This is a genomic window from Streptomyces phaeolivaceus (assembly GCF_009184865.1).
Lineage (GTDB): Bacteria > Actinomycetota > Actinomycetes > Streptomycetales > Streptomycetaceae > Streptomyces > Streptomyces phaeolivaceus.
In genome coordinates this window covers 1,373,942-1,604,627 of record NZ_CP045096.1, presented here as the reverse complement: position 1 = coordinate 1,604,627, position 230,686 = coordinate 1,373,942, and the positions used below count along the sequence as shown (strand labels likewise).

Annotated in this window: 205 protein-coding genes, 7 tRNA genes, 6 pseudogenes and 1 riboswitch (1 of these 219 only partly in view); of the genes and pseudogenes, 156 read left to right on the top strand and 62 right to left on the bottom strand. The window is 71.2% G+C overall.

Features of this window, described 5'->3' with window-relative positions; translation table 11 throughout:
• Together eat and F9278_RS07645 are read right to left on the bottom strand one after the other, a co-directional pair.
• Positions 1–635, bottom strand: the beginning of a protein-coding gene (eat, locus tag F9278_RS07650; RefSeq protein WP_152167600.1) for an ethanolamine permease. The gene continues 805 nt to the left of window position 1, outside the view; the window shows 635 of its 1,440 coding nt (coding positions 1–635); its start codon is at positions 633–635; the stop codon falls past the left edge of the window.
• A 138-nt stretch (positions 636–773) separates the two neighbouring features.
• Complete coding sequence (locus tag F9278_RS07645; protein ID WP_152167599.1) at positions 774–1,520, bottom strand: FadR/GntR family transcriptional regulator; 747 nt, start codon at positions 1,518–1,520, stop codon at positions 774–776.
• A gap of 106 nt (positions 1,521–1,626) precedes the next feature.
• Between F9278_RS07645 and F9278_RS07640 the strand changes: the two genes are divergently transcribed.
• From F9278_RS07640 to F9278_RS07625, 4 genes are read left to right on the top strand one after another with little or no spacing between them, the layout of a single operon-like run.
• Positions 1,627–2,985, top strand: a complete 1,359-nt coding sequence (locus F9278_RS07640; RefSeq protein WP_152167598.1) for a glutamine synthetase family protein — start codon at positions 1,627–1,629, stop codon at positions 2,983–2,985.
• 8 nt (positions 2,986–2,993) lie between these two features.
• The gene (locus F9278_RS07635) at positions 2,994–4,367 is read left to right on the top strand and encodes an aldehyde dehydrogenase family protein (protein WP_152167597.1); all 1,374 of its coding nucleotides are present in this window, start codon (positions 2,994–2,996) and stop codon (positions 4,365–4,367) included.
• Positions 4,364–5,146, top strand: coding sequence for a 3-oxoacyl-ACP reductase (locus F9278_RS07630; protein WP_152167596.1), 783 nt, complete (start codon positions 4,364–4,366; stop codon positions 5,144–5,146). Before F9278_RS07635 ends, F9278_RS07630 begins: the two co-directional genes overlap by 4 nt.
• Before the next feature lie 44 nt (positions 5,147–5,190).
• Entirely contained in the window at positions 5,191–6,141 is a 951-nt protein-coding gene (locus F9278_RS07625; protein WP_152167595.1) for a DUF2510 domain-containing protein, read from the top strand.
• A 28-nt stretch (positions 6,142–6,169) separates the two neighbouring features.
• On the opposite strand, the gene F9278_RS07620 is transcribed toward F9278_RS07625, so the two are convergent.
• A complete protein-coding gene (locus F9278_RS07620) occupies positions 6,170–7,372 on the bottom strand; it encodes an amino acid deaminase/aldolase (RefSeq protein WP_152167594.1) in 1,203 nt (400 codons plus the stop codon).
• Between the two features lie 289 nt (positions 7,373–7,661).
• On the opposite strand from F9278_RS07620, the gene F9278_RS46935 reads away from it, so the two are divergent.
• A complete protein-coding gene (locus tag F9278_RS46935; protein ID WP_226966666.1) occupies positions 7,662–9,599 on the top strand; it encodes a hypothetical protein in 1,938 nt (645 codons plus the stop codon).
• Positions 9,596–10,810, top strand: a complete 1,215-nt coding sequence (gene mycP / locus F9278_RS07610; RefSeq protein WP_152167593.1) for a type VII secretion-associated serine protease mycosin — start codon at positions 9,596–9,598, stop codon at positions 10,808–10,810. The genes F9278_RS46935 and mycP overlap by 4 nt, the downstream gene beginning before the upstream one ends.
• 33 nt (positions 10,811–10,843) lie before the next feature.
• Here mycP and F9278_RS07605 read toward each other — a convergent pair whose 3' ends face one another.
• On the bottom strand, positions 10,844–11,941 hold the full coding sequence (locus tag F9278_RS07605; protein ID WP_152167592.1) for a serine hydrolase: 1,098 nt from the start codon (positions 11,939–11,941) through the stop codon (positions 10,844–10,846).
• Positions 11,942–12,110: 169 nt separating this feature from the next.
• Here F9278_RS07605 and F9278_RS07600 point away from each other — a divergent pair, with 169 nt between their 5' ends.
• Entirely contained in the window at positions 12,111–12,842 is a 732-nt protein-coding gene (locus F9278_RS07600) for an SseB family protein (RefSeq protein ID WP_152167591.1), read from the top strand.
• A 36-nt stretch (positions 12,843–12,878) separates the two neighbouring features.
• On the opposite strand, the gene F9278_RS07595 is transcribed toward F9278_RS07600, so the two are convergent.
• Complete coding sequence (locus F9278_RS07595) at positions 12,879–13,235, bottom strand: DUF1844 domain-containing protein (protein ID WP_152167590.1); 357 nt, start codon at positions 13,233–13,235, stop codon at positions 12,879–12,881.
• A 333-nt stretch (positions 13,236–13,568) separates the two neighbouring features.
• On the opposite strand from F9278_RS07595, the gene infC reads away from it, so the two are divergent.
• The 10 genes from infC to F9278_RS07540 all read left to right on the top strand — a co-directional run bounded on the left by infC (position 13,569) and on the right by F9278_RS07540 (position 24,484).
• The gene (gene infC, locus F9278_RS07585) at positions 13,569–14,309 is read left to right on the top strand and encodes a translation initiation factor IF-3 (protein WP_226966665.1); all 741 of its coding nucleotides are present in this window, start codon (positions 13,569–13,571) and stop codon (positions 14,307–14,309) included.
• Between the two features lie 131 nt (positions 14,310–14,440).
• Positions 14,441–14,635, top strand: a complete 195-nt coding sequence (gene rpmI, locus F9278_RS07580) for a 50S ribosomal protein L35 (protein WP_003977225.1) — start codon at positions 14,441–14,443, stop codon at positions 14,633–14,635.
• Between the two features lie 101 nt (positions 14,636–14,736).
• On the top strand, positions 14,737–15,120 hold the full coding sequence (gene rplT / locus F9278_RS07575; RefSeq protein WP_152167589.1) for a 50S ribosomal protein L20: 384 nt from the start codon (positions 14,737–14,739) through the stop codon (positions 15,118–15,120).
• A 290-nt stretch (positions 15,121–15,410) separates the two neighbouring features.
• Entirely contained in the window at positions 15,411–16,241 is an 831-nt protein-coding gene (locus F9278_RS07570; protein WP_152167588.1) for a TrmH family RNA methyltransferase, read from the top strand.
• Between the two features lie 53 nt (positions 16,242–16,294).
• Complete coding sequence (locus F9278_RS07565; RefSeq protein ID WP_152167587.1) at positions 16,295–17,428, top strand: sensor histidine kinase; 1,134 nt, start codon at positions 16,295–16,297, stop codon at positions 17,426–17,428.
• 156 nt (positions 17,429–17,584) lie between these two features.
• Positions 17,585–18,706 (top strand): phenylalanine--tRNA ligase subunit alpha, encoded by a 1,122-nt coding sequence (pheS, locus tag F9278_RS07560; protein WP_152167586.1) that lies wholly within the window; start codon positions 17,585–17,587, stop codon positions 18,704–18,706.
• Positions 18,706–21,219 (top strand): phenylalanine--tRNA ligase subunit beta, encoded by a 2,514-nt coding sequence (gene pheT / locus F9278_RS07555; RefSeq protein WP_152167585.1) that lies wholly within the window; start codon positions 18,706–18,708, stop codon positions 21,217–21,219. Before pheS ends, pheT begins: the two co-directional genes overlap by 1 nt.
• 248 nt (positions 21,220–21,467) lie before the next feature.
• The gene (locus F9278_RS07550) at positions 21,468–22,460 is read left to right on the top strand and encodes a PP2C family protein-serine/threonine phosphatase (RefSeq protein WP_152167584.1); all 993 of its coding nucleotides are present in this window, start codon (positions 21,468–21,470) and stop codon (positions 22,458–22,460) included.
• A gap of 57 nt (positions 22,461–22,517) precedes the next feature.
• Complete coding sequence (locus tag F9278_RS07545) at positions 22,518–23,858, top strand: transcriptional regulator (RefSeq protein WP_152167583.1); 1,341 nt, start codon at positions 22,518–22,520, stop codon at positions 23,856–23,858.
• Between the two features lie 98 nt (positions 23,859–23,956).
• Positions 23,957–24,484 carry an NUDIX domain-containing protein gene (locus tag F9278_RS07540; protein ID WP_152167582.1) on the top strand — a complete coding sequence of 176 codons (528 nt, stop codon included), beginning with the start codon at positions 23,957–23,959 and terminating at the stop codon, positions 24,482–24,484.
• Here the strand turns inward: F9278_RS07540 and F9278_RS07535 are convergent.
• Positions 24,481–24,738, bottom strand: a complete 258-nt coding sequence (locus F9278_RS07535) for a hypothetical protein (RefSeq protein ID WP_152167581.1) — start codon at positions 24,736–24,738, stop codon at positions 24,481–24,483. The genes F9278_RS07540 and F9278_RS07535 overlap by 4 nt on opposite strands.
• Positions 24,739–24,938: 200 nt before the next feature.
• A complete protein-coding gene (locus F9278_RS07530) occupies positions 24,939–25,814 on the bottom strand; it encodes a 3-hydroxybutyryl-CoA dehydrogenase (protein WP_152167580.1) in 876 nt (291 codons plus the stop codon).
• Positions 25,815–26,028: 214 nt separating this feature from the next.
• Between F9278_RS07530 and F9278_RS07525 the strand changes: the two genes are divergently transcribed.
• Complete coding sequence (locus tag F9278_RS07525; protein WP_226966664.1) at positions 26,029–27,300, top strand: glycoside hydrolase family 10 protein; 1,272 nt, start codon at positions 26,029–26,031, stop codon at positions 27,298–27,300.
• Between the two features lie 30 nt (positions 27,301–27,330).
• Here the strand turns inward: F9278_RS07525 and F9278_RS07520 are convergent.
• From F9278_RS07520 to F9278_RS46930, 3 genes and pseudogenes are all read right to left on the bottom strand, one after another.
• Positions 27,331–28,065 (bottom strand): annotated as a pseudogene (locus tag F9278_RS07520) (transposase); the annotation flags it as partial.
• Positions 28,066–28,441: 376 nt separating this feature from the next.
• Entirely contained in the window at positions 28,442–29,347 is a 906-nt protein-coding gene (locus F9278_RS07515; protein ID WP_152167578.1) for an alpha/beta fold hydrolase, read from the bottom strand.
• 351 nt (positions 29,348–29,698) lie between these two features.
• Positions 29,699–30,130 (bottom strand): helix-turn-helix domain-containing protein, encoded by a 432-nt coding sequence (locus F9278_RS46930; protein ID WP_226966663.1) that lies wholly within the window; start codon positions 30,128–30,130, stop codon positions 29,699–29,701.
• A 54-nt stretch (positions 30,131–30,184) separates the two neighbouring features.
• Here F9278_RS46930 and F9278_RS07505 point away from each other — a divergent pair, with 54 nt between their 5' ends.
• Positions 30,185–30,712 carry a hypothetical protein gene (locus tag F9278_RS07505; RefSeq protein WP_152167577.1) on the top strand — a complete coding sequence of 176 codons (528 nt, stop codon included), beginning with the start codon at positions 30,185–30,187 and terminating at the stop codon, positions 30,710–30,712.
• Between the two features lie 393 nt (positions 30,713–31,105).
• Here F9278_RS07505 and F9278_RS07500 read toward each other — a convergent pair.
• Together F9278_RS07500 and F9278_RS07495 are read right to left on the bottom strand one after the other, a co-directional pair.
• Positions 31,106–31,254: pseudogene (locus F9278_RS07500) on the bottom strand (cold-shock protein); the annotation flags it as partial.
• Between the two features lie 25 nt (positions 31,255–31,279).
• Entirely contained in the window at positions 31,280–32,269 is a 990-nt protein-coding gene (locus F9278_RS07495) for an ArsR/SmtB family transcription factor (protein ID WP_152167576.1), read from the bottom strand.
• 130 nt (positions 32,270–32,399) lie between these two features.
• Between F9278_RS07495 and F9278_RS07490 the strand changes: the two genes are divergently transcribed.
• The 4 genes and pseudogenes from F9278_RS07490 to F9278_RS07475 all read left to right on the top strand — a co-directional run.
• Entirely contained in the window at positions 32,400–32,879 is a 480-nt protein-coding gene (locus tag F9278_RS07490; protein ID WP_152167575.1) for a peptidoglycan-binding domain-containing protein, read from the top strand.
• Between the two features lie 129 nt (positions 32,880–33,008).
• Positions 33,009–33,755 (top strand): peptidoglycan recognition protein family protein, encoded by a 747-nt coding sequence (locus F9278_RS07485; protein WP_152167574.1) that lies wholly within the window; start codon positions 33,009–33,011, stop codon positions 33,753–33,755.
• 54 nt (positions 33,756–33,809) lie between these two features.
• Positions 33,810–34,544 (top strand): transposase, encoded by a 735-nt coding sequence (locus F9278_RS07480; protein ID WP_226966662.1) that lies wholly within the window; start codon positions 33,810–33,812, stop codon positions 34,542–34,544.
• Positions 34,545–34,958: 414 nt separating this feature from the next.
• Positions 34,959–35,273: pseudogene (locus F9278_RS07475) on the top strand (hypothetical protein); the annotation flags it as partial.
• 18 nt (positions 35,274–35,291) lie between these two features.
• On the opposite strand, the gene F9278_RS07470 reads toward F9278_RS07475, so the two are convergent.
• Both F9278_RS07470 and F9278_RS07465 read right to left on the bottom strand, forming a co-directional pair.
• The gene (locus tag F9278_RS07470) at positions 35,292–35,489 is read right to left on the bottom strand and encodes a DUF1918 domain-containing protein (protein ID WP_152167573.1); all 198 of its coding nucleotides are present in this window, start codon (positions 35,487–35,489) and stop codon (positions 35,292–35,294) included.
• A gap of 100 nt (positions 35,490–35,589) precedes the next feature.
• Positions 35,590–36,558 (bottom strand): DMT family transporter, encoded by a 969-nt coding sequence (locus F9278_RS07465; protein WP_152167572.1) that lies wholly within the window; start codon positions 36,556–36,558, stop codon positions 35,590–35,592.
• On the opposite strand from F9278_RS07465, the gene F9278_RS07460 reads away from it, so the two are divergent.
• The 3 genes from F9278_RS07460 (at position 36,557) to F9278_RS07450 (ending at position 39,112) form a co-directional block, all read left to right on the top strand.
• Positions 36,557–38,002 carry an aminotransferase-like domain-containing protein gene (locus F9278_RS07460; RefSeq protein WP_152167571.1) on the top strand — a complete coding sequence of 482 codons (1,446 nt, stop codon included), beginning with the start codon at positions 36,557–36,559 and terminating at the stop codon, positions 38,000–38,002. The genes F9278_RS07465 and F9278_RS07460 overlap by 2 nt on opposite strands.
• Before the next feature lie 17 nt (positions 38,003–38,019).
• Positions 38,020–38,463 carry a GNAT family N-acetyltransferase gene (locus F9278_RS07455; RefSeq protein WP_152167570.1) on the top strand — a complete coding sequence of 148 codons (444 nt, stop codon included), beginning with the start codon at positions 38,020–38,022 and terminating at the stop codon, positions 38,461–38,463.
• A 73-nt stretch (positions 38,464–38,536) separates the two neighbouring features.
• A complete protein-coding gene (locus F9278_RS07450; protein WP_152167569.1) occupies positions 38,537–39,112 on the top strand; it encodes a histidine phosphatase family protein in 576 nt (191 codons plus the stop codon).
• On the opposite strand, the gene F9278_RS07445 is transcribed toward F9278_RS07450, so the two are convergent.
• Positions 39,057–39,566 carry a DUF6314 family protein gene (locus F9278_RS07445; RefSeq protein WP_226966661.1) on the bottom strand — a complete coding sequence of 170 codons (510 nt, stop codon included), beginning with the start codon at positions 39,564–39,566 and terminating at the stop codon, positions 39,057–39,059. The two genes, F9278_RS07450 and F9278_RS07445, sit on opposite strands and share 56 nt — an antisense overlap.
• A 186-nt stretch (positions 39,567–39,752) precedes the next feature.
• Here F9278_RS07445 and F9278_RS07440 point away from each other — a divergent pair, with 186 nt between their 5' ends.
• Entirely contained in the window at positions 39,753–42,236 is a 2,484-nt protein-coding gene (locus tag F9278_RS07440; RefSeq protein ID WP_152167568.1) for an alpha-L-arabinofuranosidase C-terminal domain-containing protein, read from the top strand.
• A 136-nt stretch (positions 42,237–42,372) separates the two neighbouring features.
• On the opposite strand, the gene F9278_RS07435 is transcribed toward F9278_RS07440, so the two are convergent.
• Complete coding sequence (locus F9278_RS07435; protein WP_152167567.1) at positions 42,373–43,065, bottom strand: LysR family substrate-binding domain-containing protein; 693 nt, start codon at positions 43,063–43,065, stop codon at positions 42,373–42,375.
• A gap of 161 nt (positions 43,066–43,226) precedes the next feature.
• Here F9278_RS07435 and F9278_RS07430 point away from each other — a divergent pair, with 161 nt between their 5' ends.
• Together F9278_RS07430 and F9278_RS07425 are read left to right on the top strand one after the other, a co-directional pair.
• The gene (locus F9278_RS07430; RefSeq protein WP_152167566.1) at positions 43,227–43,637 is read left to right on the top strand and encodes a DUF5997 family protein; all 411 of its coding nucleotides are present in this window, start codon (positions 43,227–43,229) and stop codon (positions 43,635–43,637) included.
• A 79-nt stretch (positions 43,638–43,716) separates the two neighbouring features.
• Positions 43,717–45,288 (top strand): hypothetical protein, encoded by a 1,572-nt coding sequence (locus F9278_RS07425; RefSeq protein WP_152167565.1) that lies wholly within the window; start codon positions 43,717–43,719, stop codon positions 45,286–45,288.
• A 61-nt stretch (positions 45,289–45,349) separates the two neighbouring features.
• On the opposite strand, the pseudogene F9278_RS46925 reads toward F9278_RS07425, so the two are convergent.
• Both F9278_RS46925 and F9278_RS07415 read right to left on the bottom strand, forming a co-directional pair.
• Positions 45,350–45,867 (bottom strand): annotated as a pseudogene (locus F9278_RS46925) (VOC family protein); the annotation flags it as partial.
• 329 nt (positions 45,868–46,196) lie between these two features.
• On the bottom strand, positions 46,197–46,946 hold the full coding sequence (locus tag F9278_RS07415) for a transposase family protein (RefSeq protein WP_152167564.1): 750 nt from the start codon (positions 46,944–46,946) through the stop codon (positions 46,197–46,199).
• A gap of 334 nt (positions 46,947–47,280) precedes the next feature.
• Between F9278_RS07415 and argC the strand changes: the two genes are divergently transcribed.
• Genes argC through F9278_RS07390 form a run of 5 tightly spaced genes read left to right on the top strand, consistent with a single transcriptional unit; the run spans position 47,281 to position 52,132 of the window.
• Complete coding sequence (gene argC / locus F9278_RS07410; protein ID WP_152167563.1) at positions 47,281–48,309, top strand: N-acetyl-gamma-glutamyl-phosphate reductase; 1,029 nt, start codon at positions 47,281–47,283, stop codon at positions 48,307–48,309.
• A complete protein-coding gene (argJ, locus tag F9278_RS07405) occupies positions 48,306–49,460 on the top strand; it encodes a bifunctional glutamate N-acetyltransferase/amino-acid acetyltransferase ArgJ (protein ID WP_152167562.1) in 1,155 nt (384 codons plus the stop codon). Before argC ends, argJ begins: the two co-directional genes overlap by 4 nt.
• Positions 49,457–50,368 carry an acetylglutamate kinase gene (gene argB / locus F9278_RS07400; RefSeq protein ID WP_152167561.1) on the top strand — a complete coding sequence of 304 codons (912 nt, stop codon included), beginning with the start codon at positions 49,457–49,459 and terminating at the stop codon, positions 50,366–50,368. Before argJ ends, argB begins: the two co-directional genes overlap by 4 nt.
• The gene (locus F9278_RS07395) at positions 50,365–51,582 is read left to right on the top strand and encodes an acetylornithine transaminase (protein ID WP_152167560.1); all 1,218 of its coding nucleotides are present in this window, start codon (positions 50,365–50,367) and stop codon (positions 51,580–51,582) included. The genes argB and F9278_RS07395 overlap by 4 nt, the downstream gene beginning before the upstream one ends.
• Positions 51,583–51,589: 7 nt before the next feature.
• Positions 51,590–52,132: an arginine repressor gene (locus F9278_RS07390; protein ID WP_152167559.1), complete on the top strand. Its 543-nt coding sequence runs from the start codon at positions 51,590–51,592 to the stop codon at positions 52,130–52,132.
• A 125-nt stretch (positions 52,133–52,257) separates the two neighbouring features.
• Here the strand turns inward: F9278_RS07390 and F9278_RS07385 are convergent, their stop codons facing one another.
• The 5 genes from F9278_RS07385 to F9278_RS46920 all read right to left on the bottom strand — a co-directional run bounded on the left by F9278_RS07385 (position 52,258) and on the right by F9278_RS46920 (position 57,507).
• Entirely contained in the window at positions 52,258–53,052 is a 795-nt protein-coding gene (locus tag F9278_RS07385; protein WP_152167558.1) for an FAD:protein FMN transferase, read from the bottom strand.
• Positions 53,053–53,056: 4 nt separating this feature from the next.
• Positions 53,057–54,154: an FMN-binding protein gene (locus F9278_RS07380; RefSeq protein WP_152167557.1), complete on the bottom strand. Its 1,098-nt coding sequence runs from the start codon at positions 54,152–54,154 to the stop codon at positions 53,057–53,059.
• 180 nt (positions 54,155–54,334) lie between these two features.
• The gene (locus F9278_RS07375; RefSeq protein ID WP_152173736.1) at positions 54,335–55,672 is read right to left on the bottom strand and encodes a ferredoxin reductase family protein; all 1,338 of its coding nucleotides are present in this window, start codon (positions 55,670–55,672) and stop codon (positions 54,335–54,337) included.
• Positions 55,673–55,862: 190 nt separating this feature from the next.
• On the bottom strand, positions 55,863–56,450 hold the full coding sequence (locus F9278_RS07370) for a pyridoxamine 5'-phosphate oxidase family protein (RefSeq protein ID WP_152167556.1): 588 nt from the start codon (positions 56,448–56,450) through the stop codon (positions 55,863–55,865).
• A gap of 229 nt (positions 56,451–56,679) precedes the next feature.
• The gene (locus F9278_RS46920; protein WP_450373511.1) at positions 56,680–57,507 is read right to left on the bottom strand and encodes a hypothetical protein; all 828 of its coding nucleotides are present in this window, start codon (positions 57,505–57,507) and stop codon (positions 56,680–56,682) included.
• Positions 57,508–58,507: 1,000 nt separating this feature from the next.
• On the opposite strand from F9278_RS46920, the gene argH reads away from it, so the two are divergent.
• The 4 genes from argH to F9278_RS07345 all read left to right on the top strand — a co-directional run bounded on the left by argH (position 58,508) and on the right by F9278_RS07345 (position 63,385).
• Complete coding sequence (gene argH, locus F9278_RS07360; protein WP_152167555.1) at positions 58,508–59,938, top strand: argininosuccinate lyase; 1,431 nt, start codon at positions 58,508–58,510, stop codon at positions 59,936–59,938.
• 251 nt (positions 59,939–60,189) lie between these two features.
• Complete coding sequence (locus tag F9278_RS07355) at positions 60,190–61,161, top strand: aldo/keto reductase (protein ID WP_152167554.1); 972 nt, start codon at positions 60,190–60,192, stop codon at positions 61,159–61,161.
• 92 nt (positions 61,162–61,253) lie between these two features.
• Positions 61,254–61,865: a TetR/AcrR family transcriptional regulator gene (locus F9278_RS07350; RefSeq protein WP_193241399.1), complete on the top strand. Its 612-nt coding sequence runs from the start codon at positions 61,254–61,256 to the stop codon at positions 61,863–61,865.
• Entirely contained in the window at positions 61,862–63,385 is a 1,524-nt protein-coding gene (locus F9278_RS07345) for an MFS transporter (RefSeq protein WP_152167552.1), read from the top strand. The genes F9278_RS07350 and F9278_RS07345 overlap by 4 nt, the downstream gene beginning before the upstream one ends.
• Positions 63,386–63,489: 104 nt before the next feature.
• Here the strand turns inward: F9278_RS07345 and F9278_RS07340 are convergent, their stop codons facing one another.
• Positions 63,490–64,164 carry a lysophospholipid acyltransferase family protein gene (locus tag F9278_RS07340; RefSeq protein WP_033532636.1) on the bottom strand — a complete coding sequence of 225 codons (675 nt, stop codon included), beginning with the start codon at positions 64,162–64,164 and terminating at the stop codon, positions 63,490–63,492.
• A 340-nt stretch (positions 64,165–64,504) separates the two neighbouring features.
• Here F9278_RS07340 and F9278_RS07335 point away from each other — a divergent pair, with 340 nt between their 5' ends.
• The 3 genes from F9278_RS07335 to F9278_RS07325 all read left to right on the top strand — a co-directional run bounded on the left by F9278_RS07335 (position 64,505) and on the right by F9278_RS07325 (position 66,843).
• The gene (locus F9278_RS07335; protein WP_193241398.1) at positions 64,505–65,719 is read left to right on the top strand and encodes a glycerophosphodiester phosphodiesterase; all 1,215 of its coding nucleotides are present in this window, start codon (positions 64,505–64,507) and stop codon (positions 65,717–65,719) included.
• Positions 65,720–65,793: 74 nt separating this feature from the next.
• Positions 65,794–66,300, top strand: a complete 507-nt coding sequence (locus F9278_RS07330; RefSeq protein WP_152173735.1) for an RNA polymerase sigma factor — start codon at positions 65,794–65,796, stop codon at positions 66,298–66,300.
• A gap of 45 nt (positions 66,301–66,345) precedes the next feature.
• Positions 66,346–66,843 carry a GNAT family N-acetyltransferase gene (locus tag F9278_RS07325; protein ID WP_152167550.1) on the top strand — a complete coding sequence of 166 codons (498 nt, stop codon included), beginning with the start codon at positions 66,346–66,348 and terminating at the stop codon, positions 66,841–66,843.
• A 37-nt stretch (positions 66,844–66,880) separates the two neighbouring features.
• Here the strand turns inward: F9278_RS07325 and F9278_RS07320 are convergent, their stop codons facing one another.
• Positions 66,881–67,303, bottom strand: a complete 423-nt coding sequence (locus F9278_RS07320) for a hypothetical protein (protein WP_152167549.1) — start codon at positions 67,301–67,303, stop codon at positions 66,881–66,883.
• 1 nt (position 67,304) lies between these two features.
• Entirely contained in the window at positions 67,305–67,664 is a 360-nt protein-coding gene (locus F9278_RS07315) for a hypothetical protein (protein WP_152167548.1), read from the bottom strand.
• Between the two features lie 467 nt (positions 67,665–68,131).
• Between F9278_RS07315 and F9278_RS07310 the strand changes: the two genes are divergently transcribed.
• From F9278_RS07310 to F9278_RS07275, 8 genes are all read left to right on the top strand, one after another.
• Positions 68,132–69,187: a methionine ABC transporter ATP-binding protein gene (locus F9278_RS07310; protein WP_152167547.1), complete on the top strand. Its 1,056-nt coding sequence runs from the start codon at positions 68,132–68,134 to the stop codon at positions 69,185–69,187.
• Positions 69,184–69,861 carry a methionine ABC transporter permease gene (locus tag F9278_RS07305; RefSeq protein WP_152167546.1) on the top strand — a complete coding sequence of 226 codons (678 nt, stop codon included), beginning with the start codon at positions 69,184–69,186 and terminating at the stop codon, positions 69,859–69,861. The genes F9278_RS07310 and F9278_RS07305 overlap by 4 nt, the downstream gene beginning before the upstream one ends.
• Before the next feature lie 80 nt (positions 69,862–69,941).
• Positions 69,942–70,775 (top strand): MetQ/NlpA family ABC transporter substrate-binding protein, encoded by an 834-nt coding sequence (locus F9278_RS07300; protein WP_152167545.1) that lies wholly within the window; start codon positions 69,942–69,944, stop codon positions 70,773–70,775.
• A 184-nt stretch (positions 70,776–70,959) separates the two neighbouring features.
• Entirely contained in the window at positions 70,960–71,598 is a 639-nt protein-coding gene (locus F9278_RS07295; RefSeq protein WP_152167544.1) for a GNAT family N-acetyltransferase, read from the top strand.
• A gap of 146 nt (positions 71,599–71,744) precedes the next feature.
• Positions 71,745–72,956 carry a precorrin-6y C5,15-methyltransferase (decarboxylating) subunit CbiE gene (gene cbiE / locus F9278_RS07290; protein ID WP_152167543.1) on the top strand — a complete coding sequence of 404 codons (1,212 nt, stop codon included), beginning with the start codon at positions 71,745–71,747 and terminating at the stop codon, positions 72,954–72,956.
• A gap of 347 nt (positions 72,957–73,303) precedes the next feature.
• The gene (gene cobT / locus F9278_RS07285) at positions 73,304–77,533 is read left to right on the top strand and encodes a nicotinate-nucleotide--dimethylbenzimidazole phosphoribosyltransferase (protein WP_152167542.1); all 4,230 of its coding nucleotides are present in this window, start codon (positions 73,304–73,306) and stop codon (positions 77,531–77,533) included.
• 278 nt (positions 77,534–77,811) lie between these two features.
• A complete protein-coding gene (cobA, locus tag F9278_RS07280) occupies positions 77,812–79,044 on the top strand; it encodes a uroporphyrinogen-III C-methyltransferase (RefSeq protein ID WP_152167541.1) in 1,233 nt (410 codons plus the stop codon).
• 111 nt (positions 79,045–79,155) lie between these two features.
• Entirely contained in the window at positions 79,156–79,974 is an 819-nt protein-coding gene (locus tag F9278_RS07275; protein ID WP_152167540.1) for a TrmH family RNA methyltransferase, read from the top strand.
• Between the two features lie 115 nt (positions 79,975–80,089).
• Here the strand turns inward: F9278_RS07275 and F9278_RS07270 are convergent, their stop codons facing one another.
• Positions 80,090–81,403: a serine/threonine-protein kinase gene (locus F9278_RS07270; protein WP_193241397.1), complete on the bottom strand. Its 1,314-nt coding sequence runs from the start codon at positions 81,401–81,403 to the stop codon at positions 80,090–80,092.
• A 196-nt stretch (positions 81,404–81,599) separates the two neighbouring features.
• On the opposite strand from F9278_RS07270, the gene F9278_RS07265 reads away from it, so the two are divergent.
• The 4 genes from F9278_RS07265 (at position 81,600) to F9278_RS07250 (ending at position 84,051) form a co-directional block, all read left to right on the top strand.
• Positions 81,600–81,839, top strand: coding sequence for a hypothetical protein (locus F9278_RS07265; protein ID WP_152167538.1), 240 nt, complete (start codon positions 81,600–81,602; stop codon positions 81,837–81,839).
• Positions 81,840–82,094: 255 nt separating this feature from the next.
• The gene (locus F9278_RS07260; RefSeq protein ID WP_020114444.1) at positions 82,095–82,295 is read left to right on the top strand and encodes a hypothetical protein; all 201 of its coding nucleotides are present in this window, start codon (positions 82,095–82,097) and stop codon (positions 82,293–82,295) included.
• Positions 82,296–82,678: 383 nt separating this feature from the next.
• Positions 82,679–83,650, top strand: coding sequence for a phosphotransferase family protein (locus F9278_RS07255; RefSeq protein ID WP_152167537.1), 972 nt, complete (start codon positions 82,679–82,681; stop codon positions 83,648–83,650).
• Between the two features lie 95 nt (positions 83,651–83,745).
• On the top strand, positions 83,746–84,051 hold the full coding sequence (locus tag F9278_RS07250; protein WP_152173734.1) for a TFIIB-type zinc ribbon-containing protein: 306 nt from the start codon (positions 83,746–83,748) through the stop codon (positions 84,049–84,051).
• A gap of 50 nt (positions 84,052–84,101) precedes the next feature.
• Here F9278_RS07250 and F9278_RS07245 read toward each other — a convergent pair.
• From F9278_RS07245 to F9278_RS07225, 5 genes are all read right to left on the bottom strand, one after another.
• Positions 84,102–84,173, bottom strand: a tRNA-Val gene (locus F9278_RS07245).
• A 22-nt stretch (positions 84,174–84,195) separates the two neighbouring features.
• Positions 84,196–84,267 (bottom strand) — tRNA-Val (locus F9278_RS07240).
• A gap of 23 nt (positions 84,268–84,290) precedes the next feature.
• A tRNA-Val gene (locus tag F9278_RS07235) sits at positions 84,291–84,362 on the bottom strand.
• A gap of 1 nt (position 84,363) precedes the next feature.
• Positions 84,364–84,437: transfer RNA gene (locus tag F9278_RS07230), tRNA-Cys, on the bottom strand.
• 40 nt (positions 84,438–84,477) lie between these two features.
• Positions 84,478–84,550 (bottom strand) — tRNA-Gly (locus F9278_RS07225).
• Positions 84,551–84,708: 158 nt separating this feature from the next.
• On the opposite strand from F9278_RS07225, the gene F9278_RS07220 reads away from it, so the two are divergent.
• The 3 genes from F9278_RS07220 to F9278_RS07210 are packed head-to-tail and all read left to right on the top strand — an operon-like array spanning position 84,709 to position 87,448.
• Complete coding sequence (locus F9278_RS07220; RefSeq protein ID WP_152167536.1) at positions 84,709–85,752, top strand: chorismate-binding protein; 1,044 nt, start codon at positions 84,709–84,711, stop codon at positions 85,750–85,752.
• Positions 85,749–86,570: an aminotransferase class IV gene (locus F9278_RS07215; RefSeq protein WP_152167535.1), complete on the top strand. Its 822-nt coding sequence runs from the start codon at positions 85,749–85,751 to the stop codon at positions 86,568–86,570. The genes F9278_RS07220 and F9278_RS07215 overlap by 4 nt, the downstream gene beginning before the upstream one ends.
• 53 nt (positions 86,571–86,623) lie before the next feature.
• Positions 86,624–87,448, top strand: coding sequence for a GNAT family N-acetyltransferase (locus tag F9278_RS07210; protein ID WP_152167534.1), 825 nt, complete (start codon positions 86,624–86,626; stop codon positions 87,446–87,448).
• A 52-nt stretch (positions 87,449–87,500) separates the two neighbouring features.
• Here the strand turns inward: F9278_RS07210 and F9278_RS07205 are convergent, their stop codons facing one another.
• Positions 87,501–88,019: a DsbA family protein gene (locus tag F9278_RS07205; protein WP_152167533.1), complete on the bottom strand. Its 519-nt coding sequence runs from the start codon at positions 88,017–88,019 to the stop codon at positions 87,501–87,503.
• Between the two features lie 235 nt (positions 88,020–88,254).
• On the opposite strand from F9278_RS07205, the gene F9278_RS07200 reads away from it, so the two are divergent.
• Positions 88,255–88,710: a hypothetical protein gene (locus tag F9278_RS07200; protein WP_152167532.1), complete on the top strand. Its 456-nt coding sequence runs from the start codon at positions 88,255–88,257 to the stop codon at positions 88,708–88,710.
• 179 nt (positions 88,711–88,889) lie between these two features.
• Entirely contained in the window at positions 88,890–89,042 is a 153-nt protein-coding gene (locus tag F9278_RS46080) for a hypothetical protein (protein WP_193241396.1), read from the top strand.
• Between the two features lie 86 nt (positions 89,043–89,128).
• Here F9278_RS46080 and F9278_RS07195 read toward each other — a convergent pair whose 3' ends face one another.
• On the bottom strand, positions 89,129–89,689 hold the full coding sequence (locus tag F9278_RS07195; protein ID WP_152167531.1) for a CGNR zinc finger domain-containing protein: 561 nt from the start codon (positions 89,687–89,689) through the stop codon (positions 89,129–89,131).
• 299 nt (positions 89,690–89,988) lie between these two features.
• Entirely contained in the window at positions 89,989–90,402 is a 414-nt protein-coding gene (locus F9278_RS07190) for an SsgA family sporulation/cell division regulator (protein ID WP_004002642.1), read from the bottom strand.
• Between the two features lie 191 nt (positions 90,403–90,593).
• Between F9278_RS07190 and F9278_RS07185 the strand changes: the two genes are divergently transcribed.
• The 7 genes from F9278_RS07185 (at position 90,594) to F9278_RS07155 (ending at position 98,481) form a co-directional block, all read left to right on the top strand.
• The gene (locus F9278_RS07185; protein WP_152167530.1) at positions 90,594–91,073 is read left to right on the top strand and encodes a TIGR02611 family protein; all 480 of its coding nucleotides are present in this window, start codon (positions 90,594–90,596) and stop codon (positions 91,071–91,073) included.
• Between the two features lie 78 nt (positions 91,074–91,151).
• Positions 91,152–91,223: transfer RNA gene (locus tag F9278_RS07180), tRNA-Val, on the top strand.
• Between the two features lie 558 nt (positions 91,224–91,781).
• A complete protein-coding gene (locus F9278_RS07175) occupies positions 91,782–93,071 on the top strand; it encodes an ABC transporter substrate-binding protein (RefSeq protein ID WP_152167529.1) in 1,290 nt (429 codons plus the stop codon).
• Positions 93,071–94,075, top strand: a complete 1,005-nt coding sequence (locus tag F9278_RS07170) for a carbohydrate ABC transporter permease (RefSeq protein WP_193241395.1) — start codon at positions 93,071–93,073, stop codon at positions 94,073–94,075. The genes F9278_RS07175 and F9278_RS07170 overlap by 1 nt, the downstream gene beginning before the upstream one ends.
• Positions 94,075–94,974 (top strand): carbohydrate ABC transporter permease, encoded by a 900-nt coding sequence (locus tag F9278_RS07165; protein ID WP_152167527.1) that lies wholly within the window; start codon positions 94,075–94,077, stop codon positions 94,972–94,974. The genes F9278_RS07170 and F9278_RS07165 overlap by 1 nt, the downstream gene beginning before the upstream one ends.
• Positions 94,975–94,986: 12 nt before the next feature.
• On the top strand, positions 94,987–95,619 hold the full coding sequence (locus F9278_RS07160) for a hypothetical protein (RefSeq protein ID WP_152167526.1): 633 nt from the start codon (positions 94,987–94,989) through the stop codon (positions 95,617–95,619).
• Between the two features lie 114 nt (positions 95,620–95,733).
• Positions 95,734–98,481: an exo-rhamnogalacturonan lyase family protein gene (locus tag F9278_RS07155; protein ID WP_152167525.1), complete on the top strand. Its 2,748-nt coding sequence runs from the start codon at positions 95,734–95,736 to the stop codon at positions 98,479–98,481.
• A gap of 109 nt (positions 98,482–98,590) precedes the next feature.
• On the opposite strand, the gene F9278_RS07150 is transcribed toward F9278_RS07155, so the two are convergent.
• Complete coding sequence (locus tag F9278_RS07150; RefSeq protein WP_152167524.1) at positions 98,591–101,020, bottom strand: SCO7613 C-terminal domain-containing membrane protein; 2,430 nt, start codon at positions 101,018–101,020, stop codon at positions 98,591–98,593.
• A gap of 102 nt (positions 101,021–101,122) precedes the next feature.
• Here F9278_RS07150 and F9278_RS07145 point away from each other — a divergent pair, with 102 nt between their 5' ends.
• Both F9278_RS07145 and F9278_RS07140 read left to right on the top strand, forming a co-directional pair.
• A complete protein-coding gene (locus tag F9278_RS07145) occupies positions 101,123–101,581 on the top strand; it encodes an SRPBCC family protein (protein ID WP_152167523.1) in 459 nt (152 codons plus the stop codon).
• Between the two features lie 39 nt (positions 101,582–101,620).
• A tRNA-Val gene (locus F9278_RS07140) sits at positions 101,621–101,692 on the top strand.
• A 61-nt stretch (positions 101,693–101,753) separates the two neighbouring features.
• Here F9278_RS07140 and F9278_RS07135 read toward each other — a convergent pair.
• Complete coding sequence (locus tag F9278_RS07135) at positions 101,754–102,479, bottom strand: 3'-5' exonuclease (protein WP_152167522.1); 726 nt, start codon at positions 102,477–102,479, stop codon at positions 101,754–101,756.
• A 168-nt stretch (positions 102,480–102,647) separates the two neighbouring features.
• Between F9278_RS07135 and F9278_RS07130 the strand changes: the two genes are divergently transcribed.
• From F9278_RS07130 to thrS, 3 genes are all read left to right on the top strand, one after another.
• A complete protein-coding gene (locus tag F9278_RS07130) occupies positions 102,648–103,214 on the top strand; it encodes a DUF4365 domain-containing protein (protein WP_152167521.1) in 567 nt (188 codons plus the stop codon).
• A gap of 197 nt (positions 103,215–103,411) precedes the next feature.
• Positions 103,412–104,641, top strand: coding sequence for a hypothetical protein (locus F9278_RS07125; RefSeq protein ID WP_193241971.1), 1,230 nt, complete (start codon positions 103,412–103,414; stop codon positions 104,639–104,641).
• Between the two features lie 105 nt (positions 104,642–104,746).
• The gene (gene thrS, locus F9278_RS07120) at positions 104,747–106,723 is read left to right on the top strand and encodes a threonine--tRNA ligase (RefSeq protein ID WP_152167519.1); all 1,977 of its coding nucleotides are present in this window, start codon (positions 104,747–104,749) and stop codon (positions 106,721–106,723) included.
• 89 nt (positions 106,724–106,812) lie between these two features.
• Here the strand turns inward: thrS and F9278_RS07115 are convergent, their stop codons facing one another.
• Positions 106,813–107,469 carry a potassium channel family protein gene (locus F9278_RS07115; RefSeq protein WP_152167518.1) on the bottom strand — a complete coding sequence of 219 codons (657 nt, stop codon included), beginning with the start codon at positions 107,467–107,469 and terminating at the stop codon, positions 106,813–106,815.
• 67 nt (positions 107,470–107,536) lie between these two features.
• Between F9278_RS07115 and F9278_RS07110 the strand changes: the two genes are divergently transcribed.
• Positions 107,537–108,097, top strand: coding sequence for an HIT family protein (locus F9278_RS07110; protein ID WP_152167517.1), 561 nt, complete (start codon positions 107,537–107,539; stop codon positions 108,095–108,097).
• Between the two features lie 246 nt (positions 108,098–108,343).
• Here F9278_RS07110 and F9278_RS07105 read toward each other — a convergent pair whose 3' ends face one another.
• Both F9278_RS07105 and F9278_RS07100 read right to left on the bottom strand, forming a co-directional pair.
• On the bottom strand, positions 108,344–110,017 hold the full coding sequence (locus tag F9278_RS07105) for a hypothetical protein (RefSeq protein ID WP_152167516.1): 1,674 nt from the start codon (positions 110,015–110,017) through the stop codon (positions 108,344–108,346).
• Between the two features lie 283 nt (positions 110,018–110,300).
• Complete coding sequence (locus tag F9278_RS07100) at positions 110,301–112,499, bottom strand: elongation factor G-like protein EF-G2 (RefSeq protein WP_152167515.1); 2,199 nt, start codon at positions 112,497–112,499, stop codon at positions 110,301–110,303.
• A 299-nt stretch (positions 112,500–112,798) separates the two neighbouring features.
• On the opposite strand from F9278_RS07100, the gene pgsA reads away from it, so the two are divergent.
• The 15 genes from pgsA (at position 112,799) to F9278_RS07020 (ending at position 128,584) form a co-directional block, all read left to right on the top strand.
• On the top strand, positions 112,799–113,539 hold the full coding sequence (pgsA, locus tag F9278_RS07095) for a phosphatidylinositol phosphate synthase (RefSeq protein ID WP_152167514.1): 741 nt from the start codon (positions 112,799–112,801) through the stop codon (positions 113,537–113,539).
• The gene (locus F9278_RS07090; protein WP_226966660.1) at positions 113,536–114,579 is read left to right on the top strand and encodes a phosphatidylinositol mannoside acyltransferase; all 1,044 of its coding nucleotides are present in this window, start codon (positions 113,536–113,538) and stop codon (positions 114,577–114,579) included. Before pgsA ends, F9278_RS07090 begins: the two co-directional genes overlap by 4 nt.
• Positions 114,576–115,736, top strand: a complete 1,161-nt coding sequence (locus F9278_RS07085) for a glycosyltransferase family 4 protein (protein ID WP_152167513.1) — start codon at positions 114,576–114,578, stop codon at positions 115,734–115,736. Before F9278_RS07090 ends, F9278_RS07085 begins: the two co-directional genes overlap by 4 nt.
• A gap of 55 nt (positions 115,737–115,791) precedes the next feature.
• A complete protein-coding gene (locus tag F9278_RS07080) occupies positions 115,792–116,337 on the top strand; it encodes a LemA family protein (RefSeq protein WP_152167512.1) in 546 nt (181 codons plus the stop codon).
• A gap of 303 nt (positions 116,338–116,640) precedes the next feature.
• The gene (gene pdxS / locus F9278_RS07075; RefSeq protein WP_152167511.1) at positions 116,641–117,558 is read left to right on the top strand and encodes a pyridoxal 5'-phosphate synthase lyase subunit PdxS; all 918 of its coding nucleotides are present in this window, start codon (positions 116,641–116,643) and stop codon (positions 117,556–117,558) included.
• A gap of 6 nt (positions 117,559–117,564) precedes the next feature.
• On the top strand, positions 117,565–118,173 hold the full coding sequence (gene pdxT, locus F9278_RS07070; RefSeq protein WP_152167510.1) for a pyridoxal 5'-phosphate synthase glutaminase subunit PdxT: 609 nt from the start codon (positions 117,565–117,567) through the stop codon (positions 118,171–118,173).
• Positions 118,174–118,221: 48 nt separating this feature from the next.
• Positions 118,222–118,974 (top strand): YebC/PmpR family DNA-binding transcriptional regulator, encoded by a 753-nt coding sequence (locus F9278_RS07065; RefSeq protein WP_152167509.1) that lies wholly within the window; start codon positions 118,222–118,224, stop codon positions 118,972–118,974.
• Positions 118,975–119,091: 117 nt separating this feature from the next.
• Positions 119,092–119,631 carry a crossover junction endodeoxyribonuclease RuvC gene (gene ruvC, locus F9278_RS07060; RefSeq protein WP_152173733.1) on the top strand — a complete coding sequence of 180 codons (540 nt, stop codon included), beginning with the start codon at positions 119,092–119,094 and terminating at the stop codon, positions 119,629–119,631.
• Positions 119,628–120,233, top strand: a complete 606-nt coding sequence (ruvA, locus tag F9278_RS07055) for a Holliday junction branch migration protein RuvA (RefSeq protein WP_152167508.1) — start codon at positions 119,628–119,630, stop codon at positions 120,231–120,233. The genes ruvC and ruvA overlap by 4 nt, the downstream gene beginning before the upstream one ends.
• 95 nt (positions 120,234–120,328) lie before the next feature.
• A complete protein-coding gene (gene ruvB / locus F9278_RS07050) occupies positions 120,329–121,399 on the top strand; it encodes a Holliday junction branch migration DNA helicase RuvB (protein ID WP_152167507.1) in 1,071 nt (356 codons plus the stop codon).
• A gap of 174 nt (positions 121,400–121,573) precedes the next feature.
• On the top strand, positions 121,574–122,083 hold the full coding sequence (gene yajC, locus F9278_RS07045; RefSeq protein ID WP_152167506.1) for a preprotein translocase subunit YajC: 510 nt from the start codon (positions 121,574–121,576) through the stop codon (positions 122,081–122,083).
• A 133-nt stretch (positions 122,084–122,216) separates the two neighbouring features.
• The gene (secD, locus tag F9278_RS07040; protein WP_152167505.1) at positions 122,217–124,004 is read left to right on the top strand and encodes a protein translocase subunit SecD; all 1,788 of its coding nucleotides are present in this window, start codon (positions 122,217–122,219) and stop codon (positions 124,002–124,004) included.
• Position 124,005: 1 nt separating this feature from the next.
• The gene (gene secF, locus F9278_RS07035; RefSeq protein WP_152167504.1) at positions 124,006–125,103 is read left to right on the top strand and encodes a protein translocase subunit SecF; all 1,098 of its coding nucleotides are present in this window, start codon (positions 124,006–124,008) and stop codon (positions 125,101–125,103) included.
• Positions 125,100–125,639: an adenine phosphoribosyltransferase gene (locus F9278_RS07030; protein WP_152167503.1), complete on the top strand. Its 540-nt coding sequence runs from the start codon at positions 125,100–125,102 to the stop codon at positions 125,637–125,639. Before secF ends, F9278_RS07030 begins: the two co-directional genes overlap by 4 nt.
• Before the next feature lie 383 nt (positions 125,640–126,022).
• Positions 126,023–128,584 (top strand): RelA/SpoT family protein, encoded by a 2,562-nt coding sequence (locus F9278_RS07020; protein WP_152167502.1) that lies wholly within the window; start codon positions 126,023–126,025, stop codon positions 128,582–128,584.
• A 68-nt stretch (positions 128,585–128,652) separates the two neighbouring features.
• Here the strand turns inward: F9278_RS07020 and F9278_RS07015 are convergent, their stop codons facing one another.
• Entirely contained in the window at positions 128,653–129,882 is a 1,230-nt protein-coding gene (locus F9278_RS07015; protein WP_152167501.1) for a DUF349 domain-containing protein, read from the bottom strand.
• Between the two features lie 135 nt (positions 129,883–130,017).
• The gene (locus tag F9278_RS07010) at positions 130,018–130,854 is read right to left on the bottom strand and encodes a peptidylprolyl isomerase (protein WP_152167500.1); all 837 of its coding nucleotides are present in this window, start codon (positions 130,852–130,854) and stop codon (positions 130,018–130,020) included.
• A gap of 170 nt (positions 130,855–131,024) precedes the next feature.
• Here F9278_RS07010 and F9278_RS07005 point away from each other — a divergent pair, with 170 nt between their 5' ends.
• From F9278_RS07005 to F9278_RS06945, 13 genes are all read left to right on the top strand, one after another.
• Positions 131,025–131,741 (top strand): MBL fold metallo-hydrolase, encoded by a 717-nt coding sequence (locus F9278_RS07005; RefSeq protein ID WP_152167499.1) that lies wholly within the window; start codon positions 131,025–131,027, stop codon positions 131,739–131,741.
• A gap of 13 nt (positions 131,742–131,754) precedes the next feature.
• The gene (gene hisS / locus F9278_RS07000; protein ID WP_152167498.1) at positions 131,755–133,017 is read left to right on the top strand and encodes a histidine--tRNA ligase; all 1,263 of its coding nucleotides are present in this window, start codon (positions 131,755–131,757) and stop codon (positions 133,015–133,017) included.
• 122 nt (positions 133,018–133,139) lie between these two features.
• Positions 133,140–133,778, top strand: coding sequence for a vitamin K epoxide reductase family protein (locus tag F9278_RS06995; RefSeq protein WP_152167497.1), 639 nt, complete (start codon positions 133,140–133,142; stop codon positions 133,776–133,778).
• A gap of 62 nt (positions 133,779–133,840) precedes the next feature.
• Positions 133,841–135,196, top strand: coding sequence for a replication-associated recombination protein A (locus F9278_RS06990; RefSeq protein ID WP_152167496.1), 1,356 nt, complete (start codon positions 133,841–133,843; stop codon positions 135,194–135,196).
• A gap of 300 nt (positions 135,197–135,496) precedes the next feature.
• Positions 135,497–136,111, top strand: a complete 615-nt coding sequence (rpsD, locus tag F9278_RS06985; RefSeq protein ID WP_005485453.1) for a 30S ribosomal protein S4 — start codon at positions 135,497–135,499, stop codon at positions 136,109–136,111.
• A gap of 147 nt (positions 136,112–136,258) precedes the next feature.
• Positions 136,259–136,708, top strand: coding sequence for a DUF948 domain-containing protein (locus tag F9278_RS06980; protein ID WP_152167495.1), 450 nt, complete (start codon positions 136,259–136,261; stop codon positions 136,706–136,708).
• A 7-nt stretch (positions 136,709–136,715) separates the two neighbouring features.
• The gene (locus tag F9278_RS06975; protein WP_152167494.1) at positions 136,716–137,090 is read left to right on the top strand and encodes a hypothetical protein; all 375 of its coding nucleotides are present in this window, start codon (positions 136,716–136,718) and stop codon (positions 137,088–137,090) included.
• Positions 137,090–139,762, top strand: coding sequence for an alanine--tRNA ligase (alaS, locus tag F9278_RS06970; protein ID WP_152167493.1), 2,673 nt, complete (start codon positions 137,090–137,092; stop codon positions 139,760–139,762). The genes F9278_RS06975 and alaS overlap by 1 nt, the downstream gene beginning before the upstream one ends.
• A 38-nt stretch (positions 139,763–139,800) precedes the next feature.
• Positions 139,801–140,265, top strand: coding sequence for a Holliday junction resolvase RuvX (gene ruvX, locus F9278_RS06965; protein WP_193241970.1), 465 nt, complete (start codon positions 139,801–139,803; stop codon positions 140,263–140,265).
• 124 nt (positions 140,266–140,389) lie between these two features.
• A complete protein-coding gene (gene mltG, locus F9278_RS06960; RefSeq protein WP_152167491.1) occupies positions 140,390–142,162 on the top strand; it encodes an endolytic transglycosylase MltG in 1,773 nt (590 codons plus the stop codon).
• Positions 142,163–143,002 (top strand): shikimate dehydrogenase, encoded by an 840-nt coding sequence (locus F9278_RS06955; RefSeq protein WP_152167490.1) that lies wholly within the window; start codon positions 142,163–142,165, stop codon positions 143,000–143,002.
• Positions 143,003–143,223: 221 nt separating this feature from the next.
• Entirely contained in the window at positions 143,224–144,408 is a 1,185-nt protein-coding gene (aroC, locus tag F9278_RS06950) for a chorismate synthase (protein WP_152167489.1), read from the top strand.
• A gap of 32 nt (positions 144,409–144,440) precedes the next feature.
• Positions 144,441–144,923, top strand: a complete 483-nt coding sequence (locus F9278_RS06945) for a shikimate kinase (protein WP_152173731.1) — start codon at positions 144,441–144,443, stop codon at positions 144,921–144,923.
• Here F9278_RS06945 and F9278_RS06940 read toward each other — a convergent pair.
• Positions 144,880–146,139, bottom strand: coding sequence for an RNA-guided endonuclease InsQ/TnpB family protein (locus F9278_RS06940; RefSeq protein ID WP_226966659.1), 1,260 nt, complete (start codon positions 146,137–146,139; stop codon positions 144,880–144,882). The genes F9278_RS06945 and F9278_RS06940 overlap by 44 nt on opposite strands.
• 158 nt (positions 146,140–146,297) lie before the next feature.
• Here F9278_RS06940 and aroB point away from each other — a divergent pair, with 158 nt between their 5' ends.
• The 5 genes from aroB (at position 146,298) to nusB (ending at position 150,874) form a co-directional block, all read left to right on the top strand.
• Entirely contained in the window at positions 146,298–147,389 is a 1,092-nt protein-coding gene (aroB, locus tag F9278_RS06935; RefSeq protein ID WP_152167488.1) for a 3-dehydroquinate synthase, read from the top strand.
• 177 nt (positions 147,390–147,566) lie between these two features.
• Positions 147,567–148,535, top strand: a complete 969-nt coding sequence (locus F9278_RS06930; protein ID WP_152167487.1) for an AAA family ATPase — start codon at positions 147,567–147,569, stop codon at positions 148,533–148,535.
• A 169-nt stretch (positions 148,536–148,704) separates the two neighbouring features.
• Entirely contained in the window at positions 148,705–149,811 is a 1,107-nt protein-coding gene (locus tag F9278_RS06925; protein ID WP_152167486.1) for an aminopeptidase P family protein, read from the top strand.
• Between the two features lie 59 nt (positions 149,812–149,870).
• Positions 149,871–150,437, top strand: a complete 567-nt coding sequence (gene efp, locus F9278_RS06920; RefSeq protein WP_005485474.1) for an elongation factor P — start codon at positions 149,871–149,873, stop codon at positions 150,435–150,437.
• 2 nt (positions 150,438–150,439) lie between these two features.
• Positions 150,440–150,874 (top strand): transcription antitermination factor NusB, encoded by a 435-nt coding sequence (nusB, locus tag F9278_RS06915; protein ID WP_152167485.1) that lies wholly within the window; start codon positions 150,440–150,442, stop codon positions 150,872–150,874.
• 132 nt (positions 150,875–151,006) lie between these two features.
• Here the strand turns inward: nusB and bldD are convergent, their stop codons facing one another.
• Complete coding sequence (bldD, locus tag F9278_RS06910; RefSeq protein ID WP_152167484.1) at positions 151,007–151,507, bottom strand: transcriptional regulator BldD; 501 nt, start codon at positions 151,505–151,507, stop codon at positions 151,007–151,009.
• 219 nt (positions 151,508–151,726) lie between these two features.
• Between bldD and pyrR the strand changes: the two genes are divergently transcribed.
• The 14 genes from pyrR to F9278_RS06840 all read left to right on the top strand — a co-directional run bounded on the left by pyrR (position 151,727) and on the right by F9278_RS06840 (position 168,371).
• The gene (pyrR, locus tag F9278_RS06905; protein WP_152167483.1) at positions 151,727–152,332 is read left to right on the top strand and encodes a bifunctional pyr operon transcriptional regulator/uracil phosphoribosyltransferase PyrR; all 606 of its coding nucleotides are present in this window, start codon (positions 151,727–151,729) and stop codon (positions 152,330–152,332) included.
• Positions 152,333–152,421: 89 nt separating this feature from the next.
• Entirely contained in the window at positions 152,422–153,402 is a 981-nt protein-coding gene (locus tag F9278_RS06900; protein WP_152167482.1) for an aspartate carbamoyltransferase catalytic subunit, read from the top strand.
• Positions 153,403–153,406: 4 nt separating this feature from the next.
• Positions 153,407–154,693 (top strand): dihydroorotase, encoded by a 1,287-nt coding sequence (locus F9278_RS06895; protein ID WP_152167481.1) that lies wholly within the window; start codon positions 153,407–153,409, stop codon positions 154,691–154,693.
• Positions 154,690–155,256, top strand: coding sequence for a PH-like domain-containing protein (locus tag F9278_RS06890; RefSeq protein ID WP_152167480.1), 567 nt, complete (start codon positions 154,690–154,692; stop codon positions 155,254–155,256). The genes F9278_RS06895 and F9278_RS06890 overlap by 4 nt, the downstream gene beginning before the upstream one ends.
• Positions 155,253–156,395, top strand: a complete 1,143-nt coding sequence (gene carA, locus F9278_RS06885; RefSeq protein ID WP_152167479.1) for a glutamine-hydrolyzing carbamoyl-phosphate synthase small subunit — start codon at positions 155,253–155,255, stop codon at positions 156,393–156,395. Before F9278_RS06890 ends, carA begins: the two co-directional genes overlap by 4 nt.
• Positions 156,388–159,696, top strand: a complete 3,309-nt coding sequence (gene carB, locus F9278_RS06880) for a carbamoyl-phosphate synthase large subunit (RefSeq protein ID WP_152167478.1) — start codon at positions 156,388–156,390, stop codon at positions 159,694–159,696. Before carA ends, carB begins: the two co-directional genes overlap by 8 nt.
• Positions 159,697–159,772: 76 nt before the next feature.
• Entirely contained in the window at positions 159,773–160,879 is a 1,107-nt protein-coding gene (locus tag F9278_RS06875) for a quinone-dependent dihydroorotate dehydrogenase (RefSeq protein WP_152167477.1), read from the top strand.
• On the top strand, positions 160,876–161,715 hold the full coding sequence (gene pyrF / locus F9278_RS06870) for an orotidine-5'-phosphate decarboxylase (RefSeq protein WP_152167476.1): 840 nt from the start codon (positions 160,876–160,878) through the stop codon (positions 161,713–161,715). The genes F9278_RS06875 and pyrF overlap by 4 nt, the downstream gene beginning before the upstream one ends.
• 266 nt (positions 161,716–161,981) lie before the next feature.
• The gene (locus F9278_RS06865) at positions 161,982–162,305 is read left to right on the top strand and encodes an integration host factor (protein ID WP_003977346.1); all 324 of its coding nucleotides are present in this window, start codon (positions 161,982–161,984) and stop codon (positions 162,303–162,305) included.
• A 60-nt stretch (positions 162,306–162,365) separates the two neighbouring features.
• Positions 162,366–162,923 (top strand): guanylate kinase, encoded by a 558-nt coding sequence (gene gmk, locus F9278_RS06860; RefSeq protein WP_152167475.1) that lies wholly within the window; start codon positions 162,366–162,368, stop codon positions 162,921–162,923.
• Positions 162,924–162,987: 64 nt separating this feature from the next.
• A complete protein-coding gene (gene rpoZ, locus F9278_RS06855) occupies positions 162,988–163,257 on the top strand; it encodes a DNA-directed RNA polymerase subunit omega (RefSeq protein ID WP_005485492.1) in 270 nt (89 codons plus the stop codon).
• 123 nt (positions 163,258–163,380) lie between these two features.
• The gene (gene coaBC / locus F9278_RS06850) at positions 163,381–164,583 is read left to right on the top strand and encodes a bifunctional phosphopantothenoylcysteine decarboxylase/phosphopantothenate--cysteine ligase CoaBC (protein ID WP_152167474.1); all 1,203 of its coding nucleotides are present in this window, start codon (positions 163,381–163,383) and stop codon (positions 164,581–164,583) included.
• A 240-nt stretch (positions 164,584–164,823) separates the two neighbouring features.
• The gene (gene metK / locus F9278_RS06845) at positions 164,824–166,047 is read left to right on the top strand and encodes a methionine adenosyltransferase (protein ID WP_152167473.1); all 1,224 of its coding nucleotides are present in this window, start codon (positions 164,824–164,826) and stop codon (positions 166,045–166,047) included.
• A gap of 137 nt (positions 166,048–166,184) precedes the next feature.
• A complete protein-coding gene (locus tag F9278_RS06840) occupies positions 166,185–168,371 on the top strand; it encodes a primosomal protein N' (protein WP_152167472.1) in 2,187 nt (728 codons plus the stop codon).
• An 83-nt stretch (positions 168,372–168,454) separates the two neighbouring features.
• Here F9278_RS06840 and F9278_RS06835 read toward each other — a convergent pair whose 3' ends face one another.
• Positions 168,455–169,024: a hypothetical protein gene (locus F9278_RS06835; protein WP_152167471.1), complete on the bottom strand. Its 570-nt coding sequence runs from the start codon at positions 169,022–169,024 to the stop codon at positions 168,455–168,457.
• A gap of 361 nt (positions 169,025–169,385) precedes the next feature.
• Here F9278_RS06835 and fmt point away from each other — a divergent pair, with 361 nt between their 5' ends.
• Both fmt and F9278_RS06825 read left to right on the top strand, forming a co-directional pair.
• Complete coding sequence (gene fmt / locus F9278_RS06830) at positions 169,386–170,318, top strand: methionyl-tRNA formyltransferase (RefSeq protein WP_152167470.1); 933 nt, start codon at positions 169,386–169,388, stop codon at positions 170,316–170,318.
• A 134-nt stretch (positions 170,319–170,452) separates the two neighbouring features.
• Entirely contained in the window at positions 170,453–171,880 is a 1,428-nt protein-coding gene (locus F9278_RS06825; protein WP_152167469.1) for an RsmB/NOP family class I SAM-dependent RNA methyltransferase, read from the top strand.
• Here F9278_RS06825 and F9278_RS06820 read toward each other — a convergent pair.
• The gene (locus F9278_RS06820; protein WP_152167468.1) at positions 171,861–174,008 is read right to left on the bottom strand and encodes an MMPL family transporter; all 2,148 of its coding nucleotides are present in this window, start codon (positions 174,006–174,008) and stop codon (positions 171,861–171,863) included. The two genes, F9278_RS06825 and F9278_RS06820, sit on opposite strands and share 20 nt — an antisense overlap.
• A gap of 95 nt (positions 174,009–174,103) precedes the next feature.
• Between F9278_RS06820 and rpe the strand changes: the two genes are divergently transcribed.
• From rpe to F9278_RS06790, 6 genes and pseudogenes are all read left to right on the top strand, one after another.
• On the top strand, positions 174,104–174,790 hold the full coding sequence (gene rpe, locus F9278_RS06815) for a ribulose-phosphate 3-epimerase (protein ID WP_152167467.1): 687 nt from the start codon (positions 174,104–174,106) through the stop codon (positions 174,788–174,790).
• Between the two features lie 148 nt (positions 174,791–174,938).
• Positions 174,939–175,982 (top strand): sugar-binding transcriptional regulator, encoded by a 1,044-nt coding sequence (locus F9278_RS06810; RefSeq protein WP_152167466.1) that lies wholly within the window; start codon positions 174,939–174,941, stop codon positions 175,980–175,982.
• A gap of 79 nt (positions 175,983–176,061) precedes the next feature.
• Positions 176,062–176,415 carry a barstar family protein gene (locus F9278_RS06805; protein ID WP_152167465.1) on the top strand — a complete coding sequence of 118 codons (354 nt, stop codon included), beginning with the start codon at positions 176,062–176,064 and terminating at the stop codon, positions 176,413–176,415.
• Between the two features lie 131 nt (positions 176,416–176,546).
• Positions 176,547–177,989 (top strand): GuaB1 family IMP dehydrogenase-related protein, encoded by a 1,443-nt coding sequence (locus tag F9278_RS06800; protein ID WP_193241393.1) that lies wholly within the window; start codon positions 176,547–176,549, stop codon positions 177,987–177,989.
• A gap of 365 nt (positions 177,990–178,354) precedes the next feature.
• Positions 178,355–179,743: pseudogene (locus tag F9278_RS06795) on the top strand (amino acid permease).
• Between the two features lie 10 nt (positions 179,744–179,753).
• Complete coding sequence (locus F9278_RS06790) at positions 179,754–180,206, top strand: Lrp/AsnC family transcriptional regulator (protein ID WP_152167463.1); 453 nt, start codon at positions 179,754–179,756, stop codon at positions 180,204–180,206.
• A 120-nt stretch (positions 180,207–180,326) separates the two neighbouring features.
• Here F9278_RS06790 and F9278_RS06785 read toward each other — a convergent pair whose 3' ends face one another.
• Positions 180,327–181,067: a GntR family transcriptional regulator gene (locus F9278_RS06785; RefSeq protein ID WP_152167461.1), complete on the bottom strand. Its 741-nt coding sequence runs from the start codon at positions 181,065–181,067 to the stop codon at positions 180,327–180,329.
• Between the two features lie 228 nt (positions 181,068–181,295).
• Between F9278_RS06785 and F9278_RS06780 the strand changes: the two genes are divergently transcribed.
• The 8 genes from F9278_RS06780 (at position 181,296) to F9278_RS06745 (ending at position 191,019) form a co-directional block, all read left to right on the top strand.
• Positions 181,296–182,450, top strand: coding sequence for an ABC transporter substrate-binding protein (locus tag F9278_RS06780; protein WP_152167460.1), 1,155 nt, complete (start codon positions 181,296–181,298; stop codon positions 182,448–182,450).
• Positions 182,447–183,349 carry an ABC transporter permease gene (locus tag F9278_RS06775; RefSeq protein ID WP_152167459.1) on the top strand — a complete coding sequence of 301 codons (903 nt, stop codon included), beginning with the start codon at positions 182,447–182,449 and terminating at the stop codon, positions 183,347–183,349. The genes F9278_RS06780 and F9278_RS06775 overlap by 4 nt, the downstream gene beginning before the upstream one ends.
• Positions 183,337–184,200: an ABC transporter permease gene (locus tag F9278_RS06770; protein ID WP_226966658.1), complete on the top strand. Its 864-nt coding sequence runs from the start codon at positions 183,337–183,339 to the stop codon at positions 184,198–184,200. The genes F9278_RS06775 and F9278_RS06770 overlap by 13 nt, the downstream gene beginning before the upstream one ends.
• Before the next feature lie 3 nt (positions 184,201–184,203).
• Positions 184,204–185,286, top strand: a complete 1,083-nt coding sequence (locus F9278_RS06765) for an ABC transporter ATP-binding protein (protein ID WP_152167458.1) — start codon at positions 184,204–184,206, stop codon at positions 185,284–185,286.
• A gap of 63 nt (positions 185,287–185,349) precedes the next feature.
• Positions 185,350–186,852, top strand: coding sequence for an HAD-IA family hydrolase (locus F9278_RS06760; RefSeq protein WP_152167457.1), 1,503 nt, complete (start codon positions 185,350–185,352; stop codon positions 186,850–186,852).
• 145 nt (positions 186,853–186,997) lie between these two features.
• Positions 186,998–188,203 (top strand): MFS transporter, encoded by a 1,206-nt coding sequence (locus tag F9278_RS06755; RefSeq protein WP_152167456.1) that lies wholly within the window; start codon positions 186,998–187,000, stop codon positions 188,201–188,203.
• A 244-nt stretch (positions 188,204–188,447) separates the two neighbouring features.
• The gene (locus tag F9278_RS06750) at positions 188,448–189,245 is read left to right on the top strand and encodes a carbon-nitrogen hydrolase family protein (RefSeq protein ID WP_152167455.1); all 798 of its coding nucleotides are present in this window, start codon (positions 188,448–188,450) and stop codon (positions 189,243–189,245) included.
• Between the two features lie 61 nt (positions 189,246–189,306).
• Positions 189,307–191,019 (top strand): flavin monoamine oxidase family protein, encoded by a 1,713-nt coding sequence (locus F9278_RS06745; RefSeq protein WP_152167454.1) that lies wholly within the window; start codon positions 189,307–189,309, stop codon positions 191,017–191,019.
• Between the two features lie 16 nt (positions 191,020–191,035).
• On the opposite strand, the gene F9278_RS06740 is transcribed toward F9278_RS06745, so the two are convergent.
• Both F9278_RS06740 and F9278_RS06735 read right to left on the bottom strand, forming a co-directional pair.
• Complete coding sequence (locus F9278_RS06740; protein WP_152167452.1) at positions 191,036–191,962, bottom strand: LLM class F420-dependent oxidoreductase; 927 nt, start codon at positions 191,960–191,962, stop codon at positions 191,036–191,038.
• Positions 191,963–192,064: 102 nt separating this feature from the next.
• Positions 192,065–192,760: a DUF5995 family protein gene (locus F9278_RS06735; protein ID WP_152167451.1), complete on the bottom strand. Its 696-nt coding sequence runs from the start codon at positions 192,758–192,760 to the stop codon at positions 192,065–192,067.
• A 220-nt stretch (positions 192,761–192,980) separates the two neighbouring features.
• On the opposite strand from F9278_RS06735, the gene F9278_RS06730 reads away from it, so the two are divergent.
• Positions 192,981–194,159, top strand: coding sequence for a glycoside hydrolase family 6 protein (locus tag F9278_RS06730; protein WP_152173729.1), 1,179 nt, complete (start codon positions 192,981–192,983; stop codon positions 194,157–194,159).
• A 78-nt stretch (positions 194,160–194,237) separates the two neighbouring features.
• Here F9278_RS06730 and F9278_RS06725 read toward each other — a convergent pair whose 3' ends face one another.
• Complete coding sequence (locus F9278_RS06725) at positions 194,238–195,449, bottom strand: MFS transporter (RefSeq protein ID WP_152167450.1); 1,212 nt, start codon at positions 195,447–195,449, stop codon at positions 194,238–194,240.
• 252 nt (positions 195,450–195,701) lie between these two features.
• Between F9278_RS06725 and F9278_RS06720 the strand changes: the two genes are divergently transcribed.
• The gene (locus F9278_RS06720; RefSeq protein WP_152167449.1) at positions 195,702–197,153 is read left to right on the top strand and encodes an ROK family transcriptional regulator; all 1,452 of its coding nucleotides are present in this window, start codon (positions 195,702–195,704) and stop codon (positions 197,151–197,153) included.
• 149 nt (positions 197,154–197,302) lie between these two features.
• On the opposite strand, the pseudogene F9278_RS06715 reads toward F9278_RS06720, so the two are convergent.
• Positions 197,303–198,099 (bottom strand): annotated as a pseudogene (locus F9278_RS06715) (SDR family oxidoreductase).
• A gap of 64 nt (positions 198,100–198,163) precedes the next feature.
• Entirely contained in the window at positions 198,164–199,051 is an 888-nt protein-coding gene (locus F9278_RS06710; protein WP_152167448.1) for an RNA polymerase sigma-70 factor, read from the bottom strand.
• Between the two features lie 350 nt (positions 199,052–199,401).
• A riboswitch (FMN riboswitch) is annotated at positions 199,402–199,532 on the top strand.
• Positions 199,533–199,686: 154 nt separating this feature from the next.
• Between F9278_RS06710 and F9278_RS06705 the strand changes: the two genes are divergently transcribed.
• The 9 genes from F9278_RS06705 to F9278_RS06665 all read left to right on the top strand — a co-directional run bounded on the left by F9278_RS06705 (position 199,687) and on the right by F9278_RS06665 (position 207,114).
• A complete protein-coding gene (locus F9278_RS06705) occupies positions 199,687–200,307 on the top strand; it encodes a riboflavin synthase (protein ID WP_152167447.1) in 621 nt (206 codons plus the stop codon).
• On the top strand, positions 200,304–200,936 hold the full coding sequence (locus tag F9278_RS06700) for a nicotinamide mononucleotide transporter family protein (RefSeq protein WP_152167446.1): 633 nt from the start codon (positions 200,304–200,306) through the stop codon (positions 200,934–200,936). The genes F9278_RS06705 and F9278_RS06700 overlap by 4 nt, the downstream gene beginning before the upstream one ends.
• Positions 200,933–202,222, top strand: coding sequence for a bifunctional 3,4-dihydroxy-2-butanone-4-phosphate synthase/GTP cyclohydrolase II (locus tag F9278_RS06695; RefSeq protein WP_152167445.1), 1,290 nt, complete (start codon positions 200,933–200,935; stop codon positions 202,220–202,222). The genes F9278_RS06700 and F9278_RS06695 overlap by 4 nt, the downstream gene beginning before the upstream one ends.
• Positions 202,223–202,247: 25 nt before the next feature.
• The gene (ribH, locus tag F9278_RS06690; protein WP_152167444.1) at positions 202,248–202,733 is read left to right on the top strand and encodes a 6,7-dimethyl-8-ribityllumazine synthase; all 486 of its coding nucleotides are present in this window, start codon (positions 202,248–202,250) and stop codon (positions 202,731–202,733) included.
• 34 nt (positions 202,734–202,767) lie between these two features.
• On the top strand, positions 202,768–203,040 hold the full coding sequence (locus F9278_RS06685) for a phosphoribosyl-ATP diphosphatase (protein WP_026249121.1): 273 nt from the start codon (positions 202,768–202,770) through the stop codon (positions 203,038–203,040).
• A gap of 66 nt (positions 203,041–203,106) precedes the next feature.
• The gene (gene hisG / locus F9278_RS06680; protein ID WP_152167443.1) at positions 203,107–203,973 is read left to right on the top strand and encodes an ATP phosphoribosyltransferase; all 867 of its coding nucleotides are present in this window, start codon (positions 203,107–203,109) and stop codon (positions 203,971–203,973) included.
• 20 nt (positions 203,974–203,993) lie between these two features.
• Positions 203,994–204,458, top strand: a complete 465-nt coding sequence (locus F9278_RS06675) for a PH domain-containing protein (RefSeq protein ID WP_152167442.1) — start codon at positions 203,994–203,996, stop codon at positions 204,456–204,458.
• A gap of 227 nt (positions 204,459–204,685) precedes the next feature.
• Positions 204,686–206,029, top strand: a complete 1,344-nt coding sequence (locus F9278_RS06670) for a hemolysin family protein (protein WP_152167441.1) — start codon at positions 204,686–204,688, stop codon at positions 206,027–206,029.
• Entirely contained in the window at positions 206,026–207,114 is a 1,089-nt protein-coding gene (locus F9278_RS06665) for a hemolysin family protein (protein ID WP_152167440.1), read from the top strand. Before F9278_RS06670 ends, F9278_RS06665 begins: the two co-directional genes overlap by 4 nt.
• A 79-nt stretch (positions 207,115–207,193) precedes the next feature.
• On the opposite strand, the gene F9278_RS06660 is transcribed toward F9278_RS06665, so the two are convergent.
• The gene (locus F9278_RS06660) at positions 207,194–209,068 is read right to left on the bottom strand and encodes an AAA family ATPase (RefSeq protein WP_152167439.1); all 1,875 of its coding nucleotides are present in this window, start codon (positions 209,066–209,068) and stop codon (positions 207,194–207,196) included.
• A gap of 434 nt (positions 209,069–209,502) precedes the next feature.
• Complete coding sequence (locus F9278_RS06655; protein WP_152167438.1) at positions 209,503–210,156, bottom strand: uridine kinase family protein; 654 nt, start codon at positions 210,154–210,156, stop codon at positions 209,503–209,505.
• Between the two features lie 173 nt (positions 210,157–210,329).
• Between F9278_RS06655 and F9278_RS06650 the strand changes: the two genes are divergently transcribed.
• From F9278_RS06650 to F9278_RS06640, 3 genes are all read left to right on the top strand, one after another.
• Entirely contained in the window at positions 210,330–211,718 is a 1,389-nt protein-coding gene (locus tag F9278_RS06650) for a peptidase C39 family protein (RefSeq protein WP_152167437.1), read from the top strand.
• Positions 211,719–211,867: 149 nt separating this feature from the next.
• Positions 211,868–212,014, top strand: a complete 147-nt coding sequence (locus F9278_RS06645) for an SCO1431 family membrane protein (RefSeq protein ID WP_152167436.1) — start codon at positions 211,868–211,870, stop codon at positions 212,012–212,014.
• A gap of 103 nt (positions 212,015–212,117) precedes the next feature.
• On the top strand, positions 212,118–212,777 hold the full coding sequence (locus tag F9278_RS06640; RefSeq protein WP_193241392.1) for a TetR/AcrR family transcriptional regulator: 660 nt from the start codon (positions 212,118–212,120) through the stop codon (positions 212,775–212,777).
• A gap of 85 nt (positions 212,778–212,862) precedes the next feature.
• On the opposite strand, the gene F9278_RS06635 is transcribed toward F9278_RS06640, so the two are convergent.
• Positions 212,863–214,110 (bottom strand): glycoside hydrolase family 18 protein, encoded by a 1,248-nt coding sequence (locus F9278_RS06635; protein ID WP_152167434.1) that lies wholly within the window; start codon positions 214,108–214,110, stop codon positions 212,863–212,865.
• Positions 214,111–214,467: 357 nt separating this feature from the next.
• On the opposite strand from F9278_RS06635, the gene F9278_RS06630 reads away from it, so the two are divergent.
• Positions 214,468–215,646 (top strand): acyl-CoA dehydrogenase family protein, encoded by a 1,179-nt coding sequence (locus F9278_RS06630; RefSeq protein ID WP_152167433.1) that lies wholly within the window; start codon positions 214,468–214,470, stop codon positions 215,644–215,646.
• Between the two features lie 417 nt (positions 215,647–216,063).
• On the opposite strand, the gene F9278_RS06620 is transcribed toward F9278_RS06630, so the two are convergent.
• Positions 216,064–216,507, bottom strand: a complete 444-nt coding sequence (locus F9278_RS06620; RefSeq protein WP_152167431.1) for a hypothetical protein — start codon at positions 216,505–216,507, stop codon at positions 216,064–216,066.
• A 267-nt stretch (positions 216,508–216,774) separates the two neighbouring features.
• Here F9278_RS06620 and F9278_RS06615 point away from each other — a divergent pair, with 267 nt between their 5' ends.
• The 4 genes from F9278_RS06615 to fxsA all read left to right on the top strand — a co-directional run bounded on the left by F9278_RS06615 (position 216,775) and on the right by fxsA (position 221,099).
• Positions 216,775–217,215: an Lrp/AsnC family transcriptional regulator gene (locus tag F9278_RS06615; protein ID WP_037701295.1), complete on the top strand. Its 441-nt coding sequence runs from the start codon at positions 216,775–216,777 to the stop codon at positions 217,213–217,215.
• A gap of 249 nt (positions 217,216–217,464) precedes the next feature.
• The gene (locus F9278_RS06605; RefSeq protein WP_152167430.1) at positions 217,465–219,069 is read left to right on the top strand and encodes an amidohydrolase; all 1,605 of its coding nucleotides are present in this window, start codon (positions 217,465–217,467) and stop codon (positions 219,067–219,069) included.
• A 592-nt stretch (positions 219,070–219,661) separates the two neighbouring features.
• Positions 219,662–220,459 carry a polyprenol monophosphomannose synthase gene (locus F9278_RS06600; RefSeq protein WP_152167429.1) on the top strand — a complete coding sequence of 266 codons (798 nt, stop codon included), beginning with the start codon at positions 219,662–219,664 and terminating at the stop codon, positions 220,457–220,459.
• 52 nt (positions 220,460–220,511) lie between these two features.
• Complete coding sequence (gene fxsA / locus F9278_RS06595; protein ID WP_152167428.1) at positions 220,512–221,099, top strand: FxsA family membrane protein; 588 nt, start codon at positions 220,512–220,514, stop codon at positions 221,097–221,099.
• Positions 221,100–221,312: 213 nt separating this feature from the next.
• Here fxsA and F9278_RS06590 read toward each other — a convergent pair whose 3' ends face one another.
• From F9278_RS06590 to yczE, 4 genes are all read right to left on the bottom strand, one after another.
• Positions 221,313–221,687 (bottom strand): RNA polymerase-binding protein RbpA, encoded by a 375-nt coding sequence (locus F9278_RS06590; protein ID WP_003977404.1) that lies wholly within the window; start codon positions 221,685–221,687, stop codon positions 221,313–221,315.
• Between the two features lie 266 nt (positions 221,688–221,953).
• Positions 221,954–223,321, bottom strand: a complete 1,368-nt coding sequence (locus tag F9278_RS06585) for an MFS transporter (protein ID WP_152167427.1) — start codon at positions 223,319–223,321, stop codon at positions 221,954–221,956.
• Between the two features lie 42 nt (positions 223,322–223,363).
• Positions 223,364–224,131: a glycerophosphodiester phosphodiesterase gene (locus F9278_RS06580; RefSeq protein WP_152167426.1), complete on the bottom strand. Its 768-nt coding sequence runs from the start codon at positions 224,129–224,131 to the stop codon at positions 223,364–223,366.
• Entirely contained in the window at positions 224,128–224,802 is a 675-nt protein-coding gene (gene yczE, locus F9278_RS06575; protein WP_226966657.1) for a membrane protein YczE, read from the bottom strand. The genes F9278_RS06580 and yczE overlap by 4 nt, the downstream gene beginning before the upstream one ends.
• Before the next feature lie 98 nt (positions 224,803–224,900).
• On the opposite strand from yczE, the gene F9278_RS06570 reads away from it, so the two are divergent.
• Complete coding sequence (locus tag F9278_RS06570) at positions 224,901–226,400, top strand: SCO1417 family MocR-like transcription factor (RefSeq protein ID WP_152167425.1); 1,500 nt, start codon at positions 224,901–224,903, stop codon at positions 226,398–226,400.
• A gap of 93 nt (positions 226,401–226,493) precedes the next feature.
• On the opposite strand, the gene F9278_RS06565 is transcribed toward F9278_RS06570, so the two are convergent.
• Together F9278_RS06565 and F9278_RS06560 are read right to left on the bottom strand one after the other, a co-directional pair.
• On the bottom strand, positions 226,494–228,044 hold the full coding sequence (locus F9278_RS06565) for a hypothetical protein (protein ID WP_152167424.1): 1,551 nt from the start codon (positions 228,042–228,044) through the stop codon (positions 226,494–226,496).
• A 38-nt stretch (positions 228,045–228,082) separates the two neighbouring features.
• On the bottom strand, positions 228,083–228,277 hold the full coding sequence (locus tag F9278_RS06560; RefSeq protein WP_152167423.1) for a hypothetical protein: 195 nt from the start codon (positions 228,275–228,277) through the stop codon (positions 228,083–228,085).
• Between the two features lie 273 nt (positions 228,278–228,550).
• Here F9278_RS06560 and F9278_RS06555 point away from each other — a divergent pair, with 273 nt between their 5' ends.
• Together F9278_RS06555 and F9278_RS06545 are read left to right on the top strand one after the other, a co-directional pair.
• Complete coding sequence (locus F9278_RS06555) at positions 228,551–228,943, top strand: ankyrin repeat domain-containing protein (protein ID WP_152167422.1); 393 nt, start codon at positions 228,551–228,553, stop codon at positions 228,941–228,943.
• Positions 228,944–229,245: 302 nt separating this feature from the next.
• Positions 229,246–230,664 (top strand): HEAT repeat domain-containing protein, encoded by a 1,419-nt coding sequence (locus F9278_RS06545; RefSeq protein WP_152167421.1) that lies wholly within the window; start codon positions 229,246–229,248, stop codon positions 230,662–230,664.
• Positions 230,665–230,686 lie beyond the last annotated feature (22 nt).

Below are 230,686 nucleotides of genomic sequence, written 5' to 3'. Positions count from 1 at the left end.
CCCATCGGCAGCCAGGAACTCGCGCCGAAGGCGGAGGAGTCGACCGGGATGTCGTCGAGCGCGGACACGCTGAAGTCCGGCAGCGCGCCCAGCGCGAACACGATCAGGGCGAAGACCGCGATGCCGGTGACGACGAAGCTGGCGATCAGCGCCTCGCCGACACCCCACAGGTGGATGCCGATGAACGCCGCGAAGCAGAACAGGTACACCGGCCAGCTGGACGTCAGCCCGAACAGGCCCAGCGACTCGATGTAGTCGCCGATGAAGATCACGATGGCGGCGGGGGCGAGCACGTACTCGATCAGGATCGCCGTGCCGGTCAGGAAGCCGCCCCAGGGGCCGAGCGCCCGGCGCGCGAAGCCGTAGCCGCCGCCCGCCGTGGGCAGGATCGCGGACAGCTCGGCGAGGGCGAAGACCAGGCAGGCGTACATGGTGCCCATGAGGACCGTGGCGATCGCCAGGCCGCCGAAGCCGCCCTTCGCGAGGCCGAGGTTCCAGCCGGAGAAGTCGCCGGAGACGACATAGGCGACGCCGAGGCCGGTCAGCAGCACCCAGCCGGCGCTGCCCCGGCGGAGCGTACGGCGCTCCAGATAGTCGTCCGCCGCATCGGCGGTGTCCGTGGCTTTCAGGGACATGGCGCACTCTCCCCACTCAAAGGAATGGATGCATACCTTTGTGGGGTGGGTGTCCGAAAGCAATACCCCTGCGTTAACCGAACGTAAATCGTGCTCCTCCCGGGGTGTGGTCCCACCCCGGGAGCTCGCCTCGGGAGCTCACCCCAGGAAGCCACGCAGCAGGGCCGCCGTGCCGGCGCAGTGCTCGCGCATGATCTCCCGCGCCGCCTCCGCGTCCTCGTCGAGCACGGCCTCCACCAGGGCGGTGTGCTGCTGCTGCGAGTGCTCCAGGTTCCGCACCAGCAGCGGGATGCAGTCGAGGAGTTCATTGACCCCGGCGCGTACGCCCGCGTACTGGGCCGCGAGCGACGGGGAGCCGGACAGCTCGGCGATCGTGAGGTGCAGCAGGGTGTCCAGTCGGCGGTACTCCGTGAGCGGCGCGTTGTGCGTACGGGCCAGCGCCGTCCGCAGCCGCTCGACCTCCGCGCCGGTCAGACCGTGTGCCGCGCACAGACCGGCCGCGCCCACCTCCAGCACCTCGCGGAACCGCAGGGTGTCCTCGACGTCGATGTCCTTCAGCCGGCGGCGCAGCTCGTCCTCGCCCGGGGTGTCCACCCGCGGCAGCACGAACGTTCCTCCGTACCGCCCGCGCCGCGCCTCGATCAGCCCCTGGTCCTGGAGCACCTTCAGCACCTCGCGCAGCGTCACCCGGCTGATCCCGAGCCGCTCGGCCAGGTCGCGCTCCGCCGGCAGCCGCTCGCCGCCCGGCACCAGCCCCAGCCGGACCACCTGGAGGATCTGCTCCAGGGCCTCCTCGAAGCCGTTGCCGGCCCGCACCGGCCGCAGCACGGACGCCAGCCGGTCGTCGGCCCACGGAGTATCCGGTTCCGCCCCTGTCCGTGACATATGGCGGTTCCCCCTTCCCAACTAATGGTTACGGGTAATACCTTATGGCTCCCCGGATGGCTGCATGGCTCCCGGACGGCCGAAGAAGCCCCTAGGAGGCTTTCCCGTGGCAGACCGCACACCCCCGCTCACCGTCGAGGAACTCCACACCCTCGTCGCGGGCGGTGAGATCGACACTGTCGTCCTGGCCTTCCCCGACATGCAAGGGCGCCTCCAGGGCAAGCGGTTCGCCGCGCGCTTCTTCCTCGACGACGTCCTCGCCCACGGCACCGAGGGCTGCAACTACCTCCTCGCCGTCGACACCGAGATGAACACCGTCGACGGCTACGCGATGTCCTCCTGGGACCGCGGCTACGGCGACTTCGCCATGATCCCGGACCTCAGCACTTTGCGCCGGGTGCCGTGGAACGAGGGCACGGCCATGCTCATCGCCGACCTCGCCTGGAACGACGGCTCCCCGGTCGTCGCCGCGCCCCGCCAGATCCTGCGCCGCCAGCTGGAGCGCCTCGCCGAACTCGGCTACACCGCCAACGTCGGCACCGAGCTGGAGTTCATCGTCTTCAAGGACACCTACGAGCAGGCCTGGGATGCCGGCTACAAGGGGCTGACCCCGGCCAACCAGTACAACATCGACTACTCGGTCCTCGGCACCGGCCGTATCGAGCCCCTGCTCCGCCGGATCCGCAACGAGATGGCCGCCGCCGGGCTGACCGTCGAGTCCGCCAAGGGCGAGTGCAACCCCGGGCAGCACGAGATCGCCTTCAAGTACGACGAGGCCCTCGTCACCTGCGACCAGCACGCGGTCTACAAGACCGGCGCCAAGGAGATCGCCTCGCAGGAGGGCATGTCGCTCACCTTCATGGCGAAGTACAACGAGCGCGAGGGCAACTCCTGTCACATCCACCTCTCCCTCGCGGACGCGGACGGCGTCAACGTCATGGCCGCCGGGCAGGAGATGTCCCAGGTCATGCGCTACTTCCTCGCGGGACAGCTGGCCGCGCTCCGCGACTTCTCGCTGCTCTACGCCCCCAACATCAACTCCTACAAACGGTTCCAGCCGGGCTCCTTCGCCCCCACCGCCGTGGCCTGGGGCTACGACAACCGCACCTGCGCCCTGCGCGTCGTCGGCCACGGCCGCTCGATGCGCTTCGAGAACCGGCTCCCCGGCGGTGACGTCAACCCGCACCTCGCCGTCGCCGGACTGATCGCGGCCGGGCTGTACGGCATCGAGCAGAAGCTCGAACTGCCGGAGGTGTGCGCAGGGAACGCCTATGCCGCCGACTACGCCCATGTGCCGACCACCCTCCGCGAGGCCGCCGAGCTGTGGGAGAACAGCCCCATCGCCAAGGCCGCCTTCGGCGACGAGGTCGTCGCGCACTACCTGAACATGGCCCGCGTCGAACTGGCCGCCTTCGACGCCGCCGTGACCGACTGGGAGCTGCGCCGCTCCTTCGAACGCCTGTGAGGAACGACGTGTCCGAGCACCACACCCTGGACATCCTCAACCCGGCGACGGAGGAGGTGATCGCCACCGTTCCGGGCGCCGCCGCGCAGGACGTGGACGCGGCCGTGCGCCGGGCCGCCGAGGCCCAGCGCGCCTGGGCCGCCGTCGCCCCGGCCGACCGGGCCCGGCTGCTGCGCCGCTTCGCCGCGACCGTCGACGACCACCTCGAAGAACTCGCCCGCCTGGAGGTCCGCGAGGCCGGCCACACCCTCGGCAACGCCCGCTGGGAGGCCGGCAACGTCCGCGACCTGCTCGACTACGCCGCCGGCGGCGTCGAGCGGCTCTCCGGCCGGCAGATCCCGGTGCCGGGCGGCCTGAACGTCACGATCCTCGAACCGCTCGGGGTCGTCGGCGTGATCGCGCCCTGGAACTTCCCCATGCCGATCGCCGCCTGGGGCACCGCCCCCGCGCTCGCCGCGGGCAACGCCGTGCTCCTCAAGCCCGCCGAGACCACCCCGCTCACCGCGCTGCGCCTCGCCGAACTCGCCCTGGAGGCCGGACTCCCGGAACACCTCTTCCAGGTCCTGCCCGGCCGCGGCGACATCACCGGCGAGGCCCTCGTCCGGCACCCCGGCGTCGCCAAGATCGTCTTCACCGGCTCCACCCGCACCGGCAAGCGCGTCATGGAACTCTGCGCCGACCAGGTCAAGCAGGTCACCCTCGAACTCGGCGGCAAGAGCCCCAACATCGTCTTCGCCGACGCCGACCTCAGGACCGCCGTCGACCCGTTCTCCTTCCTCGACAACGCCGGCCAGGACTGCTGCGCCCGCACCCGGATCCTCGTCCAGGAGTCCGTGTACGACGAGGTCCACGCCCTCCTCGCCGAGAGCCTGGCCGCCGTGGTCGTGGGCGACCCCGCCGACGAGAAGACCCAGATGGGCCCGCTGATCTCCCGTCAGCAACTGGACCGCGTACGGGAGTTCGTGCCCGACGAGGCCGCCGCGCTGCGGGGCGGCGCCCCCGAGGGACCCGGCTTCTGGTTCCCGCCGACCGTGCTCACCGGGGAACGGCCCGACTCCGCCGCCGCCCGCGAGGAGATCTTCGGCCCCGTCGCCGTGCTGCTGCCCTTCACCGACGAGGCGGACGCGATCCGGCTCGCCAACGACACCCCGTACGGTCTCTCCGGCTCCATCTGGACCCGGGACGTCGGCCGCGCCCTGCGCGTCTCGCGGGGCGTCCGGGCGGGCAACCTGTCCGTCAACTCGCACTCCAGCGTCCGCTACTGGACCCCCTTCGGCGGGTTCAAGCAGTCCGGCCTCGGCCGCGAGCTGGGCCCGGACGCCCTGACCGCCTTCACCGAAACCAAGAACGTCTTCATCAGCACGGAGGGCCCCGCACAGTGACCGAACAGAGTGTTTGCCGCCGTCTCGTCGGCCGTACCGCCGTCATCACCGGCGCCGGCAGCGGTATCGGCCTCGCCACCGCGCGCCGGCTCGCCGCCGAGGGCGCGCACGTCGTCTGCGGCGACCTGGACGAGGCCCGCGGCAAGGCCGCCGCCGAGGAGGTCGGCGGACTCTTCGTGAAGGTCGACGTCACCGACGCCGAGCAGGTCGACGCGCTCTTCAGGACCGCGTTCGACACCTACGGCAGCGTCGACATCGCGTTCAACAACGCGGGCATCTCGCCGCCCGACGACGACTCCATCCTGGAGACCGGCCTGGAGGCCTGGAAGCGGGTCCAGGAGGTCAACCTCACCTCCGTGTACCTGTGCTGCAAGGCCGCGATCCCCTACATGCGCAGCCAGGGCAAGGGCTCGATCATCAACACCGCGTCCTTCGTGGCCCGGATGGGCGCGGCCACCTCCCAGATCTCGTACACGGCCTCCAAGGGCGGTGTCCTCGCCATGTCCCGGGAACTGGGCGTGCAGTTCGCGCGGGAGGGCATCCGCGTCAACGCGCTCTGCCCCGGCCCGGTCAACACCCCCCTCCTCCAGGAGCTGTTCGCCAAGGACCCGGAGCGGGCCGCGCGCCGGCTCGTGCACATCCCGGTCGGACGGTTCGCCGAGGCCACCGAGATCGCGGCGGCCGTCGCGTTCCTCGCCAGCGACGACTCCTCGTTCGTGAACGCCACCGACTTCCTGGTCGACGGCGGTATCTCGGGCGCGTACGTCACCCCGCTCTAGGGCTACCGGAACACCGGCACCACCGGTGTGATTAGAGTGCCGGGATGAGCAGTTCGCCGCCGCCCGGCTGGTACCGCGACCCGTCCTACCCGCTCACCGAGCGCTGGTGGGACGGGACCGCGTGGACGGACCACCGGCGCCAGCCGGAGCAGCCCGTGCCACCGGTGGTCCCCGCGCAGGCACCCGCGCGCCGGGGCCCCGGACGCGCCAAGGCCGTCGCGCTGGCCGCCGTCGGGGCCGTCCTGGGCGCCGGGGCGGTCACGGGCGGCGTCCTGCTGCTCGGCGGGGACGGCGACGGGGACGGCGGCCGGGAGACGGCCGGGGCGACGACCTCCCCGACCGCCGGGGGCGACGACAGCCCGTCCCCGACGAAGCCCGCCACCGCGTCCCCCACCGGCGACCCGACCCGCGTCACGGACGACCTCAACGGCATCACGTTCCCCGTCCCCGACGGCTGGGAGAGCGGCGACGGATCCGGTGAGGACGACGCCGTCCTCGTCACGGACGGCACCTTCGACTGCCCCGGCGAGGGCGCGGTGTGCCGCGGTGGTGTCGTCGTCTCCCGGACCGTCACCGGCAGCGACGAGACCTCCCCGAAGACCCTCGCCGAGAACGACATCGAGGACGCCGCGAACGACGTCTTCGACCGGAACGTGCTGGACCGGCAGCCGTACGACGGCGTCACCGGCCACGAGGTCGCCGGCTCCGGCTCGGTCGCCGTCGCGGGCCGCGCCGGGTACTACGTGCGCTGGCGCGTCACCACCGGCGCGGGATCCGGCGGCTGGGTCCAGTCCCTCGTCTTCCCGTCCACCAGCGGCTCCGAGGCCCCCGTCCTGGTCCGCTTCGCCCTCGACGCGGGCGACGAGGGCCCGCCGCTCGCCGACATCGACGAGATCGTCGAGGGCATCCGCCCCGCGGGCGACGCGGACACGGGCACGGGCGACGACACGGGCGGGAGCACGGGGGGCGTGGGCAGCAGCCTCGGCCCCTCCTGAACCCGTCCCGGGCGTCGGGAACTCCGGCCTACAGGAACGTATGGCCCTCGCCGCGGTACGTCGGCACCGTCGACGTCACCTCGTCGCCCTCGACCAGGTGCAGCACGTCGAACCGCTCGCACAGCTCGCCCGCCTTGGCGTGCCGGAACCACACCTTGTCGCCGAGCAGCAGGTCGTCCGCGGGCGCGCCGAGCAGCGGGGTCTGCACCTCGCCCGGCCCCTCCTGCGGGTCGTACTTCAGCCCCTCCGGCAGATACGGCACCGGCAGCCGGTCCGCGCCGGGCGCGCCGGAGGCCGGGTAGCCGCCGCCCAGCACGGTGACGACCCCGACCCCGGGACGCCGTACGACGGGCATCGCGAACAGCGCGGCCGGACGCCCGCTGAACGACGTGTAGTTGTCGAACAGCCGGGGCACGTACAGGCCCGACCCGGCGCCGATCTCGGTGACCGCGTCCTCCGCCGCCGTGTGCTGCACACTGCCCGTGCCGCCGCCGTTGACGAACTCCAGGTCCGGCGCCACCCGCCGTACGGCGCGCACGACCTCGGCCCGCCGCGCCGCCAGCTCCTTCTTCGCGGTGGCCTGCATCATCCGGATCGCCCGCGAACGGACCGGCCGCCCCGCCAACGAGTCGCCGACACCGGCGATATGACCCTCGTACGCCATGATCCCGACCAGCTTGAACCCCGGGCGCTCGGCGACCGCGCGGGCCATGTCGGCGACCTGCGCGGGGGAGTGCAGCGGGGAGCGCCGCGCGCCCACGCGCACCCGTCCGCCCAGCAGCTTCAGCGAGGTGTCCAACTCCAGGCAGACGCGCACCACTTCGGTGCCGCCCCGCCGGGAGTCGTCGATCAGCCTGAGCTGGGCGGGGTCGTCGACCATCACGGTCACCGCGGCGGCGAGCTTGGGGTCGCCCGCCAGCTCGGCGACGGCCTCGTGGTCGGCCGAGGGGTAGGCGAGGAGGACGTCGTCGAACCCGGAACGGGCCAGCCACAGGGACTCGGCGAGGGTGAACGACATGATGCCCTCGAAGCCCTCCCGGGCCAGGACCCGCTCCAGGAGCGCCCGGCAGCGAACGGACTTGCTCGCGACGCGGATCGGCTTGCCGCCGGCCCTGCGGAGGAGGTCGTCGGCGTTCGCGTCGAAGGCGTCGAGGTCGACGATCGCGAGAGGGGCGTCGAGATGAGCTGTGGCCCGGTCGTACCGGGCCCGGTCGGCGGCGCGCGCAGTCATGCGTGAAGCCTGCCAGACATGATTACCGCAGGGTAGGGGGACGTTCCGGGCTAAAGCCACGGTCCCGCGGACTGGTTCCCGTTCGACCGGGGCCAACCCGTAGAGTGACGCGCACGCAGGGACGACCTCGACGGGGATGCCGATCCGCTGCCACGGGTATGGCTTGCCCTGTGGTGTCGGCGGATCGTCAGTGGGGTGACTCCCGGTTTTGCGTGACGATCGCTTCCCACGGGCGGTCGGGCGCCCGGACGACCTCCGGGTCGGCACGGGACGAGGAAACGGGGGGTGCATGAGCACGGAAGCGCGCCGCGCCTCCATCCCCCCACGCCCACCGGCCCCACCCCGCCCGTCCATACCACCGGCCCACGATCGGTCGACCGCCACACCGGGCACGACACCGCCGGACTTCACGACCCCGGGCGCCCCGCCCCGCCCGCAGCGTCCGCCGGCGACGGGCACGCCCGCCCGGCCCGGCACCCCGCCCCGCCCGTCCACGGCGCCGGGCACCCCGCCCCGCGACGCACGGCACCCGGGCACGACGGACGCGCAACGGCGCCCCTACGGCCCCGACGCGACGAACACCACGGAGAACAGGCAGAGTTCCGGCCCCCAGGTCAGGCCCACGCCTTCCCGCGCGCACGGTCCCGGCCAGGGCTCCCCGAACGGCCTCCGGCAGACGACGACCGGCCAGGACGCGGAGCGCGGCACCGGCCGGCCCTCCGGGCAGACCTCCGTACGCGGTTCCCTCGCGGACGGCGCGACCACCCAGCGCCGCGCCGAACACCCGCGCTTCGCCGACTTCCGGCGCACCGCGAACCAGAACAACGGCACCCCCGCCACCCCACCGCCCCCGCCGGCCTCCGCCCGCTTCCCGGACGCTCCGCCGGCCACATCGCCCCGCACCCCGGACGCCCCGCCCGCGGCCTCGGCCCGCTTCCCGGACGAGCCGCCGCCCCCGCGCGCGGACGCGCGGCGCGCGGGCGCCCGCGACACCGACCCGGCCTCGACCGCCGGCCGCCGGCCGCCCCGTTCCCCCGACGCCACGGCACGCCGTACGCCCGGAGAGGCCCCGGCCTCGGCACCCCGTACGCCCGGAGCGCCCCCCGCCTCGGCACCCCGCACAAGCCGCCCGGCCGGCGCCGCCTCCGTGCCACCGTCGGCCCCACCGGCAGCCGCCCCACCGGCAGCCGCACCGGCGTCGGACGCTCCGTCGTCGGCAGTACCCCCGACGCCGGGGCCACGTCGTGGTCCGCTGCCCGAGGAGGTCCGTCCGGAGGGGACGCCCCGGCCACGGCCCCTGACGCCCGAGCGCCCCGGTGGCTGGCAGCCGCCGTCGGGTGCGTCGCGGCGGTCCGCCGAAGCGCTCGACGGTGTCCACGGGGCCTCCGCCGGACGGCCCTTCGTGACGTTCGCACAGCCCGACACCTCGCCCTGGACGCCCACCGAGTCCTACGACGGGCGGCGCAGGCCCCGGTCCACCAAGGCGCGGGCGGCGGCCGTGGCCGTGTGCGTGGTGCTCGGCGTCGGACTCATCGGCGGTGCGGCGGCCGGGAGTTGGCTCACCGGGGACGCCGGCGCCGACACCTCCCGCGACACCTTCGCGGTGGCCGGACAGCTCTGGCACGGCGTACCCGTCGACGAACTCTTCCCGCCCACCGTCCGGGGCGAGGGCGCCGGACCCGGTGGCACCGACCGTACCTGGACCCGGATCGCCGTCGCGCCCGACAGTGGCTGCGCGGACGCCTTCGACCCGCTGCTGCGCAAGGCCCTCGCCCCGGTGGGCTGTCTGCGGCTGCTGCGCGCCACCTACACCGACGCGACCGAGAGCAATGTCACCACCGTCGGCCTGATGTTCACCAAGACCGACGCCGCCACCATGACCGCGCTCAGGAACCGCTTCACCAAGGACGGCCTCGACCGCCGTACCGACCTGATGCCGCGCCCCTACGCCGCCGAGGACACCGTCGCCGCCGGCTTCGGCGACGAGCAGCGGGCCTCCTGGACGATCTCCGTCCTCACCGACGTCCCCGTCGTCGTCTACGCCGTCTCCGGCTTCGCCGACGGCCGTACCGTCACCGAACCACAGTCCGCCGAGGACGCGATGAAGGCCGGCGCCACCACCGCGCCCGCCCAGTCCGGCCTCGGCCACGAGGCGAAGGGCCTCGCCGACCGCATCGAACGCGGCCTGCGCGGGACCGCCGCGTCCGCCACGGAGCAGCCTTCATGAAAGCCGACAAAGCGAGTACCGCCGCGCGCTGTCGTCGCCCCCTGGGCCTCGCCCTCCTCAGCGTCCCCCTCGCCGCCTCCCTGGCCCTGCTGCCGTCCACCGCGGCGCACGCCGACAGCATCCGGGAGCAGCAGTGGGCGCTGGGCGCGATGCGCACCCAGGAGGCGTGGCGTACCACGAAGGGCGCCGGGATCACCGTCGCGGTGCTGGACACCGGCGTGGACGACGAGCACCCCGACCTGGCCGGCAACATCCTGCCGACGAAGGACATGGTCGGCTTCGGGGCCTCGCGCGGCGACCGCTCCTGGGCCCGCCACGGCACCGCCATGGCCGGGATCATCGCCGGACACGGACACGGGGTGAACGACTCCGAGGGCGTTCTCGGCATCGCCCCCGAGGCGAGGATCCTCCCCGTCCGCGTCATCCTCGAGGACGGCGACCCGTCCCGCGCCAAGGCCCGCAGCACCCGTGGCAACGCCCTCGCCGAGGGCATCCGCTGGGCCGCCGACCAGGACGTCGACGTCATCAACCTCTCCCTCGGCGACGACTCCGAGTCCGCCCACCCGGAACCCTCCGAGGACGCCGCCGTCCAGTACGCCCTGTCGAAGGGCTCGATCGTGGTCGCCTCGGCGGGCAACGGCGGCGAGAAGGGCGACCACGTCTCCTACCCGGCGGCCTATCCGGGCGTGATCGCGGTGACCGCCGTCGACGAGGACGGCGACCGCGCCCCCTTCTCCACCCGCCGCTGGTACGCCACCGTCAGCGCCCCCGGCATGGACGTCGTCATCGCCGACCCGGACCGCAAGTACTACGAGGGCTGGGGCACCAGCGCCGCCGCGGCCTTCGTTTCCGGCGCCGCCGCCCTCGTCAAGGCGGCCCACCCGGACCTGACCCCCGCCCAGGTCAAGCGCCTCCTGGAGGACACCGCCAGGGAGGCCCCCGTGGGTGGCCGCGACGACTCCCGGGGCTTCGGCTTCGTCGACCCGGCCGCCGCCATCGAGGAGGGCGGCAGGCTCACGTCCGACGACCTCAAGACCGCGTCGTACGGCGGCAAGTACTTCGGCTCCGGCCCGGACCCGGTCGAGGAGGAGGACCCCACCGCCGGCTGGACCGCCCCCGCCGCGGGCGGCCTCGGGGTGATCTTGCTGGTCACCGCCGTGGTCGTCTGGCGCGGCCGGGGCCGAGGCCGCCCCCACGAGTACGTCGTCTGATCCCCACGCCCGCCTCTCTGCCCCCCGATACGCCTACGACGTCGTGGCAGTCCCCGCAGCCGTCGTCACATCCGCCGACTCCGCCGACTCCGCCGACTCCGCCGACTGCGTCGACTGCGTCGAGTCCGTCGCATCCGCCGCGTCCGTGAACACCGAGACCGCCGCCTTCGCCGCCGTCTCGACCAGCGTGATCCCCTTGGCCTTCGTGGTGTTGCCGTCGGACACCACGGCGACCAGGTACGACCGGTCGTCCACGGTGACCCGGCCGACGCTGTTGATGTCCCACAGCCCGGTGGCGGTGCGCGGCAGCCAGCCGTTCTTCAGCGCGAAGGCGGACCCCGTCGCCCCGCCCGTCGCCGCCGCCGAGACACCCCAGTCCTGCCCCTCCGCGATCAGGCCCATCAGCTCCTGGACGTACGCCCGTGAGGCCTCGCTCAGCTCGGAGCTGTCGTCCCCGAACACCTGCTGGAGCAGGGCGAGTTGATCGGCGGCCGTGGTCTGGGTGAGCCCCCAGTACAGCCCGTCGCCGCCCTCGGTCTCCGTCAGCCCGAACCGCTCGTTCGCCGCGTCGAGACCGTCCGCCTGCCCGATGGCCTTCCACAGCGCCGTCGCGGAGACGTTGTCGCTGTTCCGGATCATCGCGGAGGCGTACGTCCGCTCCTGCGCGGTCAGCCGCCGGTCCGCGTCCTGCGCCTGGAGCAGCAGCGCCGCGAGGATGTCCATCTTCACGATGCTCGCGGTGTCGAACCGCGTGTCCCCGTACACCGCCGAGTCCCCGGACGCCACGTCGAGCACCGCCACGGACACCGCCGCCCCGTCCTCGACGGACACGTCCGCCAGGGCCGTCGCCAGCAGCTCGTCGTGGTCCACCTCGGGGACCGCCACAGATTCCACAGAAGCCTCCTCGGCGACCGTGTCCGCACCCGGCGCGGTGGAGGCGGAGGCCGAGGGCGATACCGACGATGACGCCGACGACGATACGGCCGAACCCCCGCCGTCCTGCGCCTGGGCCCTCATGAACACCGTCCCGGCGGCCGTGCCGCCCACCAGGACGAGCGCGGCGAGCGCGAGATGGACGAGCGGACGGCGCCCGGACGTACGGGCGCGGCGACGGGCTCTCGGAGAGGACATGCCGTGATGGTTCTGCGCCGCGCTGTGCGTGTGGTTAGGCGATTGTTAGATGCTTGTCAGGGATGGCTGAGAAAACCGTGAGTGTTGTGACCGTCACGTTTCCGGCCCCGCCGAACGGCCGGGAGACTCCCCGCAGACTCCCGCGAGAGGACCGATAGGGTCGACGACCGTGGCGAACAAGAACATTCCCGACCCCGGCTTCTCCGACGACGACGGCTCCGCCGACCCCCGGCTGAGCGCCGCGCTCACCGCCTGGGCCGCCGACCGGAGCGCCGTGGGTCCCGTCCTCGAAGCCCTCAAGGACGCCCGCCTGCTGGTGCCCGTCGTGGCCGTGCTCGGCGAGGTCGAGGTGGACGAGAACGGACTGCGCCGCGAGAAGACCAGCGACATGGCCGTCCCCACCCTGAAGGCCGGCGGCCGTACCGCCCTGCCCGCGTTCACCTCCACCGACAGCCTCGCCCGCTGGGACCCCGCCGCCCGCCCCGTCGCCGTACCCCTGCGTCAGGCGCTCCAGGCCGCCGCGCACGAGAAGGCCGACACGATCGTCCTCGACCTCGCGGGCCCCGTCCCCTACGAGCTGACCGGCCGGGCCCTGCTCGCGGTCGCCGAGGGCCGCACCACCACCGACCCGCTCGCCGACCCGGCCGTCCGTGACGCCGTACGCGCCGCCGTCGCCGCCGAACCGGCCGTGCTCCGCGCCCATCTCGGCCCCGGCGAGGCCGACGGCACCCTCGCCCTGGTCCTGGACCCGGCCACGCCCCCGGCGGAGGCCGCGCGGTCCGTCGCCGGCCGCCTCGCCGCCGACGACACACTGCGGGCCCGCCTGGTGCGCGGCCTCGACCTGGCACTGCTGCCGGCCGGGACGACGCCTCCGGGCGAGCCCTTGTACGTACGCGAGTAGTCGCTCACGTACGGGAGAAGCCGCTCACGTACGGGACTAGCCGTAGATCGGGCCGGTGTACTTCTCGCCCGGACCCTGGCCCGGCTCGTCCGGGACGAGCGACGCCTCGCGGAACGCCAGCTGCAGCGACTTCAGACCGTCGCGCAACGGGGCCGCGTGGAAGGAGCTGATCTCGGTCGTGGACGCGTCCAGCAGGCCGGCGAGGGCGGTGACCAGCTTGCGGGCCTCGTCCAGGTCCTTGTACTTGTCGCCCTCCTCGGTCAGACCGAGCTTCACGGCGGCGGCGCTCATCAGATTGACGGCGACCGTCACGATCACCTCGACCGCGGGGACCTCGGCGATGTCGCGGGTCATCGAGTCGAAGTCGGGGTTCTCAGGAGGGGTGTCACTCATGCCCCACACGATAGGCCCCGGCGCCCACGCCCCGGCCTGCGGGAGCCCGTCGCACCCGGATTGGCACGTCAGGTTTCCACCCGGTATGGTTGTGCCAACGACCGGCTGGACACTTGTGTGCCCGGCCCGCAAGTGGAGGCTCCGAACTCCCACCTGATCGTCCCCATGGGACGGCAGGTCACCCGGTCAGACGGCCCCCACCGTTCCGTACGGACGGTGGAGTCGTCCGATACTGCGCCCCGCGGGACACCCGCGGCGGTGCTCCGGCAGTACATGGAGCCCCGCCTGTGTCCCGTCCGGGGCATTTTTCATGGCTCCTGATGGTTGGTCCTGATGTCAACCAGACATAACGCGGCGGTCCGCCAGACCGTCGTGTGGTGCTACCGAGGAGGATCCATCAGCGCCGAGCCCCGCATCAACGACCGGATTCGCGTTCCCGAGGTGCGACTTGTCGGTCCCAGCGGCGAGCAGGTCGGGATTGTTCCGCTTGCCAAGGCCCTGGAGCTTGCGCAGGAGTACGACCTCGACCTGGTCGAGGTGGCCGCGAACGCACGTCCGCCGGTCTGCAAGCTCATGGACTACGGGAAGTTCAAGTACGAGTCGGCCATGAAGGCCCGTGAGGCGCGCAAGAACCAGGCGCACACGGTCATCAAGGAGATGAAGCTCCGGCCGAAGATCGACCCGCACGACTATGACACCAAGAAGGGTCACGTCGTCCGGTTCCTCAAGCAGGGCGACAAGGTCAAGATCACGATCATGTTCCGTGGTCGCGAGCAGTCCCGGCCCGAGCTGGGCTACCGACTGCTGCAGCGTCTCGCCTCGGACGTCGAGGACCTCGGGTTCGTCGAGTCGAACCCGAAGCAGGACGGCCGAAACATGATCATGGTCCTCGGTCCGCACAAGAAGAAGACCGAGGCGATGGCCGAGGCCCGGCAGGCGCAGGAAGCCCGCAAGGCGGAAGCGAAGGCCAACCCCGGCAAGTCGCAGAACGCCGCCGAGCACTCCGACGCCGAGCACTCCGACGTGGACCACGTCGAAGCCGAGGCGCCGGCCGAGGAGCCTGCCGAGGCGTAAGTCCCCGGGACGCGAGTCCGGGGGAAGCCCTGGACGCACATCCAGGGTGTCAACCGAGAGAAATGACGTTCCGTCGTGCCCGGTTTCACGACCGGGCACCGGAGCGCCACTGACGAGGAGAGAACGGCGCTATGCCGAAGAACAAGTCGCACAGCGGTGCCAGCAAGCGCTTCAAGATCACCGGCTCCGGCAAGGTGCTCCGTGAGCGCGCCGGCAAGCGCCACCTGCTCGAGCACAAGTCGTCCCGCGTGACGCGTCGCCTCACCGGCAACGCCGAGATGGCCCCGGGCGACGCCGCGAAGATCAAGAAGCTTCTCGGCAAGTGACGTACGCGGCGCTTTGCCTGAGCGCCGTACGTCTGGACCGGGACCCCATCGATTCCGGGCCGTGTGAGTCCCACCACGGCCCCGCTACAAGGAGTTAAAAAGTGGCACGCGTCAAGCGGGCGGTAAACGCCCACAAGAAGCGCCGGGCGATCCTCGAAGCCGCCTCCGGCTACCGCGGTCAGCGTTCGCGCCTGTACCGCAAGGCCAAGGAGCAGGTCACCCACTCGCTGGTCTACAACTACAACGACCGCAAGAAGCGCAAGGGCGACTTCCGTCAGCTGTGGATCCAGCGCATCAACGCTGCGGCCCGCCAGAACGGCATGACGTACAACCGCCTCATCCAGGGTCTGAAGGCCGCGAACATCGAGGTCGACCGCAAGATCCTCGCGGAGCTGGCCGTCAACGACGCGCCGGCGTTCGCCGCGCTCGTCGAGGTGGCGCAGAAGGCGCTGCCGACGGACGTCAACGCGCCCAAGGCCGCGTGACGCTCGCGCTGGCTTGAGCCGCGTTTGTTGTGAACCGGGCCCGCAGGTGTTCGTCGCCTGCGGGCCCGGGTGTTTTTCTGGGTGCGTTGTCGGGTGCGGGTGCGTGGGGCTTCTCGCGCAGTTCCCCGCGCCCCTGAAAAAGCAGGGGCTGCGCCCCGTGCTTCTTCAACGGCCCGCAAGGGCCGTTGCTTCTAGGGGCGCGGGGAACTGCGCGACCAGCCCCCACCGGACCCGCACCCGACAACGCACCCGCCCCCGCTCTCAGGCGCCCCAAAACCCAAAGGTGACCCATGTTGATCTCCCCCCGCTCCGACCGCGTCGCCGCGGCCCGTCGGCTCGCGAAGCGGAACTTCCGGGGGAAGGACCGGCTGTTCCTGGCGGAGGGCCCGCAGGCCGTACGGGAGGCCGCCGGGCACGCGGACACCTTGGTCGAACTGTTCACCACGGTCGACGCCGCGGAGCGGTACGCCGAGATCGTCGCCGCCGCCCGCGCCGCCGGCGCCCGCGTGCACCTCGCCGACGAGACGGTCATCGCCGACATCTCCACCACGGTCACCCCGCAGGGCCTCGTCGGGATCTGCCGGTTCCTCGACACCCCGTTCGACGAGATCCTCGCCGCGCGGCCGAGGCTCGTCGCCGTCCTCGCCCACGTCCGCGACCCCGGGAACGCCGGCACCGTACTGCGCTGCGCCGACGCCGCCGGGGCCGAGGCGGTCGTCCTCACCGACGCGTCCGTGGACCTCTACAACCCCAAGGCCGTGCGCGCCTCCGTCGGGTCCCTGTTCCATCTGCCGGTGGCCGTCGGGGTGCCCGTCGAGGAGGCCGTCGCCGCGCTCAAGGGCGTCGGCGTACGCGTCCTCGCCGCCGACGGGGCGGGACAGGACGACCTCGACGACGAGCTGGACAAGGGCACCATGGGCGGGCCCACGGCCTGGGTGTTCGGGAACGAGGCCTGGGGGCTGCCCGAGCAGACCCGGGCACTGGCCGACGCCGTCGTCCGGGTGCCGATCCACGGAAAGGCGGAGAGCCTGAACCTGGCGACCGCCGCCGCCGTATGTCTCTACGCGTCCGCCCGTGCACAGCGCGCCTTCGGAGGGTGCCGCACCGTCACACTCGGCTAGTAGGGTGACGGGCTCGGGGGCCCACTGCACAACGCGAGAGGTGGGGTACGGGGATGAGGGTCGGCAGCAGCGCACTGGGGGCACACGACGTGCTCGCCACATCCGCGGCCCGGCAGGGTGAACTCGCCGAGTTCGGCGTCGACCCCGACGACCTTCCCGACGGACTGGTCGTGGCCGACGAGAACGGCCGGGTGATCTGCTTCAACGCCGCCGCCGCCCGGATCACCGCCACCCCCGCCGCCGACGCCCTCGGCCGCCCCCTCGAACGGGCCCTGCCGTTGGAGGACCTCGAAGGCCGCCGCTGGTGGCAGCTGACCGACCCGTACGGGGGGCTCGCCATCCGCGTCGGACAGCCCGAGCGGAATCTGCTGCTGCCCGGGGCGCGCGAGATCCTCGTATCGGCCCGGTACATCCGCACGGAGCCCAAGGGACCCGTCCGCCGGGTCGTCGTCTCGCTGCGGGACACCGAGGCCCGGCGCCGCACCGAGCGCAGCCACGCCGAGCTGATCGCCACCGTCGCCCATGAGCTGCGGTCGCCGCTGACCTCGGTCAAGGGGTTCACCGCCACCCTGCTCGCCAAGTGGGAGCGGTTCACGGACGACCAGAAGAAACTGATGCTGGAGACCGTCGACGCCGACGCCAACCGGGTCACCCGGCTCATCGCCGAGCTGCTGGACATCTCGCGGATCGACTCGGGGCGGCTGGAGGTGCGGCGGCAGCCCGTCGACATAGGCGCGGCCGTCGGACGGCACATCCAGGCGTACGTCGCCGCCGGTCAGCCCGCCGACCGGTTCCTGCTGCGGATCGAACAGCCGCTGCCCGCGCTGTGGGCCGACCCCGACAAGATCGACCAGGTCCTCAGCAACCTGCTGGAAAATGCGGTGCGGCACGGCGAGGGAACCGTCACGATTGACGTCACGCCCACGGCGTCCCCCCGGGAGGGGGAGGACACCGGTACATCGGTCACGGTGAGCGACGAGGGCGCCGGCATCCCGGAGGAGTCCATGAACCGCGTCTTCACCCGCTTCTGGCGGGGCAGCAAGCGCGGCGGCACCGGCCTCGGGCTGTACATCGTCAAGGGCATCGTCGAGGCCCACGGCGGCACCATCACGGTCGGACGCGCCCCCGTCGGCGGCGCCGAGTTCCGATTTACGTTGCCCGTGAGCGCTCCGGCCTACCTGGCCTGAGCAGCCCGCGGGCGCGTTCGTTCACCTCCACCCCGTTAGACTCGGCCTTTGGCACCTTTGTGTCCTGCACACGGCCCTGAGCGCCGGTCACGGGGACCATCCGCCTGGGGGCACCTCCCAGCGTTAGCTGGGGGACAATCGGAAGCACGGGAAGAGATGTCGGCACCGAATAAGTCGTACGACCCGGTAGAGGTCGAGGCCTTGAAACCGGAAGAGATCGAGCGCATGCGGGACGAGGCGCTCGCCGCCTTCGCCGCCGCGGACTCCCTCGACGCCCTCCAGGAGGCCAAGGTCGCCCACACCGGCGGCACCTCCCCGCTGGCCCTCGCCAACCGCGAGATCGGCGCCCTGCCGCCGCAGGCCAAGGCCGCCGCCGGCAAGCTCGTCGGCCAGGCCCGGGGCGCGGTCAACAAGGGCCTCGCCGCCCGCCAGAGCGAGCTGGAGGCCGAGCGCGACGCCCGGGTGCTGGTCGAGGAGGCCGTGGACGTCACGCTGCCCTACGACCGCGTACCGGCCGGCGCCCGCCACCCGCTCACCACCCTCTCCGAGCGCATCGAGGACGTCTTCGTGGCCATGGGCTACGAGGTCGCCGAGGGCCCCCAGGTCGAGGCGGAGTGGTTCAACTTCGACGCCCTCAACATCGGCCCGGACCATCCGGCCCGCGGCGAGGCCGACACCTTCTTCGTACGGGGCCCGGAGGGCGGCACCGAGTCCGGTGTCGTGCTGCGCACCCACACCTCGCCCGTGCAGATCCGCTCCCTGCTGAGCCGCGAGCTGCCGGTGTACGTGATCTGTCCCGGCGTCGTCTACCGCACCGACGAGCTGGACGCCACGCACACCCCGGTGTTCCGCCAGGTCGAGCTGCTGGCCGTCGACGAGGGCCTCACCATGGCCGACCTCAAGGGCACCATGGACCACATGGTCCAGGCGCTGTTCGGCGAGGGCATGAAGACCCGGCTGCGGCCGAACTTCTTCCCGTTCACCGAGCCGTCCGCCGAGATGGACATGGTCTGCTACGTCTGCCGCGGCGAGTCCGTCGGCAACCCCGACCGCCCCTGCCGCACCTGCTCCAGCGAGGGCTGGATCGAGCTGGGCGGCTGCGGCATGGTCAACCCCAAGGTCCTCACCGCCTGCGGTGTCGACCCCGAGAAGTACAGCGGATTCGCCTTCGGGTTCGGCATCGAACGGATGCTGATGTTCCGCCACAACGTCGAAGACATGCGAGACATGGTCGAGGGTGACATCCGGTTCACCCGGCCGTTCGGGATGGAGATCTGATGCGCGTCCCGCTTTCGTGGCTGCGGGAGTACGTCGACCTGCCCGCCACCCAGACCGGCCGTGACGTCCAGGCCAAGCTCATCTCGGCCGGCCTGGAGGTCGAGACGGTCGAGCAGCTCGGCGACGGCCTCAAGGGCCCCCTCGTCGTCGGCCAGGTGCTGACCATCGAGGAGCTGACGGAGTTCAAGAAGCCGATCCGCTTCTGCACCGTGGACGTCGGCACCGCCAACGGCACCGGTGAGCCCCAGGAGATCGTCTGCGGCGCCCGCAACTTCGCCGTCGGCGACAAGGTCGTCGTCGTCCTCCCCGGCGCCGAACTCCCCGGCGGCTTCGCCATCTCCGCCCGCAAGACGTACGGCAAGACCTCGCACGGCATGATCTGCTCCAGCGACGAGCTGGGCATGGGCGACGACGGCACCAAGGGCATCATCGTGCTGCCCCCGGAGACCGAGGTCGGCAAGGACGCGATCGAGCTGCTGGAACTCGTCGACGAGGTCCTCGACATCGCCGTCACCGCCAACCGCGGCGACTGCCTGTCGATCCGCGGCGTCGCCCGCGAGACCGCCATCGCCTACGGCCTGCCGCTGCGCGACCCGGCGCTCCTCGACGTCCCCGGCCCGAACGCGTTCGGCCACCCCGTCCAGGTCTCCGACCCGCTCGGCTGCGACCGCTTCACCGCCCGCACCGTCACCGGACTCGACCCCGAGGCGCGCTCCCCGATCTGGCTGAAGCGCCGGCTGCAGAAGGTCGGCATGCGCCCGATCTCCCTCGCCGTCGACATCACCAACTACGTGATGATGGAGCTGGGCCAGCCGCTGCACGCCTACGACCGCTCCCTCGTCCGGGGCACGATCGGCGTCCGCCGCGCCGAGGAGGGCGAGAAGATCGTCACCCTCGACGGCGTCACACGGAAGCTGCACGCCGAGGACCTGGTGATCACCGACGAGCGCGGGCCCATCGGCCTCGCGGGCGTCATGGGCGGCGCCGACACCGAGATCGCCGACCACGACGACCTGGAGAACGCCTCCAGCGACGTCGTCATCGAGGCCGCCCACTTCGACCAGGTCGCCATCGCGCGCACGGCCCGCCGGCACAAGCTGTCGTCGGAGGCGTCCCGCCGCTTCGAGCGCGGCGTCGACCCGCAGGCCGCCGCTGCCGCCGCGCAGCGCACGGTCGACCTGCTGGTGCTCCTCGCGGGCGGCACCGCCGACGCGGGCGTCACGGAGGCGATCTCCCCGTCCGCGCCGCACACCATCACCGTCCCGGCGGACCACCCGGACAAGGTCGCGGGCGTCGAGTACGGCCGCGAGACCGTCGTACGCCGCCTCCAGCAGGTCGGCTGCGACGTCTACGGCCAGGACGAACTGCTCGTCACCGTGCCGTCCTGGCGGCCCGACCTCACCGAGGTCAACGACCTCGCCGAGGAGGTCATCCGCCTGGAGGGCTACGAGAACCTGCCCTCCACGCTCCCCAAGCCCCCTTCCGGCCGTGGCCTCACCCACCGGCAGCGGCTGCACCGCCGTGTCGGCCGGGCACTGGCCGGAGCCGGATACGTCGAGGCGCCCAACTACCCGTTCATCGCCGAGCAGGTCTTCGACCAGCTCGGCCTGGACGCCGACGACCCGGCCCGCCGCGTCGTCAGGCTGACGAACCCGCTCAACGACGAGGAGCCCGCGCTCCGTACGTCGCTGCTGCCGGGCCTGCTGGGCGCGCTGCGGCGCAACGACGGACGGGGCACGCACGACCTGGCCCTGTTCGAGACCGGCCTGGTCTTCCTCCCGCGCGAGGAGCGCCGGGTCGCCGCCGCGCTCCCGGTCGACCGCCGGCCCACCGACGAGGAGATCGCGTCGCTGAACGCCGCGCTGCCCGAGCAGCCGCGCCACGTCGCCGTCGTCGTCGCCGGCGCCCGTGAGCAGGCCGGCTGGTGGGGCAAGGGCCGCGCCGCCGACTGGGCCGACACCATCGAGGCCGGCCGCGCGGTCGCCCGCGAGGCCGGTGCCGAACTGATCGTCCGCAAGGGCCAGTACGGCCCCTGGCACCCGGGCCGGTGCGCCGAGTTCGTGGTCGTCGCGGACGGCACCGAGCGGGTCGTCGGCCACGCCGGTGAGCTGCACCCGCGGGTCCTCAAGGCGCTCGGGCTGCCGGCCCGGACCGCCGCGATGGAACTCGACCTGGACGCGCTGGAGCAGGTCGGGGACGGCACCCCGCAGGCGCCCGGCATCTCCACGTTCCCCGTCGCCACGCAGGACGTCGCGCTCGTCGTCGACGCGTTCGTGCCGCACGCCGACGTGGAGGCCGCGCTGCGCGAGGGGGCCGGTGAACTCCTGGAGGGCATCCGGCTGTTCGACGTCTACGAGAACGCGGAGCAGCTCGGCGACGGGCGGAAGTCGCTGGCGTACGCGCTCCGCTTCCGGGCCGGGGATCGGACGCTGACCGTGGACGAGGCCTCGGCGGCGCGGGACGCGGCGGTCGCCCTCGCGGGCGAGCGGACCGGAGCGGTTCTGCGTAGTTAGGGCGCCTGTGGGGGTGGGGGCTGCGCGTGGTCGGCGGCTGCGGGTTCGTCGTGGCTGGTCGCGCAGTTCCCCGCGCCCCTGGTGGGGGGGCGAGCCCCCCACACCCCCGATAGGAACCCTCTGCGGTCACCTCACTCATTTGGGTGACAACTTCCGGTGAAGTCCCCCATCGAGGCATCCGGTGGACAGAATCGGACCGGCCTCTCGGGGCCTTCTGCGCTGTCCGGGCCTGATGGGGGGCCAACGGCATGATTCGAACCAGGGCTGGGACTCCTCGGCGTTCCGGCCGGCGGTCCGTGCGGCGGGTGCTGGGCGGGGCCCGGATCGTCGGCGGTGCCGTGTTCCTCGCGGTCGGCACCGGGCTGATGCTGCACGTCAGGCAGGTGATGCTGCGGGAAGCGCGCCATGCCCGCGAGGCCGCGGGCGCCGCGCGGAGTGTGCTGCTCAGGCCGCTGCCCGCCCGGATCGACGGGCTGGCCACCGCCGCCGCGCAACTCTCCGCCGACCGGGGTGTGAGCGCCGGCGGCGACCTGTACGAGGTGATCGCCACCGAGCACGGCGTACGGGTGGTGATGGGCGACGTACGGGGCCACGGCCTCGCCGCCGTCGGCACCGTCGCCGCCGTGCTCGGCAGCTTCCGCGAGGCCGTCCACGACGAGGCCGAACTCGCCGGAGTCCTCACCCGCCTCGACCGCGCCCTCGCCCGGCACCACCGCGTCCACGCTCGCGCCGAGGACACCGAGGACTTCGTCACCGTCCTCCTCCTGGAGATCGCCCCCGACGGCGCCCTCCACGCCCTCAACTGCGGCCATCCCTGGCCCTACCTGCTCAGCGGCGGCCGGGCGCAGCTCGTGGCCCCCGCCGATCCACTGCCCCCACTGGGCCTCTTCCCCCTCCCCGCCGAACTGCCGCCGACCCCGTGCGGGCACCTCCTCCCCGGCGAGGCACTGTTCCTCCACACGGACGGCGTGGAGGACGCGAGGGACGAACAGGGCCGCTTCTTCCCCTTGGCGGGCGCGCTGACGGAAGCCGTGAGAGGCCGCCCGATCTCCCCTCATTCCGTGCTCCGTGAACTGTTCACCCAACTACTCCGCCACGCAGGAGGAAAGCCCAAGGACGACATCGCCATACTGGTACTCCACAACGAACGCACGCTGTCCTCTTTCAGGGGCGCGGGGAACTGCGCGACAAGCCACAATGTTCCCGCAGTCGACATCCCACCGGTCGCCCCCACCCCCTAGTCGCCCCGCCCCCCCCCGGCAGGGGGGGGCCGCCCCCACCGAGCCACCGGAGGGCCCATGCAGCCCAACACCCTGCTCGACGCGATCCTCGACGAGGCCGGTATCTCGCACGCCGGTCTCGCCGCGCACGTCAACCAGGCGGGGCGGGCCCGGGGACTGGCGCTCAGATACGAACACACCGCCGTGGCGCGGTGGTTGAAGGGCCAGCGCCCACGCGGCCAGGTGCCCGACCTGATCTGTGAGGTGCTCGCCGGACGGCTGCGCCGGACCGTCACCCTCGACGACATCGGGCTCGGTGTGCCCGGCGAACCGACCTCCCCGCACGGCGCCGGCCTCTCCGGTTTCGTGGAGCGCGCCACCGCCCTGTGGCGCTCCGACGAACAGCAGCGCCCCCATGTCCTCGGCGCCCCCGCCGTCACCGGGACGCCCGCCGTGATGCCCGTCTGGGAGTGGGAGAACCCACCGGAGGACGTCGACGTCTCCCGGGGCGGACGGCATCCCGTCAGCATGGCCGACATCGACATGCTCCGCGCGGCCCGTACACACTACGAGCAGATGTACCGCAAGGCCGGGGGAGTCGCCACCCGCACCCGGATCGTCGGCTTCCTCAACGCCGAGGCCGCGCCCCTGCTGCGGGGCAGCTACACCGACGCCACCGGGCGCCAACTGCACCGGGCCACCGGGGGGTTGGTGGCGATCGCCGGGATCTGCGCGTACGACTCCGACGCCCACGGGCTGGCCCAGCGCTACTTCCACCAGGCGCTGCGGCTGGCGAAGGCCAGCGGGGACCAGGGGCTCGGGGCGTATGTCATCGCGCTGCTCGTCAACCAGTCGCTGTTCATGCGGGAGAACCGGCAGGCCGTCGCCTTCGCCGAGGCGGCGCTCCGCACGGCCGGCAAGCAGATCACGCCTGCGCTCGCCTCCGATCTCTACGCGATGCAGGCGAAGGCGTACGCGCACCTGGGCGACGGCACGAGCGCGCTGTCCTGCATCCGGCGGGCCGAACAGGCCGCCGAGCGCATCCGGCGCGGGTACGAACCCGATGAGACCGGCTATGTCCAACCCGGTCTGGTGAACGTACAGGTGGCGGAGGCGCTGCTCAGCCTCGGCGACCTGACGGCCGCGGCGGAACACGCGGCGGCGGCCGTCGACACCCCGGCGCACGACCGGGGGCGGGTCCACCGGCTCGCGATGCTCAGCCAGATCGAACTGCGGCAGGGCAACGCGGACAAAGCGGTGGCCAGCGCCGTCGAAATGGCCGAACGGGCGCGCGGAATGGAGTCCATGCGTCTGCGCGACAGACTGCGGGCGGTACGCGAACACCTCGTGCGCAGCGGCTGCGCGGGGACCTCCGAGGCCGCCGAACTCATCGACGGAGCACTGCGCGTACCGCTCTGACAGCGTCCCGGGGGCGCGGCCATGCACCGGTCGTGCGCCTGCTGCCACAAAGCTCCTGCTGCGATATTGCCACTTACTCGGCGGAAGGTGGCAGAACCGTGCAGTGGACGAAACAGAGCGAACAAACTGTGTACTCGAACCGCTGGTTCAGCGTCAATCTCGCGGATGTCGCGTTGCCGGACGGGCGGCACCTCGATCACTTCATGATCCGGCTGCGGCCCGTGGCCGTGGCCACCGTGATCAACGAGGCCAACGAGGTGCTGCTGCTGTGGCGGCACCGCTTCATCACCGACAGCTGGGGGTGGGAGCTCGCGGCGGGCGTCGTCGAGGACGGCGAGGCCATCGCGGAGGCGGCCGCCCGTGAACTGGAGGAGGAGACCGGATGGCGGCCGGGACCCCTGCACCACCTGATGAGCGTCGAGCCCTCCAACGGGCTCACCGACGCCCGGCACCACATCTACTGGGCCGACGAGGGCGCGTACGTCGGTCATCCCGTGGACGACTTCGAGTCGGACCGCCGGGAATGGGTTCCCCTCAAGCTCGTTCCCGACATGGTCGCCCGCGGCGAGGTCCCGGCCGCCAACATGGCGGCGGCCCTGCTCCTGTTGCATCACCTGAGGCTCTAGCGGCCCAGTACCTGCCAGACGGACACCACCAGGGCGCCCAGGGCCGTGAGGGCAGCCACCGCGGGCAGGGGCCAGCGGGCGTGCTCCAGGGTGACGACCCGGGTGTGCAGGTCGTCGAGTTCCTTGGCGCTCTGTTCGGCGCGGTGGCTCAACAGGGTCAGCCCTCCTTCGACGCGTGTGTGCGCCACATCCAGGCGGCGGCGTAACTCTGCGAGTTCGCCGTGGTGCACGGGATGCTCGGGGTCGATGGCCACGAGTCGGCTCCTTTCCGTAGTCGTCCCATCCCTTGCATGCGCACGTGAAGTCAACTCGCCTGGTGGGCGGGTGGGGAGAGTGTGCGGACGGCATATGCGTGTCCGCCGCGCACACGGTGTGTGAATACGACGGGCCCGGCACCGATTCCGGTGCCGGGCCCGTGCGAACGGTGCGGACAGGAATGCCTGACCGTCCGTAGTCAGGCGTACGCGTAGAAGCCCGACCCCGTCTTCCGGCCGAGCCTGCCCGCGTCCACCATGCGCTGGAGCAGCGGGGGAGCGGCGTACAGCGGCTCCTTGTACTCCTCGTACATGCTGTTGGCGATGGAGACGATCGTGTCCAGGCCGATCAGGTCCGAGAGCTTCAGCGGGCCCATCGGGTGGGCGCAGCCCAGCTCCATGCCGTTGTCGATGTCCTCGCGGCCCGCGATGCCCGACTCGAACATCCGGATCGCGGAGAGCAGATACGGCACGAGCAGCGCGTTGACGACGAAGCCCGAGCGGTCCTGGGCGCGCACCGCGTGCTTGCCGAGCACCTTCTCGGCGAACAGCTGCGCCCGGCTGAGAGTGCCCTCGGAGGTGGTGAGGGCCGGGATCAGCTCGACGAGCTTCTGCACCGGCGCCGGGTTGAAGAAGTGGATGCCGATGACATGGTCGGGCCGCGAGGTGGCGACCGCGAGCTTCACCAGCGGGATGGAGGAGGTGTTGGAGGCGAGGATCGCGTCCGGGCGGGTCACCACCTGGTCGAGCACCTGGAAGATCTGGGTCTTCACCTGCTCGTTCTCCACGACCGCCTCGATGACGAGGTCCCGGTCGGCGAACTCGCCGAGGTCGGTGGTGAAGCTCAGCCGGGCCTGGGTGTCGTCCCGCTCCGCCTCGCTGATCTTGCCGCGTTCGGCCGCTTTGGACAGGGAGTTGAACAGCCGGGTACGGCCGATTTCCAGAGCCTCGCCGCTGGTCTCGGCGACCTTCACGTCCAGTCCGGCGCGGGCGCACACCTCGGCGATGCCCGCTCCCATCTGGCCGCAGCCCACGACTCCGACCCGTGCGAGATCTCCCGCCTGGAAGTCCGTCACATCGTCCCTTTCACTGGTCTACGTGCCTGGCAGATACCCGGGGTGGGGGCCTGCGCCAAACCCGCACGTTACCCGCGACGTCTGCTGATCAGTATTCCGGGTGTCACATGGAAGGCTGGCCCGGGAGCGGTCCGCGACGGGGCGGACGCGCGGGATGGGCACGCGGAGTAAGCGTGAGTACGCGGACTGCGCGTAGTACACGGAGGTACGGACGATGCATCGCAGGCCACGGATGTCACGACGGGCGTTCTGGGCGACCGCGGCGGCCACACTCGTGGCGGCCGGCGGGGTGGCGGCCGGCACCGCCATCGCCGGCGGGGAGCCGAGCCCCCGCCGCCGGGCCGCCGAGGGCGGGCTGCGCGGTATGTGGCTGGCCACCGTCGTCAACCGCGACTGGCCCTCCGCACCCGGTCTGACCGCCGCCCGGCAGCGCGCCGAGCTGCTCGCCCACCTCGACACCGCCGTGGACCGCCGGCTCAACGCGGTGATCTTCCAGGTCCGCCCCACCGCCGACGCGCTCTGGCCCTCCCCGCACGAGCCCTGGTCGCAGTACCTCACCGGAACCCAGGGCGAGGACCCCGGCTGGGACCCGCTGGGCACGGCGGTCGAGGAGGCCCACGCCCGGGGCCTCGAACTGCACGCCTGGTTCAACCCCTACCGGATCGCCAACCACACCGACCCCACCCGTCTGGTCGCCTCCCACCCGGCCCGGCGCCACCCCGACTGGGTCGTCCCCTACGGCGGCAAGCTCTACTACAACCCCGGCATCCCCGCCGTCCGCGCCTTCGTGGAGAAGGCCATGCTCGACGCCGTACGGAAATACGCCGTGGACGCCGTGCACTTCGACGACTACTTCTACCCGTACCCGGTGGCGGGCCAGGTCTTCGACGACGACGCGGCCTACGACGCGTACGGCGGGGGCTTCCCCAACCGGGCGGCCTGGCGGCGGGACAACATCGACCGGCTGGTGCGGGAGACGGCCGCCGAGATCAAGGTGATCCGGCCGGGCACCCAGTTCGGCATCAGCCCCTTCGGGGTGTGGCGCAACGCCGTGACCGACCCGGCGGGATCGGACACCCGGGCGGGGGTGCAGACGTACGACGATCTGCACGCGGACACCCGGAAATGGGTCCGGGAGAACTGGATCGACTACATCGTTCCGCAGCTGTATTGGTCGGCACACCCGCTTGACCAGCAGGTTCCTGCCAACTATGCCGTCCTTCTGCCCTGGTGGGCGGAAGTCGCGAAGGGGTCCGGGACACGGCTCTACATCGGGGAGGCCCTCTACAAGGCGGGTGACCCGGCGCAGCCCGCGGAGTGGCAGGACCCGGCCGAGCTGTCCCGGCACCTCACTCTTGCCAAGGAGTATCCGGAGGTGCGGGGGCATGTGTTCTTCGCGGCCAAGGAGGTGAAGGCGGACAGGATCGGGGCTATGGCCCGGGTGGTTGCCGACCACTACCAGGGGTCGGTGAGGACTCCCCGGTGATCGAGGGTCCGGCCGTCTACAGGGCGGTCATGGCCGTCCGCCCTGCGGGTCGTAGACGCGGGGTGGTTTCGGCAGCCGCATCACCCTGTCGGAGCGGACCCTGCCGACCAGTTCGACAGGCAGGTCCCGCAGGACCCAGGAGAGGCGGGTGATGTCGTAACCGGCGTCGCCCACGATGACGATCTCCGGATCGCCGGACACCCACTGTCCTGCCGCCATCAACCGCTCGACCACGTCGCGGAGCTGGGCGGCAGTCACTGCGGTGGCGTCGTCCACCGGCCCCAGGCGGACCACGTCCACGATCGTGGTCCAGGAGGTGCGGCCGGGCTCCAGGACGGCGACGAAGGAGTAGGGCCAGCCCGGGATGAACCGGGATGCGGACTTCGCACGGCCATAGACATGGCAGAACAACCTTTCCGCTGAGCACGGCGCGTCGGAGCGGAACCACGGCGAGACGTCGACGGCCAGGACCAGCCTCCCATCAGGGAAACGCGGCAGCGGCAGGCCGGCCAACACCGTTCTCAGCTGCTCGGCGTCGATACGCCCCTTGTTCAGGCCGCCGTACATCCCTCCGTGACCACGCCGGTGCTCCGGTGCGAGCGTCAGATCGACCGGTGACCTCACCGGGCCGTCCGCGCACAGCACCGCGTCCGCGAGCTCGAACAGCTCATCGCCCCGGGCGGTCAGGCACGCATAGAAATCGCCCCGGAAACGAGAAACTTCCGCCAGCGTCTCCCGCCGGGCCCCAGATAAGAGCAGACTCATTTTCACGGCCTTCACGCTGATCAGATGCCTGATGCGACACGGCACACGATCGCGCGAAGGCCGCCGGCTTATCTGGCGAACGCAAAGACCCCCACAAGTGCGAGCTCTGTTCGAGGGCCGCCAGTGTGCTCACCGGGTCAACGCGAGCAGTTCATCGATCGCCTGTTTCTCGCCACCGCCACTGAGGTGGGCGATGGCCGCCAACGGCGCGAGCTGAAGCCTAGGACGGGTGCCCCCGTTCACTGAGCATCACCCACCAGGGGATTGAGCACGGCTGGGACGGCACACCATCCGCCAGCCGGCACCCAGGCCGCCGCCAGCTGACGAACACGCCTTCCTCGCCAGGTGCCGCGCTTAGCCGACCGGGAGATCGAGGTTACGTCCCCGCCGCTGGTCGGGCGCCGGCGTCCGTGGCCAGGGTGTGGTCGAGGACGGCCGCGGCCAGGGGTGCGTGGACGGCGCGGGGCAGGGCGTGCCCCATGCCCGGTACCTCCACCAGCCGTGCCCCGGCGATCACTTGGGCGAGATGTTCGGGGTGCGGCGGTGGGAAGACGGGCTCGGCCGGGGCGGAGATGACCAGGGTCGGTACCTCGGTGCGCGCAAGTTCCTCGGTGCGGTCCATGCTGGAGTGGTCCGCGCGCCCGTGGGTCATGGGCGCCTCGTAGCGCCCGGCGTGCTCGATGATGCGGCGCTCCGAGGCCCGGAACTCCTCGGAGTCGAAGGGGATCTGATCGCCGTTGAGCAGCCGCCAGTGCTCCACGCGGTGGTCCAGCTCGCCCTCCAGGCCACGGTCCTTGTGGGGGTGGGACCAAAGTTCGAGCACCCGTGCGTCGATGGACGGGAGCCGGTCTACGGGAGTTCGGGAGCCGTCCGGGTGCGCCAGTGGGGTGCTGCTGAGAGCGCCGGTGCCCATCACTGTCGCGCTGAGCAGCCGTTCGGGGTGATCGGCGATCAGCAGTTGGGTGAGCATGCCGCCCAGGGAGTGACCGACGATGTGCGCCCGCTCCACTTCGTACGCGTCGAGGACGGCGAGCGCGTCCGAGGCGAGGTCGACGATGCGGTACGGGTGCGTGTCGAAACTGAAGCTGGAGCGGCCGGTGTCCCGGTGGTCGTAGCGGATGACGCGGTGGCGCACGGCCAACGCATCAACCAGTCCCTCCGGCCAGCCCAGCCCAGACGCCCCGGCCCCCATGATCAGCAACAGGGTGGAATCCCGGGGGTCGCCGCGCACCTCGGACCACAGCCGCACCGCCGGGTCAACCTGGACAAACCGCTGATTCATGGCACCGTCCTCCACATCCACATCCACATCCACGACTCGATGACGAGACGAGCCGTCTCGTCATGTTGCGTCGTCATCATGATGCATACCTCCGGAGTGATGCAATGCGACTCGTCTCGTCTCGTCTCGTTGCTGACCGGACACTCGAAGAGGTGCCAGAACTCATCTCGATACCTTCTGAACCCCCGTCGCACACGAGCCGTGTGCGGCATCCGGCCCGCTCCGGCGGCGACAAACTATGTGCCTGACGCAGACGAGCAAGTGACTGCTCTGCGTGACGCCAGAAGATAGAGCACAAGTTCAAGTCACGACGAAGCCCCGCCGGCTCGGCGGGGCTTCTGTGTACAGAGGCTATGACGGAGTGCAGCGGTTGGCGTGGGCACCGTTGTACTCCGGCTCTCCGCTTTCGAGCACGCGGAGCAAGGACGCGGTGACGACACGCGTGCTACGTCCGATGCGTAGCACGCGGCACGGGAACTCCCCGCGACGCACCAGGTCGTAACCCTTCGCCCGAGAGAACCCCAACGCCCTGGAGGCGTCTTCCACGCTCCCCGTTCCGTTCCAGGTGGCGCGGATGTGTGTAGGGCTGTAACGGGTGCTTTGCGCCTCGTTGGTCTGTCCGTGCAATTCGGATTCTCCACTACCGGCTGGAATGGCTCCCCGACGAGGGATGAGGGAACAGCGGAGTCCATCCGCGCGCAGGAGAACACAGCCGCGTCCAGGAACCCGGCCGGCAGAGGCAGTTCCGGCATTCTGGACATGATTCGCTGTGTTCTGTGCCATTACCGGAAGAGAGGCCCCCGCAAACCGAGCGGGGCCCGGTCGGGAGACGCGCCGATGCAGGTGAAGGAGGCACGGGAGCTGATCGGGCAGGTGGTGACGGCGCGGATCGAGTGCGGTTTCGCGAGGCTGCACCAGGAGCACGAGTTCGCACGCCATCCGCGTCCCGTGCCAGCGTTCCGACCGGGCGATCATGCGCCGGGGCATGACTCCAGCCGCGTGCCGGCCGTGCCGCTGGCCGAAGTCGCGACGACGGTGACGGACGACCAGCCGAAGGTGTTCTTATCCTTCAGGATGGAGTACGGCGGGCGGCCGTACCGGGACATGTGCGTACGGCGCTCCTGGCTGCACCAGGTCGTCCGTCCCGGGTGGGCGGTGATGGACGACCGGGTGGTGGTCGACGTCCTTGAGTGGGCGACCGGTCCGACCGGGCGGCGCCCGTCGAAGGTCGCCTCCTGCTGGATCTGGACGGATTTCGACGAGGGCCCACACGGATGGCGGGCCTGGGGCGATATGCGTGAGTACGACGTCGACTGGCGCGCGCAGGCCCCGGTTCTCGTACCGTCCGATCCGGTGTTGCGCTGAGCGGGGAGCCGGGGCACGCGGGGTGGCGGTGCTCGAGGGTGATGTGACCGGCGGACTCGGCGGCTGGTGCGGCCGTTGACAGAGGCTGCACACGGCGACGCCGCCTCGGGTGCCGACTGGGGCGGCGTCGCTTCTCGGTCAGGAGTGGTCCGGACGGTCCCGGCCGCCGGCACACGGTCGCGGGTCCGCTCATGTCGCCAGGCGTTACCACCGGACCTGCGGGGCGGGTTCCCGTACCCCGTCCTTCAGCGCCTTCTCCACCTCGAAGCCGGTTTCACCGGTCTCCCTAGCCGCAGGCGGAGTGTAAGTGGCGGCTTCTCCGCGGGCACGCGCCGACGGCACGATGCCCGCCCTCGGAGCAGACCGAAGGCGGGCGTCGTGGGGGAGGGCCGGTCAGGCAGGGGTGATGCTCTCCGCCTGGGGCCCTTCTGACCCTGGGCCAAGTCGTAGTTGACCTTCTGGCCTTCCTGGAGTTCACGGAAGCCCTGGGCGGCGATGTTGGAGTAGTGGGCGTAGACGTCCGGGCTGCCGCCGTCCTGCTCGTCGCAGAGGGACTCAACGGATGTCTCACCGGCCCCCTTCGGCGTTCAGCAGGGTGGTGCCCGCAGGGGTCAGGGTGTGCAGGACGGATGGGCCGTGGCGGCGGCTGAGGAGCAGGCCGCTGTTGCGCAGGACGGTGGTGTGCCGGGTGGCGGAGGCCGCGGATACGCCGGCGAGCCGGGCGAGTTCACCGGTGGTCGCGCCGGTGGCGGAGGCTCGGAGGATGGCGGCGCGGGTCGCTCCGATGAGCGCACGGAGCGGGGTCGGTGAGGCGGGCGCCCCGGTGTGGCCGTCGTCGGGATCCTGGTGACGCAGGGGGTAGACGAGGACGGGCGGGAGGTCGGGGTCGGCCAGGGCTACGGGGGTGCCCCGGCAGAAGTATGAGGGGATAAGAGTGAGGCCGCGGCCGCGCAGATGCAGATCCCGGTCGACGGGGTAGTCGACTTCCAGGGTCGGTCTCAGCCAGCGGATACACGGGCCCAGTCCCGCGAGCAGCCCTCCGGTGCCGTCGTCCAGCAGGGCACGGGCGCGGAGCGAGCGGTCGGCGTCGTGGTGCGCTTGCATGAGATCGCGGTGCGGAAGAAGGGCGATGCCGTGATAGACCCGGATCGTCTCAACTAATTGACCGCGGGTTTCCGTATCGGCTAATCGCCGGGTCCAGGAGGGAACGCTTCTCACTCTGGCCAGCATTCCGATTTCGTGCTGGACGAGGCTGCGGGGAGCGGAGAGTATCGCCTCCAGTCCTGCTTGCAGGCCCTCGGCCGCCGCGCCGGGGGTGAGGAAGTCGGGGAAGTAGCTGCCGCGAGGGTAGAGCGGCAGCAGTACCTCACGGACGGCTGCGGTCAGTGCCTTCTCTTGCAGGGCCTGGCGTGTGGTGCGGTGCCACTGCTCGTAGGGCCGCAGGTTCCGTCGGCCCTGGAGCCGGTGCAGGCTGAAGTAGATCTCCCAGAGTGGATCGGGTCTGGACGCGACTTGAACACGCGCTAAATCGGCATCCGTGAAATGGATACGGAGCATTGAGTTCCCCTCGTCTGCCTCGTCTTTTGCGCTGGCGCGTAAAAGTATGTGCAGGAGCACAGAAGGCTGGCAAGGTCGTCTCGAATCCCGGTGCAGCACTGGGTGGTCTAAGACGAAGAGGATTTTCCGGATGCGATCGAAGATCATGAAGCGGGCGTGTGTCACCGCCGCGACCGTCGCCGCGCTCACCGCCGGCGGCCTGGCCGGTGCGGGCACCAGCTTCGCGGCCCCCGCCTCGTCCTCGGTGCCCGCGGCGTCGGCGGCGAGCGCGGAGGCCATCGGCGTGCTCGCCGTGAACAACCTGGGGCTGGACACCGCCCACGCCAAGAGCTGGCAGTGCCTGCTGCGCGACCGGGCGAGCACCTTTGGTTTCCCCGGCCCGGGCACCATCGACGGCCAGCTGGGTACCAACAGCTGGAAGGCGGCGCAGAACTTGTTCAAAACCCTGGGCTACTACAGCGACTCCATCGACGGGATCGTCGGCCCCAACACGATCAAGGGGCTGCAGCAGTACCTCAACCTGCACGGCGCCAGCCTCACCGTCGACGGGCTCGCCGGACCCGCCACCAAGTCCGCGTTCTGGAACTTCGCCGGCACCCACCGCTGCTGACCTGGTCTCGCCTCCGACCGCACACACGCGCACCGCTGCCCGTCCTCCCCTCAGGGAGGACGGGCAGCGGCCCGTACGGCGACACATGACCGCCTTTCCCCTACGAGAACACACAGGGAGACACACCCCATGGACCTCCCGGACCGCCAAGACCTACGGGGCACCAGACGCCCCGCATCCCCCTCCCCGCTGCCGCGCCGGACGTTCCTTGGCGCGCTGGGCGCCGCGGCCGTACTGGGCACGACAGCGCTCCCGGCCTCGGCCGCCACCTACCCGCTGCTCACCCGCGCCCAGTGGGGAGCCGACGAAGCCCTGCGCTACACCGCCACCGGCACCGAGCGCTGGCCCCCCGCCTACTACCCGGTCCAGACCCTGACGGTCCACCACACCGCGGACGGCGGCGACAGCCTGGAGGCGACCGCCCGGGTGCGCGCGATCTACCGCGCCGACGCCGCGGAGTACGGCGACCTCGGTTACCACTACCTGATCGACGCGGCCGGTCAGGTGTACGAGGGACGCTGGTCGGGCACCGACGGAACGCCCGCGCACGACGCGGCGGGCCGCCTGGTCACCGCCGCCCACATCGGGGAGTACAACTCCGGGAACGTCGGCATCGCCCTACTGGGCACCTTCACTGCACAGTCCGCAACCCCGGAAGCGCGCGTCTCGTTGGCCCGGCTGCTGGCCGAACTCGCGGGCCGTCACGGGGTGGACCCGCTGGCCGACGTGGTCTACCGCAATCCCGTCAGCAATGTGGTGCGCACCGTGCCGGCCATCGGCGGGCACCGCGACTGGGCGAGCACCGAATGCCCAGGCACGCTCTACACGGACCTGCCCTACATCCGCCGGGAGGTCGCCGAACTCCTCGCCGGCTGAGACGGGCCGCGATACCGGGCATCTTCTTGCCGCGCCCACCGGGTTCCCGGCGAGGTGCGCCGCGTCAGACCCACCCGGCGGCACCTGAAGAAACTGACCGTCCTCGAGAAGAAGACCGGCTGGCGGTACTGCATCTCCGCCACCAATATCCGGCACATGTGGGGTATCGCCGGCTCGGGCCACAGCCAGTTCCTGGACGTGCTGCACCGCTCACACGCCGGCGTCGAGGACCGGGTCCGCACCAACAAGGCGACGGGGCTGGACAACTTGCCCTCCGCCTCCTGGGAAGTGAACCGTGGCTGGATGCTCGCCGCGAACCTCGCCAGTGATCTCGACGCCTGGGTGCGGCTGCTGACCCTGCACGACGTCGAGGGCCTGACCGACGCCGAGCCCAAGACCATGCGCTTCCGCCTCTATCACCTGCCTGCCTGCCCGCCTCGCCGACCACGCCCGACGCCGATGGCTGCGTATCGACGCGACCTGGCCCTGGGCAAAAGCGTTCACCACCTGCTGGCAGCGGCTCACCACCCTCCCAACTGTCACCTGACAGCCGGGTACTGCCGCGACAAGGACCAGGAAGGAGAAGACCGGCAGCACTCCGGGCCCGTGGAGCCCGGCGCACCCGCAGCGTCACGCGACGGCCCACCTCGAACGGCCCGAGGACATTACGGGCGAACTGCCAAGCGAGTCAGCCACCGAACCCCGCTGACGATCGAGGTTAGTAGAAGCCGTCCGTCGTGGCGCAGGGCTTCGGCGAAGTGGCGTAACGTCCGGTTTCATGATCATTGAGTCCGAGGAAGAGCGCCCACCACGGCCACGGGCTCACACCGGCCGGCAAGGAAGTCTTCGACAAGCAGCTGCCCAACAGCGAGCCGAAGTTGTGGCACTGTCAACTTCGACTGGGCGTCAGGTGATCAAGAAGGAAAACCCCAGCCAGATCCTCCCTCCGGCAGGCCCATTCGGCGCTTCATTCGCGGAATCAGAGGTGAATATTGCGAGCGGGAGGACTACTGGCCCGCCCCCTGTGTCCTGCATCCGGAACGGGTGACGGAACATCCGGTGAGGAACCAGCCCCGGGCCGGACAGCATGCCAGGAGGCTGTTCGAAGCCTTGCCCCCCTGACCGCATCCGGCCACAGCACCCGACACGGTTACACCACTACAGGGGACATGACCGAGATTGACGCGGTGTCAGGACTTCTGCCCGCAGCTGTACTGGAACATCGGCTTCGCCGCCGCCGACTACGCGAAGCTGCTGCCCTGGTGGGCGGAGACCGCCCGGGACACCGGGACCCGGCTGTACATCGGGGAGGCCCTGTACAAGGCCGGCGACCCGGCCCAGCCCGCGGCCTGGCAGAACCCGGCCGAACTGTCGGCGCATCTCACACTGGCCCGCGACTTCCCCGAGGCGCGCGGGCATGTCTTCTTCTCGGCCAAGGAGGTCGGGATCGACAAGATCGGTGCGATGGCGCGGGTGGTCGCCGACCACTATCAGCGGTCGGCGGAGCCACCGCGCTGAGTGCCGGAGGCGGGGTGGTTACCTCGGGTCCCCGGGGTGCCGGACGACCGTGTCCGGGCCGGGGGACATCAGCGCCTCGTGTCCGTCGTCCTCGAACCTGACCCGGTAGGGCGGGTTCCCGTTCTGGCCGAGCACCTCCAGGACCTGCGCGGTCCGGTCGTGGTGCCCGACGGTCCTGCCGTGCACCAGCAGGGTGTCGCCTACAGCTGCCTGCATCGGGGGCCTCCTCGTCTCGCACGGGAGTGGCGGTCCGTGACCGCAGTCTATTGCGGGCGGCGCCGGATGGGCCGGTGTGCGTACGGGTTCTCCGGCGCCCTCAGGCGGAGGAGCGCTGGGTGACCGCGATACAGACCAGCACGGCGACGGCCGTCAGGGGCGCGGCCGGGGTGAGCTGCTCACCGAGGAGCAGCACCGACCACACCAGTGTGAGCAGCGGCTGCGCCAGCTGCAACTGGCTGGCCTTCGGTATGCCGATCGCCGCCATGCCCCGGTACCAGACGACCAGCCCCAGGAACTGGGACCCGGCCGCCACCCAGAGCAGCCCGGCCACACCGTGCGCGGTCAGCTCGACCGGCTCGTACGACAGGGCCAGCAGCGCGCCCGGCACGGTCAGCGGCAGACAGAGCACCAGCGCCCAGCCGATGACCTGCCAGCCGGGCATCAGCCGGGCCAGCCGGCCGCCCTCGGTGTAGCCGGCCGCGCACACCAGCAGGGCGCCGAAGAGATAGAGGTCGGCCGCGGTGAGGGCCCCGCCGCTCTGGGCCACGGTGAACACGAGGACGGCGGCGGCCCCGGCGAGGGCGGCGGCCCAGAAGGTGCGCGAGGGGCGGGTGCCCATGCGCAGCGCCGAGAACAGGGCGGTCGTCAGCGGCAGCAGACCGACCACGACGGCGGCGTGCGCGGTGGTCGAGGTCCGCAGGGCGAGCGTGGTGAGCAGCGGGAAGCCGACGACCACTCCGGCGGCCACGACCGCGAGCCCCGCCCAGTGCCGACGGCCGGGCACACGTACGCGCAGCGCCAGCAGACAGCTCCCCGCGATGACCGCCGCGAGCACACTCCGCACGGCGACCAGGGACCAGGGGCCGAAGCCTTCCAGGCCCCAGGCGGTGGCCGGGAAGGTGAGGGAGAACGCGGTGACACCGAGGGCCGCCTGAAGGGTGCCGCCGCTGCGGAGGCGCGGGCGGTGGTGGCCGGTGTCCGGGGCCGCCCGGCGCGGCTCGGTGCTTTCCGGGCCGCTGCCCACCGCTACTGAATCGTGGGCGATAGCGCTACTCTCTGCTCTCATGCACGAGCGTAGCAGTGTCGCGGAACTGGTGGAACAGCTGCGGAAGGAGCTGGACCGCTACTCACCCGAGGGAAAGCTGCCGTCGAGCCGGGCGCTCGTCCAGCGGTTCCGGGTGAGCCCGGTGACCGTCTCCCGGGCCTTGGCGCAACTGGCCGCCGAGGGGCTCGTGGTGACCCGGCCGGGCGCGGGCGCCTTCCGGGCCCGGCCGCGCGCGAGCGGGGCCGCGGCCGTCGGGGACACCTCCTGGCAGGAGGTCGCGCTGAGCGCCGACGGCGGTGCCGAGCCGTCGCCCCGCACGGTCGACGCCTCCGGGGTGCTGGTCTCGCTGGCCTCTCCGCCGCCCGGGGTGATCGAGTTCAACGGCGGCTATCTGCATCCGGCGCTCCAGCCGGAGCAGGCCATGGGCGCGGCCCTGTCGAGGGCCGGGCGGCGGCCCGGGGTGTGGGCGAGACCGCCGGTCGAGGGCGTGCCGGAACTGCGCGAGTGGTTCGCGCGGAGCATCGGCGGGGCGATCACCGCGGCCGAGGTGATCGTCGCGGCGGGCGGCCAGTCCGCGCTGACCACCGCCCTGCGCGCGCTCGCCCCGCCCGGGGCGCCCGTGCTGGTGGAGTCGCCCACCTATCCGGGCATGCTGGCGATCGCGCGGGCGGCCGGGCTGCGGCCCGTTCCGGTGCCCATGGACGCGGACGGGGTCCGGCCCGCCCTGCTCGCCGACGCGTTCAAGGCCTCCGGCGCCCGCGTCCTCGTCTGCCAGCCGCTGTTCCAGAACCCCACCGGCGCCGTCCTGTCGGCCGACCGCAGGGGCGAGGTGCTGCGGATCGCCCGGGAGGCGGGCGCCTTCGTCGTGGAGGACGACTTCGTCCGCCGGCTCGCGCACGAGGACGCGGGGCCGCTGCCCCGGCCCCTGGCGGCCGACGATCCCGACGGTGTGGTCGTGCATGTGTCCTCGCTGACCAAGGCGACCTCGCCCAGCTTCCGGGTGGGCGCCCTGGCCGCCCGGGGCCCGGTCCTGGAACGGCTGCGCGCCATCCAGGTCGTCGACACCTTCTTCGTACCGCGCCCCCTTCAGGAGGCCGCCCTCGAACTCGTCGGCTCGCCCGCCTGGCCCCGCCATCTCCGTTCGGTGTCACGGGAGTTGAAGAACCGCCGGAACACCCTGACGTCCGAGCTGGGTGTCCGCCTCCCCGAACTCGCCCTGCCGCACATCCCCTCCGGCGGCTACCACCTGTGGCTGCGCCTCCCGGACGGCACGGACGAACCGGGCCTGGTGGCCGCCGCCCTCCGCGCGGGCGTGGCCGTCACCCCCGGCCGCCCCTACTTCAGTGCCGAACCCCCGGCCGGGCACCTGCGGTTGAGCTTCGCCGGGGTCGCGGGGGCGGGGGAGATCGTGGAGGGCGTACGGCGGCTGAAGGAGGCCGTAAACGGTTCGACAGCGGGCCCGTGACCTGCGAACGTCCAGCCATGAGCGACGAGTCGAACCAAGGCCTCCCCGAAGGCTACGAGCTGTCCGACGACCCCGGCCGCATCGACGTCGGACGGGTCCACCACTGGCTGTCCACCGACGCGTACTGGGCCCTCGGCCGCCCCCGGGAGAAGCAGGAGCACGCGATCCGGGGGTCGCTCAACTACGGGGTGTACGAGGTGGGTTCGGGGGAACAGGTGGCGTACGCGCGGGTGGTGACCGACCGGGCCACGTTCGCCTGGCTCTGCGATGTGTACGTGGCCCCCGAGGCGCGGGGGAAGGGGCTCGGCACCGCGCTGGTCGCGGGTGTGTGCGAGCGGCTGCGGTCGTACGGGCTCCGGCGCGTCCTGCTGGCCACGCACGACGCGCACGGTGTCTACGCCAAGCTCGGGTTCGAACCGCTCGCCAAGCCCGACCAGTGGATGGCGCTGCTGCTGGAGTGAGGGGCCGGATACCCCGGGTAACTCCTGAGTAACGCCTCTTGACCTGCGCGGTACCCCGTTCCACCATCGCCGCATGCCTCTTCGGGTCACGTTCGTCGCCGCCGCGCGCTGCTCCTCGCTGCTCGCGGAGCGTTTCGAGGACGACCGGCCGCTGGACCAGGCCGGCTGGGACGAGGTGCAGCGCGCCGCCCATGAACTGGTGCCGCTGGCGGCGGCCGAGCTGCGCTACTGCTCACCCACGCCCCGCTCCCGGGCCACCGGCGACGCCCTCGGCTACGCGCCGCTGGCCCAGCCCGCGCTGCGGGACTGCGACATGGGCCGCTGGCGCGGCTTCACGCTCGGCGAGGCCATGGCCCGGGAGCCGTCGGCCGTGGACGCCTGGCTCGCCGACCCGCACGCCACCCCGCACGGCGGCGAGTCGCTGATCGGGTTCATCTCCCGCATAGGCGGCTGGCTCGAAACCCGACCCGTGGGCGAGGGCGGCCGTGTCGTCGCCGTCGCCGAGCCGTCCGTACTGCGCGCCGCCCTGGTCTACGCGCTGAAGGCGCCGCCGTCGTCGTACTGGAACATGGACATCCGCCCCCTGTCGACCGTCACGGTCGCGGGCCACGCGGGCCGCTGGAACCTGCGGCTGGGCGCCGCGAGCTAGGGCCCCGGTGAGGGGGCTCGCGGGTGTGGTCGGTGATCAGGAGCAGGTCCTTCGTGGGGCCGCCGACCTGCCAGGTCGTCCGCCAGTGGTTCTCGTCGTGGACCTCGAACTCGCCCCGGTAGAGGTCGGCCACGCAGGGGTGGTCCGTGCGCCAGTGGCCGGTGGTCAGGTCCAGGTCGTGGAAGGGGCGGTCGTCGGCGAAACGGACGTCCGCCGTGCCGGGGGCGGGGCCCGGCAGGAAGCGCAGGGTGCGTTCGGCGGGGCGCGGGACGCCCTGCCAGACGAATGTCCCGCTCTCCCGGTGCGGGAGACCGCCTCCGTCCAGCGGGCTGAAAACGGTCGTCCCCGTGAACTCCCCCTCGGCCCCGCTCGCGAGATCCCGCACGGACCGCAGGACCCGCCAATGCCCGGAGAGATGGGCCAGCACATCGGGAACTGGCAGGAAACCGCTCATCCGTCCTTCACTTCCGACCACTTCCGACTACGCCCGACACTTACGTCCGACACTTTCGGTGCTGTGCGACCCGTTGACGCTGTCTCGGTCACCTCCCTATCTTGCCGTTCGAAGTGCTGATCATCGTCTGACATTTCGAACAGCTCCTGTCACTCCTTGACCCCCACCCCGAGCCGCGGAGTATCCATGTCACGCAGCACCCGCACCCGTTGGAGACTCGGCCTCACCGCCACCGCCTTCCTGGTGGCCGCCGCCTCCGTCCCGGCGCCCGCGCACGCCGAGGACGTCACCGACTACGCGATCACCGTCGACCCGTCCGCCGACGGCGCGCAGATCGACGACACCATGTACGGCGTCTTCTTCGAGGACATCAACCGGGCCGCCGACGGCGGGCTCTACGCCGAGCTGGTGCAGAACCGGTCCTTCGAGTACTCGACCGCCGACAACAGCGCCTACACCCCCCTCACCTCCTGGACCGTCGACGGCACCGCACAGGTCGTGAACGACGCCGGCCGACTCAACGAACGCAACCGCAACTACCTCTCCCTGGGCGCCGGTTCGTCCGTCACCAACGCCGGCTACAACACGGGCGTCCACGTCGAGGAGGGCGAGAGGTACAACTTCTCCGTGTGGGCCCGCGCCGACAGCCGTACGGCGCTGACAGTGACCCTCCAGGACGCCGACGGCACGCTCGCCGAGGCTCGCGAGGTGACCGTGAAGAACGGCTGGGCCAAGCACAAGGTCTCCTTCAGGGCCACCCGGACCAGCTCGCACGGCCGTCTCACCGTCACCGCCGCCGGAGCCGCCGCCGTCGACGAGGTGTCCCTCTTCCCGCGCGACACCTACAAGGGCCACAAGAACGGCCTGCGCGAGGACCTCGCCGAGAAGATCGCCGCCCTCGAGCCGGGCTTCGTCCGCTTCCCCGGCGGCTGCCTCGTCAACACCGGCTCCATGCAGGACTACAGCGAGGCCTCGAACTGGGAGCGCAAGCGCGCGTACCAGTGGAAGGACACCATCGGCCCGGTCGAGCAGCGCGCCACCAACGCCAACTTCTGGGGCTACAACCAGAGTTACGGCCTCGGCTACTACGAGTACTTCCAGTTCTCCGAGGACATCGGCGCGATGCCGCTGCCCGTGGTGCCCGCTCTCGTCACCGGCTGCGGCCAGAACCGGGCCACCGACGACGAGGCCCTCCTCCAGCGGCACATCCAGGACACCCTGGACCTCATCGAGTTCGCCAACGGCCCCGTGACCAGCGAGTGGGGGAAGAAGCGGGCCGAGATGGGCCACCCGAAGCCCTTCCACCTCACCCACCTCGGCGTCGGCAACGAGGAGAACCTGCCGAACGAGTTCTTCGCCCGCTTCCAGAAGTTCCGGGCCGCCATCGAGGCGAAGTACCCCGACATCACGGTGATCTCGAACTCCGGCCCCGACGACACGGGCACCACCTTCGACGCCGCCTGGAAACTGAACCGCGAGGGACACGTCGACATGGTCGACGAGCACTACTACAACAGCCCGCAGTGGTTCCTCCAGAACAACGACCGCTACGACTCCTACGACCGCGGCGGCCCGAAGGTCTTCCTCGGCGAGTACGCCTCCCAGGGCAACGCCTTCAAGAACGCCCTCTCCGAAGCCGCGTTCATGACCGGCCTGGAGCGCAACGCCGACATCGTGAAACTCGCCTCCTACGCACCGCTCCTCGCCAACGAGGACTATGTGCAGTGGAGCCCCGACATGATCTGGTTCAACAACCACGCCTCCTGGAACTCCGCCAACTACGAGACCCAGAAGCTCTTCATGACCAACGTCGGCGACCGCGTGGTCCCGTCCACGGCCACCGGGACGCCCGCGCTGACCGGCCCGATCACCGGAGCGGTGGGCCTGTCCACCTGGGCGACGACGGCGGCGTACGACGATGTGTCGGTGACCTCGGCCGACGGCACCTCCCTGCTCACCGACGACTTCGGCGGGGACGCCTCGCAGTGGACCCACACCGGCAGGGGCAGCTGGACCGTCCAGGACGGGCAGTACGTGCAGACCGACGTGGCCGCCGAGAACACCATGGTCTCCGCCGGTGACACCGCCTGGCACGACTACGACCTGAAGGTGAGGGCCACCAAGAAGGCGGGCAAGGAGGGCTTCCTCGTCGCCTTCGGCGTCAAGGACACCGGCAACTACTACTGGTGGAACCTCGGCGGCTGGAACAACACCACCAGCGCGGTCGAGCAGGCCGTCGACGGCGGCAAGTCCTCGCTGATCTCCAAGCCGGGCACGATCGAGACGGGCCGTACGTACGACGTCGAGGTCAAGGTGCGGGGGCGGCAGGTGACCCTGCTGCTCGACGGCAAGGAGTGGGGCTCCTTCACCGACGACAAGCCGGCGGAGCCGTTCCGGCAGGTGGTGACCCGGGACGCGGAGACCGGTGACCTGATCGTCAAGGTCGTCAACGCGCAGGGGGTCGCCGCGCGGGCGGCGATCGATCTGGGGGGTGCGCAGGTGCGTTCGACGGCGCGGGTGACCACGCTGGCGGCGGCGCCGGACGCGGTGAACACGGAGACGGCTACGCCGGTGGCGCCGGTGAAGTCCACGTTCAGTGGGGTGGCCGAGGAGTTCAGCTATACGTTTCCGGCGAACTCTGTGACGTTCTTGAGGATCAAGGAGCGGTGACGGGGGGAGCGGCCTGGGCTCTGTGAGCCGGGTGCGGGTGGGTGGGGGCTGGTCGCGCCCACGCGGCGGAGCCGCATGGTGACACAGCCCCGCGCCCCTTGTCGGACCTGCGGCCCATCCAAGGGGCGCGCCTCACCTACGAGCGGCGGCGGGGCTTTCCGGGCCTGCCGCCGCTCTTCGCGTTGCGCTGGCCCCGGGCCGTCGTGGGCTGGCGTCGGGGCGCGGCCGGGCGTTTGGCCTTCGGGGGCTGCTTCTCCTCCGGGGGCTTCGCGCGGCCCCGGGAGCTGTTGACCGTGCGGCCCCGGACGATGCCGATGAAGTCCTCGACCAGGTCGGTGGTCGCGTCCTGGGGCCAGGAGAGGGCGACGCGGGACTCGGGGGCGTCCGTGACCGGGCGGTAGGTGAGGTCCTTGCGGTGGTGCAGACGGGCGAGCGACTGGGGGACGAGCAGGAGCCCGATCCCGGCCGCCACCAGCTCGATCGCGTCGGCCGTGGTGGCGGGGCGCTCGAACGCCGGCTCTCCCGGTGGGCGCTCCCAGTCGAGGGTGTCGTCCAGGGGGTGCAGGACCACCTCGTCCGCGAGGTCCTCGGTGGTCACCTCGTCCACCGCCGCGACGACATGGTCCTTGGGGATCACGACCACCGTGGTCTCGGTGTAGAGGGGGATCGCGCTGAGGTCGGTGTCGTCCACCGGCAGCCGTACGAAGCCGGCGTCGGCGCCGCCGTCCCGCAGCACGCCGAACGCCTCGCCGGCCGTCACCTGGAGGAGGGTCAGGGGGATGTCGGGCAACCGCTCGTTCCAGATCCGCACCCACTTGGTGGGCGTCACTCCCGGGACGTACGCGAGCCGGAACGAAGGGGATGCGGGGGATGCGGGAGATGAGGGGGATGCTTCCGAGCCTGTCACGTGACCAGGCTAATGGGCGCGGGGCCGGTCGTGGTCGGCGGTCGTGGTCGGCGGTCGCGCACACGGTCGATACCCTTGACCCCATGACGTCGCACCAGACCACCCAGACCATGAAGCCCGCCACCGCGGCGAAGAAGCTGGGTGTGTATCTCCAGGCCACCCCCGCGGAGTTCCAGGAGGGCGTCGTCTCGCGCGCCGAGCTGACCGCGCTCCAGACGGACCCGCCGGCCTGGCTGGAGGAGCTGCGCCGCAACGGCCCGCACCCCCGTCCCGTGGTCGCCGAGAAGTTGGGCGTCTCCATCGCGGGGCTCGCCCGCGGCGGAGTCACCGAGGCCCTTACCACCGAGCAGATCGAGTCCCTGAAGCAGGAAAGCCCCGAGTGGCTGCGCAAGGAGCGCGCCACCCAGGCCGAGGTCCGCAAGGAAGGCGCCCGCGTCAAGAAGCGCAACGCGGAACGAGCGGCCACCCAGGCGGACGACACCCGCCGCCGCTGACCGGACGCGCCGCTCCAGCCTCCGCCGTCCGTCGAAAACCATGTGCCGTGGGGCGGGGGCCCCGTGCAGGATGCCCTCCGTGCATCATCTTCTCTGTGGGCTCGCCGCCAATCCGGCGTTGCCGTCCGGGCTGGTCGACCGGCTGCTCGCGATGGCGGACGCCGAGATCGACCATCAGCTCGGCCGCCGTGCCGATCTCGGCCGGGCGCGGGCGGTGACGCTGGCCGGGCGGGACGAGGCGCTCGGGGTGTGGCTGGCGTACGAGGGCGGGCTCACCGCCGCCGACGTCGATCCCACGGTCCAGCCGCTCGTCGCCCTCGCCCTGCTCGACGAGGGCACCGGCGACCCCGAGTGGGCCCGCCTCCTCGCGGCGGACCCGGTGGTCCGGCACCGGGAGAAGCTGGCCGCCTGCCCCGGTCTGCCCCCGGACGTGGTGGAGACACTGGCCGCGGACCCGGACGTACGGGTCGTCGCGGAGCTGGCCCTGTGGACCGCGCCGGATACGGCCGCCCGGCTCGCGCGGCATCCCCACGCCGAGGTGCGCCGCGCGGTGGCCGTGAACGAGGCGACACCACCGGACACACTGGCCGCGCTCGTCGGCGGTGAGGGGCTGCCGCCCGCGCGGAGCTGCCTGGTCTGCGACCGGGACGAGCCGGCGTTCACGCACTCCCCGGACTGCTCCCGCCTCGACTGCGATCTGCGGCCCGGCGCCTCCTGCGACGGCTCCCACGAATCCACCGCGCTCGACACGCTCTGGGCCGCCCTCAAGAACCCCGCCACACCGGCGGAGGCGGTCGCGGGCTTCGCCGACCACCCCTCGACGGTCCTCCGCTGGGCGCTCGCGGCCCGCCCCGGTCTGCCCCCGGAGACGTACGCGCGGCTCGCCGCGGACCCCACACCCGGTGTCCGCGCCGACCTCGCGGAGAACCCCGCGATCGACGACCCCCTGATCCACACGCTGGCCGACGACACCTCCCCGGAGGTCCGGCGCGCGCTCGCGCACAACCCCCGGCTGCCGCTCGACGTGCTCGCCCGGCTGGCCGCCACCACCAGGATCGGCGGCACCCTCCTGCCGCGGATCGCCTCCGCCACGACCGCCGAGATCGAGGAACTGGCACGGTCGCCGCACGCCGTCGTCCGGATGCTGCTCGCCGAGCGGCGTGATCTGCCGGCCGGTGTCCGGGACGCGCTGGCCGACGATCCGGACGCGAAGGTGGCCAAGTCCATAGCGCCCCACCCCGGCCTCGCCGAAGCGCGGCTGCGGGCCATGGTCGATCGGTTCGGGGTCCAGGTCGTCGCCCGGGTGGCGGCCAATCCGGACGCCACCCCGGCACTGCTGGAGCAGCTGGCCCGGCACCGGCCCCCGGTGCGGAAGGCGTTCCGTGAGATCGCCCGGCACCCCCGGGCGACGGCCCCGGCGCTCCTGCCCTGCCTGACGGACGAGCGGGCCGCACCGCTCGCCGCCCGCCACCCGGCACTCCTGCCGGAGGTCGTCGGCGAGCTGCTCTCCGACCCCGCCGCCCCGGTGGCGGAAGCCGCGGCCGCCAACCCGTCCCTGCCACTCACCGTGATGGAGGAGCTCATCAGGAGGGCGACCGACGGCCGGGCCTCCGGCCTTCTGGACGGCCTCCCGGAGGGAAAGGGCGTGTGAGCCGTCAGGGCTCACGAGGTGCCGGGGTGACGGAGAATCCGGGACGTTCGCGGCTCCCGTGTCAGGGCGGCGCGAGGACGCGGAACCCGTGGCCCTCCGGGCCGGCCGGGCACGTCCACTGGACGTCACCCCGGCCGAGGACCGGGTCGAGGCCGGTGGCGCCGAGGGCGCGCGGCCGGGCCACCTCCGCCCGCCGTCTTGTCGTGACCGGGGTACGGCAGCAGGCCGAGACGGACGCGGTCCGGGACGGGGGCCGCGGCGCGCGTGCGGAGGAACTCCCAGTAGGGGCGGACTCCCCGCGGAGGGCGCAGGACGCCCTGATCGTCGGTCATCTCGTGCACGGCCCGGTCCGTCGCCCCACCCCGGAACCGGGCCATGGCCCGCGGATCCGCGCAGTCGACGACCACCATGGCGATCGGACCGGTGACCCGGTAGCCCTCGCGGGGCTCCAGCACACTGATGCGTAGGGTTCTTCGGCGCCGTCCTGCCTTCGGGGACGGGAACGACGTCGACCGTGACCGGGTGCGGCCGGACCGGGCCGCCGGCGGGCCCGACACAGGTGGTCACGCCGGGGCTGTAGCGGGTGATCGCGGTGCGGTGGGCGCACGATGGCAGGGCCTCACCCTGACTCGGCATCGGCTGCTCACCAGCGGTCCGCGTCGGCGAGCCGCGGAACCAGCTCCGTGTCGGTGCGAGACGTCGACGCCGTGGGCCGGAATCGTGAGGGCGGATGACCGCTTCTGGTCGTGGGGTCGGGGATTCGCACGGATCGGCGTACGCAGCGGTGTTGCCGCCCCACGCCCCTCCACCCCGCCTTCAGTCGTAGTTCATGCTCATCCGAGCCCGAACCAGCCGATCACGCTCGGAACGCCGAAGGCTGGGGCCGCCGCACTGGTCGGTGAGGGTTTTCAACGGTGCCGCTCCAGAGTGAGGACGGCCTTGGCGATTGACGTCATGCGGTTCGGGCTGCAGCGGGCGCGACGGAAGATTCGCCAGGATTTCAGGCGGGCGACTGCTCGTTCGACGGGTACGCGAGCGGCGGACAAGGCCGGGTTGACCGTCTGCTCGGTCGTGGTGAGTTCACCTTGGGGCGGCCGGCGCTTGGGGGTGGTGACCCACTTGCCCGCGCCGATGTAGGCCATGTCGGCGAGGACGGGGACTCCCTGACGTTCACAGATCCTGATGATCTTGTGGGTGCGGGCGGCGGTCAAGTCATGCGTTCGACCCGGCAGGGCGGGTGAGAGCCACAGCGTGCGACCGGCCGGATCTGCGATGACCCGCACGTTCACGCCGTGCCGTTTGTGCTTCGTCGAATAGTCCGCGCGCCCGTCGCCGACCCGGTCGCACTCGGCGAGCGTGCCGTCCACGAGAACGTAGTCGGGGTCGGTCTCGCGCAGAACCTTCAGCAGGCCGGGTGCCATGTCGGCGAGATGCTCGACGACGGTGGTGACGTACGTGTGGGCGGTGCCGACGGCGATGCGGAAACCTGCGGCGAGTTGAGCCAGCGGGTCGTGCCGGCGCAGGTATGCCAGAGCGATCACCGCACGCTCGGACGGCCGGAGTTTGCAGCGCCGGTCACCCTCACGGGTGACGATCAGCATCGTCACCCACTCCACGAGTGCGTGCGGCAGGTCGAGTGCGGCAGGATACGGGACCAACAGGGTTCCTGAGCTGGAGAGTTGAGACCTGGACACCTCTCTCAACGGCACGGGGACCCTGTCCGTTGCTCACGGTCCCGCCGTCACCCGTCCAGGGGCCACTCTGAAAACCCTCAGTGCCGCGGCACTGTTTGGAGTCACGGGAAGACGGCCATCTCCCACGAGGTGACGATCACACTCGCATCGTTCCCGTTCTGGGTGAGATCGGTTCGACGACGGACTCCTGTAGCTCCCGTCACTCCCGGACCGGCGCGGTCGGCCCTTGGCTGCGACAGGGAAGATTGCATAAACGTGCAACGAAGCGTATAGTCATGCTCTCCAGGAGGAGGGTTCCATGGCGGTACGTGTGGCGGTGGCCGGAGCGAGTGGTTACGCGGGCGGGGAAGTGCTGCGCCTGCTGCTCGCGCACCCCGAGGTCGAGATCGGCGCGCTGACCGGCAACTCCAACGCGGGCGGGCGGCTGGGCGGGCTGCAACCGCATCTGCTGCCGCTGGCCGACCGGGTGCTCCAGGAGACCACGGCCGAGGTACTGGCAGGCCACGAGGTCGTCTTTCTCGCGCTGCCGCACGGGCAGTCCGCCGCCGTGGCCGAGCAGCTCGGACCGGACGTGCTCGTCGTCGACATGGGCGCCGACTTCCGGCTGAAGGACCCGGCCGACTGGGAGCGGTTCTACGGCTCCCCGCACGCCGGGACCTGGCCCTACGGCCTCCCCGAACTGCCGGGTGCCCGCGCCGCGCTGGAGGGGTCCAAGCGCATCGCGGTACCCGGTTGCTACCCCACGGCCGTCACGCTGGCCCTGTTCCCGGCGTACGCGGCGGGCCTCGCCGAGAACGAGGCCGTGATCGTCGCCGCCTCCGGCACCTCCGGCGCGGGCAAGGCGGCCAAACCGCATCTGCTGGGCTCCGAGGTCATGGGCTCCATGTCCCCGTACGGCGTCGGCGGCGGCCACCGGCACACGCCCGAGATGATGCAGAACCTCGGCGGCGTCGCGGGCGAGCCGGTCTCCGTGTCCTTCACCCCGACCCTCGCGCCCATGCCCCGGGGCATCCTCGCCACGTGCAGCGCCAAGGCGAGGCCCGGTGTCACCGCCGAGTCCGTGCGCGCCGCGTACGAGAAGGCCTTCGCCGACGAGCCGTTCGTCCACCTGCTGCCCGAGGGGCGGTGGCCGGCGACGGCGTCCGTCTACGGTTCCAACGCCGTTCAGACGCAGGTCGCGTACGACGAGGCCGCGGGCAGGATCATCGCGATCAGCGCCATCGACAACCTCACCAAGGGCACCGCCGGTGGCGCCCTCCAGAGCATGAACATCGCCCTCGGACTCCACGAGACGACGGGGCTTTCCACGATCGGAGTCGCACCGTGAGCGTGACGGCAGCCAAGGGATTCACGGCGGCGGGCATCGCCGCCGGAATCAAGGAGAACGGCAACCCGGACCTGGCCCTCGTGGTCAACACCGGGCCCCGCCTCGCCGCCGCGGGCGTCTTCACCTCCAACCGCGTCAAAGCCGCCCCGGTCCTCTGGTCCGAGCAGGTGCTGAAGGGCGGCCGGGTCTCCGCCGTCGTCCTCAACTCCGGTGGCGCCAACGCCTGTACGGGCCCCAAGGGCTTCCAGGACACCCACGCGACCGCCGAGAAGGCCGCCGAGGTCCTCGACGGCCACAGCGCCGGCGAGATCGCCGTCGCCTCCACCGGCCTCATCGGCGTACTCCTCCCCATGGACAAGCTGCTCCCGGGCGTCGAGACCGTCGCCGCGCAGCTCTCCGAGCACGGCGGCGAGAAGGCCGCCATCGCCATCAAGACCACCGACACCGTGCACAAGACGTCCGTCGTGACGAAGGACGGCTGGACGGTCGGCGGGATGGCGAAGGGCGCCGGCATGCTCGCGCCCGGCCTCGCCACCATGCTCGTCGTCCTCACCACCGACGCCGACCTGGAGAGCGACGCGCTCGACGAGGCCCTCCGGGCCGCCACGCGCACCACCTTCGACCGCGTCGACTCCGACGGCTGCATGTCCACCAACGACACCGTGCTGCTGCTCGCCTCCGGCGCGTCCCGAGTCACCCCGGGACACGAGGAGTTCGCCGAGGCCGTCCGCGCCGTCTGCGACGACCTCGGCCAGCAGCTCATCCGGGACGCCGAGGGCGCCAGCAAGGACATCAAGGTCGAGGTGATCAACGCCGCGACCGAGGACGACGCCGTCGAGGTGGGCCGCGCCATCGCCCGCAACAACCTCCTCAAGTGCGCCATCCACGGCGAGGACCCCAACTGGGGACGGGTGTTGTCCGCGATCGGCACCACCTCCGCCGCCTTCGAGGCGGACCGCCTCAACGTCGCCATCAACGGCGTCTGGGTCTGCAAGAACGGCGGTGTCGGCGAGGACCGCGACAAGGTCGACATGCGCTACCGCGAGGTGCGCATCGTCGCCGACCTCGCCGCCGGGTCCGAGACCGCCACGATCTGGACCAACGACCTCACCGCCGACTACGTCCACGAGAACAGCGCCTACTCCTCATGAGCACCACGCGGAAGCACACCGCTCTCCCCAAGGCCCAGATCCTCATCGAGGCGCTGCCCTGGCTGACCCGTCACAACGGCAGGACGGTCGTCATCAAGTTCGGCGGGAACGCCATGATCGACGAGGACCTGAAGGCCGCCTTCGCCCAGGACGTCGTCTTCCTGCGGCACGCCGGCCTCAATGTCGTCGTCGTGCACGGCGGCGGCCCGCAGATCAGCGCCGCCCTCGACAAGCACGGCATCGTCAGCGAGTTCAAGGCCGGTCTGCGCGTCACCACCGAGGACGCCATGGACGTCGTACGCATGGTGCTCGCCGGACAGGTGCAGCGCGAGCTGGTCGGGCTGCTCAACCAACACGGGCCGCTGGCCGTCGGGTTGACCGGCGAGGACGCGCACACCATCACCGCCACCAAGCACCGGCCCGAGATCGACGGCGAGTTGGTCGACATCGGGCGGGTGGGCGAGATCACCTCGATCGACACGGGCGCGATCGAGGCACTGCTCGCCGACGGCCGGATCCCGGTCGTCTCGTCGATCGCCCGTAGCCAGGACGACGGACATGTCTACAACGTCAATGCTGATACGGCGGCTGCGGCACTCGCTGCCGCGCTGGGCGCCGAGACTCTCATGGTCCTCACGGACGTCGAAGGTCTCTATGAGGACTGGCCGCACAGCGACGAGGTGATCAGCCGCCTCACCGCTTCCCAACTGGAGAAGCTGCTGCCGGAGTTGTCCTCCGGCATGGTGCCGAAGATGCAGGGCTGCCTGCACGCCGTGCGGGGCGGCGTGCAGACCGCCCGCGTCATCGACGGCCGGGTCCAGCACTCGATCCTGCTGGAGATCTTCACCGACGAGGGCATCGGCACGATGGTCGTGCCGGACGCCGAGCAAGAGGGGGACGCCGTATGACCACGAACACCGAGCTGACCCAGCGGTGGCAGGGCTCGCTGATGAACAACTACGGCACCCCGCAGCTCTCCCTGGTCCGCGGCGCCGGCACCAGGGTGTGGGACGCCGACGGCAAGGAGTACGTCGACTACGTCGGCGGCATCGCGGTCAACGCGCTCGGCCACGCCCACCCGGCGATCGTCGAGGCGGTCAGCACCCAGATCGCCTCCCTCGGCCATGTCTCCAACCTGTTCGTCGCCGAGCCGCCCGTCGCCCTCGCCGAACGGCTCCTGGAGCACTTCGGACGCGACGGCAAGGTCTTCTTCTGCAACTCGGGTGCCGAGGCCAACGAGGGCGCCTTCAAGATCGGCCGGCTCACCGGGCGGACCCATATGGTCGCCACCGAGGGCGGCTTCCACGGCCGGACCATGGGCGCGCTCGCCCTCACCGGCCAGCCCGGCAAGCAGACCGGCTTCCACCCGCTGCCCGGCGACGTCACGCACGTCCCGTACGGCGACGCGCAGGCCCTGGCCGCAGCGGTCACCGAGGAGACGGCCCTCGTCATCATCGAGCCCGTGCAGGGCGAGAAGGGTGTCGTGGTCCCGCCGCCCGGCTATCTGAAGGCCGCGCGGGCCATCACGGCCGCCACCGGCTCGCTGCTGGTCCTCGACGAGGTGCAGACCGGTGTCGGGCGGACCGGGCACTGGTTCGAGTACCAGGCGCACGAGGGCGTCCTGCCGGACGTCGTCACCCTCGCCAAGGGCCTCGGCGGCGGACTGCCGCTCGGCGCGACCGTCGCCTTCGGGCGCGCCGCCGACCTGCTCCAGCCCGGACAGCACGGCACGACCTTCGGCGGCAACCCGGTCGCCTGCGCCGCCGGACTCGCCGTCCTGGAGACCATCCGGGCGGAAGGGCTGCTGGAGAACGTCAAGCGGCAGAGCGAGAAGCTGCGCAGCGGAATCGAGTCCCTCGGCGACCCGATGATCGACCATGTCCGTGGCGCGGGCCTCCTGCTGGGTATCGTGCTCACCGAGCCCCTCGCGCCCCTGGCGCAACAGGCCGCTCAGGACGCCGGTTTCCTCGTGAACGCGCCCGCCCCCGATGTCGTACGGCTGATGCCCGCGCTCAATATCGGTGACGCGGAGGTGGACGCCCTCCTCCAGGCGCTGCCCGGCGTTCTCGCCGCGGCGCGGGCGGCGCACGCAGCAAACGGGGACGGACTAGCCGGGGAATGAGACGACGATGAGCCAGGCGCAGGAGCACGACCAGGCGGGGCCCGCGGTGCCGCAGACCCGTACCGCACGCCACCGGCGGATCGTGGACATCCTCAACCGGCAACCGGTGCGGTCGCAGAGCCAGTTGGCGAAGCTGCTGTCCGACGACGGGCTGAGCGTCACGCAGGCGACGCTCAGCCGGGATCTGGACGAGCTGAACGCGGTGAAGATCCGCAACACCGACGGCGACCTCATCTACGCGGTGCCGAGCGAGGGGGGTTTCCGGACCCCTCGGGCGCCGCTCGGGGAGTCGGCGAAGGAGGAGCGGATGCGGCGGCTCTCGGCGGAGCTGCTGATCTCCGCGGAGGCGTCGGCGAACCTGGTCGTGCTGCGGACCCCGCCCGGGGCGGCCCAGTTCCTGGCCTCGGCCATCGACCAGGCCGAACTGCACGACATCCTCGGCACGATCGCGGGCGACGACACGCTGCTGCTGATCAGCCGGGATCCGCTGGGCGGGCAGGCGTTGGCGGATCACCTGCTGCGGCTGGCCCAGAACGGGAACGGCCACTGAAGGGGTGGGTTTCGCGGGGAGGCCGCCTGCGGGTCCGTCGTGGCTGATCGCGCCCACGCGGCGGAGTCGCACATCGGCACGGCCCCGCGCCCCTGGAAAGACGGGCTGCGCCCGTCTTTCCTCCCTCAGCCCAGCCGCGCCGCCAGCCCTCCCGTGCAGCGGACCTCGTCGCCCGCGGTGATCAGGAGGGCCTCGGCGTCTTCCAGGGACTCCAGCCAGGCCAGGCCCTCGCGGGAGCCCATGGCGAAGGCGGCGGTGGCCCAGCAGTCCGCCCAGGTGAGGCTGGGGGCGACGACGGTCACCGAGACCAGGTCCGTCACGGCGGACTTGCCCGTGCGGGGGTCGACGATATGCGCGCCCCGCTCGGCCGTCCCGGACGTCGCGACGGCGAGGCGGTCGGCACCGGCGGCGGTGACGACGGCCGCCAGCCCACCGGGACGCAGCGGATCGGCCACCCCCACCCGCCAGGGCCGCTCCGGCCCCGGCACACCGCACAGCTGCACGTCACCGCCCCCGTTGACGCTCACCCCGACCACACCCGCCTCGACCAGCCGCAGGGCCGCCCGCTCGGTGGCCCACCCCTTCACCAGCCCGGTCGGATCGAAGCGGCCCTCGTACGTCGCGCTGAACCAGCCCCGGCTCAACCGCTCGGCCTCGGCGCACAGTTCGAGCACCTCGCCGACCTCGGGACCGCACTCCTCGATCGTCACCTCGCCCCGGGCGAGCCGTGAGATCCGGCTGTTCTCGCGGTAGGTGCTGAACACCTCGTCCACGGCGTGCAGCCCGGCCACCGCCTCCTCCAGCGCGGCCCTGACGACCGTGGGCTCGCCTCCCCGGATGTCGAACGAGAAGACGGTGCCCATGACCTCCTCGGCGTGCCGCAACTGGGCGGGCGCGGCGGCCCCGACGGGTTCTGCCACCGGATCAGCCGGCCTGGTCCAGGGCGGACTGGAGGGACTGCTTGTAACCACCGCTGGTGTATGTGGCGCCCGAGACAGCATCGATGTCAGCGCTCCCTGCCGAGACGGCGTTCTCGTTGAGCTTCGGGATGGCGGTGCTGCTGATCTGCGTCGAACGGCCGCCGCTGGGCTGCTGCAGCGCCTCCGCGTTGGTGATCTTGCCGTCGGTGACCGTGACCCGGACCTGGACCGGGCCGTAGTCGGTCTGGATGGCGGAGCCGGTGAGCACCTGGGTGCCCGTCGACTGCCCGGCCCCGGAGTCCGCGGCCTCCCCGCCGTCCTCGGCGCCGCCGCCCGCGTCCTGCGAGCCGCCCGCCTCGACCTCGGTGCCCGAGGCGTCCCCGCTGCCGGCCTGGTCAAGCGCGGACTGGAGGGACTCCTTGTAACCGGCGCTGGTATAGGTCGCGCCGGACACCGCGTCGATCTCGGCGCTGCCCGCCGCCACGGCCGCCTGGTTGAGCTTCGGCACCGAGTCGGAGGTGATCTGGGTGGAACGGCCGCCGCTCGGCGCCCGCACGGCCTCGGCGTTGGTGATCTTGCCGCCGCTGACCGTGATCCGGACCTGCACCGGCCCGTAGTCGGTCTGCACCGCCGTACCCGTGAGGACCTGCGCGCCCGCGCCCTGGCCGCCGCTGCCGGCCTGGTCCAGGGCGGACTGGAGGGACTCCTTGTAACCGGCGCTGGTGTAGGTCGCGCCCGAGACCGCGTCGATCTCGGCGGTGCCGGCCGCCACGGCCGCCTGGTTGAGCTTCGGGATGGCGTCGGAGCTGATCTGGGTGGACCGGCCGCCGGTGGGCTGCTGCACGGTCTCGGCCTTGGTGATCTTGCCGCCGTCGACGGTGATCCGGACCTGGACGGGGCCGTAGTCGGTCTCGACGGCGGTACCCGTCAGGGTCTGCGCGCCGGCCGCCACCCCGCCCTGTGCCGAGGGTGCGCCCCCGGCCGCTCCGGCCTGTACCGACCCGGCGTCCGAGGCCGGCTTCAGCGACAGCAACAGCACGATGCCGGACACGGTGGCGGCGGTGGCGAGCAGCGTCCGCCGGATGGGGTGGCTCTTCTTCATCGCTCCTTCAGCTCCTGAGGTGTGAGGTCTCGCGGGGGAGACCCGTGGGGCGAACCCAGGGGAAACCCATGCCAGAAGTCGGGGTGGGAGGTCGTGGAGACCTACGGCTGGGACGGTCGGTCGGGTGGAACCGGAGTCCGGGTCGGGTGGGACCGGTGCGGTGCGAGGCGGTCCCGTCGCTCACATCTCGAACGACTCGTGGTGGATACGGCGGGTCGGGACGCCCGCGCCGCGCAAGGCCTCGTACACGCCCTGGGCGAAGCCGGGCGGCCCGCACAGGAAGACGTCGTGGCTCTCGATGTCCGGGATCTTGCGGCGCAGGGAGTCCGGCGAGATGTCGGGGCGTTCGCCCTCCGGGCTGTTCACCGCGTACATCAGCCGGGCCCCGCGCTCCTCGGCGATCAGCGCCAGCTCGTCCCACAGGGCCAGGTCCTGGGTGGTGTTGGCCCGGTAGAGCAGGGTCAGGTCACCGGCCGCGCCGGGCAGCGTCTCGAACAGGGCTCTCATCGGCGTGATGCCCACGCCACCGGCCACCAGCAGCACCTTGCCCCGGCTGCGCTTGCCCGCGGTCAGCGCCCCGTACGGGCCCTCGGCCCACACCCGGGTGCCGGGCTCCAGATCGCGCAGGGCGGTGCTGTGGTCGCCGATCGCCTTGACCGTGATGCGCAGCATGTTGGGGCGGGGCGCCGCCGACAGCGAGTACGGGTGCGAGCTGAACCGCATGCCCGGCGCCAGGAACCGCCAGCGGAAGAACTGCCCGGCCTCCGCGCCCATCCGGTGCAGCTTGCGCCCGCTCATCAGCACCGAGACGATGCCGGGCGACTCCTCGATGACCGCCTCGACCCGCAGCCGGTGCTTCATGTTCAGCTTGATCGGGCAGATGATCCGGTACCAGACCACCAGCGCGGTCACCACCCCGTACAGCCCGTACCAGGCGGTCTTCGCGGCGGGCGTGGCGGCGAACTCGTTGCCGGTGGTGATCTGGTGCCAGAACGTCAGGAACGTGGCCGCGTACGTCAGCAGGTGCGTGTGGTACCAGAGGTCGTACGGGATCCGCTTGCGCACCGGGCCGATGGAGATCAGCCCGATGAACACCAGCAGACCGGTGCCGATGGCGGCCTTGCCCATGTCCGGCAGCTGGTTGATGGAGTCGATGGTCTGCTGGAGGATCGCGGTGTGGGTCAGGCCGGCCTGGAGGGCGTACCCGTACATCGTGAGGACGACGTGGGCGACGACCAGGCAGAGCGTGTAGCGGCCCGTCATGGCGTGCCAGCGGGCCACCCGGTCGGAGCCGACCCGGCGTTCCAGCGCGGGCACCCGGGCCATCTGGAGCACCACCAGGGCCATCAGGTATCCGCCGAGCAGACCCGTGATCCGCCCGGCGTTGACCATCTTGCTGCCCTGGTCCGCGATGGAGGGGGTGTTGTCCCACCACAGCCACACCACCGCCGCCGCGCCCGCCCAGAAGGCGATGAGCAACGGGACGGCGGGAGAGCGGCGAGGTCGGATGCGGCGCATCGTCTGGCGGCGCGCGGCGCGACCTCCGGCGATCGTGGACACGGTTCCTCCGTGGTGGGCTGGACCCTTGGCCCACACGTACGTGCTGGGAGTGCCGTGTGTTCAACGATGTGTACAACTGCCTTGCGGAACGCGTGATACCGGACGCCGTCCCCGACACCGGCCGCGCGTCCCGCTCCGGCGGACGCCGTCAGACCGCGGAGGGCGGCAGCGGCAGAGGCAGCCCCGGCAGCCCGTCCAGGCTGGTCGCGATGTGCTCCTTGGAGGCGAAGTAGGCGCTGAGCGAGTCGTCGTCCTCGCGCGCGAAGCGCCGGCCGTGCAGATCGCGGTCCTCCTCGTACGCCATGAACGGCACGGAGTAGCCGCAGCTGTCGCGGATGCGCTCCGCGCGGACCACGATGATCGCGCGCAGGCCGTGCGGGGCGGGGTCGATGTCGGGGAAGCGGGCGAGGAGTCCGGCGAACCGGGGGTCGTCGCGGAGGACGGCCTCGCCCGTGCCGTGCACCCGCACGATGTTCGGCGGGCCCTGGAAGGCGCACCACATCAGGGTGATCCGGCCGTTCTCGCGCAGATGCGCGATGGTCTCCGCGTTGGATCCGGCGAAGTCCAGGTAGGCGACGGTCAGTTCGTCGAGGATCACGAACGAGCCCTTGAGGCCCTTGGGGGAGAGGTTGACCGTGCCGTCGGCGGACAGGGGCGCGGTCGCGGTGAAGAAGAGGGGCTGCGCCTCGATGAACGTACGCAGGCGGCCGTCGATGCGCTCGTAAGTCTTTCCCATGTCCAACGATTATCGACGGAAACGCTTCGTCTGTCTAAGGATTTGGCCCGGCCCCGGGGAATTCCGTGGAAGGGGGCCCGGAAACGCGAATTCCGGGTGGACCCCTGACGGGATCCACCCGGAACGCGGGTCTTCCATGGCCGCCCCGGCCGGCGCGCGGGGCGGCCACGGCCCCTGTCACCCACTAGGGGCGCAGGAGGTCACTCCGGTCGCCGGTAGGGCTCGTGGACTACTGGTTGAGCTGGCAGGGCGCGAGCGCCTCCAGGCCCTCGGGCTTGGCGGCGGCGCGGCCGATGGAGGTCTCGATGCGGTTCAGCGTCGCGACGCGCTTGTCCTCCAGCGGGCCGAGGATGGCGTTGTCGATGAAGTTGGCGCCGCCCTGGCCGACGGTGTCGATGAGGCGCTGGTTGGCTTCGGCGATCTGGGTGTCGAGGAGGGCGAGGTTGCGGTCGACCTCGGCCTGTGCGGAGGCGGGGATGGCCGGGAGGCTGCCCTCGACGGCCGGGCAGGAGATGGTGCCCGGCGCACCGGCGTTGCCGGCGTCCGCGGCACCCTCGTCCGCGCCCGCACCCGTGTCGGCCGCGGTCTCTTCGCTGGCGCCCGCCGCACCGCCCTGGACGAGTTCGCAGGGGGCGAGGGCTTCGAGGCCTTCGGGCTTGGCGGCGGCGCGGCCGATGGAGGTCTCGATGCGGTTCAGCGTCGCGACGCGCTTGTCCTCCAGCGGGCCGAGGATGGCGTTGTCGATGAAGTTGGCGCCGCCCTGGCCGACGGTGTCGATGAGGCGCTGGTTGGCTTCGGCGATCTGGGTGTCGAGGAGGGCGAGGTTGCGGTCGACCTCGGCCTGTGCGGAGGCGGGGATGGCCGGGAGGCTGCCCTCGACGGCCGGGCAGGAGATGGTGCCCGGCGAGGCGGCGTTGCCGGCGTCCGCGGCACCCTCGTCCGCGCCCGCACCCGTGTCGGCCGCGGTCTCTTCGCTGGCGCCCGCCGCACCGCCCTGGACGAGTTCGCAGGGGGCGAGGGCTTCGAGGCCTTCGGGCTTGGCGGCGGCGCGGCCGATGGAGGTCTCGATGCGGTTCAGCGTCGCGACGCGCTTGTCCTCCAGCGGGCCGAGGATGGCGTTGTCGATGAAGTTGGCGCCGCCCTGGCCGACGGTGTCGATGAGGCGCTGGTTGGCTTCGGCGATCTGGGTGTCGAGGAGGGCGAGGTTGCGGTCGACCTCGGCCTGTGCGGAGGCGGGGATGGCCGGGAGGCTGCCCTCGACGGCCGGGCAGGAGATGGTGCCCGGCGAGGCGGCGTTGCCGGCGTCCGCGGCACCCTCGTCCGCGCCCGCACCCGTGTCGGCCGCGGTCTCTTCGCCGGCGCCCGCCGCACCGCCCTGGACGAGTTCGCAGGGGGCGAGGGCTTCGAGGCCTTCGGGCTTGGCGGCGGCGCGGCCGATGGAGGTCTCGATGCGGTTCAGCGTCGCGACGCGCTTGTCCTCCAGCGGGCCGAGGATGGCGTTGTCGATGAAGTTGGCGCCGCCCTGGCCGACGGTGTCGATGAGGCGCTGGTTGGCTTCGGCGATCTGGGTGTCGAGGAGGGCGAGGTTGCGGTCGACCTCGGCCTGTGCGGAGGCGGGGATGGCCGGGAGGCTGCCCTCGACGGCCGGGCAGGAGATGGTGCCCGGCGAGGCGGCCCCCGCGGCGTCCTGGTTGTTGTTGGCACCCTCACCGGCGAGGGCGGAACCCGCGATGACCGCTCCGGAGAGCACGACAGCGGCGGCGCCGCCGATGATCCCTACGCGACGCTTGTTGTACTTCGGAAGAGCCCTGGACATGCGGATGCCTCACTAGGGTCGGGTGTGGTCGTTGTTGACAAACGCGGCGCCTGCGTTCGGGGAGAGTTACGGGTAAGCGGTTTCGTTTGTTCAAACCTTTCTCCGCGTCTCTCAAAGTTCTCTCAGATTGACGATTCATGCAGAGTTCTGCATAATCATGCATGACGGATCGTGTGTGGCAGATCCCGCACGGCAGCGCACCCGGTGCGAGACCGATCAACCCTCTCTAGGAGCAACGCGAGTGAGCAGCAACAGCGGTGACGTACGGCTCTGGGGCGCCCGTTTCGCCGACGGTCCCGCCGAGGCCCTGGCGAAGCTGTCCGCGTCCGTCCACTTCGACTGGCGGCTGGCCCCGTACGACATCGCGGGCTCCCGCGCCCACGCGCGCGTGCTCCACAAGGCGGGCCTGCTCACCGAGGACGAGCTGACCCGGATGATCGCGGGCCTGGACCAGCTCGAAACGGACGTGGCCTCGGGCGAGTTCGTCGGCACCGTCGCCGACGAGGACGTGCACACCGCCCTGGAGCGCGGCCTCCTGGAGCGCCTCGGCCCCGACCTCGGCGGCAAGCTGCGCGCCGGCCGCTCCCGCAACGACCAGGTCGCCACGCTCTTCCGGATGTACCTGCGCGACCACGCCCGCACGGTCGGCGGACTGATCGCCGACCTCCAGGACGCGCTGATCGGCCTGGCGGAGGCCCACCCCGGCGTGGCGATGCCCGGCCGCACCCACCTCCAGCACGCCCAGCCGGTGCTGTTCGCCCACCACGTCCTGGCCCATGTCCAGTCCCTGTCCCGGGACGCGGAGCGGCTGCGCCAGTGGGACGAGCGCACGGCCGTCTCCCCGTACGGCTCCGGCGCCCTGGCCGGCTCTTCCCTGGGCCTGGACCCGGAGGCGGTCGCCAAGGACCTGGGCTTCGAGCACGGCAGCTCCGCGAACTCCATCGACGGCACGGCCTCCCGTGACTTCGTCGCCGAGTTCGCCTTCATCACCGCGATGATCGGCGTGAACCTCTCCCGGATCGCCGAGGAGGTCATCATCTGGAACACGAAGGAGTTCTCCTTCGTCACCCTCCACGACGCGTTCTCCACGGGCTCGTCGATCATGCCGCAGAAGAAGAACCCCGACATCGCCGAGCTGGCGCGCGGCAAGTCCGGCCGTCTGATCGGCAACCTGACGGGCCTCATGGCGACCCTGAAGGCCCTGCCCCTCGCCTACAACCGCGACCTCCAGGAGGACAAGGAGCCGGTCTTCGACTCCATCGACCAGCTGGAGATCCTGCTCCCCGCCTTCACCGGCATGATGGCCACCCTCACCGTCCACCGCGAGCGCATGGAGGAACTGGCCCCCGCCGGCTTCTCCCTCGCCACGGATGTCGCCGAGTGGCTGGTCAAGCAGGGCGTCCCCTTCCGCGTCGCCCACGAGGTCGCCGGCGAGTGCGTCAAGGCCGCCGAGGCCGAGAACAAGGAACTGAACGACCTGACGGACGACCAGTTCGCCAAGATCTCCTCCCACCTCACCCCCGAGGTCCGCACAGTCCTCAACGTCCCCGGCGCCCTGGCCTCCCGCAACGGCCGAGGCGGCACGGCCCCGAGCGCGGTGGCGATCCAACTGGCCGACATCAAGACGAACGTGACGGCGCAGCACGCCTGGGCGACGGCCAAGAAGAGCTGAGGAGGAGCGCCCCGTAAGGGGCGCGGGGAACTGCGCGACAAGCCCCCACCGAACCCGCGCGTACCCACTCACCCCCGCGCGGAGCGCGAAAAGGGGGTCGAAGGGGCGCAGCCCCTGGGTGGGGGAGGGACGGGTAGGGGCGGCGGGGGCGAGAAACTCCCCGGAGCCCCGAACCCCTCCACACCGCACCACAAAGGTCATCGCGGGTTACGTTGGTGGAATCCCAAGGAGCCGACCGAACGGAGCCCGCGATGCCCTTCGCCCGACTGGCCGCAGCGACAACCCCCACCTGCCACATCGGTTTCGGCCTCGCCGCAGTCGCCCGCCCCGGCTACATCACCCTCGGCCGCGACACCGACCTCGGCGAGACCCGCAGCGTCGACGCCCTCCGCACCCGCACCCACGAACTCCTCGACGCCGCCTACGCCCAGGGCGTCCGCTACTTCGACGCGGCCCGCTCCTACGGCCTCTCCGAGGAGTTCCTCGCCGACTGGCTGAAGGCCCGCCCGCACATCGACGACATCGTCATCGGCAGCAAATGGGGCTACACCTACACCGCCGACTGGTCCACCGACGCCGAGAAGCACGAGGTCAAGGACCACACCCTCCCGACGTACGAGCGTCAGCGCGCCGAGACCGCCGAGCTGCTCGGCGACCGCCTCGACCTCTACCAGATCCACTCGGTGACCCCGGACAGCCCGGCCCTCGCCGACAAGGAACTCCACGCCAGGCTGGCCGAGGCGGCGGCCCAGGGCGTCACCATCGGCTTCTCCACCAGCGGCCCGGCCCAGGCGGACGCCATCCGCACCGCCCTCACCGTGACCGTCGACGGCGAACCCCTGTTCCGTACCGTCCAGTCGACGTACAACGCGCTGGAGACCTCCGCCGCCCCCGCCCTCGCCGAGGCGCACGACGCCGGTCTCACCGTGATCGTCAAGGAGGGCATGGCCAACGGCCGGCTGGCCGCCCCGCACGCCCCGGAAGCGCTGCGGACCGTGGCCGAGCAGACGGGCCTCGGCTGCGACGCGGTCGCCCTCGCGGTGGTCCTGCGGCAGCCGTGGGCCGGTGTCGTCCTCTCCGGCGCCGCCACCGTCACCCAACTCGCCTCCAACCTGCACGCGGCCGTCGTCGACCTCGACGACGACCAGCTGACCCACCTCGCGGACCTCGCCGAGGACCCGCGGACGTACTGGGAGAAGCGTGGCAGCCTGCCCTGGCACTGACCCCGGGGTCCTGAGCCCTCCGCGACCCACGGCCATGAGACACCCACGCCCGCGATGAGACAAACTTGTCTCATGTGGGCTATGTTCGTCTCATGGCTGTCGATCGTGAACACGTGCTGCGCAGCGCAGCCGCCCTGCTGACCCGCAAGTCCACCGCGACGATGGACGAGGTCGCGAAGGCCGCCGGGATCAGCCGGGCCACGCTGCACCGCCACTTCGCCGGGCGCGACGCGCTCGTCCGGGCGCTGGAGGTACTCGGCATCGAGGAGTGCGAGGCCGCGCTGGCCGCCGCCCGCCCGGCCGAGGGCCCGGCACGCGACGCCGTACGACGGCTGGTGCGCGAGTTCGAACCGGCCGCGGGCCTCCTCGCCTTCCTCTACACCGAGAACCAACTGTTCGAGGGGGAGGAGCAGCACGAGGGCTGGGCCCGGATCGACGCCGGCATCGCGGCCCTCTTCAAACGCGGCCAGGCGGCGGGCGAGTTCCGTATCGACCTGACCCCGGCCTGGCTCACGGAGGCGCTGTACGGCCTGCTGGCCTCCGGCGCCTGGGCGGTCTCCGAGGGCCGCGTGGCCGCCAACGACTTCACCTTCATGATCACCGAGCTGCTGCTCGGCGGCGCCCTGCGCCACCCCGAACAACCGGGACACCCCGCACAGCCGGAACAGTCCGAGCACGCCGTACAACAGAGAGAGGAATCATGACCAGCACCCTGCGGCCGGCCCGCACCGTGGAGACGGAGCAGAGGCCGGGCCGCTGGCTCGCGCTCTCCGTCCTCGTGCTCGCCGTGCTGCTGGTGGCCGTCGACGCGACCGTCCTCGGTCTCGCGACCCCCTACATCAGCGAGGACCTGAAGCCCTCCGGCACCCAGCTCCTGTGGATCGGCGACGTGTACTCGTTCGTCATCGCGGGCCTGCTCGTCTCGGCCGGCAGCCTCGGCGACCGTATCGGCCGCAAGAAGCTGCTGCTGATAGGTGCCACGGCGTTCGGTGCGATATCCGTGCTCAACGCGTACGCGACGACACCCGAGACGATGATCGTCGCGCGGGCGCTGCTCGGTGTCGCGGGCGCGACCCTGATGCCCGCCACCCTCGCCCTGATCCGCAACCTCTTCCACGACCCGCGCGAACGCAGCCTGGCCATCGGCATCTGGGGCGCCACGGCCTCCGCGGGTACGGCGGTCGGCCCGGTCGTCGGCGGTTTCCTGCTGGAACACTTCTGGTGGGGCTCGGTCTTCCTCATCAACCTGCCCGTGATGGCCGTCCTGGTCCTCGTCGGCATCAAGCTGCTCCCGGAGTCCCGCCACCCGAACCCGGGCCCGTGGGACATGCTCAGCGTCGGCCTGTCGCTGGTCGGCATGATCGGTGTCGTGTACGCGGTGAAGGAGACCGCCACGCACGGCGTCGACGGCAACGCGCTCGCCGCGGGCCTCTTCGGCATCGCCGGGCTGTTCTTCTTCGTACGCCGTCAGCTCACCCTGCCGCACCCGCTGCTGGACATGCGGCTGTTCCGCAACCGGGGCTTCTCCGGAGCCGTCCTCGCCGACCTGCTGACCATCCTCGGCCTGTCCGGCCTGGTCTTCTTCCTCTCCCAGTTCCTGCAACTGGTCCAGGGCAGGCGCCCGTTGGAGGCGGGTCTCGCCGAACTGCCGGCCGCCGTCGGCGCGGTGGCCGCGGGCCTGATCGCCGGAGCCGCCGCCCGCCGCTTCTCGGTCCGCTCCGTGGTCGCGGGCGGCCTCGCGGCCATCGGTGTGGCCCTCGCTCTGCTCACCGTGGTCGACCGCTCGACCGGCTACCCCCTGATCGGCGCCGCGCTGCTGATCGTCGGCGTCGGCGCGGGCTTCTCCTTCACCGTCACCGCCGACGTCATCCTCTCCAGCGTCCCCAAGGAACAGGCGGGCTCGGCCTCGGCGGTCTCCGAAACGGCGTACGAACTGGGCGCCGCCCTGGGCATCGCGGTCCTGGGCTCCATCGTGACGGGCGTCTACCGAGACTTCACGGCCCCGGCGGGCACCCCGTCCGGCGCCCACGAGTCCCTGGGCGGAGCGGTGGAGGCGGCGGCGACCATGTCACCGGGCAAGGCGCAGGAAATGCTGACATCGGCCCAGGACGCCTTCGTCGACGGCCTGGCCATAGCGGCGGGCGCGGGCGCGGCGGTCCTCCTGGCAACGGCGGCGGCGGCATGGTTCCTGCTACGCGGCCAACGGCTGGACAGCAAGGTCTAGGGGCGCGGGGCTGTATCAATGTGCGGCTCCGCCGCGTGGGCGCGACCAGCCCCCACCGACCCGCACCTGACGAACAACCGAACTCCCCGGCACCCCCGGCGGAGCTAAGCCGCTTCCTTGGCCTTGGACGCGTACATGTCCACATATTCCTGCCCCGACAACCGCATGACCTCGGCCATCACGGAATCGGTCACCGCCCGCAGCACATACCGGTCCCGATCCATCCCCTCGTACCGGGAGAACTCCATCGCCTCACCGAACCGCACGGTGACCCGGTGCGGACGGGGCAGCCCCGCACCGCCCGGCTGGATCTTGTCCGTCCCGATCATCGCGAACGGCACGACCGGTGCCCCGGTCATCAGGGTCAGCCGGGCGATCCCGGTCCGCCCCCGGTACAGCCGGCCGTCGGGCGACCGGGTCCCCTCGGGGTAGATGCCGAAGACCTTGCCCTCGTCCAGGATCCGCCGCCCGGTCATCAGGGCGGCGACCCCGCCCCGGCCGCCGTCGCGGTCGACGGGGATCATGCCGACCCCGGTGAAGAACCAGGCCATCAGACGGCCCTTGATCCCCTTGCCGGTGACGTACTCGTCCTTGCCGATGAAGAAGACCTGCCGGTCGCAGACCAGCGGCAGGATCATCGAGTCGATGAAGGTCAGATGGTTGCCGGCGAGGATCACCGGACCGTCCCCCGGAATGTGCTCCGCACCCTCCACCCGGGGGCGGAACATCAGGCGCATGATCGGTCCGAGCACTGCCTTGATGAGCGCGAAGCGGGACAACGGGCCCTCCCATGTCAAGCGTTCCGGTACAAGTCTGTGCAGGTGAGGACGATACTCCCGGCTCACGGGCCCGCGCACATCGGGTTCACCGAGCGGATACAGATTTTTGACGTGTTTGACGCTGTTTTACCTGCGGTGACGCAGAGGTGGCGGGCCGTCACCGAGACGTGACATGTGACGGATGTCGCGTCCCCGAACCGATACTCCGTCAACTTGTGCCTCCGGTGCGACATAAGGCGTCTTCCGCGTGTTCGGTCCCAGGTCTCCCGGCGGTCACCTCAGGACACCTACGATCGTCCCGCTTTGACAGGTGCAGGGCATCACGGTGGAGGAGCCGTTCATGGGGACGCAGGGGTCGCGGCAGTCGCAGGACTCGGACGAGCAGGGACGCGGGGCGGGCCGGCGGGCGCTGCTCGGTGCCGCGGTGCTCGGCGCGGGCGGAGCGGTCCTCGGACTGCCGGCCACGGCGCGGGCCGACGAGACGGAGGCGGGCGCGAAGCCGGACACGAAGACGGCCGGTCACTCGGGCGGCGGCTACCGGGGCCTGCCCGTGCCGACGATCATCGCCCACCGCGGGGCCAGCGGCTACCGCCCGGAGCACACCCTCGGCTCGTACCAGCTCGCCCTGGACCTCGGCGCGCACGTCATCGAGCAGGACCTCGTGCCCACCAAGGACGGCCATCTCGTATGCCGTCACGAGAACGACATCACCGGGACGACCGATGTCGCCGCGCACCCCGAGTTCACGGGCCGCAAGACCACCAAGGTCGTCGACGGGGTCACCTACACCGGCTGGTTCACCGAGGACTTCACCCTCGCCGAGCTGAAGACCCTGCGCGCCAAGGAGCGCATCCCGGGCAACCGGCAGGAGAACACCCTCTACGACGGCCGCTGGGAGATCCCCTCCTTCGAGGAGGTCCTGCGCTGGGCCGACAAGGAGGGCAGGAAGCGGGGCAGGCGGATCTGGCTGCACGTCGAGACCAAGCACCCCACCTACTTCCGCAAGCTGGGCCTCGGTCTGGAGGAGCCGCTCGCCAAGCTGCTGCGCAAGTACGACCGGCACAAGAAGAACTCCCCGGTCTTCCTGCAGTCGTTCGAGCCGGGCAGCATCCAGCGCCTGAACCGCCTGGTCGACAGCCCGCTGGTCGTCCTGCTCTCCGGCGCCGCCACCCGTCCCTGGGACTTCGTCGAGGCCGGTGACCCGCGCACCGTCGCCGACCTGGTCAAGCCGGCCGGCCTCGCCTGGATCGCCTCCTATGCCAACGGCATCGGCCCCACGCTCGACCTGATCATCCCGCGCGACTCGGCCGGCAACCTCACCACGCCGACCACCCTCGTCGCCGACGCGCACGCCAAGGGCCTGATCCTGCACCCCTACACCATGCGCAACGAGAACACCTTCCTGCCCGCGAACTTCCGCAAGGGCACGGACCCCAACGCCTACGGCGACGCCTTCGGCGCGTTCAAGGTGTACTTCGACACCGGCATCGACGGCATCTTCACCGACAATCCGGACACCGGCCTGCTGGCCCACGCGGTCTTCGTCAACGGCTGAGCCCCCGTGCCCCGATGGGGGTGACTCCCGTCCGCCCCGGCAACCCCCGCCGGGGCGGCGGCGTCCCGGGGCATATGACACACGACATGCTGGCCGACCTCCGTCCCCTGCTGGTCGCGGAGGTGTCGGCCGAGGCGTACGCGGCCGGCGCCGAGGTGGGAGACCTGGAACAGGCCGTCTGGCTGCGGCTGCTGGAGCGACTGGACGCCGACGGCCCGCCCGAGGACCCCGAGAGCTGGCTGCGCAGCGCCGTCCGCTTCGAGGCCCGCCTCAGCCGCCGCACGGCCCGGCTCGAACGTCCCTACGCCGTCGAACCCGCCGACGACCACGCGCCCGGCCCCGAGCAGCAGGCCCTCACGGCCGCCCGCCGCCGCGCGCTGTACGCGGCCGTACGCCGGCTCCCCGGCCGCTGCCCCCGGCTCCTCGCGGCCCTGCTGTCCCCGCAGGACCTCACCTACCGGGAGATCGCGGGCGAGTTGGGTATCTCACAGGGCAGTCTGGGTCCGGAACGTTCCCGATGTCTGGGATGTCTTCGGCGATTGCTGGCCGCGGAGGTTGCGGCACGCGAACCACGGGGATAGGAGTGAAGGACATCGGGTGAGCAGGTGAGCGGGAGGCGTGCACACATGGGCATGAGCGTGACCATCTCGGTGGCGACCGAGCAGGACGCCGAGCAGATCTTCAGGCTGCAGTACCTGTGCTTCCAGAGCGAGGCGGCACTGTACGGCAACTACCGCATCGATCCGCTCGTGCAGAGCCTCGACTCCGTCCGTGCGGAGGTCGCCTCGGACTGTGTCTTCGTGGCCCGGCTGGGGGACGAGGTGGTCGGCTCGGTGCGCGGCGCCCTCGACGCCGACGGCACCGCCGCGATCGGCAAACTCTGCGTCCACCCCCGCCTCCAGGGCCACGGCATCGGCGCGCGGCTGCTCCGCGCCGCCGAGTCGGCCCTCGCCGAGGAGCGTGGCGCCACCAAGTTCCGCCTCAGCGCGGGACACCGCAGCGAGGGCAATCTGCGGCTGTACCGCCGGGTCGGATACGAGACGGTCGGCACCAGCCAGGGACAGGACGGCGTACCGATGGTGGTGCTGGAGAAGCCGGCGGAGGCATACGCGGCGACGGCGTAGGGACGACGGCGTAGGCGACGGCGCAGAGGGGCGTCGCCTAGCCCGTCGTGTCGGTACGCGCGGCTTTGCGCAGCCAGTACATCGCCGACAGCGGAAGCAGCACGGGGATGAAGAGGTACCCCATGCCGTAGTCGGACCACACGGTCGCGTCCGGGAACGCCGAAGGCTCGACCAGCGTCCAGGTCCCCACGACCAGCACACCCGTCAGCTCGGCGGCGCAGCACACCAGCGCCGCCCTGCGGGCCCTCTCCCCGCCGCGCACCAGCGTGTACGTGATGAACAGGTAGACGAGGCCCGCGGTCGCGGACAGCGCGTAGGCGAGCGGAGCCTGGTCGAACTTGGTCGCGATCTCGTAGGCGGACCGCGAAACGGCTCCCACGACCATCACGCCGTACACCCACACCAGCAGCATCCCCGGCCCGCTGATCAGCCGCGTCGGCCTCTCTCGCGCAACGGCCATGTCAGCCTCCCCAGATGTCGTAGAGCCGCACCTGCAGCACGGCCAGCACCACACCGCCGGCCGCGACCGTCGCGCTGCCCCAACGGGTGCGCTCCGACAGGGACATGAACCCGGTCACCGGAACACAGGCGAACGCCCCGAGAAGATACGACACGAAGATCGTCGTGCCCTGCTCCGGCTTCTCCCCACGCGCCAACTGCACGATCCCGACGACCAGTTGCACCAGGGTCAGCACCGACACCACGGCCATGCCGATGAAGTGCCAGTCCTTGGTCGGCTGATCGCGATACGCGGCCCAGCCGCACCAGGCGGCGAGCAGAAGCGCGGCGACGGCGGTCGTCACCGTCAGGGCTACAAGCATGCCGCGACCCTATTACGGCCCAAAACCCCCGCCGCGCCCGGCCCCGGGCCGTCAAGCTCGCAGGTCGCCCATCGTGGCATTGGCCACAACGGCGGTTGCCCACAGAGTGGACGCCACTGGTCCGCACCTGCGGATATGTCTCCCAGAGGCGTCCGCTATACGGACAGCGCTCTCTCACCTGCTGCATACATCTGCTTTACTGATCTCATGACCACGACGAGCTACCGCACCCCTGCGACCGAGGCGACGATGACGCCCGGTGCTCGTTGTATGTGTCGAATGTGCGCCTGCTAGAGCCTGACGGAAGGCCTACCCCGCACGCCGCTCCGTCCGACGGACCGAGCCGCCTCGCGCACATGTTCTCCCCCGGTTCCCTCGCCACCGCGAGAACCGTGTCGCGTCCCTGACCGCTTGCACCCGTGTCCGGGCACACCCACGCCCGCGCACTCGACAGTGACGGAATTCCAGTGATCACCACATCGGGCCTGACGAAGGTCTACCGAGGTCGCGGCCGTGAGGTCACCGCCCTCGACGGCGTCGACCTGCATGTCCGCGAGGGCGAGGTGTACGGCGTGATCGGCCGGTCCGGCGCCGGCAAGTCCTCGCTCATCCGCTGCGTCAACCTCCTCGAACGCCCCACCTCCGGAACCGTGACCGTCGCCGGGCAGGACCTCACCGCCCTGGCCGGCCGCGGCCCCCGGGCCGGCCGGGAGCTCCGCCGGGCGCGCAGCCGTATCGGCATGGTCTTCCAGCACTTCAACCTGCTCTCCTCCCGCACGGTCCAGGACAACGTCGAACTGCCGCTCGAAATCCTCGGCACATCGGGCAAGGAGCGCTCCCGCAAGGCCCTGGAACTGCTCGACCTCGTCGGCCTCGCCGACAAGGCGAAGGCCTACCCGGCCCAGCTCTCCGGTGGCCAGAAGCAGCGCGTCGGCATCGCCCGCGCCCTGGCCGGCGACCCCAAGGTGCTCCTCTCCGACGAGGCCACCAGCGCCCTCGACCCGGAGACCACCCGCTCGATCCTCCAGCTGCTGCGCGACCTGAACCGGCAGCTGGGCCTGACCGTCCTGCTGATCACGCACGAGATGGACGTCGTGAAGACCATCTGCGACTCGGCCGCCCTGATGGAGAGGGGCCGGCTCGTCGAGTCCGGCACCGTCAGCGAACTGCTCGCCACCCCCGGCTCCGAACTGGCCGCCGCGCTCTTCCCCGTGGGCGGCGAGGCCACCGGCGACGACCGCACCGTCCTCGACGTCACCTTCCACGGCGAGGCCGCCACCCAGCCGGTCATCTCGCAGCTGTCCCGCACGTACAACATCGACATCTCGATCCTCGGCGCCGCCATCGACACCGTCGGCGGCCTCCAGATCGGCCGGATGCGCATCGAACTGCCCGGCCGCTACGAGGACAACGTGGTGCCCGTCGGCTTCCTGCGCGAACAGGGCCTCCAGATCGACGTGGTCGGCCGGGACGCCCAGTCGCCCGCACCGACGGCCACGCCCGTGAAGGAAGGTGCCAAGTGACCTGGTCCGAGACGCGGCCCCTGCTGGAGCAGGCGTGTTGGGACACCCTCTACATGGTCGGCTGGTCCACCCTCATCGCGATCGTCGGCGGACTCCCGCTCGGCATCCTCCTCGTCCTCACCGACCGGGGCGGCCTGCTGCAGAACGTCCTCGCCAACAAGGTCATCGGGCAGATCGTGAACATCGCCCGCTCGATGCCCTTCATCATCCTGATGGTCGCGCTGATGGGCTTCACCCGCTGGGTCACCGGCTCGACCATCGGCCGTGAGGCCGCCATCGTGCCGCTCGCCATCGGCGCGATCCCGTTCTTCGCGCGCCTCGTCGAGACGTCCGTCCGCGAAGTGGACCACGGGCTCGTCGAGGCCGTGCAGGCCATGGGCGGCAACACCTGGACCGTCGTCCGCCGGGTCCTCGTCCCCGAGTCCCTGCCCTCGCTGATCTCCTCCGCCACCACGACCGTCGTCGCCCTCATCGGCTACTCGGCCATGGCCGGCACCGTCGGCGCGGGCGGCCTCGGCGACATCGCCATCCGCTACGGCTACCAGCGCTTCGAGACCGAACTGATGTGGATCACCGTGGCGGTCCTCGCGGTCGTCATCTCCCTCATCCAGTTCGCCGGCGACTACGCCGCCCGCGCCCTGCACCGACGCGGCGGCCGGGCCGCCAAGGCCTGACTCCCAAGTCCCCACGCGCTCACAGATTTCCCGTCCCACCCAAGACGGGACCGCTCCACCCAAAAGGAAAGGCACTTTTCGTGCGTAACGCCACCAAGCTCACCACCGCCGTACTCGCCGCCGGGGCCCTCACCCTCGGGCTCACCGCCTGCGGCGCGGACAAGGCCGACAGCGCCTCCGACACGAGCGGTCCGCTGGTCGTCGCCGCCAGCCCGACCCCGCACGCCGAGATCCTCGACTTCGTCAAGGACAACCTGGCGGAGAAGGCCGGCCTCGACCTGGAGGTCAAGGAGTTCACCGACTACGTCCTGCCGAACACGGCGACCGAGGACGGCTCCGTGGACGCCAACTACTTCCAGAACCAGCCGTACCTCGACGACTTCAACAAGAAGCGCGGCACCCACATCGTGCCCGTCGTCACCGTGCACCTGGAGCCGCTCGGCCTGTACTCGAACAAGGTCAAGAGCGCCGACGACCTCAAGAGCGGCGCGACCGTCGCCGTCCCGAACGACACGGTCAACGAGGCGCGCGCCCTCAAGCTCCTCGACTCCGCCGGGATCATCACCCTCAAGGACGGCGTCGGCACCGACGCGACCCCCGCCGACATCACCGAGAACCCGAAGAAGCTTGAGTTCAAGGAGTTGGAGGCGGCCCAGACCCCGCGCTCCCTGGACGACGTCGACGCCGCGGTGATCAACGGCAACTACGCCATCGAGGCCGACCTCTCGCCCGCCGACGACGCCCTCGCCGTCGAGCCCGCCAAGGACAACCCCAACGGCAACTTCCTCGCCGTCAAGGAGGGCGACGTGGACGACCCGCGCGTCGAGAAGCTCGCCAAGCTGCTCACGTCGGACGAGGTCAGGAAGTTCATCGAGGACAAGTGGAGCAACGGCTCCGTCATCCCGTCCTTCTGACCGTCCTCGGATCCGTACACGTTCCGGCGGCACGTATTCCGACCGCACGTATACGGCGTATCGCCACGCATGGGGTCCGCTCCCTCACGGGGAGTGGACCCCTGTGGTGCGATTCAGTGCTTTCATGCTGCATGCTGGGCAGTTCAGCAAGCTCTCAAAGTTTTCGAAGGTTACGGAGCGGCGCATGATGAGCACCTTTCCCGACATCTCCATCAGCACGGATCGGTTGGTTCTGCGCCCGTTCGACGAGGACGACATCCAGGCCTTCACCGAGATGATGAACGACGAACAGGCGCTGGCCTGGACCGAGGTCCCGCAGCCCTTCACCGAACGCGAGGCGCGTACCTGGATCACCGAGTACGCGCCCACCGAACGCACCTCCGGACGCGGCCTCGACCTCGCGGTCACCGAGTTCCTCACCCAGCGCCTGGTCGGCGTCATCCAGTTGACGAAGACCGACTGGCACGTGCGAGCGACGGAACTGTCCTACGTCGTCGCCCCCTGGGCACGCGGCGAGGGCTACGCCTCCGAGGCCGCCCTCGCGACCGCCCAATGGCTGTTCCGCGAGCAGAAGTTCGAACGCATCGAGCTGCGCACCGCCGCCGACAACACCGCCTCGCAGCAGGTCGCGCAGAAGATCGGCTGTATCAGCGAGGGCGTGCTGCGCAACGCCTGCATAGCGCGTGCCCGCACCGCCGAGGACGGCTGGACCGAGGTCCGCACGGACTTCATCGTCTGGAGCCTCCTCCCGGAGGACATCGAGGGCGTCAGCGAGGAACTGGCCGACAGCGGTGGCTACGGCGCCTACTCGGACTGGAACTGAACGCCCCACGGGCCGGAACCGAACACCCCGCGGGCGGGCGAGGCCTTGAGCCCGGCCGCCGGGGCCCACCACGTCACCAGGTAGTCTCACGGAACCCCTGCGGGCATTCCCGACGACCTGCGAAGACTCTCTGGAGACTGACGACGATGGCCGACCGGGTCACGGTGATCGGCTGGGACGGCTCCCCCCTGACCGCCGCGGCGCGTTCCGCCCTCGCCGCCGCCACCCTGGTGGCAGGCGCGGCCCACCACCTCGCCCTGCCCGAGGTGCCCCCGGCCGCCGAACGCATCCGGCTCGGCAGCGTGGCCCTCGCCGCCCGCCGTATCACCGGCCACCGGGGCACCGCCGTGGTCCTCGCCGACGGCGACCCGGGCTTCTTCGGCGTCGTCCGCACCCTCAGGTCCCCCGAGTTCGGCCTGGAGGTCGAGGTCGTCCCCGGCGTCTCCTCCGTGGCCGCCGCCTTCGCCCGCGCCGGCATGCCCTGGGACGACGCCCAGGTGGTCGTCGCCCACCGCCGCACGCTGCGCCGCGCGGTGAACGTCTGCCGCGCCCACACCAAGGTCGCCGTCCTCACCTCACCCGGCGCCGGACCCGCCGAACTCGGCCTGCTCCTCGACGGAGTCCACCGCACCTTCGTGGTCTGCGAGGAACTCGGCACGGAACGCGAGCGGGTCACCATCGTCGCCTCCGACAAGGCGGTCGACCGCACCTGGCGCGACCCCAACCTCGTCATCGTCCTCGGTGGCCACGCCGGCGCCGCCGAGAGCGGCGGCTGGCTCGCCGGCCGCGACCCCGCCACCGGACCGCGCGGCTGGGCCCTGCCCTCCGCGCTGCACGGCCGACTGATGGGAGAGGGCGAGGCCGAACTGCTGCGCTCCTCCCAACTCGCCCGCCTGGGACCGCGCGTGGGCGACCTGGTGTGGGACATCGGCTCCGGCAGCGGCGCCTTCGCCACCGAGGCCGCCCGCTCCGGCGCCGCCGTCATCGCCGTCGACCGCGACCCCGAGGCCTGCGGCCGTACGACCCTCGCCGCCCGCCGCTTCGGCGTCCAGCTCCAGGTGGTCCACGGCGCCGCCCCGCACATCCTGGAGAACCTCCCCGAACCCGACGTCGTACGCGTCGGCGGCGGGGGAGCGGCAGTGGTCTCCGCCGTCGCCGACCGCCGGCCCCAGCGCATCGTCACCCACGCCCTCACCCGCCCCGCCGCCGAACGCGTCGGACGCGACCTGACCGAGCACGGCTACGAGGTCCGCTGCGACTTCGTCCAGTCCGTGGAACTCGACACCAGGGCTTGGACGGAGCGGGAACGGAGCGTCGCGTTCCTGCTCAGCGGGACGCTTCCCGAACGTTCCCTGTGATCCGGTTGTCGTACCGGCGCGGTAGGCTGGCCGACTGTTGTACCGCACTTCGACACCCGGCACTTCGTCGGTCAATGTCCTAAAAGCGCGCCCGTTTTGAGGGCGTGTGTGGTACGGCGCAACGGGGAGGACGCGCAACGTGGCGCAGTCCACAGCGGACCGTCGCGGATCAAGCTGTCGCGACGGGAGTACGACCGCGACAATGGCCATTCAATGGCTTTGTCGACATGCAGGCGGGTCGTCACGTGCCGCTGGGCACGCACGCTCGTTCTCCACAGTGGGGCGGTAGGTGCGCCGTTCCCGGGCCAGCTGGCATGGAGGCACTAACCGATGGGCGAGGGGTACGCATGACCGACACCGGCCAGGTCCCGGGCGAGGGACTGCCGGAGAGCGCAGGCATGGTGGAGCAGCCGGGCGTCCCCGCGCCGGGTGCGTACACCTACCTCTCCGAGACCGCCGCCGAGGACGAGGACCTCCTGCTGCCGGGCGCCCAGGGCGCCTGGGGCAACGAGATGCCGCCGCCCGCTCCCGAGCCCGTCGTCCAGGTCGTCCACGAGCCGGGCCCGCACGAGATGTCCGGCCGCGACAGCGGCTCGCACGACCTCAGCGCCGTCCGCACCCCCGTCGCGACCCCCGTCCCGCAGCCGCCGGTGGCCCGTCGCCCGCTGCACCTCGGCCCGCCCACCCCCGACGCCTCCGCCAGCCCGGTCCGCTCCCTCGCCGACCGAGGCCCGGCGGGCGCCCCCGTCCCGCCCGGCGCACTGCGCCACCCCGTCCCGCCCACCACCGGCCCCGAGTACCTCGACGTGCCCCCGCAGCCCGTGTCGCAGTGGGTCGGCGCCCCGGCCGCCCCCGGAGTCGCCCTCGGGGGGCCGGCCGCAGAAACGGTCGCTCCGCAGGAGGCGCAGCTCTCCGTGGCCGTGGAGACACCGCAGGAGATCCAGGACGCCGAGGCCCTGCACCAGGCCCAGGACGCTGCCTACGCCCTGGCCCAGGAGGCCGCGGTCGCCCAGTTCCGGACCCCGGAGACCGTGGGCACACCGGTCGCCGCGCGGTTCGAGGCCCCGGAGGCGGTCGAGCCGCAGGCCCACGCCCCGGTGGTCGCGGAGGCGCAGGCCGTCCTCGACACGCGGACGCCGGAGGCGCCCGAAACCCCCGCCGCCGCTGTGGGGGTCCAGGCCCCGGAGACCGTCGAGGACCCGGTCGTCGTGCCGGCGCAGCCGGAGGCAGAGGTACTCGTCGCGGAACCCGCGACGCCCGAGACCACCGAGGTCCCGGCCGCCGAGGCCAGGGCCGTCGTGGAGGCCTCACCGGTTCCGCCGGCCGAGGAACCGCAGGCGCCCGAGCCACAGGCCGTCGAGCCGCAAGCCGTCGAGCCGCAAGCCGTCGAGCCGCAAGCCGCCGAGCCGCAGGCCGTCGAGGAGATCCCGCTCGCCGCGCAGCCGCCGGACACGACACCCTTCCCCCCGGCCGCCCAGGGCCCCGAGCCGATCGCGGCCCAGACCGTCACCGAGGCCCAGGACGTCCCCCAGGGCCCGCAGGAGCCCGAGCAGGGCGCCGAGCCCGTTCCGGCCCAGCTGACCGAGGCCGAAGCGCTGCCGCACGCCGACCCGGCGACCGAGGCGCCCGCCCAGGCCGACCCGACCGCGCCGGAGGCCACCGCCCCCGACCTGCCGGACCCGCAGCTCGCGACCGCCGCGCCGGACGAGGAGGGCACCCTCACGTCCCCGGACGAGCAGGCCGTCGACGCCGTACCGGACATCGCGCAGGCGGACGAACCGCTCGCGCAGAACCCCGAGCACCCGGCGGAGACGCCGGTCGTCGAGGAGCAGCCGCACCCGCAGCCGCAGCCGCAGCCGACCGAGACCGGGACGTCCGAGGTCCAGACGCCGGAAACCCCGGCGGAGGCCGCACAGCCCGAGCCCGAGCCGGTCGTCGCACCCGAGTCCGCGGCCGTCGCCGAGGAGCCGCAGGCCATCGAGCCGGTCGCGCTCGTCGCGGACCAGGCCCAGGCCCAGGACCAGAGCGAGGTCTCGAACGAGAACCCGCCCGAGGGCTCGCCCGAGGTCCCGGACGAGGAGCAGAACCAAGCCGCGCCGGAGCGGACCGCCGAGCCCGCCCTCCACCCGGAGCACCCGGAGCCCGCGCAGCCGCCCGCCCCCGAGGCCGTGGCCGAGCCCGAGCCCACGGAGGCGATCGCACCGGCCCCCTCGGCCGACAGCACGGCCGCTCAGGAGCCCGCCCCCGCCGAGCCCGAGGCCGTCCCGGTCGGCCCGATCCCCGTGGCGGCCTCCCGGATCGCCGCCCCCCAGGGCGCCGTGGTGCGGACCCCCGCCGAGCACACGCCCGACGTCCCGCTCGCGGACACGTCACAGGAGCCGGCGCCCCAGACCGACGCCGACCAGCCGCTGGGCGAGTTCGTGCCCGTCGACGGCACCGTGCCGACCACCCCGCACCTGGCCCCGCCCCCGCCGCACGGCATGGTCGTCCCGCCGCTCTCCGAGGACGCCCCGGAGACGGCAGGCGAGCCCATGGCGATGGTCCCCGCCCCCCGGGACTCCGCGTCCGAGACGATCGTCGTACCGCAGCCCGCAGCGGCGGCCGACACCCACCCGGACCTCGTCCAGAACGCCGAGGACCTGGACACCAGGGCCGCCGACCAGGAGGACGGCGAGGCGACGGCACCGGACGCGGAAGCCGCACGGACAGCAGCAGCCGAAGAGAGCACGGCCCCCGTGGAAGAAGCACCCGAAGGAACACCCGAAGCCGCCCGGGACGACGTACCGGACGAGGGCTCGGCCGAGATCCCGGCCGAGGTCCCGGTCGAGGTACGGCGGCCCACGGGCCCCGCCGCGCCCGCCTACGACGACGCCGAACGCGAGGCCGTCCTCAAGGTCATGCGCGAGCGCCGCGACATCCGCAACGGCTTCCGCGACGACCCGATCCCGCACGACGTGCTGCTCCGCGTCCTGGAGGCCGCCCACACGGCACCCTCCGTCGGCCACTCGCAGCCCTGGGACTTCGTCGTCATCCGCTCGGCCGAGACCCGCCGCACGATGCACGAACTGGCCCAGCGCCAGCGCGAGGCCTACGCGAAGTCGCTGCCCAAGGGCCGGGCGAAGCAGTTCAAGGAACTGAAGATCGAGGCCATCCTCGACACCCCGGTGAACATCGTCGTCACCGCCGACCCGACCCGCGGCGGTCGCCACACCCTGGGCCGCCACACCCAGCCGCAGATGGCCCCCTACTCCTCCGCCCTCGCGGTCGAGAACCTGTGGCTCGCGGCCCGCGCCGAGGGCCTCGGCGTCGGCTGGGTCAGCTTCTTCGACGAGCGCGAGATGGTCCGCGCCCTCGGCCTGCCCGAGCACCTGGAGGTCGTGGCGTACCTGTGCGTCGGGTACGTCGACGAGTTCCCGGAGGAGCCCGAGCTGATGCAGGCGGGCTGGGCCAAGCGCCGCCCGCTGTCCTGGGTCGTCCACGAGGAGACGTACGGCCGTCGCGCCCTGCCCGGCGCCGAGCCGCACGACCTGCTCGCCGAGACCGTCGCCGGTATCCGCCCGCTGGACGCCAAGGCGCTCGGCGAGGCCTGGGAGCGCCAGAAGCGGATGACCAAACCGGCGGGCGCCCTCGGCATGCTGGAGATCATCTCCGCCCAGCTGTCCGGACTGTCCCGCCAGTGCCCGCCGCCGATCCCGGAGCCCGCCGCCGTCGCGATCTTCGCGGGCGACCACGGCGTCCACGCCCAGGGCGTCACCCCCTGGCCGCAGGAGGTGACGGCCCAGATGGTCGCCAACTTCCTCGGCGGGGGAGCGGTCTGCAACGCCTTCGCCGCCCAGGTGGGCGCCGAGGTCTGCGTCGTCGACGTGGGTGTGGCGAGCGACCTCCCGGCCACCCCGGGGCTGCTGCCGCGCAAGGTCCGCGCCGGTACGTCCGACATGACCACCGGCCCCGCGATGACCCGCGACCAGGCGAAGCAGGCCATCGAGGTCGGCATCGAGACGGCCCGCGACCTGGTCGCGGCCGGCAACAAGGCCCTGCTCACGGGCGAGATGGGCATCGCCAACACCACGGCATCGGCCGCCCTGATCGCCGTCTTCACCGGTGCGGACCCCTCCGAGGTCACGGGCCGGGGCACCGGCATCAACGACGAGACCCTCGCCCGCAAGACCGAGGTCGTCCGCCGCGCCATCGAACTGCACCAGCCGGACCCCGCCGACCCCATCGGCGTCCTGGCGGCCATCGGCGGCTTCGAACACGCGGCCATCGTCGGCCTCCTCCTGGGCGGCGCCTCCCTGCGTACGCCGGTGATCCTCGACGGCGTCAGCGCGGGCGCCGCCGCCCTGGTGGCCCGCGCCATCGCCCCCGAGGTCCTCGCCGCCTGCATCGCCGGCCACCGCAGCGCCGAACCGGGCCACGTCGCCGCCCTCCAGAAGCTCGGCCTCCGCCCCCTGGTCGACCTCGACCTCCGCCTCGGCGAGGGCACGGGAGCCCTCCTGGCCCTCCCGGTCGTCCAGAGCGCGGCACGAGCCATGCACGAGGTGGCGACGTTCGATTCGGCGGGGGTAACCGAGAAGTAGGAGAAGTAAGCGGGGTGCGGGTGCGGGGTTCTTCTCCGACCCGGCTCAGGCTGTCGGCAATCGTTCCGCAGGGCGATGGGGGCACCTCCCGTTCGAGCGAAGCCGAGAATGGGGGAGGGTGGGCACAGCCGTCCACCAGGCTGTGCCCAGCAACGGCGTTCAGCCAACGCACCTGCTGAGCCGACCCCCCGCCCGCCCCTTAGAATCCGCACGTCAGGGTCGCTCCACAGCCGCAGCGCACCTCACCCGCACAAAGCCCCGCAGGGAGCCGCACCCTCATGGCCGAACACCCCGCCTACCCCGTAGGCCTCCGCCTCACCGGCCGCCGAGTGGTCGTCATCGGCGGCGGCCAGGTAGCCCAGCGCCGCCTCCCCGCCCTCATCGCGGCCGGCGCCTCCATCACCCTCGTCTCCCCGTCGGCGACCCCCTCCGTGGAAGCGATGGCCGACGCGGGCGAGCTGACCTGGGAGCGGCGCCGCTACACGGAGGGCGACCTCGCCGAGGCCTGGTACGTCCTGATCGCCACCGGCGACCCGGAGGCCAACGCCCGCGCGTCCGCCGAGGCGGAGCGCCACCGCATCTGGTGCGTCCGCTCCGACAACGCCGAGGAAGCCACCGCGTGGACCCCGGCGACCGGCCACAGCGAGGGCGTCACGGTCGCGGTCCTGACCGCCCGCGCGGAGGGCCGCGACCCCCGCCACACCGCCGCCATCCGCGACGCGGTCGTCGAGGGCCTGCGCGACGGCACCCTCGTCGCCCCCCACCACCGCACCCGCACCCCCGGCGTGGCCCTGGTCGGCGGCGGCCCCGGCGACCCCGACCTGATCACCGTGCGCGGTCGCCGTCTCCTCGCCGAGGCCGACGTCGTCATCGCCGACCGCCTCGGCCCGCGCGACCTGCTGGCCGAACTCCCGCCGCACGTCGAGGTGATCGACGCGGCGAAGATCCCGTACGGCCGTTTCATGGCGCAGGAGGCCATCAACAACGCCCTGATCGAGCACGCCAAGCAGGGCAAGTCGGTCGTCCGGCTCAAGGGCGGCGACCCGTACGTCTTCGGCCGCGGCATGGAGGAACTCCAGGCCCTCGCCGAGGCGGGCATCCCCTGCACCGTCGTGCCCGGTATCTCCAGCTCGATCTCCGTCCCGAGCGCGGCCGGCATCCCGGTCACCCACCGGGGCGTGGCCCATGAGTTCACCGTGGTCAGCGGCCATGTGGCCCCCGACGACGAGCGCTCCCTGGTCGACTGGCCCGCCCTCGCCCGCCTCACCGGCACCCTCGTGATCCTGATGGGCGTCGACAAGATCGGCCGGATCGCCGAGGCGCTGGTGGCGAACGGCAAGTCCCCGGACACGCCGGTCGCCCTGATCCAGGAGGGCACCACGGCCGCCCAGCGCCGGGTCGACGCCACCCTCGCCACGGTCGCCGAGACCGTGCGGACGCGGGAGGTCAAGCCGCCGACGGTCATCGTCATCGGCGAGGTCGTGAAGGTGGGGCCCGAGGCGAACGCGTGACCCCCGGGGGAGACCACCCCGGAACCCGTAGCGGAGCGGAACCGTAACCACCGGTAACCCGACCCGTCCCAAGCCGTTGGCACCACACCCAGGACAAGGCAGTATCACCCTGTGGCCGATCTCATCACCGTTGAGGACCCCGACGACCCGCGCCTGCGCGACTACACCGGCCTGACCGACGTGGAGCTGCGCCGCAGGCGCGAACCCGCCGAGGGCCTGTTCATCGCCGAGGGCGAGAAGGTCATCAGACGGGCCAAGGAAGCCGGCTACGAGATGCGCTCGATGCTGCTCTCCGCCAAGTGGGTCGACGTCATGCGCGACGTCATCGACGAACTCCCGGCCCCCGTCTACGCGGTCAGCCCCGAGCTGGCCGAACAGGTCACCGGCTACCACGTGCACCGGGGCGCCCTCGCCTCCATGCAGCGCAAGCCCCTCCCGACGGCCGACCAACTCCTGGGCGCCGCACGCCGGGTGGTCGTCATGGAGTCGGTCAACGACCACACCAACATCGGCGCGATCTTCCGCTCGGCCGCCGCCCTCGGCATGGACGCGGTCCTGCTCTCCCCGGACTGCGCCGACCCGCTCTACCGTCGTAGCGTCAAGGTCTCCATGGGCGCGGTGTTCTCCGTCCCGTACGCCCGCCTCGACACCTGGCCCAAGGGCCTGGACGCGGTCCGCGACGCCGGTTTCACCCTGCTCGCCCTCACCCCGGACGAGAAGGCCAAGTCCCTGGACGAGGCCGCCCCGCACCGGATGGACCGCGTCGCCCTCATGCTCGGCGCCGAGGGCGACGGCCTCTCCACCAAGGCCCTGATGTCCGCCGACGAATGGGTCCGCATCCCCATGGCCCACGGAGTCGACTCCCTCAACGTGGGCGCGGCGGCGGCAGTGGCTTTCTACGCGGTTGCCACGGGCCGTCCGGAACTCTGAGAAAGAGCTGAGCCCCGTAAGGGACGCGGGGAACCGCGCGATCAGCACCCACGCACCCGCGGCGAACAACCGAGCGGCAGTCCCGAGCCCTGTTTCCGCTGCCCGGAGCAACCCCTCAACCGCTGCCCAGCTCCACGACCGTCCGCTCAGGCCGGAGGCCGTCCCCGTCGAGCCCCCGAGACGGCCCCTGACACCCCTGCGCCGTAGCGATCCCGAGCGCCGCCAGCAACGTCACCACGACGAACACGAACAACCGCTGCCGCAGCAACCGGGGATTGGCGGGCCGCCGCCCCGTCCCATTGGTCCGGGGCGCGGGCCGCCCGGCCCCACTGCGCGGAGCGGGCCGCTTCCCGGTGGTGTTACGGGCGGGCGCGGGCCGAGCCCCCGACCGCGACCCACCGCCGGTACGCGCACCGCCCCCGCCCGTGCGGGACCCGTTCCGGGGCGGCGGCGTACCGGGCGCGCCCGACCGGCCCGGCTGAGTCCCACGGGTCTCCGGCGGCTGCCGCAGCGTCCGCTGCTCGACGTACTGCTCCGCGAGCCGCCCCGAGGGCCGGTCCGGATCGCTGCGCGGCGCGGGCGGCCGGACATCGGCCATCCCCTGCGCCTCACGGGCGGCGATCTCCTTGAGCCGCAAGGACAGTTGCAGCGTGCTGGGCCGCTCCTCGGGGTCCTTCGCCAGACACGCCCGCACCAGCGGGGCCAACGCGTCCGGCACTCCGCGCAGATGCGGCTCCTCGTGCACCACCCGGTAGAGCATGACCTCCGAACTGCCGTGTCCGAAGGGCGAGTCGGAGGTCGCCGCGTAGGCGAGCGTGGCCCCGAGGGAGAAGACGTCCGTGGCCGGAGTGACGGCGGCCCCGCGCACCTGTTCGGGCGCGAGGAAGCCGGGTGATCCCACGGCCGTACCGACATGGGTCAGGGTCGAGGCCCCGGTCGCCCACGCGATTCCGAAGTCGATGATCCGCGGGCCCTTCGGGGACAGCAGGATGTTGGACGGCTTGAGATCCCGGTGTACGACGCCGGCCTCGTGCACGGCCACGAGCCCCTCGGAGAGGGCGGCACCGACGGCGGCCACATCGGCGGCCGACATGGGGCCTTCCTCGGCGACCTTGTCGTGCAGCGAGGGCCCCGGCACGTACTGCGTGGCGAACCAGGGCCGGTCCGCCTCCAGGTCGGCGGCGACCAGCCGGGCGGTGCACCCGCCCCTGATCCGCCGCGCGGCCGACACCTCGCGCGCGAACCGCGACCGGAACTCCTGATCCTCCGCCAGATCCGGCCGGATCACCTTGAGCGCGACGCGCTGTCCGCGCCGGTCGGAGCCCAGGTAGACGACGCCCATGCCGCCCGCGCCGAGCCGTCTGTGGATCCTGAACGAGCCGACGACGCGCGGGTCCTCGCGCCTCAGGCGCATCATCGCCATGTTCATCCCCGCTGCCCGTTCCGTCTGACGAGCCACAGCTTACGTTTCCGCGGCCGGGCGTGCGCAGAGGCCGCGCCCTCGCGACCCCATCGATTGTCAGTGCCGGATGGGAAACTTGAAGAGTGGTCAGGGAACAGGAGTTCGGGCCGGTGTTGGGCTGCCCATGATCCCAACCACCCACCTAAGAAGGGGGATTGAACCCGTGAAGGGTGACCGTGTGGAGATAGTCGTGGACGCCGGGGACACGACACGTACCTACGAGGTGATCGCGAGCAGGGCGGGCCGCAGGGTGGAGACGGCGGTACGCCGAGGTGTCGTGGAAGTGAGCGAAGTCACCCGCAACGGCACAGTGGTGCGGACGGCGCGATTCATGGCGACCAGGGTCCTGGCCCTCGTCGAACAGCCGGTGCCCCGCGAGGCCGACTCGGAGCGGACCGCGTAACAGAAGGGGCAGACCGGGCGTCCCTTCCGGGAAGACCCCGAGACCTGGGACCTCGTCTCCACCCTGGGGAGTACACCGCAGGTCATCGCTCATCCTCCGGGAGGCCCGCCAATCGGTACGAGGGCATGACGACCCCGACCCGCCGCCCGCCTAGATTTGAGGTCAAGCGGCGGGTGCAGCACTCGTCCCCCGAGGTCAGGTACCCGCCGCTGCCAACCACAGAGCAAGATCTACGAGAAGGTCAGAGGAGGGACCATGGCCCACACGGCACCGCGGACCGCGATCCGCACACGGGAGCGCAGGACGTTCACCGCCGACCGTCGTCCGGGCCGTCGCCACCCCTTGGTGGCGACCGCGATGGTCCTCCCTCTGGCGGCCCTGCTCGTGTACGCCTTCGGCGGCTGGGAAGCAGTGGTCACACAAGCGTCGTCCGTGGGTGTGATGCTGGGGCGCTGAGCGCGACCCCAGGCCCGGAAGAGCGGTCCGGGCGGGGACATCCACCCATGAAACCCCGTGGGGACGGGGGTGCGGCGGACGGCAAATAAACGCCCGCGCAGCTGGGGAGCTGCGCGGGCGTTGCTCTGCCCCCACCCACTACGGCCCCGCATGCCACCGCTCCGCCCCCACACGACCCACCTCACCCCCGCACCCTCACCCACCCCCCCCACCCTCCTGCGGGCAATCGTGCCGCTGGGGCGGCACGGGTGGGCGCAGGCGGCGCCTCGTGACCGCCGAGCAGCGGGACCTCCCCCGGCCCGCCCAGGCAACGCGCACCGGAAACGTAGGCTCGACGCCGACGCCGTACGCCGACGGCAGCACGCCACAACGCAGGGGACCCCATGACCACCACCGCCCCAGGCACCGGTCCAGGCACCGGCACCGCCGCCGTACTCCCCGCCCTCAAAGCGAAGCTGCGCCGCACGGCCCACCCCGAATCCACCCCCTGCTCCCACCCCGACACCGTCCTCGCGGAACGCGCCGACGGCACGGTCGTCCGCCACGCGCACACCGTCGCCAAGGCCCACGCCCCCCACACCGACCCCACCCACCTCACCCTCCGCCTGAAGGCCGCCACCTCCCACCCGGACACCCTCCTCGCCCCCCTCCACCCGACCCCCACCCCCCTCCACGACCGCCTCGTCACGTTCTGGCCGTACGGCACCCCGGTCGACCCCGAGTCCCCGGAACACGCCCCCTGGGAGGAGGCGGCCACCCTCCTCGCCCGCCTCCACCACCGACCCCCACCCCCCGGCCTCCCACCCATGCGCGGCCCCGCCAAGGCCGCCCAGGCCATCACACGCCTCAAGGCCGCCGCCCCCCACCACCCCGCCACGGCCCCGATACTCCGCGCCTGGCACACCCTCCCCGCCTGGGCCAGGGCCGAGACCCCCATGCCCGACACGAGCACCCTCTGCCACGGTGACCTGCACCTCGGCCAACTCGTCCGCCACCCGGCGACGACCGGCCCCTGGCGCCTCATAGACGTCGACGACCTGGGCGTGGGCGTCCCCGCCTGGGACCTCGCCCGTCCCGCCGCCTGGTACGCCTGCGGCCTCCTCCACCCCGACGACTGGACCCGCTTCCTCACCGCCTACCGACAGGCCGACGGCCCGGCGGTCCCCGCCCACGGCGACCCCTGGCCCGTACTGGACGTACCGGCCCGCGCACTCACCGTGCAGACCGCGGCCCTCGCGATAGCGAAGTCCACGGCGGCCGGCCAGCCCCTCGACGACGCGCAGCGGTCCGTTGTGGACGCATGTGACCGAATGGGAGGCATCCCGCCGGAGTTGACCGACGCATTCCCGAAGTAGGGTGCAACCGACCGCGGCCGGGCAGTGTCTGTCCTGGCGTAACGCGAAGCAGTGAAGCAGCACCGAACGTCGAGGAGTTGATCCGAACCATGCACATGCAGTGTCCGAAGTGCCATGCGCCGATGCACACCTACAACCGCAATGGCGTCCAGATCGAGCAGTGCAGCGGCTGCCGCGGGATCTTCCTCGACTACGGCGAGTTGGAGGCGCTGACCCGTCTGGAGGGCCAGTGGGCCGGCGGCCCGGCCGTGCCCCCGCCGCCGGCCGCCCCGCAGTACCCGTCGGGCGGCGGTCACCACGCGCCCGCCTGGGGTGCCCAGCACGGAGGTCACCACGGCGGTCATCACGGGGGCCACGGACACCACAACCGCGGCTTCGGCCACATGCTGTTCTCCAGCTAGGCCACGACGAAGCCCCCGGCCGTACGAGACGGCCGGGGGCTCGGTGCGTGTGGACGATACTGGGATTGAACCAGTGACCTCTTCCGTGTCAGGGAAGCGCTCTCCCGCTGAGCTAATCGTCCGGGAGGGGTGGTGCGTGCTGCGTGCGCGATACTGGGATTGAACCAGTGACCTCTTCCGTGTCAGGGAAGCGCTCTCCCGCTGAGCTAATCGCGCGAGGACCCGATGGACCGGATCAGTGGACGATACTGGGATTGAACCAGTGACCTCTTCCGTGTCAGGGAAGCGCTCTCCCGCTGAGCTAATCGTCCTTGGAGGTGGAGACGGGATTTGAACCCGTGTAGACGGCTTTGCAGGCCGTTGCCTCGCCTCTCGGCCACTCCACCAGGAGTGCGGGGTTTCTGGAAGATCCCCCACGTTCCTGCGAGCGGACGACCAGGTTCGAACTGGCGACCTCAACCTTGGCAAGGTTGCGCTCTACCAACTGAGCTACGTCCGCTTGTCGTTTCCGTTTCGCTTCCGCGTCCCGGCGACGAGTTGAACTCTAGCGGATTCCGGGGCCAGCACAAAAACGCGTTTGTGCAGCGTGCTGCGGTACGTGCGGTCCGGGACCCGGCCGGGCCCGCCCACCAGGGCACCCGTCCTAGACTCGGCAGTGTGCCCGACCTCCCTCCGCTCGCCCGCTTCGGCAACCTCCTGGCCACCGGTCTCACCGATGTGACCAGCGACGCCGCCGCCCTGGACTCCTCCGGCCTCTGGGCCGTGTGCGCGGACTACGAGGGCGGTCTGGTGTGCGCGCGCTTCCGTGACGTACGCCGCGAGCCCGCGCCCGCTCCGGTGCCGGGGGAGTGGCGCGGTCCGGGTGTCGGCGACTGGACGTCGTCGCTCGACCGCGCCGCGTACACGGCGGGCGTACGCCGGATACGCGAGCACATCGCCGCCGGCGAGGTCTACCAGGCGAACCTCTGCCGGGTGCTGTCGGCGCCCGTCGCACCGGACGCCGACGTGGACGCCCTGAGCGCGCTGCTGGCCCGCGGCAACCCGGCACCCTTCGCAGGAACGATTCGCCTCCCGGATCACGGCGTCGAGATCGCCACCGCCTCCCCCGAACTCTTCCTGCGCCGCGACGGCCGGACCGTCGAGTCGGGCCCGATCAAGGGCACCGGACGCACCGAGGCCGACCTCCTGGAGAAGGACTACGCCGAGAACGTCATGATCGTCGACCTGGTCCGCAACGACATCGGACAGGTCTGCGCCACCGGCACCGTGACCGTCCCCGACCTGTGTGTCGTCGAGAAGCACCCCGGGCTGGTGCACCTGGTGTCGATGGTCCGCGGCGAACTGCGCGCAGACGCCGGCTGGCCCGAGCTGCTCGCCGCCGCCTTCCCGCCCGGCTCCGTCACCGGCGCCCCCAAGTCCAGCGCCCTGCGGATCATCGACGCCCTGGAGACCGCCCCGCGCGGCCCCTACACCGGCGGCATCGGCTGGGTCGACGCCGACCGGGGCACCGGAGAGCTGGCCGTCGGCATCCGTACCTTCTGGATCGACCGGGCGGCCGGCGAACTGCGCTTCGGCACCGGCGCGGGGATCACCTGGGGGTCGGACCCCGAGGCGGAGTGGCGGGAGACCGAGCTGAAGGCCGCCCGGCTCCTCGCGGTAGCGTCGGGGACGTACGAGGCGAGTGGGAGGACCCTTACGTGAAGATCTGGCTCGACGGCGGACTGCAGGACATCGACTCCGCCCGTGTCTCCGTCCTCGACCACGGACTGACCGTGGGCGACGGCGTCTTCGAGACCGCGAAGACGGTCGACGGACGGCCGTTCGCACTGACCCGCCACCTCGACCGGCTGGCCCGCTCGGCCCGCGGACTCGGACTGCCCGAGCCCGACCTCGACGAGGTACGCCGCGCCTGCGCCGCCGTCGTGGAGGCCAACCCGGTGGCACTCGGCCGGCTGCGCATCACCTACACCGGCGGCGTCTCCCCGCTCGGCTCCGACCGCGGCGACCACGGCCCGACCCTCGTCGTCGCCCTCGGCGAGACCGCCCGGCGCGCCGACTCCACCGCCACGATCACCGTCCCGTGGACCCGCAACGAGCGCGGCGCCCTCACCGGCCTGAAGACCACCTCGTACGCCGAGAACGTCGTCGCTCTCGCCCGCGCCCACCACCAGGGCGCCACCGAGGCCCTGTTCGCCAACACCGTGGGACAGCTCTGCGAGGGCACGGGCTCCAATGTCTTCGTCGTCCTCGACGGCGAGATCCACACCCCGCCCGTCGTCTCCGGCTGCCTCGCGGGCATCACCCGCGCCCTTGTCGTCGAGTGGACCGGCGCCCGCGAGACCGACCTGCCGCTGGACGTCCTGGACCGCGCCGACGAGATCTTCCTGACGTCGAGCCTGCGGGACGTGCAGTCCGTGCACCGCGTCGACGCCCGCGAACTCTCCGCGACCCCGGGCCCGGTGACGGCCAAGGCGATGCGGGTCTTCGACGAGCGCTCGGGCGACGACCTCGATCCGTAAATGCTGAATACATGCAGCAGACTCCACACGCTGTGGCGGGTAGAACACCCCTGATGACCACCACCCTGCGGCCCATCGAGCCGCTTCAGCACGCCGCCGACGGATCCCGTTCGCGCCGCTACCAGGTGTGTGTGAACAGCCGTCCCGTCGGCCGGATACACCTCGGTACACGTCCCGACCCCGGGTCCACGGCCGCCCGGATCCTGGACCTCCGGATCGACGAACCGGACCGGCGGCGCGGCCGGGCGACCGTCGCCGCGCTCGCCGCCGAGGAGGTGGCCCGGGGCTGGGGCTGCCGGCGGATCGAGACGTCCGTCCCGGCCGGTGCCGAGCCCGCCCTGCGGCTGACCCAGGCACTCGGCTACGTCCTGCGGAACCGCAGCATGAGCAAGGCCCTCGACGGCCGCCCGCCCGAACTGCCCGACGGCAGCCGGGGCCGGCCCATGACGGAGGCCGAGTACGGGCCCTGGAAGGAGGCCGGGCTGGAGGGCTACGCACAGGACCTGCTCACCCGCGGCGTGCCCGAGGCGGAGGCGTACGGGAGGGCCGCCGAGGACTATCTGCGCTGCATGCCGCAGGGCGTGGCCTCCACCGGCAACCTCGTCAGCGTGCTGGAACACGAGGGCACGAGAGTCGGCACCCTCTGGCTGTGGCTGACCGACGACAGAGCCTTCGTCTACGACGTGGAGGCGGACGCCGCGCACCGCGGCAGAGGACACGGCCGTACGCTCATGCTGCTGGCCGAGGCCCAGACGGTGGCGGCCGGGAAGCCCGCCCTCGGGCTCAACGTCTTCGCGGGGAACGTCCGGGCCGAATGCCTCTATGAGTCGCTCGGCTACGAGACGACGACCCACCACCTGTACAAGCCACTGCTCTGACACGCCGACGCTCCGCTGGGCCGACGGGCCTCCGGGAGGCGCCGCGCCGGGCTCAGGCGCCCCCGGCCAGCAGCCGGTCGGCGATCTCCTCGATCCGCTCCCGCAGGCCCGCCTGGCTCTTGCCGCCGTCGAGGCGCTCGCCGCCGATGACATACGTGGGCGTGCCGGTCACACCGATCGCCTTGCCCTCGGCCTGGTCGGCGTCGACGATCAGGATGTGCCGGCCGTCGATCAGCGCGGTGTCGAACTCCTCGGCGTCCAGCCCGAGTTCACGGGCCGCCTCGACGAGGAACGGCTCCCCGACGCGGTCCAGCTCCTCGACCCGGCCGAGTACGGCCTCGATGTACGGCCACGCCCGCCCCTGCTCCGCGGCCTCCTCGGCGGCCTGCGCGGCGGCGAAGGCGTGCTTGTGCTTCTCCAGCGGGAAGTGCCGCAGCCGTACGTCGAGCCGGTCTCCGTAGCGGGCCCGCAGCGCGCGGATGTCGTCGAGGGCGCCGCGGCAGTCGGGACACTGGAGTTCGCACCAGACGTCCAGGACGACGGCGGACGGCACGGGGGAGGAGTCGCTCATGGGATCAGTCTCCCAGCTTCCCGGACGTGAGCCGGACTCCCACCGGACCCCCGCCGGACCCCCGCCGGACGTGGGCCGGCCGGGGGCGGGACGGGGGCGGGACGGGGCGCCGACCCCGAGACGACCCGGAGATGTCCCTGAGGTCTCCCCCGACCGTGGCATATCGGACGTGTGGCGGTGCAGGATGGAAGGGACGGAACGAGACCGCCCGCCCGAGCACCGCATGGAGGACCGGATGATTGCCGAGACAGTCTGCGCCGCCGTGTCCGCTGCAGGCCTGGGCATCGCCGCGATCACGGCGTACCGGAAGCGTTTCCTCAGGGCGACCCGTATCGCCGCCTATTCCCTGGTGCCCCTCGGCCTGGTGATGACCGGGGTCGTCGAATGGGTCGCCGACACCGCCTTCAGCCCGACCGCGTGGGCCGGCTTCGGGGTCCTCGGCGCCGCCTGGCTGCTCTTCATGACCACCCGTGCCGTGGAGCGGCGCCGCGGAGTCACCGGCAAGGAACGCAAGGCGGCCAAGGCGTCCCGCACCGAGGCGATAGCCCCGGCGGCCTCGGCGCCCTCGCTGGGCCAGGGCGTCCGACCGGCGGCCCGCCCGGCGGCGTCACCCCGGGCGGGCGGTTCGGGGACGTCCGCGTCGGACGACTTCAGCGACATCGAGGCGATCCTGAAGAAGCACGGCATCTGACCCGGAGGAGCCGGGCGTACGGCCGCCGAGGCACCGCGGACTGAAACGACACAGAAGGTCGGGCGGCGGCGTCGAAGTGATCACGATCGCTCCGTACGTTGTGGATATTGGCGAACTCTCCGTCATTCCGGGTGGGTTGATCGCGCGGAGGGTCTCCGCTGCGTCATCATCGCCGCGAGATGCTGGACACAACACAGAGCGACACCGTCGTCCCACCGGAGGAGCGGCGAGGATGTCTCTTCGCTCTCTCCCAGCCACCGCTGATGATCTTCCTAGCGGTGATCGGCTGCCTGCTGCTCATGGCGTCACTGCACGATCTGCTGATGCTCTGAGCCGTAAACGGAGCCCCTGACGCCACCCGTCGAGGGCTCCGTCAGCCCCGTACGCCGCCCCCTCGCTGTCGGCCGGACGCCGTCCGTCAGCCCGCCGCCTCCTTGCGGCGTGCCCGGTACGCGGCCACATGCAGGCGGTTTCCGCAGGTGCGGCTGTCGCAGTAGCGCCGTGAGCGGTTGCGGGAGAGGTCGACGAAGGCGCGCCGGCAGTCGGGGGCCTCGCAGCGGCGCAGCCGCTCCTGCTCCCCGGCGACCACGAAGAAGGCGAGCGCCATGCCGCAGTCGGCCGAGAGATGGTCGGCGAGCGACGCGCCGGGCGCGAAGTAGTGCACATGCCAGTCGTAGCCGTCGTGATCGGTGAGCCGGGGGGTGGTGCCGGCCGCGGCGATCAGATCGTTGATGACCGAGGCGGCCGAGGCCGCGTCGGGCGCGGCGAAGACCTCGGCGAACCGGCCGCGGACCTTGCGCACGGCCGCGAGATCGAACTCCGACAGCACACCGACATCGCTGACCTCGTGGTTTCGTACGAAGTCGGCGAGCGCCGCGACAGTCGCGAGCCCGTCCGTCGCCGTGTCGTCGTCCGGCGCGGTGTTCACCAGATCCACCACGGCGTCGAGGGAACACCGGGTGTCGTGGGTGATCAGCACGTTTCGCTCCCTGGCCTGCGCGGGTCGGGCGGGCGCCCGTCGATGCTGGCCGATGGTAATCGCTCGGCGAGGCGGTGGGCCGGTGCGGACCGTCCCGGAGCGCCCTGGTACGAGCGGAACGGGCCAGGGGAGCGATTGGTGCCCGGTTCCCGTCGCGCTCGGTGACGACAGGGCGACGCCGCCGCGCGGAGGTCCGCGACGACGGCGTCGTTGGGTCGGCCTGAAAGCCGTATTCGGTTGTCTTGGCCCGAGCCGTCTCCCCGAGTGGACGGCGCCGGGCGGCTCTCTGGGGCCTCGCCCTAGCTCTCGGCCAGGATGTGGGAGAGCTCCTGGTCGAGGTCGAAGTGCCGGTGCTCCGTGCCGGGTGGCACGGCGGCGTCCGTGCGCTTCAGGAAGGACTCCAGGGCCCGCGCCGGGGCTTCGAGGAGGGCCTCGCCCTCCGGGGAGCTCAGGGCGATGCACACGACGCCCTGGCCGTGACTGCGCGACGGCCAGACACGGACGTCGCCGGTGCCGGTGGGCCGGTGCAGGCCCTCGGCGAGGAGGTCGCGGGCGAACACCCATTCGACCGTTTCCTCTGCTCCGGTGTGGAAGGTGGCGTGCACGGCGTAGGGATCGGCCGTGTCATACCGCAGTCCCGCGGGAACAGGCAGTGAGGACTCGCTCGACACAACGAGGCGCAGGTGCAGCTCGCAGCTGACCGTGGTGTTCATAAGCGCCAAGGCCTTTCGCTCAGTGTGCGCTCGGGGATTCGCACGTCGGCGAAATCGACATGCCACCTACGGTGCCGTTGTAAACCCCTCTGGGAGTTTTGCGTCGCTTTTGGTAGCTCATACGGCCGAGACCGTCTTCTGTGGGTACGACCATTCCGGTGACCGGTTTCTCTCCGGTAGGGTTTGGCCGTATGGACACGGGGAGTTACGGGACGGGGGAGGTCGCCGTGGCGGCCGACGGAACGAAGAGTGACACAAACGTAGCGAACAGTGAGGCCGATGTGGCCAAGAACGAAGCGCCGCTCGGATCTCGTGCGCCGGAATTCGTCAGAGCCCGGCGGATGCTGCACCTCAGCTGGCAGGTGGCGATCTTCGTCGTCGGGCTCGCGGTGGTGGTCGCGGGTGTGATCATGCTGCCGCTGCCCGGCCCCGGTTGGATCGTGATCTTCGGCGGCATGGCGATCTGGGCGACCGAGTTCGTCTGGGCCCAACTGGTGCTCCGCTGGACCAAGCGGAAGGTCACCGAGGCCACCGAGCGCGCCCTCGACCCCAAGGTGCGGCGGCGCAACATCATTCTGACGACGATCGGCCTGGTGATCGTGGCCGTTCTCGTCGGTGTCTACGTCTGGAAGTTCGGCTTCGAGATGCCCTGGAACATCAAGGACCAGTGAGCGCGGGCAGGGTGGCGCGGGGATTGCGAACCTGGTCGGGGGCACCCCCTGACATGGGGTAATGTTCTTCCTGCGTCCGGGCGATTAGCTCAGTGGGAGAGCGCTTCGTTCACACCGAAGAGGTCACTGGTTCGAACCCAGTATCGCCCACCGGATGACGGCGGCCCGGTCCACGGAAACGTGGACCGGGCCGCTTCTCGTCGTGGCCGCGCGAAGGTGTGCGCGGCGCCGGCCGGGCCGTGCGACTCCTGGAGATCCCGTATGCGGTGAAGGTCGGTCGGCGGTAGTGCCGCCCGTGAACCCGCCCGCGAACCCGCCCGGATATGGCCGGATCCAGTGCTTCTCCCGCCTCGCCCGGGACCCGCTTCCGGCCGGTCCGCCGTGCTCCGGAGGTGCTCCGGGTGCGGTCCGGGTGCGGTCCGGCGGGAGGCGCCGCGGTCGTCCCGCTGACTCCTTTCAGCCTCATGCGTTCGCCGTCCGGCGACCCTGGACGCGTTCGACCTGTCGATCGCAACTCCCCTACCTGCGCTTTCGGTTGACCTGCCGTCACCTGCGGCGCCGTCGCCCCCGGGGCGGCGGCCGATCCGCTTTCCATCAATTCCTGTCCGAATCATTGACGTCACCTGAGGGGCTCCGTACCTTGTGCCAGCAAGCGCTTACTTGAAACGATTCATGGCGCGGGACTCGGCGTCGCGGGGAGGCTCAACCATGCAGCAAAACAGGAACGTTGAGAGGCGGACGGTCCTCAAGGCGGCGGGAGCCTCACTGGCCGTCGCGGGGCTGGGGGCGACGGCCACGGCCTGTGGTGGTGACAGTGGCGCGGGGGACGGGACGGTGACGATCCGTTACGCCTGGTGGGGTGCGGAGGACCGCGCGCAGCGCATCAAGAAGACCATCGCGCTATTCGAGAAGAAGTACCCGAAGATCAAGGTGAAGACCGACTTCCAGGTCTATCCCGACTTCTGGAAGAAGTTCAACACCCAGGCCTCCGGTGGAAATCCGCCGGATGTGTTCCAGAATGCCATCGGTTTCCTGCGGAAATATGACGCGAAGAATGTACTGCTCGATCTGAGCCCACAGGTCGAGGCGGGCAACCTCTCCCTGGACGGCTTCAGAGCCGGCCTGGAGAAGTTCGGCGAGGTCGACGGAAAACTGCTCGGCGTCCCGGTCGGCTCCAACTCGATGGCACTGGTGATCGACAAGCCCGTCTACACCAAGTCCGGGGTGAAGCCGGAGCAGGGCTGGACCTGGGACGACTTCGACGCGGCGATGAAGAAGATCCGGGAGAAGGCGGGCCGGGCCGGCGACAGCGGCATGTACGGCGTCATGTACCTCTACGACCTCTATCTGCGCCAGAACGGCAAGGCGTTCTTCACCGAGGACGGGCTCGGCTTCACCGAGGCCGATCTGAAGGCCTGGTGGGCGAAGGCCGAGAAGGGCCTCGAAGAGGGTCTCTACGCCGACCCCAAGAAGGTCGCCCAGATCAAGCCCAAGTCGGCGGTCGCCGCGGAACTGGCCGCCGGTGAGTTCACCTGGGACAACTTCACCGTCCGCTACACCTCCGAGGGCAAGAGCGAGTACGGTCTCGCCCCCATCCCCACCACCGACGGCAAGAGGACCGGCCAGTACCTCGGCTCCCTCATGCTCAGCGCCTCCAAGCGCACCCAGCACCCCAAGGAGGTCGCGCAGTTCATCGACTTCATGGTGCACGAGCCCGAGGTCGCCAAGATCATGGGCTACGACCGGGGGGTGCCCGCCACCCAGGCCCAGTACGACGCCTACCAGCCGACGGACCCGGTCAACAAGGCGATCGCCGAGTACGAGGAGTCGCTGGTCGCGGCGGGTGTCCTGGAGCCCATCACCCCGCACCCGAACGGCGCGGACATCTGTGAGGCCGCCTTCCTGCGCATCGGTGACGAACTCGCGCTGGGCACGCGCACGGTGGACGAGGCCGTCAAGCAGTTCTTCACCGAGTCGAAGACGGCTCTCGGCACCTGATGGGAACCACCGTGACACACGCCCCTGCGACGGAGGGCCTGTCCAAGGACGAGCGCTCCGAGCCGCGGCACGGTCCGGCCGACGCCCCGAGCCCCGCCGCGCTGCTGCGGCGGGGCCGCCGGGAGAACCTGGCCGGCTATCTCTTCATGTCCCCGTGGATCGCCGGTTTCCTGCTGCTCACAGCGGGGCCGATGATCGCCTCGCTCTACTTCGCCTTCACCGACTACAACCTGTTCGACGCGCCCAGGTGGATCGGCCTCGGCAACTTCTCGGAGATGTTCGCGGACCCGCGCTGGCGCCACTCGGTGCGGGTGACGCTGTGGTACGTCGTCGTCGGGACACCGCTCAAGCTGCTGCTGGCCCTCGGTGTGGCGCTGCTGCTGGCCCAGAACCGACGCGGCCAGGCCTTCTACCGGGCCGCCTTCTACGCGCCGTCGCTGATCGGGGCCAGTGTCTCCGTCGCGATCGTGTGGAAGGCGATCTTCTCCGACGACGCGATCGTCGACCGCACCCAGCGGATCTTCGGCATCGACGCCGGCGGCTGGATCGGCGACCCGGAGCTGATCATCTACAGCCTGGTGGCGCTGACCGTCTGGCAGTTCGGCGCGCCCATGGTCATCTTCCTCGCCGGTCTCAAGCAGGTCCCGCGTGAGCTGTACGAGGCCGCCGAGGTCGACGGGGCGGGCAAATGGCGGCGGTTCTGGAACATCACCCTGCCGATGATCTCCCCGGTCCTCTTCTTCAACATCCTGCTGGAGACGATCCACTCGTTCCAGATCTTCAGCTCGGCCTACATCGTCGGCGGCGGCGCCGGAGGCAACGCCTGCGGTCCGGCCGACGGCTCGATGGTCTACACCTGTTATCTGTACGTCCAGGGCTTCGAGAACAGCCGGATGGGCCTGGCCTCCGCCATGGCCTGGCTGCTGCTGGTCGCGGTCGCGCTGGTGACGGCGGTGCTGTTCTGGTCCCAGAAGCGCTGGGTGCACTACGAGGAGGGTGCCTGATGAGCGCACAGGCCACCGAGATCACCCCCGCCCCGGCCCCGTCCGCGCGGGCGGGCGCCCTGCGCCGCAGGCTCCCCGGTTCCCTCGCCTGGCACATCGGGGCGCTCGCCGTCCTCGCGGTGATCCTCTACCCGGTGATCTGGGTGATCGGCGGCTCGCTCAAGAAGAGCGAGGACATCGTCGGCAGTCTGGACCTGCTGCCGAGCGACCCGATCCTCACCAACTACACCCGGCTCACCGACGGCATCGCCGACATCCCGATCTCCACGTTCTTCCTCAACTCCCTCACCCTCGCCCTCGGTTCGGTGGTCGGGATCCTCGTCTCCTGCTCACTGACCGCGTACGCCTTCTCGAAGATCAAGTTCGCGGGGCGCAATCTGCTCTTCACACTGATGATCGGCACGCTCCTGTTGCCCTACCACGTGCTGCTGATCCCGCAGTACGTGCTGTTCCGCAACATGGAGATGATCAACACCTACACTCCGTTGCTGCTGCCGAAGTACCTGGCCACGGAGGCGTTCTTCGTCTTCCTGATGGTGCAGTTCATGCGGAACCTGCCCAAGGAACTCGACGAGGCGGCCCGGCTCGACGGCTGCGGGCACTTCCGGATCTACTGGTCGATCGTGCTGCCGCTGTGCCGGCCCGCGCTCATCACCAGCGCGATCTTCACCTTCATCAACGCCTGGAACGACTTCATGGGCCCGTTGATCTATCTGAACGAGCCCGACAAGTACACGGTCTCACTCGGGCTGAAGATGTTCGTGGACCAGGACGCCGTGGCCAACTACGGAGGCATGATCGCGATGTCGCTGGTGGCGCTGCTGCCGGTGCTCGCCTTCTTCCTCGCCTTCCAGCGCTATCTGATCGACGGCATGGCCACCTCGGGTCTGAAGGGCTGAGGTGAGCTGACCATGGCCCTGACCCGCACGCGGAACCGCACCCGTGACCGCGTTCCCGCGAAGTCCGCCGCGCCCCGTGAGGAGTCCTTGCTCGCCCAGCGGTTCGCGCTGTTCGCCGAGTGTCTGCTCACCGGGGTGTGGATCGCGCTGGCCTCGCTGCCGCTGGTGACGTACCCCGCCGCGTTCGCCGCCGGTTCGCGGCATCTGCGACGCCGTACGGCCCATGAGGGCGGCGGATGGCGGGAGTTCGTGGCCGACTTCCGGGCGGCGGTGCGCGGCGGCTGGCTCGTCGGGCTCGCCGGCTGGGCGGCGCTCGCGGCCGTCTGGGTGGACGTCCTGGCCGTACGCGCCGGCATCCCGGGCGGGCCGCTGGTCGGCGCGATCGGGGTGCTCGCGCTGATCGGCGCCGTCGTCGCCGGGCTGCGCGCGGCGGCGCTCTGGCGGCCGGGCACCACCTGGCGGGCCCTGCTCGGCGCGGCCGTGCGGCGGACCGTGCTCGACCCCGCCGGATCCTTTCTGCTCGTCGGCGGGCTGGCCGTGGTGGTCTGCTCCGCCTGGTTCGTCGCGCCGCTGGCGGTGCCGGTCCTCGGGGCCGTCGCGGCGGCGGCCCTCGCTGTGGAGGAACGGCACCGGCGCCGCCGCTGACCGTGGCGGCGGTGCCCCGCACCCGGGTCGGCGCCTCCGGAGGCGCCGCACCTCTCTCTGTCATGCCCCTGACTAACCCGCACGCAAGACTTCCCGTACGGAAAGGATAAGGCCATGCCCCCCATCGACCGCAGGTCCCTTCTGAAGGCGGCCGCCGTCGCCGGAGCCGCCGCGCAGTTCAGCTGGGCGCTAGGGAGTTCGCACGCACAGGCCGCGCCCGGAGCCGAGGCGGCGGAGGCGGAGCCGGTGACCCTGGACTGGCTGGAGGACGGCGGGCTCGGCGCCGCACCCGGATCGACGGTGGGCGTGCCGTGGCCGAAGGGCGCGTACGAAAAAGAACAGTCGTTTTCCTTGACCGACGCGGACGGCAAGGCCGTGGCCGTGCAGTCCTGGCCGATCGGCTACTGGCCCGACGGCTCCGTGAAGTGGACCGCGCACGCGGTGGGCGCGGGCGCCGGTGCCGGCAAGCTCACCCTCGCCGCCGGCACCCCGGCCGCGCCGGAGAAGAAGGTCACCGTCGACAAGCGCGGCGGCACCATCGACGTGTCCACCGGGGTCATCACCGCGAAGATCGGCAAGTCCGGCTCCACCCTCGTGAAGTCCGTGCTGCGCGGCTCCACCGAGATCGCCCACACCGGTCGGCTGGTCCTGCTGCGGCAGCCGGAGATCGAGGACGGCGACCAGGGCACCGAGAAGTACGAGCGGTTCGAGAGCGTCATCGACGAGGTGGAGGTCGAACAGGGCGGGCCGGTCCGCGCGGTCGTCCGCATCGACGGCAAGCACCGCAAGGGCAGCCGCAGTTGGCTGCCGTTCTCGATCCGGCTCTACTTCTACGCGGGCGCCGAGTCGTTCCGCATGGTGCACACCCTCACCTTCGACGGCACCCAGGAACCCGGCAAGGCGAGCGGCGACTTCATCCGCGGCATCGGCGTCCGCTTCAAGGTCCCGATGCGGGACGCCGCGTACGACCGGCACATCCGGATCGGCGGCGAGGGCACGGGGCTGCTGCGCGAGGCGGTGAAGGGTGTCACCGGGCTGCGGCGCGACCCGGGTACGGCGGTGCGTACGGCCCAGTTCGAGGGGAAGAAGCTGCCCGACCCCTCCACCTGGGACCAGCGGGTCACCACCCGTCTCCAGTACATCCCCGAGTGGGGCGACTACACGCTCTCGCAGCTGTCCGCCGACGGCTTCGCGGTCCGCAAGCGCACCAAGAAGGGCCACGGCTGGATCCCGGCCGGCGGCGGCCGACGGGCGAGCGGCTTCGGCTACGTCGGCGGCGCGTCCGGCGGGTTCGCCTTCGGGCTGCGGGACTTCTGGGAGAAGTTCCCCGCCCAGCTCGACATCCGCGACGCCCACACCGACACCGCCGAGGTCACCCTCTGGCTCTGGTCGCCCGAGGCCCAGCCCATGGACCTGCGCTTCTACCACGACGGCATGGGCCAGGACACCTACCCCGAGCAACTCGAAGGCCTCAACATCACCTACGAGGACTACGAGCCCGAGTTCGGCACCCCCTACGGCATCGCCCGCACCAGCGAACTCCTCTTCTGGGCCCATGAGTCCACCCCGGGCGCCGAGGACATGGCCAGGCAGATCGACGCCGTCCGGACACCCCCGCAGCTCGCCACCCCGCCCAAGCAGCTCGTCAAGGCGGGCGTCTTCGGCGGGCTGTTCGCCGAACCGGACCGCTCCACCGCGGCCAAGGCCAAGATCGAGGACCACCTCGACTTCCTCTTCACCTATTACAAGGACCAGGTGGAGATGCGCCGGTGGTACGGCTTCTGGGACTACGGCGACATCATGCACAGCTACGACCCCAGCCGTCACCAGTGGTGCTACGACGTCGGCGGCTACGCCTGGGACAACTCCGAACTCTCGCCCGACCTGTGGCTCTGGTTCGCCTACATGCGCTCCGGACGCGCGGACATCTTCCGCTTCGCCGAGGCCATGACCCGCCACACCGGCGAGGTCGACGTCTACCACCTGGGCAAATGGGCCGGCCTCGGCACCCGCCACGGCGTCCAGCACTACGCCGACAGCGCCAAGCAGCAGCGGATCGCCAACACCACGTACCGCCGCTACTACTACTTCCTCACCGCCGACGAACGCGTCGGCGACCTCATGCACGCCAACGTCGACTCCGACGAGACGTTCCTCGTCCTCGACCCCATCCGCAAGATCCGCACCGAGCCCTACACCCCCGACCGCAACGCCCTGTCGATCGGCTTCGGCACCGACTGGTCGGGCCTGGTGTCGGCATGGCTGACCGAGTGGGAGCGGCGCGGCCCCAAGTGGGAGAAGGCCAAGGCGCGCGTGCTGTCGACCATGGAGACGATCGCTGCCCAGCCCAACGGCTTCGTCCAGGGCAGCGCGCTCTACGACCTCGACACCGGCCGGTTCGCCGTCGCCACCGAGGCCAAGGTCGGTGTCTCGCACCTCTCGGCGATGTTCGGCCTGGTCGAGCTGAACGCCGAACTCCTCGACCAGATCGAGATGCCGAAGTTCAAGGAGGCCTGGCTCGACTACTGCCGCTACTTCAACGCGACGAAGGCGGAACAGGCGGCGCGCTACGGCTCCAACTTCGGGAGCCTGCTGCTCTTCCAGGGGCACTCGCGGCAGGACGCGTACGCGGCGGTCCAACTCGGCGACGACAAGCTGGCGGCCCGTGCCTGGCGGCAGTTCTACAACAGCGCCGACACCTGGGACTACAAGGAGTCGACCGACTGGTCCACGAAGAAGATCGAGGGGCCGACGGCGCTCGTGCCCGGCAGCGAGGCGGCGTGGGTGTCGACCAACGCGACCGCGCTGTACGGGCTGGCGGCGATCCAGAACCTGGCGCTGGTGGGCGACAAGATGCCGTAGCGCTCCGCTGGGTTGAGCAGGGGGGCTGCGGGGCGCCTGGGGTTGGTGGGGAACTGCGGGATCGTTTTGGCTGGTCGCGCAGTTCCCCGCGCCCCTGAGGGGGCACGCCTCAGCTCAGCTTTCCCAGTACGTCCCGTACTCGTCGTGCGTCGCGCAGGCGTTGTTCGTACGTGGCACCAGCCGCGAGCAGGGCCAGGCCCGCCAGGGCCGGGGGCGCCCAGCGGGGGAGGGCGTCCACCACCTGGGCTATGTAGGGCGCCAGTTCGTGCAGGGTGACCAGGGCGAGGGTGGCGCCGCCCAGGAGGAGCGGGGCCTGGAGGCGGTGGCGGGCGCCCAGCAGGGTGACGGCCAGGGCGGCGGCGCCCAGCAGCAGGGGGCGGAGCCAGTGGGTGTCGCCCCAGGCCGCGACGAGGCTCGGGCCGAGGGTGACACCGAGTCCCGGGCCGTACGCGGTCCAGGACGAGGCCCCCGGGTCCCGGCGGCGGCGCAGGTGCCCGACGACCAGCGCCGGCGCGGTCACCGGCAGGGTGTACGCCTCCGGTGAGCCGACCTCCCAGACCGCCAGCCGCACCCAGGAGGCCGTCACGAACAGCGCGGCGGCCACGTAGCCGAGGTGCCGGCGGTCCGGTCGTACGGCTGTTCCCGTGGCGAGCACTCCGCAGAGCGCGAGGGCCAGGGCCAGCAGCGGCGGGTGGGTGGCGGCGAGGGCGAGGGCCAGAAGGCCGGCCGCGGCGCCGGTCGCCTCGACCGGGACGGTCGTGGGCGAGTCGCCGAGACGTGCCGCGAGCAGGGCCGCGACCGTCGGGACGATGAGGACCAACAGGGCTGTGTGCTGCGGCTCCCAGCCGGCGGAGGCGCCGATCGCGCAGGTCAGGGCGGTGGCGTGGGCGAAGGCGGCGGGCGCGGTGAGAGGACCGAGAGCGCTGTGCCGGAGCCGTGCCGCCGCCGCGAACAGGACCGTCGTGGTCGCGAGGACGGTGAGGGTCGCCGTTTCGGTGGCGAGGGAGGCGAGGCCCAGGCTCACGGAGGTGAGCAGGGCCAGGAGGGCGGCGGTGAGAGGGAGAGCCGACCGCGAGAACGCCGCGAAGGCCAGCATGGCCACGATCAGCAGGGCCTGTGCCACCAGACCGGCCGCGTACGGCAGTTCGAGGACGGCGGGGAGCACCAGGGCCGTCGCCCAGGCGAGGACGAGGGCGCCCACCTGGGCCGGGGTGCGCCAGGGCGCGGTGAGTGCGGCCGAGGTACGCGCGGACACGGCCAGTACCCCGGCGACGACGGCGAGCACGAGAGGCACGGTCGCCGTGTGCGGGGGCCATGGCGCGTCGAGCGTCACCGCCGCGCGGGCGTCCTCCGGCGCACCGGACCAGACGTGTGCCACCCGGCCGACAGGACCCAGCAGCGCGAGCGTCACGGCCGGCAGCGTGGTGACCAGGGCGAGGCCCTGGACGACGGCGGAGGCGTGGACGAGACCGCGCCGTACGGGCTCGGGGGCCTGTGCCCGTACGGCTGTCAACAGGGCCAGCCCGCAGAGGAGATGGCCGGGGACCGTCCACACCTCGGGCAGGACCGCACGGGCGACGCCACCGAGGCCGATCACCGTCAGGAGTCCGCCGGTGAGGGCGGTGCCGAGCGCCACGGCCGGCTTCGGGGTGAACCAGGCGGCCGTCACGGCGACGGCCGCGGCGAGGGCGAGGAGCGCCGCCGCACGGGCGGCGGCGCCCGGTCCGGTGGCGGCCCACGAGAGCCACCCGGCCGCCGGTACACCCCAGGCACCCCAGCCGAACGCGCCGACCACGGCGACGATCCGTACCGGCTTCAGGGACACCCGGAGCGCGATCGCGGTGTCGGCCGCCGCCGTCACCAGCAGCACGGCCGCGACCGTCTCCATGCCCGCGTCCACCGCGAACGACCAGAGGAGCAGGGGGAGTTGCGCGGCGATCACGGCGAGGGGGAGGGGCAGGGCGAGACCGGGGGCGGTGCGGGGGTGCGCCGGGTCGCTGTCCGCCGGCCCGGGCGTGAGCGCGCCGAGGCCCAGCGCGTACGCCGACCACACCACGGCCAGCACCGCCGACGCGGCTGCCGCGTACCCCGTGCCGTCCGCCCCGGTGAACGCGACCTCGCGCAGGGCGTACGCGTCGAGGACCGTCAGCGCGAGGCCCAGGCCGGACACCGCCTCGGCCGTCGAGCGCAGACCGCGGCGGAGCAGGGGCACGGGAGCGCCGAGCGCGGCCACGGTGACCGCGCCGAGCACCAGGGACCGGCCGGCGATTCCCAAGTGCCCCCAGCTGACCAGCGTGAACGCGATCGCCGCGACGGTCAGCAGCACGCCCCCGAGGACCAGCAGCACGTTCTGGACGCCGGGCGCCGTCGCCTCGGGGTGCCGCCGCACGGGCGGCGCCACGGCAGCGGGCCTCGCCGCGCACAGGGCGTCGACCAGCCAGGCCCGCCGGGTCAGCAGGAAGGCGCGGCGGGCGTCGAGCTGCCGGAGTTCGGCGTCGAGGACCCGCAACTCCTCGGCCGGGGACGGAAAATGCGTCATGCCTCGGAGTGTGGTCCCGGTCACGCCGTACGACATGAGTGCGGATACTCAGGCCGTACTCAGATCCCACGTGAACCGGCTCCGTGCGGGAAGAATCCGCCCATGGACTGGTGCCACTACCGCTTCCGCAGCCACTGGACCCTGCCCGCGCCGCCCGCCGCCGTGTACGACGCGCTCCAGCGGGCCGACGACTACCCGCGCTGGTGGCCGCAGGTCCGCGAGGTGAGCCGGATCGACGACACCACCGGCACCATCCGAATCCGCTCGTTCCTGCCGTACGACCTCGCCTTCACCGCACGGGAGGTACGGCGCGACGCGACGGCCGGGATCCTGGAGATCGAGATGACCGGCGACCTCGACGGCTGGGCCCGCTGGACGCTCACCGCCGACGGCACCGGCACCCTCGCCCGCTACGACCAGGAGGTCGACGTCACCAAGCCCCTGATGAGACGGCTCGCCGTACCGGGGAGGCCCGTGTTCCGCGCCAACCACGCGCTGATGATGCGGGCAGGACGACGAGGACTCCTCGCGTACCTCACGACCCACGGACAAGCGGTTTGAACCAGACCCGTCGGGGCCTGTATTGTTCAGTCCGTTCCCGGGCGATTAGCTCAGTGGGAGAGCGCTTCGTTCACACCGAAGAGGTCACTGGTTCGAACCCAGTATCGCCCACCGGGTAAAGAGCCGGTCCGCAGCAGCGGACCGGCTTTTCTCATGTCCCGTCCCGCCGCGCTCAGGCCGCCGCCGGCAGATCCGGACGCAACGGCCACGCCGGGTCCACCGCTTCCTCCGTGCCGCTGCGGGCGAACCAGGCCTGGAGACCACGGGCCTGGGCCGCGTGCCACACCGCCTGCAACGTGTGCAGTTCGGCGGGGGAGAGGCGGCCCAGCCGGGGCGCGAAACGCCGCCCCACCGCGCGGACGACATCCATCGCCGCCTGCGCGTCGGCACCCGCGTCGTGCGCGCCCTCCAGGACGACCTCGTAGTGCGCGCACAGATCGGTGAGCGTGCGCCGGCCCTTGCGGTAGCGGTCCAGATGCTTGTCCAGGACCCGCGGATCGAGGACCCGCAACGGCGTCGCCTCGAACCAGCGGTCCAGCGACGAGGCGCGATGCCGCCGCAACTCACGGTCCAGCATGGTCAGATCGAACGGCGCGTTCATCACGACCAGCGGACGGCCGCGCACCGCCTGCTCGGCCAGCGCCCTGGCTATCTCCTCCATCACCGGCGCCGGCCACCGGCCGTCGCGCCGCAACCGCTCGTCCGTCAGCCCGTGCACCGCCGTCGCCCCGGCGGGCACCGGCACGCCCGGATTCACCAGCCACCGGGTCACCCGGGGGCGGGTGCCGGGCGCGTCCTGGACGACGACGGCGGCCGACACGATCCGGTCGGTCTCGACGTCCACACCCGTGGTCTCCGTGTCGAACGCCGCCAAGGGCCCCTCGTACCAACACGTCATGTGTCCACAACTCCTCGTTCACCCACGGCAGCTGACGTCCCGTCTTCTGCCTGTTTGGTGATACCCGGGCTGTTTGCGCCGTACGCCGGAAGGAGACAACAGAAGTACGGGTCCGCGCAGTTCAGAGGCCCGGCACGGGGAAACATCAGTAGGGGAAGGCTGTTGGTCATGGCCATAGCGCAGCCCGAGCGGGGCGGGCTGCTGCCCGAGCACGCGGCACCGCTCCGCGGCTCCCTCGCCACCACCGCCTGTATGGAGACCCTCCAGGTGGGCTATCTGCACGCCGTGGCCGCCGCGGCCGGCTGCTCGCTCTCCCAGCCCTTTCCGGACAACGGCATCGACTGGCACGTCAGCCACGGCTCGCCCGGCCACACCGTCGACGACGAGGTCACCATCAAGGTGCAGCTCAAGGCCACCTACCAGCTCCCGCCCGACCCACCGGGCAGGTTCTTCTCCTTCACCCTCGACAACCAGCACCTGGCGAAGCTCGCCCGCACCCCCGTCTCGGTGCACAAGATCCTGGTCGTGATGATCGTCCCCAGATCGCAGGAGCAGTGGCTGCGGGCCGGCCACGACCGGCTCGACCTGCGGCACTGCTGCTACTGGATCAACCTGGCCGGACACCCGATCACCGGTAGGCGCCGCACCACCGTGCGCATACCGACCTCGCGCATCTTCGACGACCGAGCGCTCTGCGAGATCATGACGCGGGTCGGAACGGGAGGCAGACCGTGACCCACGGCCCCATCGACGACGACGGCCCAGGCACCCGCCCCCACGGCGAGGGTCCCGGCCGACAGCCCTACGACGACGGGTCCGGCCGGCCCCCGCACCGCGCGGACCCGCCCGGCCGACGCCACCGCACCGAGGACGGGCCGACGAGCCGCCCCCGCGGCGACGACGGAGCGACGAACCGTCCCCACGACCAGGACCTGTCCGTACGCCGTCCCATCGGCGAGCCCGTACGCCCCGTGCGCGCCCACCCCGTCGAGCCCACCTGGACCCAGCCGCCCGACCCCGCCCAGGTCGACCCGGCCGTCCTCGGCACCCTGCTGCGCCGGCACGGCTGGCAGCGGCGCGGCGGGGCCACCGGACGGTACGGCCGCTGGACCCCACCGGGACCGGCCGGGCGGGGCATGAGCCTGCTCGTGCCCGAGAACCGGGCCTTCCCCGACAGCGACGACCTGCTCGGCGAGGCCCTCATGGCGCTGTCCCGCAGCGGTTCGCCCGCCGCGCGGGACGTGCTGGTCGCCCTCGCCGTGCCCAGCGACGAGATCCACTGGTGGCGGGACGTACCGACCGGCCCACTGGGCACCGCCTCCTGGGTCGTCGAGGACCAACTGCGCTCCGCCGCCCGCCGGATGCTCCTCGCGGCGGCGCTGGCCACCCGCGCCCGCGCCGGCTACTACGGCGCCCGGCACCGCAGGCCCGCCGCCGCCTCCCTCGACGGCGTCCTCGTCGGCGCGGCCCCCGGGGGCCGCCGCCTCACCGCCTTCGTCCCCGTGTCCACCGGCCGCCCCCTCGCCTTACGACTCCACCAGGCCCTGTACGCCACCCGCGAGGCCATCGACTACCAGCGCGCCACCGGCGGCATGGACGCCTTCGACGGCGCCGTCGAGGCCGGGGTCAGCCATGAGCTGACCGAGGCCCTCGTCGCCCTGGTCCGCGGCACCGAGGGCGCCCGCGTCGCCGTCGACTGGGCGCCCGCCGCCGGGATCCCCGAGGGCGGCGCGCCACCGGCCGAGCCCGTCGAGTTCTCCCCGGGCGACCTGCCGGTGCTGCGCGAGGCCGGGGCCCGCTATCTGCGCGAGGAACCCGCGATGCCGGTGCGGATCACCGGGGCCGTGGTGCGGATGCGCCGGTCGGGCGCGCGCGGCGAGGGCACGATACGGCTGCGGGTCATCGCCGGCGCCGAGGTCCCGCACGTCCGGATGACCCTGGACGAGGAGTCGTACCGGATCGCGGGACAGGCCCATCTCGTCGGACTGCCGGTCCGGGTGCACGGGAGGCTGGAGAGCCGGGGCGGGTTCCGGCGGCTCACCAACGCCGACGGGGTCGCACCCGTACAGGTCGACGAGGCCGAGCGGGACCGGCTGATGAAGTCGCTCCAGGAGACCGCGGGGATCACGGCCTTCTTCGAGGAGGCCTGCGGCGGGGACTGACGCCCTCCGCCCTTAACCGTTTCGCAGACGGCACCCCCGGCTCGGTACGATTCGGGGACCACCTCCGAAAATCCGTAGGTGGTCCCCTTCAGTCAGGAGAGACCGGTGTCCGACGTCCGTGTGATCATCCAACGCGATTCCGAGCGGGACGAGCGTGTGGTGACGACGGGCACTACGGCCGCCGACCTCTTCGCCGGTGAGCGCACCGTCGTCGCCGCCCGCGTGGCCGGGGAGCTGAAGGACCTCGCGTACGAGGTGAGGGACGGCGAGACCGTCGAGGCCGTGGAGATCTCCTCCGAGGACGGCCTCAACATCCTCCGCCACTCCACCGCGCACGTCATGGCCCAGGCCGTGCAGGAGCTGTTCCCCGAGGCGAAGCTGGGCATCGGCCCGCCGGTCCGCGACGGCTTCTACTACGACTTCGATGTCGAGAAGCCGTTCACGCCCGAGGACCTCAAGGCCGTCGAGAAGAAGATGCAGGAGATCCAGAAGCGCGGCCAGCGCTTCTCGCGCCGCGTCGTCACCGACGAGGCCGCCCGCGAGGAGCTGGCGAACGAGCCGTACAAGCTGGAGCTGATCGGCCTCAAGGGCTCCGCCTCCTCCGACGACGGCGCGGACGTCGAGGTCGGCGCGGGCGAGCTGACGATCTACGACAACCTGGACGCCAAGACCGGTGACCTGTGCTGGAAGGACCTCTGCCGGGGCCCCCACCTGCCCACCACCCGCAACATCCCGGCGTTCAAGCTGATGCGCAACGCCGCCGCGTACTGGCGCGGCAGCGAGAAGAACCCGATGCTCCAGCGCATCTACGGCACCGCCTGGCCCTCCAAGGAGGAGCTGAAGGCGCACCTCGACTTCCTCGCCGAGGCCGAGAAGCGCGACCACCGCAAGTTGGGCAACGAGCTCGACCTGTTCTCCATCCCCGACGAGATCGGCTCCGGCCTCGCCGTCTTCCACCCCAAGGGCGGCATCATCCGCCGGGTCATGGAGGACTACTCGCGCCGCCGGCACGAGGAGGAGGGCTACGAGTTCGTCTACACCCCGCACGCCACGAAGGGGCGTCTTTTCGAGGTCTCGGGCCACCTCGACTGGTACGCCGACGGCATGTACCCGCCCATGCAGCTCGACGAGGGCGTGGACTACTACCTCAAGCCCATGAACTGCCCGATGCACAACCTGATCTTCGACGCGCGCGGCCGTTCGTACCGTGAACTGCCCTTGCGTCTGTTCGAGTTCGGCACGGTGTACCGGTACGAGAAGTCCGGCGTCGTGCACGGCCTCACCCGCGCCCGGGGCTTCACGCAGGACGACGCGCACATCTACTGCACCCGCGAGCAGATGGCCGACGAGCTGGACAAGACGCTCACCTTCGTCCTGAACCTGCTGCGCGACTACGGGCTCACGGACTTCTATCTGGAGCTGTCCACCAAGGACCCGGAGAAGTTCGTCGGCTCGGACGAGGCGTGGGAGGAGGCCACGGAGACGCTCCGCCAGGTAGCCGAGAAGCAGGGCCTCCCGCTGGTCCCGGACCCGGGCGGCGCCGCGTTCTACGGCCCGAAGATCTCCGTCCAGGCCAAGGACGCGATCGGCCGCACCTGGCAGATGTCCACGGTCCAGCTCGACTTCAACCTGCCCGAGCGCTTCGACCTGGAGTACACCGGTCCGGACGGCTCCAAGCAACGTCCGGTCATGATCCACCGCGCGCTGTTCGGCTCGATCGAGCGGTTCTTCGCGGTGCTCCTGGAGCACTACGCGGGGGCGTTCCCGGCGTGGCTGGCGCCCGTCCAGGCGGTCGGCATCCCGATCGGCGACGCGCATGTGGAGTACTTGCGGAAGTTCGCCGCCGAGGCGAAGAAGAAGGGCCTGCGCGTCGACGTCGACGGCTCCTCCGACCGTATGCAGAAGAAGATCCGCAACGCGCAGAAGGCCAAGGTGCCCTTCATGGTCATCGCGGGCGACGAGGACATGGCGGCCGGCGCCGTCTCCTTCCGCTACCGCGACGGCTCCCAGGAGAACGGCATCCCCGTCGAGGAGGCCATCGCCAAGATCGCGAAGGTCGTGGAGGACCGCGTCCAGATCTGAGACGCACGGTGTACGTGAGTGATCCGCGTACGTCGTCGGAGGCCCCCGGGGTTCAGTCGACGCTGTTGGTGAATTCGCCAACAGCGTCTTCAGTCCCCCGGGGGCCTCCGCTCGTCCTCCCGGGCGAAGACCTGGAGCAGCCACGAGCCGAAGGAGCCCGTGACCGTGCCGAGCAGGGCGAGGCCGCAGGCCATCAGGAACACGGCGATCGTGCGGCCCATCGGGGTCACGGGGGTCACGTCGCCATAACCCACCGTCGCGAGCGTGGAGCAGGTCCACCACACGGAGTCGCCGAAGGTCAGGATCGTCGCGTCCGGGGCCGTGTGCTCCTGCTGGTAGACGGCGAGGGCGCCGGTGAAGCCGAGCAGGGTCGCGGACAGGCCCGCGTAGACGGCCACGCGCGCGTGCAGCGAGAGCCGGGGCCGGTCGTGATGACGCTGCACGGCGTCGTGCATCTGCACGATGCGCAGGGGCCGCAGCAGAGGCAGGACGAGCACCACGGTGTCCAGCCAGTGGACGCGGACGAAGCTCGGGCCGAGGCCGCTCAGCCGCCAGCGCGCCGCGTAGTCGACGGCGAAGACCGCCCAGCACAGCAGGGTCACCGCGAGACAGAGATCGAGCCAGCCCCGGGGGAGGTCGTGGGCCAGCACCCGTACCGTGTACGAGGTGAGGAAGAGGGCCGACGCCCCGGCGAGGACGCGTCCGTTGCGTTGCTCCCAGCGGAACGCGCGGCTGTCTTGGTCCATCGCCTCAGCTTGGCCCCGCCCGTCCCCCCGCGGTACCCGGCGACACGCCGCGAACGGGCGAAGCCATATGCTGCACTGCATGACGAGTGAGCCGGAGCAGCAGATCGGAGTCGGGACGCAGGACGCGTTCCAGCGCCTGTGGACGCCCCACCGGATGGCGTACATCCAGGGTGAGAACAAGCCGACCGGCCCCGGGGCCGACGACGGCTGTCCGTTCTGCTCGATCCCGGCGAAATCGGACGAGGACGGCCTGATCATCAGGCGCGGGGAGCATGTGTACGCGGTGCTCAACCTCTACCCGTACAACGGCGGCCACCTCATGGTCGTGCCCTACCGGCACGTCGCCGACTACACGGACCTCACCGGGTCGGAGACCGCCGAGCTGGCCGAGCTGACGAAGCAGTCCATGACCGCTCTGCGGACCGCGTCCGGCGCGCACGGCTTCAACATCGGCATGAACCAGGGCACGGTCGCGGGGGCCGGGATCGCGGCCCACCTCCACCAGCACATCGTGCCGCGCTGGGGCGGCGACACCAACTTCATGCCGGTGGTCGGCCACACGCGGATCCTGCCGCAACTCCTGGCCGACACGAGGAAGATGCTCGCGGAGGCGTGGCCCACGGTGTAGTTGGCGGGTGGGGGTGCGTGGGGGGTTGGGCGCCGCTTTCGTCCACGGGTGCGTGGGGCTTCTCGCGCAGTTCCCCGCGCCCCTGAAAGAGGCCTGCGGCCCTTTCGGGGCGAAAAGCGAAGCGGGGCGCAGCCCCTGCTTTGCTTTTCAGGGGCGCGGGGAACTGCGCGACCAGCCCCCATCGGGCCCGCGGACGAAATCGGCGCCCCACCCCCACACACCCCCCGGCCAAAGCCAGCGCAGCGCTCACGCGTCGTAGAGGTCCGCCTTCCGCGGCGAAGCATCCTGCACGGCCCCGCTGAGGAACCCGGCCCGCGACCCGAACTTCTCGGTGTCGACGCCGTTCTCCCGGAGCACCTTGATCGCGGCGTTGTGCACCACGCGGAGCACGGGCGTGGCGGCGCGCAGCGCGTCGTCGGCCATGAAGCGGTGCCGCCACGGCTGGTCGGCCCAGGCGTGCCGCAGGCCGAACGGCTCGGGCAGGCCCATGGATCCGCCGAGCCAGTTGAGCAGCGGCGGGTACCAGGTCAGCGGGGCGCGCGCGGCGAGCCGTACGACCTCGTCGGTGTCGACGAGGGGGAGCTGCACCTTGCGGGTCTCCCAGAACCGGACCGACTTCTGGACTTCCTTCGTCTTGGCCGCCGGCTTGGTGGTGAACAGGCCGTGCACCGGGCCCAGGGCGTGGCCGGTGACCTCGATGCGGAGCGTCTGGTGCAGCACGGTGACCGTGACCAGCATGGTGATGACCAACTGGCCGTCCCAGAGGGTCCACTGGACGCCCAGGTAGTGCCGGTTGCCGCTGCCGAAGTGCTGCTTGTTGCAGATCTCCTGTATCGCGTGGTTCTTGTACTGGTACGCGTCCACGTCGGTGCTGTCGGGCCGGGACACGGCGCCGGCGCCCTCGCCGATGGGGCTGACGATCCAGTGCTTGATGGAAGGCGCCGTGAAACCACCGGTGTTGAGGGGGGTCCGCTCCAGCATGCGCAGCTGGTCGTGGATGGCGCGTATGACGTCCCAGCTGCGGAACGGGTGGATCTCCTTGCCCGCCTCGGCGGGCACCAGCTCCTCGGCGAGCTGCCAGGCGCCCCAGCGGGTGCCCATGCCGAGGATGCCCTTGGGGCCGGCGTAGAAGACGAGGTTGGAGCGCTGCTCCGCGCTGAGGCGGGCCAGTTCCTTGCGCAGCTGCTCGGCCTTGGTCTCGCCGGGGCTGCCGGGCACCGCCTCGGGGATCTTGGCGCCGATGCCGCCGCCGGACAGCAGACCGGACCAGCGGTCCCGCAGATCCTTGGCGGCGCGCTCGCAGATCTGCTTGGCCCAGAACCAGCCGACCACGGGCAGGACGACGCAGGCGCGCGCGTACCAGGCCCAGAAGCCGTCGAACGGCATCTTCAGCAGGAAGATCACGGCGAGGGCGCCCACCGCGACCAGCAGGGTGGTGCCGAGGGCGCCGGCCCGTTTGTCGTCACGCTTGGCGACCGTCGTACGGATCTGGAAGACCAGCAGCCACAGGAGCAGACCGGGCAGGAAGAGCACACCGCACAGGACCATCACCGCCGACAGCCAGTTGTCGCGCTCCCGGCGGATGTTGGTCGCCGCGAGGCAGTGCTCGACGACGACCTGCGGCTCCATCCCGAAGGACTGGATGAGCGGACCGCGGCCCGCGCCGACCATCCGGTCCCGCACCGCGAGGGAGAACGCCTCCCCGAGATTCGGCCGGAAAATGGTCGCCCACTTGCGGCCCGGTTTCACCGTGGACTTGTGCCAATCGTTGTTGGCCTTGAGGATCTCCGCGATCTCGTTGTCCCGGTAGGCGGCGGACGCCAGGGCGTACGTCGCCGCGGTCTGGCCCGCGGTGCCTGTCAGCGGCACCTGTGCCCCGGGAGTGAAATCGAATTCGTCCGCCACCGCCGCCGCCCCCATCGCCGCATACTCGCTCCTGCGGCTCTTCCCGACTTCCGTGCTCCGCACACCTGTTGATCAGGTCATCACCCGATCCGGACCTGATCGAGCCATACTTGTCGATCAGGTGATCAGCGTATCCGCAGGCACGGACATCGTGCGGCGCGAGGAACGGACATTCACCGAACCCACCGTCCGCGAACCGGACTTGGGTGCCCCCGCGCCCGGTGACGGACGGCGTGACCGCCCCCACCGGGTCCCGGGCGTCTTTTCAGTGCTCCTTCGTCTCGGTGCTCCTTTAGTCTCAGTGCTCCTTCGTCTGCTCGCGGACCTTCTCGGCCACATGGGAGGGCATCGGCTCGTGCCGGGTGTAGCGGCGGCCGAAGCGCGCGGTGCCGTGGGACAGGGAGCGCAGATCGACGGCGTACCGGTCGATCTCGATCTCCGGGACCTCGGCCCGCACCAGGGTGCGTCCGCCGCCCGCCTGCTCGGTGCCGACGACCCGGCCGCGCCGCCCGGACAGATCGCTCATCACCGGGCCCACGTACGAGTCCCCGACCAGGACCGACACCTCGGCCACCGGCTCCAGGAGGTGGATCCTCGCGTCCACCGCGGCCTCGCGCAGCGCCAGCGCGCCGGCCGTCTGGAACGCGGCGTCCGAGGAGTCCACCGAGTGCGCCTTGCCGTCCCGCAGCGTGATCCGTACGTCGATGAGCGGATACCCGGCCGCGACCCCCTTGGCGGCCTGCGCCCGGACTCCCTTCTCGACGGACGGGATGAACTGCCTCGGCACCGCGCCGCCGACGACCTTGTCGACGAACTCGATGCCCGAGCCGCCGGGCAGCGGCTCCACCTCGATCTCGCAGATCGCGTACTGCCCGTGCCCGCCGGACTGCTTCACATGCCGGCCGCGCCCGGCCGACCGGTCGGCGAACGTCTCCCGCAGGGAGACCCGGTGCGGTACGACGTCGACCTGGACGCCGTACCGGCTGCGCAGCCGTTCCAGGGCCACGTCGGCGTGTGCCTCGCCCAGGCACCACAGGACCACCTGGTGGGTGTCCTGGTTCTGTTCGAGCCGCATGGTCGGGTCCTCGGCGACGAGCCGGGCGAGCCCTTGGGAGAGCTTGTCCTCGTCGGCCTTGCTGTGCGCGTGGATGGCGAGCGGGAGCAGCGGGTCGGGCATCTCCCACGGCTCCATGAGCAGCGGGTCGTCCTTGGCCGAGAGCGTGTCCCCGGTCTCCGCGCGGCTCAGCTTCGCCACGCACGCCAGATCGCCCGCGATGCAGTGCGTGAGCGTCCGCTGCTGTTTCCCGAACGGTGTGGACAGGGCACCGATCCGCTCGTCGACGTCATGGTCCTCGTGGCCCCGGTCGGCGAGCCCGTGCCCGGAGACATGCACCGTCGCGTCGGGGCGCAGGGTGCCGGAGAAGACCCGGACCAGCGAGATACGGCCCACATAGGGGTCGCTGGCCGTCTTCACGACCTCCGCGACCAGCGGACCGTCCGGGTCGCAGGTCGCCTTGATCTCGCGGGGGCGGCCCTCGGGGGTGGTGACGGCGGGTGTCTCGCGCTCCAGGGGGGTGGGGAAGCCGCCGGTGACCAGTTCGAGGAGTTCGACCGTGCCGAGTCCCTGTTTCGCGCCGTCGGCAGCGGGGGCGGCGGCCAGGACCGGGTGGAAGACCCCGCGCGCGACGGCCCGTTCCAGGTCGTCGATGAGGGTCTTGACGTCGATCTCCTCGCCGCCGAGATAGCGGTCCATGAGGGTCTCGTCCTCGCTCTCGGCGATGATCCCCTCGATGAGCCGGTTACGTGCCTCCTCGATCGCCGGCAGCTGCTCGGGTCCCGGCTCGGACTCCTTGCGCTCGCCGGAGGAGTAGTCGAACAGTTTCTGCGACAGCAGCCCGGTCAGTCCGGTCACGGGCGCGTGCCCGTCCGGCCCCTGCGGGCCGTGCAGCGGCAGATAGAGCGGCAGTACGGCGTCGGGGTCGTCCCCGCCGAACGTCTCCGCGCAGATCCTGGTCATCTCCTCGAAGTCCGCCCGCGCGGCCTCCAGATGGGTCACCACGATCGCCCGGGGCATGCCGACCGCCGCGCACTCCTCCCACACCATGCGGGTCGAGCCGTCGACGCCGTCCGAGGCCGAGACGACGAAAAGGGCCGCGTCCGCCGCTCGCAGACCGGCCCTGAGTTCCCCGACGAAGTCGGCGTATCCGGGTGTGTCCAACAAATTGATCTTGTACCCGCCCCATTCGACAGGGACGAGGGAGAGCTGCACCGAGCGTTGCTGCCGGTGTTCGATCTCGTCGTAGTCGGAGACGGTGCCGCCGTCCTCCACACGGCCCGCCCGGTTCACCGCTCCCGCCGTCAGCGCGAGAGCCTCCACCAGAGTCGTCTTGCCCGATCCGCAGTGGCCGACCAGCACCACATTCCGTACGGACGCGGGGTGGTCGGCCGCCGTAGCCCTGCCGGCGGCTCCGGGATGTGCGTTCGCCTTGTCGCCCATGGTCCTGCCTCCCGTGCACGGTGAGGTCACTGTGGGCGCGGACATACGGATCCTCCCCCAGGCTCCGCCCGGGGGGACCCCCAGCGGTGTCGGCTCCGATGACGCCCGCGGTGCTTCGAGCTTTGCACTCGCGTCACCGTGCGTCCATACGAGGGACGCGATCGCTCCGCCCGGCCCGGTACGGCCCGGTGCGCGCGCTTCGCGATTCCGCCGTGCCACCGGTGGGATCAGGACAGGACACGGCGGGCTGGTGCCCGACGGTCGCACACGCGCGCGCGTGGCTACGATGGGCCAGCCGGATGGCCAGCAGGGGCCACGCGGCGACACCGACCCTCGGGAAGGCCATGCTGAACAAGTACGCGCGTGCATTCTTCACGCGTGTCCTCACACCGTTCGCCGCGTTTCTGATCCGCAGGGGCGTCAGCCCCGACACGGTCACGCTCCTCGGCACCGCCGGAGTGATCGCGGGCGCGCTGGTCTTCTACCCCCGGGGCGAGTTCTTCTGGGGCACGATCGTCATCACCCTCTTCGTGTTCTCCGACCTCGTCGACGGCAACATGGCCCGTCAGATGGGCCGCTCCAGCCGCTGGGGCGCCTTCCTCGACTCCACCCTCGACCGGGTCGCCGACGGCGCGATCTTCGGCGGCTTCGCCCTCTGGTACGCGGGCAAGGGCGACGACCTCGCCCTGTGCGCCGTCTCGATCTTCTGTCTGGCGAGCGGCCAGGTGGTGTCGTACACCAAGGCGCGCGGCGAGTCGATCGGCCTGCCGGTGGCGGTGAACGGCCTGGTGGAGCGGGCCGAACGCCTGGTGATCTCGCTGGTGGCGGCCGGTCTGTCCGGGCTGCACGCGTTCGGTGTGCCCGGTATCGACGTCCTACTGCCCATCGCCCTGTGGATCGTCGCCGTCGGTAGCCTCGTCACGCTGATCCAGCGTGTCGTCACCGTCCGCCGCGAGTCCGCCGAGGCGGAGGCGGAGGCCGCCGCGGCGCCCGCCCCGGAGACCCCGGACACCGCCCGCAACAGCGAGGCGACCCCGTGAGCGCTCTGCGGGAGCGGCTCACCGACGGGCTGTACGGCCTCGGCTGGGGCACCGTCAAGAAACTTCCGGAGCCCGTCGCCGTACGCCTCGGCCGGACGATCGCCGACGCCACCTGGAAGCGGCGCGGCCCCCTCGTACGCCGACTGGAATCCAACTACGCGCGCGTGGTGCCCGGCGCGAGCCCCGAGCGCCTCGCCGAACTGTCCCGCGCGGGCATGCGGTCCTATCTGCGCTACTGGATGGAGTCGTTCCGGCTCCCCGCCTGGAGCGAGGAGCGCGTCAGGACCGGCTTCGCCTGCCAGGACCTCCACCACCTCACCGACGGCCTGGCCTCCGGCCGGGGCGTCGTCCTCGCGCTGCCGCACCTGGCCAACTGGGACCTCGCGGGCGCCTGGGTCACCACCGAGCTGAAGACCCCGTTCACGACGGTCGCCGAACGCCTCAGGCCCGAGACGCTCTACGACCGCTTCGTCGCCTACCGCGAGGGCCTCGGCATGGAGGTCCTGCCGCACAACGGCGGTACCGCCTTCGGCACCCTCGCCCGCCGGCTGCGCGACGGCGGCCTGGTCTGCCTGGTCGCCGACCGCGATCTGTCCGCGTCCGGCGTCGAGGTCGACTTCTTCGGCGAGCCGACCCGCATGCCCGCCGGACCGGCCCTGCTCGCCCAGCAGACCGGCGCGCTGCTGCTGCCCGTGACGCTCTGGTACGACGACTCGCCCGTGATGCGGGGGCGGGTGCACGCCCCGGTCGAGGTACCCGAGGCAGGTACCCGCGCCGAGAAGACGTCTGTCATGACACAGGCGCTGGCAGACGCCTTCGCCACCGGCATCGCCGACCACCCGGAGGACTGGCACATGCTCCAGCGCTTGTGGCTCGCGGACCTGGACCCCGCGAAGAGTCCCGACGGTCCCGCGACGAGTTCCGACGGTCCCGCGACGAGTTCCGACGGTCCCGCGACGAGTTCCGACGGTCCCGTGCCCGATTCCGCGCCCAATGCCGCGCCGAGTTCCGCGACGGATTCCGAGAAGGGACGCCCGTGAAGATCGGGATCGTCTGCCCGTACTCCTGGGACGTGCCCGGGGGAGTCCAGTTCCACATCCGCGACCTGGCCGACCACCTCATCCGCCTCGGCCACGAGGTGTCGGTGCTCGCCCCCGCCGACGACGACACCCCCCTGCCCCCGTACGTCGTCTCCGCGGGCCGCGCGGTCCCCGTGCCCTACAACGGCTCGGTGGCCCGGCTGAACTTCGGCTTCCTGTCGGCCGCCCGGGTACGGCGCTGGCTGCACGACGGCACCTTCGACGTGATCCACATCCATGAGCCGGCCTCCCCGTCGCTCGGCCTGCTGGCCTGCTGGGCCGCGCAGGGACCGATCGTCGCCACCTTCCACACCTCCAACCCGCGCTCCCGGGCGATGATCGCGGCCTACCCGATCCTCCAGCCCGCCCTGGAGAAGATCAGCGCGCGGATCGCGGTGAGCGAGTACGCCCGCCGCACCCTCGTCGAACACCTGGGCGGCGACGCGGTCGTCATCCCGAACGGCGTCGACGTCGACTTCTTCGCCCGTGCCAAGCCCAACCCCGACTGGCAGGGCGACACTCTCGGCTTCGTCGGCCGTATCGACGAGCCCCGCAAGGGGCTGCCGGTGCTGATGAAGGCCCTGCCGAGGATCTTCGCCGAGCGCCCCCGCACCCGGCTGCTGGTCGCCGGACGCGGGGACGAGGAGGAGGCCGTCGAGACACTGCCCAAGGAACTGCGCTCCCGCGTCGAGTTCCTCGGCATGGTCAGCGACGAGGACAAGGCCCGCTTCCTGCGCAGCGTCGACGTCTACGTTGCCCCCAACACCGGCGGCGAGAGCTTCGGCATCATCCTGGTCGAGGCGATGTCCGCCGGGGCGCCCGTCCTCGCCTCCGACCTCGACGCCTTCGCCCAGGTCCTCGACCAGGGCGGCGCGGGCGAGCTGTTCGCCAACGAGGACGCGGACGCCCTCGCGACGGCCGCCGTACGTCTGCTCGGCGACCCGGCCCGCCGCGCCGAGCTGCGCGAACGCGGCAGCGCGCATGTCCGCCGCTTCGACTGGTCGACCGTCGGCGCCGACATCCTCGGTGTCTACGAGACGGTCACGGAGGGCGCGGCCTCCGTGGCGGCGGACGAACGGGCCGGATTGCGGGCGCGGCTGGGGTTCGCCCGGGACTGAGGGGGCAGCCGGGTCGGCCGGGGGCGCGCGGGGGCCGGTAGTAGCCTTGCCGCCCGTGACTTCGACACTGATCTGGATCGCGGTCGTCCTCTTCGCGATCGGTCTCTACCTGAGCTGGACCGCGGGACGTCTGGACCGGCTGCACGCGCGCATCGACGCCGCCCGCGCCGCGCTCGACGCGCAGCTGCTGCGCCGGGCGTCGGTCGCCCAGGAACTGGCCACCTCCGGGGTGCTGGACCCCGCCGCCTCGATCGTCCTCTACGAGGCGGCGCACGCGGCGCGGCAGGCCGAGGAGGAGCAGCGCGAGGTCGCCGAGAGCGAGCTGAGCCAGGCACTCCGGGCCGTGTTCGCGGACGCGCAGCAGGTGGAGGTGGTGCGTGAGGCGCCGGGCGGGGAGGACGCCGCGAACGAGCTGGCGCAGGCCGTTCGGCGCGTGCCGATGGCTCGGCGCTTCCACAACGACGCGGTGCGGGCGGCGCGGGCGTTGCGGCGTCACCGCAAGGTCCGCTGGTTCCGGCTCGCCGGGCACGCGCCGTTTCCGATGGCCTTCGAGATGGACGACGAGCCACCGACGGCGGTGGCCGACCGGGCCACATCGTGACTTGGGGCACCTAGTGGCTCGGGGGCGCGGGTTCGTTTGCGACCGCGGGTCCGGTGGGGCCTGGTCGCGCAGGTCCCCGCGCCTCTTGAGGGCCTACGGCCCTTTCGGGCCGAAAAAGCACGGGGCGCAGCCCCTGCTTTTTCAGGGGCGCGGGGAACTGCGCGACCAGCCCCCACCGGGCCGCAGATGACCATCACCCCACAAAAACGATCCACCGCCTCCCCATTGGCCCTTGCAGTGGCCCGCACCCCTCGCGTTTCCTCGGTGATTGCAGAAACCCCCTTCCCGAGCGAGGTAAAACCCGTGTCCAGCACGCTCTCCAACCCCACCGCCCAGACCCCCGAGACCGGCACCGCGCGCGTGAAGCGCGGCATGGCCGAGCAGCTCAAGGGCGGTGTGATCATGGACGTCGTCAACGCCGAGCAGGCCAAGATCGCCGAGGACGCGGGCGCGGTCGCCGTCATGGCCCTGGAGCGCGTCCCCGCGGACATCCGCAAGGACGGCGGCGTGGCCCGGATGTCCGACCCGGACATGATCGAGGGCATCATCGAGGCCGTCTCCATCCCGGTCATGGCCAAGTCCCGCATCGGCCACTTCGTCGAGGCCCAGGTCCTGCAGTCCCTCGGCGTCGACTACATCGACGAGTCCGAGGTCCTCACCCCGGCCGACGAGGTCAACCACTCCGACAAGTGGGCCTTCACCACCCCCTTCGTCTGCGGTGCCACCAACCTCGGCGAGGCCCTGCGCCGTATCGCCGAGGGCGCGGCCATGATCCGTTCCAAGGGCGAGGCCGGTACCGGCAACGTCGTCGAGGCCGTCCGCCACCTGCGCCAGATCAAGAACGAGATCGCCAAGCTGCGCGGCTTCGACAACAACGAGCTGTACGCCGCCGCCAAGGAGCTGCGCGCCCCGTACGAGATCGTCAAGGAGGTCGCCGAGCTGGGCAAGCTCCCGGTGGTGCTGTTCTCCGCCGGCGGTGTGGCCACCCCGGCCGACGCCGCGCTGATGCGCCAGCTCGGTGCCGAGGGCGTCTTCGTCGGCTCCGGCATCTTCAAGTCCGGCGACCCCGCCAAGCGCGCCGCCGCCATCGTGAAGGCCACCACCTTCTACGACGACCCGAAGATCATCGCGGACGCCTCCCGCAACCTGGGCGAGGCCATGGTCGGCATCAACTGCGACACCCTCCCCGAGGCCGAGCGCTACGCGAACCGGGGCTGGTAAGCACCCATGAGCGACACCCCCGTCATAGGCGTCCTGGCCCTCCAGGGCGACGTACGGGAGCACCTCGTCGCCCTGGCCGCGGCCGACGCCGTGGCCAGGCCGGTGCGGCGCCCCGAGGAACTCGCCGAGGTGGACGGCCTCGTCCTCCCCGGCGGCGAGTCCACCACCATCTCCAAACTGGCCGTCCTCTTCGGCGTGATGGAGCCCCTCCGCGCGCGCGTGCGCGCCGGTCTGCCCGTCTACGGCACCTGCGCCGGCCTGATCATGCTCGCCGACAAGATCCTCGACCCGCGCTCGGGGCAGGAGACCATCGGCGGCATCGACATGATCGTGCGCCGCAACGCGTTCGGCCGCCAGAACGAGTCCTTCGAGGCGGCCGTCGCCGTCAAGGGCGTCGAGGGCGACCCCGTGGAGGGCGTCTTCATCCGCGCCCCCTGGGTCGAGTCCGTGGGCGCGGAGACCGAGGTGCTGGCCGAGCACGACGGCCACATCGTCGCCGTACGCCAGGGCAACGCCCTCGCCACGTCGTTCCACCCGGAGCTGACCGGCGACCACCGGCTGCACGCGCTGTTCGTCGATATGGTGCGCGCGAACCGGGCGGCGGAGTCCTTGTAGGATCTCTGGGGTTCGTACGGAGTTGGGTAACGCGAAGGAGACAGGCAGATGTCCGGCCACTCTAAATGGGCTACGACGAAGCACAAGAAGGCCGTGATCGACGCCAAGCGCGGCAAGCTCTTCGCGAAGCTCATCAAGAACATCGAGGTCGCGGCCCGGATGGGCGGCGTCGACATCGAGGGCAACCCGACTCTCTTCGACGCCATCCAGAAGGCGAAGAAGCAGTCGGTCCCGAACAAGAACATCGACTCCGCGGTCAAGCGCGGCGGTGGTCTTGAGGCCGGTGGCGCCGACTACGAGACGATCATGTACGAGGGCTACGGCCCGAACGGCGTCGCGGTGCTCATCGAGTGCCTCACCGACAACCGCAACCGCGCCGCCTCCGACGTCCGTGTCGCCATGACCCGCAACGGCGGCTCGATGGCCGACCCGGGCTCCGTCTCGTACCTCTTCCACCGCAAGGGCGTCGTGATCGTCCCCAAGGGCGAGCTGTCCGAGGACGACGTCCTGGAGGTCGTGCTCGACGCGGGCGCCGAGGAGGTCAACGACCTGGGCGAGTCCTTCGAGGTGCTCAGCGAGGCCACCGACCTGGTCGCGGTCCGTACCTCCCTCCAGGAGGCCGGGCTCGACTACGACTCCGCCGAGGCCAACTTCGTCCCGACCATGCAGGTCGAGCTGGACGAGGACGGCGCCCGGAAGATCTTCAAGCTGATCGACGCGCTGGAGGACAGCGACGACGTGCAGAACGTCTTCGCCAACTTCGACGTCAGCGACGACGTGATGGCCAAGGTCGACGCGTAGCGCTGCCGCGAACCGAGCGGATCCGGCGGGCCGGTGGGACACACCCACCGGCCCGCCGCCGTTGTCGGTGGCAACAGATAGCCTGCACGGACAGGCGATCGAGTGGGAGGGGGCGTGGTGCGCGTACTCGGGGTGGACCCCGGACTCACGCGGTGTGGCGTGGGTGTCGTCGAGGGCGTCGCCGGACGGCAGCTCACCATGGTCGGCGTCGGGGTCGTCCGGACGCCCGCCGACGCGGAGTTGGGGCTCCGCCTTGTCGCGATCGAGCAGGGCGTCGAGCAGTGGCTCGACGAGCACCGCCCCGAATTCGTCGCCGTGGAGCGGGTGTTCAGCCAGCACAACGTACGGACGGTGATGGGTACCGCCCAGGCCGGCGCCGTCGCCATGCTGTGCGCCGCCCGGCGCGGCATCCCCGTCGCCCTGCACACCCCCAGCGAGGTGAAGGCCGCCGTCACCGGCAGCGGCCGTGCCGACAAGGCCCAGGTCGGCGCCATGGTCACCCGGCTCCTCCGGCTCGACGCACCCCCGAAACCGGCGGATGCCGCCGACGCCCTCGCCCTCGCCATCTGCCACATCTGGCGGGCCCCCGCGCAGAACCGCCTCCAGCAGGCCGTCGCCCTGCACACAGCCAAAGCATCGAAAGGCCGTACGGCATGATCGCCTTCGTCAGCGGCCCGGTCGCCGCCCTCGCCCCGGACTCCGCCGTGGTCGAGGTGGGCGGGATCGGCATCGCGGTCCAGTGCACGCCCACCACCCTCTCCGGGCTGCGCAAGGGACAGCCGGCCAGGCTCGCCACCTCCCTCGTCGTCCGCGAGGACTCGCTCACCCTCTACGGCTTCGCGGACGACGACGAGCGCCAGGTCTTCGAACTGCTCCAGACCGCCAGCGGCGTCGGCCCGCGCCTGGCCCAGGCGATGCTCGGGGTGCACAGCCCCGACGCCCTGCGCCGAGCGGTCGCCACCGGTGACGAGAAAGCGCTCATCGCCGTCCCCGGCATCGGCAAGAAGGGCGCCCAGAAGCTGCTGTTGGAGCTGAAGGATCGCCTCGGCGAGCCGGTCGGCGCCCCCGCGATCGGCGCCCCGGTCACCCAGGGCTGGCGCGACCAGCTGCACGCCGCCCTGATCGGCCTCGGGTACGCCACCCGCGAGGCCGACGAGGCCGTGTCGGCCGTGGCCCCCCAGGCGGAGGCCGCCCAAGGCGCCCCCCAGGTGGGCCAGTTGCTGAAGGCCGCCCTCCAGACCCTCAACAGAACCCGCTGACCGCCGCACCCCCGTACCGAAGCTCTCCCCGCAGCCCCACGCCACGCCACTCCACTCCACCCCGCCCCTCCGACCGCGACCCCGAGGCACACGCAATGAACTGGGACGACACGACCGACGACACCGCCCCCGACCGGCTGGTGGGCTCCGTCGCCGACCGTGAGGACCAGGCCGTCGAGGCCGCCCTGCGCCCCAAGGACCTGGGCGAGTTCATCGGTCAGGAGAAGGTCCGCGAACAGCTCGACCTGGTGCTGCGGGCGGCACGCGCGCGCGGGGCCACCGCCGACCACGTCCTGCTCTCCGGCGCCCCGGGCCTCGGCAAGACCACCCTCTCGATGATCATCGCGGCCGAGATGGGCGCCCCCATCCGCATCACTTCCGGCCCCGCCATCCAGCACGCCGGCGACCTCGCCGCGATCCTCTCCTCCCTCCAGGAGGGCGAGGTCCTCTTCCTCGACGAGATCCACCGCATGTCCCGGCCCGCCGAGGAGATGCTGTACATGGCGATGGAGGACTTCCGCGTCGACGTGATCGTCGGCAAGGGCCCCGGCGCCGCCGCGATCCCCCTGGAACTGCCGCCCTTCACCCTGGTCGGCGCCACCACGCGCGCGGGACTGCTGCCGCCGCCGTTGCGCGACCGCTTCGGCTTCACCGCGCACATGGAGTTCTACGAACCCGCCGAGCTGGAGCGCGTCATCCACCGCTCGGCGAACCTCCTCGACGTCGAGATCGACACGGACGGCGCCGCCGAGATCGCCGGCCGTTCCCGCGGCACGCCCCGTATCGCCAACCGACTGCTGCGCCGCGTACGGGACTACGCGCAGGTCAAGGCCGACGGCTTCATCACCCGCGACATCGCCGGGGCCGCCCTCGCGGTCTACGAGGTGGACGCCCGCGGCCTCGACCGCCTCGACCGTGGCGTCCTCGAAGCCCTGCTCAAGCTCTTCGGCGGCGGACCGGTCGGTCTGTCCACGCTCGCGGTCGCCGTGGGGGAGGAGCGCGAGACCGTCGAAGAGGTCGCCGAACCCTTCCTCGTCCGCGAGGGACTGCTCGCCCGGACCCCCCGCGGCCGGGTCGCGACACCCGCCGCCTGGACCCACCTCGGACTCACCCCGCCACGCGCTACGACCGGCGGAAACGGACAACAGGACCTGTTCGGGGCGTGACCGTCTCGTGACGGCGCGGTACTCGCCCGGCATGGAACCCCGGTGACATGCTGTGCGTTGTTCCATCACGGTGGACTCGCTTAGACTCCGCCGATGCCGCCCTTGTCGGCAGCACACATACCCCCAACCATCAGGCCGCTCGCCATCGCGGTCGTGTGAAGGAAGTTCCGACCCGTGAGTCTCGTGACCCTCCTCCCGTTCATCGTGCTCATCGGGGCCATGATCCTGATGACCCGATCGGCCAAGAAGAAGCAGCAGCAGGCCGTCGACATGCGGAACCAGATGCAGCCCGGTTCCGGCGTCCGCACGATCGGGGGCATGTACGCGACCGTCAAGGAGGTCAGCGAGGACACGGTCCTCCTCGACGCCGGGCCGGGCGTCGAGCTGCTGTTCGCCAAGAACTCCATCGGTGCCGTCCTCAGCGACGAGGAGTACAACCGCATCGTCCACGGCATCGAGCACGACCTGAAGTCCGACGGCATCCCGGACGACGCCTCCTCCCTCACCGAGACCGACGAGCCCTCCGACGACGCTTCCGCCGCTTCCGACGACAAGCCCATCGACCTCGGCAAGAAGGACGCGTCCGACGACGCGGCCGACGAGCCCGCCGAGGCGAAGGCCGACGACGCCAAGTCCGTCGAAGCCGAGCCGAAGAAGACCGACGGCGAGTCCGACGCGAAGTAGTCACGTCCCGGGAGTGCGAGCGAGAACCGACCGCGCCCCGGGCACGTGCCGTTCTCGCCCGGATTCCCGACACCAGTCATGGCCGTCCCCGCGCTGACCCCGCGCACGGCGGCCCGAGAGGGAGTACGAGAAGGTGGCAGCACCGAAGAAGGGCCGGAGCGCGAGCGCCCAGAGCAAGCCTGGGCGCGCGCTGGCCCTCATCCTGATCGCCCTTGTGGCGCTCACCGGGGGAATGTTCGCCTCCGGACACACCACACCGCGTCTCGGCATCGACCTCGCCGGTGGTACGAGCATCACGTTGACGGCGATCAACGAGCCCGGCCAGCCCAACGCGATCAACAAGACCAACATGGACACCGCGGTCGAGATCATGAACCGCCGTGTCAACGGTCTGGGCGTGTCCGAGGCGGAGGTCCAGACCCAGGGCAATGAGAACATCATTGTCAACATTCCCAAGGGCACGGATTCCGAAGAGGCCAGGGATCAGGTCGGCACCACCGCGAAGCTGTACTTCCGTCCGGTCCTGCAGAGCCAGGTCGGTACCGGCGCGACCCAGACGCCGAGCGCCTCGCCGAGCACCAGCGCCAGTGGCAGCGGCTCGCCGAGCCCGTCGAGCTCCGACGGAAAGTCCGAGGACAAGGACGAGGCGACCTCGCCCGAGTCAGGTGACTCCGCCAGCCCGTCGTCCTCCGCCACGTCCCAGGGCCGTGCGCTCACCGACGCGCTGAAGGCCGACCCCACGCCCTCCGGCAGCGGCTCGGCGTCCGCCAAGGCCTCCGACAGCACCTCGCCGTCGGCGAGCCCCAGCGTCGACGCGGAGACCCAGGCGCTCCAGGCCAAGTTCGCCGCCCTCGACTGCAACGACCCGAAGCAGCGCGCCGAGGCCGGCAAGGGCAAGACCAGCGACGTGGTCGTGGCCTGTGGCGAGGACAACGGCAGCTGGAGCAAGTTCGTGCTCGGCCCGGTCGGTGTCGACGGCACCGAGGTCGAGAAGGCCCAGGCGCTGCTCGACACGCAGAGCGGCACCGGCTGGCAGGTCGTCATGGACTTCGACTCCAAGGGTGAGAAGAAGTTCGCCGACATCACCGGCCAGCTGGCGACCCAGACCTCCCCGCAGAACGAGTTCGCGATCGTCCTCGACGACGAGGTCGTCTCCCACCCCTACGTGCAGGCGGCGGTCACCGGCGGCAAGGCCGAGATCTCCGGCAGCTTCACGCAGGAGGAGGCCCAGAACCTCGCCAACATGCTGTCGTACGGCGCGCTCCCGCTGACGTTCAAGGAGTCCAGCGTCAACACCGTCAGCCCCGCGCTCGGTGACGACCAGCTGCACGCCGGTCTGATCGCCGGCGCGATCGGTCTGGCACTGGTCATGATCTACCTGATCGTCTACTACCGCGGCCTGTCGGTGATCGCCATCGCCTCGCTGCTGGTCTCCGCGGCCCTGACCTATGTGCTCATGGCCCTGCTCGGCCCGGCCATCGGCTTCGCGCTGAACCTCCCGGCGGTCTGCGGCGCGATCGTCGCGATCGGTATCACGGCGGACTCGTTCATCGTGTACTTCGAACGCGTACGGGACGAGATCCGCGAAGGGCGTTCGCTGCGCCCGGCCGTCGAGCGGGCCTGGCCGCGCGCCCGGCGCACGATCCTGGTCTCCGACTTCGTGTCGTTCCTCTCCGCCGCGGTGCTCTTCATCGTCACCGTCGGCAAGGTCCAGGGCTTCGCGTTCACGCTGGGTCTGACCACCCTGCTCGACGTCGTCGTGGTCTTCTTCTTCACGAAGCCGCTGCTCACGCTGCTGGCCCGCACGAAGTTCTTCGGCAACGGCCACAGCTGGTCCGGTCTCGACCCGAAGCGACTGGGCGCCCGGCCGCCGCTGCGCCGCACCCGCCGTTCCGTCCCCGCCGACCCGAAGGAGGCCTGAGATGTCGAAACTCGGTGACCTCGGAGCCCGACTCCACCGCGGCGAGGTCGGTTACGACTTCGTCGGCAATCGCAAGATCTGGTACGGCGTCTCGATCCTCATCACCATCACGGCCATCGTCGGCCTGGCCGTCCGCGGCCTCAGCATGGGTATCGAGTTCCAGGGCGGCGCGGTCTTCACCACGGAGAAGACGAGCGTCTCGGTCAGCCAGGCCGAGACCTACGCGGAGAAGGCCTCCGGCCACGACGCGATCGTCCAGGAACTCGGCAACGACACCCTGCGCATCCAGATCTCCGGTGTGGACACGGCCAAGTCCGACCAGATCCAGCAGCAGCTCGCCAAGGACCTCAAGGTCGACGCGGACACGATCAACGCCGATCTGGTCGGCCCCAGTTGGGGTGAGCAGGTCGCCAACAAGGCCTGGCAGGGCCTCGCGATCTTCCTGGTGCTCGTGGTGATCTATCTGGCGATCGCGTTCGAGTTGCGCATGGCCATCGCCGCCTTCGTCGCCCTGATCCACGACATCACCATCACGATCGGCATCTACGCCCTCGTCGGCTTCGAGGTCACACCGGGCACGGTGATCGGTCTGCTCACGATCCTCGGCTACTCGCTCTACGACACGGTCGTCGTCTTCGACAGCCTCAAGGAGCAGACGAAGGACATCACCAAGCAGAACCGCTGGACGTACGCAGAGATCGCCAACCGTTCGATCAACAGCACCCTGGTGCGGTCGATCAACACCACGGTGGTCGCGCTGCTGCCGGTGGCGGGCCTGCTGTTCATCGGTGGCGGTGTCCTCGGAGCCGGCATGCTCAACGACATCTCGCTGTCGCTGTTCGTCGGCCTCGCGGCCGGCGCGTACTCGTCGATCTTCATCGCCACGCCGCTCGTCGCCGACCTCAAGGAGCGCGAGCCGCAGCTGAAGGCCCTCAAGAAGCGCGTCCTCGCCAAGCGGGCGCAGGCCGAGCCGGACGACGAGGAGCCTGCGGCCGACGGGTCGTACGACGACGAGCCGGCGGACGCCACCCCCGCGGTGGTCGGCCCGCGCGCCCAGTCCGGGAGCCGCAGCCGCGGCCGGGGCGGTAAGCGGCGATGACGGACGTCAAGGAGCTGCTGCTCAGCCGTATCCGCGATGTCGCGGACTACCCCGAGCCGGGCGTGCTGTTCAAGGACATCACCCCGCTGCTGGCCGACCCGGCGGCGTTCACCGCGCTGACGGACGCGCTGGCGGAGCTGACCGTGCGGCACGGCGCCACGAAGATCGTCGGCCTGGAGGCCCGGGGCTTCATCCTGGGCGCCCCGGCCGCCGTCCGCGCGGGCGTCGGCTTCATCCCCGTACGCAAGGCGGGCAAGCTCCCCGGAGCCACGCTCAGCCAGACCTACGACCTGGAGTACGGCTCCGCCGAGATCGAGGTGCACGCCGAGGACCTGGCCGCGGGCGACCGTGTCATGGTCATCGACGACGTCCTCGCCACCGGCGGCACCGCCGAGGCCTCCCTCCAGCTGATCCGCCGCGCGGGCGCCGAGGTCGCCGGTGTCGCGGTCCTGATGGAACTGTCCTTCCTGCCGGGCCGCCGGCGCCTGGAATCCGCACTGGCCGGGGCCCCGCTGGAGGCCCTGATCACGGTCTGACCCACGCCACACCACACACGGCGGGCGCCCCGGGATCCTCCCCGGGGCGCCCGCCGCGTTGCACGCCCCCGTATCGCGCGCCCTGTATCGCGCGCCCTGTATCGCGCGCCCCGTATCGCGCGCCCCGGAGGGCGCGCCCCGGAGGGGCGCGGGGAACTGCGCGAGCACCCCCACCCGACCCGCACCGAACCAACCACCGCACACCCCCGACGCACACCCCTGCCGCACCCCCGCCACGGCCCCCGGAATCCGCCACGCGCCCCTCGCGTTGCACAGGTAGACCGCCCTCACAGTGGCCTGAAGGCGATCCCGGGGCGCGGGATCGCTACCATGGGTGCTCCGGAGCCTGACCGGGGGACCCGGATCGCGCACGAGGAGTCCTCTTGGCAGACGAGGCCCAGCACCTGACCGCCGCCAAGCCCGAGTCCGCCTCGGGCCCCGCGGCCACGCCCGCGCGGAACGCCGGCCAGGCGGACCCCGAGACGTCCACGACGTCCGCGCAGGGCTCGGTCGAGCACGCCCAGTCCGCTCCCGCCGAGAAGGCCGCCGAGCCCTCGCGCCCCAAGCCGCCCCCGGCCGAGAGCCCCGCGCCCGCGCCCGCTCCGGCGCCCCCCGCCCGCCCGGCCGCCACGGGCCAGCCGGCGCGCTCCGGCTCCTCCAACCGCGTACGCGCCCGGCTCGCCCGCCTCGGCGTGCAGCGCTCCAACCCGTACAACCCGGTCCTGGAGCCGCTGCTGCGGATCGTGCGCGGCAACGACCCGAAGATCGAGACGGCCACGCTCCGCCAGATCGAGAAGGCCTACCAGGTCGCCGAGCGCTGGCACCGCGGCCAGAAGCGCAAGAGCGGCGACCCGTACATCACGCACCCCCTCGCCGTCACCACCATCCTGGCCGAGCTGGGCATGGATCCGGCCACCCTGATGGCCGGGCTGCTGCACGACACGGTCGAGGACACCGAGTACGGCCTCGACCAGCTCCGCCGCGACTTCGGCGACTCCGTGGCCCTCCTCGTCGACGGTGTCACCAAGCTCGACAAGGTCAAGTTCGGCGAGGCCGCGCAGGCCGAGACCGTGCGCAAGATGGTCGTCGCCATGGCCAAGGACCCCCGTGTCCTGGTCATCAAGCTCGCCGACCGTCTGCACAACATGCGCACCATGCGCTACCTCAAGCGCGAGAAGCAGGAGAAGAAGGCGCGCGAGACCCTGGAGATCTACGCGCCCCTCGCCCATCGCCTGGGCATGAACACCATCAAGTGGGAGCTGGAGGACCTCGCCTTCGCGATCCTCTACCCCAAGATGTACGACGAGATCGTCCGGCTGGTGGCCGAGCGGGCACCGAAGCGTGACGAGTATCTGGCCATAGTGACCGACGAGGTCCAGCAGGACCTGCGGGCCGCCCGTATCAAGGCCACCGTCACCGGCCGCCCGAAGCACTACTACAGCGTCTACCAGAAGATGATCGTCCGCGGCCGGGACTTCGCGGAGATCTACGACCTGGTCGGCATCCGTGTCCTGGTGGACACCGTCCGCGACTGCTACGCGGCCCTGGGCACCGTCCACGCCCGCTGGAACCCGGTTCCGGGGCGGTTCAAGGACTACATCGCGATGCCCAAGTTCAACATGTACCAGTCGCTGCACACGACGGTCATCGGACCCAACGGCAAGCCCGTCGAACTCCAGATCCGTACGTTCGACATGCACCGCCGCGCCGAGTACGGCATCGCCGCGCACTGGAAGTACAAGCAGGAGGCCGTCGCCGGCGCCTCCAAGGTCCGCACCGACGCTCCCCGGAGCACCGGCAAGGACGACCATCTCAACGACATGGCGTGGCTGCGCCAGCTGCTGGACTGGCAGAAGGAGACCGAGGACCCCGGCGAGTTCCTGGAGTCCCTGCGCTTCGACCTGTCCCGCAACGAGGTCTTCGTCTTCACCCCGAAGGGCGACGTCATAGCGCTGCCGGCCAGCGCGACCCCCGTCGACTTCGCGTACGCGGTCCACACCGAGGTCGGCCACCGCACCATAGGCGCCCGGGTCAACGGCCGTCTCGTCCCGCTCGAATCCACCCTCGACAACGGCGACCTGGTGGAGGTCTTCACCTCCAAGGCGGCCGGCGCGGGCCCCTCCCGCGACTGGCTCGGCTTCGTCAAGTCACCGCGCGCCCGCAACAAGATCCGCGCCTGGTTCTCCAAGGAGCGCCGCGACGAGGCCATCGAACAGGGCAAGGACGCCATCGTCCGCGCGATGCGCAAGCAGAACCTGCCGATCCAGCGCATCCTCACCGGCGACTCCCTCGTCACCCTGGCGCACGAGATGCGCTACCCGGACATCTCCGCCCTCTACGCGGCCATAGGCGAAGGCCATGTCTCCGCGCAGAGCGTGGTGCAGAAACTCGTCCAGGCCCTCGGCGGCGAGGAGGCCGCCACCGAGGAGATCGACGAGTCCGTACCGCCCACCCGGGGCCGCAGCCGCAAGCGCCGCGGCAGCAACGACCCCGGGGTGGTCGTCAAGGGCGTCGACGACGTCTGGGTCAAGCTCGCCCGCTGCTGTACACCCGTCCCCGGCGACCCGATCATCGGGTTCGTCACCCGCGGCAGTGGCGTATCGGTTCACCGCAGCGACTGCGTCAACGTCGAGTCGCTGTCCCGCGAACCGGAGCGGATCCTGGAGGTCGAGTGGGCGCCCACCCAGTCCTCGGTCTTCCTCGTCGCCATACAGGTCGAGGCCCTGGACCGCAGCCGCCTGCTGTCGGACGTCACCCGCGTCCTGTCCGACCAGCACGTCAACATCCTGTCGGCGGCCGTCCAGACCTCCCGCGACCGCGTCGCCACCTCCCGCTTCACCTTCGAGATGGGCGACCCCAAGCACCTGGGCCACGTCCTGAAGGCCGTACGCGGCGTGGAGGGCGTCTACGACGTGTACCGGGTGACATCGGCGCGCAGGCCGTAGCCACGACATACGAGTGAGGGGCTCCCGTACGAACCGTACGGGAGCCCCTCACCTGTGTGCTCTCGGCGTCAGCCGCCGAACTCCTGCAGACCCTTCAGTGCCTGGTCCAGCAGGGCCTGGCGGCCGTCCAGCTCGCGCTGGAGCTTGTCGGCCTTGGCGTTGTTGCCCTGGGCGCGGGCCGCCTCGATCTGGGTGGTCAGCTTGTCCACGGCGGCCTGGAGCTGGCCCGTGAGACCGGCCGCACGGGCGCGGGCCTCCGGGTTGGTGCGCCGCCACTCGGCCTCCTCGGCCTCCTGGATCGCGCGCTCCACCGCGTGCATCCGGCCCTCGACCTTCGGGCGGGCGTCACGCGGCACATGGCCGATGGCCTCCCACCGCTCGTTGACCGAGCGGAAGGCGGCACGGGCCGTCTTCAGATCCGTGACCGGCAGGATCTTCTCCGCCTCCCCGGCCAGCTCCTCCTTGAGCTTGAGGTTCTCCGTCTGCTCCGCGTCCCGCTCGGCGAACACCGAGCTACGGGCGGCGAAGAACACGTCCTGGGCGCCGCGGAAGCGGTTCCACAGATCGTCCTCGTGCTCACGCTGGGCGCGGCCTGCGGCCTTCCAGTCGGCCATCAGCTCGCGATAGCGCGCGGCCGTCGGACCCCAGTCCGTCGAGTTCGACAGCGCCTCGGCCTCCGCGACCAGCTTCTCCTTGGTCTTGCGGGCGTCCTCGCGCTGCGCGTCGAGCTGCGCGAAGTGGGCCTTGCGACGCTTGGAGAACGCCGAGCGGGCGTGCGAGAAGCGGTGCCACAGCTCGTCGTCGGACTTGCGGTCCAGCCTCGGCAGACCCTTCCAGGTGTCCACCAGCGCCCGCAGCCGCTCACCGGCCGACCGCCACTGGTCGGACTGGGCCAGCTCCTCCGCCTCGGTGACCAGGGCCTCCTTGGCGTGCCGGGCCTCGTCCGACTGCTTCGCCCGCTGCTGCTTGCGCTCCTCACGGCGCGCCTCGACCGTCTCGACGAGCTTGTCCAGCCGTACCTTGAGCGCGTCCAGGTCACCGACCGCGTGATGGGCGTCCACCTGCTCGCGAATGTGGTCGATCGCGACCTGCGCGTCCTTGGCCGACAGGTCGGTGGTCTTCACCCGCTTCTCGAGGAGGCCGATTTCGACGACCAAGCCCTCGTACTTGCGCTCGAAGTAGGCCAGCGCTTCCTCAGGGGAGCCGGCCTGCCAGGAACCGACGACCTGCTCGCCGTCGGCCGTACGCACGTACACGGTCCCCGTCTCGTCGACGCGGCCCCACGGGTCGCTGCTCACAGCGCCTCCTCCACATGATGCCTGCAAGGGGCCTCAGCACCCCCGGGCATCGTCCACAGTTTCGTCACGGCCAACATAGGCGACCGGCGGGTTGCCTGTCCGCATCCCGCGCGACCGAAATTTCACTGTTGGCAGTCAGGACTTCTTGACCGTCGCCTTGTTGATCACAACGGTCGCATTGGGCGTCCCATCACCCATGCCCGTGTTCTCACCGGCCTTGGCGATCTTCGTCAGGACCTTCATCCCGGCCTCGGAGATCGTGCCGAACGGTGTGTAGTTGGCCGGCAGCGGGCTGTCCTGGAAGACCAGGAAGAACTGGCTGCCGCCGCTGTTCTTGCCCTCGCCCGTCTGCGCGTTGAACTGGTTCGCCATCGCGACCGTGCCCGCCGGGTACACATCGCCCTTCAGACGCGAGTCCTTGAGGTTCTCGTCCGGGATCGTGTAGCCGGGACCGCCCATGCCGGTGCCCTGCGGGTCACCGCACTGCAGGACGTAGATGCCCTGGGTGGTGAGCCGGTGGCACTTGGTGTGGTCCAAGTAGCCCTTGTTCACCAGGAAGTCGAACGAGTTGACCGTGTGCGGGGCCTTCGCCGCGTCCATCGTTATGGGGATGGAACCGCAGGTCGTCTGCAGATCCATCGTGTACTTCGCGGTCTTGTCGATGGTGATCGCGGGTTCCTTCTTGAAGGTGAGTTCCTTCACCTTGCCCGCGGCGGCCTTCTCACAGGGGTCCGGCGCCTTGCTGGGCGAGGCGCTGGGGCTCGCCTCCGCGCTCACGTTGTCCTTCTTGTCGTCGCCCTTGAGGACGTCGGTCGTGTACAGCGCCACACTGCCCACCAGGATCACACCGAGCACCGAGGCGATCACGGCGTTGCGGACATGGGCCTTGCGCCGTGCGGACGTGCGCCGCTGCTGCTGCCGCAAGAACTTCTCCCGGGCGAGCTGACGCCGCCGCTGATCCTGGCTGACCACGGGGTTCTCTCCTCATGCGTCTCGTACGTCGACGGGTGCGTCGCGCGTCCGTTGAGTCGACTGTTTGCGTGTGACCCGTACCGTATATGGGTTCGCTGAGGAAACGGCAGCGCCGGTAGGCTCTGATCCACAGCAACCCACCACCCTCGTACGACACAAGAAGGACGATCGTGCTCATTGCCGGGTTCCCCGCCGGGGCCTGGGGGACCAACTGTTATCTGGTCGCCCCCGCCGCCGGTGAGGAGTGCGTGATCATCGACCCGGGCCACCAGGCCACCCAGGGTGTCGAGGAGACGCTGAAGAAGCATCGGCTCAAGCCCGTCGCCGTCGTCCTCACCCACGGCCACATCGACCATGTGGCCTCGGTCGTCCCGGTGTGCGGCGCGCACGACGTACCGGCCTGGATCCACCCCGAGGACCGGTACATGATGAGCGACCCAGAGAAGGCGCTCGGCCGGTCCATCGGCATGCCGCTCATGGGCGAGCTGACCGTGGGCGAGCCCGGAGACGTCAAGGAGCTGACCGACGGGGCGAGGCTGGAGCTGGCCGGTCTGGAGCTGTCCGTCGCGCACGCGCCGGGCCATACCAAGGGGTCGGTGACCTTCCGGATGCCCGAGAACACGGAGATCCCGTCCGTGTTCTTCTCCGGGGATCTGCTCTTCGCCGGCTCCATCGGACGCACCGACCTGCCCGGCGGTGACATGGCCGCGATGCTCGACTCGCTGGCCCGCGTGTGCCTGCCGCTCGACGACTCGACCGTGGTGCTGTCCGGCCACGGCCCCCAGACGACCATCGGCCAGGAGCGCGCCACCAACCCGTATCTGCGGCAGGTGGCCGCCGGCGGCCAGGGAGAGGGTCCGACGACCCCTCCCCGACGAGGAATGTGACGAGAGACCTTCCGTGAGCACCTTTCAGGCCCCCAAGGGCACGTACGACCTGCTGCCCCCGGACAGCGCCAAGTACCTGGCCGTCCGCGAGGCCATCGCCACCCCGCTGCGCGACTCCGGCTACGGCTATGTCGAGACGCCCGGCTTCGAGAACGTCGAGCTGTTCGCACGCGGTGTCGGTGAGTCCACCGACATCGTGACCAAGGAGATGTACGCCTTCGAGACCAAGGGCGGCGACCGGCTCGCCCTGCGCCCCGAGGGCACCGCCTCCGTCCTGCGCGCCGCGCTGGAGGCCAACCTGCACAAGGCGGGCAACCTCCCGGTCAAGCTCTGGTACTCCGGCTCGTACTACCGCTACGAGCGCCCCCAGAAGGGCCGCTACCGCCACTTCTCCCAGGTGGGCGCCGAGGCGATCGGTGCCGAGGACCCGGCGCTGGACGCCGAGTTGATCATCCTCGCGGACCAGGCGTACCGCTCGCTGGGCCTCAGGAACTTCCGCATCCTCCTCAACAGCCTCGGCGACAAGGAGTGCCGCCCCGTCTACCGGGCCGCCCTCCAGGACTTTCTGCGCGGTCTCGACCTGGACGAGGACACGCTCGCCCGCGCGGAGATCAACCCGCTGCGCGTCCTCGACGACAAGCGCGCGGACGTCCAGAAGCAGCTGACCGACGCCCCGCTGCTGCGCGACTACCTCTGCGACGCCTGCAAGGCGTACCACGTGGAGGTGCGCGAGCTGATCACGGCCGCGGGCGTCGCCTTCGAGGACGACCTCAAGCTGGTGCGCGGCCTGGACTACTACACCCGCACGACCTTCGAGTTCGTCCACGACGGCCTCGGCTCGCAGTCCGCGGTGGGCGGCGGCGGACGCTACGACGGCCTCTCCGAGATGATCGGCGGCCCCGCGCTGCCGTCCGTCGGCTGGGCCCTCGGCGTCGACCGTACGGTCCTGGCCCTGGAGGCGGAGGGCGTCGAACTCGAACTCCCCGCCGCCACCAGCGTGTTCGCCGTCCCGCTCGGCGAAGGGGCCCGTCGGCTGTTGTTCGCCAAGGTCACCGAGTTGCGCAAGGTGGGCATCGCGGCGGACTTCGCGTTCGGCGGGAAGGGGCTGAAGGCCGCGATGAAGGCGGCCAACCGCTCCGGCGCGCGCTACGCCCTCGTCCTCGGGGAGCGTGACATCGCCGACGGCGTCGTCCAGTTGAAGGACATGGAGTCCGGCGAGCAGGTCGCGATCGGAGTGAACGAGATCGTGGCCGAACTGGAAGTCCGCCTGAGCTGAGCCCTGGGTCCCGCGCCCCTTCGAGGGCGCGGGACTTATGCGTAGTGAACGACGGATACGCGAGGGTGTACGGCACAATGGCCGTGCCCCAGCGGCCCCTTCGACGCCATGGAATCGACGTGATGAGCAAGACGACAGTCAAGGACGTCTCCACCGCCGAGCGGCAGGACACCGCGGCCCCACGCACGGTCGGCGGCAGCCGCGCCTTCGCGATCCTGCTGCTGATCACCGGTGCGGCCGGACTTCTCGCGTCCTGGGTCATCACGATCGACAAGTTCAAGCTGCTGGAGGACCCGGGCTTCACGCCCGGCTGCAGCCTCAACCCCGTCGTCTCCTGCGGCAACATCATGAAGAGCGACCAGGCCTCCGTCTTCGGGTTCCCCAACCCGATGCTCGGCCTCGTCGCGTACGGCATCGTCATCTGCGTCGGCGCCGGCCTGCTCGCACGGGCGACCTACCCGCGCTGGTACTGGCTGACCTTCAACGCGGGCACCCTCTTCGGCGTCGGCTTCGTGACGTGGCTGCAGTACCAGTCGCTGTACAACATCAACTCGCTCTGCCTGTGGTGCTGCCTCGCCTGGGTCGCCACCATCCTGATGTTCTGGTACGTCACCTCCTCCAACATCCGCAACGGCTTCCTGCCCGCGCCCGGCTGGCTGAAGAACTTCTTCGGCGAGTTCGCCTGGGTCCTGCCCGTGATGCACATCGGCGTCATCGGCATGCTGATCCTGACCCGCTGGTGGGACTTCTGGACCAGCTGACCGTCCGGGGGCCGCTGCCGGCCCCGACCGGATTGTCAGTGCGGTGACATAGGGTTTTCGGTGTGGAGCCCGATCTGTTCACCGCCGCCGCGGAAGACCGCCAGGAGAAGGACCCGGCCGCCAGCCCCCTGGCCGTACGGATGCGTCCGCGCACCCTCGACGAGGTCGTGGGCCAGCAGCACCTGCTCAAGCCCGGCTCACCCCTGCGCAGACTGGTCGGCGAGTCCGGCGGCGGCCCGGCCGGCCCCTCCTCGGTGATCCTCTGGGGCCCGCCCGGCACCGGCAAGACCACCCTGGCGTACGTCGTCTCCAAGGCCACCAACAAGCGCTTCGTGGAGCTGTCCGCGATCACCGCCGGAGTCAAGGAGGTCCGCGCCGTCATCGAGGGCGCCCGCCGCGCCACCGGCGGCTACGGCAAGGAGACCGTCCTCTTCCTCGACGAGATCCACCGCTTCAGCAAGGCCCAGCAGGACTCCCTGCTCCCGGCCGTCGAGAACCGCTGGGTCACCCTGATCGCGGCCACCACGGAGAACCCGTACTTCTCGGTGATCTCCCCCCTCCTGTCCCGCTCCCTCCTCCTCACCCTCGAACCCCTCACCGACGACGATCTGCGCGGCCTTCTCAGGCGCGCGCTGACCGACGAGCGCGGCCTGAAGAGCGCCGTCACCCTCCCCGAGGACACCGAGGCACATCTGCTGAGGATCGCGGGCGGTGACGCCCGCCGGGCCCTCACCGCCCTGGAGGCCGCCGCCGGAGCCGCCCTCGACAAGGGCGAGGCGGAGATCGGCCTCCAGACCCTGGAGGAGACCGTCGACCGGGCGGCCGTGAAGTACGACCGCGACGGCGACCAGCACTACGACGTGGCCAGCGCCCTCATCAAGTCCATCAGGGGCTCCGACGTGGACGCGGCCCTGCACTATCTGGCCCGGATGATCGAGGCCGGCGAGGACCCCCGCTTCATCGCCCGGCGACTGATGATCTCCGCCAGCGAGGACATCGGCCTCGCCGACCCGAACGCGCTGCCGATAACCGTCGCCGCCGCCCAGGCCGTCGCCATGATCGGCTTTCCCGAGGCCGCGCTCACCCTCAGCCACGCCACGATCGCCCTCGCCCTGGCCCCCAAGTCCAACGCGGCGACCACGGCGATCGGCGCCGCCATGGAGGACGTACGCAAGGGCCTGGCCGGTCCGGTCCCGGCACACCTCCGTGACGGGCACTACAAGGGCGCGGCCAAGCTCGGCCACGCCCAGGGCTATGTCTATCCGCACGACCTGCCGGAGGGGATCGCCGCCCAGCAGTACGCGCCGGACGCGATCGACGGCCGGGAGTACTACACACCCACCCGACACGGAGCCGAGGCCCGGTACGCCGACGCGGTGGAGTGGACCAGGAAGAACCTCGGTCGAAAGCAGTCCTGAAGCCCCTGTAGAATCCTCCCCAGTGCTGCGTCCCGTGTCCGGCTCCGGTCGGCGCCTCAGGCGGGACATGCAGCCGGATCTTCTGATCCAGGAGCGTCGCGCACCGTCGTAGGTGTCGCGGGCAGCCCACCACCACCCGGAGTCCCGGAATCGGTCGGTGGGCCGTTCGTGTGCTGCACGTATGTGCCCAGACCAGGGGAGCGGCTACCCGACATGTCCCTCGTGGACCTGACGGGATTCCCCGGCTGCGGATGCGACCTCCCGTAACCCTGAGGCAGCCGAAGAGGAAAAGGAAAAGAAGTGGCGAACCAGTCCCGCCCCAAGGTCAAGAAGTCGCGTGCCCTCGGCATCGCGCTGACCCCGAAGGCCGTCAAGTACTTCGAGGCCCGTCCCTACCCGCCGGGTGAGCACGGCCGTGGCCGCAAGCAGAACTCGGACTACAAGGTCCGTCTGCTCGAGAAGCAGCGTCTGCGCGCGCAGTACGACGTGTCCGAGCGCCAGCTCGTCCGCGCCTACGAGCGTGCCTCCAAGGTCCAGGGCAAGACCGGTGAGGCCCTGATCATCGAGCTGGAGCGTCGTCTCGACGCGCTGGTCCTGCGTTCGGGCATCGCCCGCACGATCTACCAGGCCCGCCAGATGGTCGTCCACGGCCACATCGAGGTCAACGGCCACAAGGTCGACAAGCCGTCCTTCCGCGTCAAGCCGGACGACGTCGTCATGGTCCGTGAGCGCAGCCGTCAGAAGCCGCTGTTCGAGGTCGCCCGCGAGGGTGGCTTCGCCGCCGACGGTGAGACCCCGCGCTACCTTCAGGTGAACCTCAAGGCCCTGGCGTTCCGCCTGGACCGCGAGCCCAACCGCAAGGAAGTCCCGGTCATCTGCGACGAGCAGCTCGTCGTCGAGTACTACGCCCGCTGATCAGCGAGCGCTGCCCGTCGTCCCCTCGCCTTTCCGGGCGGGCGGGGCGGCGGGCTTTCGCATGAGCGAAATGCGGTACGGACCGGCGCGTCCGGCGCGATAGGCTCAGCAGAGCCATCAACAGGTGTTTACGAGAGCGGGTGCCAGGTGTCCGGTGGAGAAGTGGCCGGGATCCTCGTGGCCGTCTTCTGGGCGATCCTGGTCTCCTTCCTCGCCGTCGCGCTGGCGAGGCTGGCCCAGACGCTCAAGGCGACCACCAAGCTCGTCGCGGACGTGACCGACCAGGCCGTCCCCCTCCTCGCCGACGCGTCCACCGCCGTCCGCTCCGCGCAGACCCAGATCGAACGGGTCGACGCGATCGCGTCCGACGTCCAGGAGGTCACGTCGAACGCCTCGGCGCTCTCCACGACCGTCGCGTCCACCTTCGGCGGCCCCCTCGTCAAGGTCGCGGCCTTCGGCTACGGCGTACGCCGGGCCATGGGCGGTGGCCGCCGGGAGGGCGAGTCCGCCGAGGACGGGCGTCGTACCGTGATCGTGGGACGCACCGTTGCGGGCAGTCGCCGGAGCCGGCGCGACACCCGTGGAAAGAAGGGCTGACCGAGCGATGTTCCGCCGAACGTTCTGGTTCACCACAGGGGTCGCCGCCGGAGTGTGGGCCACCACCAAGGTCAACCGCAAGCTGAAGCAGCTCACCCCCGAGCACCTCGCCACCCAGGCGGCGAACAAGGCGGTCGAGGCGGGCCACAGGCTCAAGGACCGGGCGGTCGGCTTCGCGCTCGACGTCCGCGACAACATGGCGCAGCGGGAGGCCGAACTCGGCGAGGCACTCGGCATCGAGGCCGACCCCGACACCTACCCGGAGCTTCCGGCCCCCCGGCGCGTCGTCGCCATCGAGAACACCAACACCCCGAAGTACAGCAGGAATCCGAGGTACGTCGACAGCTCGTCGTACCCGTACAACCGGAATGAGGACCACTGATGGAGTCGGCTGAGATTCGTCGCCGCTGGTTGAGCTTCTTCGAGGAGCGCGGTCACACCGTTGTCCCTTCGGCGTCGCTCATCGCGGACGACCCGACTCTGCTCCTGGTCCCCGCCGGCATGGTGCCCTTCAAGCCCTACTTCCTGGGCGAGGTCAAGCCGCCGTACGCCCGTGCCACGAGCGTGCAGAAGTGTGTGCGCACGCCCGACATCGAAGAGGTCGGCAAGACCACCCGCCACGGCACGTTCTTCCAGATGTGCGGCAACTTCTCCTTCGGCGACTACTTCAAGGAAGGCGCCATCAAGTACGCCTGGGAGCTGCTCACCAGCCCCCAGGACAAGGGTGGTTACGGCCTGGAGCCGGAGAAGCTCTGGATCACCGTCTACAAGGACGACGACGAGGCCGAGCGCATCTGGCACGAGATCGTCGGTGTGCCGAAGGAGCGCATCCAGCGCCTCGGCATGAAGGACAACTACTGGTCCATGGGCGTCCCCGGCCCCTGCGGCCCCTGTTCCGAGATCAACTACGACCGCGGCCCCGAGTTCGGCGTCGAGGGCGGCCCCGCCGTCAACGACGAGCGGTACGTGGAGATCTGGAACCTGGTCTTCATGCAGTACGAGCGGGGCCAGGGCATCGGCAAGGACAACTTCGAGATCCTCGGCGAACTGCCCAGCAAGAACATCGACACCGGCCTCGGCATGGAGCGCCTCGCCATGATTCTGCAGGGTGTGCAGAACATGTACGAGATCGACACCTCCATGGCCGTCATCGACAAGGCCACCGAGCTGACCGGTGTGGCCTACGGCGACGCCCACGACTCGGACGTCTCCCTGCGCGTGGTCACCGACCACATGCGGACGTCGGTCATGCTCATCGGCGACGGCGTCACCCCCGGCAACGAGGGCCGTGGCTACGTCCTGCGCCGCATCATGCGCCGCGCCATCCGCAACATGCGGCTGCTCGGCGCCACCGGCCCGGTCGTCAAGGACCTCATCGACACCGTCATCGCCATGATGGGCCAGCAGTACCCGGAGCTGGTCACGGACCGCGAGCGCATCGAGAAGGTCGCCCTCGCCGAGGAGAACGCCTTCCTCAAGACGCTCAAGGCCGGCACCAACATCCTCGACACCGCCGTGACGGAGACCAAGGCCTCCGGTGGCAAGGTCCTCGCCGGCGACAAGGCCTTCCTGCTCCACGACACCTGGGGCTTCCCCATCGACCTCACCCTGGAGATGGCCGCCGAACAGGGCCTCTCCGTGGACGAGAACGGCTTCCGCCGTCTGATGAAGGAGCAGCGGGAGCGCGCCAAGGCCGACGCCCAGGCCAAGAAGACCGGCCACGCCGGCGTCGGTTCCTACCGCGAGATCGCCGACAGGGCCGGCGAGACCGAGTTCATCGGCTACTCGGACACCGAGGGCGAGACCACCATCGTCGGCATTCTCGTCAACGGCACGCCCTCGCCCGCCGCCACCGAGGGCGACGAGGTCGAGATCGTCCTCGACCGCACCCCGTTCTACGCCGAGGGCGGCGGTCAGATCGGTGACACCGGCCGGATCAAGGTCGACTCCGGTGCCGTCATCGAGATCCGCGACTGCCAGAAGCCGGTCCCGGGCGTGTACGTCCACAAGGGCGTCGTCCAGGTCGGCGAGGTGACCATCGGCGCCAAGGCCCATGCCGCGATCGACGGCCGTCGCCGTACGGCCATCGCCCGCGCCCACTCGGCCACGCACCTCACCCACCAGGCCCTGCGCGATGCCCTCGGCCCGACCGCCGCCCAGGCCGGTTCGGAGAACCAGCCCGGCCGCTTCCGCTTCGACTTCGGCTCCCCGTCCGCCGTTCCCACGGCCGTGATGACCGACGTCGAGCAGAAGATCAACGAGGTGCTCGCCCGCGACCTGGACGTGCACGCCGAGATCCTGAGCCTCGACGAGGCCAAGAAGCAGGGTGCCATCGCCGAGTTCGGCGAGAAGTACGGCGAGCGCGTCCGCGTGGTCACCATCGGCGACTTCTCCAAGGAGCTGTGCGGCGGTACGCACGTCCACAACACCTCGCAGCTCGGCCTGGTCAAGCTGCTCGGCGAGTCGTCCATCGGCTCCGGGGTGCGCCGTATCGAGGCCCTGGTCGGTGTCGACGCCTACAACTTCCTCGCCCGTGAGCACACGGTCGTCGCCCAGCTCCAGGAGCTGATCAAGGGCCGGCCGGAGGAGCTTCCGGAGAAGGTCTCCGCCATGCTCGGCAAGTTGAAGGACGCCGAGAAGGAGATCGAGAAGTTCCGCGCCGAGAAGGTGCTGCAGGCCGCCGCCGGTCTCGCCGAGTCCGCCAAGGACGTACGCGGAGTCGCCCTGGTGACCGGTCAGGTCCCGGACGGCACGACCCCCGACGACCTCCGCAAGCTGGTCCTCGACGTGCGGGGCCGTATCCAGGGCGGCCGGGCCGTCGTCGTCGCCCTGTTCACCACGGCGAACGGCAAGCCGCTGACGGTCATCGCCACCAACGAGGCCGCCCGTGAGCGCGGTCTGAAGGCCGGTGACCTGGTCCGTACGGCCGCCAAGACCCTCGGTGGCGGCGGTGGCGGCAAGCCGGACGTCGCCCAGGGCGGCGGCCAGAACCCGGCCGCCATCGGCGAGGCCATGGACGCGGTCGAACGCCTGGTCGCCGAGACGGCCAAGTGAGCACGAACGATCACAGTGGCGAAGCCGACGGCCCGGTCATGCGCCGGGGCCGTCGGCTCGCGATCGACGTCGGGGACGCCCGGATCGGGGTCGCCTCCTGCGACCCCGACGGGATCCTCGCCACCCCGGTCGAGACCGTCCCGGGACGCGATGTCCCCGCAGCTCAGCGTCGATTGAGACAATTGATCGACGAGTACGTACCTATCGAGGTAATCATCGGACTCCCGCGCTCCCTCAAGGGAGGTGAAGGCCCGGCGGCAGCCAAGGTACGGGGGTTCGCCCAGGAGTTGGCGCGAATGATCGCGCCCGTTCCGGTCAGACTTCTCGACGAGAGGATGACCACAGTGACGGCGAGTCAAGGACTGCGTGCCTCAGGTGTGAAATCCAAAAAGGGCAGGTCGGTCATTGACCAGGCGGCAGCCGTGATCATCCTGCAACAGGCGCTGGAATCCGAACGGGTGTCAGGTAAAGCTCCGGGCGAGGGCGTCGAAGTGGTCATCTGATCGCGATACGGTAACGTTCCGCGCGATGTGGTGGCCTTCGAACAGCCACCGCACAAAAAGAGGCGGGGACGAAAGCCGAGCCACAGGCCCCGCGTGACCGCCGCCTCGCGGCTCTAGGGGAGCGATGACTGAGTATGGCCGGGGCCCAGGCTCCGAACCGTGGCATCCGGACGACCCGTTGTACGGGGACGGCGGATGGGACGGACAGCAGGCCCAGGCGGGCCAGCAGTCCCCTTACGGCGGCCAGCCGCAGCAGCAGTACCCGGAGCAGCAGCAGTACGACAACGGCAACGGCGGCTGGAACAACGGTCATCAGGGCCATCAGGGTCATCACGACGCCTACGCCCAGCAGCAGTACCAGCAGGAGTACGGCGACCCCGGGCAGCAGTACCCCGGCCACAACCAGCACCAGCAGCAGTACGACCAGGTCAACGGCGGCTGGAACAACGGAACACAGCAGCACGCGCAGGGCGCCTACGTCCCCGACCCGGCGGACCCCTACGGTCAGCAGCAGGCGATGGCCTACGGCGCCGGCCAGCAGGACTTCTACGGCACCCCCGACGCGTATCCGCCGCCGGAGCCGCCCTCGCGCCGACGCGCGGACACCACGCCGGCGGCCACGCCCGCCCCGGAGCCCGAGGCCGAGAAGCAGCCGACCGCCGAGCGCACCGACTGGGACCCCGGACCGGACCAGGGCGAACACGCCTTCTTCGCGGGCGGCGCCGACGACGATGACGACGAGGCCGAGGAACGTACCGGCCGCGGTGACCGCAAGGGCCGCGGCGGAAAGTCCAAGAAGCCGGGCAAAGGCGGCAAGAAACGCCGCAGTGGTTGCGCGTGCCTGGTGGTCGTCATGGTCTTCGGTGGCGGATTCGCCGGCGTGAGCTATTTCGGCTACCAGTTCTTCCAGAACCGCTTCGGCGAGGCTCCTGATTACTCGGGTGACGGGACGAGCGAGACTGTGACGGTGACGGTCGGCAAGGGTGAATTCGGCTCGGTGATCGGGCAGAAGCTGAAGGCGGCGGGGGTCGTGAAGAGTGTGGATGCCTTCACTGCGGCGCTGGCGCAGAACCCCGACCGACCTAATATTCAGGCGGGCGTTTATCTCCTCAAGAAGGAGATGTCCGCTGAAAGTGCTATCTCTTTGATGCTCGACCCGAAGAGCCAGAGTAACTTCACGGTCAGGGAAGGTCTGCGGAACCGTGATGTCTATGCTTTGGTCGACAAGGAGTTGGACCTCGACAAGGGTACGACTGAAGAGGTCGCCGAGAACAAGTGGAAGACTCTTGGCCTCCCCGACTGGGCGAACGACAACGACGACATCAAGGATCCGCTGGAAGGATTCCTCTACCCGTCCACGTATCCGGTCGCCAAGGGGATGAAGCCTGAGGCCGTCCTCAAGGAAATGGTTGACCTCTCCAAGGCGAAGTACGAGGAATTCGACCTGGAGGGCAAGGCCAAGAGTCTGAATCTGGAGAATCCCCTCCAGGTGCTCACGGTGGCGAGCCTCGTGCAGGCCGAGGGGAAGTACAAGAAGGACTTCCTGAAGGTTGCTCGGGTCGTCTACAACCGGCTCGACAAGAACAACACCGAGACCTACGGCCTCCTCGACTTCGACTCCACGGTGAATTACCTGCGCGGTGAATCCAAGCTGGCCACGGGTTCGGTGAACTCGCTGCGACAGATCGACGACCCGTACAACACGTACAAGATCAAGGGTCTGCCTCCCGGGCCGATCGGCAATCCCGGCGAGGTGGCCATCAAGGCGGCACTCAAGCCAGCCAAGGGCCCCTGGTACTACTTCGTTTCGATCAACGAGGACGAGACCTTGTTCGCCGTGACCAACGAAGAGCACAACGAGAACCGTAAGAAGTACCAGGAAGCGCAGAACGGATAGATGAGCCGCACCGTCACCAACCGCCGCGCCGCCGTGCTCGGTTCGCCGATCGCCCACTCGCTCTCCCCGGTGCTGCACCGCGCCGCGTACGCCGAACTCGGGCTCACCGACTGGTCGTACGACCGTTTCGAGGTCGACGAGGAGGCGCTGTCCGGGTTCGTCGAGGGGCTCGGGCCGGAGTGGGCGGGGCTGTCGCTGACGATGCCGTTGAAGCGGGCGGTCATTCCGCTGCTGGACGAGATCAGTGAGACGGCGACCTCCGTCGAGGCCGTGAACACGCTGGTGTTCACGGAGGACGGGCGGCGGGTCGGCGACAACACCGACATCCCCGGGATGGTCGCCGCCCTGCGGGAGCGGGGCATCGAGCAGGTGGAGTCGGCGGCCGTCCTCGGCGCCGGAGCCACCGCCTCCTCCGCGCTGGCCGCGCTCGCCCGGATCTGCACCGGCGAGGTCGTGGCGTACGTACGGAGCGAGGCCCGCGCCGCCGAGATGCGGCAGTGGGGCGAGCGGCTGGACATCGAGGTGCGTACGGCGGACTGGGCGGAGGCCGGGCGAGCGCTGAGCGCTCCGCTGGTGATCGCCACGACACCGGCCGGGGCGACGGACGCGCTGTCCGGGGCGGTGCCGGAGCGGCCGACGACGCTGTTCGACGTGCTGTACCACCCCTGGCCGACGGAGCTGGCCGCGCGGTGGTCCGCGTACGGGGGTGCCGTGGTCAGCGGGCTCGATCTGCTCGTCCACCAGGCGGTGCTCCAGGTCGAGCAGATGACCGGGTGCAAGGCGGCGCCGGTGGCGGCGATGCGTACGGCGGGGGAGCGGGCGCTGGCCCAGCGGGGCTGACCGTCCGGGACGCGCGGCTCGGGACGGGGCGTGGCGTGTACCGGCGCGGTGCCCCGCGCGCGGCCGTCCGTCTGATGGACCCGTGACCGGGTCCCGCCCCGGACGTGGGAGGATCGGAGATGGCGGGCCGGGGCCGCGCACCCGGTAGCCGTCGCCGTACGCGAGGACGCGCGTACCCGTAGGCAGCACGCAGTACAGGGCGCGAGCATGGAGGAGCACCGTTGAGCAGGTTGCGTTGGTTGACCGCGGGGGAGTCCCACGGTCCCGCACTTGTCGCGACGTTGGAGGGTCTTCCCGCCGGCGTGCCGATCACGACGGAGATGGTGGGGGACCACCTGGCCCGGCGGCGCCTGGGGTACGGACGCGGTGCGCGGATGAAGTTCGAGCGTGACGAGGTCACGTTCCTGGGTGGCGTGCGGCACGGTCTGACCATGGGTTCGCCAGTGGCGATCATGGTGGGGAACACCGAGTGGCCGAAGTGGGAGCAGGTGATGGCGGCGGATCCGGTGGATCCGGAGATCCTCGCCGGGCTGGCCCGCAACGCGCCGCTGACCCGCCCCCGGCCCGGTCACGCCGACCTCGCCGGGATGCAGAAGTACGGCTTCGACGAGGCCCGGCCGGTCCTGGAGCGGGCTTCCGCCCGGGAGACCGCCGCCCGGGTCGCCCTGGGTGCCGTGGCCCGGTCGTACCTGAAGGAGACGGCCGGGATCGAGATCGTCAGCCACGTCGTCGAGCTGGCGGCGGCCAAGGCCCCGCAGGGTGTGTACCCGACGCCGGCCGATGTGGAGAAGCTGGACGCGGACCCGGTGCGCTGCCTGGACGCCGACGCGTCGAAGGCGATGGTCGCGGAGATCGACCAGGCGCACAAGGACGGTGACACGCTCGGCGGTGTCGTCGAGATCCTGGCGTACGGCGTGCCCGTGGGCCTCGGCTCGCACGTGCACTGGGACCGCAAGCTGGACGCCCGGCTCGCCGGGGCCCTGATGGGCATCCAGGCGATCAAGGGCGTCGAGATCGGTGACGGCTTCGAACTCGCGCGCGTCCCGGGCTCCAAGGCCCACGACGAGATCGTGAACACCCCCGAGGGCATCCGGCGGGTGTCCGGCCGTTCCGGTGGTACCGAGGGCGGTCTGACCACGGGCGAGCTGCTGCGGGTGCGGGCGGCCATGAAGCCGATCGCGACCGTGCCGCGCGCCCTGCAGACCGTGGACGTGACCACGGGCGAGGCCACGCAGGCCCACCACCAGCGCTCCGACGTCTCCGCCGTGCCGGCGGCCGGGATCGTGGCCGAGGCCATGGTCGCCCTCGTGCTGGCCGACGCGGTGGCGGAGAAGTTCGGCGGCGACAACGTCGTCGAGACCGCCCGCAACGTCCGCTCCTACCTCGACCACCTCGCGATCCGGTGAGCCCGGTGCCTCTGGTCGTCCTCGTCGGCCCCATGGGCGTCGGCAAGTCAACCGTCGGACAGCTCCTCGCCGAGCGGCTCGGTGTCTCCTACCGCGACACCGACGACGACATCGTGGCCGAGCAGGGCCGCGCGATCGCCGAGATCTTCGTCGACGAGGGCGAGCCCGCCTTCCGCGCCATCGAGAAGCAGGCCGTGCACACGGCACTCGCCGCCCACGACGGCGTCCTCGCCCTCGGCGGCGGCGCCATCCTCGACGCCGACACGCGCTCCCTGCTCGCCGGGCACCAGGTCGTCTACCTCTCGATGGACGTCGAGGAGGCCGTCAAGCGCACCGGCCTCAACGCCGCCCGCCCCCTGCTGGCCGTCAACCCCCGTAAACAATGGCGGGAGTTGATGGAGGCCCGGCGGAACCTGTACGAGGAGGTCGCCACGGCCGTCGTCGCCACCGACGGCCGTACGCCCGAGGAAGTCACCCGAGCGGCCCTGGACGCACTGGAGTTGAAGGAAGCTTGACTTTGCCCCCGGCCTGGCGGCGGGAGGTTTCGGTGGTCGCCCGCTGAGGTTCCTGCTTCGCCGACGATCGCCCCGTCCGGGAGGACTCCCGTTGAGGTCTTACACCGTCTCCACAGGCAGACGCCGCCAGCCCGGCGGCCAGGATGTTGCGTGCCGCGTTCGCGTCGCGGTCATGCACCGCGCCGCACTCGCACGTCCAGGTTCGGACGTTCAGCGGCAGCTTCGGCCGAACCGTATCGCAGGCCCCGCAGAGTTTGGAGCTGGGGAACCAGCGGTCGATCACGACAAGTTCACGCCCGTACCAGGCGCACTTGTACTCCAGCATGGATCGGAGTTCCGTCCACGACGCGTCGCTGATGGTGCGTGCGAGCTTGCCGTTCCTCAGCAGGTTGCGGACGGTAAGGTCCTCGATTGCGACCGCTCGGTTCTCACGGACGAGCCGAGTTGTCAGCTTGTGCAGGAAGTCTCGGCGCCGGTCGCTGATCCGGGCGTGAACCCCGGCGACGTTGCGCCGGGCCTTGTTCCAGTTCGAGGAGCCCTTTACCTTCCGCGACATTTCCCGCTGTGCCTTGGCGAGGCGGGCGCGGTCCCGGCGTTCGTGCCGGGGATTGGTGATCTTCTCCTCGGTGGACAGGGTCACCAGGGAGGTGATCCCGGCGTCCAGACCGACCACCCCGTTGGTGACCGGCGCAGGAAGGACAGTGTCCTCGACGAGCAGCGAGACGAACCAGCGGCCGGAGCTGTCATGGGACACCGTCACCGTCGTGGGCTCCGCGCCCTCAGGGAGAGGCCGAGACCAGCGGATGTCCAGCGGTTGGATCATCTTGGCCAGAGTCAGTTTGCCTGCGCGCCATGCGAAGGCACTGCGGGTGTACTCGGCCGACGCACGGGACTTCTTCCGCGACTTGAAGCGCGGGTACTTGGCCCGCTTGGCGAAGAAGTTCCCGAACGCTGTCTGAAGATGGCGCAGCGCCTGCTGGAGTGGGACGGAGGACACCTCGGCCAGGAAGGCGAGTTCTTCGGTCTTCTTCCACTCTGTCAGCGCTGCCGACGACTGCACATAGGAGATCTGCTCGCTATACCAGGCGCGCGTGCGATCCTCCAGTGCCTTGTTGTACACGAGGCGGACACAGCCGAACGTGCGCGACAGCTCGGCTGCCTGCTCGTCCGTGGGGTAGAAGCGGTACTTGAACGCCCGCTTGACCCGCTGTGCCATGCGTCACATTCTATCAGTTCCCGTGTGAGTCAAGGGTGTTGGTCGGAAGATCCCCGACACCGAAACCGCCCTGGCGGCGTTTCGGCTTTCTTCTCCCTTGTCTGCAGGAGTCCGTTTTTCCCCGCCCCGGCGGCCGGGGTATCCACGAAGGAATCTTGATGAGCGAGACAGTGACCCGTATCCAGGTCGGCGGTACGGCGGGTACCGAGCCCTACGAGGTCCTGATCGGGCGTCAACTCCTGGGTGAGCTGGGCGGGTTGATCGGGAACCGGGCCAAGCGGGTCGCCGTCGTCCATCCGGAGGCGCTGGCGGACACCGGTGAGGCGTTGCGGGCGGACCTGGCGGGGCAGGGGTTCGAGGCGGTCGCGATCCAGGTGCCGAACGCGGAGGAGGCCAAGACGGCCGAGGTCGCCGCGTACTGCTGGAAGGCGCTGGGGCAGTCCGGGTTCACCCGCACCGATGTCATCGTCGGTGTCGGCGGCGGCGCCACCACCGACCTCGCCGGGTTCGTGGCGGCGACCTGGCTGCGCGGGGTGCGCTGGATCGCCATCCCGACCACCGTGCTGGCGATGGTGGACGCGGCGGTGGGCGGCAAGACCGGCATCAACACGGCCGAGGGCAAGAACCTGGTGGGTTCCTTCCATCCGCCCGCCGGGGTGCTGTGCGACCTGGCCGCGCTCGATTCGCTGCCGGTCAACGACTACGTGTCCGGGCTCGCGGAGATCATCAAGGCCGGTTTCATCGCCGACCCCGTGATCCTGGACCTGATCGAGGCCGATCCGCAGGCCGCCCGCACCCCCGCCGGGCCGCACACCTCGGAGCTGATCGAGCGGTCGATCCGGGTCAAGGCCGAGGTCGTCTCCGGTGACCTGAAGGAGTCCGGGCGCCGGGAGATCCTCAACTACGGGCACACGCTGGCGCACGCGATCGAGAAGAACGAGCGCTACCAGTGGCGGCACGGCGCCGCGGTGTCCGTGGGCATGCACTTCGCGGCCGAACTGGGCCGTCTGGCGGGCCGGTTGGACGACGCGACCGCCGACCGCCACCGCACGGTCCTGGAATCCGTCGGGCTGCCGCTGCACTACCGCTACGACCAGTGGCCCCGACTGCTGGAGACGATGAAGGTCGACAAGAAGTCCCGGGGCGACCTGCTGCGCTTCATCGTCCTGGACGGTCTCGCCAAGCCCACCGTGCTGGAAGGACCCGACCCGGCGATCCTCCTCGCCGCCTACGGCGAAGTGGGCCAGTAACGCCCGCTCGGGCACCACTTGCCTGATTCGCCTTGTGTCCATGGCCACTTGGGCACTTCGGGCTGCCCCCGGCCGTTCACCAAACGGTGGCCGGGGACGGTACCGTTCGGTAAGGGCGGGGTCGAAAGGCCCCGCCCGCCAGTGTCGATGTGACTGTACGAGACGGAGTGGCACCGGATGCAGCACGCAGTGGGAGCTCCGCTGCCGCCGCCCCATCGGCCGGGGCAGGACCCGGCGGCCCCTTGGTCGCCGCCCGTGAACCAGCAGGGACACCCGGCCCCTCCGCACCCGGGAGCGCCCGGCCCGAACCCTCCGGGGAACCCGGGCGCCGGCCACCCGCCGCCCCCGGGCACGCACCCCGGCCCCGTGCCGCCGCCCCCGCCCGCGCCCATGGCCCCGCCCTCACCGGCCGGCCCACCCGTCCCGGCGCCGCCGCCCGCGCCCGGCTTCGCCGGCAGCCCCGGTCATCCGCACACCTCGGCCCCGCAGCAGCCCGGGATCCCGCGCGACACCACCGGACACGTGCAACTGCCGCCGGGCGGCCCGGTCACCATGCCGCCGCCCGCCACGGGCGCGCCGGACGTCACGACCACCACGCTCGCGGTCCTGCTCATCGGGCCCGCCGGAGCGGGCAAGACCAGCGTCGCCAAGTACTGGGCGGACCACCGCCGGGTGCCCACCGCGCACATCAGCCTGGACGACGTACGCGAGTGGGTGCGTTCCGGCTTCGCGGACCCGCAGTCCGGCTGGAACGACAACTCCGAGGCGCAGTATCGTCTCGCCCGCCGCACCTGCGGCTTCTCCGCCCGGAACTTCCTGGCCAACGGCATCTCCTGCATCCTCGACGACGCCGTGTTCCCCGACCGCCCGGTCGTCGGCCTCGGTGGCTGGAAGCGGCACGTCGGGCCCGGCCTGCTGCCCGTCGTCCTTCTGCCGGGCCTGGAGATTGTCCTCGAACGCAACGCCGAGCGCTCGGGCAATCGCCGTCTCACCGACGAAGAGGTGGCCCGCATCCACGGCCGGATGGCGGGCTGGTACGGCTCGGGACTGCCGATCATCGACAACTCCCAGCTGGATGTCCCGGCCACGGCGAGGGTCCTGGACGAGGTCCTGGCAAGGTCGATCGCCAGCCCCCCGAAGTGGTGACCACCCCGCACTGAAGCCCGCGCCCCGAAGAGGCGCGGGGAACTGCGCGAGAAGCCCCACCGGCTCGCGGACGGCACACAACCCCTGGCCGCACCCCTGTAACCGCCCAGAGCCCCCACTCGGCCCCGCTCGACCGGCGCCCCACCAGCGGAGCTCATACGCTCGGCACATGTCTGAGGTCTACGCGGCACGCCGAGCCCGGCTGAGGGATCGCTGCCACTCCAGCGGCAGCGCCACCGCACTCGTGACCCGCCCCGCCAACGTCCGCTACCTGGCGGGCGCGGCGCCCAAGGGTGCCGTCCTGCTGCTGGGCCGGGGCGAGGACATCCTCGTCTGCGGTGCCCCGCCCAGCGGTGAGATCGGCGAGGGCCGCCCCGACGAGGCCGTACGCGTCCATGTGCTGCCGAGTCCCGGCGGTGACCCGGCGGTCGCCGCCGCCGACCTCGCCACGGCCCTGGGGGCCGAGTCGCTCGCCGTGGAGGAACACCACCTCACGGTCGGCCGGCACCGGGCGATCCGCTCGGTCGCGCCCCGGCTGCGGCTGGCCGACCTCGGCGGCGCGGTCGAGCAGCTGCGAGTGATCAAGGACGAGGAGGAGATCTCCTGTCTGCGGATCGGCGCGGAGATCGCCGACCAGGCACTGGGTGAACTCCTCGAATCGATCCTCGTCGGCCGCACCGAGCGGCACCTCGCCCTGGAACTGGAGCGCCGCCTCGTCGACCACGGCGCCGACGGCCCCGCCTTCACCACCTCCGTCGCCGCCGGCCCGAACTCCGGTCGCCCCGGTCACATCCCCACCGACCGCCGTGTGGAGGAGGGCGACTTCCTGTCCGTCTGCCTCGGCGCGACCTACCGCGGCTATCGCTGTGAGATCGGCCGTACGTTCGTGATCGGGACCTCGCCCGCCGACTGGCAGATCGAGCTGTACGACCTGGTCTTCGCAGCCCAGCGGGCCGGACGGGAGGCGCTGGCGCCCGGTGCGGCCTACCGCGCCGTGGACCGTGCGGCCCGCCAGGTCCTGGACTCCTCGGGGTACGGAGAGGGCCTCCCGGTACTGATGGGGCACGGGGTCGGACTCGAAATCGACGAGGACCCGCAGTTGGCCCCCGCGGCCATGGGTAAACTGGACGCTTGCGTGCCGGTCACCGTCGAACCGGGGGTCCACCTCCCGGGCCGGGGCGGCGTCCGGATCGATGACACGCTCGTCGTACGCCCCGAGGCGGACGGCGGACCCGAGCTACTCACCATCACGACCAAGGAGCTGCTCGCGCTCTAGCTCATCGGCTGGGCGCGTGGCCCGGGGTCGTCCACGTCAGTCCAGGAGATTCCGCAACCGTGGCTTCCACGAACGACCTCAAGAACGGCCTGGTGCTCAAGCTCGACGGGGGCCAGCTCTGGTCCGTCGTCGAGTTCCAGCACGTCAAGCCCGGCAAGGGCCCGGCCTTCGTGCGCACCAAGCTCAAGAACGTGCTCTCCGGCAAGGTCGTCGACAAGACGTTCAACGCCGGCGTCAAGGTCGAGACGGCCACTGTCGACAAGCGCGACATGCAGTTCTCCTACATGGACGGCGAGTACTTCGTCTTCATGGACATGGAGACCTACGACCAGCTGATGGTCGACCGCAAGGCCGTCGGCGACGCCGCCAACTTCCTGATCGAGGGCTTCACCGCCACCGTCGCGCAGCACGAGGGCGAGGTGCTCTTCGTGGAGCTGCCGGCCGCCGTCGAGCTCGTGATCCAGGAGACCGAGCCGGGCGTCCAGGGCGACCGCTCCACCGGTGGCACCAAGCCCGCCACCCTGGAGACCGGTCACCAGATCCAGGTGCCGCTCTTCATCACCACCGGCGAGAAGATCAAGGTCGACACCCGTACCAGCGACTACCTCGGCCGGGTGAACAGCTAACCGTGGCTGCCCGTAACACGGCCCGTAAGCGCGCCTTCCAGATCCTCTTCGAGGGCGACCAGCGCGGGGTCGACGTCCTGACCGTCCTCGCGGACTGGATCCGGCATGCCCACAACGACAACCGGCAGCCGCCGGTCAGCGAGTACACGATGGAGCTCGTCGAGGGCTATGCGCAGTACACGAAGCGGATCGACGAGCTGATCGCGCAGTACTCGGTGGGCTGGACGCTCGACCGGATGCCGGTCGTGGACCGCAACATCCTGCGCCTCGGGGCGTACGAGCTGATCTGGGTCGACGCGACTCCGGACGCGGTGGTGCTGGACGAGATGGTGCAGCTGGCGAAGGAGTTCTCCACGGACGACTCGCCGTCGTTCGTGAACGGTCTGCTGGGGCGCCTGAAGGACCTGAAGCCTTCGCTGCGCAGGGATGACGCGTAGGGATGACGCGGAGACCCGACGCGTAGGCCCGACAGGGGGAGCCCCCTCAAGAGCAAAAATCGCCGGGGTGGCCCGAACCGAATGGTTCGGGCCACCCCGGCGGTACGTTTCTGCTGGGTGCTGCCCGGAGTGTCAGCTGTCGTCGTGGGAGACCGCGCGACGCGCGTCCGCGTCCAGGACGCCCCAGCTGATCAGCTGCTCGGTGAGGACCGAGGGCGACTGGTCGTAGATGACGGCGAGTGTGCGCAGGTCGTCCTGGCGGATCGAGAGCACCTTGCCGTTGTAGTCGCCGCGCTGGGACTGGATCGTCGCCGCGTAGCGCTGCAGCGGGCCCGCCTTCTCGGCCGGCACGTGCGCCAGACGCTCCAGGTCCAGGACGAGCTTCGGCGGCGGCTCCGCGGCGCCACCGGGGGTCGTCCCGGGAAGCAGCTCCTGCACGGGAACCCCGTAGAAGTCCGCCAGCTCCGCGAGGCGCTGCACGGTGACGGCGCGGTCGCCGCGCTCGTACGAACCGACCACGACCGCCTTCCAGCGTCCCTGGGACTTCTCCTCGACACCGTGGAGGGAAAGGCCCTGCTGGGTGCGGATGGCCCGGAGCTTGGCCCCGAGCTGTTTGGCGTATTCGCTGGACATATAGCTCCCCGGACGAAGGCTGGTGACTCACTGTGAGGTTACGCAGCGTGACTCTGCCCCGTCAAGCCGAATGGTCCGGACCGACTCTTCCGTGGTAACCGCATTCCGTTGGGCCAGGGGGGTGATCAGGGGCGATGTCGGGGCCTGCTAACGTTGACGGCGCAAATCCGACGTCCTTTAAGGTCCGTCCCGTGAGGCGGAGAAGGAGGTCCGTTTCGTATGGACACGCAAGACCCGCAGAACCCGCAGCACGACCTGCCCCAGGATCCGCCGCCGTCCGATGCCAGGCCCGTTCTCGAGGGCCCCGACATCGCGCGCGTGCTGACCCGTATCGCCCACGAGATCGTCGAACGCGCCAAGGGCGCCGACGACGTGGTGCTCCTCGGCATCCCGACCCGGGGCGTCTTCCTCGCCCAGCGGCTCGCCGCCAAGCTCGCGGAGATCACCGACCGCAAGATCCCGGTCGGCTCGCTCGACATCACCATGTACCGCGACGACCTGCGCATGCACCCGCCGCGTGCGCTGGCCCGCACCGAGATCCCCGGTGACGGCATCGACGGCCGCCTCGTCGTCCTCGTCGACGACGTGCTCTTCTCCGGCCGGACGATCCGCGCTGCGCTCGACGCGCTGAACGACATCGGCCGCCCGCGCGCCGTGCAGCTCGCGGTCCTCGTCGACCGGGGCCACCGCGAACTGCCCATCCGCGCCGACTACGTCGGCAAGAACCTCCCCACGTCGCTGCGGGAGACGGTCAAGGTCCAGCTCGCCGAGGAAGACGGTCGGGACACCGTCCTGCTCGGTGCGAAGCGGACCGCCCAGCAGTAGCACGCGCGCGTGCGGCCCCGCGCCGTACGTTCCTCCGCGATGCCCCTGACTGCCCGTAATCTCCCGAACTGCCTTACGGAGCCTGAAAGATGCAGCGTCATCTCATCTCGGCCGCCGACCTCACCCGTGACGACGCCGTCCTGATCCTCGACACCGCCGAGGAGATGGCCCGGGTCGCGGACCGGCCGATCAAGAAACTGCCGACCCTGCGCGGCCGCACGATCGTCAACCTGTTCTTCGAGGACTCCACCCGCACCCGGATCTCCTTCGAGGCCGCCGAGAAGCGCCTCTCGGCGGACGTCATCAACTTCACCGCCAAGGGGTCGAGCGTCTCCAAGGGCGAGTCCCTGAAGGACACCGCCCAGACGCTGGAGGCCATGGGCGTCGACGCCGTCGTCATCCGGCACGGCGCCTCGGGGGCCCCGTACCGGCTGGCGACCTCCGGCTGGATCGACGCCGCCGTGATCAACGCGGGCGACGGCACCCACCAGCACCCCACCCAGGCCCTGCTGGACGCCTTCACCATGCGCCGCCGCCTCGTCGGCCGGGACGCCGGACTGGGTCAGGACCTGTCCGGCAGGCGCATCACGATCGTCGGCGACGTCCTGCACAGCCGGGTCGCCCGCTCCAACGTCGACCTGCTGCACACCCTCGGCGCCCAGGTCACCCTCGTCGCCCCGCCCACCCTGGTGCCGGTCGGCGTCCATACCTGGCCCTGCGAGGTGTCGTACGACCTCGACAGCACGCTCGCCAAGTCCGACGCGGTGATGATGCTGCGGGTGCAGCGGGAGCGGATGAACGCCGCGTTCTTCCCGACCGAGCGCGAGTACTCACGGCGGTACGGCCTCGACGGGCTTCGGATGGCGCGGATGCCCGAGCACGCCATCGTGATGCACCCCGGCCCGATGGTCCGGGGCATGGAGATCACCGCCGAGGTCGCCGACTCCGACCGCTGCACCGTCGTCGAGCAGGTCGCCAACGGTGTCTCCATCCGGATGGCCGTGCTGTACCTGCTGCTGGGCGGCAACGAGCCCGCCGTCACCCACACCCGCACCACCGAGGAGAAGTAAGTCCATGAGCAAGATCCTGATCCGCGGTGCGAAGGTGCTGGGCGGCGAGCCGCAGGACGTCCTGATCGACGGCGAGATCATCGCCGAGGTGGGCACCGGTCTGTCGGACGAGGGCACGGTGGTCGTCGAGGCCGACGGCAAGGTGCTGCTGCCGGGCCTGGTCGACCTGCACACCCATCTGCGTGAGCCCGGCCGCGAGGACTCCGAGACCGTGCTCACCGGCACGCGTGCGGCGGCCTCCGGCGGCTTCACGGCCGTCTTCGCCATGGCCAACACCTTCCCCGTCGCCGACACCGCCGGAGTGGTCGAGCAGGTCTACCGGCTCGGCCAGGAGCACGGCTACTGCGACGTCCAGCCCATCGGCGCCGTCACCGTCGGCCTGGAGGGCAAGAAGCTCGCCGAACTGGGCGCCATGCACGAGTCGGCGGCGGGCGTCACCGTCTTCTCCGACGACGGCAAGTGCGTCGACGACGCGGTGATGATGCGCCGGGCCCTGGAGTACGTGAAGGCCTTCGGCGGGGTCGTCGCCCAGCACGCGCAGGAGCCCCGGCTGACCGAGGGCGCCCAGATGAACGAGGGCGTCGTCTCCGCCGAACTGGGCCTCGGCGGCTGGCCGGCGGTGGCCGAGGAATCGATCATCGCCCGCGATGTCCTGCTCGCCGAGCACGTCGGCTCCCGCGTCCACATCTGCCACCTCTCGACCGCCGGGTCCGTCGAGATCGTCCGCTGGGCCAAGTCGCGCGGCATCGACGTCACCGCCGAGGTCACCCCGCACCACCTCCTCCTCACCGACGAGCTGGTGCGCTCCTACAACCCGGTCTACAAGGTCAACCCGCCGCTGCGCACCGAGCGCGACGTACTGGCCCTGCGCGAGGCGCTCGCCGACGGCACCATCGACATCGTCGCCACCGACCACGCCCCGCACCCGCACGAGGACAAGGACTGCGAGTGGGGCGCGGCGGCCATGGGCATGGTCGGCCTGGAGACCGCGCTGTCGGTGGTCCAGGAGACGATGGTCGCCACCGGTCTGCTCGACTGGGCGGGTGTCGCGGACCGCATGTCCGTCAAGCCCGCGAAGATCGGGCGGGCGTCCGGTCATGGACGTCCCGTCTCGGCAGGTGAGCCCGCCAACCTCACGCTCGTCGACACGGCATACCGTGGGTCGGTGGATCCCGCGGGCTTCGCCTCGCGCAGCCGCAACACCCCCTACGAGGGCCGCGAGCTGCCGGGCCGTGTCACGCACACGTGGCTGCGGGGCAAGGCCACGCTCGTCGACGGGAAGCTCACGTGACACCTGTAATTCTGCTGGCGGCCGAGAAGGAATCGGCCGAGGTCACCGACTGGGCCGCGCGTATCGGCTGGGTCGTCGGACTCGCCCTCTTCGTCGCGCTCGTCTACTGGCTGATGCGCGAGGGCTGGAAGTGGCGCGGCACGCTCCAGGGCGACCTCCCGGAGCTGCCCACCGCGCCGGACGAGCCCGGCGAAGCCAGACTGGACATGAGCGGCCGGTACCACGGCTCCACCACCGCCGGGCACTGGCTCGACCGCATCGTGGCGCACGGCCTGGGCACCCGCAGCCGGGTCGAGCTGACCCTGACGGACGCGGGCCTGGACGTCGTACGCCCCGGCGCGACGGACTTCTTCGTCCCGGTCGCCGCCCTGCGCGAGGCCCGGCTCGACAAGGGCATCGCCGGCAAGGTCCTCACCGAGGGCGGGCTGCTGATCGTCACCTGGGAGCACGGCGGCAAGCTGCTCGACTCCGGATTCCGGTCCGACCGCGCGGCCGAGCACAACGAGTGGGTCGAGACCCTGAACCAGATGATCAACAAGACGGAAACGGAAGGCGCACGATGACGACCTCCACCCGGGGAGCCGCCAGGGTTCCCGCCGTACTCGTCCTGGAGGACGGCCGGACCTTCCGCGGCCGTGGCTACGGGGCCGTGGGGGTGACCTTCGGCGAGGCCGTGTTCTCCACCGGGATGACCGGCTACCAGGAGACCCTCACCGACCCGTCGTACCACCGCCAGGTCGTCGTCATGACCGCCCCGCACGTCGGCAACACCGGCGTCAACGACGAGGACCCCGAGTCCAAGAAGATCTGGGTCTCCGGATACGTCGTCCGCGACCCCGCGCGCGTGCCCTCCAACTGGCGCTCCCGGCGCTCCCTGGACGACGAACTGCGCGCCCAGGGCGTCGTCGGCATCAGCGGCATCGACACCCGGGCCCTCACCCGCCACCTCCGCGAGCGCGGCGCCATGCGCGTCGGCATCTTCTCCGGCAACGCGCTGCCCGACGAGGGCATCATGCTCACCGAGGTCCGCGAGGCCCCCGAGATGAAGGGCGCGAACCTCTCCGCGGAGGTCGCCACCAAGGAGACGTACGTCGTCCCGGCGATCGGCACCAAGAGGTTCACCGTCGCCGCCGTCGACCTCGGCATCAAGGGCATGACCCCGCACCGCATGGCCGAGCGCGGCATCGAGGTGCACGTCCTGCCCGCCACGGCGACGGCCGAGGACGTCTACGCCGTGAACCCCGACGGAGTCTTCTTCTCCAACGGCCCCGGCGACCCGGCCACCGCCGACCACCCGGTCTCCGTGATGCGGGCGGTCCTGGAGCGCGGCACCCCACTCTTCGGCATCTGCTTCGGCAACCAGATCCTGGGCCGCGCGCTCGGCTTCGGCACCTACAAGCTGAAGTACGGCCACCGGGGCATCAACCAGCCGGTGCAGGACCGTACGACCGGCAAGGTCGAGGTCACCGCGCACAACCACGGCTTCGCCGTCGACGCTCCGCTCGACCAGGTCTCCGAGACCCCCTACGGCCGCGCCGAGGTCTCCCACGTCTGCCTCAACGACAACGTGGTGGAAGGGCTCCAGCTCCTCGACCGGCCGGCCTTCAGCGTCCAGTACCACCCCGAAGCGGCAGCGGGCCCGCACGACGCCGCCTACCTGTTCGACCGCTTCGTATCCCTGATGGAGGGCCAGCGTGCCTAAGCGCACCGATATCCAGTCCGTCCTGGTCATCGGCTCCGGCCCGATCGTCATCGGCCAGGCCGCCGAGTTCGACTACTCCGGCACCCAGGCGTGCCGCGTCCTGCGCGCCGAGGGCCTGCGGGTCATCCTCGTCAACTCCAACCCGGCGACGATCATGACCGACCCGGAGATCGCCGACGCCACCTACGTCGAGCCGATCACCCCGGAGTTCGTCGAGAAGATCATCGCCAAGGAGCGCCCGGACACCCTCCTGCCCACCCTCGGCGGTCAGACGGCCCTGAACACGGCCATCTCGCTGCACGAGGCCGGGACGCTGGAGAAGTACGGCGTCGAGCTGATCGGCGCCAATGTCGAGGCCATCAACAAGGGCGAGGACCGCGACCTCTTCAAGGACGTCGTCGAGGCCGTCCGCGCCAAGATCGGGCACGGCGAGTCCGCCCGCTCGGTCATCTGCCACTCCATGGACGACGTGCTCGGCGGTGTCGAGACGCTCGGCGGCTACCCGGTCGTCGTCCGGCCCTCCTTCACCATGGGCGGCGCCGGCTCCGGCTTCGCGCACGACGAGGAGGAGCTGCGCCGTATCGCCGGCCAGGGTCTGACGCTGTCTCCCACCACCGAGGTGCTCCTGGAGGAGTCCATCCTCGGCTGGAAGGAGTACGAGCTGGAGCTGATGCGCGACAAGAACGACAACGTCGTGGTCGTCTGCTCCATCGAGAACTTCGACCCCATGGGTGTGCACACCGGTGACTCGATCACGGTCGCGCCCTCGATGACGCTGACCGACCGCGAGTACCAGATCCTGCGGGACATCGGTATCGCCGTCATTCGTGAGGTCGGTGTCGACACCGGCGGCTGCAACATCCAGTTCGCGGTGAACCCCGAGGACGGCCGGGTGATCGTCATCGAGATGAACCCGCGTGTGTCGCGCTCCTCGGCCCTGGCGTCCAAGGCGACCGGCTTCCCCATCGCCAAGATCGCCGCCAAGCTGGCCGTCGGCTACACGCTCGACGAGATCCCGAACGACATCACCGAGCAGACCCCGGCCTCCTTCGAGCCGACGCTCGACTACGTGGTCGTGAAGGCCCCGCGCTTCGCCTTCGAGAAGTTCCCGTCCGCCGACTCCTCCCTGACCACGACCATGAAGTCGGTCGGCGAGGCCATGGCGATCGGCCGCAACTTCACCGAGGCGCTGCAGAAGGCGCTGCGGTCGCTGGAGAAGAAGGGCAGCCAGTTCACGTTCGTCGGCGAGCCCGGCGACAAGACGGTCCTCCTGGAGGAGGCGGTCCGGCCGACCGACGGGCGCATCAACACCGTCATGCAGGCCATCCGCGCGGGGGCCAGGCCCGAGGAGGTCTTCGCGTACACGAAGATCGACCCGTGGTTCGTCGACCAGCTGTTCCTGATCAAGGAGATCGCGGACGAGCTGGCCGCCGCCGACAAGCTCGACCCCGACCTGCTCGCCGAGGCCAAGCGGCACGGCTTCTCCGACCAGCAGATCGGTGAGATCCGCGGGCTGCGCGAGGACGTCGTGCGCGAGGTCCGGCACGCGCTGGGCGTGCGCCCGGTGTACAAGACGGTCGACACCTGCGCCGCCGAGTTCGCCGCGAAGACGCCGTACTTCTACTCCTCGTACGACGAGGAGACCGAGGTGGCCTCCCGCGAGAAGCCCGCCGTGATCATCCTCGGCTCCGGCCCGAACCGCATCGGCCAGGGCATCGAGTTCGACTACTCCTGCGTCCACGCCTCCTTCGCGCTCAGCGACGCGGGCTACGAGACCGTGATGGTCAACTGCAACCCGGAGACCGTCTCCACGGACTACGACACCTCCGACCGCCTCTACTTCGAGCCGCTGACGCTCGAAGACGTGCTGGAGATCGTGCACGCCGAGTCGCTGGCCGGTCCGATCGCGGGCGTCGTCGTCCAGCTCGGCGGCCAGACCCCGCTGGGCCTGTCGCAGGCGCTCAAGGACAACGGCGTACCCGTCGTCGGCACCCCTCCGGAGGCCATCCACGCCGCCGAGGACCGCGGCGCCTTCGGCCAGGTCCTCGCCGAGGCCGGCCTGCCCGCGCCCAAGCACGGCACCGCGACCACCTTCGCCGGCGCCAAGGCCATCGCCGACGAGATCGGCTACCCGGTCCTGGTCCGCCCGTCGTACGTGCTCGGCGGACGCGGTATGGAGATCGTCTACGACGAGACCCGCCTGGAGTCGTACATCGCCGAGTCGACCGAGATCAGCCCCTCCCGGCCGGTCCTCGTCGACCGCTTCCTCGACGACGCCATCGAGATCGACGTCGACGCCCTGTACGACGGCCACGAGCTGTATCTCGGCGGTGTGATGGAGCACATCGAGGAGGCCGGCATCCACTCCGGCGACTCGGCGTGCGCGCTGCCCCCGATCACCCTCGGCGGCTTCGACATCAAGCGCCTGCGCGCCTCCACCGAGGCCATCGCCAAGGGCGTCGGGGTGCGTGGTCTGATCAACATCCAGTTCGCGATGGCCGGGGACATCCTCTACGTCCTCGAAGCCAACCCGCGCGCCTCCCGCACGGTCCCCTTCACCTCGAAGGCGACCGCGGTACCGCTGGCCAAGGCCGCCGCCCGGATCTCGCTCGGCGCGACCATCGCCGAACTGCGGGCGGAGGGGCTGCTTCCGGCCAACGGGGACGGCGGTGAGCTGCCGCTCGACGCGCCGATCTCCGTCAAGGAGGCAGTCATGCCGTGGTCGCGCTTCCGCGACATCCACGGGCGCGGCGTCGACACCATCCTCGGCCCGGAGATGCGCTCCACCGGCGAGGTCATGGGCATCGACTCGGTCTTCGGCACGGCGTACGCCAAGTCGCAGGCAGGCGCGTACGGGCCGCTGCCCACCAAGGGCCGCGCGTTCATCTCGGTCGCCAACCGCGACAAGCGTTCGATGATCTTCCCGGCGCGTGAGCTGGTCGCCCACGGCTTCGAACTGCTCGCCACCTCCGGCACGGCAGAGGTGCTCCGGCGCAACGGCATCAACGCCACGGTCGTCCGCAAGCAGTCCGAGGGCACCGGCCCGAACGGCGAGAAGACGATCGTCCAGCTCATCCACGACGGCGAGGTCGACCTCATCGTCAACACCCCGTACGGCACCGGCGGCCGACTCGACGGCTACGACATCCGTACGGCGGCCGTGGCCCGGTCCGTGCCGTGCCTGACGACGGTCCAGGCGCTCGCCGCGGCCGTCCAGGGCATCGACGCGCTCAACCACGGCGACGTGGGCGTGCGCTCGCTCCAGGAACACGCCGAACACCTGATCGCGGCCCGCGACTAGCAGCCCCGAGGGGGACACCGGAAACGGTGTCCCCCTCTGCGTGAGGCTCCCCGAGGCTCCAAGAGGACACTGACCCATGTACAAGTTTTTCTTCCGTCTGGTTTTCAAACGGATGGACCCGGAGGAGGCCCACTACCTGGCCTTCCGCTGGATCCGCCTCGCCGTCCGCATCCCCGTGCTGCGCACCTTCGTCGCCGCCGCGCTCGCACCCCGCCACGAGGAGCTGCGCACCGAGGCGTTCGGGCTGCGCATGCACGGCCCGTTCGGGCTGGCCGCCGGCTTCGACAAGAACGCCGTCGCGATCGACGGCATGTCGATGCTCGGCTTCGACCACGTCGAGATCGGCACGGTGACGGGCGAGGCCCAGCCCGGCAACCCCAAGCAGCGGCTGTTCCGGCTGGTCGCCGACCGCGCCCTGATCAACCGCATGGGCTTCAACAACGAGGGCTCGCTCGCCGTCGCCGCCCGCCTGGCCTCCCGCACGCCGGTGTTCAAGACCGTCGTGGGCGTCAACATCGGCAAGACCAAGATCGTCCCGGAGGACGAGGCCGCCGCGGACTACGTGAAGTCCACCGAGCGCCTCGCGCCGCACGCCGACTACCTGGTCGTCAACGTCTCCTCGCCCAACACACCCGGTCTGCGCAACCTCCAGGCCACGGAGGCGCTGCGGCCCCTGCTCACCGCCGTCCGCGAGGCCGCCGACCGCACGGTCCGCACCCGCCGGGTGCCGCTGCTGGTGAAGATCGCGCCGGACCTCGCCGACGAGGACATCGACGCCGTCGCCGACCTCGCCGTGGAACTCGGCCTGGACGGGATCATCGCCACGAACACCACCATCGCGCGCGAGGGCCTCGGTCTGACATCCGAACCCACCCTGGTGAAGGAGACGGGCGGGCTCTCCGGCGCGCCCGTCAAGGCGCGCTCCCTCGCGGTCCTGCGCCGCCTCTACGCGCGCGTGGGCGACCGGATCACCCTGGTGGGCGTCGGCGGCGTCGAGAACGCCGAGGACGCCTGGCAGCGCATCCTGGCGGGCGCCACCCTGGTCCAGGGCTACAGCGCCTTCGTCTACGAGGGCCCCTTCTGGTCCCGCGCCGTCCACAAGGGCCTCGCCGCCCGTCTGCGCACGAGCCCGTACGCCACCCTCGCCGACGCGGTCGGCGCCGACGTGAGGAAGACCGGATGACCGAGCCCTTCGGCGCGCGGCTGCGCCGTGCCATGGACGAGCGCGGGCCGCTCTGTGTCGGCATCGACCCGCACGCCTCCCTGCTCGCCGACTGGGGCCTGGTCGACGACATCGCCGGCCTGGAGCGGTTCAGCCGCACGGTCGTGGAGGCGCTGGCGGACCGGGTGGCCGTCCTCAAGCCGCAGAGCGCGTTCTTCGAGCGCTTCGGGTCGCGCGGCATCGCCGTACTGGAGAAGTCCGTCCAGGAGGCGCGTGCGGCGGGCGCCCTGGTCGTCATGGACGCCAAGCGCGGCGACATCGGCTCCACCATGGCCGCGTACGCCGAGACCTTTCTGCACCGGGACGCGCCCCTGTTCTCGGACGCGCTGACGGTCTCGCCCTATCTGGGCTACGGCTCCCTGAAGCCCGCCGTGGACCTGGCCCGCGAGAACGGCGCCGGGCTCTTCGTGCTGGCGCTCACCTCCAACCCGGAGGGCGGCGAGGTGCAGCACGCGGTGCGCGGCGACGGGCGGAACGTCGGCGCGACCATGCTGGCGCACCTGGCCGCCGAGAACGCGGGGGAGGAGCCCCTGGGGTCCTTCGGGGCGGTCGTCGGCGCCACGCTGGGTGACCTGTCGTCGTACGACCTGGACATCAACGGACCTCTCCTCGCGCCCGGGATCGGCGCCCAGGGGGCCAGGCCGGCCGATCTTCCGGCGGTCTTCGGGGCGGCTGTCCGCAATGTGGTGCCGAACGTCAGCCGAGGTGTCCTTCGTCACGGTCCCGACGTCGTCGCGCTCCGTGACGCCTCGGATCGTTTCGCGGACGAGATCCGCGGCGCGACCACGGCCTCCTGAGACCTCCGATGAGTGGGCGAGGGGCGGTTCCCGGCCGCCTTGAGTCTGAATACATTCTCAAATCCGGGGCGATTTAAGTCTTATGTCCGACTCCATGGAGGCTGACCAGGACTTTTCCGCTGTTCTCGCTGACTCTGGCGGACTTGGCCGCTAGTCTCCGAGCAGGGTGAACGGGCAAGCGTGTTGCTCGTGGCTCCCCAGGTGTGGGGCGACTAGGTTCCTCACCGGTCCGTATCCGACAGTTCGACATCCGAGGTGACGTAGGCGTGGCTCTTCCGCCCCTTACCCCTGAACAGCGCGCAGCCGCGCTCGAAAAGGCCGCCGCGGCTCGCCGGGAGCGGGCCGAGGTCAAGAATCGACTCAAGCACTCCGGCGCCTCCCTGCACGAGGTCATCAAGCAGGGCCAGGAGAACGACGTCATCGGCAAGATGAAGGTCTCCGCGCTGCTCGAGTCGCTGCCCGGCGTGGGCAAGGTCCGCGCCAAGCAGATCATGGAGCGACTCGGCATCTCCGAGAGCCGTCGTGTACGCGGCCTCGGTTCCAACCAGATCGCTTCCCTGGAGCGTGAGTTCGGCAGCACCGGTTCCTGATCCCGTCACCCGACGGGAAGGGAGTCCCGGGCACTCCGGGATTGCTGGAATAATCGCTGCATGAGTGAACGTCCGCGGCTGACCGTGCTCTCCGGCCCCTCCGGGGTCGGCAAGAGCACGGTCGTCGCCCATATGCGCAAGGCACACCCCGAGGTCTGGCTCTCGGTGTCGGCGACGACCCGCAAGCCGCGCCCTGGTGAGCGGCACGGAGTCCACTACTTCTTCGTCACCGACGAGGAGATGGACAAGCTGATCGCCAACGGTGAGCTGCTGGAGTGGGCCGAGTTCGCCGGCAACCGCTACGGCACTCCCCGGGCCGCCGTGCTCGAACGCCTGGAGCGGGGCGAGCCGGTCCTGCTGGAGATCGATCTCCAGGGTGCCCGGCAGGTCCGCGAGACCATGCCGGACGCCCAGCTGGTGTTCCTGGCTCCGCCCTCCTGGGAGGAGCTGGTGCGCAGGCTCACCGGGCGGGGCACCGAACCGCCCGAGGTGATCGAACGCCGTCTTGAGGCGGCCAAGATCGAGCTGGCGGCCGAGCCGGAGTTCGACGTGACCTTGGTCAACACCTCCGTCGAGGACGTGGCCCGCGAGCTGCTAGCCTTGATGGATGTTGTGTGATCACGGGCTCTGTCCGTTTTCTGTGATCACGACCGATCCTTTTCCATCCATCGGAAGGTAGAGCGTGTCCTCTTCCATCTCCGCGCCCGAGGGCATCATCAACCCGCCGATCGACGAGCTCCTCGAGGCAACCGACTCGAAGTACAGCCTCGTGATCTACGCGGCCAAGCGTGCCCGCCAGATCAACGCGTACTACTCGCAGCTCGGCGAGGGCCTGCTTGAGTACGTCGGTCCCCTCGTCGACACGCACGTCCACGAGAAGCCGCTCTCGATCGCCCTGCGCGAGATCAACGCGGGTCTGCTGACGTCCGAGGCCGTCGAGGGCCCCGCGTAAGTCTTATCTGCAGATCGCAGTGGGTTTTTCCACAGGCCCGGCAGTGCTCCTGCCGGGCCTGTGGTGTGTCATGGAGTCGGACGTTGTACGGAGCCGGACGTATTCCGAGTGCGGGGAGGCACAGTGGGCAAGCCCAAGGTCGTTCTGGGGGTCAGCGGCGGGATCGCCGCCTACAAGGCGTGCGAGCTGCTGCGCCGGCTGACCGAGTCCGGGCATGACGTCCGGGTGGTGCCCACCGACTCCGCGCTGCACTTCGTGGGCGCCGCCACCTGGTCCGCCCTCTCCGGCCACCCGGTCTCCACCGAGGTGTGGGACAGCGTCCACGAGGTGCCGCACGTCCGCATCGGACAGGAGGCCGACCTGGTGGTCGTCGCCCCGGCCACCGCCGACATGCTGGCCAAGGCCGCGCACGGCCTCGCCGACGACCTCCTCACCAACACCCTCCTCACCGCCCGCTGTCCGGTCGTCTTCGCCCCCGCGATGCACACCGAGATGTGGGAACACCCGGCCACCCAGGAGAACGTGGCGACGCTCCGCCGCCGGGGCGCCCTCGTCATCGACCCCGCCGTGGGCCGGCTCACCGGCGTCGACACCGGCAAGGGCAGGCTGCCGGACCCCGTGGAGATCTTCGAGATCTGCCGCCGGGTGCTGGCCCGGGGCGTCACCGAGCCGGACCTCGCCGGCCGGCATGTCGTGGTCACCGCCGGCGGCACCCGCGAGCCCCTCGACCCGGTCCGCTTCCTCGGCAACCGTTCCTCCGGCAAACAGGGCTACGCCCTCGCCCGTACGGCCGCCGCGCGGGGCGCCCGGGTCACGCTGATCGAGGCCGGCACCGGACTGCCCGACCCCGCGGGCGTGGACATCGTCCGGATCGGCACGGCCGTCCAGCTGCGCGAGGCGGTGCTCAAGGCGGCGCCGGACGCGGACGTCGTGGTGATGGCGGCGGCGGTGGCGGACTTCCGGCCCCGGACGTACGCATCCGGCAAGATCAAGAAAAAGGACGGTCAGGAACCCGAGCCGATCGTCCTGGTGCGTAATCCGGACATCCTCGCGGAGATCTCGGCGGACCGTCCCCGGCCCGGCCAGGTGGTCGTCGGTTTCGCCGCCGAGACCGACGACGTCCTCGCCAACGGCCGCGCCAAACTGGCCCGCAAGGGATGCGATCTGCTGGTGGTGAACGAGGTGGGGGAGCGCAAGACCTTCGGCTCCGAGGAGAACGAGGCCGTGGTGCTGGGCGCCGACGGAAGCGAGACCCCCGTGCCGTACGGCCCGAAGGAAGCCCTGGCGGAAACGGTGTGGGACCTGGTCGCGAGCCGGCTCGGCTGACAGTGCCATTCGCGTCACGTCTTGTTGGAACCTCGCACATTGGGGCGTGGCGACCCTGGCGGACAGCGACGGCCATTGGGCAGAATGCACGTGCCGCAGGTCACAGGGCTCCCGAGTGGCGAGACAGGTGACCCGGTGGCGGAGCCCGACCGATAAACTGTTCTCGGACGACGCCGGGCGCAGCCCCCGAGCACGTCCGCCAATGATCAGCCAGCAGCCGCTGCAACCCCAGGGAGCGTTGTGTCCCGTCGTCTGTTCACCTCGGAGTCCGTGACCGAGGGTCACCCTGACAAGATCGCTGACCAGATCAGCGATGCCATTCTCGATGCGCTCCTGCGCGAGGACCCCACGTCCCGTGTCGCAGTGGAGACACTCATCACGACCGGCCTGGTGCATGTGGCCGGAGAGGTCACGACCAAGGCGTACGCGCCGATCGCCCAGCTGGTGCGCGACACCATCCTGGACATCGGCTACGACTCGTCGAAGAAGGGCTTCGACGGCGCCTCCTGCGGTGTGTCGGTGTCGATCGGCGCGCAGTCCCCGGACATCGCGCAGGGTGTGGACACGGCCTACGAGTCCCGGGTCGAGGGGTCCTCCCAGAGGGAAAAGGGTGACGAGCTCGACAAGCAGGGTGCGGGCGACCAGGGTCTGATGTTCGGTTACGCGTCGGACGAGACGCCGACGCTGATGCCGCTGCCGATCTTCCTGGCCCACCGCCTGTCGAAGCGCCTGTCCGAGGTCCGCAAGAACGGCACCATCCCCTACCTCCGTCCCGACGGCAAGACCCAGGTCACCATCGAGTACGACGGTGACAAGGCGGTCCGCCTGGACACGGTCGTGGTCTCCTCGCAGCACGCGAGCGACATCGACCTGGAGTCCCTCCTCGCCCCCGACATCCGCGAGTTCGTCGTGGAGCCGGAGCTGAAGGCCCTCCTGGACGACGGCATCAAGCTCGACACCGAGGGCTACCGCCTGCTGGTCAACCCGACCGGCCGCTTCGAGATCGGCGGCCCGATGGGCGACGCCGGCCTCACCGGCCGCAAGATCATCATCGACACCTACGGCGGCATGGCCCGCCACGGTGGCGGCGCCTTCTCGGGCAAGGACCCGTCCAAGGTCGACCGTTCGGCGGCGTACGCGATGCGCTGGGTCGCCAAGAACGTCGTCGCGGCCGGTCTCGCCTCGCGCTGCGAGGTCCAGGTGGCGTACGCCATCGGCAAGGCCGAGCCCGTCGGTCTCTTCGTCGAGACCTTCGGCACCGCCAAGGTCGACACCGACCGGATCGAGAAGGCCATCGACGAGGTCTTCGACCTCCGTCCGGCCGCCATCATCCGCGACCTCGACCTGCTCCGCCCGATCTACGGCCAGACCGCCGCGTACGGCCACTTCGGCCGTGAGCTTCCCGAGTTCACCTGGGAGCGCACGGACCGGGTCGAGGCGCTGCGCAAGGCCGCGGGGCTGTAAGGCCTCCGACTCTTCGGTGTTCCGCATTCCGCCGAGGCCCGGCGTCCCTCTCGGGGCGCCGGGCCTCGGCGTTCCCCGAGCGGTGCCCGTGCTCTCGGGCGGCGCCGGTTGTCAGTGGTCTTTGGAAGAATGGCGGTGTGAGCGGCGAGGATGGGCAGCGGGGCGGCGGCGCGGCGGGGGACGCGGGGCCGGAGCAGCTCGCGCTCGTTCGGGAGGCGGTGCGCAAGGCCAAGGTGCCGCGTGCCAAGCCGCGGACCTGGCGGGGCGCGGCGCTGGCGAAGGAGCTGCCGGTCGCCCGGGTGCTGGTCGACAAGGGCGTGCTGCATCTCGACCGATACTTCGACTATGCCGTGCCGGAGGAGCTGGACGCCGTCGCGCAGCCCGGTGTGCGGGTGCGGGTGCGGTTCGGCGCCGGGGGGCGGAATGTCAGGCAGGGGCGGCGGGAGGGCGGCTCGCTGATCGACGGGTTCCTCGTCGAACGGGTCGCCGAATCGGACTACTCCGGGCCCTTGGCCGCGCTCGCCCAGGTCGTCTCACCGGAGCCGGTGCTGGGTCCGGAGCTGCTGGGGCTGGCGCGGGCGGTGGCCGACCGGTACGCGGGGAGCCTCGCGGATGTGCTGCAGCTGGCCGTTCCGCCCCGGCACGCTCGGGCGGAGGCCGTGGAGCTGGGCGAGCCGGCGCCGCCCCCGGCCGCGCCCGAGCCCGGGACGTGGCTGCGGTACGGGCGCGGTGCGGGATTCCTGCGGGCGCTGGCCGGTGGGGGCGCGCCCCGGGCCGTGTGGACCGCGTTGCCGGGGCCGGAGTGGGCCGAGGAGATCGCGCGGGCCGTGCAGGCGACGCTGGCCTCCGGGCGGGGGGCGCTCGTTGTCGTACCGGCCGGGCGGCCCGCCGCTCGGGTCGACGAGGCGCTCGGTGCGCTGCTCGGGGAGGGACGCCACGCGCTGCTGACCGCCGACGCCGGACAGGAGAAGCGGTACCGGGAATGGCTGGCCGTCCGGCGCGGGGCCGTACGAGCGGTGGTCGGGACCCGGGCGGCCATGTTCGCGCCGGTCCGGGACCTGGGGCTGGTCGTCGTCTGGGACGACGGCGACGCCAGTCACAGTGACGACAACGCGCCCTTCCCGCATGTGCGGGAGGTGTTGGAGCTGCGGGCCTCGCGCGACAAGTGCGCGTTTCTGCTGGGCAGTTGGAGCTGTACGGTCGAGGCCGCCCAGCTCGTGGAGAGCGGCTGGGCCGTGCCCGTCGTGGCCGGGCGGGAGCAGGTGCGGGCCGCCGCGCCCCTCGTACGGACGGTGGGGGACGGGGATCTGGCGCGGGACGAGGCGGCCAGGGCGGCGCGGCTGCCCAGCCTCGCCTGGCAGGTGGCCCGGGAGGGACTGCGGGACGGGCCCGTGCTCGTGCAGGTGCCTCGGCGCGGCTATGTGCCGCGGATGGCGTGCGCGCGCTGCCGCGAGCCCGCGCGGTGCCGGCACTGCGCGGGGCCGCTGGAGGCGCGGGACGGCGCCGGGGCCCTGTTGTGCGGGTGGTGCGGGCGGGAGGAGGGCGGCTGGCACTGCCCCGAGTGCGGGGGGTATCGGCTGCGGGCGCAGATCGTGGGGGCACGGCGGACCGCCGAGGAACTGGGGCGGGCCTTTCCCGCCGTGCCCGTGCGGACGTCCGGGCGGGAACAGGTGCTGGACACCGTGCCGGGGACACCCGCGCTGGTCGTGAGCACGCCCGGGGCCGAGCCGGTCGCCGAGGGCGGGTACGCGGCTGCCCTGCTGCTCGACGGCTGGGCCATGCTCGGACGGCCCGATCTGCGGGCCGGGGAGGACGCGCTGCGCCGGTGGATCGGGGCCGCCGCGCTCGTCCGGAACCAGGGGGACGGCGGCACGGTCGTCGTGGTCGCCGAGCCGACTCTGCGGCCCGTGCAGGCACTTGTGCGCTGGGATCCGGTGGGGCACGCGGTGCGGGAACTCGCGGAGCGGGCCGAGCTGGGTTTTCCGCCGGTGTCGAGGATGGCGGCCGTGTCCGGGCCCGCCCAGGCCGTGCTCGATTTTCTGGAGGCGGTCGAACTGCCGCCGGACGCGGAGGTGTTGGGGCCCGTGCCGATGGACGCGCCGCCGGTCACCGGGGCCGCCTCGGACACGGGTGCGGGGCGGGCGCGGCGCGTGGGGGCACCGGCGGCGGGGGAGCCGTGGGAGCGGGCGTTGATCCGGGTGCCGCCGGGGAGCGGGGCCTCGCTGGCCGGGGCGCTGAAGAGCGCGCAGGCGGCGCGGATGGCGCGAGGGGTGAGCGAGGGGGCGCGGGTGCGGATCCGGGTGGATCCGCTGGACATCGGCTGAGAGGGCTTCGCGCCATGGCCGCGGGTCCGGGTCGGTGTGCGACTGCCTCCCGGTCGGGTGCCGGGAGGCAGTGGGGGAGTCGGTCAGCCGTTGCGCGGGCCGGGGAAGGCCGTGGGTCTGACGTCCTCGCGGAGTGTGGGGCTGCCGGCTGTCGGCTGGGTCGGCATTTGCGCGGGCATCGGGGCCGGGAGCGGCGCGGGCATCGACCGGGCGGCGGGGACCGTGGGGAGGCCGCCGGCGACGTTGACGGTCCTGGTGCCCTGGGGCTCCCCCGTACGCTCGGCTTCCGCCGCGGCCTGGGCGGCGGCGCGGCGGGCGCCGTAACGCCGGTGTACGGCCTGTTTGGTGACCCCGAGGGCCGAGCCCACCGCGTCCCACGAGAAACCGAGTGAGCGGTCGAAGTCCACCGCGGCCGTCACCAGGGTCTCGACACTGTCCCGCAACTCCTGGGCGAGGCGGACGGTCGGGGCGGGCGCGCGTCCGTAGACGACGAAGCCCGTGGAGGGGCCGGAGCGGCGCGGGCGGTAGACGTTGCCCAACTGGGCGGTGAGGGTGCGGAGTGCGTCCACCTGCCGGCGGACCCGCTCGATGTCCCGCACCAGCAAGTGCAGGCTGGCCCGAGCCTGGGCGTCGTGGGTTGCGTGGTCGGCCATGAACAAGCCTCTCGAACCGGCGTTGAAAGGGGGAGGTGCCGCGATTGCGGCCCGTAGTGGTCAACTCTTTCTTGACCAACGCGAATTCGCTCCGCTGGTAACGGGGTGGGGGCGTGGGGGCATATGCGTGGGGCGCGTGGGGTGGGGTGCGCCCCCGCTGCCGCTGGGCTCCGGCCTGGTTCTCCTCCCCGCGCACCGCCCGTGCGGGTCGGGTGACAAATACGGGTCTCCCGTGGGGGTCCCTCGCCGTCGGTGGCCTCGGGCCGTGGGTGCGGTGGGTGGGGAACATAGACTGGGGTGTTGTCCCGCGTCGTCGCGTGCGGGGTGGACGAAATTCCGTGCGAGAGGCCGTCAGTCATCCATGAAGCTTGTCTTCGCTGGTACCCCAGAGGTCGCTGTTCCCGCGCTGGACGCGTTGATCGCGTCGGGGAGGCATGAGGTGGCCGCGGTCGTGACGCGGCCGGACGCTCCGGCGGGGCGGGGGCGGCGGCTGGTAGCCAGCCCGGTGGCGCAGCGGGCCGAGGAGTCGGGCATCGAGGTGCTGAAGCCGCACCGGCCCCGGGACGAGGACTTCCTCGCGCGGCTCCGGGAGATCGCGCCCGACTGCTGCCCGGTCGTCGCCTACGGCGCCCTCCTGCCGCGTGTCGCCCTCGACGTGCCCGCGCACGGGTGGGTCAATCTGCACTTCTCGCTGCTGCCCGCCTGGCGGGGCGCGGCCCCCGTGCAGCACTCGATCATGGCGGGGGACGAGATCACCGGGGCGTCCACCTTCCTGATCGAGGAAGGGCTCGACTCCGGGCCGTTGTACGGGACGGTCACCGAGGTGATCCGGCCGACCGACACCAGCGGCGACCTGCTCACCCGGCTCGCCTTCGCGGGTTCCGGGCTGCTCGCCGCCACGATGGACGGGATCGAGGACGGAACCCTGAAGGCCGTGCCCCAGCCCGGCGACGGGATCACCCTCGCGCCGAAGATCACCGTGGACGACGCGAGGATCGACTGGGCCGCCCCCGCGCTGCGCGTCGACCGGGTGGTGCGCGGCTGCACGCCCGCGCCGGGCGCCTGGACGACGTTCCGCGGTGAACGGCTGAAGCTCATCCAGGTCACACCCGTGCCCGAGCGGACCGAACTCGCCCCGGGGGCGCTGGAGGTCGGCAAGAACCACATCCACGTCGGCACCGGGTCGTACGCCGTGGAACTGCTCTGGGTGCAGGCGCAGGGCAAGAAGCCGATGCGGGCCGCCGACTGGGCGCGCGGGGTGCGGATCGAGTCGGGGGAGTCCGTCGGCGACTGATCGGGGGGACGGGAGACGCCCCCGCCCCACCCCCACCACCATGTCCTCAGGCCCCTGCGGCCGACGCCCGGCTGTCCGCACCCGCGGCGTACTCTGGGCGTGGTATCTCGTCCCGTATCCGGAGCACCTTTTTCGTGAGTGAGCAGTCCCGTCCGCGTAAGCCGGGCAAGCCGTATCGCCGTCCCCAGAAGGACCCCGTCCGCATGCTCGCCTTCGAGGCGCTCAGGGCCGTCGACGAACGGGACGCGTACGCGAACCTCGTTCTGCCGCCGCTGCTGCGCAGGGCGCGGGAGAAGGAGGGGCCCGACAAGTTCGACGGGCGGGACGCGGCGCTGGCGACCGAGCTGGTGTACGGGACGCTGCGGCGGCAGGGCACCTACGACGCGGTGATCGCGGAGTGTGTGGACCGGCCGCTGCGCGAGGTCGACCCGCCGGTGCTCGATGTCCTGAGCCTCGGTGCGCATCAGCTGCTGGGGACGCGGATTCCCACCCATGCCGCCGTGTCGGCCTCCGTCGATCTCGCGCGGGTGGTGCTCGGGGACGGGCGCGCCAAGTTCGTGAACGCCGTGCTGCGCAAGATCGCGCAGCATGACCTCGACGGCTGGCTGGAGCGGGTCGCGCCGCCCTACGACGACGATCCCGAGGACCATCTCGCCGTCGTGCACTCGCATCCCCGCTGGGTCGTCTCCGCGCTCTGGGACTCCCTGGGCGGCGGACGCGCCGGGATCGAGGATCTGTTGGAAGCCGACAACGAGCGGCCCGAGGTCACCCTGGTCGCCCGGCCCGGCCGGTCCACCACCGGGGAACTCCTCCGGGAGGAGGCCGCGGTGGCGGGGCGCTGGTCGCCGTACGCCGTGCGGCTCTCCGAAGGCGGTGAGCCGGGCGCCGTGGACGCCGTACGGGAAGGCCGCGCGGGGGTGCAGGACGAGGGAAGTCAGCTCGTGGCGCTCGCTCTCGCCCACGCCCCGTTGGAGGGGTCCGACAAGGCGTGGCTCGACGGGTGCGCCGGGCCAGGCGGCAAGGCCGCGCTGCTCGCCGCGCTCGCCGCCGAGCGCGGTGCCGTACTGCTCGCCTCCGAGAAGCAGCCGCACCGGGCGGGTCTGGTCGCCAAGGCGCTGCACGGCAATCCCGGGCCGTACCAGGTGATCGCCGCCGACGGCACCCGTCCGCCGTGGCGGCCGGGGTCCTTCGACCGGGTCCTGATGGACGTGCCCTGTACGGGGCTGGGGGCGCTGCGGCGGCGGCCCGAGGCCCGCTGGCGGCGGCGGCCCGAGGACCTGGACGGGTTCGCCCCGCTCCAGCGCGGGCTGCTGCGGACCGCGCTGGAGTCGGTACGGGTCGGCGGGGTCGTCGGCTACGCGACCTGTTCGCCGCACCTCGCCGAGACCCGCGCGGTCGTCGACGACGTGCTCAAGCAGTACGGCGACGCGGCCGAACTGATCGACGCGCGGCCCCTGCTGGAGGGTGTCCCGGCGCTGGGTGAGGGGCCCGACGTACAGCTGTGGCCGCATCTGCACGGGACGGACGCGATGTATCTGGCGCTCATCCGCCGGGTCGCGTAGCGGCCGGTTCCTTCGGGGGCGGTGGCGGCTGGGTGCCGCCGTCCTCGTGGGCCAGCCGGTGGGGCCACCACACCTTCGGGCCGATGTCCAGGAACAGGGAGGTGACCAGCACGGATCGCACGATGAAGGTGTCCAGGAGGACACCCAGGGCGACCGCGAAGCCGATCTCGGCGAAGGCGACCATGGGGAGTGTGCCGAGGGCGGCGAAGGTGCCGGCGAGGACCAGACCGGCCGAGGTGATCACCGCGCCCGTCGTCGCGAGGCCCGTCACCACGGCCTTGCGGGTGCCCTGTTGGGCGGTCTCCTCGCGGATACGGGTGGTCAGGAAGATGTTGTAGTCGATGCCCAGGGCCACCAGGAACACGAAGACGAACAGCGGGAAGTCCGTCGACTCGCCCGCGTAGTCGAAGATGTGTCTGAACGCGAGCGCGCTGATGCCCAGCGCGGCGGCGAAGGACAGGATGACCGTGCCGATCAGCAGGAGCGGTGCGATCAGGGCGCGCAGCAGGGCGCAGAGGATCAGCAGGACCACGAGCAGCACCAGCGGGATGATCAGGATGTTGTCGTGCGTGGTCGCTCTGTCCATGTCCAGCAGGGCCGCCGTACCGCCGCCCACCTGGGCGTCGGCGTCCGGCACTTCGTGGACGGCGTCGCGGACCCGTTCCACGGTCTGCTTCGCGGCCTCGCTGTCGGCGGGGTCGGACAGGGTGGCCTCGAAGAGGACCTGGCCGTCGTGGGCGGGTTTCGTGCCGGGCGGCAGGCCGAGCGAGTCCGCGACGACACCTTCCGTGTCGGCGACGACACGGCCGACCTCCCGGGCCTGTCCCTGGTTGCTGATGATCACGAGGGGGTCGCCGCTGCCCGCCGGGAAGTAGCGTGCGGAGATCTCCTGGCCGACGATCGAGTCCGGTTTGCCGGTGAAGGCGTCCGCGTTGCTGATGCCCTCCGCGCGGAGCTGGATCAGGCCCAGCGAGCACAGGGCGAGGGCGGCGGCCGTGGCGACCCAGACCGTGCGGGGCCGATGGGAGAAACGGCGGCCCATCCGCGCCCACACACCGCTCTCGGTCGGGTCGGCGCTGCCGAGGTGCGGGATCACCGGCCAGAAGACCCAGCGGCCGAAGATCACCAGCAGGGCGGGGAACAGCGTCATCATCGCCAGCAGCGCGACCGCGACGCCGATGGCCGCCACCGGGCCGAGCCCGCTCGTCGAGTTCATCTCGGCGGCCAGCAGCACCAGCATGCTCAGCACGACCGTCGCGCCGGACGCCAGCACGGCCGGGCCCGCCCGGTGCAGGGCGAGGGCCATCGCCTCGTGGCGGTCCTCGTGACGGCGCAGCTCCTCGCGGTAGCGGGCCACCAGCAGCAGGGCGTAGTCGGTGCCCGCGCCGAAGACGAGGACGGTGAGGATGCCCGCGCTCTGGCCGTTCACGGTCAAGCCGGTGTGTTCGGCCAGCAGATAGATCAGCGCCTGGGCCGTGAACAGGGCGGCGATGACCGCGAGCAGGGGGACCACGATGAGGGTGGGACTGCGATAGGTCAGCAGGAGCATCACGATGACCACGGCCATCGCCGACAGCAGCAGGGTGGAGTCGATGCCCTCGAAGGCTTCGGAGAAGTCGGCGGACGTACCGCCAGGGCCCGTGATGTGCACGGACATCCCGTCGCCCTCGCCCACGTCGTCCCGGATGGAGTCGACCGCGGGCGCGATGCGTTCCCAGCCCTTCTCGTCCATCGTGATCGGCACCAGGACCTGGGCGGCCCTCGGGTCCACCGCACGGTCGTAGACCGGGCCGCGGGTCTGGTCGCCGATGATCCCGTGGGCGGTGAGCTGCTTGAGCTCCCGGACGTCCGCCTCGATCGTGGCCCGGTCCTCGGCGGTCAGACCGCTCTCCCGGGCGTAGACGACGACCGCCGGGATCTGTTCGGGCCGGAAGTCCTCGGAGATCTCCAGGACCTGGGTCGACTCGGCCGAGCCCGGCAGCCACGAGGCCGCGTCGTTGTCCTGCGCGTCGGTGAGTTTCGTGGCGAACGGCGCGACCACGAACAGCACCACCAGCCACAGTCCCAGCACGACCCACTTGGCCCGCCGCCCGCAGACGAGGTGCCCGATGCCCCGGTTGCCTGTCATACCGACCTCCAGAACCGTGCCCCGCGGCCGAGATACCACCGTCCCCACCCGAGACCGATGCCCGCAACCCCCGGCGGGCATGGCAGGCTTGGCCCATGGCCGCGCAGATCAACCCAAGCATCCTCTCCGCCGACTTCGCCCGTCTCGCCGACGAGGCGAAGGCGGTCGAAGGGGCAGACTGGCTCCATGTAGACGTGATGGACAACCATTTCGTCCCGAACCTCACGCTCGGTGTGCCGGTCGTGGAGTCCCTGGCCCGCGCGACGGAGACGCCGCTGGACTGCCATCTGATGATCGAGGCCCCCGATCGGTGGGCGCCCCAGTACGTGGAAGCGGGTGCCGGTTCCGTCACCTTCCATGTCGAGGCCGCCGCCGCACCGGTACGGCTCGCCCGTGAGATCCGGGCCAAGGGTGCCAGGGCCTCCATGGCGCTGAGGCCCGCGACGCCGATCGAGCCGTTCGAGGACCTGCTGCCCGAACTCGACATGGTGCTGATCATGACCGTCGAACCGGGCTTCGGGGGCCAGGCCTTTCTCGACATCATGCTCCCCAAGATCCGCCGCACCCGCGAGTTGATCAGCAAGCACGGCCTCGACCTGTGGCTCCAGGTCGACGGAGGCGTCGCCGCCTCCACCATCGAGCGCTGCGCGGAGGCGGGCGCCGATGTCTTCGTCGCCGGATCCGCGGTCTACGGCGCGGACGACCCGGCCGCGGCGGTGCGCGCGCTGCGGGCCCAGGCGGACGCCGTGACGGCAACCGCCGGCTGGGCCTGCGGCCACTGACGGACAGGGATGACAGAGACGTACGGCTGTGCGAACGCCGAGGCGGGCGGGGCACGTCGTGCGTCCAGAGGGACAAGGGAACGTGAACGACGTTCCTTCGGGCTGATCGAAAACGTCGGATCTGCAAGGATGAACGGCGTATCCATGTGTGAAGAGCAGTGAGGAGATGACCGTGTCGGGTATGTCGGCGGGCCGGTCAGCCATGCGGATGGGACCCGCTGAGCTGGTTCAGGCGGCGGCCATGGCCCGCCGTTTCTACCTAGAGGGCAAGTCCAAGATCCAGATCGCCGAGGAGTTCGGCGTGAGCCGCTTCAAGGTGGCCCGGGTCCTGGAGACCGCTCTCGAACGGGATCTCGTACGTATCGAGATCCGCGTCCCCGCGGAACTGGACGCCGAGCGCTCCGACGCGCTGCGCGCCCGGTACGGGCTCCGGCACGCCGTGGTCGTCGAGTCCCCGGCCGACGCCGAGGAGTCGCCCGACCCGGAGAACCTCGGTGAGGTCGCCGCGGACCTGCTCGGCGAACTGGTCACCGAGGGCGACATCCTCGGCCTCGCCTGGGGCCGCTCCACCATCCACATGGCGGCGGCCCTCGACCGGCTGCCGCCCTGCACGGTGGTGCAGCTGACGGGCGTGTACGACGCCGGGACCGCCGAGCGCGGCTCGGTCGAGGCGGTACGGCGGGCCGCGCAGGTGTCGGGCGGCGACGCCCACCCCATCTACGCGCCGATGCTGCTGCCGGACGCGGCCACCGCCGCCGCGCTGCGCAACCAGACCGGGATCGCGCGGGCCTTCGAGTACTTCGACAAGGTCACGGTCGCCTGTGTCTCCATCGGCTCCTGGGAGGCCGGGATCTCCACGGTGCACGACATGCTCAGCGACGAGGAGCGCGGCCACTACGCCTCGCTCGGGGTCGCCGCCGAGATGTCCGCGCACCTCTTCGACGCCGACGGCCGCCGGGTCGGGCGGGACCTCGGCGAGCGGTGCATCACGGTCAAGGCCGATCAGCTCCGCCGTATCCCCGAGGTCGTCGCGATCGCGGGCGGGCAGCGGAAGGCCGCCGCGATCGACGCCGTGCTGCGGTCGGGGCTGGTGACCAGCCTCGTCACGGACACGTCCGCGGCGGACTATCTGCTGATGGCCGGGCAGACGCCTCGGCCGGCCATGAATCGGGCGGATCCTGATGGGGCGTGACGCTCTGCTGGGTGGGCGGGTGCGGGTAGGTGGGGGTTGATCGCGCAGTTCCTCGCGCCCCTTGCGGGGCGGTATGCAGATGAGTAGCGGCACGCTCGCCGAGGTGTTGGCCGTCGGTGGCTGGGCCCATGTCGAGCTGGGGCTGGCCGGGGTCACCGACAAGCCCGGGTTCATGGAGCGGTGTGTGCGTGCCTTCGAGCTCCCCGGGTACTTCGGGCGGAACTGGGACGCGCTCGCGGACTGTCTCGCCGATCTGTCGTGGGCGCCGCCCGCGCGGGGACGGCTGGTCGAGGTCACCGGGTGGCAGGAGTACGCGGAGGCCGAGCCGGACGACTGGAGGATCGCGCGGGAGGTGTTCGCCGAGGCCGCCGACCACTGGAGGGGCAGCGGGTCCGAACTGCGGATCGTGCTCGCTCTCGGAGGATCCTCCTAGGTCGCCCACCGGCCCTCTGGACGTTCTGTCGGGGCCGCTCATACCCGCCGACATGGGACAATGAGGTACGTGCTCTTCCCCCTGGCGGTCCTGTCAGGGGGTCACCTCTGAACGACTGGGATGTGCGGCACGTGCGTTTCCTCAATGACATCCGGCCCGCGTACGACCTGACGTACGACGACGTCTTCATGGTCCCGAGCCGCAGCGCCGTCGGATCGCGGCAGGGCGTGGACCTGGCCTCCCCGGACGGCACGGGCACCACCATCCCGCTCGTCGTCGCCAACATGACCGCCATCGCCGGCCGCCGGATGGCCGAGACGGTCGCCCGCCGCGGTGGTCTGGTGGTCGTCCCGCAGGACATCCCGAACGAGGTCGTCACCGACGTCATCTCCTGGGTGAAGAGCCGCCACCTCGTCCTCGACACCCCGATCGTGCTGAACCCGCACCAGACGGTCGCCGACGCGCTCGCCCTGCTGCCGAAGCGCGCGCACAACGCGGGTGTCGTCGTCGACGAGGCCCTGCGGCCCGTCGGTGTCGTCACCGACGCGGACCTGACCGGTGTAGACCGCTTCACCCAGCTCGAAGTCGTCATGTCCCGCGACCTGTTGCTCCTGGACGCCGACATCGACCCGCGTGAGGCCTTCAACCGCCTCGACACCGCCAACCGCCGGTACGCGCCCGCCGTCGACAAGGACGGCCGTCTCGCGGGCATCCTCACCCGCAAGGGCGCCCTCAGGGCCACGCTGTACAGCCCCGCCGTGGACGGGAACGGCAGGCTGCGGGTCGCCGCCGCCGTCGGCGTCAACGGCGACTTCGTGGGCAAGGCCAAGCAGCTCCTCGACGCGGGCGTCGACACGCTCGTCATCGACACCGCGCACGGCCACCAGGAGTCGATGATCACCGCGATCAAGCAGGTCCGCGACCTCGACCCCCGGGTGCCGATCGTGGCGGGCAACATCGTGGCCGCCGAGGGCGTCCGGGACCTGATCGAGGCCGGCGCGGACATCGTCAAGGTCGGTGTCGGGCCGGGTGCCATGTGCACGACCCGGATGATGACCGGGGTCGGCCGGCCGCAGTTCTCGGCCGTGCTGGAGTGCGCGGCCGAGGCGAAGAAGTACGGGAAGCACGTGTGGGCCGACGGGGGTGTGCGGCACCCCCGCGATGTCGCCATGGCGTTGGCGGCCGGCGCGTCGAACGTGATGATCGGGTCGTGGTTCGCGGGGACGTACGAGTCGCCCGGGGACCTTCAGCAGGACGCCAGTGGGCGGCTGTACAAGGAGTCGTTCGGGATGGCGTCGGCGCGGGCCGTTCGCAACCGTACGAGCGAGGAGTCGGCGTACGACCGGGCGCGCAAGGCGTTGTTCGAGGAGGGCATCTCCACGTCGCGGATGTTCCTGGATCCGGCGCGGCCCGGGGTCGAGGATCTGATCGACTCGGTGATCGCGGGGGTGCGGTCTTCCTGCACGTACGCGGGGGCCGGGTCGTTGGAGGAGTTCGCCGAGCGGGCTGTGGTGGGGATTCAGAGCGCGGCCGGGTATGCGGAGGGGAAGCCTCTGCACGCGAGTTGGAGCTAGGGGCGCTTGAGAGCTCGGGGGAGCTGTCGGTTGGCGGGTGCGGGTTCGTCGTGGTTGGTCGCGCCCACGCGGCGGAGCCGCATATCGGATGCAGCCCCGCGCCCCTGGCCATGCTGCCGTCTCCCCCTTCCCCACAGTGCGCGCAATGGTCTGAACGGGTCGCGCGACGAAGCTTCGCGCACCCGGGAGCAACGCAACGATCTTGCGTCGGCGCGCAAGGTTGCCGCATTACGCTCGTGAAGCTCTGGCTCATGGGGACAGGCGCTGTACGTGGCGTGGCGGGGACCTCCTGCACGGTGGCCCCCGGGTTGTTCGGTGCTGTGGGCCTCGTCCCGCCCTGACCGGCAGCGATGAAGGAGCCACGCGTGCTCGACCAAGGCGCACCCCCGCAGCATGAGAATCAGCCGGCCCCGCCGTCCGGAGGCGTCGGGGCCGGCTGATGCGCCGTAAGCCCGTGGAACGCCTGGTCGCGGAGGGTGGCCAGGGCGAGGGAGGGTCGCTGTGGCGGTCCCTCGGGCTGTGGCAGCTGACGATGATCAGCATCGGCGCCACCCTCGGCACCGGCATCGTCGTCGTCCTCGGCGAGGCCGTCCCCAAGGCCGGGCCCGCCGTCACCCTCTCCTTCGTGATCGCCGGTCTCACCGCGCTGTTCTCCGCCCTGTCGTACGCGGAGCCGGCCGGCACCATCCCGGTCTCCGGCTCCTCGTACTCGTACACGTACGCAACCATGGGCGAGCTGGTCGCCTGGGTCTGCGGCTGGTGTCTGGTGCTGGAGTACGGGGTGTCGGTGTCGGCGGTCGCCGTGGGGTGGGGTGAGTACCTCAACGAGCTGCTGGACGGGACGATCGGCGTGACCATTCCGGCCGCGCTGTCCGCACCGCCCGGGAGTCCGCGCGGGCCAACACGGTCATGGTCGTGGTGAAGATCGCCGCCCTGCTGCTGTTCTGCCTCATCGGTCTCCAGGGCTTCCGGTCCGGCAACTACGAGACTTCATGCCGCTCGGCATGGCCGGCGTCAGCACGGCCGGGGCCACGCTGTTCTTCTCGTACATCGGGTTCGACGCCGCCTCCACCGCCGGCGAGGAGGCGAAGAACGCGCAGCGCGATCTGCCGCGCGCCATCATGCTGTCGCTGATCATCGTCACCGCGCTGTACGTGCTGGTCGCCGCCGTCGCGATCGGCGCGCGGCCCTGGGAGGGGTTCGGCGAGTCCGAGGCCGCGCTCGCCGGGATCATGAAGGACGTCATCGGGGACGCGTTCTGGGGGACGCTGCTGGCGGCCGGGGCCGTCATCGCCATCGCGAGCGTGGTGCTGACCGTGCTGTACGGGCAGACCCGCGTCCTGTTCGCCATGTCACGGGACGGGCTCGTGCCCAAGGTGTTCTCGTATGTGCACCCGAAGACGGGCACACCCCGGGTGAACACCGTGATCGTCTCGCTGTTCTGCGGTGTGCTCGCCGCCGCCATTCCGCTGGGGCAGCTCGCGGACGCCACGAGCATCGGTACGTTGTTCGCGTTCGCGCTGGTCAATGTGGCCGTCGTGGTGCTGCGGCGGACCCGGCCGGACATGCCGCGGACGTTCCGGGTGCCGTTGTCGCCGGTGCTGCCCGCGCTGGGATTCGCGTTCTGCGTATGGATGATGGGCAGCCTCGACACCGTCACCTGGGTCGTCTTCGGGGTCTGGATGGCCGCCGGGCTCGTGTTCTACTTCAGTTACGGCTATCGCCGGTCCCGACTAGCGACTCCGGAGAAGTGATCCACCCGCAGTGCTGAACGATCTCGACGAACGCATCGTGCACGCCCTCGCCGAGGACGCCCGCCGCTCCTACTCCGACATCGGCCGGCTCGTCGGGCTGTCCGCGCCCGCGGTCAAACGCCGGGTGGACCGGCTCCGGGCGACCGGGGCGATCACCGGATTCACGGTCCGGGTGGACCCCGCCGCGCTCGGCTGGGAGACCGAGGGGTACGTCGAGATCTACTGCCGGCGGAACACGTCGCCGGAGACGATCCAGCGGGGGCTGGAGCGGTATCAGGAGGTGGTGGCCGCGTCGACCGTCACGGGGGAGGCCGATGCGGTGGTGCAGGTGTTCGCGTCTGATATGCGGCACTTCGAGCGGGTGTTGGAGCGGATTGCCGGGGAGTCGTTTGTTGAGCGGACGAAGTCCGTGCTCGTTCTTTCGCCCTTGCTGCGGCGGTTTTCGTCCGGGTCGCCCGCCTGAGGGCTCGGGGCGGGCGGTTCGTCGGCGGGTGCGGGTTCGCGGGGGGCTGGTCGCGCCCACGCGGCGGAGCCGCACATTGAATGCAGCCCCGCGCCCCTTGAGTGCGCCCGGGGCTTCAAGTCACTCCGCGGTTTTCCTCGCCAGGGCGTTGTTGCCGATCGAGTTGTGGACGTTGAAGGTCACCGCGTCGGGGCGGTAGCGGTCGTCGGACCATTCCACCGGGCGGCCCTCGCGGGTGGTGGTGACGCGGCGGACGCGGAGGAGGGGGCTGGTGCGGCGTACGGCGAGGAGGTCGGCGTCGCGGGCGCCGGCGCCCACGGCGTCGATGACGTGCTCGCCGTAGGCGAAGACCAGACCGGTGTCGTCGAGGAGGCGTTGGGTGACGGAGGGGCAGTCCGGCTCGATCGGTTCGACGGCCGGGGAGATCCAGTCGGCGTAGACCGTGCGCTCCAGCAGGACCGGCTGCCCGTCGAGACCGCGCAGCCGCAGGACGTGCAGTACGCGGGCGCCCGGGGCGAGTTGGAGGCGCACCCGGTCCTCGGCGGTGGCCGTCCGGTACTCCTGGGTGATCACCCGGCCCGTCGCCTCCCGGCCCATCGCGCGTGCCCACTGGGCGAAGCTGCGCAACTCCGCGAAGCTCTGGCTGCGGCGGCCGGCCAGGACCACCCGGCGGGCGCCCTGGCGTGAGCCGATGAGCCCCTCGGCGGTCAGCGTCGCCACCGCCTGCCGGACGGTGCCGCGCGAGACGCCGTAGCGGGCCGCGAGTTCGGTCTCCGGGGGCAGCAGACTGCCCACCGTGTACTCCTCACGGTCGATCGCGCGCCGCAGCGCCTCGGCGATCTCCTCGTGTCGCGCCGCCATGTTTCCCCTCTGCTCGTCCATTCGTCACTGTGCACAGCTTGACCAGCCTAAACGACACGCGGGCCGTGTCGTGGCCGAACCGAAACGGCCGACGATTGTCCAGAAAAGCGCGGGAGACGGTTTCGCCAGTGTTTACGTGCGGGACATGAAGTGCAGGCCTACTGACGTCAACTTGTTCAGACAAGTACTCCGCTGAGACCGTCCCCTGCGCGTACCCCTGGAGAGTTCGTGACCCCCTTCCTGCCGAGAACCGCCGTGCTGGGCGGCGGCCTCGCCGTCGTCGCCGCACTCATCCTGAGCGCCTGTGGCGCCGCCCCCGAGACCTCGACCACCGCCACCGGCGAGAACGCGGCCACCGCGACCTCGGCCGAGGACTTCGGCGGTATGGACGCCCTGGTCGCCGCGGCCGAGAGGGAGGGCACGCTCAACGCGATCGCCCTGCCCCGCGACTGGGCCGACTACGGGGCACTGATCGACGGGTTCCAGAAGAAGTACGGCATCAAGATCGAGGTGGAGAACCCGGACGGGGCCAGCCAGGACGAGATCAACGCCGTCACCTCCCGCAAGGGCCAGGACCGCGCGCCCGACGTCCTCGACCTCGGCAGCTCCTTCGCGATCAGCGCCGCCCAGCAGGGCCTGCTCGCGCCGTACAGGGTGGCCGCGTTCGACGACCTCCCCGAGGGCCAGAAGGACCCGAAGGGCCAGTGGTACAACGACTACGGCGGCTACATATCCATCGGGTGCGACGCCAAGCGCGTCAAGGAGTGCCCCGAGACCTTCGCCGACCTGCTGAAGCCCGAGTACAAGGGGCAGGTCGCCCTCAACGGCAACCCCACCAAGTCGGGTTCGGCGTTCGGCGGGGTGTGGGCGGCGTCGCTGGCGAGCGGCGGATCCTTCGACGACATCCAGCCCGGCCTGGACTTCTTCGCCAAGCTGAAGAAGAACGGCAACTACACGCCCGTCGAGTCCACCCCGGCCACCGTCGAGAAGGGCGAGACGCCCATCAGCATCGACTGGGACTACCTCAACGCCGGGTACGCCGACGAGTTCAAGTCCAAGGGCGTGGACTGGAAGGTCGTCGTTCCCGAGGACGGCAGGTTCTCCCAGTACTACTCCCAGGCCATCAACAAGGACGCACCCCATCCGGCCGCCGCCCGGCTCTGGCAGGAGTACCTCTACAGCGCCGAGGGCCAGAACCTGTGGCTCGCCGGGTACGCCCGCCCGGCCCTGATGCCCGCCATGGAGAAGGCGGGCACGCTGGACAAGACCGCCGCGGCGAAGCTGCCCGAGGTGTCCGGCACCCCCGAGTTCCCGACCGAGGACCAGCAGACCAAGGCCAAGGACGTGCTCGCGCAGGGCTGGGCCGCGGCGGTCTCCGGGTGACCGCCGTCGTCACCGAGGCCGACCCAGGACTGGTGGCCGCCGCTTCCGTGAAGCGGCGGCCCCGCACCGGCGGCTGGCTCGCCGTACTCCCGCTGCTGGCCTTCGTCACGATCGCCTTCGGGCTGCCCGCGCTCGCCATGCTGAACGGCGCCTTCACCGTCAAGGACCCGGCCACGGGCGCCACTTCGTACACCACGGCGAACATGACCGCCTCCGTGCAGGGCGCCTACCTCACCGCCCTCCTCGGCAGCGTCGAGCTGTCCGCGGTCTCGGCCCTACTCGCGGCCGTCCTCGGGCTGCCGCTCGCCCAGGCGGTGGTGACCTCCCGCTTCCCGGCGCTGCGCGAGGCCGTGCTCACCGCCTCCGGCGTGCTCGCCAACTTCGGCGGCGTCCCGCTCGCCTTCGCGTTCGTCGCCACCCTCGGCAACGCGGGTGTGCTGACCCGGCAGTTCGGGCTGACGGACAAGGGCTGGGACCTCTACAGCTTCTGGGGACTGGCCATCGTCTACCTGTACTTCCTGATCCCGCTGATGGTCCTCACCATCACCCCGGCCCTCGACGGGCTGCGCGTCCAGTGGCGGGAGGCCGCCCGGAACAACGGCGCCACCGGCCTCCAGTACTGGCTCCACGTGGCCCTGCCCGTGCTCGCCCCCTCGCTGCTCGGCGGGCTCGTGCTCCTCTTCGGCAGCGCCTTCGCCGCGTACGCCACCGCCGCGGCCATGGTGGGCAGTTCGATCCCGCTGGTCACCCTGCAGATCGCCGACGCCATCTCCGGCAACGTCCTGGTCGGCCAGGAGAACGTGGCGCTCGCCCTCAGCCTCGACATGGTCCTCATCGCCGGCCTGGTCATGGCCGTCTACCTGCCCCTGCGACGACGGAGTGCGCGATGGCTGGCCTGACCCCGGTGCGCCTCGCGCCGCGCCGCCCGGCCCGGGTGCGCCCGGCCCCCTGGCGCCCGCTCGTCCTCCTCTGCGCCGGGCTGTACTTCCTCGTCCCGCTCGCCGCCTCCGTGATCTTCACGGTCGACGTGCCGGGGGAGGGGATCACCTTCGACGCGTACGGGCGGATCCTCGGCACCGACGGCTTCCTGACCAGCCTGCTGCTCTCGCTGGAACTGGCCGCCGCCACGATCGCCGTCGTACTGCTGCTGATGGTGCCCGCCATGGTCGCGCTGCGGCTCGGCGCGCCCCGGCTGCGGCCCGTGGTCGAGGTGGTGTGCTCGCTGCCGCTGGTGGTGCCGCCGATCGCGTTCGTCGCCGGACTCGGGACCGTGCTCAAGTGGGGGCCGGAACACCTCTCCCGGACCCCGCTGTTCCAGACCTTCGTGGCGATCCAGAACCCCGACTTCCCCGTGGTCCTCGTCCTCGCCTACGTCGTGATGGCGCTGCCCTTCGTGCACCGGGCGCTGGACGCGGGGCTGCGCGCGATGGACGTACGCACCCTCGTCGAGGCCGCCCGCAGCTGCGGGGCGGGCCGGCCGCAGGCGCTGGTGCGGGCCGTGCTGCCCAATCTGCGCGGGGCGCTGCTCAACTCCGCGTTCCTCACCCTGGCGCTGGTCCTCGGCGAGTTCACCGTCGCCCAACTGCTGGGCTTCCGGCCGTTCGCCGTGTGGATCGTCAACGTCAGCGGCTCACAGGCCCAGCTCTCCGTCGCCGTCTCGGTGCTCAGCCTGCTCGTCACCTGGGCCATGCTCCTCGCGCTCGCCTCCTTCGGCGGACGCACCCGAACCGCTTCCGCCTCCGGGGGATGAACCATGACCGTGCTCGACAAACTTGAGAAGACCGCCACCGACACCGCCGCGACCGTCGAATTCCGGGGTCTGCGCCGTGAGTTCGGGACAACCGTCGCCCTCGACGGACTCGACCTGACCGTCCGGCCCGGCGAACTGCTCGCTCTGCTCGGCCCGTCCGGCTGCGGCAAGACCACCGCGCTGCGGATGCTCGCCGGCTTCGAACACCCCGACTCCGGCGAGGTACTGGTCGACGGGGCCGACGTCACCCGGGTCCCGGCGCACCGCCGCGACGCCGGGATGGTCTTCCAGTCGTACAGCCTCTTCCCGCACCTCAGCGCCCTCGACAACGTGGCCTTCGGACTGCGGATGCGCAAGGTGCGTACGGTTGAACGACGCTCCCGGGCCGCCGAGTTGCTCGACCTCGTAGGACTCGCCGACAAGGGCGACCAGTACCCGCACCAGCTCTCCGGCGGCCAGCAGCAGCGCGTCGCCCTCGCCCGCGCGCTCGCCCTGCGGCCCCGGGTGCTGCTGCTCGACGAACCGCTCTCCGCCCTCGACGCCAAGGTACGGCTGACCCTGCGCGAGGAGATCCGCAGGGTCCAGCAGGAGCTGGGCATCACCACCCTGTTCGTCACCCACGACCAGGAGGAGGCGCTGTCCATGGCCGACCGGGTCGCCGTGATGCGGGCCGGACGGCTGGAACAGTGCGCGGTGCCCGTCGAGTTGTACGGCCGTCCGGCCACCGCCTTCGTCGCCGAGTTCGTCGGCACGATGAGCCGGATCCCGGGGCGGCTGGACGGCACGACGGTCGAGGTGCTCGGCCGGCGGCTGCCCGTGGACGGGCCGGCGCCGACCGCCGGGGAGGTGGACGTGCTGGTGCGGCCGGAGGCGGTCGCCGTACGCGCCGACGGCACCGGGGCGGCCCGGGTGGTCGCCACCGCGTTCCTCGGCGCCGCCACCCGCCTCACCGTCCGGCTCGCCGACGGCACCGAGGTGAAGGCCGACCTGCCCACGCACGAGGCCGCCACGCTCGGCGCCGGGGCGGTCGTGACCGTGAGCCTCCCGGAACGGCCCGTGCTGGTCGCCGAGCGCACCACCCGCTGAGCATCCACCCCGCGGCCCGGCCCCCACAGCCGGGCGACAACCCCCCCATGGAAAGAGAAACCCTTGTCTCGACTCCCGCTCCAAGCCGCCCTGTTCGACATGGACGGCACGCTCGTCGACACCGAGCGGCTGTGGTGGGAGGCGGTCGAAGACGTGGCCGCCGGCCTCGGGCGCGCGCTGACCGAGGCCGACCAGCCCGACGTCCTGGGCCGCCCGGTCGAGCACACCGCCGCCTGGCTCGCCGGGCTCACCGGAGCCGAACGGGACGCGCTGGCCGCCGACCTGCACCGGGAGTTCGCCGACCGGGTCCGCACCGGGATCGTGCCCCGGCCGGGCGCGCTGGAACTGCTGCGGGCGCTGGCCCGCGAGGGCGTCCCCACCGCCCTGGTCACCGCCTCCCCGCGCGCCGTCGCCGACACCGTCCTCGACGTCCTCGGCCGCGACCTGTTCGCCGTCTCGGTCACCGCCGACGACACCGAGCACACCAAACCCGCCCCCGACCCCTATCTCGCCGCCTGCCGCTCCCTCGGCGTCGACCCCGCCGCCTGTGTCGCCGTCGAGGACACCCGGACCGGGGTCACCTCCGCCGAGGCCGCGGGCTGCGTGGTGCTGGCCGTGCCCTCGCTCGCCCCCATCGACGAGGCCCCGGGCCGGACCGTACGGGACAGCCTGGAGGCCGTGACCCCGGCGAGCCTGCGCCTGCTGGTCGCCCCCGACGGGCCCGCCCTGCGCGTGATGACCTGGAACCTCTGGCACGGCGGCACCAAGGTCCGCGACCATCGGGCCAAACAGCTCAAGATCATCACTGAGACCGGTGTCGACGTGGTCGGCCTCCAGGAGACGTACGGCACCGCCGCCCAGGAACTGGCCGACGCCCTCGGCTGGCACCACCACCGGGCCGGCGACAACCTCGGCATCATCAGCCGCCACCCGATCACGGCCCGCCTCGGCGACCCCGACGTCGGCTTCCACGGCGCGGCGGGCGTCCGGATCAGCACCGACTCCGGCACCGAGGTGGACATCTGGACCGTCCACCTCGACTACCAGCCGTACGGGCCCTACGAGGCCGCCTTCGACGGGCTGCCCGCCGCCGAGCTGATCGCCCACGAGGAGGTACGCCTCGCCCAGCTGCGGGACTGCCTGCGCCGGATCGAGGACACCACCCCGGGCGGGTCGGGGGCGCCGGCCGTGCCGGTCGTCCTGGTCGGCGACTTCAACGCCCCCTCGCACCTCGACCGCACGGACGTCGACTGGCCGGTGAGCAGGGCCGCCGAGCGCGCGGGCCTGCGCGACTCCTACCGCGAGGCGCACCCCGACCCCGTACGGCGGCCCGGTCACACCTGGTCGCCGATCCACGTCGCCCACGAGGACGGCAGCGGCCGGCCCGAGCCGCAGGACCGCATCGACTTCGTCCTGCACCGGGGCCTCGCGGTGCTCGACTCCCGGACGTACGTCAGCGGCACACCCCGCCGCTGGCCGGACGTCGAGGACAACGACTGGCCGTCCGACCACGCCGCGGTGATCACCACGTTCGCGCTGGGCCCGGCCGTGACCGCCCGGGAGTGATCCCCGTATTCCACTGGGCCGGACGGGGCGCCCCGACTAGCATCGGTGTCATGACCTGGCGACATTGATCCACCAGCCGTGCCGCCCGAGGACCGCCTCGGACGTCGTGTCTCCGACGTCCGATCCGCTCCCTCGGGAAGGCCTCATGACTCTCTCACCCGCGCGCGTGCCCGGTGTCCGGACCAGTGGTGTCCGGCGGCTGACGGCCACGCTGTACGGCTACGCGTTCCTCGACGACTTCGTGCTGCTCTACCCGGTGTACGCGCTGCTGTTCAGCGACACCGGCCTGTCGATCTGGCAGATCTCCTCCCTGTTCGCCCTGTGGTCGATCACCGGGATCGTGCTGGAGGTGCCGTCCGGCGCCTGGGCCGACGCCGTGTCCCGGCGGATGCTGCTCCGGCTGGGGCCCCTGCTCACCGCGGCCGGCTTCGCCCTGTGGGTGATCGTCCCGTCGTACTGGGCATTCGCGCTCGGCTTCGTGCTCTGGGGCGTGCGCGGCGCGCTCGGCTCCGGGGCGCTGGAGGCACTCGTCTACGACGAACTGGACCGGCTCGGCGCGGCCGACCGGTACGCGCGGATCAACGGCCGCGCCCAGGCGGTCGGCATGGTCGCCGTGATGGCGGCGATGGGACTGGCCGGGCCCGTGCTCGACCTCGGCGGCCATCCGGCCGTGGGCGCGGCGAGTGTGCTGGTCTGTGTGCTGACCTCGCTGGTGGCGACACGCTTCCCCGAGCACCGGAAGGCCGCGGCTGAGGGGAAGGACGCGGCGGCCTCCGCCCTCGCCACGCTGCGGGCCGGACTGGCCGAGGTCCGCCGGGACCGTTCGGTACGGGGAGCGATGCTGCTCGTCCCGGCCGTCGGCGCGGTCTGGGGCGCGCTCGACGAGTACACGCCGCTGCTGGTCCGGGACACCGGGGTGGCCGAGCAGACGGTGCCGTATCTGCTGCTGGTGATCTGGGTGGGGCCGGCGATCGGCAGCCTGCTGACCGGGGTGGCGGAGCGGTTGGGCAAGGCCGGGCTGGGGGTGGTGCTGGCGGGCGCGGCCTTCGCGCTGGCCGTGGGGGCGCTGATGGGGACGCCGGTCGGTATCGGGCTGGTGGCCGTCGCCTTCGGTGGGTTCCAGCTGGTCAATGTGCTCGCCGACGCGCGGTTGCAGGACCGGATCGAGGGGGCGCGGCGGGCGACGCTCACGTCCGTGGCGAGCATGGGGACCGAGACGGCGACGGTCGCCGCCTTCGCCGTGTACGCGGTGATCGGGGGTGCGGGCTCTACGCATGCGGTCGCGTTCGCCGTGTTCGCGGTGCCGTATCTGGTGACGGCGGGGGTTCTGGTGGGGCGGAGGGGCGTGTAGGGGGGTGGGGCGTGGGGGTTCGTGGGCGGCTGCGGGTTTGGTGTGGCTGGTCGCGCAGTTCCCCGCGCCCCTGGAGGGCGCGGGTGGTGCGCTTTCTCAGGCGCGCAACGAATCGTCGTGTGGCCGGGGTCGTGCGCAATGAATCGTCCATCGGTGCGCAACGGCCGCCGCTTGTTCGGGGTGGCGCGGCGGCCGTACCGTCTATCTGGCCCCCAAACCCCCTTCGTCCCGGTGAGGATCACGCATGCGTACCGCCCTGCTCCAGAGCTCCGGTCGGCCCGGTTCGGTCGGTGGGAATCTGAGGGTGCTCGACGAGGCCGCCGGGCGGGCCGCCGAGGCCGGGGCGGGGCTCGTGGTGGCGCCGGAGATGTTCCTGACCGGATACGCGATCGGGGACGACATCGAGCGGCTCGCCGAGGCGGCCGACGGGGACTCGGCCGACGCGGTCGCCGAGATCGCGGAGCGGCACCGGGTCGCGATCGCGTACGGGTATCCCGAGCGCGCCGGTGACGCGGTCTTCAACTCGGCGCAGCTCGTCTCCGCCGACGGCGTCCGGCTGGCGAACTACCGCAAGACCCATCTCTTCGGCTGCTTCGAGCGAGACCACTTCACGGCGGGCGAACGGTCCGTCGTCCAGGCCGAGTTGTGCGGGCTCCGCGTCGGGATCCTGATCTGCTACGACGTGGAATTCCCGGAGAACGTCCGCGCCCACGCCCTCGCCGGCACCGACCTGCTCCTCGTGCCCACGGCCCAGATGCATCCGTTCCAGTTCGTCGCCGAGTCGATGATCCCGGTGCGGGCCTTCGAGAACCAGATGTACGTCGCCTACGTCAACCGGGTCGGCCAGGAAGGGGAGTTCGAGTTCGTCGGGCTGTCCACGCTGGCCGGGCCCGACGGGGTCGCCCGCACCCGCGCCGGACGCGACGAGGAACTCGTCCTCGCCGAGGTCGACCCCGCCTTCCTCGCGGCCTCCCGCGAGACGAATCCGTACCTCCAGGACCGGCGCCCCGGTCTCTACGGGGCCCTCGTCCCCGGCGTCTGAGGTCCAACACCCCACCCCCACCCCGCAGTTCACCTTTCTTGTCGCAAGGAGTCCGTACCCCATGACGTCCACCGTGCCCAACGCCATCGAGCACGCAGACGAGCAGCAGCCGCCGATCACCATGTTCGGCCCGGACTTCCCGTACGCGTACGACGACTTCCTGGCCCACCCGGCCGGGCTCGGCCAGATCCCGGCCACCGAGCACGGCACCGAGGTCGCGGTCATCGGCGGCGGGCTGTCGGGCATCGTGGCCGCGTACGAGCTGATGAAGATGGGGCTCAAGCCGGTCGTGTACGAGGCCGACCGGATCGGCGGGCGGCTGCGGACCGTGGGGTTCGAGGGGTGCGACCCGTCGCTCACCGCCGAGATGGGCGCGATGCGCTTCCCGCCGTCCTCCACGGCCCTTCAGCACTACATCGACCTGGCGGGTCTGGAGACCCGGCCCTTCCCCAACCCCCTCGCGGAGACCACGCCCTCGACCGTCGTCGACCTCAAGGGCGAGTCCCACTACGCCGAGACGATCGACGACCTGCCCCAGGTGTACCGGGATGTCGCCGCCGCCTGGAACGCCTGTCTCGAAGAGGGCGCCGACTTCTCCGACATGAACCGGGCGCTGCGTGAGCGGGACGTGCCGCGCATCCGGGAGATCTGGGCGAAGCTCGTCGAGCGGCTGGACAACCAGACCTTCTACGGCTTCCTCTGCGACTCCGAGGCCTTCAAGTCCTTCCGGCACCGTGAGATCTTCGGCCAGGTCGGCTTCGGCACCGGCGGCTGGGACACCGACTTCCCCAACTCCATCCTGGAGATCCTGCGCGTCGTCCACACCGAGGCCGACGACCACCACCGGGGCATCGTCGGCGGCAGCCAGCAGCTCCCGCTGCGGCTCTGGGAGCGCGAGCCGGAGAAGATCACGCACTGGTCGTACGGGACGTCCCTGAAGTCCCTGCACGACGAGGGCGAGCCGCGGCCCGCCGTGACCCGGCTGCACCGGACGGCCGGCAACCGGATCACCGTGACGGACGCGGACGGCGACATCCGCACCTATCAGGTGGCGATCTTCACCGCCCAGTCCTGGATGCTGCTGTCGAAGATCGCCTGCGACGACTCGCTCTTCCCGATCGACCACTGGACCGCCATCGAGCGCACCCACTACATGGAGTCCAGCAAGCTCTTCGTGCCCGTGGACCGGCCGTTCTGGCTGGACAAGGCCGTCGACGACAGGGGAAATCCGACCGGCCGTGACGTGATGTCGATGACGCTCACCGACCGGATGACGCGCGGGACTTACCTCCTCGACGACGGGCCGGACAAGCCCGCTGTCATCTGCCTCTCCTACACCTGGTGCGACGACAGCCTGAAGTGGCTGCCGCTGTCCGCGAACGAGCGGCTGGAGGTCATGCTGAAGTCGCTCGGCGAGATCTACCCGAACGTCGACATCCGCAGCCATGTCATCGGCGACCCGGTGACCGTCTCCTGGGAGAACGAGCCCTACTTCATGGGCGCGTTCAAGGCGAACCTGCCCGGCCACTACCGCTACCAGCGGCGCCTGTTCACCCACTTCATGCAGGACCGGCTGCCCGAGGACAAGCGGGGCATCTTCCTCGCCGGCGACGACATCTCCTGGACGGCCGGCTGGGCCGAGGGCGCGATCCAGACCGCGCTCAACGCGGTCTGGGGCGTCATGCACCACTTCGGCGGCACCACCGACGCGACCAACCCCGGGCCCGGGGACGTCTACGACGAGATCGCGCCGGTGGAACTCCCGGAGGACTAGGGCGAGTTCGGGCGGTCTAGACCCCGGCCGCCCGTGCCGAGGCGTACACCTCGGCGGCCACGTCCTTGAGTTCCTCGGCGTCCCGCAGGCCGTACTGGAGGTCGAGGAAGATCTCGTCGAGACCGATCGCGGCATGCGCGGCGAGGTCCTCGGTGAGCTGGTCCGCGTTGCCCTGGAAGGGATGGCGGTCGGCGCCCTCGTAGGCCTTGGACCGGTACTGGACGTTGATCCGCAGGACCGAGCGGAGCGGTCTGATGTGGCGGCGCTCGGCGGCCAGGGCCCGCAACTGGCGCCACTGGGTCGCCAGTTCGTCGACACCCAGGCCCACCGGCAGCCAGCCGTCGGCATGGTCGACGAGCCGGCGCCGGGCCCGCGCGGTACTGCCCGACAGCAGGATGGGGATCGGGCGGCGGGGCTTGGGACCCACCACGGCAGACGTGATCTTCGTGAGCCTGCCGTCGTACGACACCGGGTCCGGGCCCCAGACCGCACGGCACACCCCGATCAGCTCCTCCAGCACCTGGCCGCGCTCCTCGAAGGGCCGGACGGCCGCCGCGGCGTACTCGTCGAGAGACCAGCCCGTGCCGAGGCCCGCGACCACCCGGCCGCCGCTCGCCGCGTCCAACGAGGCCAGGGACTTGGCGAGTTGGAACGGCACATGCAGCGGGGCGATCAGGCTGGTGCCGAGCCGGGCCCGTGAGGTGACCGCCGCGGCCAGGGTGAGCGTGACGAGCGGCTCGGCCACATGCCGGTAGTGGTCCGGCCAGGGCAGCCCCTCCAGGCCGTACAGACCCTGCGACGGCGGCTCCGGGAACAGGGCCCGTTCGAAGACCCACAGACTGTCGTAGCCGATGTTCTCGGCCGTACGCGCCACGTCGGGCACGTCCTTTCCGATGTCGTACTGCCGCATCTGGGGAAGGGCGAGCCCGAGCCGTAACACCATGCCGTGTGCTCCTCTGCGAGAGATCTTCTCAAGTCGAACGTATTACGTTCACACGGGAGTGCGGCAGGCGGCTCAGCCGGAGGGGTGTCAGCCATAGAGGTGTCAGCCGGGCAGGGGTGTCAGCAGCATGCGGCCCGTCAGGCCCACCGCCGCGTCCAGATGGCGCGCGAACTCCTCGGCGAGGCCCGGGAGTCCACGCAGCGCCCACAGCGCGCGGGCGGACGACCAGGTGGCCTCACGGGCGCGTTCCAGGCTCCACGCGCTGAGCAGATGCGTCAGCGGATCGGCGATCTGGAGGAGATCGGGACCCGGCATCAACTCCTCGCGGATACGTTCCTCCAGAGCGACGAGCACATCGCCCACCTGCTCGAACTCGTCCTCCAGATCGGGCGGTTCGCAGCCGAGCGTACGACAGGTGTCCACGACGGCCAGCGCGAGATCGTGCCCGATGTGCGCATTGATGCCGCAGAGGGCGAACTGCAACGGCCGTACGCCCGGATGGCGTCGGAACTGCAGCAGCGGTCGCCAGCAGGCCGGCGCGCCACCGCCCTCGGCGACCCGCAGATACCGTTCGGCGAACAGCACGTCCAGAGTGATCGCCGCCTCGGCGTCAGGGAAGCGACCGGCGTCCAGGCGCCGGTCGATGTCCTCCGTGACGGTCCGGTAGACCCGGTTGAAGACGGCGATCCCGTCCCGCTCCGGCAGGACCGCGTCGACGGCGCGCATACGGGAGACGACTGTGTCTACTGACTTCGCGGACGAGTCCACGGAATGGGTGAAGTGCTCCAACTGCGCCATAGGGGGCAGGGTCCCAGTCCTACGCTGACACCGGTGCCGCCGTGCCCGACGCGTCCCCGGAACGGGGTAACGAAGGCTCGGCGGGAAATACCGGAAGCCGACGGAGCGCGGCCCGGGGAGCAGGGGGGAGCACCACGTGTCAGGCTTACGCGCCCAGCGTCCGGGCACACGCCGGGCCGCACGCCGGGCCGAGCGCAGGCGGGCGGCACGGCGCGGCGCCATGGTGGCGGCGGCGTCGGTCGTGGCCGTCGTCGGAACCGTCACCGGGATGGTCGCCGCGATGGGCGGGGAGAGAGGCCCCGCGGACCAGGCACGGCCGCTGACCAGCCGCTCGGCGGGACTCCCGTCCGAACCGTCCCGGCCGTCCCGGCCGACCGAACCGGCCGAGCGGACGGGGCCGGCCCAGGTCCCGCCCTCCCGCGCGGCCGTCCGGCCTTTGCCCTCGAAGCCGTTCGCATCCTCCGGGACGGCCGGGGTGAAGCCCTCGGCGGAGCGGACCGAGCGGCGGACGGCACCGGGGGCCGGGTCAGGCCCCGGCGAGCTGTACCGCCACCCGGAGTCCCAGGTCCTCGACTGGGTCCGCGACCATCCGGACGACCCGCGCGGCACCGCCATCGAGACCGGCATCGCGGACCGCCCGGCCGCCGTCTGGTTCACCGACCCCGACCCGGCGACCGTCACCTCCCGGGTCGCGGCCGTCGCCTCCGGGGGCGCCGCACGGGGGCAGGTGCCGGTCCTCGTGGCGTACGCGATCCCCGACCGGGACTGCGGAGGGGCCTCACAGGGCGGGGCACCGAGCCTGGACGCGTACGACGCCTGGATCGACGCGTTCGCCGCCGGGCTCGGCCCGGACGACGCCCTCGTGATCCTGGAACCGGACGCGATCGCCCAGTCGGACTGTCTGCCGGCCGGCACCCGCGCCGACCGCTTCGCCTCGCTCGCCCGCGCGGGCCGCGTCATCAAGGCGGCCAACCCGAACGCCCGCGTCTACTACGACGCAGGGCACTCGGCATGGAACCCGCCCGCCAAGCAGGCCGCGTTGCTCCGCCGGGCGGGCGCGGCCTCGCCCGCCGGCTCCGACGGCGTCTTCAGCAATGTGTCCAACTTCAACCGCACGGAGGCCGAGATCGCCTACGGCCGCCGGGTCCTCGACGCCCTCGGCGGCCCCGCGGGCCTCGGCGCCGTCATCGACACCAGCCGCAACGGCAACGGCGCCCCCGCCGACGGCGAGTGGTGCGACCCCGCGGGCCGGGGCCTCGGCCGGTCACCGACCCTCGGCACCGGCGAGTCCCGCATCGACGCCTACCTGTGGGTGAAACTGCCCGGCGAGTCCGACGGATGCCGGGGGAGGGCGGGGGCGTTCTCACCGGGGTACGCGTACGAGCTGGCGCGGGGGTGAGAGGCGCACATCGGGCGGACCGGCCGGGCCCGTCCAGATCAGGTCGGGCCAGGCCGGATTGAGCCGGGTCAGGCCGGGTCAGGGCTTCGGGTCGGGGAGCGGGATGTCCGTCCGGGTCACCCGGGGGCGGTCCCGGTCGCTGGTGCGCAGCACGCCCGCGAAGGCGACCAGACCGCATGCCAGCACGGTCACCAGGCCGAACGACACGACCAGGCTGGTCAGTTGCGCCAGACCGCCGATCGCGCTCGGCGCGACCAGCCCCGAGGTGTAGGTGATGGTCGCGACGCCCGCGATGGCCTGGCTGGGGTTCGGTCCGCTGCGGCCGGCGGCGGCGAAGCAGAGCGGGACGACGACCGCGATACCGAGGCCCATCAGGGCGAAGCCGCCCATCGCGACCGCCGGCTGGTCCGCGGTGACGATGAGGACCCCGCCGATCGCGGCCAGGACCCCGCTCGCCCGCACGGTACGGACCGAGCCGAAGCGGTTGACCACCGCGTCGCCCGCGAGCCGGGCCACCGCCATGGTCAGCATGAAACCGGTGGTGCACGCCGCCGCGAGCCCGGCCGAGGTCTCCAACTGGTCCCGCAGATAGACCGCCGACCAGTCCAGCGCCGCCCCCTCCGCGAACACCGCGCAGAACCCGACCGCGCCGATCAGCAGCGCCGACTTCGGCGGCAGCGCGAACCGGGGCGGCGGCTCCTCGTCCTCGGTGGCCCGCAGATCCAGCACCCACCGGCAGGCGATCAGACCGAGTGCGGTGAGCGTGGCCGCCGCGAGCGCGTGGTGCAGCCGGGCGTCCGAGCCGAGATGGGCGGCGAGGGTGCCGGCCGCCGAGCCGACGAGCGCGCCCGCGCTCCACATCCCGTGCAGGCCCGACATGATCGACTTGCCGAGGCGGTTCTCGACCTCGACGCCGAGCGCGTTCATCGCGACGTCCGCCATGCCCGCCGAGGCGCCGTACACGAACAGGGCCAGGCAGAGCGTCCAGAGGTTCGGCGCGAGGGACGGCAGGATCAGCGCGAGCGTCCACAGCGACAGCAGTCCGCGCAGCGCGGTGCGGGCGCCGAAGCGGTGACTGATCCGGCCCGCGAGCGGCATCGCCAGGGACGCGCCGATCGCCGGGAAGGCGAGGGCGAGGCCCAGTTGGCCCGCGCTGACCCCGGCATGGTCGGAGATCCACGGCACGCGGGTCGCGAACGAGCCGGTGACGGCGCCGTGCACCGCGAACACGGCCGCCACGGCGTACCGCGCCCGCCTCACCTCGCGCTGCTCGTAGACCACCGTGCTCATTCTCCGCCTCCCTGAGTCCCCGAGTCCCTGAGTCCCCGAGTCCCTGAGTCCCCGAGTCCCTGAGTCCCTGAGTTCCTAAGTTCCTGAGTTCCCTGTTCCTTGAATCCCTTGCCGCGTCGCGGGTCCGGCACCGTCCGGGATCCCGCCTCCCTCGCGCTGCCGTAAATTATCAGGAACCCTGCCTGATAGATAGGGAGCCCGCGCCCGAGGGCCAACGGCCGTACGGCGCCGCAGATCTGGGAGGATCCCGGCATGCCCGCATCACCCAGCACCGCCCGAGCCATCAACGACCGGCTCGCCCTGCGGCTGCTGCAGCAGGAAGGGCCCCTGACGGCCGGGCGGTTGAAGCAGCTCACCGGTCTGTCCCGGCCGACCGTCGCCGACCTCGTGGAGCGCCTCACGGCCGCCGGGCTGATCGAGGTCGTGGGGGAGTCGGGGGAGCAGCGGCGCGGGCCCAACGCCCGCCTCTACGGCATCGTCGCGGACCGCGCGCACCTCGCCGCGCTCGATGTGCGCACCGAGGGCGTCACGGTCGTCGTCGCCGACCTGCTCGGTACGGAACTGGCGCGGGCGTCCGTCCCGATCGCGGACGACACCGGCACGGGACCGGCGGCGGAGCAGGCGGTCACCCTGGTGGAACGGGCCGCGAAGGAGGCGGGCGCCGACCGGCTGCACACGGTGGCGATCGGCGCGCCCGGTCTGATCGACCCGGCCACGGGCGAACTCCGGGACTCCAGCGGCTTCCCCGAGTGGCACCGCCGTCTGGTCGCCGCCCTCGGTGAACGGCTCCCCGCCCGCGTCCTCGTCGAGAACGAGACCAACCTCGCCGCGCTGGCCGAACAGCGGGACGGCGCCGCCCGCGACCGCGACACCTTCGTCCTCCTCTGGCTCGGCCTCGGCACCGGCGCCGCCGTCGTCCTGGACGGCCACCTCCGCCGGGGCGCCTCCGGCGGCACCGGCGAGATCGGCTTTCTCCCGGTCCCGGGCACGACCGCCGTCCCCTCGGCCACCGACTGCGACGGCGGTTTCCACTCCCTGGCCGGCGCGGCGGCGGTGGCCACCCTGGCCACCACCCACGCCCTCACAGCGAACCCGACCCCGAACGAGCCCCTCGCGGCAACCCTGGTACGGGCAGCGGCGACCCACCTCACCACGAACGACACGGTTGCGGTGGGGGAGGGGATCGGGGGGCGTGCGGCTGAGGTCGCGGTTCCCTCGGTAGAGGCCGACGGCGGTACGGCTGGGGCCGCGACCCCCTCGGCGGACCCTCCGAGGTCACCCGCCGAGGCCGTTGGCGTCCCGGTCGGTTCCGTGCGCCCTTCGGGCAGGGTGGTGGGTGGCGAGGTGTCGTCCTCGGTGGGCTTCGCGGGCCGGTCGCCGCACGGCCCTCGCACCTCGGTGGACCCGACCCCCTCGCTCGACCCCTACGCCCGCTTCCTCGACGCCCTGGCCGATCGCGTGGCCATCGGTGCCGCCTCCGTCGTCGCCGTGCTCGACCCCGGTTGTGTGGTGCTCGGGGGTGAGGTCGGGCAGGCCGGTGGGGAGGCGCTCGCCGTACGGGTGGGGCGGCGGCTGGCGGCCATGTCGCCGCTGCCGACCGAGGTCCGGGCCAGTGGCCTCGGCGGGGCCGCCGTACTGCGCGGCGCGCTGCTCATGGCCCAGGCATCGGCCCAGGACGAACTGTTCGCACCACCGACGCGATAGCGCCTGGCGCGGGCGCGGGCGCGGGCGCGGAAGCGGAAGTGGGCGCCGACGCGGGCCAGTTGCTCCGGTCCGCCCGCGCGGCGGTGCCCACACCGCCGACCGTTCTCTCGATCTCCCCTTCCCCCGCCCCTCAGCCCTTCCCCCGCCCCTCAGCCCTTCCCTCTTCCCTTCGGCTTCCCCTTCTCCCGTCCCTCGCCGAACTGCTCCCCGAACCGCTCCCCCAAGTACTCCCCGAACGTCCCCGTCCCCACGGCGCGCCCCGGTGTGAGGTGGTGCCCGGCCTTGAACGCCCGGTACGCCTTGCCGAAGAGGGGGACGGCCAGCAGGGGCGGCGGCGGCCGGTGGCTGCCAGGTAGGCGTGGGCCAGCTGTTTGAGGGTGAGGATCTCGGGGCCGCCCAGATCCTCGACGCGTCCGGCGGGCTCGCCCCCGGCCAGCTCCGCCAGCCGCTCCGCGACCTCCGTGACGGCGACCGGCTGATCGCTCACCCCGGCGGGGAGCATCATGACCGGCGGCTTGGCGAGGGTCTGGAAGAGCATCACGAGCAGATCGTGGAACTGGGTCGCGCGCAGGATCGTCCAGCCCAGCCCGGCCCCCTCGACCAGCCGCTCGACGGCCAGCTTGGACCGGTAGTAGCCGAGCGGCACCCGGTCCACGCCGACGATCGAGATGTAGACCAGATGCCGCACCCCGGCCCGCCGCGCCGCCGCGATCAGATGTCCCGCCGCCCGCTCGTCGTCGCCCCGGCGCTGCGAGGTCGCACAGTGCACGACCGTGTCCACCCCCGCCACGGCCGCGTCCAGCCCGCTCCCGCCCGCGACGAGATCGACGGCGTACGGCTGTGTGTGCCGGCTGAGCACCCGCACGTCGTGCCCGTCCGCCCGCAGTCGCTCCGTGACACGACGGCCGAGGACGCCGGTGCCACCCGTCACCAGGATCGTGGTCATGCCGCCCGACCCTTCACGCGTACGTACACCGGACACTCCCGGCCGGTCGGTCCGCGGCGGCCGGTCAGGTCCCGCCGAGCTGCCGACCCGCGAACTCCAGCTTGTCCGGATTCAGCACGGCCCGCACGTCCGTCACGACACCGCCCCGGAACGTGAAGGACACGGTGAACGCGAGCGCGTCCCCGGACCGGGCGAGCAGCGCGGGGGAGCCGTTGACCTCGGCCAGGGAGAAGTCCAGGCCGACCGCCCACTTCTCCCAGCCCTTGACCAGCAGCCGCAGCACCTTCTCGCGCCCCTCGACCGGCCGCAGCGCCGCGCTGACCTTGCCACCGCCGTCGGACCACCAGACCACGTCCTCGGCGAGGATCTTCTCCAGCCCGGCCATGTCCCCCTCCTGGGCCGCCGCGAGGAAGGACTCCACCAGCCCCGACCGCCGCTCCGGCGTCGGCTCGAACCGGGCCTCGGGCACCTCCAGCCGCGCCACCGCCCGCCGGTGCAGCTGCCGGCAGTTGGCCTCGGCCAGATCGAGCACGCCGGAGATCTCCCGGTAGCTGTACGCGAAGGCCTCCCGCAGCACGTACACGGCCCGCTCGGTCGGGGTGAGCCGCTCCAGCAGCACCAGGAGCGCCAGCGAGACCGCGTCGCGCTGCTCGGCCGACTCCAGCGGGCCGAGCGTGCCGTCGGAGGTGAGCACCGGCTCCGGCAGCCAGGTCCCCGTGTACCGCTCACGGCGGGCCCGCGCCGAGGTCAGCCGGGTCAGACAGAGATTGGTGACGGCCTTGGCGAGCCAGGCCGCGTGCTGCTCGATGACCGTACGGTCCGTGCCGCTGAAGCGCAGATACACGTCCTGCACCGCGTCCTCGGCGTCCGCGGCGGAGCCCAGCATGCGATAGGCCAGACCGAACAGCCGGGGACGGTGTGCTTCGAACTCGTCGGCGATGGTGGTCGTCACCCCTCCACCCTCCCAGAGCGCCCGCCCGCACACTCCCGGAGGTCGCCGGGAGGCACGGGAGAGGCACGGGAGGGGGACCCGGCGACGGGGCAAGGGCCGTCGTCACCGCCGCCGGGCCGTTCGAGGCGGGTACCGCGACCGCAGACTTTAAAAGGACTAGACCAAGCTGGTCAATGGGTCCTTACCCCTTCGAGTGGGTTCGCCGTCACGGAAGTTGACCCTCGGTCAGTGATAGCCGAAACCCCTCGTGGCCCGCCGGAGAAGTCCAGCGACACGCTCTGTGAGCCACCCCACAGTGCTCACCCGCATGGGTGTCGACCGGGCGTGGCACACTGGCCATGTACCAGAAGCAGCGCACTCCGGGGTCGGTGAAAGTCCGAACCGGCGGTTATAGTCCGCGACCCGGTCGCTTCCAGCGGCCGGTTGACCAGGTGGAATTCCTGGACCGACGGTTAAAGTCCGGATGGGAGGCAGTGCGCGGCGGGCGGGCATTCGTGCGCGCTGCCGTCTGTTTTCGGCCGACCTCGACAGAGGTGGGCCCTCACACGGCGTCGCTCCCTGTGCCGCTGTCCGCTCTGTCTGTCGTCTTCGACAGCCCCGGAGTCCGTGCCCCACGAGGCAGGAGGACCCGGGAAGTGTTCACCGGAATCGTCGAAGAGCTGGGTGAGGTCACCGCCGTCGAGAGGCTCGGCGACTCCTCCCGCTTCCGTCTGCGCGGCCCCGTCGTCACACAGGGCGCGAAGCACGGTGACTCCATCGCCGTCAACGGCGTCTGTCTCACGGTCGTGGAGCACGAGGACGACTGGTTCACCGCCGACGTCATGGCGGAGAGCCTCGAACGCTCCAGCCTCGGCGCCCTCGGCGTCGGCTCCCGCGTCAACCTCGAACGCCCCATGGCGGTAGGCGACCGCCTCGGCGGCCACATCGTGCAGGGCCATGTCGACGGCACGGGCGAGGTCATCGAGCGCAAGCCGTCCGAGAACTGGGAGATCGTCAAGATCTCGCTCCCCGCCGACCTCACCCGGTACGTCGTGGAGAAGGGCTCCATCACCGTCGACGGCATCAGCCTCACCGTCGTGGACGCCGGACCGGACTACTTCACGGTCAGCCTCATCCCGACCACCCTCGACCTGACCACGCTCGGCCGCAAGCAGCCCGGCGACCCCGTCAACCTGGAGGTCGACGTGATCGCCAAGTACGTCGAGCGGCTGCTCGGCGCCCAGGGGACGGCGCACACGCGAGGGGCGGAGCGGTGAACTCGCTGAACACCGTCGCCTTCACCGCCTTCGGCCAGCAGATCCTCTGGTCGGACATGATCGGCAACATCCTCGGACTGATCGCCCTGGCCCTAGGCGCGATCCGCTCCCTGTGGAACTGGCCCGTCCAGTTCCTCTCCGGCCTCGTCCTCTTCGGCGCCTTCGTCGGCCACCTCACCGGCAGCGCCGGCAAGCAGGTCATCGTCATGGCCGTCGCCGCGTACGGCTGGTGGCAGTGGAACCGTACGAGGAAGCAGGCGGCGGACGGCGCCATCGCCCCGCGCTTCGCCACCTGGCGCGAGCGCGGCTACCTGATCGCCGGTGCCGTGCTCGGCACCCTCGCCGTCGGCGGCCTCTTCACCGCGTTCCCCACCCTGTCCTGGGACCCCTGGCCGGACGCGTACATCTTCACCGGCACCGTCGTCGCCATGTACGCCCAGGCCCGAGGCATGGTCGAGTTCTGGTTCGCCTGGCTGCTGGTCGACCTGGTCGGCGTCCCGCTCAACTTCGCCAACGGCTACGCGTTCTCCGGATTCGTCTACATCATCTACGGCGCGCTCGTCCTGTGGGGCATGCGCGACTGGTGGCTGCGCTCCCGCAAGCCCGCCCTGGAAGGAGCCCCGGCATGACCACGGCGCCGATCCTCCACAGCACCAGCGACGTCGAGAACTTCCGGCTCGACCCCGTCGAGCGGGCCGTCGCCGACATCGCGGCCGGCCGCCCGGTCGTGGTCGTCGACGACGAGAACCGCGAGAACGAGGGCGACCTCGTCATCGCCGCCGAGAAGGCCACCCCCGAGATCATCGCCTTCATGATGAGCGAGTGCCGGGGCATGATCTGCGCCCCGATGGAGGGCGACGAACTCGACCGGCTCGAACTGCCGCAGATGGTGCAGCAGAACACCGAGTCCATGCGCACCGCGTTCACCGTCACCGTCGACGCGGCCCCCCGGCACGGCGTCACCACCGGCATCTCCGCCGCCGACCGCGCCACCACCCTCCAGCTCCTGGCGAGCGGCACGGCCGAACCGGGCGACTTCGTCCGCCCCGGCCACATCTTCCCGCTGCGCGCCCGCACCGGCGGGGTCCTCGTGCGCGACGGCCACACCGAGGCCGCCGTCGACCTCGCCCGCCTCGCGGGCCTGCGCCCGGCCGGCGCCATCGTCGAGATCGCCGGCGAGGACGGCCGGATGCTGCGCCTGCCCGAGCTGATCCCGTTCGCCCGCAAGCACGGCCTGACGATCATCTCCATCGAGGACCTGATCGCCTACCGCCGCTCCGCCGAACCCACCGTCGAGCGCGAGGCGAAGACCCATCTCCCCACCGCCTTCGGCGACTTCACGGCGTACGGCTACCGCTCCACCGTCGACGGCGTCGAGCACGTCGCCCTCGTCCACGGCGAGATCGGCGACGGCGAGGACGTCCTCGTCCGCGTCCACTCCGAATGCCTCACCGGCGACATCTTCCACTCGCTGCGCTGCGACTGCGGCCCCCAGCTGGGGACCTCCCTCGAACGCGTCGCCGCCGAGGGCCGGGGCGTCGTCGTCTATCTGCGCGGCCACGAGGGCCGCGGCATCGGACTGCTGTCCAAGCTGCGTGCCTACGAACTCCAGGAGCGCGGGCGCGACACCCTCGACGCCAACCTGGAACTGGGCCTGCCCGCCGACGCCCGGGACTACGGCGCCGGCGCGCAGATCCTGCGGGACCTGGGCGTCCACAGCCTCCGGCTGATGACCAACAACCCCGAGAAGACCGACGCCCTCGTCCGGCACGGCTTGACGGTCACCGACCGCGAGCCGATGCCCGTCCGCGCGGGCGAGCACAACCTCCGCTACCTGCGCACCAAGCGGGACCGGATGGGCCACGATCTGCCCTGGCTGGACACGACCACCGTGTCCACCTGCGGCAACCAGTAATCGCACCCAGAGGAGAGAAGAGAACGTGAGCGGCAAGGGCGCACCCGAACTGTCCGTACGCAACTGCGGCGACCTGCGCGTCGCGGTCATCGCGGCCCAGTGGCACGAGAAGGTGATGGACGGTCTCGTCGAGGGCTCTCTGCGCGCCCTGCGCGACCTCGGCATCGACGAGCCGACCCTCCTGCGGGTCCCCGGCAGCTGGGAACTCCCCGTCGTCGCCAAGGTGCTGGCCGGGCGCGGCTACGACGCGATCGTCGCCCTCGGCGTCGTCATCCGCGGCGGCACCCCCCACTTCGAGTACGTGTGCCAGGGCGTCACCCAGGGCCTCACCCAGGTCTCCGTCGACACCGGAGTCCCCATCGGCTTCGGCGTGCTGACCTGCGACACCGAGGAACAGGCCCTGGACCGCGCGGGCATCGAGGGCTCGAACGAGGACAAGGGCCACGAGGCGGTGACGGCGGCGGTGGCGACGGCGGCCACCCTCCGCTCGGTATCCGAACCCTGGCGCTGAGACACGGACGGTTGCGCGTAGGCTGAGCCTCACCATGTCCAAGAAGACGTTCGAGGAGCTCTTCACCGAGCTCCAGCACAAGGCCGCCACCGGCGACCCCGCCACTTCCCGCACCGCAGAGCTGGTCGGGAAGGGCGTCCATGCCATCGGCAAGAAGGTCGTCGAAGAGGCCGCCGAGGTCTGGATGGCCGCCGAGTACGAGGGCAAGGAAGCCGCCGCCGAGGAGATCTCGCAGCTGCTGTACCACGTCCAGGTGATGATGGTCGCCCGCGGCATCTCCCTGGACGACGTGTACGCCCACCTCTGAGCCGCACCCCGCCGTCCCTTCCGCACCCACCCACACCCGCACAAACGAACGAAGGAAGCTCGCCTCATGCTGCGCATCGCCGTCCCCAACAAGGGTTCCCTGTCCGGACCTGCGGGGGAGATGCTGCATGAGGCCGGCTACCAGCAGCGCCGGGAGTCCAAGGAACTGCGGATCGTCGACCCGGCCAACGAGGTGGAGTTCTTCTACCTCCGCCCCCGCGACATCGCGATCTACGTCTCCTCCGGCCGCCTCGACATCGGCATCACCGGCCGCGATCTGCTGATCGACTCCGGCGCCAGGGCCGAGGAGATCCTCCCCCTCGGTTTCGCCCGCTCCACCTTCCGCTTCGCCTCCAAGCCCGGCGCGGCGAACGGCCTCGCGGACCTCAAGGGCAAGACGGTCGCCACCTCGTACGAGGGCATCGTCGCCGCGCACCTCGCCGACCACGGCATCGACGCCTCCGTGGTCCACCTCGACGGCGCCGTCGAGACGGCGATCGAGCTGGGCGTCGCCGAGGTCATCGCCGACGTCGTCGAGACCGGCACCTCGCTGCGCAACGCGGGCCTGGAGGTCTTCGGCGACCCGATCATGAAGTCCGAGGCCGTCGTCATCCGCCGTGTCGGCGCCGACACGGCCGCGGACAGCTCGGAGAACGAGCCCAAGGTGCAGCAGTTCCTGCGCCGGCTGCAGGGCGTCCTCGTGGCCCGGACCTACGTGATGATGGACTACGACTGCCGCGTCGAGCAGCTGGAGAAGGCCGTCGCCCTCACCCCCGGTCTGGAGTCCCCGACCGTCTCCCCGCTGCACAACGAGGGCTGGGTCGCCGTCCGCGCCATGGTCCCCGCCAAGGAGGCCCAGCGGATCATGGACGACCTGTACGACATCGGCGCGAGGGCCATCCTGACCACCGCCATCCACGCCTGCCGCCTCTGACGGCCGGGGAGTCGTACGCCATGCCGGACCAGTCCTCCCTCCCCGCCCTGCCGGTCACTTTCCGGCCGGGCCGCACCCGGGCCGTGCTGCTCACCGCCGCGGGCGCGATCTTCGTGGTCATCACGGTGGTCGCCCTGCTGCTGCCGACGCTCGGTCCCGGGGAGCGGCTCAGCTTCGTCTTCACGGCGGCCCTGCTCGCCGGGGTGCTGGGCCTGCTCTCCCGGCCCCGGGTGGTCGCCGACGAGTCCGGGGTGACCGTGGTGAACATCACCGCCAGGCGGCAGTTGGGCTGGGCGGAGATCGTGCAGGTGAATCTGCGGGTCGGCGACCCCTGGGTCTTCCTCGACCTCACCGACGGCACCAGCCTGCCCGCGCTCGGCATCCAGCCCGGTATCGCCAAGCAGCGCGCCATCGAGGACGCCCGGACCCTCCGCGCCCTGGTGGAGGCCCGGTCGGTCACCGAACCCGAGCGGCGTCAGGGCTGACCCCGGGCAAGATCGGGGACGACTCAGGGCTTTCGCCCCTGCCGTACCGGCCCATGTCTTGATTAATCTGTTGGCGGAGGCGTTTTCGTTGCGCCTCCGCCTCCGCTTCCGCCGCACCATCGGGAAGGCGGAGGCTCCCTGCTAGTCGAGGAGTGACTCCCTCCAGCGATGGACGGATCGTCCTGTAGTACCTGCGCCGCCCCCTCCCGGCACATCGAGGCGGCGGCATGACCATCCCCCTGCTGCTCCTCGGAGCCGCGTTCCTGCTGATCCTCGCCAACGGCTTCTTCGTGGCGGCCGAGTTCGGTCTCGTCACCGTCGAGCGGCCCGAGGCCGAGAAGGCCGCCGCCGAGGGCGACCGCCGGGCCCACAAGGTGGTGGGCGCGCTCAAGGAGCTGTCGTTCCAGCTCTCCGGCACCCAGCTCGGCATCACCATCACCTCCCTCGTCGTCGGCATGCTCGCCGAACCGGCGCTCGCGGAGATACTCCACGGCCCCTTCACCGCCATCGGCATACCGGAAGGAGCGGTGTCCGGCGTCTCCGTGGTCGTCGGCATGCTGCTGGCCTCCGCCGTGCAGATGGTGATCGGCGAGCTGGTGCCCAAGAACTGGGCGGTGTCCAGGCCGATGCAGGTCGCCCGCTTCGTCGCCGGCCCCCAGCACGTCTTCTCCCGCCTCTTCCGCCCGGTCATCGCCGGCCTCAACGCGGTCGCCAACCGCCTGGTCCGCGCCTTCGGCGTCGAACCCACAGATGAACTGGCCTCCGCCCGCACCCCCGGCGAACTGGTCTCCCTGGCCCGGCACTCGGCCCAGGCCGGCGCCCTGGAACAGGACACCGCCGATCTCTTCGTCCGCACCCTCTCCCTGGGCGACCTGACCGCGGAGAACGTGATGACGCCTCGCGTCAAGGTCAGCGCCCTGCAGTCCTCGGCCACCGCCGAGGACGTGGTCAACCTCACCCGGGCCACCGGCCTCTCCCGCTTTCCCGTCTACCGGGAGCGGATCGACGAGATCGTCGGCATGGTCCACCTCAAGGACGCCCTCGCGATCCCGGCCCACGACCGGCTGCACACCCCGGTCGGCCGTATCGCCAAGGCCCCCGTGCTCGTCCCCGAGTCGCTGCCCGTGCAGCCGCTGCTGGCCCGGCTGCGCAGCGAACAGCCCATCGCCGTCGTCGTCGACGAGTACGGCGGCACGGCCGGGGTGGTGACCCTGGAGGACATCGTCGAGGAACTGGTCGGCGAGGTCCGCGACGAGCACGACGGGCACGACCTGCCCGAACTCGCCGCCGCCCCGCCCGAGGACGGCCGCCCCGCCTGGGACGTCGACGGCAGCTGCCGGGTCGACATGCTCCAGCGCATCGGCCTCGCCGTCCCCGACGGCCCGTACGAGACGGTCGCCGGCCTCGTCGCCGACCTCCTCGGCCGTATCCCCGCCCCCGGCGACCGCGCCGAGCTGCCGGGCTGGCGGCTCGCGGTGCGCCAGGTCGGGCACTACCGGGCGGAGCGCGTACGCCTCGTGCGCACCGCCCCCGTCACGGACCCCGCCTCCGTCCTGGAGGCGGCCCGATGAGCGTGCTCCAACTCCTGTTCGCCCTGCTCCTCGTGCTCGCCAACGGCTTCTTCGTCGGCGCCGAGTTCGCCCTCGTCTCCGTCCGCCGCAGCCAGATCGAACCGCTCGGGACCGCGCGGGCCCGGCAGGTCCTCTACGGTCTGGAGAACCTGCCGCAGATGATGGCGGCGGCCCAGTTCGGCATCACCGTCTGCTCGCTGACACTGGGCGCGGTGGCCGAGCCGACGGTGGCAAAGCTCTTGGAACCGCTGTTCGAGGCGATCCACCTGCCGCACGGGATGATCCACCCCCTGGGATACGTCATCGCCCTGGCCGTGGTCGTCTTCCTGCACCTCGTCATCGGCGAGATGCTGCCGAAGAACCTGGCGATGGCCGCGCCCGAGAAGACGGCGCTGTGGCTGAGCCCCGCGCTGGTGGCCTTCGCGCGGCTCTGCAAGCCGGTCACGGTCGGCCTCGGCGCCTGCGCCCGTGTCGTCCTCAGGCTCTTCCACGTCGAGCCCAAGGACGAGGTCGAGGCGGTCTTCACCAGCGTCCAGCTGGGCCGGCTGGTCGAGGACTCCGGTCAGGCCGGGCTGCTCGACCCCGAGGAGCAGGAGCGCCTGGAGGACGCGCTGGAGCTGGGCTCCCGCCCGGTGACGGACGTCCTGCTCAAGCGCGACTCCCTGGTGACGGTGGTCCCCTCGGTGACCCCCGCCCAGGTGGTGGCCCTCACCGCGCGCACGGGCTACTCCCGCTTCCCGGTGGTCGCGGAGAACGGCGCCTTCATGGGCCGCTACCTCCATGTCAAGGACGTCCTCGACCTGGAGGACTCCGAGCGTGCCGTCCCCCAGCAGATCTGGCGCCCCATGACCACCCTTCGCGCGGAACTGCCGCTCGACGACGCGCTGACGGTCATGCGGCGCGCCGCCACCCACCTGGCCCAGGTCGCGGACGCCTCCGGCAAGGTCCTGGGCCTCGTCGCCCTGGAAGACGTCCTGGAACTCCTGGTCGGCGAGGTCCGCGACCCGGCCCACCGGGAGGTCCAGCCGGTCCGGGTGACGGAGCCACGGCTCAGCGACACCCCGGAGGAGGCCTTGGCCGGCTGACCCCGCCCCCGCGCCCCTTTCCAGGGGCGCGGGGAACTGCGCGAACGCGGTCCGGGGCGGAGCCCCGAAGGCGAGAAGGTCACACCGCCGACGGCCCCCCTGGCCCCCGCCCCGACAGCACCTCCCCGTACGCCTGCATCAGATCCGGCAGCCGCAGCGTCGACAGATCGTCCCGCGTGGGAATCGACGGATACCCCGACAGCCGCAGATCCCGATACGCACAGCTCTTCTCGTACAGCGTCCGCAGGAACCGCCCGTTCCCCAACTCGTCGATCCACCCCTGATCGACGACATGCCCGGCGACCGACCGCAGCTCGTCGAGCGCCTCCTCGTCCCACACGTCGCCGTTCTCCGCTGCGAGCACCTCCCCGATCGAGGTCAGCTCCAACGGCCGGTAGGACGGAAAGTCGACGCGCGTCGTGAAGCGCGAGGAAAGCCCGGGATTCGCGGCCAGCAGCCGATCCATCCCCTCCGGATACCCCGCGAGGATCACGACCAGATGATCCCGGTTGTCCTCGGCCCGCTTCAGCAGCACCTGAAGCGCCTCGTCCCCGTACGCGTCGCCCTTGCCGTACCCGGTGTTGGACAGCGAGTACGCCTCGTCCACGAACAGCACCCCACCGATCGCGCCGTCGATCAGCTCGTTGGCCTTCACCGCGGTCTGCCCGAGGTACTCGCCCACCAGATCCGCGCGCTGCGCCTCCACGAGATGATCGCCGCCCAGCAGCCCGAGCGCGTAGAACACCCGGCCCAGTATTCGCGCCACGGTCGTCTTCCCGGTCCCGGACGGCCCGGAGAAGACGAAGTGCCGCTTGGGCGGCTGGACCGGCAACCCCTGCCCGGCCCGCAACCGGGCCATGTTCAGCTGCGCGGACAACGCTTTGACCTGCCGCTTCACCGGCTCAAGACCGACCATGCGCTCCAGCTCGGCGAGCGCCTCCTCCAGCAGCTCCGGATCCGTCGGCCCGGCCGGCAGCGACAGCGGCTCCACCGGCACCACGGACTTCTCCCGTACGAAGGTGTCGCCGGCCTCGGGCGGCAGCCCGCCCGGCGGCGGCAGCCCGGGATCGGAGACCTTCACGTCCCGGCCCTCGGGGTCGAAGAACGGCTCCAGCCCGTCGCCGTCGAGCACGTCCTGCCCGATCCCGGCGAGCGCGATCGCCGCGAAGTCGCTCGCCTCGTCGTCGTACCCGTCGCCCTCGGCGATCGCCGCGAGCCGCGCGGAGGTGTCCATGAAGGCGGGGTCGACCCGGTGCACGGCCCGGTACAGCGGCAGCGCGGCGGCACTGCGTCCGGTGCCCTCATGGGCGCGGGCCAGCCAGTACCGCAGCTCCTTGCGCTGCGGCTGCTCGCTGCGGCAGCGCATCAGCGCGGCGGAGAGCAGCGGCTCGGCCTGCCCGTACGTCTCCAGCCGCACCCGGGCCATCCCGCCGAACAGGCCCGCCTCGATACCCAGCAGCGGATCGTCGATCAGCGGATCGGTGTGCCGGACCAACTGCTCCCAGTCCTTGACCAGATAGGCGCGACAGGCGTGCAGAAAGCGCACCTGGTGATCCGCGTCGACCGGTGGCAGCCCCGCGAGCGCCCGGTCCAGCTCGGGCACATGGCGCCCGTCCAGCCAGTGCGAGGCGTGCGCGAGGAGCAGATCACGCGGGCTCTCCAGCACGGGCTGCACCCACCAGCCCAGCCAGTACCAGGAGTTGAGGGTGCGGCGGTGCCGGGAGCGCTGCTCCCCGAAGCGCTCCCGGTGCCGGAACATCCTCAGCAGCGCGGTCGTCGTGTCCACTCGCAGCGCGTGCAGCCCGAGCCAGCCGTCGGCCATCCCCGGATCCATCCGCACCGCGGCGCGGAACTCCTCCTCCGCCTGCGGATAGGCGCCCATCGTGTAGGCGTCCACGCCGCGCAGCCAGGCGAGATCGGCCGGTGCCTCGGGGCCCCGCGAGCCGAAGTCCATCACGTCCCCCACAAACCGTGCCCCCGTTGGAAACCGAACGGGCCGGTGCCCGTCGGCAGCCTTCGTCGAACCGCTGTGCCGCGGACGGGAGTTGCGCCGGTGCGTTGTCGCTGCCGTCCGAAGGTCGCACCTTGGGCATCGTACCTGCGGGTCGGTCGCCCTTCGAAGGGTGCCGCAGCCCTCGTCTGACGAGGTGGGAGCAGACGGGGCGCATTGCGGACGGTGACCGAGGGTGAAGGAATCGTGCCCCTGCGGTTCCGGAAAAGCCGGAAGAGGGCAGAACGAAGCCCCCGATCACGGGGGAACAACCGGGGGCTTCGCGTCTCTGGGCGGTGACGAATGACCGCACATTCAGAACGTAAGACCTGTACGGCCCCCCGGTCAAGCCGAGTTGGGGCTCTCACAGAACTTCTCGGACAGTCGCCTTCACAAGTTCAGCACATTGCGGATGGTCCGTCACCCTGAGTGAGACGACGTGTCGATCCGGGAGTCGACGCAGGTCCCGCCAGCACCTCGTACCCCGTGCTTCCCGGCCGAATCAGGAGATCGGCAAACGGCCGAGAAGGATCCTCGGCGAAATGCCGACGTTCCGCCCTGACCCATCCGGCCCAGAACTCGCTCTGTTCCTCCCCGTCCCTCGCCCGCCCACGCGCCCAGGCCCGCTCCTCCGGCAACTCCATCCACACCAGCCGCGCCAGATACGGCCGCAGCGCACGCCGGCCCGCGCCCACCCCCTCGACGACGATCACGGGCGCCGAGGGCAGCACGCGCGCGGGGCCGAAGCCGCGCTCACGCCAGTCGTACGGGGCGTAGCGCGCGCTCCGCCCGCTCCGCAGCGGTTCGATCACCTGGTCCAGGAGGCGATCGGTCCACGCGAACAACTCCTCGTGCGTGGCGATGTCGTCGAGGTGCAGCACCGGGGCGCCGCCGAGCGCGTCGGCCAGCCGTCCGGCGAAGGTGCTCTTACCGGAGCCGGCGTGTCCGTCGACCGCCACCAGCCGGACCGGCCCGCAGGAGGGCGGCAGCTGTCGCAGCCGGGCGGCGAGGGCGTCGACGGCGGGATCCGCGGGGGCGGGGGAGGCGTGCATAGGTGGATTGAACACCGTGCCGGGCGACCTGGGCGCACGCCAGTGGTGTCGACCAATATCGGTGGGCGCGCCGGGGCGCGAGGTGCTGGCAGAAGTCCTTCCCCGACCTTCATAGTGGGCGAACAGCCGTGCGTCTGAACCGTTCCTTCCGGATCACTGGGGGTCTCCCACAGATGACGAGCCTTTCCGAGCCGTCCCGCAGGACCGTCCTGACCGCAGCCGTCGCCACCGCCACCGCCGCCGCGGCGGCCGGAGGATCGACGGGTCGGGCCGCCGCCGACACCATGAGCGGCCCGGCCGACGCCCCAGCGGGCGCCGGGCGGGCGCCGGCCCGCCTCGTGGACAACCGCGCCTGGACCTCGTACTCCGACTGGCGCTCCGGCGGCGCCGAGGGCACCTGCGCCAAGGCGGGGGAGCGGCCGGGGCTGGTGATCGACGCGCCGCTCGGCACCACCGACTACACCGACCCGCACACCGGGCGGACAGCCGCCTGGGAGTACGCGACCTGGACCTCGCCGGTCCACACGCTCACCGTGCCCGCCGTCGAGGTCATCGCGTCCTGGAACGCGCGCACCCCGGCGGGCACCTGGATCCAGATCGAGCTGAAGGGCACGTACTCCGACGGCACGGACACGCCCTGGTACGTGCTCGGCCGGTGGGCGGCCGGTGACCAGGACATCAGACGGACCTCCGTCGATGGCCAGGAGGACGGCAGAAGCAGTGTCTGGACGGACACCTTCGCCATCGACGACCCGGCCACGGGCCTGCGTCTCGCCTCGTACCGGCTGCGGCTGACCCTCCACCGCACCCCCGGCACCGGGCTCACCCCCACGGTGTGGCGGCTCGGCGCGATGGGTTCCGACGTGCCCGACCGCTTCACCGTCCCGGCCTCCGCGCCGGGGCTCGCGCGGGAGCTGAACGTCCCGCGCTACTCCCAGGAGACCCACAAGGGCCAGTACCCCGAGTACGACAACGGGGGCGAGGCCTGGTGCAGCCCCACGTCCTCGCAGATGATCATAGAGTTCTGGGGCCGTAGGCCCAGCGCCACCGAGCTGGCCTGGGTGAACCCGGCGTACGCGGACCCGCAGGTGTGCCACGCGGCGCGGTTCACCTTCGACTACCAGTACGAGGGCTGCGGCAACTGGCCGTTCAACGCCGCGTACGCCGCCACCTACAAGGACATCCAGGGCGTGGTGACCCGGCTGGGCTCGCTGACCGATCTGGAGACCCTGATCGCGGCGGGCATCCCGGCGATCACCTCCCAGTCGTTCCTGGCGGAGGAGCTGACGGGAGCGGGCTACGGCACGGCCGGGCATCTGATGACGGTGATCGGCTTCACCGCCGACGGCGATGTCATCGCCAACGACCCGAACTCGCCGACCAACGAGGCGGTGCGCCGGGTCTACCGCCGGCGCGAGTGGGAGAACATCTGGCTGCGGACAAAGCGGTACAACGCCGCGGGCAAGGTCGTCTCCGGTACCGGTGGCGTCTGCTATCTGTACTTCCCGGCGTACCCCACGTCCCGCCAGCGCGCGGCGCTCGCGGCGGTGGGCGTCGTCTGACGGAGCACCTCGACACGGCGCGGCCCCCGGGAGACCGGGGGCCGCCTCGTCGTGTGACCAAGCTCTCGGCCGCGAACCGCCCACGCGGTGGCAAGGTGGACGGAACGGTGGGGGAGCCCACCACACGCCGATCACACCAGCGAGCTGCCATGACCGCGACCTCCGCCACCGCCACCCGCGTCCGCACCGGCACGGGCGGCCCCCAGGACCACGGCCCGAAGATCGTCGAGCAACTGACGGGCTGGATCCTGGTCGTGGTCGTCGCGATGCTGGTGACCCAGCTGGGTCTGCTGTGACCTGATCCGCCGCTCGATTCTGTCGATCGGAGTCGAACAAGCTGGTGGTGAGGGTCTGCCATACTGCGGTTGTCCCGCTGGCAGTTGGAGACCAGGACCGAAATTGAATAGTAGTCAACAGCGTGGTGTCGAACCGCCGCGGGCCCGCGGCACCGACCGATCGTTGGCGCGCCGCGCCGAACTCATCTCCATCGGGCGCAAGTTGTTCGCCGACACGTCGTACGACACCTTGTCGATGGACGACATCGCGCGTCAGGCGCACGTGGCCAAAGGGCTGATCTACTACTACTTCAAGTCCAAGCGCGGCTACTACCTCGCCATCGTCGAGGACTCGGTCGCCGATCTGATCACGTTCGCCGCGAGCGGCCTCCAACTGCCGCCCGTGGAGCGGGTGCACCGGACCATAGAGTGCTATCTGCGGTACGCGGAGGACAATCAGGCCGCCTACCGCACGATCGTCAGCGGCGGAGTCGGCTTCGACACCCAGGTGCACGCCATCCGGGACGGCGTCCGCGAGGCGATCGTCGCCACCATCGCCGAGGGCGCGTACGGCCGGAGCGACATCGAACCCGTGGCCCGGATGGGCCTGTTCGGCTGGGTGTGCGCGGTCGAGGGAGCCACCCTCGACTGGATCGACCGCCCGGAACTGCCCCGCGACACCATGCGCGATCTGCTCGTCAAGATGCTCGGCGGCTCACTGCGCGCCATCGAGGAGCTGGCCCCGGCCTACCTCGCCCCGGCGCCCGCCCGCCGCGACACCTGAGCGCCCGGCGGGCGCGACAACTCCCGGGAAACGCACTCGGGGTGGAGGCCGACCGACCCCCACCCCAAGTCCCCCGTCGTGACGGTTACTTGATTGCCTTGATCAGCTCACCGTTCGCCGTGTCGCCGCTCAGCTCCCAGAAGAAGGTGCCGCCGAGGTTCTGGGCGTTCTTGTAGGCCATCTTCCCCTTGATGGTCGCCGGGGTGTCGTAACTCCACCAGTCGTCACCGCACTTGGCGTACGCGGTGCCGCCGACGATCCCGTTGGCCGGGCAGATCTTCTTGAGCACCTTGTAGTCCTCGTAGCCCGCCTCGTACGTCCCCGCCGCCGGGCCGGTCGCGGTGCCGCCGGGCGCCGACCGGGTGACGCCGGTCCAGCCGCGCCCGTAGAAGCCGATGCCGAGCAGCAGCTTGGAGGACGGGATGCCGAGACTCTTCAGCTTCTTGATGGTGGCGGCGGAGTTGAAGTGCTTGTCGGCGATGCCCGGGTACGCGTACAGCGGCGAGTGCGGGGCGGTGGTCGCGTCCCATGAGCCGAAGTAGTCGTAGGTCATCGGGTTGTACCAGTCGACGTACTTCGCGGCGCCCGCGTAGTCCGCCGCGTCGATCTTGCCGCCGGGCTTGGCGTCGGCCGTGATCGCCGCGGTGACGAGCTCCTTCTTGCCGAATCGTTTGCGCAGGGCGGCCATCACGTCCTCGAAGGCTTCCCTGCCGCTGGTGTCGCAGGTCAGGCCGCAGGTGTTGGGGTATTCCCAGTCGATGTCGATGCCGTCGAAGACATCCTTCCACCGGGAGTTCTCGACGAGGTCGTAGCAGGAGTCCGCGAAGGCCTTCGGGTCCTTGGCCGCCTCGCCGAAGCCACCGGACCAGGTCCAGCCGCCGAACGACCAGACGATCTTGAGCTGGGGGTGCAGCTTCTTCAGCTTGCGCAGCTGGTTGAAGTTGCCGCTCAGCGACTGGTCCGCGGTGTCGGCGACGCCGTCCACGGACTCCTCGGCGGTGAACGGCTTGTCGGTGTCCGCCCAGGCGTCGCCGAGCGCGCACTTGCCGTCGACGACGTTGCCGAACGCGTAGTTGATGTGCGTGAGCTTCTTCGCCGAGCCCGACGTCTCGATGTTCTTGACGTAGTACTTGCGGTCGTAGATGCCCCAGTCGATGAAGTAGCCGACGACCTTCGAGTCGGTCGCGCGGGGCGCGTGCGAGGCGGGGCCGGGCTTCGCGGGCGTGGCGGTCGCGGTGCCCGCCCCGGCGAGGAGGCCGGCGCCGAGGGCGGCGCAACACGTGGCGGCGACAAGCGTCCTGACGGGGACGCGGGAGCTGTGCGGTCTGAGCATCGTGACTCCGGGGGAGGGGAGCGTGACGGGGAGGGTGCTGCCTGGACCTGCTGTGCCGATTGGCATGAACGCGGTGGCGCGTTGCTGGGGGAGACCGTAGAGGACTAGACCACTTCGGTCAATGGTTCGGGCTGATTCCCGACAGGGCTCGACGGGCCGCCGAATGTGTCCTGATAAACGCTCGTTAACTGGTGACTCACTGCTCCGGATCGGGCATACTCCAAGCGCCACCGCCGCTGATCAGCGGCTTCCGTGATCCGGAGGAGGACCATCGGCAGTGGCACGTGAGACCCGGCGGCACCACCTCATCCCCGGTGGGCGTCCGCCGCAGTGCTCGACAGGAAGGAGAGCGTCGCCATGCCCGATCGCGCCGCGCAGCCGGTGGACCGTCAACTGCCCACGGAAGAGGCCCGGGATCTGATCTCGCTCGTCCGCGAGATCGCGCAGCGGGAGATCGCCCCGCACGCGGCCGAGGAGGAGGACGCCGGCCGCTTCCCCCGTGAACTCTTCGGCCTGCTCTCGGAGTCGGGACTGCTCGGTCTCCCGTACGACTCGGAACACGGCGGCGGCGACCAGCCGTACGAGGTCTACCTCCAGGCGCTGGAGGAGCTGGCCATGGCCCGCCTCACCGTCGGACTCGGTGTCAGCGTCCACACCCTCGCCTGCCACGCCCTCGCCAACTACGGCACCAAGGAGCAGCGGGTCGAGCATCTGCCGGCGATGCTCGGCGGCGGGCTGCTCGGCGCGTACTGCCTCTCCGAGCCCTCCTCCGGCTCGGACGCCGCGTCCCTGCGGACCAAGGCCGTGCGGGACGGCGACGACTGGGTGATCAGCGGTACCAAGGCCTGGATCACCCACGGCGGTATCGCCGACTTCTGCACGGTGATGGCCCGCACCGGCGGTGAGGGCTCCGGCTCCCGGGGCATCACGGCTTTCCTGGTGCCGGGCGACGCCGAGGGGCTGAGCGCCGCCGCGCCCGAGAAGAAGATGGGCATGAAGGGCTCACCCACCGCGCAACTCCACTTCGACGAGGTGCGCGTCGCCGACAGCCGGCGCATCGGCGAGGAGGGCCAGGGCTTCGCGATCGCCCTGTCCGCACTCGACTCCGGGCGCCTCGGCATCGCCGCCTGCGCGATCGGCGTGGCCCAGGCCGCCCTGGACGAGGCGATCGCCTACGCCACCGGGCGGCAGCAGTTCGGGCGGCCGATCGCCGACTTCCAGGGCCTGCGCTTCATGCTCGCGGACATGGCGACGCAGATAGAGGCGGGCCGCGCGCTCTACCTCTCCGCCGCCCGGCTGCGTGACGCGGGCAGGCCGTTCTCCCGGCAGGCGGCCATGGCGAAGCTGCTGTGCACCGATGCCGCGATGAAGGTCACCACGGACGCCGTGCAGATCCTCGGCGGGTACGGCTACACGGCGGACTTCCCCACCGAGCGGTACATGCGCGAGGCGAAGGTGCTCCAGATCGTCGAGGGCACCAATCAGATCCAGCGGATGGTCATCGCCCGGCACCTCGCGGGGCCCGAGTCACGCTGAACGAACCGCGGAAGAAGTCGGACGCGGCGAAGGGGTCCGACGCGGCGAAGTGATCCAGGGTTCCGCCGAACTGGTCGAGGCCGCTCGGCGGCGTCGCCAGCCGCACCCACTCCGGATCGTGACGCCCCGGCAGGGTACGGCCGCGGTCCGCCCAAGTCCGCATCAGGGCCCGGTAGATGGGCGGGTCCTGATGCGGGGCCGAACCCTGCGGAAGCGATTCTGCCGAAGCCGGCACGAAGATGTGACGCCGACTCCCGGTCACCGAAAAAGTTGGGGTCATACCGGGCCAACGCGGGCGAGGGCGAACGGGTCACCGCTCCCGGGAATCGCGACTGAGTTCGCGCCCGAACCGAACGGGGCAGGACGGGTCCCGCCCGCCGGGGCGCGTGGCGACAGTGGGCCGAACCGGCCCTGGAATCAGGCGGCTTGGCGCTGCTCGGGCTGCTGACGACGCAGTACCGGAACCCGCATCGGGCGCGATCCCGGGCCGCCCACGTGCGAGAAGGGCTGGGTCCGCCAGTCGAGGCCCTGAGGGAGCGTCAACAGCAGGGCGGTGTCCTGCTCCTGCGGCTCGACGGTCTCGTCCGCGGGCCGGGCGTCGTCGGCCGAACGGCCCGTGCCGGCGCAGACCGTGAGCCCGAACGGGTTCCACGGCGACACGACCAGCGCGTGCTCGGGCAGGTTGTCCTCGTCGGACAACAGGGCGATTGGCTGAGCGCAGTCCGGGCACACGACCCGGTACAACTCGAAGGTGTCGTACGCGTCGAACTCGTCGTCCGGTTCGACACCCTCCGGCTCGGGCTCGATGACCGCCTGGAGACGCTTGGGTGCGGTACGACCAGGGCGCTTAAGACTCTGCATGGGATTCTCCCCCTCGGGCTGGGCCGTAAGGCACTGCGGCCTCGACCACAGCAAGCACTTCCCGCCGGGTCTCGGCGGTAATCACGAGATCATCACGAAGCCTGTTCGGGTGCTGTGGTCTTCGTCACATGCCGCTCGCAGATGCCCAGTACGGTGACGATGTCACCCGTATGGCTCACAGGCAACTCCCAGCCACATCACGAACCGGGCATGACCTGCGCCGCTCAGGTACCGGACGAGATCAAGCGCCCTGTAGGTTCTTGCGCCATGGAGGAGCTGGACCGACAGATCGTGCAGCTGCTCGTCTCGGACGGGCGGATGAGCTACACCGACCTGGGCAAGGCCACGGGCCTGTCCACGTCGGCGGTGCATCAGCGTGTCCGCCGACTTGAGCAGCGTGGCGTCATCCGGGGCTATGCCGCGGTCGTCGACCCGGAGGCCGTCGGGCTGCCGATGACCGCGTTCATCTCGGTCAAACCCTTCGACCCCAGCGCCCCCGACGACATCGCAGAACGCCTTGCCGGCGTCCCGGAGATCGAGGCCTGCCACAGCGTCGCGGGCGACGAGAACTACATCCTCAAGGTCCGCGTGGCGACCCCGCACGAACTGGAGGAACTGTTGGCCCGCCTGCGCTCCCTGGCCGGCGTCTCGACCCGCACGACGGTCGTCCTGTCGACCCCGTACGAGGCAAGACCCCCAAGAATCTGAACCCCCGGCCGCCTGCCGACTTTCCTCGGCCGCCTGCCGCCTGCCGCCTGCCGCCTGCCGCCTGCCGCCTGCCGCCGCTTCCCTCCTGTCCGCTCACCGCTGTGGGCAATCGTTCCGCAGGGCGATGGGGGCACCTCCCGCTCGAGCGAAGCCGAGAGTGGGGGAGGGTGGGCACAGCGGACAGCGCCGGGTGCCTTGTAACCCCGGCCCAAGTGCACCGCGGCACCGCACACACGCGAAACTGTCCCCATGAGTGATCGCACCGCCCCGTCGAAGACCGTGCTGCTACGCGGCGGAGAAGTCCACAGCCCCGCCGACCCGTTCGCCACCGCGATGGTCGTGGAGCACGGCCAGATCGCCTGGGTCGGCTCCGAGGGCGCCGCCGACGCCTTCGCCCCCGGCGTCGACGAGGTGATCGACCTCGAAGGCGCCCTGGTCACCCCGGCGTTCACCGACGCCCACGTACACACCACCGCCACCGGCCTCGCCCTCACCGGCCTCGACCTCTCCACCGCCCCCACCCTGGACGCCGCCCTCGTTCTCGTACGGGAATTCGCGGCCGCCCGCCCGGCCGACCGCGTCCTCCTCGGCCACGGCTGGGACGCGGCCCGCTGGCCCGGTGGCCGCCCCCCGACCCGCGCCGAACTCGACGAGGCCACCGGCGGGCGCCCGCTCTACCTGAGCCGGATCGACGTCCACTCGGCGGTCGCCACCACAGCCCTGCTCGACCTGGTCCCGGGTGCCGACACCTTCGAGGACGCCCCGCTCACCCGCGACGCCCACCACGCCGTACGCGCCACCGCCCTCGCCGCCATCACCCCCGCCCAGCGCACCGAGGCCCAGCGCGCCGCCCTGGCGCACGCCGTCTCGCTCGGCATCGGCTCGGTCCATGAGTGCGCGGGCCCCGAGATCTCCTCCGAGGAGGACTTCACCGGCCTGCTGCGGCTCGCCGCCGAGGAGCCGGGCCCCCGTGTGGTCGGGTACTGGGCGGAGCGCGACGTGGAGAAGGCGCGCGCCCTCGGGGCGGTCGGAGCCGCCGGCGACCTCTTCGTCGACGGCGCCCTCGGCTCGCACACCGCGTGCCTGCACGCGCCGTACGCGGACGCTGCCCACACCGGCACGGCCTACCTGGACGCGGCGGCCGTCGCCGCCCATGTGGTCGCCTGCACCGAGGCGGGCCTCCAGGCGGGCTTCCACGCCATCGGGGACGCCGCGGTGGCCTCGGTCGTCGAGGGAGTGCGAGAGGCCGCCGAGAAGGTCGGCCCGGCCCGGGTGCGGGCCGCCCGGCATCGCGTCGAGCACGCCGAGATGCTCACCCCCGAGACCGTCGCCGCCTTCGCCGAACTCGGCCTGACCGCCTCGGTCCAGCCCGCCTTCGACGCCCTCTGGGGTGGCGAGGAGGGCATGTACGCCCAGCGGCTGGGCGTGGACCGCGCCCGTACCCTCAACCCCTTCGCGGCGCTGCTGCGCGCCGGCGTACCCCTGGCCTTCGGCTCCGACAGCCCGGTCACCCCCCTCGACCCCTGGGGCACCGTCCGCGCGGCGGCCTTCCACCGCACGCCGGAGCACCGGGTGTCCGTGCGCGCCGCGTTCACGGCGCATACGCGGGGTGGCTGGCGGGCGGTCGGACGAGACGACGCGGGCGTCCTCGTACCGGGCGCGCCCGCCGACTACGCGGTGTGGCACACCGGCGATCTTGTCGTCCAGGCCCCCGACGACCGGGTCGCCCGCTGGTCCACCGACCCCCGTTCCGGCACGCCCGGCCTGCCCGACCTGAGCCCCGGCACCGACCTGCCCGTCTGTCTGCGGACCGTGGTGGCAGGGCGAACGGTCTTCGTACGGCCGGGCGAGTGATCTCCCGGAACGGCGTGGAGCCGGCCATGATCCGGCGGCGCGCCGCGCGACCTGCGGCTCCTCCCCCACGACCAGGCACTTGAGGGAGATTGCGCAGGTCAAAGGGCGGTTGACAGTGGGACGCAGGGGACGGGTAGGTTCTGCCGGGTCCACCACCGGACGTCCGACCGGGGAACTTCCGCACGGTCGTCGGAGCGCCGCTGGGTCAGGGGTGATGTGCCGTACCGGCGCACCGCCACTGGCAGCCAGGCCCAGGGGCCGCGCTTCGGCGAGGGAACGTTCCGGCTCGGTCGGGTAGGTGCGACCCGGGTGGGGCCCGGACGCTCAGTAGACAACGGCTTTCGGTCGACCCGCAGCCAGCGGGTCCCAGGTCGGCCCGAAGGGCGTCGGGCCCCCATCCGCAGCGGACGACATCTGTACTCCGCCCCGTGTTGGCGCGAGATTGGTTCTGTGGAGACGCACATGCTACGCAGAGCGCGCTCCCGCACACCCCCTGTTGAATCGACACCCCTCTGGACACCGGCCGACACTCCCGCGCAGGCCGTGGCCACTATGGTGGTCCCCTGCGCACGGAGGACTTGAAGGGGCAGCAGTGAACGACGGCGACGGGACGCTCGCGGCGGAAGGCCAGGAGAGGCGGTTCGGCCCGCTCGGCAAGGCCTTGGTGATCATCCCGACCTACAACGAGGCGGAGAACATCAAGGCGATCGTCGGCCGGGTGCGGAAGGCCGTCCCCGACGCGTACGTCCTGGTGGCCGACGACAACAGCCCCGACGGCACCGGCAAGCTCGCCGACGAACTGGCCGCCGAGGACGATCACGTCCAGGTGCTGCACCGCAAGGGCAAGGAAGGTCTCGGCGCCGCCTACCTCGCGGGCTTCCACTGGGGTATGGACAACGGTTACGGCGTCCTCATCGAGATGGATGCCGACGGCTCGCACCAGCCCGAGGAACTGCCCCGGCTGCTCACCGCGCTCAAGGGCGCCGACCTCGTCCTCGGCTCCCGCTGGGTGCCGGGCGGGCGCGTGGTGAACTGGCCCAAGTCCCGCGAGTTCATCTCCCGCGGCGGCAGCCTCTACTCCCGGGTCCTGCTCGACGTCCCCGTGCGCGACGTCACCGGCGGGTACCGGGCCTTCCGCCGCGAGACCCTCGAAGGGCTCGGCCTCGACGAGGTCGCCTCCCAGGGCTACTGCTTCCAGGTCGACCTCGCCCGCCGCGCGGTCAAGGCGGGCTACCACGTGGTCGAGGTCCCCATCACCTTCGTAGAGCGCGAACTGGGCGATTCCAAGATGAGCCGGGACATCCTCGTCGAGGCGCTGTGGCGGGTCACGGCGTGGGGCGTGGGGGAGCGGGTCGGCAAGGTGCTCGGGCGGGACGACAAGCGGGCCTGAGCCTGATCAGCCCCTTATCCCGTGCTGAGCCAGGGCCAGGCACACTGGGAGCATGACGACTGGCGCTCCGTCCTCCACGTACCCCGCCCGGCCCCGGCGTTCCCGGCTGCGCACGTTTCTGCCGTTGGGTGTCGCCGCCTGGCTGGTGCTGGAGATCTGGCTGCTCACGGTGGTCGCGGACGCGGCCGGTGGGTTCACGGTCTTTCTGCTGCTCGTCGCCGGGTTCCTCGTCGGATCGGCCGTGGTCAAGCGGGCCGGACGGCGGGCGTTCCGGGCGCTGTCCGAGACGCTGCAACAGCAGCAGGGGGGTGTGGGCGCGCCCAAGGCCGAGGCCGGCAAGAGCGAGGGCAACGGGTTCCTGATGCTGGGGGGTCTGTTGCTGATGCTGCCGGGGCTGGTGTCCGACGCGGTGGGGCTGGTGCTGTTGATTCCGCCGGTGCAGAAGGCGTTGGGGCGGTATGCCGAGCGGACCTTCGAGCGGAAGATTCGCGAGGCCGGGGCTGGGGGGCTGGGGGATGCCTTTCAGCAGGCGCGGATGCATCGGCCCGACGGCAAGGTCGTGCCGGGGGAGGTCATCCGGGACGACGAGGGCTCCGCGGGCTCAGGGGATGTGCCGCCCCGTCCGCCGCTGAACCGCTGAGGCGTTTTCTCGCCCCCCGCCGCCCCTACCCGTCCCATCCTCCAGTGGCTGCGCCCCACCGGACCCCCACAGCGCGGGTCCGGTGGGGCTTCTCGCGCGGTTCCCCGCGCCCCTTGAAGGCCACGCCGAAGACCGAGGGCGCCGTACAGGTTCGTACGGCGCCCTCGGTCATCGGTTGCGCTGTGTGGTCCGCCTAACCCCCAAAGGGGCGGGTCACGCGGACTTGCGGCTGTCTCGCGGATGTACCGCGATATTCATCGCGCCGGAGCGGAGAACCGCCAGGCGCTCTTCGAGGACCTCTTCGAGTTCCTCACGGGTGCGCCGCTCCATCAGCATGTCCCAATGCGTACGCGCGGGCTTGGCCTTCTTTTCCTCAGGGCCGTCGCCGTCCACGAGGAGTGCCTGGGCCCCGCAGACCTTGCACTCCCACTCCGGCGGAATCTCCGCCTCGACCGAGAAGGGCATCTCGAAGCGGTGCCCCTTCTCGCATGCGTACTCCACGGCCTGGCGCGGAGCCAAGTCGATGCCGCGGTCCGTCTCGTAGCTGGTCACCACGAGGCGCGTGCCGCGAAGAGCTCGCTCACTCATGAATCGTGCCTCCCGGGCTTGTCGCCCACAGGACAGGTGTCGCTGTCGTCGTCATCCGGTCAACGTCCGGTCGGCGGTAAAGATTCCCGTTCCGTGTCCCGTTCCGGGTCATGCGTCGCCGTCGTAGCCGCCCTTGTTGTACCCACCGGCGCCCGGTTTGCCACATCTGACAGCAGATGTCACCCAGCGTTTCGGCATCTTTGACGCGCAGTAACGGTACGCCTGGCAGGCCAAACGCGTACACTACAGCCCTTTCGCTCCCGGCGCTAAATCCTGTCCGGAACGGGATTGCCCGCGTCGCTGATCGCCCGGCGCACCGGAACCCTCGCGAGCAGGGCGAATCCCAGGACGAAGAAGGCCACCAGGGAGATGATCGCGTCCCGATAGCTTCCGGTCAGCTGGTAGGTCACACCGAACAGCAGCGGGCCCAGCCAGCTCATCCCGCGGTCGCTCATCTCGTATGCGGAGAAGTACTCGGCCTCCTTGCCGGCCGGTACGAGATGCGAGAACAGCGAGCGGGAGAGGGCCTGGCTGCCGCCGAGCACCAGGCCGATGCCCGAGGCGAGGACGAAGAAGAAGACCGGTGCGCCCGCCGGGAGGAAGTAACCGGCGGCGAGGATCAGGGTCCAGGCGACCAGGGAGCCGAGGATCGTGCGCTTGGCGCCGTAGCGCCGGGCGAGCCGGCCCATGCCGAGGGCGCCGCCCACCGCCAGGATCTGCACCAGCAGGACCGCCACGATCAGCGTGGACTGCTCCAGGTCGAGTTCCTCGGAGCCGTACACCGAGGCCTGGGAGATCACCGTCTGGATGCCGTCGTTGTAGACGAGGTAGGCGAGGAGGAAGGCGAGGGTCAGCGGGTGGCGGCGCATGTCGCGGATGGTCGCGACGAGCTGGCGCAGACCGGGGGCCGTCGCCCCTTCCTCGGACCCCGCGGCCTTGCCCTTCGGCGCGCCTCGGTCGCGCAGGCGGCTCAGCGGGATCAGGGTGAACGCGCCCCACCACAGGCCCGCCGAGGCCAGGCAGATACGGACGGCCATGCCCTCGGAGACGCCGAAGGAGTCGTGGGCCGTGAACAGGATCAGGTTCGCGACCAGGACCAGGGCGCCCGCCGCGTAGCCGAAGGCCCAGCCCCGGGAGGACACGGCGTCGCGTTCCTCGGGGGGCGCGATCTGGGGGAGGTAGGAGTTGTAGAGCATCATCGCCACGGACTGCGCCGCGTTCGCGACGATCAGCAGCATGCCGCCGAGGAGGTAGCGGTCGCCGTCCAGGAAGAACATTCCGGCGGTCGCGCCGGCCCCGACATAGGCGGCCGTGCCCAGGAGCGGCTTCTTGCGGCCCGTGCGGTCGGCAGCCGCGCCGACCAGGGGCATGATCACGACGGCCAGGATCACCGACAGGGACACCGAGTACGCGAAGAAGGAGCCGGCCCGCACCGGTATGCCCAGAGGGTGGACGTAACCGTCCGGATCGGCGGCGGACTTGGCGACCTCGGTCAGATAGGGGCCGAGGAACACGGTCAGGACGCTGGTCGAGTAGACGGAGCAGGCCCAGTCGTAGAAGTACCAGCCACGCTGTTCGCGCCGTCTGCCCGCGGCCTCGTCGGCCGCGTCCGTCCGCACGGTGTCGGTGCCCACCCGTGCCCCTCGCTTCCCCGTGAAACGGGCCGCGCGAGCGCGTCAGACCCAGGTCCCCCGGTCCTCAAGCACCTTGCGCAGCGTGTCGATGTGATCGGTCATGATGCCATCGACGCCCAGGTCCAGGAGCCGGTGCATACGTTGCGGTTCGTTCACGGTCCAGACGTGGACCTGCAGCCCGCGCGCGTGGGCGGCGCGCACGAACCGGTGGTCCACCACGGGGACCCCCGACCGGGACTCCGGCACCTGCGCCGCGACCGCCGAGCGGCGCACCGACGCGGGGATGCCCCAGGAGCGCAGCCGCAGCCCCAGGATGCCGCTCGTGCCGTACGAGGTGGCCAGACGCGGGCCGGCGAGGCGCTGGGCGCGGGCGACCCGGGACTCGGAGAAGGAGCCGACGCAGACCCGGTCCCAGGACTCGGTGCGGGCGACGAGGTTGAGGAGGGGGTGGAGCGCGGGCTCCGCCTTGATGTCGACGTTCCAGCGGACGTCGGGGAAGGCTTCGAGGAGTTCCTCGAAGAGAGGGACCGGTTCGACGCCCGCCACGCGCGCGTGGCGGATGTCCTTCCACGGCAGGTCGGCTATCCGACCCGCCCCGTCGGTCATCCGGTCCAGCGTCGAGTCGTGGAAGGCGACGAGCTTGCCGTCGAGCGTGGCGTGCACATCGGTCTCGATGTAGCGGTAGCCCGACTCCACCGCCCGCCGGAACTGGGCCATGGTGTTCTCCGGGCCGTCCGCCGCCCCGCCCCGGTGGGCGAAGGCGATCGGGCCCGGATGGTCGAGGTAGGGGTGGCGTATGGGGGCGGTCACCCGGGCAGTATGGCCCGCTTCGATGGACCGGTGGCAACGACCGTGCTGCCGGATTCCGAGGGGACGGCGAACAGGCGCAGGAAGAACTGGGCCAGCGGGCCGATGGAGAGCGCGTACAGGAGAGTGCCCACGCCCACCGTGCCGCCGAGGGCGAAGCCGGTCGCCAGCACCGCCACCTCGACCACCGTCCGCATCAGCCGGACCGAGCGTCCGGTACGGCGGTGCAGCCCCGTCATCAGGCCGTCGCGCGGGCCCGGCCCGAACCGGGCCGCGATGTAGAGGCCGGTCGCCACACCGTTGAGCACGATCCCGGCGACGAGCAGGGGGATCCGCACGGCCATGGTGTGCGCCTCGGGCACCAGGGCCAGGGTGGCGTCCATCGCGATGCCGACCACGAACACGTTGGAGACCGTGCCGAGGCCGGGGCGCTGGCGCAGCGGGATCCACAGGAGCAGCACCATCGCGCCCACGACGATCGACACCACACCGATCGTCAGACCGGTCAGCTCCGCCAGGCCCTGGTGCAGCACGTTCCACGGCTCCAGGCCGAGGCCCGCCCGCACGAGGAGAGCGGAGCTGGCGCCGTACAGCGCGAGCCCGGTGTAGAGCTGGGTCAGCCGTCGGCCGAGGCGACGCGGCGGCACTACCTGCGGTATGTCCTGTGTGGTCAAGATGTCCCCCTGGTGGTATCGGTGGCCTGTCCCATGACACTCTGTGGCTTGGAAAGTGAAGCCATCCATGGCCAATCCGGGGAAGGTGGACTGAAATCATGACCCAGTGGACTTCGGCGGTCGGCGCGGCTCAGCTCGCGCGGCTGCTCACCTCGCAGCAGGAGCGCCCCGCCGGCCCCGGCACCCGCCGCCCGCCCGCCTACCGTGCGCTCGCCGACGGCATCCGGCTGCTGGTGCTGGAGGGCCGCGTACCGGTGGCCGCCCGGCTGCCCGCCGAGCGCGAACTGGCGCTGTCCCTCTCCGTGAGCCGTACGACCGTCGCCGCGGCCTACGAGGCGCTGCGCGCGGAAGGGTTCCTGGAGTCCCGGCGGGGAGCGGGCAGCTGGACCGCCGTACCGGCCGGGAAGCCGTTGCCCGCGCGCGGACTGGAGCCGCTGCCGCCCGAGGCGCTCGGCTCGATGATCGACCTGGGCTGCGCGGCCCTGCCCGCCCCCGAGCCCTGGCTCACCCGGGCCGTGCAGGGCGCGCTGGAGGAACTGCCGCCCTACGCCCACACCCACGGCGACTATCCCGCCGGGCTGCCCGCGCTGCGCTCCATGCTCGCCGACCGCTACACCGCGCGGGGCATCCCCACCATGTCCGAGCAGATCATGGTGACGACGGGGGCCATGGGCGCCATGGACGCCATCTGCCACCTCTTCGCCGGGCGCGGTGAGCGGATCGCGGTGGAGTCGCCGTCGTACGCCAACATCCTGCAGCTGATGCGGGAGGCGGGGGCGCGGCTGGTGCCGGTCGCCATGGCCGACGGGCTCGCCGGGTGGGACATGGACCGGTGGCGTCAGGTGCTGCGGGACGCGGCGCCCCGGCTCGCCTACGTCGTCGCGGACTTCCACAACCCGACCGGTGCGCTCGCCGACGAGGACCGGCGGCGGGGGCTCGTCGACGCCGCGCGGAGTGCGGGAACGGTACTCGTCGCCGACGAGACGATGACTGAGCTGTGGCTCGACGACGACGTGGAGATGCCACGACCCGTATGCGCGTTCGACCCGGCGGGGTCCACGGTGATCACGGTCGGGTCGGCCAGCAAGGCGTTCTGGGCCGGCATGCGGATCGGGTGGGTGCGGGCGGCGCCGGACGTGATCCGCAGTCTCGTCGCGGCGCGGGCGTACGCGGATCTGGGGACGCCCGTGCTGGAGCAGCTCGCCGTGAACTGGCTGATGAGTACGGGGGGTTGGGCGCAGGCCGTGGGGATACGGCGGGAGCAGGCACGGGGGAACCGGGACGCGCTGGTGGGGGCGCTGCGGCGGGAGCTGCCGGACTGGGAGTTCGCGGAGCCTCGGGGCGGGTTGACGCTGTGGGTCCGTACCGGGGGGCTGTCGGGGTCTCGGCTCGCGGAGGTGGGGGAGCGGGTGGGGGTGCGGGTGCCGTCCGGGCCCCGGTTCGGAGTGGACGGGGCGTTCGAGGGGTATGTGCGGCTGCCGTTCACCGTGGGGGGTGCGGTCGCCGAGGAGGCGGCGGTGCGGTTGGCCGCGGCGGCCCGGTTGGTGCGGGACGGGGCGTCCGGTGGGAGCGAGGGGCCGCGGACCTTCGTGGCGTGAGGGGGGTGGGTGGTGCGCGACGGGTGCCGCGCACCACCCGTGCCGCCCCAGCGGCACGACTGCCCGCCGGTTGTGTACCAACCGGCCGTGTTCTCAGGTTTCCGCCACCGCCGTCTTCGTGAGGGCGTCCGGTGGGGTCGTGTGGGGCGGGAGGAGGTCGAGGACCGCCTGGCGGTGGGGTTCGGGGGTGGACTCGTCGTAGGGGTCCGGGGTGGTGGGGACCTGGAGACGGAGGGTGGGGGCGGGGCCCAGGCGGGCGTAGCCGCGGCCCGGGGGGACGTCCGGGGTGGGGGTGGTGGGTGGCGCGGCGCCCAGGACCGCTTCCGCCTGAGCGGGGGAGACGGGGCCCAGCACCACGCGCGCGCGGGTGTGCTGCCGTACCGCGTCCGTGAGGGTGTCCAGGTGGTCGAACTGTTCCGTGACCACGACCGTGACGTTGACCGCGCGGCCGTGCCGCAGGGGGACCTGGAGGAGGGACTGCGGGTCGCGCCGGCCGTCGGCCGCGGCGAGGTGGGTCAGCGCGGTCGGGCGGTCGAGGAGGAGCCAGAGGGGACGGCGGATGTCGTCCGGCGCGGGCCGGCCCGCCTGGCGGGCGAGGTTCGTGGCGATCAGCCGGCGCTCGGTCTCCTGGGACGCCCACTCCAGGCTCGCCAGGGCCCCGGAGAGGCCGCTCTCCACGGCGAGGACGCCGTCGCGGCCGGTCAGACACGCGTGCTCACCGCTGCCGCCGCCCTCGACGACGACCACATCGCCGTGCTGGAGGGCCTGGAGGGCGATCGAGCGGAGCAGCGTCGTCGTACCGCTGCCGGGTTCGCCCACGGCCAGCAGGTGCGGTTCGGTGGAGCGGTCGCCGGTGCGCCAGACGACCGGCGGCACATCGCGCTGCTCCTCCCCGAAGGAGACGGGAAGGGTGCGCTGGACGTCGGTCGCGTCGGTGAAGCCGAGGACCGTCTCGCCCGGTGCCGTCACGAAGCGCTGTGCGGCGATGTCGGTGGCGAGCGGGGAGAGGACGGCGACGGTGAGTTCGTTGCCCTCCTCGTCCCAGGTGAAGCGGTACTCACGGCCGCGGCCCGCCTTGGTGTGCAGCAGCTGCTCGATACGGGCGCGGGCCTCCGCCTCGCCGTCGGTGAAGTACGCGGGGTAGCGGATCAGCAGATGGCAGACGCGGCCGGTGGAGTCGAACGCGTAGGTGGGGAAGGCCTTGTCCCAGGCGCCGCCGTGCGCGTACAGGGGCTCGGGGTCCTCGGCGGCCGAGAAGTAGGGGACCAGGGCCTCGTAGAGGGATCGCAGGCGCTGGGTCTGGGACTCGTCGGGGCCGGTGGGCTCCGGGACGGCCCCGGCCCGGCCCGCCCAGGCCGCCGCCGCCATCAGGGCGATGACGGCGAGCAGCGGGCCGTACGGCACCAGCGCCACGACCAGGACGACCGAGGCCGCCAGGAAGAGCAGTGACCCGCGGCGGTCCTTCGGGGTCTCGGCCCATCTGCGGCGGCCGGCGGCGACCAGCCGACGCAGTCCACGCGTGATCGTGATCAACGGGTGGAGGACGTCGGTGGCGCCGTCGGCCGCCGTTCGGGCCAGCTCCCGGCACCTGGCGAGGTGCGCGCCACCGGTGCTCAGAATGCGGGGGAGGGGGACCCGGGCCACAGCTCTCTCCTGGGGGGTGCGTACGGATGGGGACGGGGTCAGAACTTGATCCCACCGAGGAGGCTCGCGAGGCTCTCGCCGCCCGCTGTGATGCTCGGGGCGATGCCCGTGTTGGCGAGGTAGAAGCCGAAGAGCGTGACCACGATGCAGTGCGAGGCCTTCAGGCCGTCCTTGCGGAAGAACAGGAAGACGATGATGGCGAGCACGACGACGCACGAGATGTTCAGGAACATGGGGGATCTCCTGGTTGATGGGGGACAGTCACCATGAGTTCTTCCAGGGTCACAGCATGTATCCATACGATAAAAGGTGCGAATGGGTGAAATTCCGAGGATTTCGCCCGAGCGGCCGAATCGGCGCTGGTCCGTCCGGGCTGGGCTGTTGCGTGTGACGGGACTCGGTGTGATCTTTGCCTCGGCTCTGTCCGCTGATGTGCGCGTCGAGCCAGTAGTCTGGCGATTCACCCGTTCGGCTCGAAGTGCGTTCTGTGAGAGGTGGTCCCGGCGATGAGCGAAGCCCCCGACCCCGAGGTCGTGGAGCTGGCGACCAAGATCTTCGATCTGGCCCGCAGGGGCGAGACCGAGGCGCTCGTGGCGTACGTGGACGCGGGGGTTCCGGCCAACCTCACCAATGACCGCGGCGACTCGCTCGTAATGCTCGCCGCGTACCACGGCCACGCCGAAGCGGTACGGGCGCTCCTGGCCCGTGGCGGGGAGGCGGACCGCGTCAACGACCGAGGCCAGACTCCCCTCGCCGGAGCGGTTTTCAAGGGCGAGGAGAGCGTGATCCGGGTCCTGCTGGAAGGTGGGGCCGACCCGGTCGCGGGCACTCCGAACGCGGTCGACACCGCACGGATGTTCGGTAAGACAGAACTGCTCGAACTGTTCGCAGCACACTGATCCATATGTTCTGACCAGGTAAAACACGAAAGACGGGGGAGGCGGTACGGGGCCGCCGGATATTTCGGTCGCGGCAGGAAGAACCGCCGGGTCATCATGACGTCGTGATTCACGGACATGATGGCTGGGCAGGTGTTGCCGCACCGCGTGGGCCGTGACGCGGTCCGCATGGGCCACCGACGAGAGGCAGAGGAAGATGGTCTACAGCAAGCAAGAGACGGCGGGCGCCCCGACGTGTTGTCACGCGGCCTGGTGAAGCAAGATCCCCGGTTGCGTCGACGCTTGATGTGAGGCTGTTTCCCATGTTCGAACCGGTCATAGCGCCCAGCGGTACGCTGCTCGGCCTGCTGCAGCGGGGCCGCGGCGACGGCACCCTGCACGCGCTCACCGCCCCGCGGGCCGAGGCGCTCGCGGCGCTCAACCACTGTGTGCTGAGCGACCCCCGCCACGACTGGCAGGTGGAGAACCGCTCCCTGTACTACGCCCGTCTCTACCTCGACCTGAGCGGCGAGCTCGACGAGATCGAGCGGCACCTCTTCGACGCCGAGGACGTGCTCGACACCTGCGAGTCACGCACCGGACTCGCCCTCGCGGTCCTCGGGCACCTCGCCTCCTACGGCAGGCGGGACGCGCTCGAACTGCTGCGCGCCTACGCCGCCGTGGGCACCAGCTGGGCCTGGGCCCTGGACGAACTGGCCCTCAGGGACGACGACGAAGGGCTGCGCGCCCTCGCCGAACCCGTGCTGGCCCGTTTCACCACCGATCCGGAGGGCGAGGCCGAACTGGCCGCCGCCGTCCGCGACGCCTTCGAGCCCCGGCCCTGGCGGCTGTGGGCCGACGATCCCCGCGAGTCCGTCGCCACCCGCGTGCGGGCCGCCCAGGAGACCGGCTGCTTCGACCGCTGGCAGCGGCAGATGCGACCGAGCGGGCCCCGGCCGGGGTGGAGCGTCAAGGCCGTGTTCGAGTGGGCCCAGCAGGGCATCGAACGCGGGGCGGTCCTCCATGTGCCGGCCGCCCGGTGTCTCACGGCCGTCGCCGGACCCGAGGACCGGCCCGAGATCCTCGCCGCCGCCCGGTCCGGTGACGACGGAGCCCGCTGCACCGCCCTGCGCTACCTCGCCGACGGCAACGATCCCGACGCCCTCGCACTGATCGAGGGCGCCGTGACCGACGGCACGACGATGGTCGTGGAGGCCGCCGTCGACGCCTTCGAACGGATGCGCAGTATGGCCGCCGTCGACCGGGCCCGCGGCTGGGTCCACCGGCCCGACCCGCTGGGCGCCGCCGCCGGACGCATGCTCGCCTGTCTCGGCGGCGCCAAGGACAGCGATCTGGTGCTGGGCGCGCTGCGCGAGGCCGTACGGGGCGAGGGGCCCGACGCGCCGACCCTGTGGACGCTCGTCGACGGCACCGGCCGACTCGGCATCGTCTGCGCCGCACCCGTGCTGCGCCATATCTACCGCGAGACCGCCTCATCCCATCTCCGTGGCCGGGCCGCCCGCGCGCTCGCCGCCACCGACCCCTCGTTCCCGGCCGGCTTCGCCGTCGAGTGCCTCTGGGACTGCGAGGAGACCACCCGCGAGATCGCCGCGAGGCACGCCGAGACGGGTGACGCGCGCGTGGTCGACCAACTCCGCCGACTGGCCGCCGACCCGGCCGAGGAGGCCGAGGTCCAGACAGCCGTACGCAGCCGAATCGGTCCTGACATGCCCGCAGTGTGAACATCGGGTGACTCGGAAGTCA

Bases quoted from the DNA above. Each gene is read 5' to 3' on its own strand.
- F9278_RS07550 (WP_152167584.1), top strand. From the start codon at position 21,468: ATGATTCGAACCAGGGCTGGGACTCCTCGGCGTTCCGGCCGGCGGTCC.
- F9278_RS07065 (WP_152167509.1), top strand. From the start codon at position 118,222: ATGTCCGGCCACTCTAAATGGGCTACGACGAAGCACAAGAAGGCCGTG.
- F9278_RS07355 (WP_152167554.1), top strand. From the start codon at position 60,190: ATGCCCTTCGCCCGACTGGCCGCAGCGACAACCCCCACCTGCCACATC.
- argB (WP_152167561.1), top strand. From the start codon at position 49,457: ATGAGCACCACGCGGAAGCACACCGCTCTCCCCAAGGCCCAGATCCTC.
- F9278_RS07320 (WP_152167549.1), bottom strand. From the start codon at position 67,303: ATGGCCGTTGCGCGAGAGAGGCCGACGCGGCTGATCAGCGGGCCGGGG.
- infC (WP_226966665.1), top strand. From the start codon at position 13,569: ATGTCAACCAGACATAACGCGGCGGTCCGCCAGACCGTCGTGTGGTGC.
- F9278_RS06930 (WP_152167487.1), top strand. From the start codon at position 147,567: ATGCAGCACGCAGTGGGAGCTCCGCTGCCGCCGCCCCATCGGCCGGGG.
- F9278_RS07135 (WP_152167522.1), bottom strand. From the start codon at position 102,479: ATGACGTGTTGGTACGAGGGGCCCTTGGCGGCGTTCGACACGGAGACC.
- F9278_RS07445 (WP_226966661.1), bottom strand. From the start codon at position 39,566: ATGAGCGGTTTCCTGCCAGTTCCCGATGTGCTGGCCCATCTCTCCGGG.
- F9278_RS06615 (WP_037701295.1), top strand. From the start codon at position 216,775: ATGGAGGAGCTGGACCGACAGATCGTGCAGCTGCTCGTCTCGGACGGG.
- F9278_RS06650 (WP_152167437.1), top strand. From the start codon at position 210,330: ATGACGAGCCTTTCCGAGCCGTCCCGCAGGACCGTCCTGACCGCAGCC.
- F9278_RS07145 (WP_152167523.1), top strand. From the start codon at position 101,123: ATGGACTGGTGCCACTACCGCTTCCGCAGCCACTGGACCCTGCCCGCG.
- F9278_RS06895 (WP_152167481.1), top strand. From the start codon at position 153,407: ATGAGCAAGATCCTGATCCGCGGTGCGAAGGTGCTGGGCGGCGAGCCG.
- F9278_RS07470 (WP_152167573.1), bottom strand. From the start codon at position 35,489: ATGCAGGCAGCTGTAGGCGACACCCTGCTGGTGCACGGCAGGACCGTC.
- fxsA (WP_152167428.1), top strand. From the start codon at position 220,512: ATGACGACTGGCGCTCCGTCCTCCACGTACCCCGCCCGGCCCCGGCGT.
- argC (WP_152167563.1), top strand. From the start codon at position 47,281: ATGGCGGTACGTGTGGCGGTGGCCGGAGCGAGTGGTTACGCGGGCGGG.
- F9278_RS06560 (WP_152167423.1), bottom strand. From the start codon at position 228,277: ATGTTCCTGAACATCTCGTGCGTCGTCGTGCTCGCCATCATCGTCTTC.
- F9278_RS07570 (WP_152167588.1), top strand. From the start codon at position 15,411: ATGTTGATCTCCCCCCGCTCCGACCGCGTCGCCGCGGCCCGTCGGCTC.
- rpmI (WP_003977225.1), top strand. From the start codon at position 14,441: ATGCCGAAGAACAAGTCGCACAGCGGTGCCAGCAAGCGCTTCAAGATC.
- F9278_RS07030 (WP_152167503.1), top strand. From the start codon at position 125,100: ATGACGGACGTCAAGGAGCTGCTGCTCAGCCGTATCCGCGATGTCGCG.
- hisG (WP_152167443.1), top strand. From the start codon at position 203,107: ATGCTGCGCATCGCCGTCCCCAACAAGGGTTCCCTGTCCGGACCTGCG.
- F9278_RS06635 (WP_152167434.1), bottom strand. From the start codon at position 214,110: ATGCTCAGACCGCACAGCTCCCGCGTCCCCGTCAGGACGCTTGTCGCC.
- F9278_RS07390 (WP_152167559.1), top strand. From the start codon at position 51,590: ATGAGCCAGGCGCAGGAGCACGACCAGGCGGGGCCCGCGGTGCCGCAG.
- F9278_RS07330 (WP_152173735.1), top strand. From the start codon at position 65,794: ATGACACACGACATGCTGGCCGACCTCCGTCCCCTGCTGGTCGCGGAG.
- F9278_RS06695 (WP_152167445.1), top strand. From the start codon at position 200,933: ATGACCACGGCGCCGATCCTCCACAGCACCAGCGACGTCGAGAACTTC.
- F9278_RS06720 (WP_152167449.1), top strand. From the start codon at position 195,702: ATGCCCGCATCACCCAGCACCGCCCGAGCCATCAACGACCGGCTCGCC.
- F9278_RS07490 (WP_152167575.1), top strand. From the start codon at position 32,400: ATGCGATCGAAGATCATGAAGCGGGCGTGTGTCACCGCCGCGACCGTC.
- ruvB (WP_152167507.1), top strand. From the start codon at position 120,329: ATGAACTGGGACGACACGACCGACGACACCGCCCCCGACCGGCTGGTG.
- pdxT (WP_152167510.1), top strand. From the start codon at position 117,565: ATGAGCGACACCCCCGTCATAGGCGTCCTGGCCCTCCAGGGCGACGTA.
- ruvA (WP_152167508.1), top strand. From the start codon at position 119,628: ATGATCGCCTTCGTCAGCGGCCCGGTCGCCGCCCTCGCCCCGGACTCC.
- F9278_RS06645 (WP_152167436.1), top strand. From the start codon at position 211,868: ATGACCGCGACCTCCGCCACCGCCACCCGCGTCCGCACCGGCACGGGC.
- alaS (WP_152167493.1), top strand. From the start codon at position 137,090: ATGGAGTCGGCTGAGATTCGTCGCCGCTGGTTGAGCTTCTTCGAGGAG.
- F9278_RS06975 (WP_152167494.1), top strand. From the start codon at position 136,716: ATGTTCCGCCGAACGTTCTGGTTCACCACAGGGGTCGCCGCCGGAGTG.
- F9278_RS07350 (WP_193241399.1), top strand. From the start codon at position 61,254: ATGGCTGTCGATCGTGAACACGTGCTGCGCAGCGCAGCCGCCCTGCTG.
- F9278_RS07115 (WP_152167518.1), bottom strand. From the start codon at position 107,469: ATGGACCAAGACAGCCGCGCGTTCCGCTGGGAGCAACGCAACGGACGC.
- F9278_RS07200 (WP_152167532.1), top strand. From the start codon at position 88,255: ATGATTGCCGAGACAGTCTGCGCCGCCGTGTCCGCTGCAGGCCTGGGC.
- F9278_RS06945 (WP_152173731.1), top strand. From the start codon at position 144,441: ATGGGCGTCGGCAAGTCAACCGTCGGACAGCTCCTCGCCGAGCGGCTC.
- F9278_RS07155 (WP_152167525.1), top strand. From the start codon at position 95,734: ATGCCCCCCATCGACCGCAGGTCCCTTCTGAAGGCGGCCGCCGTCGCC.
- mltG (WP_152167491.1), top strand. From the start codon at position 140,390: ATGACTGAGTATGGCCGGGGCCCAGGCTCCGAACCGTGGCATCCGGAC.
- F9278_RS07185 (WP_152167530.1), top strand. From the start codon at position 90,594: ATGGACACGGGGAGTTACGGGACGGGGGAGGTCGCCGTGGCGGCCGAC.
- F9278_RS07515 (WP_152167578.1), bottom strand. From the start codon at position 29,347: ATGAATCAGCGGTTTGTCCAGGTTGACCCGGCGGTGCGGCTGTGGTCC.
- F9278_RS07255 (WP_152167537.1), top strand. From the start codon at position 82,679: ATGACCACCACCGCCCCAGGCACCGGTCCAGGCACCGGCACCGCCGCC.
- F9278_RS06785 (WP_152167461.1), bottom strand. From the start codon at position 181,067: ATGGCGGCGCGACACGAGGAGATCGCCGAGGCGCTGCGGCGCGCGATC.
- F9278_RS07545 (WP_152167583.1), top strand. From the start codon at position 22,518: ATGCAGCCCAACACCCTGCTCGACGCGATCCTCGACGAGGCCGGTATC.
- F9278_RS07375 (WP_152173736.1), bottom strand. From the start codon at position 55,672: ATGCGCCGCATCCGACCTCGCCGCTCTCCCGCCGTCCCGTTGCTCATC.
- F9278_RS07210 (WP_152167534.1), top strand. From the start codon at position 86,624: ATGACCACCACCCTGCGGCCCATCGAGCCGCTTCAGCACGCCGCCGAC.
- F9278_RS06735 (WP_152167451.1), bottom strand. From the start codon at position 192,760: ATGGCGCAGTTGGAGCACTTCACCCATTCCGTGGACTCGTCCGCGAAG.
- F9278_RS06740 (WP_152167452.1), bottom strand. From the start codon at position 191,962: ATGGTGTTACGGCTCGGGCTCGCCCTTCCCCAGATGCGGCAGTACGAC.
- F9278_RS06925 (WP_152167486.1), top strand. From the start codon at position 148,705: ATGTCTGAGGTCTACGCGGCACGCCGAGCCCGGCTGAGGGATCGCTGC.
- cobT (WP_152167542.1), top strand. From the start codon at position 73,304: ATGACCGACACCGGCCAGGTCCCGGGCGAGGGACTGCCGGAGAGCGCA.
- F9278_RS07380 (WP_152167557.1), bottom strand. From the start codon at position 54,154: ATGAAGAAGAGCCACCCCATCCGGCGGACGCTGCTCGCCACCGCCGCC.
- F9278_RS06555 (WP_152167422.1), top strand. From the start codon at position 228,551: ATGAGCGAAGCCCCCGACCCCGAGGTCGTGGAGCTGGCGACCAAGATC.
- F9278_RS07465 (WP_152167572.1), bottom strand. From the start codon at position 36,558: ATGAGAGCAGAGAGTAGCGCTATCGCCCACGATTCAGTAGCGGTGGGC.
- F9278_RS07315 (WP_152167548.1), bottom strand. From the start codon at position 67,664: ATGCTTGTAGCCCTGACGGTGACGACCGCCGTCGCCGCGCTTCTGCTC.
- F9278_RS06955 (WP_152167490.1), top strand. From the start codon at position 142,163: ATGAGCCGCACCGTCACCAACCGCCGCGCCGCCGTGCTCGGTTCGCCG.
- F9278_RS07430 (WP_152167566.1), top strand. From the start codon at position 43,227: ATGACGTCGCACCAGACCACCCAGACCATGAAGCCCGCCACCGCGGCG.
- F9278_RS06770 (WP_226966658.1), top strand. From the start codon at position 183,337: ATGGCTGGCCTGACCCCGGTGCGCCTCGCGCCGCGCCGCCCGGCCCGG.
- F9278_RS07625 (WP_152167595.1), top strand. From the start codon at position 5,191: ATGAGCAGTTCGCCGCCGCCCGGCTGGTACCGCGACCCGTCCTACCCG.
- F9278_RS07440 (WP_152167568.1), top strand. From the start codon at position 39,753: ATGTCACGCAGCACCCGCACCCGTTGGAGACTCGGCCTCACCGCCACC.
- fmt (WP_152167470.1), top strand. From the start codon at position 169,386: ATGAAGCTTGTCTTCGCTGGTACCCCAGAGGTCGCTGTTCCCGCGCTG.
- F9278_RS07170 (WP_193241395.1), top strand. From the start codon at position 93,071: ATGGGAACCACCGTGACACACGCCCCTGCGACGGAGGGCCTGTCCAAG.
- F9278_RS07100 (WP_152167515.1), bottom strand. From the start codon at position 112,499: ATGGGCGACAAGGCGAACGCACATCCCGGAGCCGCCGGCAGGGCTACG.
- F9278_RS07620 (WP_152167594.1), bottom strand. From the start codon at position 7,372: ATGACTGCGCGCGCCGCCGACCGGGCCCGGTACGACCGGGCCACAGCT.
- F9278_RS07460 (WP_152167571.1), top strand. From the start codon at position 36,557: ATGCACGAGCGTAGCAGTGTCGCGGAACTGGTGGAACAGCTGCGGAAG.
- F9278_RS07150 (WP_152167524.1), bottom strand. From the start codon at position 101,020: ATGACGCATTTTCCGTCCCCGGCCGAGGAGTTGCGGGTCCTCGACGCC.
- pheT (WP_152167585.1), top strand. From the start codon at position 18,706: ATGCGCGTCCCGCTTTCGTGGCTGCGGGAGTACGTCGACCTGCCCGCC.
- F9278_RS07525 (WP_226966664.1), top strand. From the start codon at position 26,029: ATGCATCGCAGGCCACGGATGTCACGACGGGCGTTCTGGGCGACCGCG.
- cbiE (WP_152167543.1), top strand. From the start codon at position 71,745: ATGGCCGACCGGGTCACGGTGATCGGCTGGGACGGCTCCCCCCTGACC.
- F9278_RS46935 (WP_226966666.1), top strand. From the start codon at position 7,662: ATGAGCACGGAAGCGCGCCGCGCCTCCATCCCCCCACGCCCACCGGCC.
- cobA (WP_152167541.1), top strand. From the start codon at position 77,812: ATGGCCGAACACCCCGCCTACCCCGTAGGCCTCCGCCTCACCGGCCGC.
- pyrF (WP_152167476.1), top strand. From the start codon at position 160,876: ATGACCGAGCCCTTCGGCGCGCGGCTGCGCCGTGCCATGGACGAGCGC.
- F9278_RS06875 (WP_152167477.1), top strand. From the start codon at position 159,773: ATGTACAAGTTTTTCTTCCGTCTGGTTTTCAAACGGATGGACCCGGAG.
- F9278_RS07160 (WP_152167526.1), top strand. From the start codon at position 94,987: ATGGCCCTGACCCGCACGCGGAACCGCACCCGTGACCGCGTTCCCGCG.
- F9278_RS07370 (WP_152167556.1), bottom strand. From the start codon at position 56,450: ATGGGAAAGACTTACGAGCGCATCGACGGCCGCCTGCGTACGTTCATC.
- F9278_RS07260 (WP_020114444.1), top strand. From the start codon at position 82,095: ATGGCCCACACGGCACCGCGGACCGCGATCCGCACACGGGAGCGCAGG.
- pyrR (WP_152167483.1), top strand. From the start codon at position 151,727: ATGGACACGCAAGACCCGCAGAACCCGCAGCACGACCTGCCCCAGGAT.
- F9278_RS07205 (WP_152167533.1), bottom strand. From the start codon at position 88,019: ATGAGCGACTCCTCCCCCGTGCCGTCCGCCGTCGTCCTGGACGTCTGG.
- F9278_RS06655 (WP_152167438.1), bottom strand. From the start codon at position 210,156: ATGCACGCCTCCCCCGCCCCCGCGGATCCCGCCGTCGACGCCCTCGCC.
- F9278_RS06685 (WP_026249121.1), top strand. From the start codon at position 202,768: ATGTCCAAGAAGACGTTCGAGGAGCTCTTCACCGAGCTCCAGCACAAG.
- F9278_RS46080 (WP_193241396.1), top strand. From the start codon at position 88,890: ATGCTGGACACAACACAGAGCGACACCGTCGTCCCACCGGAGGAGCGG.
- F9278_RS06745 (WP_152167454.1), top strand. From the start codon at position 189,307: ATGACGTCCACCGTGCCCAACGCCATCGAGCACGCAGACGAGCAGCAG.
- F9278_RS46930 (WP_226966663.1), bottom strand. From the start codon at position 30,130: ATGGCACAGAACACAGCGAATCATGTCCAGAATGCCGGAACTGCCTCT.
- F9278_RS07565 (WP_152167587.1), top strand. From the start codon at position 16,295: ATGAGGGTCGGCAGCAGCGCACTGGGGGCACACGACGTGCTCGCCACA.
- F9278_RS06725 (WP_152167450.1), bottom strand. From the start codon at position 195,449: ATGAGCACGGTGGTCTACGAGCAGCGCGAGGTGAGGCGGGCGCGGTAC.
- F9278_RS06835 (WP_152167471.1), bottom strand. From the start codon at position 169,024: ATGGCCGACCACGCAACCCACGACGCCCAGGCTCGGGCCAGCCTGCAC.
- F9278_RS06620 (WP_152167431.1), bottom strand. From the start codon at position 216,507: ATGCAGAGTCTTAAGCGCCCTGGTCGTACCGCACCCAAGCGTCTCCAG.
- secF (WP_152167504.1), top strand. From the start codon at position 124,006: ATGTCGAAACTCGGTGACCTCGGAGCCCGACTCCACCGCGGCGAGGTC.
- F9278_RS07335 (WP_193241398.1), top strand. From the start codon at position 64,505: ATGGGGACGCAGGGGTCGCGGCAGTCGCAGGACTCGGACGAGCAGGGA.
- aroB (WP_152167488.1), top strand. From the start codon at position 146,298: ATGAGCGAGACAGTGACCCGTATCCAGGTCGGCGGTACGGCGGGTACC.
- F9278_RS07485 (WP_152167574.1), top strand. From the start codon at position 33,009: ATGGACCTCCCGGACCGCCAAGACCTACGGGGCACCAGACGCCCCGCA.
- F9278_RS07175 (WP_152167529.1), top strand. From the start codon at position 91,782: ATGCAGCAAAACAGGAACGTTGAGAGGCGGACGGTCCTCAAGGCGGCG.
- F9278_RS06765 (WP_152167458.1), top strand. From the start codon at position 184,204: ATGACCGTGCTCGACAAACTTGAGAAGACCGCCACCGACACCGCCGCG.
- F9278_RS06755 (WP_152167456.1), top strand. From the start codon at position 186,998: ATGACTCTCTCACCCGCGCGCGTGCCCGGTGTCCGGACCAGTGGTGTC.
- F9278_RS07505 (WP_152167577.1), top strand. From the start codon at position 30,185: ATGCAGGTGAAGGAGGCACGGGAGCTGATCGGGCAGGTGGTGACGGCG.
- F9278_RS07295 (WP_152167544.1), top strand. From the start codon at position 70,960: ATGATGAGCACCTTTCCCGACATCTCCATCAGCACGGATCGGTTGGTT.
- F9278_RS07250 (WP_152173734.1), top strand. From the start codon at position 83,746: ATGCAGTGTCCGAAGTGCCATGCGCCGATGCACACCTACAACCGCAAT.
- F9278_RS07605 (WP_152167592.1), bottom strand. From the start codon at position 11,941: ATGTCCTCTCCGAGAGCCCGTCGCCGCGCCCGTACGTCCGGGCGCCGT.
- F9278_RS07495 (WP_152167576.1), bottom strand. From the start codon at position 32,269: ATGCTCCGTATCCATTTCACGGATGCCGATTTAGCGCGTGTTCAAGTC.
- F9278_RS07395 (WP_152167560.1), top strand. From the start codon at position 50,365: ATGACCACGAACACCGAGCTGACCCAGCGGTGGCAGGGCTCGCTGATG.
- gmk (WP_152167475.1), top strand. From the start codon at position 162,366: ATGAGTGAACGTCCGCGGCTGACCGTGCTCTCCGGCCCCTCCGGGGTC.
- F9278_RS07450 (WP_152167569.1), top strand. From the start codon at position 38,537: ATGCCTCTTCGGGTCACGTTCGTCGCCGCCGCGCGCTGCTCCTCGCTG.
- F9278_RS06590 (WP_003977404.1), bottom strand. From the start codon at position 221,687: ATGAGTGAGCGAGCTCTTCGCGGCACGCGCCTCGTGGTGACCAGCTAC.
- F9278_RS07645 (WP_152167599.1), bottom strand. From the start codon at position 1,520: ATGTCACGGACAGGGGCGGAACCGGATACTCCGTGGGCCGACGACCGG.
- F9278_RS07105 (WP_152167516.1), bottom strand. From the start codon at position 110,017: ATGGGGGCGGCGGCGGTGGCGGACGAATTCGATTTCACTCCCGGGGCA.
- F9278_RS06605 (WP_152167430.1), top strand. From the start codon at position 217,465: ATGAGTGATCGCACCGCCCCGTCGAAGACCGTGCTGCTACGCGGCGGA.
- F9278_RS06570 (WP_152167425.1), top strand. From the start codon at position 224,901: ATGACCCAGTGGACTTCGGCGGTCGGCGCGGCTCAGCTCGCGCGGCTG.
- F9278_RS06820 (WP_152167468.1), bottom strand. From the start codon at position 174,008: ATGACAGGCAACCGGGGCATCGGGCACCTCGTCTGCGGGCGGCGGGCC.
- F9278_RS06545 (WP_152167421.1), top strand. From the start codon at position 229,246: ATGTTCGAACCGGTCATAGCGCCCAGCGGTACGCTGCTCGGCCTGCTG.
- pgsA (WP_152167514.1), top strand. From the start codon at position 112,799: ATGGCCAGCAGGGGCCACGCGGCGACACCGACCCTCGGGAAGGCCATG.
- F9278_RS06900 (WP_152167482.1), top strand. From the start codon at position 152,422: ATGCAGCGTCATCTCATCTCGGCCGCCGACCTCACCCGTGACGACGCC.
- F9278_RS06675 (WP_152167442.1), top strand. From the start codon at position 203,994: ATGCCGGACCAGTCCTCCCTCCCCGCCCTGCCGGTCACTTTCCGGCCG.
- F9278_RS07190 (WP_004002642.1), bottom strand. From the start codon at position 90,402: ATGAACACCACGGTCAGCTGCGAGCTGCACCTGCGCCTCGTTGTGTCG.
- F9278_RS07270 (WP_193241397.1), bottom strand. From the start codon at position 81,403: ATGAACATGGCGATGATGCGCCTGAGGCGCGAGGACCCGCGCGTCGTC.
- F9278_RS06805 (WP_152167465.1), top strand. From the start codon at position 176,062: ATGAGTAGCGGCACGCTCGCCGAGGTGTTGGCCGTCGGTGGCTGGGCC.
- bldD (WP_152167484.1), bottom strand. From the start codon at position 151,507: ATGTCCAGCGAATACGCCAAACAGCTCGGGGCCAAGCTCCGGGCCATC.
- F9278_RS06665 (WP_152167440.1), top strand. From the start codon at position 206,026: ATGAGCGTGCTCCAACTCCTGTTCGCCCTGCTCCTCGTGCTCGCCAAC.
- mycP (WP_152167593.1), top strand. From the start codon at position 9,596: ATGAAAGCCGACAAAGCGAGTACCGCCGCGCGCTGTCGTCGCCCCCTG.
- F9278_RS07130 (WP_152167521.1), top strand. From the start codon at position 102,648: ATGGCCATAGCGCAGCCCGAGCGGGGCGGGCTGCTGCCCGAGCACGCG.
- F9278_RS07455 (WP_152167570.1), top strand. From the start codon at position 38,020: ATGAGCGACGAGTCGAACCAAGGCCTCCCCGAAGGCTACGAGCTGTCC.
- ruvX (WP_193241970.1), top strand. From the start codon at position 139,801: ATGCGCCGGGGCCGTCGGCTCGCGATCGACGTCGGGGACGCCCGGATC.
- pheS (WP_152167586.1), top strand. From the start codon at position 17,585: ATGTCGGCACCGAATAAGTCGTACGACCCGGTAGAGGTCGAGGCCTTG.
- F9278_RS06730 (WP_152173729.1), top strand. From the start codon at position 192,981: ATGGTGGCGGCGGCGTCGGTCGTGGCCGTCGTCGGAACCGTCACCGGG.
- rpe (WP_152167467.1), top strand. From the start codon at position 174,104: ATGGCCGCGCAGATCAACCCAAGCATCCTCTCCGCCGACTTCGCCCGT.
- F9278_RS06940 (WP_226966659.1), bottom strand. From the start codon at position 146,139: ATGGCACAGCGGGTCAAGCGGGCGTTCAAGTACCGCTTCTACCCCACG.
- F9278_RS07110 (WP_152167517.1), top strand. From the start codon at position 107,537: ATGCTGCACTGCATGACGAGTGAGCCGGAGCAGCAGATCGGAGTCGGG.
- F9278_RS06750 (WP_152167455.1), top strand. From the start codon at position 188,448: ATGCGTACCGCCCTGCTCCAGAGCTCCGGTCGGCCCGGTTCGGTCGGT.
- F9278_RS07345 (WP_152167552.1), top strand. From the start codon at position 61,862: ATGACCAGCACCCTGCGGCCGGCCCGCACCGTGGAGACGGAGCAGAGG.
- F9278_RS06660 (WP_152167439.1), bottom strand. From the start codon at position 209,068: ATGGACTTCGGCTCGCGGGGCCCCGAGGCACCGGCCGATCTCGCCTGG.
- F9278_RS06995 (WP_152167497.1), top strand. From the start codon at position 133,140: ATGAGCAAGACGACAGTCAAGGACGTCTCCACCGCCGAGCGGCAGGAC.
- F9278_RS06670 (WP_152167441.1), top strand. From the start codon at position 204,686: ATGACCATCCCCCTGCTGCTCCTCGGAGCCGCGTTCCTGCTGATCCTC.
- carA (WP_152167479.1), top strand. From the start codon at position 155,253: ATGACGACCTCCACCCGGGGAGCCGCCAGGGTTCCCGCCGTACTCGTC.
- F9278_RS07165 (WP_152167527.1), top strand. From the start codon at position 94,075: ATGAGCGCACAGGCCACCGAGATCACCCCCGCCCCGGCCCCGTCCGCG.
- F9278_RS07595 (WP_152167590.1), bottom strand. From the start codon at position 13,235: ATGAGTGACACCCCTCCTGAGAACCCCGACTTCGACTCGATGACCCGC.
- F9278_RS07325 (WP_152167550.1), top strand. From the start codon at position 66,346: ATGGGCATGAGCGTGACCATCTCGGTGGCGACCGAGCAGGACGCCGAG.
- F9278_RS06630 (WP_152167433.1), top strand. From the start codon at position 214,468: ATGCCCGATCGCGCCGCGCAGCCGGTGGACCGTCAACTGCCCACGGAA.